The 225648-nt window shown below is 60.5% G+C and carries 213 protein-coding genes, 2 tRNA genes, 5 pseudogenes and 1 riboswitch (1 of these 221 running past the window's edge); of the genes and pseudogenes, 104 read left to right on the top strand and 116 right to left on the bottom strand.

Annotation, left to right across the window (positions count from 1 at the left end):
* The 8 genes from KZH41_RS08070 to rpoS form a co-directional block, all read left to right on the top strand.
* Positions 1-300, top strand: the 3' portion of a protein-coding gene (locus KZH41_RS08070; RefSeq protein WP_012722612.1) for an S-(hydroxymethyl)glutathione dehydrogenase/class III alcohol dehydrogenase. 813 nt of this gene lie to the left of the window's left edge; the window shows 300 of its 1113 coding nt (coding positions 814-1113); its start codon lies off the left edge, out of view; the stop codon is at positions 298-300.
* A gap of 8 nt (positions 301-308) precedes the next feature.
* On the top strand, positions 309-1154 hold the full coding sequence (fghA, locus tag KZH41_RS08075) for an S-formylglutathione hydrolase (RefSeq protein ID WP_078047218.1): 846 nt from the start codon (positions 309-311) through the stop codon (positions 1152-1154).
* 54 nt (positions 1155-1208) lie between these two features.
* A complete protein-coding gene (ispF, locus tag KZH41_RS08080; RefSeq protein ID WP_092487654.1) occupies positions 1209-1682 on the top strand; it encodes a 2-C-methyl-D-erythritol 2,4-cyclodiphosphate synthase in 474 nt (157 codons plus the stop codon).
* Positions 1679-2737, top strand: a complete 1059-nt coding sequence (gene truD / locus KZH41_RS08085) for a tRNA pseudouridine(13) synthase TruD (protein WP_094950036.1) — start codon at positions 1679-1681, stop codon at positions 2735-2737. Before ispF ends, truD begins: the two co-directional genes overlap by 4 nt.
* Positions 2725-3474, top strand: coding sequence for a 5'/3'-nucleotidase SurE (surE, locus tag KZH41_RS08090; protein ID WP_094950035.1), 750 nt, complete (start codon positions 2725-2727; stop codon positions 3472-3474). The genes truD and surE overlap by 13 nt, the downstream gene beginning before the upstream one ends.
* A gap of 41 nt (positions 3475-3515) precedes the next feature.
* Positions 3516-4151 (top strand): protein-L-isoaspartate(D-aspartate) O-methyltransferase, encoded by a 636-nt coding sequence (locus KZH41_RS08095; protein ID WP_169850588.1) that lies wholly within the window; start codon positions 3516-3518, stop codon positions 4149-4151.
* Positions 4152-4360: 209 nt separating this feature from the next.
* Positions 4361-5197, top strand: a complete 837-nt coding sequence (locus KZH41_RS08100; protein WP_263274650.1) for a peptidoglycan DD-metalloendopeptidase family protein — start codon at positions 4361-4363, stop codon at positions 5195-5197.
* A 106-nt stretch (positions 5198-5303) separates the two neighbouring features.
* The gene (gene rpoS / locus KZH41_RS08105) at positions 5304-6311 is read left to right on the top strand and encodes an RNA polymerase sigma factor RpoS (protein ID WP_094950033.1); all 1008 of its coding nucleotides are present in this window, start codon (positions 5304-5306) and stop codon (positions 6309-6311) included.
* Positions 6312-6573: 262 nt separating this feature from the next.
* Here rpoS and KZH41_RS08110 read toward each other — a convergent pair whose 3' ends face one another.
* Positions 6574-6783 carry a cold-shock protein gene (locus KZH41_RS08110; protein WP_002554837.1) on the bottom strand — a complete coding sequence of 70 codons (210 nt, stop codon included), beginning with the start codon at positions 6781-6783 and terminating at the stop codon, positions 6574-6576.
* Positions 6784-7172: 389 nt separating this feature from the next.
* Between KZH41_RS08110 and dcd the strand changes: the two genes are divergently transcribed.
* The gene (gene dcd, locus KZH41_RS08115; RefSeq protein ID WP_003189215.1) at positions 7173-7739 is read left to right on the top strand and encodes a dCTP deaminase; all 567 of its coding nucleotides are present in this window, start codon (positions 7173-7175) and stop codon (positions 7737-7739) included.
* Positions 7740-7846: 107 nt separating this feature from the next.
* A complete protein-coding gene (locus KZH41_RS08120; protein WP_094950032.1) occupies positions 7847-8047 on the top strand; it encodes a hypothetical protein in 201 nt (66 codons plus the stop codon).
* Between the two features lie 30 nt (positions 8048-8077).
* Here KZH41_RS08120 and pdeM read toward each other — a convergent pair whose 3' ends face one another.
* The 14 genes from pdeM to KZH41_RS08190 form a co-directional block, all read right to left on the bottom strand.
* Entirely contained in the window at positions 8078-8728 is a 651-nt protein-coding gene (gene pdeM / locus KZH41_RS08125; protein WP_263274651.1) for a ligase-associated DNA damage response endonuclease PdeM, read from the bottom strand.
* Positions 8728-11208, bottom strand: a complete 2481-nt coding sequence (locus tag KZH41_RS08130; RefSeq protein ID WP_263274652.1) for a ligase-associated DNA damage response DEXH box helicase — start codon at positions 11206-11208, stop codon at positions 8728-8730. The genes pdeM and KZH41_RS08130 overlap by 1 nt, the downstream gene beginning before the upstream one ends.
* Before the next feature lie 57 nt (positions 11209-11265).
* Positions 11266-12030: an ABC transporter ATP-binding protein gene (locus tag KZH41_RS08135; RefSeq protein ID WP_094950030.1), complete on the bottom strand. Its 765-nt coding sequence runs from the start codon at positions 12028-12030 to the stop codon at positions 11266-11268.
* Positions 12031-12043: 13 nt separating this feature from the next.
* On the bottom strand, positions 12044-13162 hold the full coding sequence (locus tag KZH41_RS08140; RefSeq protein WP_263274653.1) for a succinylglutamate desuccinylase/aspartoacylase family protein: 1119 nt from the start codon (positions 13160-13162) through the stop codon (positions 12044-12046).
* A gap of 9 nt (positions 13163-13171) precedes the next feature.
* Positions 13172-13882, bottom strand: a complete 711-nt coding sequence (locus KZH41_RS08145; protein ID WP_263274654.1) for an ABC transporter permease — start codon at positions 13880-13882, stop codon at positions 13172-13174.
* On the bottom strand, positions 13879-14607 hold the full coding sequence (locus KZH41_RS08150; protein ID WP_094950027.1) for an ABC transporter permease: 729 nt from the start codon (positions 14605-14607) through the stop codon (positions 13879-13881). Before KZH41_RS08150 ends, KZH41_RS08145 begins: the two co-directional genes overlap by 4 nt.
* A gap of 59 nt (positions 14608-14666) precedes the next feature.
* The gene (locus KZH41_RS08155) at positions 14667-15446 is read right to left on the bottom strand and encodes a transporter substrate-binding domain-containing protein (RefSeq protein WP_094950026.1); all 780 of its coding nucleotides are present in this window, start codon (positions 15444-15446) and stop codon (positions 14667-14669) included.
* 340 nt (positions 15447-15786) lie between these two features.
* Positions 15787-17421, bottom strand: a complete 1635-nt coding sequence (locus KZH41_RS08160; protein ID WP_263274655.1) for an ATP-dependent DNA ligase — start codon at positions 17419-17421, stop codon at positions 15787-15789.
* Complete coding sequence (locus KZH41_RS08165) at positions 17418-18422, bottom strand: ligase-associated DNA damage response exonuclease (RefSeq protein ID WP_094950024.1); 1005 nt, start codon at positions 18420-18422, stop codon at positions 17418-17420. Before KZH41_RS08165 ends, KZH41_RS08160 begins: the two co-directional genes overlap by 4 nt.
* Positions 18423-18614: 192 nt before the next feature.
* Entirely contained in the window at positions 18615-21056 is a 2442-nt protein-coding gene (locus KZH41_RS08170) for a penicillin acylase family protein (protein ID WP_263274656.1), read from the bottom strand.
* A 156-nt stretch (positions 21057-21212) separates the two neighbouring features.
* Positions 21213-21413: an SEC-C metal-binding domain-containing protein gene (locus tag KZH41_RS08175; RefSeq protein ID WP_003189235.1), complete on the bottom strand. Its 201-nt coding sequence runs from the start codon at positions 21411-21413 to the stop codon at positions 21213-21215.
* A complete protein-coding gene (locus KZH41_RS08180) occupies positions 21410-21892 on the bottom strand; it encodes an LEA type 2 family protein (protein ID WP_094950022.1) in 483 nt (160 codons plus the stop codon). Before KZH41_RS08180 ends, KZH41_RS08175 begins: the two co-directional genes overlap by 4 nt.
* 19 nt (positions 21893-21911) lie before the next feature.
* The gene (locus tag KZH41_RS08185; RefSeq protein ID WP_094950021.1) at positions 21912-22382 is read right to left on the bottom strand and encodes a YchJ family protein; all 471 of its coding nucleotides are present in this window, start codon (positions 22380-22382) and stop codon (positions 21912-21914) included.
* Positions 22383-22384: 2 nt separating this feature from the next.
* Positions 22385-22882 carry a DUF6231 family protein gene (locus KZH41_RS08190; RefSeq protein WP_094950020.1) on the bottom strand — a complete coding sequence of 166 codons (498 nt, stop codon included), beginning with the start codon at positions 22880-22882 and terminating at the stop codon, positions 22385-22387.
* 190 nt (positions 22883-23072) lie between these two features.
* Between KZH41_RS08190 and KZH41_RS08195 the strand changes: the two genes are divergently transcribed.
* From KZH41_RS08195 to KZH41_RS08205, 3 genes are all read left to right on the top strand, one after another.
* A complete protein-coding gene (locus tag KZH41_RS08195) occupies positions 23073-23768 on the top strand; it encodes an OmpA family protein (RefSeq protein WP_094950019.1) in 696 nt (231 codons plus the stop codon).
* Between the two features lie 160 nt (positions 23769-23928).
* Positions 23929-24222 (top strand): DUF1145 domain-containing protein, encoded by a 294-nt coding sequence (locus KZH41_RS08200; RefSeq protein ID WP_094950018.1) that lies wholly within the window; start codon positions 23929-23931, stop codon positions 24220-24222.
* A complete protein-coding gene (locus KZH41_RS08205; protein WP_094950017.1) occupies positions 24215-24973 on the top strand; it encodes a hypothetical protein in 759 nt (252 codons plus the stop codon). Before KZH41_RS08200 ends, KZH41_RS08205 begins: the two co-directional genes overlap by 8 nt.
* A 102-nt stretch (positions 24974-25075) precedes the next feature.
* Here the strand turns inward: KZH41_RS08205 and KZH41_RS08210 are convergent, their stop codons facing one another.
* Entirely contained in the window at positions 25076-25540 is a 465-nt protein-coding gene (locus tag KZH41_RS08210) for a CopD family protein (RefSeq protein ID WP_242154787.1), read from the bottom strand.
* Positions 25541-25639: 99 nt separating this feature from the next.
* On the opposite strand from KZH41_RS08210, the gene dinG reads away from it, so the two are divergent.
* The 6 genes from dinG to KZH41_RS08240 all read left to right on the top strand — a co-directional run bounded on the left by dinG (position 25640) and on the right by KZH41_RS08240 (position 34100).
* Positions 25640-27784 (top strand): ATP-dependent DNA helicase DinG, encoded by a 2145-nt coding sequence (gene dinG / locus KZH41_RS08215; protein WP_094950015.1) that lies wholly within the window; start codon positions 25640-25642, stop codon positions 27782-27784.
* Between the two features lie 98 nt (positions 27785-27882).
* Complete coding sequence (locus tag KZH41_RS08220; RefSeq protein ID WP_263274657.1) at positions 27883-30180, top strand: beta-galactosidase; 2298 nt, start codon at positions 27883-27885, stop codon at positions 30178-30180.
* An 82-nt stretch (positions 30181-30262) separates the two neighbouring features.
* Positions 30263-31408, top strand: a complete 1146-nt coding sequence (locus KZH41_RS08225; protein WP_094950013.1) for a serine hydrolase domain-containing protein — start codon at positions 30263-30265, stop codon at positions 31406-31408.
* A 143-nt stretch (positions 31409-31551) separates the two neighbouring features.
* A complete protein-coding gene (locus tag KZH41_RS08230) occupies positions 31552-32700 on the top strand; it encodes an OmpA family protein (protein ID WP_094950012.1) in 1149 nt (382 codons plus the stop codon).
* A 27-nt stretch (positions 32701-32727) separates the two neighbouring features.
* A complete protein-coding gene (gene pdxH, locus KZH41_RS08235) occupies positions 32728-33375 on the top strand; it encodes a pyridoxamine 5'-phosphate oxidase (protein WP_094950011.1) in 648 nt (215 codons plus the stop codon).
* A 260-nt stretch (positions 33376-33635) separates the two neighbouring features.
* Positions 33636-34100: a glycine zipper 2TM domain-containing protein gene (locus KZH41_RS08240; protein ID WP_003189251.1), complete on the top strand. Its 465-nt coding sequence runs from the start codon at positions 33636-33638 to the stop codon at positions 34098-34100.
* Between the two features lie 94 nt (positions 34101-34194).
* Here KZH41_RS08240 and KZH41_RS08245 read toward each other — a convergent pair whose 3' ends face one another.
* The 4 genes and pseudogenes from KZH41_RS08245 to nhaA all read right to left on the bottom strand — a co-directional run bounded on the left by KZH41_RS08245 (position 34195) and on the right by nhaA (position 37954).
* The gene (locus KZH41_RS08245) at positions 34195-34686 is read right to left on the bottom strand and encodes a DUF6124 family protein (RefSeq protein ID WP_318654897.1); all 492 of its coding nucleotides are present in this window, start codon (positions 34684-34686) and stop codon (positions 34195-34197) included.
* A 272-nt stretch (positions 34687-34958) separates the two neighbouring features.
* Positions 34959-35822 (bottom strand): methyl-accepting chemotaxis protein, encoded by an 864-nt coding sequence (locus tag KZH41_RS30415; RefSeq protein ID WP_371917660.1) that lies wholly within the window; start codon positions 35820-35822, stop codon positions 34959-34961.
* A pseudogene (locus KZH41_RS30420) lies at positions 35817-36581 on the bottom strand (MCP four helix bundle domain-containing protein); the annotation flags it as partial. The pseudogene KZH41_RS30420 and the gene KZH41_RS30415, both read right to left, overlap by 6 nt.
* A gap of 197 nt (positions 36582-36778) precedes the next feature.
* Positions 36779-37954 (bottom strand): Na+/H+ antiporter NhaA, encoded by a 1176-nt coding sequence (nhaA, locus tag KZH41_RS08255; protein ID WP_242154797.1) that lies wholly within the window; start codon positions 37952-37954, stop codon positions 36779-36781.
* A 216-nt stretch (positions 37955-38170) separates the two neighbouring features.
* Between nhaA and KZH41_RS08260 the strand changes: the two genes are divergently transcribed.
* Positions 38171-39265: a PLP-dependent cysteine synthase family protein gene (locus KZH41_RS08260; protein ID WP_094950008.1), complete on the top strand. Its 1095-nt coding sequence runs from the start codon at positions 38171-38173 to the stop codon at positions 39263-39265.
* Positions 39266-39400: 135 nt separating this feature from the next.
* On the opposite strand, the gene KZH41_RS08265 is transcribed toward KZH41_RS08260, so the two are convergent.
* The gene (locus KZH41_RS08265; protein ID WP_094952964.1) at positions 39401-41014 is read right to left on the bottom strand and encodes an NAD(P)/FAD-dependent oxidoreductase; all 1614 of its coding nucleotides are present in this window, start codon (positions 41012-41014) and stop codon (positions 39401-39403) included.
* A gap of 106 nt (positions 41015-41120) precedes the next feature.
* Positions 41121-41792: a COG3650 family protein gene (locus tag KZH41_RS08270; RefSeq protein WP_094952963.1), complete on the bottom strand. Its 672-nt coding sequence runs from the start codon at positions 41790-41792 to the stop codon at positions 41121-41123.
* Positions 41793-41952: 160 nt separating this feature from the next.
* Between KZH41_RS08270 and KZH41_RS08275 the strand changes: the two genes are divergently transcribed.
* A complete protein-coding gene (locus tag KZH41_RS08275) occupies positions 41953-42312 on the top strand; it encodes a hypothetical protein (RefSeq protein WP_141240606.1) in 360 nt (119 codons plus the stop codon).
* 46 nt (positions 42313-42358) lie between these two features.
* Here the strand turns inward: KZH41_RS08275 and KZH41_RS08280 are convergent, their stop codons facing one another.
* On the bottom strand, positions 42359-42958 hold the full coding sequence (locus KZH41_RS08280) for a short chain dehydrogenase (RefSeq protein ID WP_263274658.1): 600 nt from the start codon (positions 42956-42958) through the stop codon (positions 42359-42361).
* Positions 42959-43061: 103 nt separating this feature from the next.
* Here KZH41_RS08280 and KZH41_RS08285 point away from each other — a divergent pair, with 103 nt between their 5' ends.
* The gene (locus KZH41_RS08285) at positions 43062-43976 is read left to right on the top strand and encodes a LysR family transcriptional regulator (protein WP_094952960.1); all 915 of its coding nucleotides are present in this window, start codon (positions 43062-43064) and stop codon (positions 43974-43976) included.
* Here KZH41_RS08285 and KZH41_RS08290 read toward each other — a convergent pair.
* The 4 genes from KZH41_RS08290 to KZH41_RS08305 are packed head-to-tail and all read right to left on the bottom strand — an operon-like array spanning position 43967 to position 46424.
* On the bottom strand, positions 43967-44452 hold the full coding sequence (locus tag KZH41_RS08290) for a DoxX family protein (protein ID WP_094952959.1): 486 nt from the start codon (positions 44450-44452) through the stop codon (positions 43967-43969). The two genes, KZH41_RS08285 and KZH41_RS08290, sit on opposite strands and share 10 nt — an antisense overlap.
* The gene (locus KZH41_RS08295) at positions 44449-45225 is read right to left on the bottom strand and encodes a DNA-binding domain-containing protein (RefSeq protein WP_263274659.1); all 777 of its coding nucleotides are present in this window, start codon (positions 45223-45225) and stop codon (positions 44449-44451) included. The genes KZH41_RS08290 and KZH41_RS08295 overlap by 4 nt, the downstream gene beginning before the upstream one ends.
* Complete coding sequence (locus KZH41_RS08300) at positions 45222-46100, bottom strand: DUF692 domain-containing protein (RefSeq protein ID WP_263274660.1); 879 nt, start codon at positions 46098-46100, stop codon at positions 45222-45224. The genes KZH41_RS08295 and KZH41_RS08300 overlap by 4 nt, the downstream gene beginning before the upstream one ends.
* Positions 46101-46124: 24 nt before the next feature.
* Positions 46125-46424 (bottom strand): DUF2282 domain-containing protein, encoded by a 300-nt coding sequence (locus tag KZH41_RS08305; RefSeq protein WP_083359753.1) that lies wholly within the window; start codon positions 46422-46424, stop codon positions 46125-46127.
* Between the two features lie 223 nt (positions 46425-46647).
* Here KZH41_RS08305 and KZH41_RS08310 point away from each other — a divergent pair, with 223 nt between their 5' ends.
* Positions 46648-47940, top strand: coding sequence for an MFS transporter (locus KZH41_RS08310; RefSeq protein ID WP_242154806.1), 1293 nt, complete (start codon positions 46648-46650; stop codon positions 47938-47940).
* A 51-nt stretch (positions 47941-47991) separates the two neighbouring features.
* On the opposite strand, the gene KZH41_RS08315 is transcribed toward KZH41_RS08310, so the two are convergent.
* The 5 genes from KZH41_RS08315 to KZH41_RS08335 all read right to left on the bottom strand — a co-directional run bounded on the left by KZH41_RS08315 (position 47992) and on the right by KZH41_RS08335 (position 52988).
* Positions 47992-48693 (bottom strand): ABC transporter ATP-binding protein, encoded by a 702-nt coding sequence (locus tag KZH41_RS08315; RefSeq protein ID WP_094952956.1) that lies wholly within the window; start codon positions 48691-48693, stop codon positions 47992-47994.
* A 1-nt stretch (position 48694) separates the two neighbouring features.
* Positions 48695-49462 (bottom strand): high-affinity branched-chain amino acid ABC transporter ATP-binding protein LivG, encoded by a 768-nt coding sequence (gene livG / locus KZH41_RS08320; protein ID WP_010212365.1) that lies wholly within the window; start codon positions 49460-49462, stop codon positions 48695-48697.
* Positions 49459-50712 carry a high-affinity branched-chain amino acid ABC transporter permease LivM gene (locus KZH41_RS08325; protein WP_242154809.1) on the bottom strand — a complete coding sequence of 418 codons (1254 nt, stop codon included), beginning with the start codon at positions 50710-50712 and terminating at the stop codon, positions 49459-49461. The genes livG and KZH41_RS08325 overlap by 4 nt, the downstream gene beginning before the upstream one ends.
* The gene (livH, locus tag KZH41_RS08330; RefSeq protein WP_003231100.1) at positions 50709-51632 is read right to left on the bottom strand and encodes a high-affinity branched-chain amino acid ABC transporter permease LivH; all 924 of its coding nucleotides are present in this window, start codon (positions 51630-51632) and stop codon (positions 50709-50711) included. Before livH ends, KZH41_RS08325 begins: the two co-directional genes overlap by 4 nt.
* Before the next feature lie 228 nt (positions 51633-51860).
* The gene (locus KZH41_RS08335) at positions 51861-52988 is read right to left on the bottom strand and encodes a branched-chain amino acid ABC transporter substrate-binding protein (protein WP_094952955.1); all 1128 of its coding nucleotides are present in this window, start codon (positions 52986-52988) and stop codon (positions 51861-51863) included.
* Positions 52989-53342: 354 nt separating this feature from the next.
* Here KZH41_RS08335 and KZH41_RS08340 point away from each other — a divergent pair, with 354 nt between their 5' ends.
* The gene (locus KZH41_RS08340) at positions 53343-53645 is read left to right on the top strand and encodes a DUF2288 domain-containing protein (protein WP_003211652.1); all 303 of its coding nucleotides are present in this window, start codon (positions 53343-53345) and stop codon (positions 53643-53645) included.
* A gap of 308 nt (positions 53646-53953) precedes the next feature.
* Here the strand turns inward: KZH41_RS08340 and KZH41_RS08345 are convergent, their stop codons facing one another.
* The 3 genes from KZH41_RS08345 to KZH41_RS08355 all read right to left on the bottom strand — a co-directional run bounded on the left by KZH41_RS08345 (position 53954) and on the right by KZH41_RS08355 (position 59104).
* Positions 53954-56131 carry a hypothetical protein gene (locus KZH41_RS08345; protein WP_242154811.1) on the bottom strand — a complete coding sequence of 726 codons (2178 nt, stop codon included), beginning with the start codon at positions 56129-56131 and terminating at the stop codon, positions 53954-53956.
* Positions 56132-56334: 203 nt separating this feature from the next.
* Positions 56335-58599 carry a putative bifunctional diguanylate cyclase/phosphodiesterase gene (locus tag KZH41_RS08350; protein WP_242154812.1) on the bottom strand — a complete coding sequence of 755 codons (2265 nt, stop codon included), beginning with the start codon at positions 58597-58599 and terminating at the stop codon, positions 56335-56337.
* A 139-nt stretch (positions 58600-58738) separates the two neighbouring features.
* On the bottom strand, positions 58739-59104 hold the full coding sequence (locus tag KZH41_RS08355; protein ID WP_094952952.1) for a YkgJ family cysteine cluster protein: 366 nt from the start codon (positions 59102-59104) through the stop codon (positions 58739-58741).
* A 252-nt stretch (positions 59105-59356) separates the two neighbouring features.
* On the opposite strand from KZH41_RS08355, the gene KZH41_RS08360 reads away from it, so the two are divergent.
* Positions 59357-60703, top strand: coding sequence for a spinster family MFS transporter (locus KZH41_RS08360; protein ID WP_094952951.1), 1347 nt, complete (start codon positions 59357-59359; stop codon positions 60701-60703).
* 1129 nt (positions 60704-61832) lie between these two features.
* Here KZH41_RS08360 and rapA read toward each other — a convergent pair.
* Entirely contained in the window at positions 61833-64679 is a 2847-nt protein-coding gene (gene rapA / locus KZH41_RS08365) for an RNA polymerase-associated protein RapA (RefSeq protein ID WP_094951554.1), read from the bottom strand.
* A gap of 217 nt (positions 64680-64896) precedes the next feature.
* On the opposite strand from rapA, the gene KZH41_RS08370 reads away from it, so the two are divergent.
* Positions 64897-65238 (top strand): aspartate-semialdehyde dehydrogenase, encoded by a 342-nt coding sequence (locus KZH41_RS08370; RefSeq protein WP_242154814.1) that lies wholly within the window; start codon positions 64897-64899, stop codon positions 65236-65238.
* Here the strand turns inward: KZH41_RS08370 and KZH41_RS08375 are convergent.
* The 3 genes from KZH41_RS08375 to KZH41_RS08385 form a co-directional block, all read right to left on the bottom strand.
* Complete coding sequence (locus KZH41_RS08375) at positions 65235-66416, bottom strand: aminotransferase class V-fold PLP-dependent enzyme (RefSeq protein ID WP_094951556.1); 1182 nt, start codon at positions 66414-66416, stop codon at positions 65235-65237. The genes KZH41_RS08370 and KZH41_RS08375 overlap by 4 nt on opposite strands.
* Positions 66413-66883: a RidA family protein gene (locus KZH41_RS08380; protein ID WP_094951557.1), complete on the bottom strand. Its 471-nt coding sequence runs from the start codon at positions 66881-66883 to the stop codon at positions 66413-66415. The genes KZH41_RS08375 and KZH41_RS08380 overlap by 4 nt, the downstream gene beginning before the upstream one ends.
* Before the next feature lie 91 nt (positions 66884-66974).
* Positions 66975-67847 carry a LysR substrate-binding domain-containing protein gene (locus KZH41_RS08385; protein ID WP_263274661.1) on the bottom strand — a complete coding sequence of 291 codons (873 nt, stop codon included), beginning with the start codon at positions 67845-67847 and terminating at the stop codon, positions 66975-66977.
* Positions 67848-68005: 158 nt separating this feature from the next.
* Here KZH41_RS08385 and KZH41_RS08390 point away from each other — a divergent pair, with 158 nt between their 5' ends.
* The 3 genes from KZH41_RS08390 to ccoM all read left to right on the top strand — a co-directional run bounded on the left by KZH41_RS08390 (position 68006) and on the right by ccoM (position 69014).
* Positions 68006-68491 (top strand): lipocalin-like domain-containing protein, encoded by a 486-nt coding sequence (locus KZH41_RS08390; RefSeq protein ID WP_094951559.1) that lies wholly within the window; start codon positions 68006-68008, stop codon positions 68489-68491.
* 101 nt (positions 68492-68592) lie between these two features.
* Positions 68593-68754 (top strand): hypothetical protein, encoded by a 162-nt coding sequence (locus tag KZH41_RS08395; protein WP_094951560.1) that lies wholly within the window; start codon positions 68593-68595, stop codon positions 68752-68754.
* A gap of 143 nt (positions 68755-68897) precedes the next feature.
* Positions 68898-69014: a cytochrome c oxidase subunit CcoM gene (gene ccoM / locus KZH41_RS30280; RefSeq protein ID WP_017137226.1), complete on the top strand. Its 117-nt coding sequence runs from the start codon at positions 68898-68900 to the stop codon at positions 69012-69014.
* 305 nt (positions 69015-69319) lie between these two features.
* Here the strand turns inward: ccoM and KZH41_RS08400 are convergent, their stop codons facing one another.
* Both KZH41_RS08400 and KZH41_RS08405 read right to left on the bottom strand, forming a co-directional pair.
* Complete coding sequence (locus KZH41_RS08400) at positions 69320-70795, bottom strand: inorganic phosphate transporter (RefSeq protein ID WP_094951561.1); 1476 nt, start codon at positions 70793-70795, stop codon at positions 69320-69322.
* A gap of 323 nt (positions 70796-71118) precedes the next feature.
* Positions 71119-71319, bottom strand: a complete 201-nt coding sequence (locus tag KZH41_RS08405) for a hypothetical protein (RefSeq protein ID WP_003189295.1) — start codon at positions 71317-71319, stop codon at positions 71119-71121.
* 547 nt (positions 71320-71866) lie between these two features.
* Here KZH41_RS08405 and pcaR point away from each other — a divergent pair.
* From pcaR to pcaC, 11 genes are all read left to right on the top strand, one after another.
* The gene (pcaR, locus tag KZH41_RS08410; RefSeq protein ID WP_025855315.1) at positions 71867-72709 is read left to right on the top strand and encodes a pca regulon transcriptional regulator PcaR; all 843 of its coding nucleotides are present in this window, start codon (positions 71867-71869) and stop codon (positions 72707-72709) included.
* A 148-nt stretch (positions 72710-72857) separates the two neighbouring features.
* Complete coding sequence (locus KZH41_RS08415) at positions 72858-74198, top strand: MFS transporter (protein ID WP_094951562.1); 1341 nt, start codon at positions 72858-72860, stop codon at positions 74196-74198.
* 300 nt (positions 74199-74498) lie between these two features.
* Positions 74499-75356 carry a CoA transferase subunit A gene (locus KZH41_RS08420; RefSeq protein ID WP_094951563.1) on the top strand — a complete coding sequence of 286 codons (858 nt, stop codon included), beginning with the start codon at positions 74499-74501 and terminating at the stop codon, positions 75354-75356.
* Positions 75356-76135: a CoA-transferase subunit beta gene (locus tag KZH41_RS08425; RefSeq protein ID WP_094951564.1), complete on the top strand. Its 780-nt coding sequence runs from the start codon at positions 75356-75358 to the stop codon at positions 76133-76135. The genes KZH41_RS08420 and KZH41_RS08425 overlap by 1 nt, the downstream gene beginning before the upstream one ends.
* The gene (pcaF, locus tag KZH41_RS08430; RefSeq protein ID WP_263275088.1) at positions 76132-77337 is read left to right on the top strand and encodes a 3-oxoadipyl-CoA thiolase; all 1206 of its coding nucleotides are present in this window, start codon (positions 76132-76134) and stop codon (positions 77335-77337) included. The genes KZH41_RS08425 and pcaF overlap by 4 nt, the downstream gene beginning before the upstream one ends.
* A 17-nt stretch (positions 77338-77354) precedes the next feature.
* The gene (gene pcaH / locus KZH41_RS08435; RefSeq protein WP_094951566.1) at positions 77355-78059 is read left to right on the top strand and encodes a protocatechuate 3,4-dioxygenase subunit beta; all 705 of its coding nucleotides are present in this window, start codon (positions 77355-77357) and stop codon (positions 78057-78059) included.
* Between the two features lies 1 nt (position 78060).
* Positions 78061-78627 carry a protocatechuate 3,4-dioxygenase subunit alpha gene (gene pcaG / locus KZH41_RS08440; RefSeq protein ID WP_094951567.1) on the top strand — a complete coding sequence of 189 codons (567 nt, stop codon included), beginning with the start codon at positions 78061-78063 and terminating at the stop codon, positions 78625-78627.
* A gap of 206 nt (positions 78628-78833) precedes the next feature.
* Positions 78834-80129: an MFS family transporter gene (locus KZH41_RS08445; RefSeq protein ID WP_094951568.1), complete on the top strand. Its 1296-nt coding sequence runs from the start codon at positions 78834-78836 to the stop codon at positions 80127-80129.
* Positions 80130-80139: 10 nt separating this feature from the next.
* The gene (locus KZH41_RS08450; RefSeq protein ID WP_263274662.1) at positions 80140-81504 is read left to right on the top strand and encodes a 3-carboxy-cis,cis-muconate cycloisomerase; all 1365 of its coding nucleotides are present in this window, start codon (positions 80140-80142) and stop codon (positions 81502-81504) included.
* 10 nt (positions 81505-81514) lie between these two features.
* Positions 81515-82306, top strand: a complete 792-nt coding sequence (pcaD, locus tag KZH41_RS08455; protein ID WP_094951570.1) for a 3-oxoadipate enol-lactonase — start codon at positions 81515-81517, stop codon at positions 82304-82306.
* A gap of 89 nt (positions 82307-82395) precedes the next feature.
* Positions 82396-82794, top strand: coding sequence for a 4-carboxymuconolactone decarboxylase (pcaC, locus tag KZH41_RS08460; RefSeq protein WP_056857455.1), 399 nt, complete (start codon positions 82396-82398; stop codon positions 82792-82794).
* Between the two features lie 416 nt (positions 82795-83210).
* Here the strand turns inward: pcaC and KZH41_RS08465 are convergent, their stop codons facing one another.
* From KZH41_RS08465 to KZH41_RS08490, 6 genes are all read right to left on the bottom strand, one after another.
* Entirely contained in the window at positions 83211-84095 is an 885-nt protein-coding gene (locus tag KZH41_RS08465; protein WP_263274663.1) for a polysaccharide deacetylase family protein, read from the bottom strand.
* 159 nt (positions 84096-84254) lie between these two features.
* The gene (locus tag KZH41_RS08470) at positions 84255-85640 is read right to left on the bottom strand and encodes a M91 family zinc metallopeptidase (RefSeq protein ID WP_263274664.1); all 1386 of its coding nucleotides are present in this window, start codon (positions 85638-85640) and stop codon (positions 84255-84257) included.
* A 348-nt stretch (positions 85641-85988) separates the two neighbouring features.
* Entirely contained in the window at positions 85989-87107 is a 1119-nt protein-coding gene (locus KZH41_RS08475) for a hypothetical protein (protein ID WP_263274665.1), read from the bottom strand.
* Between the two features lie 297 nt (positions 87108-87404).
* Entirely contained in the window at positions 87405-88655 is a 1251-nt protein-coding gene (locus KZH41_RS08480; protein WP_094951574.1) for an OprD family porin, read from the bottom strand.
* Between the two features lie 152 nt (positions 88656-88807).
* Entirely contained in the window at positions 88808-90496 is a 1689-nt protein-coding gene (locus KZH41_RS08485; protein WP_263274666.1) for a J domain-containing protein, read from the bottom strand.
* Between the two features lie 11 nt (positions 90497-90507).
* A complete protein-coding gene (locus KZH41_RS08490; protein WP_094951576.1) occupies positions 90508-92205 on the bottom strand; it encodes a molecular chaperone HscC in 1698 nt (565 codons plus the stop codon).
* 111 nt (positions 92206-92316) lie between these two features.
* Between KZH41_RS08490 and KZH41_RS08495 the strand changes: the two genes are divergently transcribed.
* Entirely contained in the window at positions 92317-92847 is a 531-nt protein-coding gene (locus KZH41_RS08495) for a hypothetical protein (protein WP_263274667.1), read from the top strand.
* Between the two features lie 82 nt (positions 92848-92929).
* On the opposite strand, the gene adeC is transcribed toward KZH41_RS08495, so the two are convergent.
* From adeC to KZH41_RS08510, 3 genes are read right to left on the bottom strand one after another with little or no spacing between them, the layout of a single operon-like run.
* Positions 92930-94387, bottom strand: a complete 1458-nt coding sequence (gene adeC / locus KZH41_RS08500) for an AdeC/AdeK/OprM family multidrug efflux complex outer membrane factor (protein WP_094951578.1) — start codon at positions 94385-94387, stop codon at positions 92930-92932.
* The gene (locus KZH41_RS08505; protein WP_242154833.1) at positions 94384-97545 is read right to left on the bottom strand and encodes an efflux RND transporter permease subunit; all 3162 of its coding nucleotides are present in this window, start codon (positions 97543-97545) and stop codon (positions 94384-94386) included. Before KZH41_RS08505 ends, adeC begins: the two co-directional genes overlap by 4 nt.
* 3 nt (positions 97546-97548) lie before the next feature.
* A complete protein-coding gene (locus KZH41_RS08510; protein WP_242154835.1) occupies positions 97549-98703 on the bottom strand; it encodes an efflux RND transporter periplasmic adaptor subunit in 1155 nt (384 codons plus the stop codon).
* Positions 98704-98989: 286 nt separating this feature from the next.
* On the opposite strand from KZH41_RS08510, the gene KZH41_RS08515 reads away from it, so the two are divergent.
* Positions 98990-99622, top strand: a complete 633-nt coding sequence (locus tag KZH41_RS08515; RefSeq protein WP_094951581.1) for a TetR family transcriptional regulator — start codon at positions 98990-98992, stop codon at positions 99620-99622.
* Positions 99623-100044: 422 nt separating this feature from the next.
* Here KZH41_RS08515 and KZH41_RS08520 read toward each other — a convergent pair whose 3' ends face one another.
* Genes KZH41_RS08520 through KZH41_RS08530 form a run of 3 tightly spaced genes read right to left on the bottom strand, consistent with a single transcriptional unit; the run spans position 100045 to position 102638 of the window.
* Positions 100045-101100, bottom strand: coding sequence for an alkene reductase (locus tag KZH41_RS08520; protein WP_242154836.1), 1056 nt, complete (start codon positions 101098-101100; stop codon positions 100045-100047).
* A 31-nt stretch (positions 101101-101131) separates the two neighbouring features.
* On the bottom strand, positions 101132-102298 hold the full coding sequence (locus KZH41_RS08525; RefSeq protein WP_263274668.1) for an MFS transporter: 1167 nt from the start codon (positions 102296-102298) through the stop codon (positions 101132-101134).
* A 10-nt stretch (positions 102299-102308) separates the two neighbouring features.
* Positions 102309-102638, bottom strand: coding sequence for an ArsR/SmtB family transcription factor (locus tag KZH41_RS08530; RefSeq protein ID WP_094951584.1), 330 nt, complete (start codon positions 102636-102638; stop codon positions 102309-102311).
* A gap of 155 nt (positions 102639-102793) precedes the next feature.
* Between KZH41_RS08530 and KZH41_RS08535 the strand changes: the two genes are divergently transcribed.
* Positions 102794-103378, top strand: coding sequence for an ACP phosphodiesterase (locus KZH41_RS08535; protein ID WP_094951585.1), 585 nt, complete (start codon positions 102794-102796; stop codon positions 103376-103378).
* A gap of 268 nt (positions 103379-103646) precedes the next feature.
* Here the strand turns inward: KZH41_RS08535 and KZH41_RS08540 are convergent, their stop codons facing one another.
* Both KZH41_RS08540 and olsB read right to left on the bottom strand, forming a co-directional pair.
* Positions 103647-104438, bottom strand: a complete 792-nt coding sequence (locus KZH41_RS08540; RefSeq protein WP_242154840.1) for a lysophospholipid acyltransferase family protein — start codon at positions 104436-104438, stop codon at positions 103647-103649.
* A complete protein-coding gene (gene olsB, locus KZH41_RS08545; protein WP_263274669.1) occupies positions 104438-105193 on the bottom strand; it encodes an L-ornithine N(alpha)-acyltransferase in 756 nt (251 codons plus the stop codon). The genes KZH41_RS08540 and olsB overlap by 1 nt, the downstream gene beginning before the upstream one ends.
* Positions 105194-105378: 185 nt before the next feature.
* Here olsB and KZH41_RS08550 point away from each other — a divergent pair, with 185 nt between their 5' ends.
* The gene (locus KZH41_RS08550; RefSeq protein WP_263274670.1) at positions 105379-106461 is read left to right on the top strand and encodes a serine hydrolase domain-containing protein; all 1083 of its coding nucleotides are present in this window, start codon (positions 105379-105381) and stop codon (positions 106459-106461) included.
* On the top strand, positions 106458-106772 hold the full coding sequence (locus KZH41_RS08555) for an amidase (RefSeq protein WP_263274671.1): 315 nt from the start codon (positions 106458-106460) through the stop codon (positions 106770-106772). The genes KZH41_RS08550 and KZH41_RS08555 overlap by 4 nt, the downstream gene beginning before the upstream one ends.
* A gap of 813 nt (positions 106773-107585) precedes the next feature.
* Here the strand turns inward: KZH41_RS08555 and KZH41_RS08560 are convergent.
* Positions 107586-108614: an IS110 family transposase gene (locus KZH41_RS08560; RefSeq protein WP_242152133.1), complete on the bottom strand. Its 1029-nt coding sequence runs from the start codon at positions 108612-108614 to the stop codon at positions 107586-107588.
* Between the two features lie 818 nt (positions 108615-109432).
* On the opposite strand from KZH41_RS08560, the gene KZH41_RS08565 reads away from it, so the two are divergent.
* From KZH41_RS08565 to KZH41_RS08590, 6 genes are all read left to right on the top strand, one after another.
* Positions 109433-110608: a M20 aminoacylase family protein gene (locus KZH41_RS08565; RefSeq protein ID WP_242154847.1), complete on the top strand. Its 1176-nt coding sequence runs from the start codon at positions 109433-109435 to the stop codon at positions 110606-110608.
* A 59-nt stretch (positions 110609-110667) separates the two neighbouring features.
* Positions 110668-111978: a citrate-proton symporter gene (locus KZH41_RS08570; protein ID WP_263274672.1), complete on the top strand. Its 1311-nt coding sequence runs from the start codon at positions 110668-110670 to the stop codon at positions 111976-111978.
* Positions 111975-113417 (top strand): amidase, encoded by a 1443-nt coding sequence (locus tag KZH41_RS08575; protein ID WP_263274673.1) that lies wholly within the window; start codon positions 111975-111977, stop codon positions 113415-113417. Before KZH41_RS08570 ends, KZH41_RS08575 begins: the two co-directional genes overlap by 4 nt.
* 64 nt (positions 113418-113481) lie before the next feature.
* Positions 113482-114240 (top strand): IclR family transcriptional regulator, encoded by a 759-nt coding sequence (locus KZH41_RS08580; protein WP_263274674.1) that lies wholly within the window; start codon positions 113482-113484, stop codon positions 114238-114240.
* 127 nt (positions 114241-114367) lie between these two features.
* The gene (locus KZH41_RS08585; protein WP_263274675.1) at positions 114368-114949 is read left to right on the top strand and encodes a YceI family protein; all 582 of its coding nucleotides are present in this window, start codon (positions 114368-114370) and stop codon (positions 114947-114949) included.
* A gap of 1 nt (position 114950) precedes the next feature.
* On the top strand, positions 114951-116108 hold the full coding sequence (locus KZH41_RS08590) for a phospholipase D-like domain-containing protein (RefSeq protein ID WP_094953055.1): 1158 nt from the start codon (positions 114951-114953) through the stop codon (positions 116106-116108).
* 29 nt (positions 116109-116137) lie between these two features.
* On the opposite strand, the gene KZH41_RS08595 is transcribed toward KZH41_RS08590, so the two are convergent.
* Positions 116138-119191 (bottom strand): autotransporter serine protease, encoded by a 3054-nt coding sequence (locus tag KZH41_RS08595; RefSeq protein ID WP_263274676.1) that lies wholly within the window; start codon positions 119189-119191, stop codon positions 116138-116140.
* Between the two features lie 164 nt (positions 119192-119355).
* Positions 119356-121647, bottom strand: coding sequence for a beta-glucosidase BglX (bglX, locus tag KZH41_RS08600; protein ID WP_263274677.1), 2292 nt, complete (start codon positions 121645-121647; stop codon positions 119356-119358).
* Between the two features lie 242 nt (positions 121648-121889).
* On the opposite strand from bglX, the gene KZH41_RS08605 reads away from it, so the two are divergent.
* The 4 genes from KZH41_RS08605 to KZH41_RS08620 all read left to right on the top strand — a co-directional run bounded on the left by KZH41_RS08605 (position 121890) and on the right by KZH41_RS08620 (position 125364).
* Positions 121890-122501 (top strand): LemA family protein, encoded by a 612-nt coding sequence (locus KZH41_RS08605; protein ID WP_263274678.1) that lies wholly within the window; start codon positions 121890-121892, stop codon positions 122499-122501.
* Between the two features lie 18 nt (positions 122502-122519).
* Positions 122520-123251, top strand: coding sequence for a TPM domain-containing protein (locus KZH41_RS08610; RefSeq protein WP_242154861.1), 732 nt, complete (start codon positions 122520-122522; stop codon positions 123249-123251).
* A gap of 31 nt (positions 123252-123282) precedes the next feature.
* Positions 123283-123900, top strand: a complete 618-nt coding sequence (locus KZH41_RS08615) for a TPM domain-containing protein (RefSeq protein ID WP_263274679.1) — start codon at positions 123283-123285, stop codon at positions 123898-123900.
* A 246-nt stretch (positions 123901-124146) separates the two neighbouring features.
* Positions 124147-125364, top strand: coding sequence for a class I SAM-dependent methyltransferase (locus tag KZH41_RS08620; RefSeq protein WP_094953061.1), 1218 nt, complete (start codon positions 124147-124149; stop codon positions 125362-125364).
* A 135-nt stretch (positions 125365-125499) separates the two neighbouring features.
* Here KZH41_RS08620 and KZH41_RS08625 read toward each other — a convergent pair whose 3' ends face one another.
* The 4 genes from KZH41_RS08625 to KZH41_RS08640 form a co-directional block, all read right to left on the bottom strand.
* Positions 125500-126399, bottom strand: a complete 900-nt coding sequence (locus KZH41_RS08625) for a DMT family transporter (RefSeq protein WP_263274680.1) — start codon at positions 126397-126399, stop codon at positions 125500-125502.
* 1182 nt (positions 126400-127581) lie between these two features.
* Entirely contained in the window at positions 127582-130140 is a 2559-nt protein-coding gene (locus tag KZH41_RS08630; RefSeq protein ID WP_263274681.1) for a TonB-dependent receptor, read from the bottom strand.
* 128 nt (positions 130141-130268) lie between these two features.
* Positions 130269-131237: a FecR family protein gene (locus KZH41_RS08635; protein WP_094951042.1), complete on the bottom strand. Its 969-nt coding sequence runs from the start codon at positions 131235-131237 to the stop codon at positions 130269-130271.
* Positions 131234-131773 carry an RNA polymerase sigma factor gene (locus tag KZH41_RS08640; protein ID WP_094951041.1) on the bottom strand — a complete coding sequence of 180 codons (540 nt, stop codon included), beginning with the start codon at positions 131771-131773 and terminating at the stop codon, positions 131234-131236. The genes KZH41_RS08635 and KZH41_RS08640 overlap by 4 nt, the downstream gene beginning before the upstream one ends.
* Before the next feature lie 164 nt (positions 131774-131937).
* Between KZH41_RS08640 and KZH41_RS08645 the strand changes: the two genes are divergently transcribed.
* A complete protein-coding gene (locus tag KZH41_RS08645; RefSeq protein WP_094951040.1) occupies positions 131938-132270 on the top strand; it encodes a YegP family protein in 333 nt (110 codons plus the stop codon).
* Between the two features lie 52 nt (positions 132271-132322).
* Here KZH41_RS08645 and KZH41_RS08650 read toward each other — a convergent pair.
* Positions 132323-132504, bottom strand: a pseudogene (locus tag KZH41_RS08650) (dihydrodipicolinate synthase family protein); the annotation flags it as partial.
* A gap of 16 nt (positions 132505-132520) precedes the next feature.
* On the opposite strand from KZH41_RS08650, the pseudogene KZH41_RS08655 reads away from it, so the two are divergent.
* Positions 132521-132661, top strand: a pseudogene (locus KZH41_RS08655) (cupin domain-containing protein); the annotation flags it as partial.
* Between the two features lie 80 nt (positions 132662-132741).
* Here KZH41_RS08655 and KZH41_RS08660 read toward each other — a convergent pair.
* A complete protein-coding gene (locus KZH41_RS08660; RefSeq protein WP_094951039.1) occupies positions 132742-133758 on the bottom strand; it encodes a DUF4917 family protein in 1017 nt (338 codons plus the stop codon).
* A 123-nt stretch (positions 133759-133881) separates the two neighbouring features.
* On the opposite strand from KZH41_RS08660, the gene yiaY reads away from it, so the two are divergent.
* From yiaY to KZH41_RS08690, 6 genes are all read left to right on the top strand, one after another.
* Positions 133882-135030, top strand: coding sequence for an L-threonine dehydrogenase (yiaY, locus tag KZH41_RS08665; RefSeq protein WP_094951038.1), 1149 nt, complete (start codon positions 133882-133884; stop codon positions 135028-135030).
* 91 nt (positions 135031-135121) lie between these two features.
* On the top strand, positions 135122-135796 hold the full coding sequence (locus KZH41_RS08670) for an NAD(P)H-binding protein (RefSeq protein WP_094951037.1): 675 nt from the start codon (positions 135122-135124) through the stop codon (positions 135794-135796).
* Positions 135796-136707, top strand: coding sequence for a LysR family transcriptional regulator (locus tag KZH41_RS08675; RefSeq protein WP_242154867.1), 912 nt, complete (start codon positions 135796-135798; stop codon positions 136705-136707). The genes KZH41_RS08670 and KZH41_RS08675 overlap by 1 nt, the downstream gene beginning before the upstream one ends.
* A 217-nt stretch (positions 136708-136924) precedes the next feature.
* Positions 136925-138118, top strand: a complete 1194-nt coding sequence (locus KZH41_RS08680) for a CaiB/BaiF CoA transferase family protein (RefSeq protein WP_094951035.1) — start codon at positions 136925-136927, stop codon at positions 138116-138118.
* Positions 138115-139056: a hydroxymethylglutaryl-CoA lyase gene (locus KZH41_RS08685; RefSeq protein WP_263274682.1), complete on the top strand. Its 942-nt coding sequence runs from the start codon at positions 138115-138117 to the stop codon at positions 139054-139056. The genes KZH41_RS08680 and KZH41_RS08685 overlap by 4 nt, the downstream gene beginning before the upstream one ends.
* A gap of 59 nt (positions 139057-139115) precedes the next feature.
* Positions 139116-140447 carry an MFS transporter gene (locus tag KZH41_RS08690; protein WP_263274683.1) on the top strand — a complete coding sequence of 444 codons (1332 nt, stop codon included), beginning with the start codon at positions 139116-139118 and terminating at the stop codon, positions 140445-140447.
* Here KZH41_RS08690 and KZH41_RS08695 read toward each other — a convergent pair whose 3' ends face one another.
* The gene (locus KZH41_RS08695) at positions 140448-140936 is read right to left on the bottom strand and encodes a DMT family transporter (RefSeq protein WP_263274684.1); all 489 of its coding nucleotides are present in this window, start codon (positions 140934-140936) and stop codon (positions 140448-140450) included.
* Positions 140937-141013: 77 nt separating this feature from the next.
* Here KZH41_RS08695 and KZH41_RS08700 point away from each other — a divergent pair, with 77 nt between their 5' ends.
* The 4 genes from KZH41_RS08700 to KZH41_RS08715 all read left to right on the top strand — a co-directional run bounded on the left by KZH41_RS08700 (position 141014) and on the right by KZH41_RS08715 (position 143698).
* A complete protein-coding gene (locus tag KZH41_RS08700; RefSeq protein ID WP_242154873.1) occupies positions 141014-141931 on the top strand; it encodes a LysR family transcriptional regulator in 918 nt (305 codons plus the stop codon).
* A 13-nt stretch (positions 141932-141944) separates the two neighbouring features.
* Positions 141945-142355, top strand: coding sequence for a fosfomycin resistance glutathione transferase (gene fos, locus KZH41_RS08705; protein ID WP_242154875.1), 411 nt, complete (start codon positions 141945-141947; stop codon positions 142353-142355).
* A gap of 54 nt (positions 142356-142409) precedes the next feature.
* Positions 142410-143051, top strand: a complete 642-nt coding sequence (locus KZH41_RS08710) for a LysE family translocator (RefSeq protein ID WP_094951029.1) — start codon at positions 142410-142412, stop codon at positions 143049-143051.
* 119 nt (positions 143052-143170) lie between these two features.
* Positions 143171-143698 (top strand): DUF4142 domain-containing protein, encoded by a 528-nt coding sequence (locus KZH41_RS08715; RefSeq protein ID WP_094951028.1) that lies wholly within the window; start codon positions 143171-143173, stop codon positions 143696-143698.
* Between the two features lie 53 nt (positions 143699-143751).
* Here the strand turns inward: KZH41_RS08715 and KZH41_RS08720 are convergent, their stop codons facing one another.
* Positions 143752-144177, bottom strand: a complete 426-nt coding sequence (locus tag KZH41_RS08720) for a low affinity iron permease family protein (protein ID WP_094951027.1) — start codon at positions 144175-144177, stop codon at positions 143752-143754.
* Between the two features lie 177 nt (positions 144178-144354).
* On the opposite strand from KZH41_RS08720, the gene KZH41_RS08725 reads away from it, so the two are divergent.
* Positions 144355-145137, top strand: coding sequence for a GNAT family N-acetyltransferase (locus KZH41_RS08725; RefSeq protein ID WP_263274685.1), 783 nt, complete (start codon positions 144355-144357; stop codon positions 145135-145137).
* Here the strand turns inward: KZH41_RS08725 and KZH41_RS08730 are convergent, their stop codons facing one another.
* From KZH41_RS08730 to KZH41_RS08745, 4 genes are all read right to left on the bottom strand, one after another.
* A complete protein-coding gene (locus KZH41_RS08730; protein WP_263274686.1) occupies positions 145138-145638 on the bottom strand; it encodes a methylated-DNA--[protein]-cysteine S-methyltransferase in 501 nt (166 codons plus the stop codon).
* Positions 145639-145947: 309 nt separating this feature from the next.
* Positions 145948-146358: a type II toxin-antitoxin system HicB family antitoxin gene (locus KZH41_RS08735; RefSeq protein WP_094951024.1), complete on the bottom strand. Its 411-nt coding sequence runs from the start codon at positions 146356-146358 to the stop codon at positions 145948-145950.
* A gap of 22 nt (positions 146359-146380) precedes the next feature.
* On the bottom strand, positions 146381-146563 hold the full coding sequence (locus tag KZH41_RS08740) for a type II toxin-antitoxin system HicA family toxin (RefSeq protein WP_263274687.1): 183 nt from the start codon (positions 146561-146563) through the stop codon (positions 146381-146383).
* Between the two features lie 168 nt (positions 146564-146731).
* Complete coding sequence (locus tag KZH41_RS08745) at positions 146732-147625, bottom strand: LysR family transcriptional regulator (RefSeq protein WP_094951022.1); 894 nt, start codon at positions 147623-147625, stop codon at positions 146732-146734.
* A gap of 95 nt (positions 147626-147720) precedes the next feature.
* On the opposite strand from KZH41_RS08745, the gene KZH41_RS08750 reads away from it, so the two are divergent.
* On the top strand, positions 147721-148884 hold the full coding sequence (locus KZH41_RS08750; RefSeq protein WP_263274688.1) for an MFS transporter: 1164 nt from the start codon (positions 147721-147723) through the stop codon (positions 148882-148884).
* Positions 148881-150080 (top strand): MFS transporter, encoded by a 1200-nt coding sequence (locus tag KZH41_RS08755; RefSeq protein ID WP_263274689.1) that lies wholly within the window; start codon positions 148881-148883, stop codon positions 150078-150080. Before KZH41_RS08750 ends, KZH41_RS08755 begins: the two co-directional genes overlap by 4 nt.
* On the opposite strand, the gene KZH41_RS08760 is transcribed toward KZH41_RS08755, so the two are convergent.
* The 15 genes and pseudogenes from KZH41_RS08760 to KZH41_RS08830 all read right to left on the bottom strand — a co-directional run bounded on the left by KZH41_RS08760 (position 150065) and on the right by KZH41_RS08830 (position 164120).
* Positions 150065-150373: an addiction module antidote protein gene (locus KZH41_RS08760; protein WP_094951019.1), complete on the bottom strand. Its 309-nt coding sequence runs from the start codon at positions 150371-150373 to the stop codon at positions 150065-150067. The genes KZH41_RS08755 and KZH41_RS08760 overlap by 16 nt on opposite strands.
* 2 nt (positions 150374-150375) lie before the next feature.
* A pseudogene (locus KZH41_RS08765) lies at positions 150376-150668 on the bottom strand (type II toxin-antitoxin system RelE/ParE family toxin).
* Positions 150669-150983: 315 nt separating this feature from the next.
* Positions 150984-151289, bottom strand: a complete 306-nt coding sequence (locus KZH41_RS08770; RefSeq protein WP_094951018.1) for a DUF6482 family protein — start codon at positions 151287-151289, stop codon at positions 150984-150986.
* Positions 151290-151312: 23 nt separating this feature from the next.
* Positions 151313-151837 (bottom strand): DUF3833 domain-containing protein, encoded by a 525-nt coding sequence (locus tag KZH41_RS08775; protein ID WP_094951017.1) that lies wholly within the window; start codon positions 151835-151837, stop codon positions 151313-151315.
* A 198-nt stretch (positions 151838-152035) separates the two neighbouring features.
* Positions 152036-152109, bottom strand: a tRNA-Gly gene (locus tag KZH41_RS08780).
* 164 nt (positions 152110-152273) lie between these two features.
* Positions 152274-153158, bottom strand: a complete 885-nt coding sequence (locus tag KZH41_RS08785; RefSeq protein ID WP_263274690.1) for an alpha/beta fold hydrolase — start codon at positions 153156-153158, stop codon at positions 152274-152276.
* 304 nt (positions 153159-153462) lie between these two features.
* Positions 153463-154155: a 16S rRNA pseudouridine(516) synthase gene (locus KZH41_RS08790; protein ID WP_242154886.1), complete on the bottom strand. Its 693-nt coding sequence runs from the start codon at positions 154153-154155 to the stop codon at positions 153463-153465.
* On the bottom strand, positions 154155-154367 hold the full coding sequence (locus tag KZH41_RS08795) for a cysteine-rich CWC family protein (RefSeq protein ID WP_094951014.1): 213 nt from the start codon (positions 154365-154367) through the stop codon (positions 154155-154157). Before KZH41_RS08795 ends, KZH41_RS08790 begins: the two co-directional genes overlap by 1 nt.
* A gap of 51 nt (positions 154368-154418) precedes the next feature.
* A complete protein-coding gene (gene atzF, locus KZH41_RS08800) occupies positions 154419-156191 on the bottom strand; it encodes an allophanate hydrolase (RefSeq protein WP_263274691.1) in 1773 nt (590 codons plus the stop codon).
* A 28-nt stretch (positions 156192-156219) separates the two neighbouring features.
* On the bottom strand, positions 156220-159843 hold the full coding sequence (gene uca / locus KZH41_RS08805; RefSeq protein ID WP_263275089.1) for an urea carboxylase: 3624 nt from the start codon (positions 159841-159843) through the stop codon (positions 156220-156222).
* A 259-nt stretch (positions 159844-160102) separates the two neighbouring features.
* Positions 160103-160732: an urea amidolyase associated protein UAAP2 gene (locus tag KZH41_RS08810; RefSeq protein ID WP_263274692.1), complete on the bottom strand. Its 630-nt coding sequence runs from the start codon at positions 160730-160732 to the stop codon at positions 160103-160105.
* Positions 160733-160741: 9 nt separating this feature from the next.
* Positions 160742-161467: an urea amidolyase associated protein UAAP1 gene (locus KZH41_RS08815; protein ID WP_263274693.1), complete on the bottom strand. Its 726-nt coding sequence runs from the start codon at positions 161465-161467 to the stop codon at positions 160742-160744.
* Positions 161464-162228, bottom strand: coding sequence for an ABC transporter ATP-binding protein (locus KZH41_RS08820; RefSeq protein ID WP_263274694.1), 765 nt, complete (start codon positions 162226-162228; stop codon positions 161464-161466). Before KZH41_RS08820 ends, KZH41_RS08815 begins: the two co-directional genes overlap by 4 nt.
* A complete protein-coding gene (locus KZH41_RS08825) occupies positions 162225-163040 on the bottom strand; it encodes an ABC transporter permease (protein ID WP_263274695.1) in 816 nt (271 codons plus the stop codon). Before KZH41_RS08825 ends, KZH41_RS08820 begins: the two co-directional genes overlap by 4 nt.
* A gap of 12 nt (positions 163041-163052) precedes the next feature.
* Positions 163053-164120, bottom strand: coding sequence for a putative urea ABC transporter substrate-binding protein (locus KZH41_RS08830; RefSeq protein WP_094951008.1), 1068 nt, complete (start codon positions 164118-164120; stop codon positions 163053-163055).
* 61 nt (positions 164121-164181) lie between these two features.
* A riboswitch (guanidine-I (ykkC/yxkD leader) is annotated at positions 164182-164283 on the bottom strand.
* 313 nt (positions 164284-164596) lie between these two features.
* Here KZH41_RS08830 and KZH41_RS08835 point away from each other — a divergent pair.
* Positions 164597-164956 (top strand): hypothetical protein, encoded by a 360-nt coding sequence (locus KZH41_RS08835; RefSeq protein WP_094951007.1) that lies wholly within the window; start codon positions 164597-164599, stop codon positions 164954-164956.
* Here the strand turns inward: KZH41_RS08835 and KZH41_RS08840 are convergent.
* Entirely contained in the window at positions 164953-166065 is a 1113-nt protein-coding gene (locus KZH41_RS08840; protein ID WP_094951006.1) for an enoyl-CoA hydratase/isomerase family protein, read from the bottom strand. The genes KZH41_RS08835 and KZH41_RS08840 overlap by 4 nt on opposite strands.
* A gap of 135 nt (positions 166066-166200) precedes the next feature.
* Between KZH41_RS08840 and ung the strand changes: the two genes are divergently transcribed.
* Positions 166201-166893 (top strand): uracil-DNA glycosylase, encoded by a 693-nt coding sequence (ung, locus tag KZH41_RS08845; RefSeq protein WP_263274696.1) that lies wholly within the window; start codon positions 166201-166203, stop codon positions 166891-166893.
* 123 nt (positions 166894-167016) lie between these two features.
* Here ung and KZH41_RS08850 read toward each other — a convergent pair whose 3' ends face one another.
* The 5 genes from KZH41_RS08850 to KZH41_RS08870 are packed head-to-tail and all read right to left on the bottom strand — an operon-like array spanning position 167017 to position 172402.
* Positions 167017-168054 carry an AbrB family transcriptional regulator gene (locus KZH41_RS08850; protein WP_263274697.1) on the bottom strand — a complete coding sequence of 346 codons (1038 nt, stop codon included), beginning with the start codon at positions 168052-168054 and terminating at the stop codon, positions 167017-167019.
* Positions 168047-169561, bottom strand: coding sequence for a tripartite tricarboxylate transporter permease (locus KZH41_RS08855; protein ID WP_094951002.1), 1515 nt, complete (start codon positions 169559-169561; stop codon positions 168047-168049). Before KZH41_RS08855 ends, KZH41_RS08850 begins: the two co-directional genes overlap by 8 nt.
* A 1-nt stretch (position 169562) precedes the next feature.
* On the bottom strand, positions 169563-170021 hold the full coding sequence (locus KZH41_RS08860) for a tripartite tricarboxylate transporter TctB family protein (RefSeq protein ID WP_094951001.1): 459 nt from the start codon (positions 170019-170021) through the stop codon (positions 169563-169565).
* A 60-nt stretch (positions 170022-170081) separates the two neighbouring features.
* The gene (locus KZH41_RS08865) at positions 170082-171065 is read right to left on the bottom strand and encodes a Bug family tripartite tricarboxylate transporter substrate binding protein (RefSeq protein ID WP_406979675.1); all 984 of its coding nucleotides are present in this window, start codon (positions 171063-171065) and stop codon (positions 170082-170084) included.
* Positions 171066-171112: 47 nt separating this feature from the next.
* Positions 171113-172402 carry an OprD family porin gene (locus KZH41_RS08870; RefSeq protein WP_263274698.1) on the bottom strand — a complete coding sequence of 430 codons (1290 nt, stop codon included), beginning with the start codon at positions 172400-172402 and terminating at the stop codon, positions 171113-171115.
* A 235-nt stretch (positions 172403-172637) separates the two neighbouring features.
* Here KZH41_RS08870 and KZH41_RS08875 point away from each other — a divergent pair, with 235 nt between their 5' ends.
* Both KZH41_RS08875 and KZH41_RS08880 read left to right on the top strand, forming a co-directional pair.
* Complete coding sequence (locus tag KZH41_RS08875; protein ID WP_083359659.1) at positions 172638-173309, top strand: response regulator; 672 nt, start codon at positions 172638-172640, stop codon at positions 173307-173309.
* Positions 173302-174687, top strand: a complete 1386-nt coding sequence (locus KZH41_RS08880; RefSeq protein ID WP_094950999.1) for a sensor histidine kinase — start codon at positions 173302-173304, stop codon at positions 174685-174687. Before KZH41_RS08875 ends, KZH41_RS08880 begins: the two co-directional genes overlap by 8 nt.
* On the opposite strand, the gene KZH41_RS08885 is transcribed toward KZH41_RS08880, so the two are convergent.
* A complete protein-coding gene (locus KZH41_RS08885; protein WP_094950998.1) occupies positions 174688-175509 on the bottom strand; it encodes an HDOD domain-containing protein in 822 nt (273 codons plus the stop codon).
* Positions 175510-175545: 36 nt separating this feature from the next.
* The gene (locus KZH41_RS08890) at positions 175546-176487 is read right to left on the bottom strand and encodes a YgfZ/GcvT domain-containing protein (protein WP_242154899.1); all 942 of its coding nucleotides are present in this window, start codon (positions 176485-176487) and stop codon (positions 175546-175548) included.
* A gap of 140 nt (positions 176488-176627) precedes the next feature.
* On the opposite strand from KZH41_RS08890, the gene KZH41_RS08895 reads away from it, so the two are divergent.
* Positions 176628-176882 (top strand): succinate dehydrogenase assembly factor 2, encoded by a 255-nt coding sequence (locus KZH41_RS08895; RefSeq protein ID WP_263274699.1) that lies wholly within the window; start codon positions 176628-176630, stop codon positions 176880-176882.
* Positions 176866-177312, top strand: a complete 447-nt coding sequence (locus KZH41_RS08900) for a protein YgfX (RefSeq protein ID WP_094950995.1) — start codon at positions 176866-176868, stop codon at positions 177310-177312. The genes KZH41_RS08895 and KZH41_RS08900 overlap by 17 nt, the downstream gene beginning before the upstream one ends.
* On the opposite strand, the gene nadB is transcribed toward KZH41_RS08900, so the two are convergent.
* Positions 177281-178897 carry an L-aspartate oxidase gene (gene nadB / locus KZH41_RS08905; RefSeq protein WP_242154901.1) on the bottom strand — a complete coding sequence of 539 codons (1617 nt, stop codon included), beginning with the start codon at positions 178895-178897 and terminating at the stop codon, positions 177281-177283. The two genes, KZH41_RS08900 and nadB, sit on opposite strands and share 32 nt — an antisense overlap.
* 462 nt (positions 178898-179359) lie before the next feature.
* Between nadB and rpoE the strand changes: the two genes are divergently transcribed.
* From rpoE to KZH41_RS08925, 4 genes are all read left to right on the top strand, one after another.
* Positions 179360-179941 carry an RNA polymerase sigma factor RpoE gene (rpoE, locus tag KZH41_RS08910; RefSeq protein WP_003172477.1) on the top strand — a complete coding sequence of 194 codons (582 nt, stop codon included), beginning with the start codon at positions 179360-179362 and terminating at the stop codon, positions 179939-179941.
* A 32-nt stretch (positions 179942-179973) separates the two neighbouring features.
* The gene (locus tag KZH41_RS08915) at positions 179974-180561 is read left to right on the top strand and encodes a sigma-E factor negative regulatory protein (protein ID WP_034096393.1); all 588 of its coding nucleotides are present in this window, start codon (positions 179974-179976) and stop codon (positions 180559-180561) included.
* A gap of 16 nt (positions 180562-180577) precedes the next feature.
* Positions 180578-181537, top strand: a complete 960-nt coding sequence (locus KZH41_RS08920) for a MucB/RseB C-terminal domain-containing protein (protein ID WP_242156020.1) — start codon at positions 180578-180580, stop codon at positions 181535-181537.
* Positions 181538-181771: 234 nt separating this feature from the next.
* Positions 181772-183208, top strand: coding sequence for a DegQ family serine endoprotease (locus KZH41_RS08925; protein ID WP_094952666.1), 1437 nt, complete (start codon positions 181772-181774; stop codon positions 183206-183208).
* A gap of 56 nt (positions 183209-183264) precedes the next feature.
* Here the strand turns inward: KZH41_RS08925 and KZH41_RS08930 are convergent, their stop codons facing one another.
* Positions 183265-184698 (bottom strand): M48 family metalloprotease, encoded by a 1434-nt coding sequence (locus tag KZH41_RS08930; protein ID WP_242154903.1) that lies wholly within the window; start codon positions 184696-184698, stop codon positions 183265-183267.
* A 95-nt stretch (positions 184699-184793) separates the two neighbouring features.
* On the opposite strand from KZH41_RS08930, the gene KZH41_RS08935 reads away from it, so the two are divergent.
* Both KZH41_RS08935 and KZH41_RS08940 read left to right on the top strand, forming a co-directional pair.
* Complete coding sequence (locus KZH41_RS08935) at positions 184794-185033, top strand: sulfurtransferase TusA family protein (protein WP_010212198.1); 240 nt, start codon at positions 184794-184796, stop codon at positions 185031-185033.
* Between the two features lie 31 nt (positions 185034-185064).
* A complete protein-coding gene (locus tag KZH41_RS08940) occupies positions 185065-186135 on the top strand; it encodes an AI-2E family transporter (RefSeq protein ID WP_094952668.1) in 1071 nt (356 codons plus the stop codon).
* A 36-nt stretch (positions 186136-186171) separates the two neighbouring features.
* Here KZH41_RS08940 and KZH41_RS08945 read toward each other — a convergent pair whose 3' ends face one another.
* Both KZH41_RS08945 and KZH41_RS08950 read right to left on the bottom strand, forming a co-directional pair.
* Positions 186172-186645, bottom strand: coding sequence for a peroxiredoxin (locus KZH41_RS08945; RefSeq protein WP_242154906.1), 474 nt, complete (start codon positions 186643-186645; stop codon positions 186172-186174).
* 10 nt (positions 186646-186655) lie between these two features.
* Positions 186656-187216 carry a glycine cleavage system protein R gene (locus KZH41_RS08950; RefSeq protein ID WP_003172487.1) on the bottom strand — a complete coding sequence of 187 codons (561 nt, stop codon included), beginning with the start codon at positions 187214-187216 and terminating at the stop codon, positions 186656-186658.
* Positions 187217-187489: 273 nt separating this feature from the next.
* On the opposite strand from KZH41_RS08950, the gene dapA reads away from it, so the two are divergent.
* The 5 genes from dapA to KZH41_RS08975 all read left to right on the top strand — a co-directional run bounded on the left by dapA (position 187490) and on the right by KZH41_RS08975 (position 191178).
* Positions 187490-188368: a 4-hydroxy-tetrahydrodipicolinate synthase gene (gene dapA / locus KZH41_RS08955; RefSeq protein WP_094952670.1), complete on the top strand. Its 879-nt coding sequence runs from the start codon at positions 187490-187492 to the stop codon at positions 188366-188368.
* Positions 188369-188385: 17 nt separating this feature from the next.
* Positions 188386-189501, top strand: coding sequence for an outer membrane protein assembly factor BamC (gene bamC, locus KZH41_RS08960; RefSeq protein WP_094952671.1), 1116 nt, complete (start codon positions 188386-188388; stop codon positions 189499-189501).
* Between the two features lie 4 nt (positions 189502-189505).
* Positions 189506-190264 (top strand): MBL fold metallo-hydrolase, encoded by a 759-nt coding sequence (locus tag KZH41_RS08965; RefSeq protein ID WP_094952672.1) that lies wholly within the window; start codon positions 189506-189508, stop codon positions 190262-190264.
* 27 nt (positions 190265-190291) lie between these two features.
* Positions 190292-191005, top strand: a complete 714-nt coding sequence (gene purC, locus KZH41_RS08970) for a phosphoribosylaminoimidazolesuccinocarboxamide synthase (RefSeq protein WP_094952673.1) — start codon at positions 190292-190294, stop codon at positions 191003-191005.
* A gap of 83 nt (positions 191006-191088) precedes the next feature.
* Positions 191089-191178, top strand: a tRNA-Ser gene (locus KZH41_RS08975).
* A gap of 58 nt (positions 191179-191236) precedes the next feature.
* Here the strand turns inward: KZH41_RS08975 and KZH41_RS08980 are convergent.
* Positions 191237-192463: an MFS transporter gene (locus KZH41_RS08980; RefSeq protein ID WP_242154910.1), complete on the bottom strand. Its 1227-nt coding sequence runs from the start codon at positions 192461-192463 to the stop codon at positions 191237-191239.
* A gap of 276 nt (positions 192464-192739) precedes the next feature.
* Here KZH41_RS08980 and KZH41_RS08985 point away from each other — a divergent pair, with 276 nt between their 5' ends.
* Positions 192740-192994: a hypothetical protein gene (locus tag KZH41_RS08985; RefSeq protein WP_242154912.1), complete on the top strand. Its 255-nt coding sequence runs from the start codon at positions 192740-192742 to the stop codon at positions 192992-192994.
* Positions 192995-193160: 166 nt separating this feature from the next.
* Positions 193161-193718, top strand: a complete 558-nt coding sequence (locus KZH41_RS08990; protein ID WP_263274700.1) for a cytochrome b — start codon at positions 193161-193163, stop codon at positions 193716-193718.
* 21 nt (positions 193719-193739) lie between these two features.
* Here KZH41_RS08990 and KZH41_RS08995 read toward each other — a convergent pair whose 3' ends face one another.
* Genes KZH41_RS08995 through KZH41_RS09005 form a run of 3 tightly spaced genes read right to left on the bottom strand, consistent with a single transcriptional unit; the run spans position 193740 to position 195436 of the window.
* Positions 193740-194633: a hypothetical protein gene (locus KZH41_RS08995; protein ID WP_263274701.1), complete on the bottom strand. Its 894-nt coding sequence runs from the start codon at positions 194631-194633 to the stop codon at positions 193740-193742.
* Positions 194634-194684: 51 nt separating this feature from the next.
* Positions 194685-195023 carry a type II toxin-antitoxin system RelE/ParE family toxin gene (locus KZH41_RS09000; RefSeq protein ID WP_263274702.1) on the bottom strand — a complete coding sequence of 113 codons (339 nt, stop codon included), beginning with the start codon at positions 195021-195023 and terminating at the stop codon, positions 194685-194687.
* Positions 195020-195436 carry a type II toxin-antitoxin system ParD family antitoxin gene (locus tag KZH41_RS09005; RefSeq protein WP_263274703.1) on the bottom strand — a complete coding sequence of 139 codons (417 nt, stop codon included), beginning with the start codon at positions 195434-195436 and terminating at the stop codon, positions 195020-195022. The genes KZH41_RS09000 and KZH41_RS09005 overlap by 4 nt, the downstream gene beginning before the upstream one ends.
* Positions 195437-195645: 209 nt before the next feature.
* Between KZH41_RS09005 and KZH41_RS09010 the strand changes: the two genes are divergently transcribed.
* Positions 195646-196548: a LysR family transcriptional regulator gene (locus KZH41_RS09010; RefSeq protein WP_094952685.1), complete on the top strand. Its 903-nt coding sequence runs from the start codon at positions 195646-195648 to the stop codon at positions 196546-196548.
* Here the strand turns inward: KZH41_RS09010 and KZH41_RS09015 are convergent.
* On the bottom strand, positions 196540-197298 hold the full coding sequence (locus KZH41_RS09015; protein ID WP_263274704.1) for a substrate-binding domain-containing protein: 759 nt from the start codon (positions 197296-197298) through the stop codon (positions 196540-196542). The two genes, KZH41_RS09010 and KZH41_RS09015, sit on opposite strands and share 9 nt — an antisense overlap.
* Complete coding sequence (locus KZH41_RS09020; RefSeq protein ID WP_263274705.1) at positions 197298-198602, bottom strand: MFS transporter; 1305 nt, start codon at positions 198600-198602, stop codon at positions 197298-197300. Before KZH41_RS09020 ends, KZH41_RS09015 begins: the two co-directional genes overlap by 1 nt.
* Before the next feature lie 197 nt (positions 198603-198799).
* Here KZH41_RS09020 and KZH41_RS09025 point away from each other — a divergent pair, with 197 nt between their 5' ends.
* Positions 198800-198943, top strand: a complete 144-nt coding sequence (locus KZH41_RS09025) for a hypothetical protein (protein WP_176462985.1) — start codon at positions 198800-198802, stop codon at positions 198941-198943.
* A gap of 144 nt (positions 198944-199087) precedes the next feature.
* On the opposite strand, the gene KZH41_RS09030 is transcribed toward KZH41_RS09025, so the two are convergent.
* Complete coding sequence (locus tag KZH41_RS09030) at positions 199088-199480, bottom strand: VOC family protein (protein ID WP_263274706.1); 393 nt, start codon at positions 199478-199480, stop codon at positions 199088-199090.
* 43 nt (positions 199481-199523) lie between these two features.
* A complete protein-coding gene (locus KZH41_RS09035; RefSeq protein WP_094953239.1) occupies positions 199524-199703 on the bottom strand; it encodes a hypothetical protein in 180 nt (59 codons plus the stop codon).
* A gap of 130 nt (positions 199704-199833) precedes the next feature.
* Here KZH41_RS09035 and KZH41_RS09040 point away from each other — a divergent pair, with 130 nt between their 5' ends.
* The 3 genes from KZH41_RS09040 to KZH41_RS09050 all read left to right on the top strand — a co-directional run bounded on the left by KZH41_RS09040 (position 199834) and on the right by KZH41_RS09050 (position 202416).
* Positions 199834-200769, top strand: a complete 936-nt coding sequence (locus tag KZH41_RS09040; RefSeq protein ID WP_242154923.1) for a LysR substrate-binding domain-containing protein — start codon at positions 199834-199836, stop codon at positions 200767-200769.
* Positions 200770-200795: 26 nt separating this feature from the next.
* Positions 200796-201983, top strand: a complete 1188-nt coding sequence (locus KZH41_RS09045; protein WP_094953237.1) for a low temperature requirement protein A — start codon at positions 200796-200798, stop codon at positions 201981-201983.
* Positions 201984-202053: 70 nt separating this feature from the next.
* Positions 202054-202416 (top strand): 5-carboxymethyl-2-hydroxymuconate Delta-isomerase, encoded by a 363-nt coding sequence (locus tag KZH41_RS09050; RefSeq protein WP_094953235.1) that lies wholly within the window; start codon positions 202054-202056, stop codon positions 202414-202416.
* A 3-nt stretch (positions 202417-202419) separates the two neighbouring features.
* Here the strand turns inward: KZH41_RS09050 and KZH41_RS09055 are convergent, their stop codons facing one another.
* The 4 genes from KZH41_RS09055 to KZH41_RS09070 form a co-directional block, all read right to left on the bottom strand.
* Positions 202420-203355 (bottom strand): LysR family transcriptional regulator, encoded by a 936-nt coding sequence (locus KZH41_RS09055; RefSeq protein ID WP_263274707.1) that lies wholly within the window; start codon positions 203353-203355, stop codon positions 202420-202422.
* Positions 203356-203495: 140 nt separating this feature from the next.
* Positions 203496-204683, bottom strand: coding sequence for a cyanate transporter (locus KZH41_RS09060; protein WP_263274708.1), 1188 nt, complete (start codon positions 204681-204683; stop codon positions 203496-203498).
* A gap of 137 nt (positions 204684-204820) precedes the next feature.
* On the bottom strand, positions 204821-206263 hold the full coding sequence (locus tag KZH41_RS09065) for an aldehyde dehydrogenase family protein (RefSeq protein WP_263274709.1): 1443 nt from the start codon (positions 206261-206263) through the stop codon (positions 204821-204823).
* On the bottom strand, positions 206260-207885 hold the full coding sequence (locus KZH41_RS09070; RefSeq protein ID WP_263274710.1) for a 5-guanidino-2-oxopentanoate decarboxylase: 1626 nt from the start codon (positions 207883-207885) through the stop codon (positions 206260-206262). Before KZH41_RS09070 ends, KZH41_RS09065 begins: the two co-directional genes overlap by 4 nt.
* Positions 207886-207996: 111 nt before the next feature.
* Between KZH41_RS09070 and KZH41_RS09075 the strand changes: the two genes are divergently transcribed.
* Positions 207997-208869: a LysR substrate-binding domain-containing protein gene (locus KZH41_RS09075; protein ID WP_263274711.1), complete on the top strand. Its 873-nt coding sequence runs from the start codon at positions 207997-207999 to the stop codon at positions 208867-208869.
* A 153-nt stretch (positions 208870-209022) separates the two neighbouring features.
* Here the strand turns inward: KZH41_RS09075 and KZH41_RS09080 are convergent, their stop codons facing one another.
* Positions 209023-209637, bottom strand: a complete 615-nt coding sequence (locus tag KZH41_RS09080; RefSeq protein ID WP_242154935.1) for an NAD(P)-dependent oxidoreductase — start codon at positions 209635-209637, stop codon at positions 209023-209025.
* Positions 209638-209671: 34 nt separating this feature from the next.
* Entirely contained in the window at positions 209672-210538 is an 867-nt protein-coding gene (locus KZH41_RS09085) for an MBL fold metallo-hydrolase (RefSeq protein WP_094953225.1), read from the bottom strand.
* Between the two features lie 106 nt (positions 210539-210644).
* Here KZH41_RS09085 and KZH41_RS09090 point away from each other — a divergent pair, with 106 nt between their 5' ends.
* Both KZH41_RS09090 and KZH41_RS09095 read left to right on the top strand, forming a co-directional pair.
* Positions 210645-211550 carry a LysR family transcriptional regulator gene (locus KZH41_RS09090; protein WP_094953223.1) on the top strand — a complete coding sequence of 302 codons (906 nt, stop codon included), beginning with the start codon at positions 210645-210647 and terminating at the stop codon, positions 211548-211550.
* 99 nt (positions 211551-211649) lie between these two features.
* A complete protein-coding gene (locus tag KZH41_RS09095; protein ID WP_242154937.1) occupies positions 211650-211826 on the top strand; it encodes a hypothetical protein in 177 nt (58 codons plus the stop codon).
* A 65-nt stretch (positions 211827-211891) separates the two neighbouring features.
* Here KZH41_RS09095 and KZH41_RS09100 read toward each other — a convergent pair whose 3' ends face one another.
* Complete coding sequence (locus tag KZH41_RS09100; protein WP_094953222.1) at positions 211892-212767, bottom strand: helix-turn-helix domain-containing protein; 876 nt, start codon at positions 212765-212767, stop codon at positions 211892-211894.
* Positions 212768-212957: 190 nt separating this feature from the next.
* Here KZH41_RS09100 and pobA point away from each other — a divergent pair, with 190 nt between their 5' ends.
* Entirely contained in the window at positions 212958-214142 is a 1185-nt protein-coding gene (gene pobA / locus KZH41_RS09105; RefSeq protein WP_176463002.1) for a 4-hydroxybenzoate 3-monooxygenase, read from the top strand.
* A gap of 67 nt (positions 214143-214209) precedes the next feature.
* Positions 214210-215727 (top strand): MDR family MFS transporter, encoded by a 1518-nt coding sequence (locus KZH41_RS09110; RefSeq protein WP_242154939.1) that lies wholly within the window; start codon positions 214210-214212, stop codon positions 215725-215727.
* Between the two features lie 1045 nt (positions 215728-216772).
* Here KZH41_RS09110 and KZH41_RS09115 read toward each other — a convergent pair.
* The 3 genes and pseudogenes from KZH41_RS09115 to KZH41_RS09125 all read right to left on the bottom strand — a co-directional run bounded on the left by KZH41_RS09115 (position 216773) and on the right by KZH41_RS09125 (position 219797).
* Positions 216773-217354, bottom strand: a complete 582-nt coding sequence (locus tag KZH41_RS09115) for a transposase (protein ID WP_263274712.1) — start codon at positions 217352-217354, stop codon at positions 216773-216775.
* 782 nt (positions 217355-218136) lie between these two features.
* Positions 218137-218973, bottom strand: a pseudogene (locus KZH41_RS09120) (cache domain-containing protein).
* Between the two features lie 50 nt (positions 218974-219023).
* Positions 219024-219797, bottom strand: coding sequence for a transporter substrate-binding domain-containing protein (locus tag KZH41_RS09125; RefSeq protein WP_263274713.1), 774 nt, complete (start codon positions 219795-219797; stop codon positions 219024-219026).
* A gap of 414 nt (positions 219798-220211) precedes the next feature.
* On the opposite strand from KZH41_RS09125, the gene KZH41_RS09130 reads away from it, so the two are divergent.
* The 5 genes from KZH41_RS09130 to KZH41_RS09150 all read left to right on the top strand — a co-directional run bounded on the left by KZH41_RS09130 (position 220212) and on the right by KZH41_RS09150 (position 224943).
* A complete protein-coding gene (locus tag KZH41_RS09130) occupies positions 220212-221582 on the top strand; it encodes a glutamine synthetase family protein (protein ID WP_263274714.1) in 1371 nt (456 codons plus the stop codon).
* Between the two features lie 175 nt (positions 221583-221757).
* Positions 221758-222357, top strand: coding sequence for a class I SAM-dependent methyltransferase (locus KZH41_RS09135; protein ID WP_263274715.1), 600 nt, complete (start codon positions 221758-221760; stop codon positions 222355-222357).
* 122 nt (positions 222358-222479) lie between these two features.
* Positions 222480-223613: a ribonuclease D gene (rnd, locus tag KZH41_RS09140; protein ID WP_242154956.1), complete on the top strand. Its 1134-nt coding sequence runs from the start codon at positions 222480-222482 to the stop codon at positions 223611-223613.
* Entirely contained in the window at positions 223610-223903 is a 294-nt protein-coding gene (locus tag KZH41_RS09145; protein WP_083359595.1) for a YcgL domain-containing protein, read from the top strand. Before rnd ends, KZH41_RS09145 begins: the two co-directional genes overlap by 4 nt.
* A gap of 107 nt (positions 223904-224010) precedes the next feature.
* Complete coding sequence (locus KZH41_RS09150; RefSeq protein WP_094949886.1) at positions 224011-224943, top strand: D-2-hydroxyacid dehydrogenase; 933 nt, start codon at positions 224011-224013, stop codon at positions 224941-224943.
* A 105-nt stretch (positions 224944-225048) separates the two neighbouring features.
* On the opposite strand, the gene KZH41_RS09155 is transcribed toward KZH41_RS09150, so the two are convergent.
* Complete coding sequence (locus KZH41_RS09155; RefSeq protein WP_083359593.1) at positions 225049-225633, bottom strand: nitroreductase family protein; 585 nt, start codon at positions 225631-225633, stop codon at positions 225049-225051.
* Positions 225634-225648: the final 15 nt, after the last annotated feature.

The following is a 225648-nucleotide window of genomic DNA, read 5'->3' on the forward strand; positions in this document are numbered from 1 at the left end:
CGTGCCGCCCTTGAGTGCTGCCATAAAGGCTGGGGCGAGTCGGTGATCATCGGCGTGGCCGGTGCCGGCCAGGAAATCGCCACCCGTCCGTTCCAGCTGGTCACCGGTCGCGTCTGGCGCGGTTCGGCGTTCGGCGGCGTGCGTGGTCGTACCGAATTGCCAAGCTACGTGGAAATGGCCCAGACCGGCGAGATCCCGTTAGACACGTTTATCACCCATACCATGGGCCTGGAAGACATCAACAAAGCATTTGACCTGATGCATGAAGGCAAGAGCATTCGTACCGTCATCCACTTCTGAGGTCGGCCATGAGTCTGGAAAACCTGTCCTGCCAGAAGAGCTTCGGCGGCTGGCATAAACGCTACAAGCATCATTCCGATGTGCTCGGTTGCGACATGACCTTTGCCGTGTACCTGCCGCCGCAAGCGGAGCAGGGCGGCAAGTTGCCGGTGTTGTACTGGCTGTCCGGCCTGACCTGCACCGACGAGAACTTCATGCAAAAAGCCGGCGCCCAGCGCATGGCCGCTGAGCTGGGGCTGATCATCGTCGCACCGGACACCAGCCCGCGTGGGCCGGGTGTGCCGGGCGACCCGGACAACGCCTGGGATTTCGGCCTCGGCGCGGGCTTTTATCTGAATGCCACCCAGGAACCTTGGGCCAAGCACTATCGGATGCATGACTACGTGGTGCAGGAATTGCCAGCGTTGGTTGAAGCGCACTTCCCGGCCTCGGATAAACGCGGCATCAGCGGCCATTCCATGGGCGGCCACGGGGCGTTGGTGTGTGCCTTGCGCAACCCGGGGCGTTACCAGTCGGTGTCGGCGTTTTCGCCGATCAACAACCCGATGGATTGCCCGTGGGGCCAGAAAGCCTTCTCCCGTTACTTGGGTGAAGAACGCTCGAAGTGGCGCGAATGGGATGCCTGCGTGCTGATCAGCGAAGCCTCGGAAAAACTGCCATTGCTGGTGGACCAAGGCGACCGCGACGATTTTCTCGCCGTGCAGCTCAAGCCAGAGGCGCTGCAGCAAGCAGCCAAGGCGGCCAACCATCCGCTCGAACTGCGCCTGCAACCTGGCTACGACCACAGCTACTTCTTTATCGCCAGCTTCATCGAAGATCATTTGCGACATCATGGTCGTGCTTTGCTCGGTTAATGTGAGGCAAAAGTAGGTAGAATCACGCCCTGAATTAAATCGGGGCGTTTTTTTATGCGTATTGGCCACGGCTATGATGTGCACCGTTTCGCTGAAGGCGATTTCATCACCTTGGGCGGCGTGCGCATTGCACACCACCATGGGTTGCTGGCTCATTCTGACGGCGACGTTGTGTTGCATGCCTTGAGCGATGCCTTGCTCGGCGCGGCGGCGTTGGGCGATATCGGCAAACACTTTCCGGACACCGACCCAACCTTCAAGGGCGCGGACAGCCGCGCGCTGTTGCGCCACGTGGTCGGCCTGATCCACGCCAAAGGCTGGAAGGTTGGCAACGTCGACAACACCATCGTCGCCCAGGCCCCGAAAATGGCCCCGCATATCGAATCGATGCGCGCATTGATTGCCGCGGACCTGCAAATTGAATTGGATCAAGTCAACGTGAAAGCCACCACCACCGAAAAGCTCGGGTTTACCGGCCGGGAAGAAGGCATCGCGGTGCACTCCGTTGCCTTGTTGCTGCGCGCATGAATGACTTGGAATTGCTGGGCCCGCGTGCCTATGGCGAGGCCTTGGGCAGCGCGGTCCTGAAGGCGACGGCTGAAGATTTTCAGGTCGACGAAGTCCTGGATATCCCGCTGACCGGCGACGGTGAGCACCTGTGGCTGTGGGTCGAAAAGCGTGGTCTGAATACTGAAGAGGCTGCGCGGCGTATCGCCAAGGCTGCCGGCGTGCCGTTGCGCACCGTCAGCTATGCCGGGCTCAAGGACCGCCAGGCGTTGACCCGCCAGTGGTTCAGCGTGCAACTGCCGGGCAAGGCCGACCCGGACATGAGCGGTGCGGAAAACGACACCCTCAAGATCCTTAAAATGACCCGCCACAAGCGCAAGCTGCAGCGCGGTGCACATGCGGCCAACGGTTTTACCTTGCGCCTGACCCAGTTGGCCGGCGATACCGCCGCCATCGATGCGCGTCTGCAACTGATTGCTCAGCACGGCATCCCCAACTACTTCGGCGCCCAACGCTTTGGCCACAACGGCGGCAACGTAGTGGATGCGCGTGAATGGGCGGCGCGCAAGGCTTTGCCGGAGCAGCGCAATGTGCGTTCGCGGCTGTTGTCCACGGCGCGCAGTTTCCTGTTCAACAAAGTCTTGGCGGCACGTGTCGCAGACGGTTCCTGGCAGCGCGCCCAAGTCGGCGACCTGCTGGCCTTTACCGACAGCCGCAGTTTTTTCCCGGCCGGGGAAGCGGAATGCAGCGACCCGCGCCTGGCGATCCTGGACCTGCACCCGACCGGGCCGCAGTGGGGCGAGGGCGATTCGCCGGCCAGCGGCATCACCCATGAGCTTGAGCAAACGATTGCCGCCAGCGAAGCCGACCTGCGCGATTGGCTGGTGAATGCCGGCATGAGCCAGGAACGGCGCATTCTTCGACTGCCCATTGGCGGGTTGACGTGGCATTATCCCGGTCCTGACATTCTGCAATTGGAATTCGTCCTGCCGGCCGGATGCTTCGCCACTGTGTTGGTGCGCGAGCTTGTTGATCTGGTGCCGGTGGGGCAGACGGACAGCCCATGCGTATTCTGATATCAAACGATGACGGTGCCACCGCACCTGGCCTTGCCGCGCTTTATGCTGCGCTGCAAGATTATGCCGAGTGTGTGGTGGTTGCCCCGGACCAGGACAAGAGCGGCGCCAGCAGTTCGCTGACGCTCGACCGTCCGTTGCACCCGCAGGTTCTGGCCAATGGCTTTATCAGCGTAAACGGTACCCCCACCGACTGCGTGCACCTGGCGATCAACAGCTTGTTGGACCATGAGCCGGACCTGGTGGTGTCGGGCATCAACCTCGGCGCCAACCTGGGCGACGACGTGTTGTATTCCGGCACCGTGGCGGCGGCCCTTGAAGGGCGTTTCCTGGGGCGAACTTCGTTCGCTTTTTCGTTTGCCTCGCGGCAACTGGATAACCTGGCGACGGCGGCGTATTTCGCGCGCAAGCTGGTGCAAGCCCACGGCTCCCTGGACTTGCCGCCGCGCACCGTGCTCAACGTCAATATCCCCAACTTGCCCCTCGACCATATTCGCGGCATCCAGCTGACGCGCCTGGGCCATCGCGCCCGCGCGGCGGCGCCATTGAAGGTGGTCGATCCGCGTGGCAAGGAAGGTTATTGGATCGCGGCAGCGGGCGACGCCGAGGACGGTGGCCCGGGCACGGACTTTCATGCGGTGATGCAAGGTTATGTTTCGATTACCCCGTTGCAGCTTGATCGCACCTTCAGTGATGCCTTCAGTAGTCTCGATGGCTGGCTCGAGGGGCTGCGTTGATGGCGCGTGAACAAGACGACCTGTTGCGCCGTGGCATCGGGATGACCTCCCAGCGTACTCGCGAGCGTTTGATCCAACGTCTGTACGAAGAGGGGCTGTCAAACGCTCAGGTGCTGGAAGTGATCCGGCGTACACCACGCCACCTGTTTGTCGATGAAGCGCTGGCGCACCGCGCCTATGAAGACACCGCATTGCCCATCGGCCACAACCAGACCATCTCGCAGCCTTATATGGTTGCGCGCATGAGTGAGCTGTTGCTGGCGGCGGGGCCGTTGGACAAGGTGCTGGAAATCGGCACCGGTTCGGGTTACCAGACCGCCGTGCTGTCACAACTGGTGGAGCGTGTGTTCTCGGTGGAGCGCATCAAGGTCCTGCAGGACCGTGCCAAGGAGCGCCTGGTGGAACTGAACCTGCGCAACGTGGTGTTCCGCTGGGGCGATGGTTGGGAAGGTTGGCCGGCGCTGGCGCCGTATAACGGCATCATTGTCACGGCTGTTGCCACCGATGTGCCGCAGGCGTTGCTCGATCAGTTGGCGCCTGGTGGCCGATTGGTGATCCCCGTGGGCTCCGGCGAAGTGCAACAATTGATGCTCATTATCCGCGAGGACGAAGGCTTTTCCCGGCACGTGCTGGGGGCTGTGCGCTTCGTGCCGTTGCTCAACGGCCCGCTGGCTTGATCATTTATTCGCTAGCAGTGAATTCTGTGAGTGGGGATGTGTCTTACGGCGGGGCTTGTAGAGTCAACATGATTGGAAGCCGGGTTTAAACATGATGAATTTTTCGTTTCAGTCGTGTGCCGGTAAAAATCCAATGCCCAGTTATACTTGCGTCATATTTCAAGCCTGATACAGGCGTTCATGTTCAGCCACCACAAAGGGAGCGGCGGGTGAGTCTCACAGGTCTTGCGCAGCGTATGAGTAAAACAAGCTTTCAGCGACTGGTGCTTGGCCTTGTCTTGAGTTCCTTATTGGCTGCTTGTTCGAGCACGCCTTCCGGGGGCGCGCGGGTAGTTGACCGTAATAATGCAGTGCCGCAAAAACCGACGGTCACCACCGGGCAATATGTAGTGCGAAAGGGGGACGCGATGTTCTCGATCGCCTTCCGTTACGGCTGGGACTACAAGGCACTCGCAGCGCGTAACAACATTCCTGTGCCCTATACGATACATCCGGGGCAGACCATTCGTTTCGATGGGCGCAGCGGTTCGGCGCCTACGGCAGTTGTGACAAAGTCCGGATCTTCGCCCTCGTCTTCGAGCAGAACCACCATCATCACCCGGCCTGCAGGCACCGCCGCGTCTACGGCTGCGAGCAAGCCGGCAGCCGCGCCGTTGCCGCCTGCAGGGCCCGCGCCGACCGGTTGGGGATGGCCTTCCAACGGGGTATTAATTGGAAAATTCTCTTCAAACGGTAGTTTGAATAAAGGCATTGATATCGCCGGGGATTTGGGACAGCCTGTTTTAGCTGCGTCTGATGGGACAGTGGTGTACGCCGGGAGTGGTTTGCGGGGCTACGGCGAACTGGTCATCATCAAACACAGCGATACCTACGTCAGTGCTTACGGCCACAACCGTAGGCTGTTGGTTCGGGAGGGGCAGCAGGTCAAAGTCGGACAGACAATTGCCGAAATGGGATCAACTGGCACAGACCGGGTGAAACTGCACTTTGAGATTCGCCGTCAAGGGAAGCCTGTAGATCCGCTGCAATTCCTACCCCGTCGTTGATAGGTTGCACAGCCTGTTCCCTCACGTAGAAGGAACAGGCTCCAGCGTTGCCAAGGATAAAGGCGTCGCTTGAGCTTGAGGTCGAACTCACCAAAGGACTATAACAATGGCTCTCAGTAAAGAAGCGCCGGAGTTTGACATCGACGATGAGGTTCTCCTTATGGAGACCGGCATCGCTACGGATTCGATGTCAAATGATGAAGGGCCTGCAACGCCTTCAGTTCGCACCAAATCCAAGAACTCCACTGCGTTAAAGCAGCACAAGTACATTGACTACACGCGGGCGCTCGACGCAACGCAGCTGTATCTCAATGAAATCGGCTTTTCCCCTCTGCTCACTCCCGAAGAAGAAGTCCATTTTGCGCGCTTGTCGCAAAAAGGCGATCCGGCTGGGCGCAAGCGCATGATTGAAAGCAACCTGCGGCTGGTGGTGAAAATCGCCCGACGCTACGTCAATCGTGGGCTGTCCCTGTTGGACCTGATCGAGGAAGGTAACCTGGGCTTGATCCGGGCGGTGGAGAAGTTCGACCCTGAGCGGGGCTTCCGCTTTTCAACCTATGCCACCTGGTGGATCCGCCAGACCATCGAACGGGCGATCATGAATCAAACCCGCACGATCCGGTTGCCGATCCACGTGGTCAAGGAGCTTAACGTCTACCTGCGGGCGGCGCGTGAGCTGACACAAAAACTCGATCATGAACCCTCGCCTGAAGAAATCGCCAACCTGTTGGAGAAACCGGTAGGCGAGGTTAAGCGCATGCTCGGCCTGAACGAGCGCGTGTCTTCAGTCGATGTCTCGCTGGGTCCGGATTCGGATAAAACCCTGCTGGACACCCTGACGGATGATCGTCCGACGGATCCTTGCGAGCTGTTGCAGGACGATGATCTTTCCCAAAGCATTGACCAGTGGCTGTCAGAGCTTACGGACAAGCAGCGTGAAGTGGTGATTCGCCGCTTCGGCCTGCGTGGCCATGAGAGCAGCACCTTGGAGGACGTAGGCCTGGAGATCGGCCTGACCCGTGAGCGTGTGCGGCAGATCCAGGTAGAGGGCCTCAAGCGCTTGCGTGAGATCCTCGAGAAGAACGGCTTGTCGAGTGAGTCGTTGTTCCAGTAACGATTAGTAAGGCCGTTACGACATAACGCCCGGTGCATGAGAATGCACCGGGCGTTTTGCTGTGCGCCGTGAGCGTTTCCACGCTCTGCGTGGGAGCGCCTCTGTGACGCTCTGCGTCACGCTTTGGGGCGTAGAGCGTCCTTGGCTGCGTTCCCACGCAGAGCGTAGGAGCGATCGCCTATTCCCTTGGCGTAGCGCTAAATCCCAGGCATAAAAAACCCCGCTTTTAAGGGCGGGGTTTTTTCGACTAAGTCAGTACAAGTTAGATAACTTGAACTTCTTCAGCTTGCATGCCTTTCTGACCGCGGGTAGCGATGAAAGAAACCTGTTGGCCTTCTTTCAGGCTTTTGAAGCCGTCGGATTGGATAGCTTTGAAGTGAACGAACAGGTCGTCACCGGATTGTGGAGTGATGAAGCCGAAGCCTTTTTCATCGTTGAACCACTTAACGGTACCAGTTTGGCGATTAGACATGGTGTATCTCCTTGGACAAAGTTAACTGCGACTCAGGAAAAGCCCTGGCCGAGACTGAGTGCAAAGAGCAGGAAAAATTCTTGGAGATGGTTGGATCGAAATTCAACATATCGTGTAGAGATTCTCAGTGACACAAGCAGCACAGTGGCGCCACCTTAACCCTTTTTCCGGAACGTGCCAATGGTATTTCCCAAGGTTTCTCTAAATTCGTGACTGGCGGTGGTATTTACAGTCCCTGATGGCTGCTATGTGAGCCCCGGCCCCACTGGCTACGGCCTATAGCAGGCAGTGCATTCGTCAAGAAAACCCCGGCGCCCTTTGAACCCCAACGCCGGCCCCGGTAAGATGCCCAACAGAATTTTTCCACCTCGCTATTCAGGACACCCGCCATGAGCATCAAATCGGACAAGTGGATTCGCCGCATGGCGCAAGAGCACGGCATGATCGAACCGTTCGTTGAACGCCAGATTCGTGGCGAAGGCGATGAGCGCGTGATTTCCTACGGCGTTTCCAGCTACGGCTACGACGTGCGTTGCGCCGATGAATTCAAGGTGTTCACCAACATCAATTCGGCGATCGTCGATCCTAAAAACTTTGACGAAAAGAGTTTCGTCGACGTTAAGAGCGACGTGTGCATTATTCCGCCAAACTCCTTCGCCCTGGCGCGCACCGTGGAGTTCTTCCGCATTCCCCGCGATGTGCTGACCATCTGCCTGGGTAAAAGCACCTACGCGCGCTGCGGCATCATCGTCAACGTGACGCCGCTTGAGCCGGAGTGGGAAGGCCACGTGACCCTGGAGTTCTCCAACACCACCACGTTGCCGGCGAAGATCTACGCCAACGAAGGCGTGGCACAGATGCTGTTCCTGCAGTCCGACGAGGCCTGTGAAGTGTCCTATAAAGACCGCGCCGGCAAGTACCAGGGCCAGCGCGGCGTCACACTCCCACGCGCTTGATCGAAAGGTCTTACACGTAAAGGGAATTAGTCTGCGGGAAGTGACTCTATTGGGTGTACTGCCTCGGTGCGTGCAAAACGCACCGAGCCACGCTTGAGGAGTACTTTATGAAGATCGACCCGCGAATCAGCGCCGAACTCGCCCGGCTTGAACCCAACCAGATTGGTGTTCTGGCCTGGTCCCTGATGGCTGATCCGGCCTTTGCAGGTGGCATTCCCGGCCAGCCTGACGAAGATTGGCCCCAACAGCCCACCGAGCCCGGTGAGCCAACCCTTCCGGATGAGCCGCCACCCGCGCCTGTCGCCTGATCAGTCAGGGCAAGAGACATGGCCGGCTTTTCAGCGCACCGGCCATACTTGCTCGTCGCCGATCACAAAGATCCGCCGATCGTCGCTCTGCTCCACTGAATACCCCCCGGTAAACGCGCCAAATGCCGGCAACAGGCTGATCCGCGACCCCAGCTGAAAGCACGGCAGGCGCAAACTCTGGCGGCCCTTGCCGCGCAAGCGAAACACCGGGTGCACATGCCCCGCCAGCACGTGGTGGCTGGCATGGGCATCCGGTTCGTGCTGCAGGGCAAACGGCCCCATCAGCAGCGGCTCGGGGAGCACCTCAATCCTCAAGTCGGCAGGCGGGTCGCCTGCGCGTTTATCGTGATTGCCGCGAATCAACGTCATGGCTACCTTGGGATTGCGCTCACGCCAGCCCCTCAAGGCGCTCAGGGTGCCGCTGGCGTGCGATCCCGGGCCGTGCAGGAAGTCGCCGAGAAAAATCACCTGCGCGCACGGTAAGGCCGATAACAGCCGGTCCAGGCGCAGCAGGTTTTCAGTGGTGGTGCCTTGTGGCACCGGTTGCCCCAGGCTGCGATAGGCAGACGCTTTGCCAAAGTGCGCGTCGGCAATCAGCAGGCACTGGCGAGCGGGCCAGAACATGGCCTTATCCGCCAGCAGCCAAAGCTCTTCTCCCTCAAGCGTCACTGAACAATGCATCAGCGTTTCCCGTTATCCGCGACTTTTTCGAGGTCCTTGACCATCCGCGCAATGCGCTCCGAGAGTTTTTCCGAACTCATGCTCTCGCGCATTCGCTCGACCAGCAGCGGGAAGGCCAGCGGTGTAGGCCGTTCGATCACATGCAGGTCCAATTGCAGCACCACCAGATGGCGCAATGTCTGTTCCAGCCGACGAATGTCCAACTCATCACGCAGGACTTCTTCCCCGGCTTGGGTCAGCAACAGGTTCTGCGGGTCATATTGTTTGAACACTTCGAAGAACAAACCGCTGGAAGCCTGCACCTGCCGCGTGCTTTTCGGCGCGCCGGGGTAGCCGGCGAACACCAACCCGGCGATGCGGGCGATTTCGCGAAAGCGGCGCAGGGCCAGTTCTCCGGCGTTCAGGCTGGCCGCGACGTCGGTCAGCAAATTTTGCGGGCTCAGCAACGCCGCGTTCAGCAACAGTGGCCAATCCACCGGCGTGGCGCTCAACAGTTCCAGCCCGTAATCATTCACGGCAATTGAAAAGGTCACCGGCTGCTGTTGGCTGACCCGCCACGCCAGCAGGCTCGCCAACCCCAGATGCACCTGGCGCCCGGCGAACGGGTAAAGAAACAGGTGCCAGCCCTCCCGCGACTTGAGGGCTTCGGCCAGCAGATGCGCACGCGTCGGCAAGCCGGACCAGCGCAGCTGGGTTTGCAGCAAGGGTTGCACCGCCCGCATCTCCGGGCCATCGAAGTGCCCGTGTGCCGCCGCGTCAAAGCGCTCGACTACGGCCTGGGCCAGCTCGTTGGAAAGCGGCATGCGCCCGCCATTCCAGCGCGGCACAGCGGCTTTCTTCGCAGTGCTGCGGCGCACATAAGCGGTCATGTTTTCCACGCGCACCAGCTCCAGCAAACGCCCGGCAAACAGGAAGCCATCGCCGGGTTTGAGCCGTGCGATAAAGCCTTCCTCGACGCTGCCCAAGTTCTTGCCGCCGCCGCCCTTGCTCCAGAATTTCAGCGCAATACTCGCATCACTGACGATAGTGCCCACGCTCATGCGATGGCGGCGGGCCAACCGCGCATCCGGCACGCGCCAGATGCCCTGCTCATCGGGCTCCACCCGGCGATAATCCGGGTAAGCCGTCAGCGACAGCCCGCCATGGCGCACAAACCCTAGCGCCCAGGCCCAATCCGCCTGTGTGAGGTCGCGATACGCCCAGGCGCCGCGCACTTCCGCCAGCAGTGCATCCGGCGTGAAACCGCCGCCCAGCGCCATGCTCACCAAGTGCTGTACGAGCACATCCAGCGGTTTGTAAGGCGATTCACGGGTTTCGATGCGTCGCTGCGCAATCGCATCCTGGGCGGCGGCGGCCTCCACCAACTCTAGACTGTGGGTGGGCACCAGCGTCACCCGCGACGGCCGCCCCGGCGCATGGCCGGAGCGCCCGGCGCGCTGCATCAGGCGCGCCACACCTTTCGCCGAGCCAATCTGCAAGACGCGCTCCACCGGCAGGAAGTCCACACCCAGATCCAGGCTGGAGGTGCACACCACGGCTTTTAGCTGACCGTCTTTCAGGGCCCGCTCCACCCAGTCGCGCGTCTCCCGCGAGAGTGAGCCATGATGCAAAGCAATCAACCCCGCCCAGTCCGGACGGGCTTCGAGCAACGCCTGATACCAAATCTCCGACTGCGCCCGCGTATTGGTAAACACCAGGCAACTGCTGCTGGCATCCACTTCGGCCACCACCTGCGGCAACATTTTTAAACCGATGTGCCCGGCCCAAGGAAAGCGCTCGGTGGCGGGCGGCAACAACGTATCCACGTGCAACTTTTTGGCTGTTTGCCCCTGCACATTGATCCCGCCGCCTTGTGGGACCAAAACCTCCAAGGCGTGGGATTGATTGCCCAGCGTCGCGGAAATCCCCCACACCATCAGCTCCGGATGCCAACGCCGCAGTCGCGCCAGCGCCAGCTGCAGTTGGACGCCACGTTTATTGCCGATCAGTTCATGCCATTCATCCACGATCACCATGCGCAGGTGCGCCAGGCTCGGCTCGCTGTCGGCCCGCGCCAGCATCAACGTAAGACTTTCCGGCGTGGTGACCAGCGCAGTGGGCTGGCGGCGGGTTTGGCGTGCGCGTTCGCTGCTGCTGGTGTCGCCGGTGCGCAGGCCGACGCTCCAGGGAATCTGCAAGGCCGCCAGCGGCGCTTCAAGGGCGCGTGCGGTGTCGGCGGCCAGCGCACGCATCGGCGTGATCCACAACACCGTCAGCGGCGCAGGCGGCGCTTTACGTTTATCGGTGGTGGGTGGGCGGGTGATGGCGAAGCGATTGAGGGCAGCAAACCACAGTGCATAGGTTTTACCCGCGCCAGTGCTGGCATGCAGCAAGCCTGACTGGCCCTGCTTGACCGCCGCCCACACGTCTTTCTGAAAGGCGAACGGTTTCCAGCCTTTGGCGGCAAACCAGTGTTTGGCGAAGTCGAAGGGTTTTGCCATGCGGAGTCTGACGCTCTGGAGGCTCTCTTCCAGAGACCCTCCAGGCGCCGCAAAGGTTTACTTCAAATTGCCGCTCAAGAACTGCTGCAGGCGCTCGCTCTTTGGATTGCCCAGCACATCGGCAGGCGCACCTTGCTCTTCCACCAGGCCTTTGTGCAGGAACAGCACCTGGCTCGACACCTTGCGCGCAAAGCTCATTTCGTGGGTGACCATGATCATGGTGCGGCCTTCCTCGGCCAGCCCCTGGATCACCTTCAACACCTCACCGACCAGCTCCGGGTCGAGGGCCGAGGTCGGTTCGTCGAACAGCATCACCTCCGGTTCCATGGCCAGGGCGCGGGCGATAGCCACCCGTTGCTGCTGGCCACCGGAGAGGAATGCCGGGTACTGATCGGCCACGCGTGCCGGCAAACCTACCTTGTCCAGGTAGCGACGGGCGCGGTCTTCGGCGTCTTTCTTGCTGCAACCCAGCACTCGGCGCGGGGCCATGGTGATGTTTTCCAGCACGTTCATGTGGCTCCACAGGTTGAAATGCTGGAACACCATCGCCAACCGTGTGCGCAGGCGTTGCAACTCGGCGTCGTCGGCCACGCGCATGCCGTGGCGGTCGCTGACCATGCGGATCTGCTGGCCGTCGAGGGTCATTGCGCCGTCGTTGGGGGTTTCCAGGAAGTTGATGCAGCGCAAAAAGGTGCTTTTGCCCGAGCCGCTGGCGCCGATCAGGCTGATCACGTCGCCGGTCTTGGCCTTGAGCGAGACACCTTTGAGCACTTCATTGTCGCCATAGCTTTTATGCAGGCCTTCAACGGTCAATTTGTACATGGGGCGTGCATCCTCAAGGCGAAAGTAGGTAGCCGCTGCGGTAGGCTTCAGTACCGGCGACATGGCTGATGACCATCCCGGCAGTGGCCATGCGGCGCAGCGAACGGGCGTAAAGTAGGCCGGCGTTTTTACAGTGCACGGGCGTTACGCGGTCGGTAATGGGGTCGATGATTTCGGCGATCAATTGCCCGGCTTCCAGGTATTCCCCCGGCAGGGCGCTGAACACCAGCAAACCGCCGACTGGCGTGGTCACAGGTTCCACGCCTGCCAACGGGGTGGCCGGGTAGGGCAGCTCGGGCTGTGGCGCGACGTCGCCGGCAATCGCGCCGAAGTGGATCAGGTAGTCGATGATCGCCTGGCAGTCGAGGCTGGCGAGGCCGTGATTGACGTCGCCCTGGCCACGCAGTTCGACGGTCACCGAAAAGCTGCCCAGGGGAATCGGGAAGCGCTCGCCGAAGCGTTGTTGCAACTGCCACCACACCAGGGTGAAACACTCATCGAAGGACTGCCCGCCGGAATCGGTGGCGAGCAAGTTGGCTTCCGAGCCGATATAGCGCGCCAGCGGCTCCACCTGTGGCCACGCCTGGGGCGTGGTGTACAGGTGCGCCACGGCTTCGAAGTCGCAATGCAGGTCCAGCACCATGTCGGCGTCGCAGGCCAGGCGTTGCAGTACCAGGCGCTGGGATTGCAACTGGGTGTCGGCGGTTTGCGCGGCCAAGGCCGTGGCCAAGGCGGCGCGAATCAGACGCGCGTTGTGCTGGGGATCATTGCCCAGCAAATATTCGACTTGGTCACCGACTTGCTCACTGAGGTCGACAAACAGGCGATTGAAGTTCTGCCCGCTTTCGAGCTCGTAGCGGCCCAGCGCAATGTCCATCAACACCTGCTCCAGGCCCACCGGGTTGGCAATGGGCACCAACACGATTTCGCTCAGCAGCCTTCCGGCCGCCGCCAACTCAGCCAGGCGCACCTTGAGGTGCCAGGCCACCAGCATGCCCGGCAGTTCGTCGGCATGCAGCGATGACTGGATGTAGATCTTGCCTTCAGCCTGTTCCGGGCCGAAGTGGAAACTGTGAATCTGCCGCGCCGTGCCGGGCACCGGCGCGATCAGCTCATGTACCTGATGACGCATAACGACTCCTTAGTGGCTCGGCCCGAGAAAGGCCAGCCAACGGCGCTCCGCCAGACGAAACAGCCCCACCAGGGCAAAGGTCACAGTCAGGTAGATCAGCGCAGCGATGCCGAATGATTGAAAGGTCATGTAGGTAGCCGAGTTGGCATCCCGCGCTACCTTGAGAATGTCCGGCACCGTCGCGGTAAACGCCACGGTGGTCGAGTGCAGCATCAGGATCACTTCATTGCTGTAGTACGGCAACGAGCGGCGTAGGGCCGACGGCATGATCACATAGGCGTACAGCTTCCAGCCGCTTAAGCCGTAGGCCTTGGCCGCCTCGACTTCACCGTGGGCCATGCTGCGGATCGAGCCGGCGAAAATCTCGGTGGTGTAGGCGCAGGTGTTCAGGGCGAAGGCGAGGATGGTGCAGTTCATCGCATCACGAAAGAACGTATCCAGCACCGGTTGCGCACGCACGGCCGCAATGCTGTAGATCCCGGTGTAGCAGATCAGCAGTTGGATATACAGCGGCGTACCCCGAAACAGGTAGGTGTAAAACTGCACCGGCCAGCGTATGTAGCGCTTGCGCGAAACGCGGGCGATGGACAGCGGGATCGACACCAGAAAACCAATCACCAGCGAGGCGCTGAGCAGCCACAGGGTCATCGCCAGCCCGGTGATGTTTTGGCCGTCGCTATAAAGGAAGGGGCGCCAGTATTGCTGCACAAGTTCGATCATCGCACGGCCTCCCGGGACCCAGCGGAGTAGCGACGTTCAAGCCGACGCAGGACGAAGTTGGAGGCGCTGGTGATCAGCAGGTAGATAAACGCTGCGATGACCAGGAAATAGAACAGTTGATAGGTGCTCTTGCCGGCATCCTGAGCCGCCTTGACCAGGTCCGCGAGACCGATGATCGACACCAGCGCCGTGGCCTTGAGCATCACCATCCAGTTATTGCCGATGCCCGGCAGGGCAAAGCGCATCATCTGCGGGAAGGTCACGTAGCGAAACCGTTGCCCGCGCTTGAGCCCGTAGGCGGTCGCCGCTTCCAACTGGCCACGCGGCACCGCGAGGATCGCGCCGCGAAAGGTCTCGGTGAAGTAGGCACCGTAAATGAAGCCCAGGGTGATGACCCCGGCGCTGAATGGGTCGATCTCGATGTAGTCCCATTCCATAAAGTCGGTAAAACCGGTCAACCAGATTTGCAGGCTGTAGAAAATCAGCAACATCAGCACCAGGTCGGGCACGCCGCGAATCAAGGTGGTGTAGAGCTGGGCGGGGATGCGGATCAGGCTGACGCTGGACAGTTTCGCGCTGGCGCCGATCAGGCCCAGCAGGACGCTGACGGCCAGGGAGGCGACCGACAGTTTCACGGTCATCCACGTACCTTGCAGCAACAGCGGGCCGAACCCCTTCAAACTGAAGGCACTCAGCCCCAGGGTTTGCAAAAGATCTTCAAACATGAATTCAGGACCTATGGCGATAAAAAAGCGCCCACCTGAAACAGGTGGGCGCCAGGGTGTTATTTACCGCTGTACAGGTTCAGATCGCCGAAGTGTTTCTTCTGGATAGTGGCGTAGGTGCCATCATCGTGTAACGCTTTGATACCTTTATCGAGTAAGGCCTTGAGGTCTTTGTTACCTTGTTTGATACCGACCGCCGTTTTGGACGGCAGCAATGGGTCGTCGATGGCCTTGCTGACTTCGTAGTCAGCGCCTGCCGGCGACTTCAAAAAGCCCAGTTCGGCTTGCAGCATGTCCTGCACCGAAGCGTCGAGACGGCCGGACGTCAGATCGGCATACACCTGATCCTGGTTGGCGTAGGCCTTGGTGGTCACACCGGCCTTGTCCAGTACCGCCTTGGCGTAGGCTTCCTGAATAGTGCCTTGCTCGTAGCCTACCGATTTGCCCTTGAGGGACTCAGGCGTGGAGTAGTTCGCGCCTTTTTTGAACACCAGGGAAGTTGGGCCGGAGAACAGCTCGCTGGAGAAGTCGATCGCCTTTTCACGGGCTTCGGTCACTGTCATCGAGGAAATCACGCCGTCGAACTTGTTGGCGTTGAGGCCTGGAATCATGCCGTCGAAGTCACTTTCAACCCACTTGCACTTAACCTTCAGCTCGGCGCAGATCGCATTGCCCAGGTCGATATCGAAGCCCACCAGGCTGCCATCGGCGGCCTTGGATTCGAACGGCGCGTAGGAAGGATCGACACCAAAACGCAATTCCTTGTATTCCTTGGCTGTCGCAACACCAGCAGCCATGCACAGAGCCAGTGCAGAAAGGGTCAGCAATGCTTTTTTCATTATGTAATCCCTGGAAACCAAGATAAGCGCTTGTGGCGCGTTTAGGACTGTTACTGAACGGTGTCAGACGGATCACAAGTAGCAATTTCTGCACCATAGTTCCGAATTTAGTTCCGAATGAGCTTTTTAAAAGGTGGGATGAGGGAGATCTGAGTGTAGGAGATGCCCGAAAATGGGCGTTGATTTTTCAGTGCACCATTTTGGATCTGACGCAGCTCAAAATGTGGGAGCTGGCTTGCCTGCGATGGTGGTGGGTCAGGCCCAATCTATTTACCTGACCCACCGCCATCGCGGGCAAGCCCGGCTCCCACATGGTTTTGCATGGTTTGTAAGTGACCAGTCAGGCCAATAGATCTTGCAAAGTTCCTAGGTTGTCAGCGTCATCCACCGCCTTATCCTGCCTCCACCGCAACATCCTGGGAAACCGCACCGCAATTCCGCTCTTATGCCGCTTGGACAGGGCAATCCCTTCAAACCCCAGTTCAAACACCATGCTCGGCGTCACGCTGCTGACCGGGCCGAATTTCTCTACCGTGGTTTTGCGCACGATAGCGTCAACCTTGCGCATTTCCTCGTCGGTCAGCCCTGAATAGGCCTTGGCGAACGGCACTAACGTGCGCTCCGTGCCTGGCGGGCCGTCCCACACCGCAAAGGTGTAGTCGCTATATAAGCTGGCGCGGCGACCATGGCCGCGCTGGGCGTAGATCAACACCGCATCGACGCTGAACGGCTCGACTTTCCATTTCCACCACACGCCCATGTCCTTGGTGCGGCCCACGCCGTACAGGCCATCCTTGGCCTTGAGCATCATGCCTTCCACGCCGAGGCGGCGAGAGTCTTCACGTTGCTGGGCCAGGTCGGCCCAACTCGTGCCCGTCAGCAACGGTGATGGCAGCAGCACCGGCTGCTTGCACTGAGCAATCACCTGCTCAAGCTGGGCGCGGCGCTCGGCCTGGGTGCGGTTGCGCCAGTCGGCGCCCTGATGTTCCAACAGGTCGTAGGCCAGGACGGCGACGGGCGCGTCCTCGAGGATTTTTTTGCTCAGGGTCTTACGGCCAATCCGCTGCTGTAGCAGGGCGAAGGGTTGCACCGACGCCTTCCACACCACGATTTCGCCGTCGATGACTGTGCCGTCCGGCAAGCCGCTGACCAGGCTGTGCAGTTCCGGGAAACGTTCAGTAACCAGCTCTTCACCCCGGGACCAAACCCACAGCCGGCCCTCACGCTTGACCAGTTGCGCGCGAATGCCATCCCACTTCCATTCCACCTGCCAGTCGGCGGGCGAACCGAGCAGGGCGTCGAATTGCTCCACCGGTTGCGACAGGCCATGGGCGAGAAAAAACGGATAAGGCTGCCCGCCGCGTTGCGCATGCTCGTCGGACGATTCGGCGGCGATCAGCTTGAGGTAGCCCTCTGCCGTAGGACAATTGGACAAGTCGGTGTAGCCCACCAGCCGCTGGGCAACGCGTTTACTGTCCAGGTCAGCCATGGCCGCGAGGGCGCGGGTCACCAGCAGTTTGGACACGCCCACGCGAAAGCTGCCGGTGATCAACTTGATGCACACCATCAGGCTCGGCTGATCCAATTGTGCCCATAACGCGGGTAGGCGCTCGGCCAATTCCAGCGGCGGCAAACCACGCAGGGGCAGGAGTTTTTCTTCCAGCCACACCGCCAGGCCGTCTTGCGAGGTGTAAGTGGATTCCGGCAGCAGCAAGGAAATGGTTTCGGCCAGGTCACCCACCGACTGGTAGCTCTCTTCGAACAACCACGGTTTGATGCCCGATGCTTCGGTGGCCATCTCCCGAAGCAGGCGCGTGGGCACCAGTTGCCGAGGCCGCCCGCCGGACAGAAAGTACACCGCCCATGCGGCATCCTCAGGCGGGGCTTGGCGAAAGTAGGCTTGCAGCGCCGCGAGCTTGGCATTGCTGGACGTGGTGGCGTCGAGGTTGGCATACAACTCGGCGAAGGCTTTCATGCCGTGGCCTCTTCTTCGTCATCGCCGTATTCGGTGCTGAAGCCCTGGGCATCCAGGCCTTTTTCCCGCAGGTGGCGCACCAATACGCCGACAGACCCGTGGGTGACCATCACCCGTTCGGCGCCGGTGTGTTCGATGGCCCACAGTAGCCCCGGCCAGTCGGCGTGGTCCGATAGCACAAAGCCGCGGTCCACACCGCGCCGCCGCCGTGTGCCGCGCAGGCGCATCCAGCCACTGGCGAAGGCGTCGCTGTAGTCGCCGAAGCGCTTGATCCAACTGCTTCCGCCCGCGGACGGCGGGGCGATGATCAGCGCTTGGCGCAGTAACGGGTCGGTCTTTTTGAAGTCGCCGGCGTAGAGAGTTTCGGGGATATACACCCCGGCCTCGCGGTACACACGGTTCAAGGGTTCGACCGCGCCATGGCTGAGGATCGGGCCGATGCTGGCGTCGATACCATGCAGGATGCGCTGGGCTTTGCCGAACGAATAACAGAACAACACGCTGGCCTTGCCGGCGGCACTATTGGCCTGCCACCAGTCATTGATCCCGGCGAAGATCTGCGCTTGGGGCTGCCAGCGGTAGATCGGCAGGCCAAAGGTGGATTCGGTGATAAAGGTGTGGCAACGCACGGGTTCGAACGGCGCGCAGGTGCCGTCGGGTTCGACCTTGTAGTCGCCGGAAGCGACCCAGACTTCGCCCTGATATTCCAGGCGCACCTGGGCTGAGCCCAGTACATGCCCGGCAGGGTGAAAACTCAGGGTCACGCCGTGGTGCACGAGTTTTTCGCCATAGGCCAGGGTTTGCAGGTTGATGTCCTGGCCCAGGCGCGAGCGCAGGATGCCTTCGCCGGGCGCGGCGGCCAGGTAATGCTGGTTGCCGGTGCGGGCGTGGTCGCCGTGGGCGTGGGTAATGACTGAGCGTTCCACCGGGCGCCAGGGGTCGATGTAAAAATCTCCCGCGGGGCAGTAGAGGCCTTCGGGCCGGGCAATGACAAGGTCCATGGGCGTGCCGGGGCAATGGGCTTATCAAATAGGAGGAGAGGCGCAGCGCAGAAGTTCTATCGGAATGCATGCAGTGGGATCGTTCCCACGCAGAGCGTGGGAATGCAGCCCTGGACGCTCTGCGTCCGCTTTTTTATGGCGTGACGCGGAGCGTCACAGGAGGCATTGCCACGCAGAGCGTGGGAACGATCATTACTTGCCGGGAGTGAGGGTCAACCGAGTCTTCCCATACACCTTCTCAAAGTTCTGCGGCTGCATCGGGAAGCTCAGGTATTGCGCCTTGAGCGACGCATCGATGCCGTTCGCATAGTTCGGGCTGGCCGGGTTGCCGGATTGGCCGATGCCGCCCTGGCCTATCATCGGTTCCACCTGGCCGAAGTCGACAATCATGCGCAGCGCCGGCACCTGGGTGGTGTTGAAGTCCTGGCCCCAACTGTACGGCGCCGGGTTCAAGGTGTTGTGGTCGCCGCCACTGGCCAGCGGGCCGCGAATCACCTGGCCGTTGGTGTTTTTCCAGGTGGTGCTGTGCAGTTTGCCCCACTGCCAGGCCTTGTGGTCGCCACCTAACTGACTGCCGCCAGCTGTGATTGCGGCAGCCAGGCTGCGGGCCAGGATCGCCGGTTTGTCTTCTTTCTGCGCGGTGCGCGCGTCGTCCCAGAACGGGCTGTCTTCGCGGCCCAGCAGGTGGTCGGCGTTGGCGGAGTAGGACAGGTTGGCGTTGCTGATAAAGGCTTTCCAGCTGGCGCTGTTTTCCGGGCCGAGTTCGTCGAGGAAGATCTGCTTCGTGCTTTCCTGTAGGAACACCTCGTAGATCGCCGCGTCGGCGGAAGTCGGCGCCAGGCGCCCATCAAACGCCATCAGGCGGTTCAGCGCCTCGCGGGCCTTGGTCGCGTCGGCCGCCGGCAGTGCATCAATCGCCTGTTTCAACGGCTGAGCCATACCCGGCGCCTGGAACATAGTCTTGAGCTTGGCGGCGAACGTGGTGGTCTGGTCGTATTGCATGGCGATCATGCTGCGGCTGTCATGCTTGCCGGCATTGGCCAGTTGCGCCAGGCGCTCGCTGCGCTCCGGCGCATCCCAGGAGTTGGACAACTGCATGCCATAGCCGCGCGGCGCGGTGCGCTGGTTGGCGGTGCCGATCCAGCCTTGGGCCGGGTCCTGATCATACGGGTGCAGCATCGCGTCGGCGTAACCGTCCCAGTCAAAGCGTGTGTCCCAGCCCGGCGAGGGCAGCAGGCCTTCGCCTTCGCGGCGGTTGGGGAAGCGGCCGGTGACTTGCCAGCCGATGTTGCTGGCGTCGGCGAAGATCATGTTCAGGGCAATCGCGCGGATTTCCCGGGTTGCGTCCGAGGCCTTGCCGGCGTTTTGCGCACGGGACAGGTCGAAGAACGCATCCAGGCTCTTGTCGTCTTTGAAATCGGCGGTTTGCAGGGCCAGGCCGAAACCGGTGTTCAGGGCCTGGCTGCTGTTGAGCAGGGCGCCGTGGCGGGTTTCGTATACCACTTCGCGCAGTGGCCGCTGGCCCTTGGCGAAGAAGGTTTCGTTACGCACGGTGGCCGGTAGCCATTTGCCGTTGTTCTCGTAGTACAACGCGCTGCCTTGGCGTTTGACCTTTTCCAGGAACAGGTCCTGGGTGTCGCCTTTGACCGCACTCATGCTCCACGCCACTTTGCCGTTGAAGCCGGACAACAGGGTCGGCAGGCCGGCAATCGAGGCGCCGACCGCTTGGTATTTCGGTGCGCGAATCTGCACGTAGCTCCACGGCGACGGCGCTTGCGGCTGGGCGGCAAGGTCGCTGGCCAGCAGGCTTTTGCCGCTGCGGCTGCGTTGTGGGCCGATCGCCCAGTTACTCGAGGTCGTCACCGCCAGTGCATTGAGGCTGTTGAGTTGCTGGCCGACGGCGTCCAACCCGGCGAGGCCGGTGATCTGCCCCAGGTTCACGCCCTTGAGCTTGTCGGTTTCGGCCAGTGGGATCGGCTCATCCGGCGCGCTAGGGGTGAGCCAGGCGAGCTTGTCGACTCCGACTTTCTGCGCCAGCACCAGCGACGAGAGTTCTTCCTGCAGGTTGCTCGACTCGCTGAAATTCAGCAGGCAGAACAACAGCGCCGAATCTTCCGGCTTCCAGTACTCAGGCTTGTAGCCGGTCTGGGCCAGGTCCGGCGGCAGCTTGTCGCGGTAGCGGAACAGGTAGGCGTTGACGCCACGGGCATACACTTCAAAGAAGCGCTTGAGGCGCGGCGACGAGGCGTTATACAGCTCGCCGGCGCTTTTTTTCAGGTTGACCGCGCGCATGAAGCGGTCGACGTCCAGCACTTGCGGCCCGGACATTTCCGCCAGACGGCCCTGGGCCAAGAGGCGCAAGGTGACCATCTGCGTGATGCGGTCGCTGGCGTGTACATAACCGAGGCTGAACAGCGCGTCATGGAAGGTGTTGCTTTCGATCAGCGGCATGCCCTGGGCATTGCGGCGTACCGATACATTCTGGGCCAGGCCTTTGATCGGCTGCACGCCGGCAACGGGCGGCAGGGTGTCCTGGGTGCTCTGGAGCTGGCAACCGGCCAGGCTTAATGCACTGGCCACTGCCGCGGCAACGCCGAACCGGGGAAGAAAATGTGAGAGGGCTGGCGAGGCCATGGCAAAGCTCCTGCGGGGGGTAGCGTCATTAAAGGCGCTACGTTAGTGAGCGCGGCGAAACGACGCAAGCAGGAGTTTTGGGTTAAGCGTGAGAACTTAAGTCTTGCGCAAATCAATGTGGGAGCGGCGCTCCCACATTTGGATCTTCAGCGCGGCTTATGCCCCGTGGCACTTCTTGAATTTCTTTTCACTGCCGCACGGGCAAGGATCGTTGCGGCCAACGTCCTTCAACGCATTGCGCACCGGCTCTTGGTGAGCGTGGCCGCAGTTCGGGCCGTGGACATGGCCGTGGTCGTGATCATGATGATCGTGATCGTGGTTGCAGTCAGGACCATGGACATGGGGTTGCTGAGTCATCGATGTCGCTCCGGAATAAAATCGCCGGGGATTATCTCGCCATTGTGGGCCACCTGCACGTCATTACCGATGAATAATCCGGTTTTCAGCTCGCCCTCCAGGCGATAGGGCACGGGCTTGCTCGGATTCTTCAGCATCTGCACTACATCGCGTATCTGCGGCCAAAGGTTGGTGCGCACCGTCACCCTGAAAAAAGCGTGGCCGCGCGGTGGCACGGTCAGCCATTCGTTGGACTCGCCTTCGGTCAGCACAAAATCGTCCAGGCTGACCTTGTAGATCAGGCCGCGCACTGTGAGGTCGGCGTCGTCGCGGTTGTCGACGCGAAAGTACAGCTTGAATTTCTGCTCCAGTAACTTGGCCCGCACCACTTCGACTTTCACCAGCGATACATGGGGCGCGGGCGCATCGTCTGCGAACCACGAGGCGCAACCGCTCAGGCCCAGGGTTAACGCCAGCATCAAGCTGTAAATCCGAAGCATGGCGTGAGTCCTGTGGTGGTTAGAGGTAGCTGGAGCAGCACTTCTTGAATTTCTGCCCACTGCCACACAAACATACATCATTGCGCCCGGCCTTCACCTCCACCGTCGGGTCGATGAAGTACCAGCGCCCCTCATTCTGTACGAAAGACGACTGCTCACGGTGGCTGTGTTCGCCGGTGCTGTCGTGCCAGCGCGCGGTAAAGGTCACAAAGGCATGCTCCGGCTGGCCGCCAAACACCTCGGAGCTTTCCACTTCAAGGCCGAGCCAGGTGCTCTGGGCACTCCAGGTGCCGATGGCGACGCGGTCCAGGCCGGCTTGTTGCGCGGGCAACGTGGTGGCGACCAGATAGTCCACCAGCCCCAGCACATAGGCACTGTAGCGCGAGCGCATCAGCGCGGTGGCGCAGGGCGCCGGGTGGCCGGCGTGATAATGGCCGCAGCAGGCCTCCAGCAGATTGCCGCTGCCACAGGGGCAAATGGATGTACTCATGGTTACCACCAATACTTTCCGAAGTTTTCCGGGTTGGCCCAAAAGCGGGCGTTGAGCCAGTCCGGCACCTGTTTATAGTCAAGCAGATCATAGGTAAACAGCGTCAGAACCTGATCATCGCGCTGGAACCGTTCGCCGGCCTGCAGGGCCAGGGAGAAGAAGTCGGTGTCCTTCCAGCCGCAGGCGCCCAGATCGGCCAGCACCGCAATGCGGCTGGCATTGAGGTTGCGAATGCCGCCGAGCAAGGTCAGGCCTTGCGGTTTTGACAGGTGCTCCAGGCAATCGACCACCAGCGCCAAGTCAAAACGCTGCGCCGCCAGCTCTGCCGGCAATGGCCCGGGCGCAGCGATGGCGACAACGGTGCCCGGGTGCTCGGCTTGAAACGCCTCCAGCGCCGGAAACTGGCTGGCGCCCAACAGCAAAAGGCGTTTGGGCTGGTGCAGATCCAGCAAAGCGGCCAGCGCTTGCTGTGGCGTACGGGAAGAAATACCAGCGATCATCAGAGATCCTCACATCAGGACCCTAGAGACTAGCGCGGCTGAGCCTGCGGGCCTAGAGCGGGCGGCAGCGAAAAGTCCTGCGTGAACGGCCAACCTCAATAAATACGGGGGTGCGGCGCAGTGGCGCAGATGAAAAGAGCCGTCTTTACTCCACCTGTCGGCCCTCGCCGACCCCCTCAGGAGAAATCAAATGAGCATCATGCGGACAGCTCTACCCTTGGTTCTGCTAACCGGAGTATTGACAGGTTGCGCAGGTTTGCAAAAAACCGATTGGCCCACCTGTGCCGCAGTCGGTGGTGTGACGGGCGCTGCGATTGGCGCCACTGAAAGTTCGGCGTACGCCGGCGCTGGCGCGCTGCTGATCGGCGGCATGGCTGGCGCCTATTGCTGGGTGCACGGCGATGGCGACGAAGATGGCGATGGCGTACCGGACAGCCGTGACAAGTGCCCGGGCACACCGAAAGGCATGCAGGTGGATGTGAACGGTTGCCCTCCGGTGCCGGTGGCGGCCGTGGTTGAGGAGGTGGTGGTAGTCAAGGAAGAAACCATCGTGATCCGCGATGTGCACTTCCAGTTCGACTCGGCCAAGCTCACGGCGGCGGACAAAACCAAGCTCGACACCATCGCCACGCGCCTGAAACAGGAAGCTCCGAGTGCGCAGCTGCGGGTCAGTGGGCACACCGACAGCGTCGGCAAAGACGCCTATAACCAGAAACTCTCGGAAAAACGCGCGCACTCGGTGACGGATTACCTGGTTAGCGCGGGCGTGCCGCGCAGCAACTTTGTATCGGTGGTCGGTGCGGGCGAAAGCCAGCCGGTGGCCGATAACAACGCCGCTGACGGGCGCGCGTTGAACCGCCGTGTGGAAATCAAAATCAGCCGCTGACGGCCTTTGCCCCTGGGGGAGCCGCAGGGGCATTGCTGGCGATCCTCGTCGAAACCGCAGGCAAACCAGCCCTTTATCAAGTTTTTTCAACCTTCACTGGCAAATCGCCTGCAGAAGTCGGTACTGTGCGCCCAAAGAATAATAGGCAGGGGCATGCGGGATGAAGGTGTTTTGGGGGTTGGGAAAGTTTCTGACGTTGCTGTTCTGGGTCGTGGTAGTGGTCAATCTGTTCCGGCCGCTCGCCAATCCGTTCCACCTGTTGGTCAGCCTGGCCGGCAGTCTGTTGTTCCTGACCCATCTGTTGGAACTGCTGTTGTTCAACAGCAGCTTGAAACACCGTGCCCACCCTTGGCGTGACCGCTTGCAGATTCTGCTGGTGGGGATGTTCCATGTGCGGGGCCTGTCGGCGCCTGCCGCAATTGATGAAACGAACAAGGAGGCCAATCATGCGTAAGGTTTTTCTGTTGGCCCTGTTGGTCAGCCCCATTGCCCTGGCCCAGAGCGTCAGTGTCGAAACCAACTCGCTGATGCGCCTGCCCAGCAGTACCAGCGTGTTGCAGCTCGAACGCCTGGATGTGGCGGACTACGGCACGTTGCTGGTGCCGGCCACCATCAGCCAAGTCACGGTGGATGAGCTGCATTTGGGGCGTGAGGCGCGTATCGCCATCGCCCCCGGCAATACCGCGCTGCAATTGCAGGTGCGCAATGCGCAGCTGGAACATGGCAGCCAGATCACCTCGCGCGGCGCTCCCGGGACCCACGAACGGCCGGCCAAGGCCGGGCGTGATTTGGTCTTGCGCATCAATGCCCTTAGCGCCGAAGAGCTGTCGGTGGATGCCCGTGGCGGCGCCGGTGCCCAAGGTTATGCGGGCCTGGATGGCGCCAACGGCGTGGACCCGGGTTGCACCTGGGGTTCGGCCGGGCGCGGCGCCAATGGCGATAACGGTGGCGATGGCCTGCCAGGCGCGGCGGGCGCGACCGTGCGTGTCGAGCTGCCGCAGAGCTTCCCGGCGGAGCAGATCAAAGTCTGGGTGGATGGCGGGGCCGGCGGTTTGGCCGGCACGGCGGGTAAGCCGGGTAAAGGTGGGCAATCCAAAGGCTGCGTGGTGTATCGCGCCGATGGTGGCGACAAGGGCCGACCTGGCTTGGAAGGGCAACCGGGGCCGGCAGGGCCTGCGGGGGCTGTGACTATTCAGCGGCTCTGAGTCGCCTGGTCTGACACCATCGCGGGCAAGCCCGACTCCCACATTGAAATGCGATTACCTGTGGGAGCCGGGCTTGCCCGCAATGGCGGAATAAAGATCGCCTCAGAACATCGGCCGAGCCGAAGCAATCGCCACCACCACCAACCCAACAATCAGATTAATCCCCACCAACTTGCGAATCTGCCCCAGCGCAGCCGCACCTGTCGGCCAATCCTCAGCCGCCACCGCCTTGCGCAGTTCCGGGAACTTCAACGCCTGGATACGGATAAACAGCGCCGTCATCACCAGATACAAGCCCATCATCACTTGCACATAGCGCGGCGCGGTCTCAAACCCGCTGAAGCGCAGTTGCAGCAGGCCGATGCCGCTGATCGGCAAAACCGCCACCGCGACCCAGACCCACACGAAAAAACGTTGAAACACATTCGCCCACAGCTTGAGCCGGGCAGGGCCCTCAAGTGCCGCCATGGCGGCGGGGCGCAGGATCATCCAGGCGAAAAACATACCGCCGACCCAAACCAGGGCGGCCAATACATGCAGGGTGTAAGCGAGGCTAAACGCGGTCATTGTGGTACTCCGTTCTGCGCGGGATTAATTAGCGGGGTATGATAGCGGCCGATCCGAACCACTGAAAATTTATCCAGCGTTTTTTGCGCCCGACTATCCATGATCAGCACTGAACTTAAAACCACGATCCAGGGCGCCTATTCGCGTTTTCTCGAAGCCAAGAGCTTGAAACCGCGCTACGGCCAACGCCTGATGATCGCCGAAGTCGCCAAAGTCCTCGGGGATATCGACACCGACGACGAAGGTCGGCGCAGTGGCGACCCCGCGATCGTGGCCGTCGAGGCCGGCACCGGCACCGGCAAGACCGTGGCCTACAGCTTGGCCGCGATCCCGACTGCCAAGGCCGCCGGCAAGCGCCTGGTGATCGCCACCGCCACCGTCGCCCTGCAAGAGCAGATTGTCTACAAAGACCTGCCTGACCTGATGCGCAACAGCGGCTTGAATTTCACCTTCGCCCTGGCCAAGGGGCGTGGCCGCTACATGTGCCTGTCCAAGCTCGATGTATTGCTGCAGGAAGGTCACGCGCAAACCGCCACGGCGTCGCTGTTCGAAGAAGAAGGCTTCAAGATCGAGGTTGATGAAGTCAGCCAGAAGCTGTTTACCAGCATGATCGAAAAGCTGGCCGGCAATAAATGGGACGGCGACCGCGACAGTTGGCCCACCGCCCTGGAAGATGCCGACTGGGCACGCCTGACCACCGACCACAGCCAGTGCACCAACCGCCATTGCCCCAACTTCGGCCAGTGCGCCTTCTACAAGGCCCGCGAAGGCATGGGCAAGGTCGACGTGATCGTCACCAACCACGACATGGTCCTGGCTGACCTGGCCCTGGGCGGCGGCGCCGTGCTGCCGGACCCGCGCGACACCCTTTACGTATTCGACGAAGGCCATCACCTGCCCGACAAGGCTATCGGCCACTTCGCCCACTACACGCGCTTGCGCTCCACTGCCGACTGGCTGGAAACCACCGCCAAGAACCTCACCAAGTTGCTGGCCCAGCACCCGCTGCCCGGCGACCTGGGCAAGCTGATCGAGCAGGTGCCGGAGCTGGCGCGCGAGATCAAGACCCAGCAGCAGTTCATGTTCAGCGCCTGCGAACAGGTCGCCGACTTCAAGCCCGGCGAAGACGTGGAGGGCCGCGAGCGGCCGCGTCACCGCTTTGTCGGCGGGTTGATCCCCGAGCACATGCGTGAAATGGGCATCGAGCTCAAGAAGGGCTTTTCGCGCCTGACCGACCTGTTCACCCGCCTGACCGACTTGCTCAAGGAAGGCATGGACGGCGAGGTCAACATCGGCATCGCCAGCAACCAGGCTGAAGAATGGTATCCGCTGTTCGGTAGCCTGTTGTCGCGTTCCCAGGGCAACTGGGAGTTGTGGACCGCCTTCACCGTCGAGGACCCGGAAGACAACCCGCCAATGGCGCGTTGGCTGACCTTGTCAGAAAGCGGCGCGCTGTTTGATATCGAGGTTAACGCCAGCCCGATCCTTGCCGCCGAAATGTTGCGCCGCAACTTGTGGAACGTGGCCTACGGTTGCCTGGTGACCTCGGCCACGCTGACGGCCCTGGGCACCTTCGACCGCTTCCGCATGCGTGCCGGCCTGCCGAAAAAAGCCGTCACCGCCGTGGTGCCGAGCCCGTTCCACCACGCCGATGCGGGTGTGCTGCGGGTGCCGGACCTCAAGGCCGACCCACGGGACGCGCCGGCGCACACGGCGGCGATCATCCGCGACCTGCCGGCGTTGGTTGAAGGCTCGCGGGGCACCCTGGTGCTGTTCTCCTCGCGCAAACAGATGCAGGACGTGTTCGACGGCCTCGACCGCGACTGGCGCAAGCAAGTGTTTATCCAGGGCAACCTGTCCAAGCAGGAAACCCTGAACAAGCACAAGGCGCGCGTCGATGGTGGCGATTCCAGCGTGCTGTTCGGCCTGGCCAGTTTCGCCGAAGGCGTGGACTTGCCCGGTGCCTACTGTGAGCACGTGGTGATCGCCAAGATCCCGTTCTCGGTGCCGGATGATCCGGTCGAGGCGGCTTTGGCCGAATGGATCGAAGCCCGTGGCGGTAACCCGTTCATGGAGATCTCGGTGCCGGATGCTTCCTTGAAGCTGGTTCAGGCCTGCGGGCGCTTGCTGCGTACCGAGGAAGACCGGGGCACCATCACCCTGCTCGACCGCCGTTTGGTCACGCAGCGCTATGGCAAAGCCATCCTCAATGCTTTGCCGCCGTTCAGGCGCGAAATTTCTTAAGCCGCCGTGGGCGAATTCGCCCACTTCGTGGTCTATCTCACTGCTATCGATGTATGTCATCAGGCCAGTCACCGGCCGTTTGGGAGAACCTTGTTCGTATGATTCGCACGCTGCCCGCTCTTTTTGCCTTGTTGTTCGCTGCGCCCCTGATGGCCGCGCCTGCCGGGCAACAAACGCTGTTCAATTTCGTCCGGCCTGCCGATGTGGTCAAGGTGGCGACCCTGGACGCCAGCCTGCCGCAATACAACGCCGAACAAACTGCTGAAGGTGAAGTGCTGCGCCGCATCACCTTCAACCCGGCGGCTGAGCCGAGCCTGGTGCTCAGCCCGCAGACCGGCGTGTGGGACTGGTCGCAGTCCGGCGCCATGAGCCTGCGTATCCAGAGCGCGATGGACTGGGCGCTGACCCTCTACGTCAAAGTGCAAAGCACCGACGGTAAAACCTTGGTCAGCCGCATCGACCTGCCAGCCGGGCCAGCGCAGACCCTGCTGATACCGCTGCAAGCCAACACCCCGCTGAGCCAAGGCATGAAAGCCGGCCCGCCGATGCCGATCACCGTGGACGGCCAGCGTGTATTGCTGGCGGGCAGCGCCGGGGAAATCGACCGCAGCCAGGTGGCGTCGGTCACCCTGTCGATGGTCAAGCCCAACGCCGCGCAAAGCATCCTGTTGGAACGCTTCGGGGTTCAGGACAGCGAGCCGGTGCTGAAGGTGGCCTACAGCGAACTGGTGGATGCGTATGGCCAGTCCACCCGCGCGCGCTGGCCCGAAAAGGTCAGCAACGATGAACAACTCAAGGCCGCAGCAGCCAAAGAGCAGCTACAACTCAAGGGCTGGCTGGCTGAGCGCGACAAGTCTTCCCTGGACCAATACGGCGGCTGGAACAAAGGCCCGGCGTTTGAAGCCAGCGGTTTTTTCCGCACCGAGAAACGCGACGGTCGCTGGTTCTTGGTGACGCCGGAAGGCCATCCGTTCTACTCCTTGGGCGTCAACACCGTGGCGCCGGACAACAACCAGACCTATGTGGCTGGTCGCGAGTGGATGTTTGCCGCGCTGCCCAAGGCCGGCGAGCCGTTCGACACGTACTACGGCAGTGGTGATAACCGCGGCGGCAACGGCGCCGACCAAGGCCGGGGCTTCAATGTGGGGCGTTGGTACGATTTCTACGGCGCCAACCTGCAGCGTGCTTACGGCACCGACGGTTTTGATCAGAAGCGCTGGGTCACGCACACCCTAGACCGCCTGCAAGCCTGGGGTTTCAATACTGTGGGCAACTGGAGCGACGAGGATTTGGCCCGCGCCGACCGCGTGCCGTACACCTTGCCGCTGTCGATTGTCGGTGACTACGCCAGCATCAGCACCGGCACCGACTGGTGGGGCGGCATGCCCGACCCGTTCGACCCGCGTTTTGCCATGGCCACTGAACGTGCGGTGGCCATTGCTGCTCGCGATCACCGCGACGACCCGTGGCTGATCGGCTTCTTTGCCGACAACGAGCTGGCCTGGGCCGGTCCCGGCGACGATGCAAAATCCCGTTACGCCTTGGCCTACGGCACGCTGCGCATGACCACCGACGTACCGGCCAAGCGCGCATTCCTCAAGCAACTGCGCGACAAGTACCGCAATGAAGACGGCCTGTCGAAGGCTTGGGGCATTCACCTGGCGGGCTGGGAGCTGATGGAAGACCCAGGCTTCGAGCCGCCGATGCCAAACCCTGAGCATCCGGAGATCGAAGCTGACTTTAAATACTTCCAGAAGACCTTCGCCGATGCGTATTTCAAGACCATCTCCGATTCGCTGAAATGGCACGCGCCCAACCAGTTGCTGCTGGGCGGCCGTTATGCCGTGAGCACCCCGGAGGCCGTGGCGTCCTGCGCGCAGTATTGCGATGTGCTGAGCTTCAACATGTACACCCTCAAGCCGCAGGATGGTTATGACTTTGTCGCTCTGCGAGCCTTGGATAAGCCGGTGCTGATCACCGAGTTCAACTTCGGCTCGGCGGACCGTGGCCCGTTCTGGGGCGGCGTGACGCAGTTGGCCAAGGAAGAAGACCGTGGCGTGGCCTACAACAACTTCCTCAAGCAGGCCATGGCTGAGCCGTCGATTGTCGGTGTGCACTGGTTCCAGTACCTGGACCAACCGGTGACCGGGCGTCTGCTGGACGGTGAAAACGGCCACTTCGGTCTTGTCGGCATCACCGATGTGCCGTTCCAGGGCTTTGTCGACAGCGTGCGTAAAAGCAACCTGGCGGCGGTCGACCAGTTGGGTAAAGAGGCGCAAAAGGCCAAGGCCGCCAGCGCGGTTCGTGAGAGCGAAGGCGGCAGGTCGGGGAGTGCAGGCAAAGGCGCGGGGCAGGGCGCCGGGCACGCCGGCGGTCACTCTGGAAACGGCCATTGATTCATCGATGACGGGTTCACAAAACCCCTAATGACTGGAACAATGACGGCCACTTCTTACAGGGTTTTCCGAGGCGGGTCAGGTGCAGATTCAGGGTCATTACGAACTTCAGTTCGAAGCGGTACGTGAAGCGTTCGCCGCGTTGTTCGATGACCCGCAGGAGCGTGGTGCTGGGCTGTGTATCCAGATCGGCGGCGAAACCGTCGTCGACCTGTGGGCCGGCACCGCCGACAAAGACGGTGCTGAAGCCTGGCACAGCGACACCCTGGTCAACCTGTTCTCCTGCACCAAGACCTTCACCGCCGTCACCGCCCTGCAATTGGTGGCCGAGGGCAAGTTGAAACTCGATGCGCCCGTGGCTGACTATTGGCCCGAGTTTGCGGCGGCCGGTAAAGAAACCATCACGCTGCGCCAGCTGCTCTGCCATCAGGCCGGGCTGCCGGCGATCCGCGAGATGCTGCCGGCCCAAGCCTTGTACGACTGGCAGCTGATGGTCGACACCCTGGCGGCCGAAGCTCCGTGGTGGACGCCGGGCGAAGGGCATGGCTATGAGGCCATCACTTACGGCTGGCTGGTCGGTGAATTGCTGCGCCGTGCCGACGGGCGTGGGCCGGGTGAGTCGATCGTCGCGCGGGTTGCGCGGCCATTGGGCCTGGACTTCCACGTGGGTTTGGCGGATGAAGAGTTTTATCGTGTTGCCCATATAGCGCGCAGCAAAGGCAATATGGGCGATGAGGCCGCGCAACGATTACTGCAAGTAATGATGCGCGAACCTGCGGCCATGACTACGCGTGCATTTGCCAACCCACCGTCTATTCTGACCAGCACTAATAAGCCCGAATGGCGGCGCATGCAGCAGCCAGCGGCAAATGGTCACGGTAATGCGCGCAGCCTGGCGGGTTTTTATAGCGGATTGTTGGACGGTAGTTTGCTGGAAAGCGACATGCTCGAACAATTGACCCGCGAACACAGTGTCGGGCCGGATAAAACCTTATTGACCCAAACCCGTTTCGGTTTGGGTTGCATGTTGGATCAACCGCACTTGCCCAATGCCACGTTCGGCCTTGGCCCACGTGCGTTTGGCCATCCTGGGGCTGGGGGTTCGGTGGGGTTTGCCGACCCAGAACATGATGTAGCGTTCGGTTTCGTGACTAATACACTGGGGCCTTACGTACTTATGGACCCGCGTGCACAGAAGTTGGTCGGAATATTGGCCGGTTGTCTGTAAAGAGCTTGCTGTTTCACGTTTTTTTGTTACAAAGGCAACTATAAGAAGGCGCTGAACGAAATTTTGTAACTTTAATGTTCTGTAAGCGTCTGTTTAACGGGTCAACCAGACCCCCCGGTTTTTTCTCATTTTGTGGATATCTCATGTTATCGAACAAGTCCTTGGCACTGGCGCTGTGCCTCACTATTACTGGCTGCGCACAAACTCCACAAAATGATGCCGAAGGCGGGCATTGGTGGTCATTTGGATCTGACAAGGCTGCTACCAAGGACGCAGTAACCCAGACCGACGCCAAGCCGGATGCAAAACCAGCCGCTGGCGCCAAGCCTGCCGCGCCGGTGGCTGCTGCTGCTCCTGCGCCCGCTGCTGCCCCGGTAGCCAAGGCTGATGCCGACGGCTCTAGCTGGTGGCCGTTCTCTTCCAAAAGCGCCGACGAAAAGGCCGCCGATGCCAAGGCTGACCTGAAAGCCGACCTCAAGGCCGCCGACCCGGCGACGCCTGCAGTCGCCAAGACCGACAGCGAGCCACGCTGGTGGTGGCCGTTCGAGAGCAAGCCAAAGCCACTGGCCAAGGTCGACGTGACCAACGTGCCGATGCCCGACCCGAAAATCACCCAAGCCTGGCTGGATGACTATGAGCCGCGCTTGCGCGCTGCTATCAAGGACAGCAACCTGCAACTGGAACGTCGCGACAACGTACTGGTGGTGATTGCCCCGGTAGACGGTTCCTACAACCCGAAACGCCCGGCGATGCTGCTGCCGGTTACCCTGGGCCCGTTCACCCGTGTTGCCAAGGCTGTTGAAGCTGACCCAAAGACCGCCGTACTGGTCCTGGGCCACGTTGATGCCACCGGCGCCGCCCCGGCGAGCCAGGCCTTGACCAAAGAGCGCGCGCAATCGATCGCCTCGATTTTCAGCCTCAGCGGCCTCAAGCAAGACCGCCTGATGCTGCGCGGCATGGGTGACCTTATGCCGCGTGCTGCCAACGACAGCAATCAGGGGCGTGCGCTGAACCGTCGCATGGAAATCATGTTCACTCAGCGTACAACTATGTTGGCCCTGCTGAGCAAGTACAACTCGGGCAAGACACCGCCTGTAGCCGAAATGGTGGCTGTGCAGAATGTGCCTGCCCCGGCGCCTGCTGCAAAAGCTCCGGCGAAAAAGGCTCCAGCGAAGAAAGCCGCTGCCAAGCCCGCCGCTAAAAAAGCCCCGGCTAAGCCAGCTGCCAAGAAGCCAGCCCCAGCCAAAGCCAAGGCCGCGACACCGGCTGCCAACGACCAGGCGAAAAACTGATCTGCTGAACCATAAGGATAAAGCCGCATGACCCAGGCACTGGCCGATATGCGCCGTGACTACACACGCGATGGTTTGAGCGAGGCCCAGGCCCCGGGCGAGCCGTTTGCGTTGTTCCACCAGTGGTTTGGCGACGCGGTGAAAACCGAGCAGCCACCGGTGGAGGCCAATGCCATGACCCTGGCCACGGTCGACCAGGACGGTCGCCCGCACTGTCGCATCCTGTTGCTCAAGGGGTTGGATGCACAGGGCTTTACCTTCTTCACCAATTATCAGAGCGCCAAGGGCGAACAGCTTGCGGCGCGGCCTTTTGCGGCCATGACGTTCTTCTGGCCCACCTTGGAGCGCCAGGTGCGTATCGAAGGGCGGGTGGTCAAGGTCACGCCTGAAGAGTCGGATGCTTATTATCAGGTCCGCCCGTTGGGCAGCCGACTTGGTGCTTGGGCCTCGCCGCAGAGCCAAGTCATTCGTGACCGTGAAGAGCTGCAGGATTTGCTCAAGGCTACCGAGCAGCGTTTCAGCGACACCCAACCCGACTGTCCTGAGCATTGGGGTGGCTATCGCCTGCTGCCCGAGCGCATCGAGTTCTGGCAGGGCCGCGCCAGCCGCCTGCATGACCGCCTGAACTATCGCCTGCAAGCCGGCGAGTGGACGCGCGAGCGCCTGGCGCCCTGAGCTGCACCTCTCGTCACATCCCCCGAATGTTGCCTACCACACGAAGTCTCTCTCCTAGAGGCTTCGCGTGTGCTGCTGCACGACTACAATGAACGGGCCCATGGCCGTCTTTGGAACAAGGGTGAGAGCTACCGTTCGTCTATTTTTCTGGTACTGGCAGTCTGTACTGAGGCTGAATGAAAGCAATTTTCTGACGTGCTTGCCGTGACAGGCGCCAAGCTGCGGCGTCTAATGAATACCTGTCCTTTGGAGTTGAAGCTATGCGTAAGTCCGTTTTACTAGTTGCCTGCTTTACCACCCTGTCGTTGTTGTTGGGTGGCTGCGCCTCGAGTCTGACCGGCGACTCGTACTCCCGTGACGAGGCGCGCCGTGTACAAACCGTTCGCATGGGCACCATTGAATCCCTGCGTCCGGTGAAAATCGAAGGCACCAAGACCCCAATCGGCGGCGCTGCTGGCGCAGTCATCGGCGGCGTTGGCGGCAGCGCCATTGGCGGTGGCCGTGGCAGTATCGTCACCGCGGTGATCGGCGCCGTAGCCGGTGGCCTGCTGGGCTCGGCCACCGAAGAAGGCCTGACCCGTACCCAGGGCGTGGAAATCACCGTTCGCGAAGACGACGGCAGCATGCGCGCCTACGTACAAGCCGTGCAGGAAAATGAAATCTTCCGCATCGGCGATCGCGTACGCATCATGACCGTTGACGGTACCAGCCGCGTTACGCGTTAAGCGTCGGCCGTAGCAACACAAAACCCCAACCGGGTAACCGGTTGGGGTTTTTTGGTTTTGTGGGCTGGGATTGCCGATAACATTTCTAGCTCTGTTATGTCGGGCACCGCTGCTCCATTGCACGATCTACTAACAGTCCCGCCAGTCCGAGTAGCTGCCCAATTGCTAACAATTGGCTGCGTAGTTTTCCGTCCGTTGTTTCTGCTAAATCAGAGGTCAGCCCGCCTGCGCCTATCAGGGTTTCGTATGCATTTACCAATAAGGCCTCTGTGTCGGCGGCTGAGTTAATCGAAAACAGTGGTTCGTAACCATTGGGTGGCGCAGTGCCTGGCTCAGAATGATTGGCGGCGCGGCTTGCTTGTGCCAATAGCTGTGCAGTGTCTAACGGAGGTGGATTCGGTGTGACCTTGTACATGGGTGGAGCCGCCCCTGATCGCCGCGACGCGATGGAAGGTGGCAGCTGTACGGAGGTTCGCGGACCGAGAACTTGGAACTCGGCATACCCGAAGGTATCCCGCGCACAGCTGCCATAACACGAAGCGTCAGCCATAGGAGTGGCTGACGAAAAGCGATGGCAATTATGCATCAAGTTAACAGGCCGCGACGCCTGATCGCTGAGTGTCAGCGAATGGGGGAGACTAGTGCGTCACTTGCTGCAAGGCAATCCCGGCGACTCGTGGGAAATGTCTGATGGGTTTCTCCGGTAGCGCAAGAAACGCAGGCAATAAAACAGCCTTAGTGGGGCGGTTTTTTTTGCTGGATTTAAGGCCCAACTCATGGAAGGCCGAGTATGTCGAAGTTTGCCTGTGGCGAGGGGGTAGCATTCGGTCAGGCATTGTGAAGTTTTAAAGCCTCACTTCAAACCTGAAAGTGCTTCACCATCGTGTTCAATTCATGCGCCAGGCTGGCGAGGGATTGCGAGGCGGCCGTCGTTTGGGTCGAGCCTTGCGCCGACTGAATCGACAGCTGTTGAATATTCAGCAAGTTGCGATCAACCGCCCGTGCAACGTCGGCCTGCTCTGCCGCCGCCGTGGTAATCACCAGGTTACGGTCGTTGATCTCATCGTTAGCCGCCAGGATATCTGCCAGCGCTTGCTGAGCCAGCTCGGCCAACGCCAGGGTCTGCTGGGTCATGGTGCTGCTGTCGAGCATGGTGTGGACGGTGCTGGCGGTATTGGTCTGAATACTGCCGATCATTTGTTCGATTTCCTGGGTCGATTGGGCCGTTCGGTGGGCTAGGGCGCGCACTTCATCGGCGACCACCGCAAAACCACGCCCGGCCTCACCGGCACGCGCCGCTTCGATGGCCGCGTTCAGGGCCAACAGGTTGGTTTGCTCGGCAATGGTGCGGATCACATCAAGTACTTTGCCGATACCTTTGGCTTGCTCAGCCAGGCCACCGACTTGCCCGGAGCTGACCTCAACACCACGGGTCAGCGCCTGGATGGCATTCAACGCCTCGACCATGCGCTGCTGGCCTTTCAAGGCGATGCTTCGCGACTCTTGGGAAAGGTCGGAGGTCGAGGCGGCATTGCGCGCCACCTCTTCAATCGCGGTGGTCATCTCGGTGACGGCCGTGGCCGCTTGCTCGATCTCCCCATGTTGCTGCTGCAGGTCGCGGCTGCCCTCGGCGGTCACGGCGTTAAGCTCCTCGGCCGCAGCGGCCAGTTGGCTGGATGAGCCGGTGATTTGCCGCAGGGTCTGCACCAGGTTGTTACGCATGGTCTCTTGAGCCCTGAGCAGGCGAGTGGCCTCATCGTTGCCTGTCGGGTTGATGGGCTGGGTGAGATCGCCCTTGGCGATGGTTTCGGCCACCTGCACGGCTTCAATGATCGGCCCGGTTATGCTTCGGGTCAGCAGCCAGGCGACCAGCACTGTGCCGCCACTCACCAGCAGAATGACGATCGTGATGCCGCTCACCGCATGCTGGTAGGCGCCTACAGAGGTCTGCCCGGCTTGTTCGGCGCCTTTGTTGGCGAGGTCTATCAGTTGATCGAAGTTCTTGGTCATCTGCTCATAGCTTTCTCGAATGCTGTTGAGAAAGTCGCGGGCGCCGGCCTTATCGCCTGAGCGTGAGCGTTTGAGCATTTCAGTGTGGTTTTTCGCGTAGGCATCCAGGCTTTGGTTGAACACCTCCAGCCGTGATTGTTCCTCAGGCGTGCGCAGCAGCGCTGCATATTGCGCGAGCTGTTCCTTGACGCTTTTCAGGCGGCCGGCGGATTTGTCTTCATAGGTCTGCATGTCCGCATCGCCAGACGACAGGATGTGCGCCATTTCTCCCAGGCGAAAACGGTCGAGCGAGGCATTGGCCAGGGCCAGGAGCCTGACGCGCTGCATCCAATTGTTCTGAATGTCGGCAGCCTGTGACTGGACTTCGCCTATCTGCTTGAGGGCGAACAGACCGAGAAACACACTCAGCGACGCAATAGCCGCGAAGCCGATAAAGGCTCTGGCGGCGATTCTCATATTTCTCAGGAACATGGGGTTTTCGCTCGGGCTGGAAACGCGTTGGGGAGCATTCTCGGGCGTGCGTCCCGGGCGGGGACAGTTGGAGCGCCTCAATCACTAGTCGGCGGCGAGCGCGAAGTCTTTAGGCGTTTGAGAAAAGTGTCATCTGCGGAAAAGAAAAACCCCAACCGGGTGACCGGTTGGGGTTTTTGGTAGTGCTTTCAGAACGCTCAGGCTTTCTTGCGACTCGCCATCGCCGTCACCGCATAACCTATACACGCTGCCAGGATCGACCCGGTCAGAATCCCCATTCGATCCTCCCCGGCGAATTCACTGGCGCCCGGCACAAACGCCAGGGAGCCGACAAACAGGCTCATGGTAAAGCCGATACCGCACAGGATCGCCACCCCAAACACCTGGCCCCAGTTCGCGCCGCTGGGCAGGGCCGCAAGGCCGGTCTTGATGGCGAGCCAGGTGAGGCCGAACACGCCGACGGTCTTACCGATCAGCAGGCCGGCCGCGATGCCCAGAGGCACGTGATGGGTGAAGCTCTCCACGCTGACCCCGGTGAGGGACACGCCAGCATTGGCAAACGCGAACAGCGGCAGGATGGCGTAAGCCACCCACGGGTGCAGGGCGTGTTCCAGGGTCAGCAATGGCGACGTTTCGGCGTTCTTGGTGCGCAGCGGAATACAGAACGCCAAGGTCACACCGGCCAAGGTGGCGTGTACACCACTTTTGAGCACACACACCCACAGGATCAGACCGATGATCAAGTACGGCCCAAGTTTGATCACGCCCAGGCGGTTCATCGCAATCAAGGCAATCAAACAGGCGCCTGCACCCGCCAAGGCCGCACCCGACAGGTCGGCGGAATAGAACACGGCGATGACGATGATCGCACCGAGGTCATCAATGATGGCCAGGGTCATCAGGAACAGTTTCAGCGACACCGGCACACGCTTGCCCAGCAGGGCCAGCACGCCGAGTGCGAAGGCAATATCGGTGGCCATCGGGATCGCCCAGCCGGAAAGCGCGGCAGGGTAGTCCTTGTTGATTGCCCAGTAGATCAGTGCCGGCACCACCATGCCGCCAATGGCCGCAGCGCCGGGCAAGACCACTTGCGATGGCTTTGACAGGTGGCCGTCGAGCAACTCGCGCTTCACCTCCAGGCCGATCAGCAGGAAGAACAGAGCCATCAGGCCGTCGTTAATCCACAGCAGAGCGGGCTTGGCGATTTTCAGCGCGCCAATTTGTGCCACCACCGGTACGTCAAGGAAGGCGCTGTACAGGTGCGACAACGGTGAGTTGTTGATGATCAGCGCCAAGGCGGCAGCGGCGATCAACAACAGACCGCTGGCGGCTTCCAGCTGGAAGAAACGGGTGAAAGTGCTACGCAGAGGCAAGGGATGCTCTCCAATCAAGGTTCAATAGGTGGGTACCCTAACCCGTACGGTTAGTTGTTAAAACAAAAGTTATATTCTTATTTGTTATAAGGGGCGGGCAGAGTTGATGTTGCGTCAAAGCCTAGCAATTGTGTGACTAATTGAGACGTCACTGTATCTGTGTGCAGTGTAGGAAACCCCCTAAAATCAGGGCCGAAATCTTTAGAGACGCACCCTATGAGTGACCACCGTACCTGGGCCCGCGAAGCCATCCGTATTATTGAAGCGGACTTTCAACGCAGCGCCGACACGCACCTGATCCCTCTGCCATTGCCGGGGTTGCCGGGTATCGAGTTGTATTTCAAGGATGAGTCCAGCCACCCCACCGGCAGCCTCAAGCATCGCCTGGCCCGTTCGCTGTTCCTTTATGCGCTGTGTAATGGCTGGCTCAAGCCCGGCGCGCCGGTGATCGAGGCGTCCAGCGGTTCCACGGCGATTTCGGAAGCGTACTTTGCGCGTTTGCTCGGCCTGCCGTTTATTGCGGTGATGCCGGCGACCACATCCCAGGAGAAGATCGCCCAGATCGCCTTCTACGGTGGCAAGAGCCATCTGGTGAAGGATCCGACGCAGATCTACGCCGAGTCCGAACGCTTGGCGAAGGAAAGTGGCGGCCACTTCATGGACCAATTCACCTATGCCGAGCGCGCCACGGACTGGCGGGCGAACAACAACATCGCCGAGTCGATCTTCCAGCAGATGCGTTTTGAGCATTACCCCGAGCCGAGCTGGTTGATTTCCAGCCCCGGCACCGGCGGTACCACCGCGACCCTGGGGCGCTACGTGCGCTATCGCCAGCATTGCACCCGCGTGCTGTGTGCCGATGCCGAGCGCTCGGTGTTCTTTGACTATTACCAGAGCGGCGACGCCAGTCTGCGCCTGGATTGCGGCTCGCGAATCGAAGGGATCGGTCGGCCACGGGTCGAGGCGTCGTTTTTGCCCAAGGTCATTGATGCGATGGTCAAGGTGCCGGATGCGCTGTCATTGGCGGCCATGCATTACCTGGCCGAGCGGTTGGGGCGCAAGGTTGGGGGTTCCAGCGGGACTAACCTGATTGGCGCCCTGGTGGCGGCGCAGCAGATGAAAGCGGCGGGGGAGACGGGTTCGATCGTGGCGATCTTGTGTGACGGCGGTGAGCGGTATGCCACCACTTACTACGATCAGGCGTGGCTCACAGGGCAAGGGTATGAGCTGGGTGGTTTGATTGCGGCCGTAGCGGCCAGTGTTGAACGGGGTGAGCCGTTGCCGGATACCATCCTGCGCGCCAATATCTGACCCAACACAAAAACAAATGTGGGAGCGGGCTTGCTCGCGAATGCGATCCATCAGTCACTGATGTATTGACTGACACTGCGCTTTGGCGAGCAAGCCCACTCCCACACTGGAGCTGCGGCATTTTCAGCTTTTGCGTCAGGCTTCGATGCCGAGCATATCCCGCGCCAACGCCTCGGCAATCCGAATCCCGTCAACGCCCGCCGACAGAATCCCACCGGCGTAACCGGCGCCTTCACCGGCTGGGAACAGGCCTTTCACGTTCAAGCTTTGCATCGATTCGTCACGGGTAATCCGCAGCGGCGACGAAGTGCGCGTTTCGATACCGGTCAGCACCGCGTCATGCAGCGAGTAGCCCTTGATCTGCTTCTCGAACGCCGGTAACGCTTCACGAATCGCTTCGATGGCAAAATCCGGCAGAGCCAAGGCCAAGTCACCCATGGACACGCCAGGTTTGTAGGACGGTTCCACACTGCCGATAGCCGTGGACGGCTTGCCAGCAATGAAGTCACCTACCAGTTGCGCCGGTGCCTCGTAGTTGCTGCCACCGAGGATGTAGGCGTGGGACTCCAGGCGCTCCTGCAACTCGATACCCGCCAGCGGGCCACCTGGGTAATCCACTTCAGGCGTGATGCCGACCACGATGCCGGAGTTGGCATTGCGCTCATTACGCGAGTACTGGCTCATGCCGTTGGTCACCACGCGGTTCGGCTCGGACGTGGCCGCCACCACCGTGCCGCCCGGGCACATGCAGAAGCTGTAGACCGAGCGGCCATTCTTGGCGTGGTGCACCAGTTTGTAGTCGGCCGCGCCGAGTTTCGGGTGCCCGGCGTATTTGCCCAGTCGCGCGGCGTCGATCAGCGACTGCGGGTGTTCGATACGGAAACCCACCGAGAACGGCTTGGCCTCCATGTACACGCCACGCCCGTGCAGCATGCGGAACGTGTCGCGGGCACTGTGGCCCAGGGCCAGGATCACGTGCTTGGAGAGGATCTGCTCGCCGCCGTCGATCACTACGCCATTCAACTGGCCGTCTTCGATCAGCACATCGGTGACGCGCTGTTCGAAACGCACTTCACCGCCCAGGGCGATGATTTGCTGGCGCATGTTTTCCACCACGCCGGTCAAGCGGAAGGTACCGATGTGCGGCTTGCTAACGTAGAGAATTTCTTCCGGCGCACCGGCTTTGACGAACTCGTGCAGCACTTTGCGACCGTGGAATTTCGGGTCCTTGATCTGGCTGTAGAGCTTGCCGTCGGAGAAGGTCCCGGCGCCGCCTTCGCCGAACTGCACGTTGGACTCGGGGTTGAGTACGTTTTTGCGCCACAGGCCCCATGTGTCTTTGGTGCGTTGGCGCACTTCCTTGCCGCGTTCGAGGATGATCGGCTTGAAGCCCATCTGCGCCAGGAGCAGCCCGGCGAAGATCCCGCACGGACCAAAACCCACCACGATAGGGCGTTCGACCAGGCCCAGCGGTGCCTGGCCTACTACTTTGTAGCTGACATCCGGCGCCGGGTTGATGTTGCGATCATCGGCGAACTTGAGCAGCAGGGCGGCTTCGCCCTTCACGTTCAGGTCGACGGTGTAGATGAAGCACAGCTCCGACGACTTCTTGCGGGCGTCGTAGCTGCGCTTGAATAGGGTGAAATCGAGCAGGTCATCACTGGCGACGCCCAGGCGCTGCACGATGGCTGGCCGCAGGTCTTCTTCGGGATGGTCGATGGGCAGCTTGAGTTCGGTGATTCGTAACATGACGGGATCCGGTAGGCGGCGGACAAAAAGGCCGGCTGTTTTGCAAACCGGCGATTATAAGCCCCAATGGCGGTTTTTCGTCATGTTAAAACAGCGCAGGGTTGAATCAGTCGTCGCGCGAACCGCCAAACGCTGCGCAACCACGCTGTACCTGGCCGTTGACACGCAACTCGGCGGTCATGTGTTGCAAGCTGCCGCTCACTGGGTCGATGCAGCGTTGCGGGGCCACCCACAGTTCGATGTGCTGGTTATTGGCTTCGGTCATCAGGTTGAAACGGCCGTCACCCAGTTGTTCTTCCACAAAAGGCACCGCCAATGGCGGCTGGCCTTCGCGCTGCAGCACCATGCCCTTGGCCGTGACGTTCATCGCCCAGGCCGGTTTATGGCCGTTGGCCCGTAGAATCATGCGCTTGAAGTCCGGGTCGTTGCAGGCCGAGGTCGAACGTTCCATGCGATAGAGCTGTTGCAGTTCCACCGAGCCCTGGGTGCCGGTGGCGACCCCGGAGAACTTGCCGCGCAAGTCGGCAAACAGCGCGCCTTGCTGACCGGCCAGTGAGGCGGCTTCCTGCAGGATGCTGGTGCCACCGGTGTCGTTGACCACGTAGTTGCGCTTGTCGCCGCAAGGCTGGAACAACAGTTTGTCGCCGACTGCCGTCAGCTCACCCTGCATACGGGTCATGCCAACGGTCGACGGCTTGGCCGGCTCGCTTTCGAACATCTGGCAAGCGGTGAACAGGGGCAGCAGGGCGAACAGAACAAGGGTACGGGCGGCGCGCATTTATTGGGTCTCCAAACAAGTGCCGCCACGTTACGCAGGCTGGCGTAGCATCACAAGTCAGTTATATGAACGGATGACGTAGGATAAAGCCAGGAGAGCGTTTTCCTCATGCGCCGCGCGGGGTTGTGTGAAACGCTCGGGGTTTGTATCGGGAGCATAAATGATGAAGATGCCGGCTGCGCTATGCGGCTTGTTGTTACTCACCTCCAGCGCATGGGCTGAACAGCCTGCCAAGTTGTTTTACAACTCGCAGACTGACTTTGTCGAAATGAGCCTGGCACTGAAAGCGCCCGGGGAGCCAAACCCGGGCTATATCGGCTTAAGTGTGGTCCTGAGCCCTGAAGCCAGCGCCCGCACTGCGGCGTTGAGTGCGCAGGCAATGAACCAGCCACTGACGATTTACCTCAATGGCCGGCCACTGAGTACGGCCACCGTCAGAGGCGTAATTGACACTGGGCAATTACGATTGCAGATACCGAAGGAAAGCCTCGTGGAGATGATGCCGTCGCTGATGCGATAGAGGTTTCCAGCGCTGCCTGGCCTATTGGCAGCGCTTCGTAAAAACCTTAACCGACGATAAAGGTCTGGCCAGTCTGCAAGCCCTCGACGCTTTTCGCGTAGGCCAATGCCACATCGGCGCCCGGAGCGGGTTTGTAGCCACGGAAGTACGGCGCGTAGCTGCCCATGGCTTCCAGCAGGACTGTCGGGCTCACGGAGTTCACGCGCAGTCCGCGTGGCAACTCGATTGCCGCCGCTTTGACGAAGGCGTCAAGTGCGCCATTCACCAGTGCCGCGCAGGCGCCAGTACGGATCGGGTCACGGTTGAGAATGCCGCTGGTGAAGGTGAACGAGGCGCCATCTTTGGCATATTCACGGCCGATCAACAGCAGGTTGACCTGGCCCATTAGCTTGTCGCGCAGGCCCAGTTCAAAATCGCTTTCGCTCATTTCACCCAACGCCACGAACTTCACGCTGCCCGCCGCGCAGATCAAGGCATCGAACTTGCCTGTCTGTTCGAACAGCTTGCGGATCGAAGTACTGTCACTGATATCCACCTGGAAGTCGCCGCTGGTGCGACCGATGCTGATCACTTCGTGACGCTGAGCCAGTTCTGCCTTGACTGCCGAGCCGACCGTGCCGCTGGCACCAATCAATAGGATTTTCATCGTGCTGTTCCTCCAGGGGTAAGTGAAGTTTCAGTCTAGTGTGGCTTTTCCCGTGGATAAACGTGCTAATAGGCAACCTTTGGTTTTCAAATGGAAACAATCCATGAGCGAGATGGATGACCTGGCGGCCTTTGCCGTTCTGATCGAAGCCGGCAGTTTCACCGTGGCAGCCGAGCAACTGGGGTGCAGCAAGGGGCAGTTGTCCAAGCGCATCAGCCAGTTGGAGGCGCAGTTTTGCGTGGTGCTGCTGCACCGCACCACCCGTAAGCTCAGCCTGACCGCAGCCGGTGCGGCACTGTTGCCCCAGGCTCAGGCGCTGGTGGTACAGGTGGAACGCGCACGTCAGGCATTGGCGCGGCTCAAGGACGATTTGGCTGGGCCGGTACGTATGACGGTTCCGGTCTCGTTGGGGGAAACCTTCTTCGATGGCTTGCTGCTGGAGTTTTCCAAGCAGTACCCCCAGGTGCAGATCGAGCTGGAATTGAACAACAACTACCGAGACTTGGCGCGCGATGGGTTTGATTTAGGCGTGCGCTCGGGGGCTATCGAAAATGAGCGCTTGGTGGCCAAGCCGCTGCTGGCCTGGCACGAAATGACCTGCGCCAGCCCGGCCTACCTGGAGCAACACGGCGAACCGCTGACCCCGGCGGACCTGGCCGCCCATACCTGCTTGCTCAACAGCCACTACAGCGGGCGTGAAGAGTGGCTGTACCACCAGCAACATGAACTGCTGCGGGTGCGGGTCAGCGGCACGTTTGCCTCCAACCACTACAACCTGTTGAAAAAAGCCGCGCTGGTGGGGGCCGGTATCGCCCGCCTGCCGTCCTACGTTTTACCCGCGGAACTGGCTGACGGCCGATTGCGCTGGCTCCTGCGTGATTATCAGACGCGGCGCATGCCGATGTACTTGGTTCACCCTTACCAAGGCGGCTTGCCGCGCCGCACCCAAGTGCTTGCAGACTACTTGGTGGATTGGTTCAAGCGCAGCGGCGAAGCGCTGGATCGTCTTCAGCGATAGCGGCGTGCAATCAGGTGATCGATGGACAAGCAGCCTGGGCCCTTGGCGACCAATAGCAACAGCAAGGCGATCCAGGTGCCGTGGGTTGGGTAGGCGTCCGGGTAAACGAAGAGTTGAATGGTCAGGGTCATGCCGATCAGGGCCAGGGCCGAGAACCGTGTGGCAAAGCCTACCAGGATCAGCACCGGGAAAAAGTGCTCGGCAAACGCGGCCATGTGCGCGGCCACTTCCGGTGACAACAAGGGCACGTGATATTCACTGCGAAACAGCGGCAAGGTTGATGCGGCCAGTCGCGGCTCGCCGAACTGGAAGGTGCCGCTGATCAGGTCGATGGCAAAGCCTTCAACCTTGGTTTGCCCGGACTTCCAGAACACCGCCGCAATAGAAAAGCGTGCGACAAAGGCGATCAGGCTGTAGGGGATTTTCTCGAGCAGTGCGATGGCCCGTTTAACCAGGCAGGAAGGGGTGGCGTTCATGGCGATACCTTTTGTTCTGTGTGCAATTGAGTGATGGTGTCGTGGCTGATCAGCAGGGTCAGGCATTGGTTAAGGTCGAATTCGGCTGAGGCTTGGAGGGCATGTTCCACTGCCTCTTCAAGCGGCGTGCCGTGGTTCAGGCTGTTGATGAACGCGACCGAACCGCTGTCGATGGCGAAGACCTTGACGGCCAGGCCTTGGCGCAACACCAGCGCGCTTTGGGCGTGCCAGGGGTCCAAGGTGGCCAGGCCGCCCTCGGTCTGGTGCGCAGCCCACACTGCCACCACTGCATAAGCGCAATTCAGCGTGGCCAGGGATGGATGCAGTTGCAGGCGCAGTTGTCCCAGGTCTGTCTGGCCTTGCAGTGCTTGAACAATGGCTTGCTGTTCCAGCGGCTGGGTATCCACCGCGTGATAGGCGCGCACCCGCAGGCGCTCAAGCCTTGCGACATCGGCCAGGTAGGGCACGCTGGCGGCCGGTTCAAAGTCCTGGATGAACGCGCCAAATTCGTTGCCGTACTCGCTGATCAGCGGACTGGTGGGCGGGCACGCCTGTACAAACAGCCCAGCCATGGCGCGAAAAAACTCATCGCCGACTAACTGCAAGGTCACCGGGTAAGCCGTCGCCAGGGCGTTGATCAACGCGCTGTGGACATTGTTGCGATACACCGCAAAACGGCTGGCCGGGTCGGCGCCGTTGCTGCTGAACAAACCGTCGGGGCAGGCCTGGCTGGGATCAATCAAGGCATTGGCAAACGCAGCGTGAAGGCTCATACGCTCACCTGCGCCAGATGCCAGTCGGCGTGCTGGGCTTCGGCGTGCAGCACACTGAACGCTGGCACTTGGTTATCTCGCTCGATCAACGTGGCCATCGGGCCGGTGCGCGTGAGGACCTGTTCGTACAGTTGCCACACGGCGTTATCGATGGGCGCGCCATGGTCATCGATCAGCAGGCGGTCACCCAGGCTGTCAGTGTCTTCGGCGAAGCCGGCCAGATGAATTTCACCGACGGCGTGCAGGGGCAGCGCGTCAATGTAGGACAGTGGATCGCGCTGGTGATTGATGCACGACACGTAGACGTTGTTGACGTCTAACAGCAGGCCGCAACCGGTGCGGCGGATGATCTCGCTGATGAAGTCCGTCTCGTCCAGCGTGGAGCGCTGGAATTGCAAGTAGGTCGACGGATTCTCCAGCAGCATCGGCCGCTTGAGCGTGCTTTGCACCTGGTCGATGTGTTCGCACACCCGGTTCAAGGTGGCGACGTCGTAGGCCAGGGGCAGCAAGTCATTGAGAAACACCGGGCCGTGGCTGGACCAGGCCAGGTGTTCGGAAAAAGACTGGGGTTGATAGCGTTCGATCAGCATGGCCAACCGTGCCAAGTGCTCACGATTTAACGGCCCTTCGCCGCCGATGGACAGGCCTACGCCGTGCAGCGACAGCGGGTACTGTTCGCGGATCAAACCCAGGTAGTGATGGAACGGGCCGCCGGCCACCATGTAGTTTTCGGCGTGTACTTCAAAAAAACCGATGTCGGGCGAGGTCTCGAGCACTTCAATGAAGTGCTCGTTCTTCAGCCCAAGCCCGGCCCTGTGAGGGAGGCCGGGCACCTGAGCCGGTGAGACCGTGTGCTGGGGAAAAAGCGTCATCATCAGTACTCAGGCTGCGGGCTGTTTTCAGGATTTGGCGGTGAAGGCCGCTTCCTGGCCGAAACCGGTTGGCGAGGTGGAGCTTGGGGTTTTAGCGCAGGTGCCGGCTGGGACCAGTTTCCAGGCGTTGGCCTGGTCTTTGACTTTGGAGGTGCCGGCGCAGGAAGTGCCGGCGCCTGCGGCGCAATCGTTCTTGCCGGCTTCAGCGATGCCGAAGCATTTGTCCATTTTGGCGTCGTCGGCGTGGGCCATGTTCGACATTGCGGACAGGCTCAGGGCCGAACCGAGGGCCAGGATCAGGGTAGCGGCGGACAGTTTCGTGGTCATGGTGTATCTCCAGCATTGAGGGTGGGTAAGGAAGCGTTTTTGCTTGCTTACCCCTCTAGAGTCAAGGCTTCAGGTTGCGTTACAGCAGGTAGCAAATAAATCTTCGATGGGCAGCAAAATAGTGCAGCGAGCCTCAGTCTTCAGGTATCGGCGGTCCTGCTGGCGCTTGCTGTACGATCGAGCAACGGGCGAAAGTGCTTGCGACCAATAAGGAGCTTTGGCGTTGAACAAGCGGTTTACAGATTTTTTCATCAGCCGGAATTTTTCATTCCTATGGCTGGGGCAAGCGCTTGCATCGTTTGGCGAGTTTGTTTTTGAAAGCACGGTCATCGTCTGGCTGGTGACGGACTTGTTTCACAACAGTGCCTTTTTACCGACGGCGGTGGGCCTGGCAGTGGCGGCCTCGGCCATCCCGCGTGTGTTGGTGGCGCCACTGGCCGGAGCCTGGGTTGATCGAATGGCCCCGCTGTACGTGATGATCACCGCGGATGCTATCCGGGTGCTCAACTTCCTGATCTTTTTTGTGATCTATTCGCTGGCAGGGCTTGATCAGATGCAAGTGCTTGCCGGGGTTCTGCTGCTGTTGTTGGTTAACAGCACCGCTGCGCAATTTTTCAACCCGTCGCGTCAGGCGATCATGCAGGTGGTCATCCCGTCTGCGCGACGCGTTGAAGCCTCAGCCAAGGCGATGTTTTCTTTGACGGGTATTTCAGTGTTGTCGGCGTCTCTTGGGCCGGCGTTATTTGTGTGGGTAGGGCCTGCTGTGGCACTGCTGATCAATGTGCTGGCCTTTACGTGTTCGGCACTCTGTATCGCCTCCACTCAAGGCCTGCGCAGGACGTTGCTGGCCGAGCAGCAACGGTTGCCGTTCTGGCACGGGCTGCTCGCGGGGCTGCGGTTTTCGTGGCGGCACGCTTCCATTCGCACGCTGCTGGTCGGTGTTGCGTTGTATGGGTTTTCGCTCGGGGTGAACAACGTTGCATTGTCCTTGTATGCATTCAAAACCCTGGGCCTGAGCCCTTATGAATACGGGCTGATACTGGCGGCGTTCCCCGTGGGGGGGGTGATTGCCGCCGTGCTGGTGCGGCCGTTGCTGAAGTCATTGAGTACACGTCAGGCATTTACTATTTCGTTGCTGTGCATGGGTTTCAGCTACCTGGCGTACTCGCTGCATCCGCCGTTTTACCTGGCTTGGGCGCTGATGTTCTGCTGCGGGCTGTTCTTTTCGGTGTTTGCGATTGTTCAAGGGCCGATGCTTCAAGAAGCTGTGCCTGAGGGTTATATGGGGCGTGTATCGGCAACGGTCACGCCCGTGCTGGCCATCGCATCGCTCACCGGTACGCTGGTGTGTTCCCAGACGTTGAACCTGGCGCAGAGCGTTATCGGGTATTTCGATATGCCGCTGGACGTGTATGGCCTGTCTATCTTTCTCGCTGCGGGCTTGCTGCTCACGGGGGGTGGGTTGATGCTGGCCGGCCAACGGGCCAGCAAAGGTCAACTTGCCGCGACGCTCTAAACCGCAATAAAAAAAACGGCCCGAAGGCCGTTTTTGGTTGACGCCAATGGCTCAGCCACCGAGATAAGCTTCACGCACTTTCGGGTCCGTCAGCAATTGCTCACCCGTGCCCTGCATCACCACCCGGCCGTTTTCCAGCACGTAGGCGCGGTCGGCGATTTTCAGCGCCTGGTTGGCGTTCTGCTCCACCAGGAACACCGTTACACCGTCCTTGCGCAGTTGTTCGATGATGTCGAAGATCTGCTGGATGATGATCGGCGCCAGGCCCAGGGACGGTTCGTCCAACAGCAATAGCTTGGGCTTGCTCATCAGCGCCCGGCCGATGGCGAGCATTTGCTGCTCGCCGCCGGACATGGTGCCGCCGCGCTGGCTGAAGCGCTCCTTGAGCCTTGGGAACAGGTGCAACACCTTGTCCATCTGCTCTTGGTAATCGCCCTTGTCGGTGAAGAACCCGCCCATGGACAGGTTCTCCTCCACGGTCAGGCGCGAGAACACGCGACGGCCTTCGGGCACCACCGCAATGCTCTTGCGCATGATCTGCGAGGACTGCTGGCCCACCAGCTCTTCACCCATGTAGCGGATGCTGCCGCTGTGGGCCTGCGGTGAACCGCACAGGGTCATCAGCAAGGTCGATTTGCCAGCGCCGTTGGCGCCGATCAGCGTGACGATTTCACCTTGGCGCACTTCCACGTTGATGCCGTGCAGGGCCTGGATCTTGCCGTAGAAAGTGGAAACGTTTTCGAATTGCAGCATTTTACGCTTCCCCCAGATAGGCTTTGATCACTTCAGGATTGTCGCGGATCTGCTCCGGCGTGCCGTTGGCCAGCGGCGTGCCCTGGTTGATCACGACGATGTGGTCGGAGATGCTCATGACCAGTTTCATGTCGTGTTCGATCAACAGCACCGTGGCGTTGTTTTCCTCACGCAACACGCTGATCAGCGCCTTGAGGTCTTCGGTTTCCTTGGGGTTCAAGCCGGCGGCCGGTTCGTCGAGCATGAGGATCCGCGGGCGGGTCATCATGCAGCGGGCGATTTCCAGGCGACGTTGCTGACCATAGGCCAGGGTACCGGCAGGGCGGTTGGCAAACTCGGTGAGGTTGACCTTGTCCAGCCAGTACTCGGCGTATTCCATGGCCTCGCGCTCGCTCTTGCGGAACGCCGGGGTCTTGAACAGGCCAGCAAAGAAGTTGGTGTTCAAGTGACGGTGCTGGGCAATCAGCAAGTTCTCGACCGCCGTCATGTCCTTGAACAACCTTACGTTCTGGAAGGTGCGCACCACGCCCTTGCGAGCGATTTCGTGGCCGGCCAGGCCCTGGATCGGCTGGCCGTCCAGCAGGATGCTGCCGCCGCTCGGCTTGTAGAAGCCGGTGAGGCAGTTGAACACCGTGGTCTTGCCGGCGCCGTTGGGGCCGATCAGCGCCACTACCTGTTTCTCTTTCACGGTCAGGGCCACGCCGTTGACCGCCAGCAAGCCGCCGAAGCGCATGCTCAAGTTTTCGACTTTCAGGATCTCGCGGCTCATTTGCGCAGCTCCATGTGTGGACGTTGCATGGGCAGCAGGCCTTGAGGACGCCAGATCATCATCAGCACCATCATGGCGCCGAACATCAACATGCGGTATTCGCTGAACTCACGCATCATTTCCGGCAGCAGGATCATCACGATCGCCGCCAGAATCACGCCCAACTGCGAGCCCATGCCACCCAGTACGACGATGGCGAGGATGATCGCCGACTCGATAAAGGTGAACGACTCCGGGGTCACCAAGCCTTGGCGCGCGGCGAAGAAGCTGCCGGCGAAACCGGCGAATGTTGCCCCGAGGGTGAATGCCGAAAGTTTGATAACTGTCGGGTTCATGCCTAACGCACGGCAGGCGATTTCATCTTCGCGCAACGCTTCCCACGCACGGCCGATCGGCATGCGCAGCAAACGGTTGATCACGAACAAGGCCGCCAGCGCCAGCAACAAGGCCACCAGGTACAGGAACACCACTTTGCTCACCGGGTTGTAGTCGATCCCGAAGTACTCGTGGAAGGTCTGCATGCCTTCGGCTGCGGTGCGGTCGAACGACAGCCCGAAGAACGTCGGCTTGGGGATGCTGCTGATGCCGTTGGGGCCACCGGTGATATCGGTGAGGTTACGCAGGAACAGCCGGATGATTTCACCGAAGCCCAGGGTCACGATCGCCAAATAGTCACCGCGCAGGCGCAGCACCGGGAAGCCCAGCAGGAAGCCGAACGTGGCCGCCGCCATACCCGCCAGCGGCAGGCAGATCCAGAAGCCCCAGCCCAGGTAATGCGAGAGCAGCGCGTAGGTGTAGGCACCCACGGCATAGAAGCCCACATAACCCAGGTCGAGCAGCCCGGCCAGGCCCACCACGATGTTCAGGCCCAGGCCCAGCAACACGTAGATCAGGATCAGCGTGGCGATGTCGACGGCGCCGCGCGAGCCGAAGAACGGCCAGATCAACGCCGTCACGATCAGGCCGATGATGATGTAGCGCTGGGTGCGCGGCAGGGTCAGGAATTGGCTGACCTTGGGCGACACCAACGGCCCACGGTTGCCCTTGAACAAGGCACCGACCTGCTGGGTGAACAGCACGCGCAGGAACATCAGCACCGAGCACAGGGCGATGATGGTCAGGGTCACAGGACCGGTGCCATGCACTTCCAGGTTGATGCCGACAATGCTCAGCTTGAGGCCGAGTACCGGAAAGGCCACGGCCCATACCAGCAAGGCGCTGAAAAACGCCGATTTAAGATATCTGCTCATACTTTCTCAACCTCCGGACGGCCCAGAATGCCGGTCGGACGGAACAACAGCACCAGAACCAACAGGCCAAACGCCACGACGTCCTTGTATTGGTCGCCGAAGATATCGGCACCAAAGGCTTCAGCCACGCCCAGCACCAGCCCGCCGAGCATGGCGCCCGGAATACTGCCGATGCCGCCCAAGACCGCCGCGGTAAAGGCCTTGAGGCCTACCAGGAAACCGGCGTTGGGGTTGATCACGCCGTACTGCATGCTCAGCAGCACAGCCGCGACGGCCGCCAGCGCAGCACCGATGACGAAGGTCAGGGCGATGATGTTGTTGGTGTTGATGCCCAGCAGGTTGGCCATCTTGATGTCTTCGGCGCAGGCCCGGCAGGCGCGCCCCAGACGGGAGCGGGAGATGAACAGGGTCAGGCCCAGCATCGCCACCAGGGTGACGACGAATACGAGGATCTGCATGTACGAAATCAGCACTTCTTGTGCGCCGCCTGGGCCGAAGGAGAAGCTCCCCGGGATCAGGTTGGGAATGGACTTATCCTTGGAGTCCTGGGACAGCAATACAGTGTTCTGCAGGAAAATCGACATGCCGATAGCGGAAATCAGCGGGATCAAACGGTTGCTGCCACGCAAGGGACGGTAGGCAACCCGCTCGATACTGTAGCCATAGGCACTGGTCACGACGATCGACGCAAGGAACGCGGCGGTCATCAACAGCGGCAGGGAGTGGATCCCCATCATGGCCAGCCCGGCAAGGGCGATGAAGGCCACGTAGGAACCAATCATGTACACCTCGCCATGGGCGAAGTTGATCATTCCAATGATGCCGTAAACCATTGTGTAGCCAATGGCTATCAAGGCATAGGTGCTGCCAATGGTCAGGCCATTAACCAGCTGTTGGAAAAAATGATAGATCTCAGGCATTACAGCGCTCCTAAAAACCCGATACGCATTTCACTGGTGGAGTCATGTTCCGGCCCTGCGCTGTGTTCTATGAGCACATTTGCACAAAGCGTTTGCCAGCGAACCGCTGGTGACGGTTTTAAGATTTTCAGGTGAGCCAGCGCCCGGATCGCGGGTGTCAGGCCCATAAACCTCGTAAAACAAAACCCACTGCTTTCACAGTGGGCTTGTTGACCAGTAAGGCCTGGCTTACTGAGGGGAAACTTCGGTTTTTGGTTTGCCGAAGTGCCATTGGTAGACCACGAACTTGAAGTCCTTCAGGTCGCCCTTGGCATCAAAGCTCAGTTCGCCGGTAGGGGTCTTGAAGGTGCCGGCGTGGATGGCGGCTGCCACCTTGGCGGTGTCTTCGCTCTTCGCGGCAGCGATACCGCCTGCGATGACTTCAACGGCCGAGTAGGCCGGGAACACGAATGGACCGGTTGGGTCCTGCTTGTTCTTGGCGAACGCTTCAACGATGGCTTTGTTGGCAGGGTCGGTGTCGAAGGATTTCGGCAGGGTTACCAGCAGGCCTTCGGAAGCGTCTTGGGCGATTTGCGAGATGGAGTCGTTGCCGACACCTTCTGGGCCCATGAACTTGGCGTTCAGGCCTTTTTCTTTGGACTGACGCAGGATCAGGCCCAGCTCTGGGTGGTAGCCGCCGTAGTAGACGAAGTCGACGTTGGCTTGCTTGAGCTTCTGGATGATCGAGGAGAAGTCTTTGTCACCGGCGTTCAGGCCTTCGAAGACAGCGACTTTCACGCCTTTCTTCTCAAGGGTCTGTTTAACGGCGGTGGCGATGCCTTCACCGTATTGTTGTTTGTCGTGCAGAACGGCAACAACCTTAGGCTTCACGAAATCGGCGATGTAGTTGCCGGCCGCCGGGCCCTGGGCGCTGTCCAGACCGATGGTACGGAAGATCAGCTTGTAGCCACGGGCGGTGATTTCCGGGCTGGTAGCCGCCGGAGTGATCATGATCACGCCTTCGTCTTCGTAGATATCGGTTGCAGGCTGAGTGGAGCTGGAGCAGAGGTGACCGACCACGAACTTGACGCCGTCGTTGACCACTTTGTTGGCGACGGCCACGGCTTGTTTAGGGTCGCAAGCGTCGTCGTATTCTTTGGCTTCAAGCATCTTGCCATCGACGCCGCCCTTGGCGTTGATGTCGGCGATTGCCTGCTTGGCACCCATGAATTGCATGTCGCCGTATTGCGTCACAGGACCTGTTTTAGGCCCGGCGATACCGATCTTGATGGTGTCGGCTGCGAACGAATGGCCAGCAACCCCAGCCAGGACCATAGCGGCAAACAGTTTGGAAATCTGCTTAGTAGCCTTATTCATAGTGCTCCACTCTTACTGTTGTATTTTTTATAGTTCTAGCGGCCTTGTGAGCTGCAGAACCGGATCAGATATCTCGGATATCCCCCCGGCATGCCCTGGCAACTGTACCGGTACAGTGTAGAGCGCCGGTTGATCGCTTGAAAAGCTGGCTGCTGGGGGCAAAACCCGGGCGTGTCGCTTAAATGAAAGAAAAAGACAGAATTGCGGCGGGGTGATGCCAGAATCTCGGGCAATCCTTGGCTTTTCTGACACGTTCTCTCGGTGCCTCATTTGCAACAGGGTTTTTCTACCTGGCTTTTGCTACGAAAGGCACGACGTTATGATTGCGCCGATTTTTTATTCAGGTGAATTCCCATGACGCAAGAACCTAGCACCCTCTATGCCAAGCTGCTCGGAGAAACCGCCGAAATTTCCTGGAAGGAGCTTGAGCCGTTCTTTGCCAAGGGTGCCCTATTGTGGGTCGACGCTGGCCTGGATTTGATCGAAGCCGCCGAGGGAATGGCTGAGGACAACCGCGAGAAAGTCGCTGCGTGGCTGGCTGCGGGGAGCCTTGGCGAAGTGTCTGCGACGCGGGCGTTGGACCTGGTTGAGCGTGATCCGAGCTTGTGGGCGGTGGTGGTTTCGCCGTGGATTCTGATCCAGGAAAGGGCGGTGTAAGAAACGAGCGCCCTAAAAAGGTGCGTGATTTTCGCCGGTGTAAGTGTGTAGCTGAGTAACCGCTGACGCGGTGATGGCATCTTGCCGTAGAGAAAGGTCACAGGTGAGGGTGACGTGCACGTCACGGGAACAGTTTTGCGCGGGGCCGAAGGCTCGGGGAATTGTTTCTGGGTGTGGCGGGGATCTGGATTTTCCTTGCCTGACAGACCGCTATCGCAGGCAAGCCAGCTCCCACATTTGATCGGGTTCCACCGTTGGAATGCGGTCAAATGTGGGAGCTGGCTTGCCTGCGATGGCCGCGCCGCGGTCTACGCAGTCTTGCCGGTATGGTTATTCAACGAAATAACCTTGGTTTTCCCAATCCGATGACGATAGATCTCGCGCAAATACTTGATCGCCTTCTTCACACAGTCCCGTGACAAGCGAATATCGTTGATCGACACGAACTTCTCCTTGTCGTTGATCAACTCCCGATACTTCTTCTCGTACATCGGTTTGATCGCATACCAGTTGGTATCCAGAATCTTCGCCGGGTTCTCAAACTCATTGAGCAGTTCATCGATACGGCCTTCATCGAAGTCTTCATGGATGATGAAATCCAGGATCGAGTTGTCCAGCGTGTCATCAAACCGATACGGATTACGCGCAAAGCAGCGCTTGATAAACGCCACAATCAGCGTGAGGAAGTCGTCCGACAGGCACGGGCTCTTGGCGATCAACGTGGTCAGCGACAAGTTGGCCGAGGCGCCGATCACCAGCGCGTAACGCTTGAGCGTGGTGTTGGGGAACAGGCTGTTGAGGTGAGTCTTGAGCCGGTTCAAGTCCATGTAGGACAGCTTGTAGTCCTTGGGCAACGACACAATCGACACCACCGACGAGCAGTTCTTGAAGAAGTGCAGGTCATGCAGCGCCGCCGCGTCGTACCCGGAGTTCTTGTACTGCTCCAACGACGCCTTGTAACGCTTGGATTCAATCGGCAACAGGCTGATGCCCTCGATCGCCTGGGTGACTTTGTTGAAGTGCGGCAGGTCAATCGAGCGGAAAAACAGGTCATCAATGTTCAGCCGCTGCGGCTCTTTATCGAACACCTTGAACTTGTCGTTCGACGGCGCCGGGGTTTCCGGCACCACCGATTCGGCGTAGGCAATCGCCACCGGCCCCGCCAGGCTCATGAACAGGTCGTTGGCATCCAGGCGGATGGTTTCGCCGATGTCGATGCCGGCGCGACGGAAGTAGTTCTGGTCGTAGTCGGTGGTTACCGCCTGGGCCGTGAGGATGTTGAAAATCTGCTGGGAGATGTATTGGTTGGCGTGTTTTTCCATCGCATTAACGTCAATGTTCTGGATATTGCCGTCATCGCTCTCTTCGGCGTAACGCATGATGTCGTTGGAGATCAGCATCATCGCGTTCCACGGGCGGATGCGGCCTTTCACGCTGGCCTCGCTGCTGTCTTCATTGTCGAAGTTGTACGAAAAGTCCCATTCTTCCGACAGGTATTTGCACAGCAGTCGCCCGGCGTTGATGTGCAGCGCCTCGGACATTTCGCTGCGGTGGTCGGAGATATTCGGCAGCACACAGATGCCGCTGGTGAAGATCGGCTCGAAGACAAACGCGTGGCCGCTCTTGCTGTCGTGCTCGTCGGCGGGCTTGGTGTCGAACGTCTTGTTCATGTACGAGTGCTGCTGGGCCAGCCCGAATTCGGAGGCCATGCCCGAACCCGTGCCGCCGCCGGCGCTGAAGATCGAGAAGTACAGGCGCGACTGGTTGGCCTTGATGCCGCAGGAGTCGATCAGGTACGAGTGGATCATCTTCCAGTCGGGGCTGGAAAAACGTTGGGTGTCTTTGTTGAGGATGATCTTGGCCAGGTACTGGCCGAGGATCGGCGCGTTACCGGCGCCGCCGGCATGCACTTCCGACAGGTCCATGATCTTCATTTTGCTGTAGTCGCGCAGGAAGCCGCTTTTTTCGCCCTTGCGCGAGAAGCGGATGCGCCCGGCGATGTCCTTGTCCAGGTCGCCCAGCATCACCAGCGGCTCGACCAGAAACACCGGCTTGGTGGCCTTGCCGCCGCCCAGGCGCAGGTTGTTACGAAGCCACTGGGCCGGGCTGTAGCCTTTATCGGCTGACTTGTCTTCGGTACTGAATTCGTTCAGGTAGAACTTGCGCGCGTTGTACACCAACTCCGCCACGTCCAAGGCAATGTTGGAGCCGCAGCGGCCCAGGCCGATCAGGCACACCGAGGGGAATTCCTGCTCACTGCGCGCATCGGCGTCGCCTTCCTGCTGGGGCAGGCGCGGGAACACCATGTCGCGCAGGCCGTCGAGGTTGTCGAGGATGCGGTCGGTATTGGTTTCGGTGAAGTACAGGTACTGCTGGGTAGCCAGCGTGCGGGGGCTGCTCAATGACTTTGAACCTGAGGGTTTTTCCGCAGGAGCTGTGGGCAACACGTCGGATACCACGGTGGCAGAGTTATTTTTGGAGGTCATTGGGCGCCATGTGCCTGGACGGATGGCCGGAAAAATCAGGCAGCCATCACTGAATGAGAGTTCGCGACTTTACAGTGCGTCTGAGTCCGGGATGGTCGGGTTTAACCCTTATTTCTCAAGGGGAATCCGGGCCGGACTCTGATGAATCGGCCGTTCGTCGGCGTTCTTTAGCCAAGTGATGGCGAAATGCCAAAGATTCGGCGTCAGCGAATTGGCCTGACGGTAGACGTAGGCCCGATACGGCCTGGGGTGGGGTCTTTCGGCGCAGGGGACTCTCGGTTGCCCTCCACGCTGAACGGGTAGAGCGGGTTGCGCATCTGCATGCCCTGGATCACGCCGACGATGTCACTGAAAGGCACCGCCGGGCTTAGCAGGTAGCCCTGAACAAAATCACAGCCATGTTTGAGCAGCAGTTCGAATTGCGCCTGGGTTTCCACGCCTTCGGTGACGACCTGCAGGTGCAGGGTGTGGGCCATGCCGATGATCGCCTGGACGATCTCGATATCGGCGGTGGACTTGGGGATGTCCTGGATAAATGAACGGTCGATCTTCAAGGTATTGAGCGGCAGGCGCTTGAGGTACGCCAGCGATGAGTAGCCGGTGCCGAAATCATCAATGGCCAGCGACACACCCAAGGCGCGGATTTGCCGCAACAGCGCCAGGGTGCTGCTGATATTGCCCATCAGCGCGTTTTCGGTGACTTCCAGTTCCAGGCGGTTGGCGCCAATCCCGGCGAAGCGCAAGGCGGCTTCGATTTCATCCGCCAACTCATCACGAACCAGGTTCAGGGCTGAGCAGTTCACGGCCATGGTCAGCTCGGTGTAGCCACGGTCGGACAGCAGGCTCAAATCGTGACAGGCCTGGCGCAACACCCAGTGGTCCAGATCGGCAATCAAGCCGTTGCTTTCGGCGATGCTGATAAACCGCTCGGGGGCCAGCAGGCCGTGTTGCGGATGCTGCCAGCGCACCAGGGCTTCCAGGCGCGTGACCTTGCCTAGCTTCATGTCAAAAATTGGCTGATAGAACAGCACCAATTCGTTACGCCCGCGCAGGGCCGCGCGCAATTCCTCTTCTAATTGCAGTTCCATGAAGGCGCGGGTTTTAAGGTTGGAACTGAAGAAGTTCAGGCTGTTGCGCCCGGCGTCCTTGGACTGGTAAAGCGCCAGGTCGGCGGTCTTCAGCAGCTCTTCGCAGGTCAGGCCATCGTCGGGGAACAGGCTGATACCAATGCTGGTGGTCATCACCATGCGCCGGCCCGCCAATTCAACCGGTTCCTTCATTTTCTGCATGATGCGCTGCGCCATGTGCCGCGCTTCGTTGCGATGGTGAATGTTGATCAAGATGCAGAATTCATCACCGCCAAACCGTGCGACCACGTCGTCATGGCTGCGCACCGAGCTTTTGATATGCCCGGCCAGCACGGTGAGTAACAGGTCACCGGCGTCATGTCCGAGGCTGTCATTAATGCGCTTGAAGTGGTCGATGTCGAGGAAGATGACCGCCAACATGCCGTTGTAAGTGGTTTTTTCTGCGACCTTCTCTGCAAAGATCTGGTTAAAACCCCGGCGGTTAAGCAGGCTGGTCAGCGCATCGTAATGGGCCACCTGTTGCAGTGATGCGCGGGCCTGGTCAAGTTCGCTGAGCAGAGCGTTGACCCGGCGCAGGTCACGCTCCTTGTGCTGCAGTTTTTTGTCCGCCAAGGCGGCGCTGACGCTGCTGCCGATCACCAGCAGGGTGATCACCGCCACGGACAGGCCGAGCTGAATAGGGTTGTTGTCCAGCGGCAATGCGAGGTCAGCCCCGCTGGGCACCAGCATCTGCATGGCGGCCATGCCGGTGAAGTGCATGCTCAGGATACCGGCGCCCAGCACCAGGCTGGCGCCGTATTTGAGCAGTTGATAGAACACGCCGGCGCCGTTACGCAGGTAGCACGACAGCAATAACGCCGCCAGGCTGGCGCCAATCGCAATGCCGACCGAGGCCATGAACAGCCCCGAATCGAAGTACACCTGGGCCTGGGAGCGCATCGCCGACATGCCGACGTAGTGCATCAAGGCGATGCCGAGCCCCATCCACACCGATGCCAACAGGTACTGATGGAACCGTAACTGCGCATGACTGAGGGTTTGCATGGCAAACAGCGAGGCAATCAGGGCGATCACCAGCGAGGCAAACGTCATGAGTAATTCGTAATGAATGGCGATAGGCGCCTGGAAGGCCAGCATGCTGATGAAGTGAGTCGACCAGATGCCGCCTGCCAGGCAACCGGCGCCTACCCAGCGCCAGTGGCGCCGGGCGGTAGGGTCTTCGACATGGCTGACGCGTTCGGCCATGTCCAACGTACCGAACCCTGCCGCACACGCGACCAGGTAGGCCAGCAACACCAGAAAAGGGTTATGACTGCAATTGAGTAATAAATGCCCGTGATCTGGAAGCTCGGTAAAAAAATGCATACCTAGCCATTCCATAGCATGTCCCGTCAAAGTCAGTACGTCATTGCCTGCAACAATGGCCTATGACATCGAGTATAGAAGCCTCGCGGGATTTGCCAGGAATAATGGCACTTTGCTCTCAATGATTTTGGCATGCCTGCCATAGCGTTTGATGCTAAGCGCTGATCGGCAGGTCCAACTCGAACGGTGCCGGCAGCGGCGGCAAGCCAAAGGCGGCGCGTGCCTTATCGCAATCGACGTTCTGTTCACCCTGGCTCCACGACGCATCGAACTCGCGACACGGGCTTGAGCGCTGCTCATAGATCGTGCAACGGGTGCCCTTACCGACTTCACCTTCAAGGCTGCAGCAACGCGCGGGTTTCTGGTCGGTACCGATCATCGCCACCCGCGTGGGATTGATCTGCACCACCAAATCATCGGGCACCGTGCCCCCCGATGAGGCGCACTCACCCCAGAAGAAAGACACACGAAAGTGTGAACAGCAGGCACCGCAACTCAGACACGGACTGGCTTCGGACATGGGCGTCATCGATAAGAAAAGTAGGATTGGGGGTGTTACGGAAGGCTCGCCATTCTATCCGTGCCATGGCGGTTGGGAAGGGGGGCGCGAACTTATATTTTTGTAGGCAAAGTCCCGTGATACCGGGTGAAATCATGCCCTATCAGCTTTACGAATCATTACAGACAACCGCCCCCTGCCTGACTATGTTGCACAGACCGGGCAGGATGCATCGGGCATCGCAGCTCTCATAACAATAAAAGAGACGGACCCATGCAGAACTCGACCCAAGCGGCGAATGCCTGGCGCATTCTGTTCCTGCTGTTCCTCGCCAACTTGTTCAACTTCTTCGACCGCACCATTCCCGCGATCATCATCGAACCCATCCGCATGGAGTGGCACCTGAGCGACTTCCAGCTCGGCATCATCGGCACCGCCTTCACCATCGTTTACGCCATCGCCGGCCTGCCGCTGGGGCGCATGGCCGACACCGGCTCGCGCAGCAAACTGATGGGCTGGGGCCTGTTTGCCTGGAGCGGGCTGACAGCGATCAACGGCATGGTCGGCAGTTTCTGGACTTTCCTGCTGGTGCGCATGGGCATCGGCATCGGCGAGGCCAGCTATGCGCCGGCCGCTAATTCGCTGATTGGCGACCTGTTTCCCGCCCACCGCCGCGCCCGCGCCATGGGCATTTTCATGCTAGGGCTGCCGTTGGGGCTGTTGCTGGCGTTCTTTACTATCGGTTGGATGGTCAAGGCGTTCGACAGCTGGCGTGCGCCGTTCTTCATCGCCGCCGTGCCGGGGATGATCCTGGCGGTATTCATGTTCTATATCAAAGAACCCAAGCGCGGCGCGGCGGAAACCGTGCAAGTCTCCCAGGAGCGCGTCGACCGCCCGATCCGCCGCGTGCTGGCGGTGCCGACCTTCCTGTGGCTGGTGCTGGCCGGACTGTGCTTCAACTTCGCCACCTATGCGTGTAACTCGTTCCTGGTGCCGATGTTGCAGCGTTACTTCCTGATGCCGTTGCAGGATGCGGCCGTCGCCACTGGCGTCATTGTGGGTATCACCGGTCTTGTAGGCCTGACCTTGGGCGGCTGGATTGCCGACAAGATCCATCAGCGCGTCGCCAATGGCCGGCTGTTGTTCGCGGCGTGCAGCCTGATCATCTCCACCGTCACCACCGCTTGGGCATTGCATGCCGGGCGAGTCGAGATTGGCGTGTTTGTGGCGCTGTTCAGTGTCGGCTGGCTGTTTGCCTATAACTTCTACACCTGCGTGTATACGGCGATCCAAGACGTGGTTGAACCGCGCCTGCGCGCCACGGCGATGGCGCTGTTCTTTGCCGGGCTGTACTTGCTCGGCGGTGGCATGGGGCCGATTGTGGTGGGCGGGCTGTCTGATCACTTTGCCCATTCGGCCATGTATGCCGATGGCGCGGCGCAGATGACTGAGGCGTATAAAGCGGTGGGGTTGCATGACGCCATGTACCTGATCCCGGTGGCGCTGTTCCTGACCATGTTGTTTCTGTTTCAGGCGTCGCGCAGTTTTGTGCGTGATGCCAAGCGGATGAAGGATGGGTTGGGGGCGGTGGAGGTGCCAGCGGCTGCGGCTACCGCTTGAGACCGAGGTGACTCCATCGCAGCATAGGTATCTACGCAACTCGGGGTTAGGTAGATATGGGTACATATCCGTTGCTGCGATAACGGCTTCGTAGGGTTCCGCTCTTACAGCGGGTCACTTTTGGAAAAGAGCCCCAAAAGTAACCAAAGGGCTCTTGCCCCACCACTCGGCACCTCGCTTAGGCTCGGTGTGCCCTCACCCGGCTTGAATCCGTGGGCCGCCGCCATGGGCCATCCTGGCCCATCGCGGCTAACCCGGCGTCCTGCCGGGTTACCCACGGATTCAAACCTGCGTTCGGCCAGCGTGGTTTAACGGGGCGCCTCAGATCAAGATCAAAAGCAAGAGCACGGCGGCCTAGTAGCCGACCTGAGTGGTAGAAAGCAAAAGCAGGGCAAAAGCACAGCAGAAGCAGATCTGCTTTTCTGTGGGAGCTGGCTTGTCGGATCGCCGCACCGCTGCGATGCAGACACCTGGTTCCATCAGGTACACCGAGTTGATGCCATCGCAGGCAAGCCAGCTCCCACATTAGATTGAGTTCAGCTTCCAAGATTAGGTCGGCTTTCAGGCCGCCTCGGCTTTGCTTTTGATTTGCTTCAACCACTCAGGTCGGCTACTAGGCCGCCGTGCTCTTTGCTTTTTGATCTTGATCTTGATCTTAGGCGCCCCGTTAAACCACGCTGGCCGAACGCAGGCTTTGGCGGGGGTAAACCGGCAGGACGCCGGGTTAGCCGCGATGGGCCAAGGATGGCCCATGGCGGCGGCCCCCGCCCAAAGCCGGAGTGAGGGCACACCGAGCCGGAGGCGAGGTGCCGAGTGGTGGGGCAAGAGCGTTTTGGTTACTTTTGCGCTCTTTCAAAAGTGACCCGCTGTAAGAGCGGAACCCATAGCAGCCGTTACCCAAATAACGGATATGTACCCAGCGCCCCGCGACAACCAAAGAATTCAACCCATAAAAAGATGTGTAGATACCTATGCCCATCGCAGGCAAGCCAGCTCCCACAGGTGACTGAGTTGCAGCTTGGAAATGCATTCCCCTGTGGGAGCGGGCTTGCCCGCGATGAGGCCCGCAAGCCAAACAAAAAAAGGCCCGCATTGTGCGGGCCTTTTTATTAGCAGGGCAGGGCAGTGATTAGCCCGCCACCAACACCCGAATCGCTTCCAGTCGCAGCGCCGCCTTGTCGAGCATGGCCAACCCTTGCTCGCGCTGTTGGCGCAGGGCAACCAGCTCGCTGTCGCGCACGGTCGGGTTGACCGCTTGCAACGCGGTCAGGCGTGCCAGCTCTTCGTCGGTGTCCGCCGCCAGACGGCGCTTGGCTTCGGCCACACGCTCGGCATGGCGCGGGGTGATCTTCTCTTCGCCGGCATTGATGCGCGGCGTGAGTTGGTCGCGCTGGGCCTGGACGAACTTGTTGGCGCTGGCGCGTGGCACGCTTTCCAGTTGGTCGTTCAGGGTTTCAAACGACACACGCCCGGACAGGTCATTGCCATTGGCATCCAACAGGCAGCGCAACGCGGCCGGTGGCAGGTAGCGGCCCAGTTGCAACGAGCGCGGTGCAACCACTTCACTGACGTAAAGCAGTTCGAGCAACACGGTGCCTGGCTTGAGCGCCTTGTTCTTGATCAGCGCCACGGCGGTGTTGCCCATCGAGCCGGACAGCACCAGGTCCATGCCGCCCTGCACCATCGGGTGTTCCCAGGTGATGAACTGCATGTCTTCGCGCGACAGCGCCTGGTTGCGGTCGTAGGTGATGGTCACACCTTCGTCGTCGCCCAGCGGGAAGCTGGCGTCGAGCATTTTTTCGCTGGGCTTGAGGATCAGCGCGTTTTCCGAATGGTCTTCGCTGTCGATGCCAAAGGCGTCGAACAGGGTCTCCATGTAGATCGGCAGGGCGAACTGGTCGTCTTGCTCCAGGATGTCTTCCACCAGCGCATCGCCTTCACCGGCGCCGCCGGAATTGAGCTCCAGCAAGCGGTCGCGGCCGGTGTGCAGCTCCTGCTCCAGACGCTCGCGCTCGGCACGGGCTTCGTCGATCAGGGCCTGCCACTCGCTGTCGTCAGCGTTTTCCAACAGCGGCAGCAGGCGTGGGCCGAACTGATGCTGCAAGGCGTTGCCGGTCGGGCAGGTGTTGAGGAACGCGTTCAGCGCTTCGTGGTACCACTGGAACAGGCGCTCTTGCGGGCTGGTTTGCAGGTACGGCACGTGCAGTTCGATCACATGTTTCTGGCCGATCCGGTCCAGACGCCCGATCCGCTGTTCCAGCAGGTCAGGGTGGGACGGCAGGTCGAACAGCACCAAATGGTGGGAGAACTGGAAGTTGCGGCCTTCACTGCCGATTTCCGAGCAGATCAGCACCTGGGCGCCAAACTCTTCATCGGCGAAGTAAGCGGCGGCGCGGTCACGCTCGAGGATGTTCATGCCCTCGTGGAACACCGTGGCCGGGATGCCGGAACGCACGCGCAGGGCGTCTTCCAGGTCCATCGCAGTTTCGGCATGGGCGCAGATCACCAGCACTTTGGTGCGCTTGAGCATTTTCAGCTGGTCGATCAGCCATTCGACGCGTGGGTCGAAGCGCCACCAGCGGTTTTCTTCCTCAACGTCCGGCTGCGACTGGAAGCTGACTTCCGGGTACAGCTCGGCGTGTTCGCCCAGCGGCAACTCGAGGTATTCGTCCGGGTTCGGCAGCGGGTAAGCGTGCAGCTTACGCTCCGGGAAACCTTGCACGGCGGCGCGGGTGTTACGGAACAGCACGCGGCCGGTGCCGTGGCGGTCGAGCAGTTCACGCACCAGGCGCGCGCTGGCTTCGGTGTCGCCATCGTTGACGGCGGTGAGCAGCGCTTCACCTTCATCACCGAGGAAACCCTGGATGGTCTTGTGTGCGGTCGGCGACAGGCGGCCTTTATCCAACAGCTCCTGCACGGCTTCGGCTACAGGGCGATAGTTCTCGCTCTCGGCGCGGAAGGCGTGCAGGTCGTGGAAGCGGTTCGGGTCCAGCAGGCGCAGACGTGCGAAGTGGCTGTCCTGGCCCAGTTGTTCCGGGGTGGCGGTGAGCAACAGCACGCCGGGAATCACCTCGGCCAACTGCTCGACCAGCGAATACTCAGGGCTGGCTTTCTCTTCATGCCAGACCAAGTGGTGCGCTTCGTCGACCACCAACAGGTCCCAGCCGGCGGCGAACAGCGCGTCCTGGGCTTTCTCGTCGTCGACCAGCCACTCCAGGGCCACCAGCGCGAGCTGGGTGTCTTCGAACGGGTTGGTGGCATCGCTTTCGATGAAGCGTTCTTCGTCGAACAGCGCAACTTGCAGGTTGAAGCGGCGGCGCATTTCCACCAGCCACTGGTGCTGCAGGTTTTCCGGGACCAGGATCAGCACGCGGCTGGCGCGGCCCGACAGCAGCTGGCGATGGATCACCAAGCCGGCTTCGATGGTCTTGCCCAGGCCCACTTCGTCCGCCAGCAATACCCGTGGCGCGATACGGTCAGCGACTTCACGGGCGATGTGCAGTTGGTGAGCAATCGGTTGCGCACGTACGCCACCCAAGCCCCACAGCGAGGACTGCAACTGACGGCTGGTGTGTTCCAACGTGTGGTAGCGCAGCGAGAACCAGGCCAGTGGGTCGATCTGCCCGGCGAACAGACGGTCGCTGGCCAGACGGAACTGGATGAAGTTGGACAGTTGGGTTTCCGGCAGGGTGACCTGCTCGTTCTGCCCATTGAGGCCGTGGTAGACCAGCAGGCCATCGACGTCGTCGACTTCCTGTACGGTCATTTTCCAGCCTTCGAAATGGGTGATGCTGTCACCCGGCGAAAACCTCACGCGAGTGAGGGGCGCATTCCGTAGCGCATACTGACGAGTGTCGCCAGTGGCCGGATAGAGCACGGTCAACAAGCGCCCGTCCTGTGCCAGAACGGTGCCTAACCCCAGCTCTGCTTCGCTGTCACTAATCCAGCGTTGCCCCGGTTGATACTGCTGCGCCATGCTGCCTGACTCCCGCCGTGAAAAAGCCGACTATTCTAACGGAACACGGCTTCCAGACCAAAAGGATTAGGTGCAGCTTCGAGCTTTAAGCTACAAGCGGCAAGAAAAAGGGTGTTAGGTTGGCCCTATAGATGACGATTGGTTCACAAGTTGGCGGCTTGGTGCTCAAGTCGCCACCCTCGCAGCCGACAGTCTGCTGAACAGGAGACTAAACCCCATGCTGCCACCCATGCTGCCCTTGAGTGTTGTGCCGGTCACATCGCAACTTGATCCGGTGCGCCAGAAGCCGGATATCCCGCCCGTGGTGCCAGTACAGCCAGGCTCGAATGAAAGCACGATCGACCTTAAGAAGGGCGACGCCGAGCAGTCGACGTTCTTGTTGCGCGAAGAACAACGCCGCCAGCAGGAACAGCAGAAACGCCGGCGTGAAGCCGACGAAGACCCTGAGGAACACTTGGCGATCCCCGGCGATGTGCTCAACGCCGACAACACCGTGCCGGTGGTGCCATTGATCGAAGATGCGCCGCGCCAGGGTTTGTGGGTGGACGTCGAGGTTTAATCGCGCAATTCGCGCAGCGCCGCGATCAGCACTTCAATGTCGCGCTCGGTGTTGAGCGGGCTCACCGAAATCCGTGCAATGCTGCTCAGGCCACGCGCCTGCATGTCCAACGGCGTATACGCCACGCCATTCGCGCCGATATTGATGCGCTGCAATCCCAGGCGCCGCTTGAGTTCAAAGGCGTCCCAACCCTCAAGGTTGAAGGCGATCAGCCCTGAGTGACTCGCGCCTAAATCATGCAGGGAAATTCCCGGAATCTGACGCAACGCTTCACGGATTCCCTCGCTGAGCTGCAAGACCCTTTCCCACGTCCGCGCCACGCCCAGTCGATTAACCTCCTGCAACGCATTGCCCAAGCCTGCCAACAAGGCAAACGACACTTCGCTGGTTTCAAAGCGCCGTGCGTCGTCGCGCAGGTTGTAGCCTTCGGCGCTCCATGGCGCCGAAAATACGTCGCGCTGGGCGGGATTCAGCCGCTGGAGAAACTCCGGCCGCACATACAACAACGCGGTGCCGCGTGGCCCGCGCAGGTGTTTGCGCCCGGCCGACTTGAGCACATCACAGTGCAGCGCTTGCACATCCACCGGCAATTGGCCGACGGCTTGGCCGGCGTCGATGAAATAGGGGATGGCGTGACGCCGGGCCACTTCGCCGATCGCCTGGGCGGGGTTGATCAGCCCACCGTTGGCCGGCAGCCAAGTCAGGTCGATCAGCTTGACGTTGGCATCGATCATCGACGCCAACGCCACCGGGCAGGCTGCGCCGGTTGCATCGCAGGGAATGACTTCTATCCGCGCCCCCGCTTGCACCGCCAGTTGCATGCTCGCTAGGTTGCCGCCCCATTCATGACGACCAACCAGAATGCGCTCGCCCGGTTGCCATGGGCCCAGTGCCTGAAATGCCATGCTCCAGGCGGTTGAGCCGCTGCTGGCAAAGGCTATCGACGCGGTTGGCGCATTGAGCAATTGCGCGGCTGCGCGCCGGGCTTTTTCGACGAGGATGGCGCCATGCTCGCTGGCTTCCATCGGGCCGTCGCGGGCTTCGCGTTGCAGCTGGTCGATGATCGCATTGAGCGTTGCCTGGCTGGGCAGCGAGGCGCCGGCGTGGTTGAAATGCACGATGCCCGACTGGCAGCCGGGCGTGTCGTCACGTAGGTGCTGGACGTCGAGCGGGCTCACGGCTGCAACTCGAAAATCGCATCAACCTCCACGGCCACACCGGCCGGCAGGCTGGAAACACCCACGGCGGTGCGCACATGCCGGCCTTTGTCGCCGAGGGCGTTGACCACCAGGTTTGATGCGCCATTGGCGACCACGCTCTGGTGCTGGAAGTCGCCGCTGCTGGCAATGAACACACCCAGGCGCAGAATGCGCACCACACGCGACAGGTCATCACCCACTGCATCGCTTAACTGCCCGAGCAGGCCCAGCGCCGCGAGTTCCGCCGCCTGGACGCCTTCTTCATCGCTGAGGGTGTCGCCTAACCGCCCGACGTAGGCGGGTTTGCCTTCGACCATGGGAATTTGCCCGGAGATGAACAGTTGGTTCTGGCTGATCACATGATTGATGTAATTGGCCGCCGGCTGGCTGGGCGTAGGCAGCGTCAGGCCAAGGGCTTGCAGGCGTTGGCGGATGGAGTCGCTCATGTTGAATCCTCGAGGGTTGAGAGGTTTTCAGCATGTTGGTTGCGACGATGGGCGACAAACGGATAGATCTCATCTGACGTATCTAAAAAACTTATGCGTCGCTGCAGGCTTCCTTCAACCACTGGCTGAAGCATTCGGCCGCATCGCTGGCGGGGCCTTGGGGGGCGATCAGCCAGTAGGCGATTTCGCTGTGATAGGGCGGCCAGTCGAAGGCTTCCACCAGGCTGCCGTCCTGCAGCTTGCGTTCGATCAAACAGTGGCGGCCCATGGCGATGCCCTGGCCGGCCACGGCGGCTTCGACCACGATGTTGTAGTCGTGCAGCATCACGCGGGGGTGGCGCTCGAGGTCGACTTGATAATGCGCGGACCAATCGGTCCACTCGAACGGGCGGTGCGAGGTGGCCATCAATAATGCGCCGTTGTGCACTTGGCTGGCCTTGAACGCCGGGCTGCACACCGGCGAGATCACCTCAGGCATCAGCCGCGTGGCCTGTACATCGGGCCAATCACCCTTGCCGTAACGGATGGCCAGGTCGACCTCGGCGGCGGCCACGTTGGCAAACTGAATCGCCGGCAGCAACTCCACCTGGATGTGCGGGTAACGGTTGAGAAACCCGGCCAGGCGCGGCGCCAGCCACAGGGTAGCAAAGGATGCCAGCAGGCCGACGCGAAGCACGGTGGTACTGGGTGCTACTTTCTTGGCGCGTGTGGCGGCGGCGATGGCGTCGAGGGCGGGGCGGATTTCGGCGTAGTAACGTTGGCCATCGGCGGTCAGATCAATCGCTCGGGTGCGTCGGATAAACAGCGGTTTGCCCAGATGCTGTTCGAGCTTTTGCACCTGGTGGCAGAGGGCGCTCTGGGTGACCGACAACTCGTTCGCCGCCTTGATAAAACTCAAGTGCCGCGCCACGGCTTCGAAAGCGCGCAGAGCCAGCAGCGGCGGAAGGTCATTGTGCAGTGCCAACTGAATGCGCCTACAGAAAAGGGGGGAAGTTTCGATTTTGGGCGATGTCCTACCTTTTGTCGCCCTCTGATTCTGCTGTCGAAGCTAGTCGATATTTCTTACATCCCCTCGGGCATTAGTGCGCAAAGCTTTGTGTCTTTTTTTGACACGGTAGAGCGATGAAAAACCCTATGAAGGCAAATGTGATCGGGTTGGCCATGGCTGTCGGCCTTTGCGGGGCCGCAGCAGCGAGTGAATCACCGCTGGTCGGCGCCTGGAAGCTGATCGGTTATCAGGTCGAATCCCAGGAGACCCGTAAGAAAATCCCCGCGATGGGCAGCAGTCCTGCCGGCCGGGTTATTTTTACGGCGGATCATCGGGTGGCGTTCGTGTTGACCGGCGAGGGAAGGCAGGCGGGCTCTACGGACGCGGAAAAATCAGCGCTGTTGAGTACCCTGGTTGCCTACACCGGTATTGAGCGGGTTGAGGGGAACCAATGGTGCACGCAAGTCGATGCTGCCTGGAACCCGGAGTGGGTCGGCACGGTGCAGTGTCGCGACTTTCACATCGAGGGCGACACGCTTGAAGTGCTGACGCCTTGGCGGCAAATGCCGAACTGGCCGGGGATCACGCGTTCCATCATCACGTTTGAGCGCGATAAGTAAGCCAATGGGTGGGGCGCGTTGGGGATTTTTATCCCGGTATTTGCCGTCGGGCGGGGGAGGCCGCATTATTGAGGTATTCCCGCCACTACGTAAGCCAAGCCATGAGTGATGACGACAAGCTGGTCGACCTGAATGCCGAACGTGCCAAACGTGTGCATGACCTGAATGACAAACGCCTGAATGAAGTTCGCCAGGCGTTTGAGCAGGCGATGCCACTGGGCAAGGTTAAGAAAAAGTCGAAAAACAAGCCGAAAAAGCGATGAACTGACCTGAATCTGTTGATGCAGGTCAGTTATTGCCCTTCTTTACGCCCCGTTGCGGGCGACATTGATCCCCGTCAATTTTCCAATCGGCCTTCTCTATTAACTTAGCCCTATCGCAACAGGGCACGAGCAGGAGGCCGGTCATGTTTTTCGATAATGTGGTGTTTGCCGGAGTGTTGACTGTCAGCCTCATGGTGCTGTTTTTTGTAGGATTTGGGATTTTTATCTGGAAGGACGCTAATAAGCGTAAAGAACCGTAAGTTCTTCTGGGTTACATGAGCACGCAAGGCATTTTGGGCGACTTCGGTCGCCCTTTTTTTTGGGCTGCGTTTTTTGTTGTAGCGAGTACATACCCGTTGCTGCGGTAACGGCGGCTTAGGGTTCCGCTCTTACAGCGGCTCATTTTTGGAAAGGCCGGAATGCCGGCCCAGCCAAAAGTAAGCCGCTGTAAGAGCGGAGGCCCTATCAGCCATCACCCAAATAACGGATATGTACTCAATCAACCGCCCATAAAAAAAGGCGCAACCCCCAAAGAGATCGCGCCTTCTTTCTCAGCCGCAGCCTATCAGCTACCCAACGCCTTGGAAGCCAGCCAGAACAACCCGGCCGACAGGCCTACAGTCGCCGGCAAGGTCAATACCCAAGCCATCAGAATGGTCTTCACCGTGCCACCTTGCAGGCCGCTTTTGTTCGCAACCATGGTCCCGGCAACACCCGAAGACAACACGTGAGTCGTGGAAACCGGCAGGCTGAAGATGTTGGCCAGGCCGATCATGCACGCCGTGGTGATCTGCGCCGACATGCCCTGGGCATACGTCATCCCTTGCTTGCCGATCTTCTCACCGATGGTCAACACCACGCGCTTCCAACCCACCATGGTGCCCAGGCCCAAGGCCAGTGCGACCGCGAGGATCACCCAGAACGGCGCGTACTCGGTAGTGGCGGTCAGGTCTTTGCGCAGCTTGTCCAGGTCGGACTTCTCACGCGCATCCAGGCCCGGCAGCTTGCCGACTTTCTTCGCAGTGTCGTCAAGGCACAGCAGGTAGCGGCGCACTTCAATACGGTGATCAGAGGTCAACGAGTGGTAGTCGGAAACCCCTTTCAACGTGTCCATCAGCGCGCTGATGGTTGGCTCCGTCTGCTGCGGGTTGCACCGGAACTTGCCCGGCAGGTCATCCTTAACACTTTTACCCAGTGCCAGGAACTCGCCAAGCGTGGCGTTGTTGCGCTGGTAGAACTGGCTCAAGTGCACGGTGGCGTCACGGGTGCGCTCGATCTGGTAGGTGGTGCTGCCCAGGTCGAGTACGAACTGCGCCGGCACGATACCGATCAACACCAGCATGATCAGGCCGATACCTTTCTGGCCATCGTTGGAGCCGTGCACGAAGCTCACGGCCATCGCCGAAATCACCAGGACCAGGCGGTTCCAGAAGGGCGGGTGCTTCTTGTCGTCGACCTTGCGGCGCTGGTCCGGGGTCTTGTGCATCTTCGACAGCGGGCGCCACCATTTCAGGCCGAGCAGCACCAGGGCTGCGACCAGGAAACCGGCCATCGGCGAGAACACCAGTGACGCGCCGATATCGATCGCTTTCTGCCAGTTCACACCGTCAGCCAGGGGAATATCGTTGATCAGGGCGTTGGCCAGGCCCACGCCGAGGATCGAGCCGATCAGGGTGTGCGAGCTGGAGGCGGGGATACCGAAGTACCAGGTACCCAGGTTCCAGGTGATCGCCGCGGCCAGTAAAGAGAAGACCATTGCCAAGCCATGGCCGGTGTTCACATTGATCAGCAACTCCACCGGCAGCAAATGCACGATGGCGTAGGCGACACCCACACCACCGAGCAACACGCCGAGGAAGTTGAACACCCCGGAGAAGAACACGGCCAGATGCGGCGGCATGGCTTTGGTATAGATGACTGTGGCCACCGCGTTAGCGGTGTCATGAAAGCCATTGATGAACTCGAAGGCGAGGACAAAGGCGAGGGCGAGCAACAGGCTCACTAGAACCCAAGCATCCAGTCCGCTGAATAAATCGATCATGAAGGTTTTCTGACCCGTTCGTAAGGGGGCGCGATTATGCCAGAAAACCTCAGTAATCGATGCATTAGCTGCTCATCGGTAACAATCTTCACTGAAAAATCATGACGCACAGGCACGCATCCCAGGGTTTTCGGGGCTTTGGCAAGTCTTTGATTTATAAAGCGAGGTCTCGTAAAGACGGTTTTTTCTGACCGAAATGTGACGTTTGAAACATTTGTACGAAATTTCGCTAGGGGTGGTAGGAGCCTGGCGAAAATCAGGCTGCCCACCACTGGCAATGCGCCAGCAGTGGTGGCAAAACCTTGAAGCCCAAATCGAAGCGCTTATGGCTCTTCTGTTTTGAGTTCCTGTTCAATCTTTTGGATTTCCTGGGCAAATGCCTGATCCAGCAAGCTGGCTCGCTTGCGCCATGGCTTGCGCTCAGGCTCAGGCTGGGCGGCGTAGGTGGTGACTTCCCCGCCGTAAACGTCCTTGTAACGTTGCTCCTGGCGCTCAAGTTCCGCGCGCAGTTCGTCTTTCGTCACAGTGTTACCTAATTGAGTTGAGTTTATAGATTGTGCAGCGTCATGCCTGAAAGCCGTCCTCGGGTTATTTCACATTGAACAGTGCAGCCGTCCAAGTTTGAAAGAGGGGCCGGAGGGCAAAACTTTTAGCGACTACTTGTGACCGACGCTGTATACAGCCCGCAACGTCTGGCGAGCTCTAATCCCGATTGTGGTACCGGGCTGACCTCTGCACACGCTGCATTATAGCGGCGCATTTGAATAACACTATCACCGTGAAGTTAAAAAGCGTCAACGCCGAGTGAGGCTTTTGTTACATGCAGGCGTCAGTCTTTGGAAACGTCAGCGTTTTAAAATCTGTACTCTTCTAAATGTCAGCATGATTACTCCAACTTGATAAATCCTACGGCGCGGGTGAAAACGTGACGTGTCGCGCAAATTGCGATAATCGAATGATCGTCCGATAATCGCCCAATGTTGCCGGCCCCGCCTTGTACATCAATGTCTGCGCGGCTTGTAATAGCGGCCAACCCTCCCAGCGGTTGAAAATAAGAGAAAGGACCCTGAAATGAACGATCAATTGCGCAACTCCTTCGCGTCAGTGGCGCCGCCGATCGTGGCTTCCCCGGCCAAGCGCATCCAGGCGTTTACCGGTGATCCGGACTTCATGACCTCCCTGGCCCGTGGCCTGGCCGTGGTGCAGGCCTTTCAGGAGCGCAAGCGCCACCTGACCATCGCCCAAATCAGCCACCGCACCGAAATCCCCCGCGCCGCCGTGCGCCGTTGCCTGCACACCTTGATCAAGCTCGGTTACGCCACCACCGATGGGCGTACGTACTCGCTGTTGCCCAAAGTCCTGACCTTGGGCCATGCCTACCTATCCTCCACGCCCTTGGCGGTCTCAGCCCAGCCGTACCTGGACCGCATGAGCGAACAACTGCACGAAGCCTGCAACATGGCGACCCTGGAAGGCGACGACATTCTCTATATCGCCCGTTCCGCCACCACCCAGCGCCTGATTTCCGTGGACCTGTCGGTGGGCGGGCGCTTGCCGGCGTATTGCACGTCGATGGGCCGTATCCTGCTCGCGGCGTTGGACGATGCCTCGCTGCAGGACTACCTCGATCACGCTGACCTGCAAACCAAGACCAGCCGCACCCTGACCACCCCCGAAGCCTTGTTCGAATGCCTGCAACAAGTGCGTCAGCAAGGTTGGTGCATCGTCGACCAGGAACTGGAGCAGGGCCTGCGCTCCATCGCCGTGCCGGTGTACGACGCGTCCGGCCAGGTGTTGGCCGCGCTGAATGTCAGTACCCACGCGGGAAGGGTCAGTCGCAGTGAGCTTGAGCAACGTTTCCTGCCGAGCATGCTCAGCGCCAGCCGCGAGTTGAGTGCGCAGCTGTTTGCCTAAGTGTTCGGTGACCGCACAGATCCCGGCTTGATCAATTGACGGTGATTCCCCTGGCTTATTAATGTGCGGCAGCGCTGTTAGCGCCGCCCAATAATAAGTAATGACGACCTCAGGTCGTCAGCCCGCCATCGGTGTGGAAATAAAAATAATGAATCAACCCTCTGTCGGTACCAACCTGGACGTGCAGTCCTTTATCAATGCCCAGCCACTGTCGCGTTATCAGTGGCGCGTGGTGATCCTGTGTTTCCTCATCGTCTTCCTCGACGGCCTCGACACCGCGGCCATGGGCTTTATCGCCCCCGCGCTGTCCCAGGATTGGGGCATTGACCGCGCCAGTCTCGGCCCGGTGATGAGTGCCGCGTTGATCGGCATGGTGTTCGGCGCGCTGGGTTCCGGACCGCTGGCTGACCGCTTCGGGCGCAAAGTGGTGTTGGTGAGTGCGGTGTTGGTGTTTGGCGCGTTCAGCCTGGCCTCGGCCTACAGCACTAACGTCGACCAGTTGCTGGTATTGCGCTTTCTCACGGGGCTGGGCCTGGGCGCGGGCATGCCGAATGCCACCACGCTGCTGTCCGAATACACCCCTGAGCGCCACAAATCGTTGCTGGTGACCAGCATGTTCTGCGGTTTCAACCTGGGCATGGCCGGTGGCGGGTTTATTTCCGCCAAGCTGATCCCGGCGTTCGGCTGGCACAGCCTGCTGCTGATCGGTGGCATCCTGCCGTTGATCCTGACGGTGGTGCTGTTGGTGTGGCTGCCGGAGTCGGCGCGTTACCTGGTGGTGCGCAACCGCGGCACCGACAAAGTGCGCAAGACCTTGTCACCCATCGAGCCCAACCTCGTCGCCCAAGCCACCAGCTTCAGCGTGCCCGAGCAAAAAACCGTCAAGGCGCGCAACGTGTTTGCGGTGATCTTCTCCGGTACCTACAGCGCCGGCACCTTATTGCTGTGGCTCACCTACTTCATGGGCCTGGTGATTGTGTACCTGCTGACCAGTTGGCTGCCGACCCTGATGCGCGACAGCGGCGCCAGCATGGAACAGGCCGCTTTTATCGGTGCGTTGTTCCAGTTCGGCGGTGTGCTGAGTGCAGTCGGCGTGGGCTGGGCGATGGACCGCTTCAATCCGCACAAAGTCATCGGCACGTTTTACCTGCTGGCCGGGGTGTTTGCCTACGCCGTAGGGCAGAGCCTGGGCAATATCACGGTACTGGCGACCTTGGTGTTGGTGGCCGGCATGTGCGTCAACGGCGCGCAATCGGCGATGCCGTCCCTGGCCGCGCGCTTCTACCCGACCCAGGGCCGCGCTACCGGTGTGTCGTGGATGCTCGGCATCGGCCGCTTCGGCGCGATCCTGGGTGCGTGGATGGGCGCGACGTTGCTGGGCCTGGGCTGGAACTTCGAGCAAGTGCTGACTGCACTGGTGATTCCAGCCGCATTGGCCACGGCAGCCGTGTTGATCAAAGGCATGGTCAGCCATGCGGATGCGACCTGAGGCCTGACCCCATTTTGTGGCAGCCAGGAGGCTATGTGGGGGCTGGCTTGCCTGCGATGCAGACGACTCGGCCCAACAGGTAAATCGAGTTGATGCAATCGCAGGCAAGCCAGCTCCCACATTGTCCGTGCCCAGTTGAGTTGACGGTTTTGCACAAAAGATTAGCTAGACAACAATCTGTTCGATAATCGAACACTGAGTCGATTATCGGATTGTTCGACCCATTGCCCCGGCTTAATCTTCAAGCACTTCGGCGCCACCTCAGCGCCTTTTTCGATCAACACCGGGAGCCCAACCCCCATGGCTGAAATTCTTGCGCTGCGTGACGCGGTGAAGCAATTCGTGAATGACGGCGACACCGTCGCACTGGAAGGCTTCACCCATTTGATCCCTACGGCAGCGGGTCATGAAATCATTCGTCAGGGCAAGAAAGACCTGACGCTGGTGCGTATGACGCCCGACCTGGTCTACGACCAGTTGATCGGTGCCGGTTGCGCGCGCAAGTTGATTTTCTCCTGGGGCGGCAACCCCGGCGTGGGCTCTTTGCATCGCCTGCGTGATGCGGTGGAAAAACACTGGCCGCAACCGTTGGAGATCGAAGAGCACAGCCACGCCGACCTGGCGAATGCCTACGTTGCCGGTGCATCGGGCCTGCCGTTCGCCGTGCTGCGCGCCTACGCCGGTTCCGACCTGCCCAAGGTCAACCCGCTGATCAAGACCGTGACCTGCCCATTCACCGGCGAAGTGCTGGCGGCAGTGCCGTCGGTGCGCCCGGACGTCACCGTGATCCACGCACAGAAGGCCGACCGCAAGGGCAACGTGTTGCTCTGGGGCATTCTCGGTGTGCAGAAGGAAGCGGCGTTGGCGGCCAAGCGCTGCATCGTCACCGTCGAAGAAATCGTCGACGACCTGAATGCACCGATGAACAGCTGCGTGCTGCCGACCTGGGCGCTGACGGCGGTGTGCCATGTACCCGGTGGCGCACACCCGTCCTACGCCCACGGCTACAACGAGCGTGATAACCGCTTCTACCAGGCGTGGGACCCGATCGCCCGCGACCGTGGGACTTTTACCGCCTGGATCGACGAATACATCCACGGCACCGCCGACTTCAGTGAATTCCAGGCCAAGCTGGCCGCCGCGCAGGAGGCCAAGTAATGGCTTACTCGACCAATGAAATGATGACCGTCGCCGCCGCGCGCCGCCTCAAGAACGGCTCGGTGTGCTTCGTCGGCATCGGCTTGCCCTCCAAGGCCGCCAACTTGGCGCGCCTGACCTCATCGCCCGATGTGGTGCTGATCTACGAGTCCGGTCCGATTGGTGCCAAGCCCAGCGTACTGCCATTGTCCATCGGCGACGGTGAGCTGGCGGAAACCGCTGACACCGTGGTGCCGACCGGTGAGATTTTTCGCTACTGGCTGCAGGGCGGGCGCATCGACGTGGGCTTTCTCGGCGCGGCCCAGGTCGACCGGTTCGGCAATATCAACACCACCGTGGTTGGCGATTACCATCAGCCCAAAGTGCGCTTGCCGGGTGCCGGCGGCGCGCCGGAGATTGCCGGCTCGGCCAAGAGCGTGCTGATCATCCTTAAGCAGTCGGCGCGTTCGTTTGTCGACAAACTGGACTTCATCACCTCGGTCGGCCATGGCGAAGGCGGCGATTCACGTAAACGCTTGGGCCTGCCGGGCGCAGGTCCCGTAGGGATTATTACCGACCTGTGCATCATGGAGCCGGAAGAGGGCAGCCATGAATTCGTGGTCACTGCGCTGCACCCTGGCGTGACGCGCGAGCAAGTGGTCGCGGCGACCGGTTGGGCAATTCGGTTTGCAGACCACGTAAGCACCACCGACGAACCGACGGACGTCGAACTGACGGCCCTGCGTGATCTCGAAGCCCGCACCGCCGCCGCCCATGGCCAAGCGCCAGGAGACGCCTGATGCGTGACGTATTTATCTGTGATGCCATCCGCACGCCCATCGGCCGGTTTGGCGGTGGTTTGTCCACGGTGCGCGCCGATGACTTGGCGGCACTGCCGATCAAGGCGCTGATCGAACGTAACCCGTCGGTGGACTGGAGCGCCGTCGACGAAGTGTTCCTCGGTTGTGCCAACCAGGCCGGTGAAGACAACCGCAACGTCGCGCGGATGGCGCTGTTGCTGGCGGGCCTGCCGCAAAGCATTCCCGGGGTGACCCTCAACCGTCTGTGCGCCTCGGGCATGGACGCCATCGGCACCGCCTTTCGCGCCATTGCCAGCGGCGAAATGGAGCTGGCGATTGCCGGTGGCGTCGAGTCGATGTCCCGTGCGCCGTTTGTGATGGGCAAGGCCGACGCAGCGTTTTCACGCAACATGAAGCTGGAAGACACCACCATCGGCTGGCGTTTTATCAACCCGTTGATGAAGGCCCAATACGGTGTGGATGCCATGCCGCAGACCGCCGATAACGTCGCCGACGACTACAACGTGTCCCGCGCTGACCAAGACGCCTTCGCGCTGCGCAGCCAGCAACGGACTGCCGCCGCGCAAGCCGCCGGGTTCTTTGCCGAAGAAATTGTGCCGGTGCGCGTCGCGCATAAAAAAGGCGAGACCGTGGTCGAGCAGGATGAGCATCCGCGCGCCGACACCACTCTGGAGGCTCTGGCTAAACTCAAGCCAGTGAATGGCCCGGACAAGACTGTCACTGCTGGTAATGCTTCCGGCGTGAACGATGGTGCGGCGGCACTGATACTGGCCAGCGCCGACGCGGTAAAGAAACATGGCCTGACCGCCCGCGCCCGTGTGCTGGGTATGGCCAGTGCCGGTGTCGCGCCGCGAGTGATGGGCATCGGCCCGGTGCCGGCGGTGCGCAAACTGGTGGAACGCCTCGGCCTGGCGGTCACCGACTTTGATGTCATCGAACTCAATGAAGCCTTCGCCAGCCAAGGCCTGGCGGTGCTGCGTGAGCTGGGCATCGCCGACGACGCCCCGCAGGTGAACCCGAACGGCGGCGCCATTGCCCTCGGCCATCCGCTGGGCATGAGCGGCGCACGGCTGGTATTGACGGCACTGCACCAACTGGAAAAAACCGGCGGCCGCAAAGGCCTGGCGACTATGTGTGTGGGCGTCGGCCAAGGCTTGGCCCTGGCGATTGAACGCATCTAATAACAGAGGATTGCTCCATGAGTGACAAGCCCGGATATCGGCGCCCGCAAGCGGGCACTCAACCTGATTACCTGCACCCGGCCTACCAGTCGACGAACCTGCGTTCGCCGTCCCAGCCGTTGGTGTTCCTGCCGCATTCCTTGTCGGAAATCACCGGCCCGAGCATCGGCGCCGAGCGCGTCAATGAGCAGGACAATGACCTGACCGCCCAGCATGAAGGCGAGCCTGTGGGCGAACGCATCATCATTCACGGCCGCGTGCTGGATGAAAACGGCCTGCCGGTGCCGGGCATTCTGGTGGAGATCTGGCAGGCCAACGCCGCCGGCCGCTACAACCACAAGCGCGACCTGCATGACGCGCCGCTGGACCCAAACTTCACCGGCACCGGCCGCACCGTGACCGACGCCGATGGCGGGTATCAGTTCCAGACCATCAAGCCCGGCGCCTACCCGTGGGGCAACCACCACAATGCGTGGCGCCCGGCGCATATCCATTTTTCGCTGTTCGGCCCAAGCGTGCTGACCCGCCTGGTCACGCAGATGTACTTCCCCGGCGACCCGCTGTTGGAATACGACCCGATCTACAACTGTGTGCCGGACACCTCGGCCAAGCAGCGCCTGATCGCCAGCTTCGACCTGGAAAAAACCATTCCTTCCTATGCCCTCGGCTACCGCTGGGACATCGTCCTGCGCGGCCGCGACGCCACGCCGATGGAGAAATGAGATGACACTCTATGCGACCACGTCCCACACCGTCGGGCCGTATTACCACATCGGCCTGACCTGGCTGAACCGCGAAGACCTGACCGTGCCTGCGACCTTGGGCGAGCGCGTGGCGATCAGCGGGCAAGTGGTGGATGGCAACGGTGATGTCGTCAACGACGCCATGCTCGAAGTCTGGCAGGCCAACGCCGCCGGCAAATACGACCACCCGGAAGATGAACAGGACAAAGCCGTCGACCCCAACTTCGAAGGCTTTGGCCGCGTGCCGGTGGATGCCGAAGGGCGTTTTCGCTTTACCACCATCAAGCCGGGCAGCGTGCCAGGGCTGGCGGGGACGACCCAGGCGCCGCATCTGGTGGTGTTGGTGTTTGCGCGTGGGTTGGTGAAGCACTTGCTGACGCGGATTTATTTTGACGGTGAGGCGTTGAACGCGGATGACCCGTTGTTGGCGTGTGTGCCTGCTGAGCGGCGCAGCACGTTGATTGCCAAGACGGATGCAGGCGGTGTGTATCAGTGGAATGTGGTTTTGCAGGGCACAGATAAGGAAACGGTGTTCTTCGACTATTGAGTTGGCTTGAGATCTGATCGTTCCCATGCTCTGTGTGGGAATGCAGCCGAGGACGCTCCGCGTCCCAAAGCGTGACGCAGAGCGTCACAAGAGGCATTCCCACGCAGAGCGTGGGAACGATCATCAAATATCGAAAAGTCTGCTTGCGGAACATGGTTGTTGCAAAGTATGTCTAGGCTATAACCGTTTCCACTGAGTGAAAAAACATGACAACAAAAACGATTCACTACACCGGAGAAGAACGCAGCAAACGGATTTTCGCCATTGTCGGCGCATCCTCCGGCAACCTCGTCGAGTGGTTCGACTTCTATGTCTATGCCTTCTGCGCGATCTATTTTGCCCCGGCATTTTTTCCGTCGGAGAGCCCCACCGTACAACTGCTCAGCACCGCCGGGGTGTTCGCTGCCGGTTTCCTGATGCGACCTATTGGCAGCTGGGTGTTCGGCAGTTTGGCCGACAAGCACGGCCGAAAAAATTCGATGATGATCTCGGTGCTGATGATGTGCGCCGGCTCGCTGGTTATTGCGTTTTTGCCGACCTACAAAGACATCGGGATCTGGGCACCTGCGCTGCTGTTGGTGGCGCGCCTGTTTCAGGGTTTGTCGGTGGGCGGCGAGTACGGCACCACCGCCACCTATATGAGTGAGGTGGCCCTCAAGGGCCAGCGCGGGTTCTTTGCCTCGTTCCAGTACGTGACCTTGATCGGCGGGCAATTGCTCGCGGTGCTGGTGGTGGTGATCCTGCAGCAATTCCTCAGCGAAGATGAACTGCGCGCCTGGGGCTGGCGGATTCCGTTTGTGGTCGGTGCCGTCGCAGCGCTCATCTCTCTACTGCTGCGCCGCACCTTGAAAGAGACCACCACCAAGGAAATGCGTGAGCACAAAGACGCCGGTAGCATTCGCGCATTGCTGCGCAACCACACGGCAGCCTTTATCACGGTGCTGGGTTACACCGCGGGTGGCTCGCTGATTTTCTACACATTCACCACTTACATGCAGAAGTACCTGGTGAACACGGCCGGGATGCATGCCAAGACGGCCAGCTACATCATGACCGGCGCGCTGTTCCTGTACATGTGCATGCAGCCTTTGTTCGGCATGTTGGCGGACAAGATCGGCCGGCGTAATTCCATGTTGTGGTTCGGCGCGCTCGGCACCCTGTGCACCGTGCCGATCCTGCTGACCTTGAAAACCGTCAGCAGCCCGTTCCTGGCCTTTGTGCTGATCACCCTGGCCTTGGCGATTGTCAGCTTCTACACCTCCATCAGCGGCCTGGTCAAAGCGGAAATGTTCCCGCCGCAGGTGCGTGCGTTGGGCGTGGGCCTGGCCTATGCGGTGGCGAATGCGGTGTTTGGCGGTTCGGCAGAAGTCGTCGCGCTGAGCCTCAAATCCATCGGCCTGGAAAACGCCTTCTATTGGTATGTCACCGTGATGATGGCGGTGGCCTTCCTGTTTAGCTTGCGCCTGCCGAAAGAGGCGGCGTACTTGCACCACGATTTGTAAGGGATGAGTTATGACACTGCGCACGAGCAACCAATTGTTCGACGCTTACTTCACCGCTGACAGCATGGCTGAGGTGTTCTGCGACCAGGGACGCCTGCAGGGCATGCTGGATTTCGAAGCGGGGCTGGCCCGGGCCGAGGCCCAGGTCGGGTTGATTCCGCAGGCCGCCGTCGCTCCGATTGCTCAGGCGTGCCTGGCGTCTTTGTACGACGTGGATGCCCTCGGCGTGGCGATTGCCACGGCAGGCAACTCGGCGATTCCGCTGGTGAAGGCGCTGGGCAAGTTGATCGCCAGTGAAGATGCCGGCGCCGAACGTTACGTGCACTTGGGGGCGACCAGCCAGGACGTGATGGACACCGGCCTGGTGCTGCAATTACGGCGTGCTTTGGAATTGATCGAAGCGGACTTGGCGCAGTTGGGCGAGATTCTCGCTGCGCAGGCCCAACGTTATGCCGGCGTGCCGTTGGCCGGGCGCACGTGGTTGCAGCACGCGACGCCGGTCACCCTGGGAATGAAAATCGCCGGTTGGCTGGGGGCGGTGACGCGCAGTCGCCAGCGCCTTGCCGAGTTGAAACCGCGCTTGCTGGTGCTGCAATTCGGCGGCGCATCCGGCACCTTGGCGGCGCTGGGCGAACACGCTATGCCGGTGGCCGAAGCTTTGGCGGCTGAGTTGCAACTGAGCTTGCCCGAGCAACCCTGGCACACCCAACGGGATCGATTGGTGGAATTTGCCAGCGTGCTCGGCCTGATCGCCGGCAGCCTCGGCAAGGTGGGCCGCGATATCAGCCTGCTGATGCAGACCGAAGCGGCGGAAGTGTTCGAGCCTTCGGCGCCAGGCAAGGGCGGTTCGTCGACTATGCCGCACAAGCGCAACCCGGTGGGCGCCGCGGTGCTGATTAGCGCCGCCACCCGTGTGCCAGGGTTGGTGGCGACGATGTTCAGCGCCATGCCTCAGGAGCACGAGCGTAGCCTGGGCCTGTGGCACGCGGAATGGGAAACCTTGCCGCAGATTTGCCGGTTGGTGTCCGGCGCCTTGAAGCACGCGCTGGTGGTGAGCGAAGGGCTGGAAGTCGACGCTGAGCGCATGGCGCACAATCTCGATCTGACCCAAGGCCTGGTGCTGGCCGAAGCCGTCAGTATCGTGCTGGCCCAGCGCCTGGGCCGCGACACCGCGCACCATCTGTTGGAGCAATGTTGCAAGCGCGCCGTCGCAGAGAGCCGCCATTTGCGCGCGGTACTCGCGGACGAACCGCACGTGACCGCCGAGCTATCAGCGGCTGAATTGGATCGCCTGCTTGACCCGGCGCACTACCTGGGCCAGGCACACACTTGGGTCACTCGCGCGGTGACCGACCATTTTGCATTGATCGCGTAAGGAGAACGCTGTGGCTTTTGTACAACTCGCCGAGGGCGAACTGCATTACCAACTGGATGGGCCTGTGGAAGCGCCGGTACTGGTGCTCTCCAACTCCCTGGGCACCGATCTGCATATGTGGGACATCCAGATCCCGGCGTTCACCGAGCATTTTCGCGTGTTGCGTTTCGACACCCGTGGCCATGGTAAATCCCTGGTGACCGAGGGGCCGTACAGCATCGAGCAACTGGGCCACGACGTGATTGCGCTGCTGGATGCGCTGGATATTCAACGCGCGCATTTCTGCGGGCTGTCCATGGGCGGCTTGATCGGCCAATGGTTGGGCATCAATGCCGGTGAGCGTTTGCAGCGGCTGGTGGTGTGCAACACCGCGGCCAAGATTGGCACACTGGATGTGTGGAACCCGCGTATCGAGACGGTCCTGCGCGATGGCGCGGCGGCCATGGTGGCGCTGCGTGACGCGTCTATAGCACGTTGGTTCACCGCGGATTTCGCTGCTGCCAACCCGCACCAGGCCAAGCAGATTACCGACATGCTTGCGGCCACATCGCCCCAGGGGTATGCCGCCAACTGCGCAGCGGTGCGTGATGCCGATTTTCGTGAGCAACTGGCCTCGATCAAAGTGCCGACACTGGTGATTGCCGGCACTGAAGATGCCGTCACGCCGCCGGCCGGTGGTCACTTTATCCAGAACAACGTGAAGGGTGCCGAATACGCTGAGTTTTACGCGGCGCACCTGTCCAACGTCCAGGCCGGGGCTGAGTTCAGCGAGCGTGTATTGGAATTCTTGCTGGCTGATTGACCCTTGTGGCAAACCCACTCGCCACAACAAGCCCGCTTGCCACAACTACAGATGAGCGGGCTGATATCTAATTGAACCAGGAGCTTTTTGTGGACGAGAAACAACGTTACGCCGACGGCCTGCAAGTGCGCCGTGAAGTGCTGGGTGATGCCCATGTCGACCGCAGCCTCAATGCCTTGACCGAGTTCAACAGCGAGTTCCAGGAAATGATCACCCGCCACGCCTGGGGTGATATCTGGACCCGCCCCGGCCTGCCTCGTCACACCCGCAGCCTGATCACCATCGCCATGCTGATCGGCATGAACCGCAGTGAAGAACTCAAGCTGCACCTGCGTGCCGCCGCGAGCAATGGCGTGACCCGCGCCGAGATCAAGGAAGTGCTGATGCAGAGCGCGATCTACTGCGGGATTCCGGCGGCGAACGCGACGTTTCACCTGGCGGAGTCGGTGTGGGATGAGTTGGGCGTGGAGTCGCGTCAGCAAGATTGAACCTGAAATGCGCTCAACTGTAGGCGCTGGCTTGCCTACGATAGCCAAAGGTATCTACGCAACTCTTTGGTGTTGCACGAGTAGACCTGTGGCTAGGGAGCTTGCTCCCGTGACGGGCTCTGGGCTGGCCATTTTCTTCAGGTTGACCGACCTGAGTGGTTGAAGCAAAAGCAGGGCAACAGCACAGCAGCACACTGTCTGTTTGATGTACCGAGATCTAAATGTGGGAGCTAGTCGAATCGTCGCACCGCCGCTCCCTCAATTTGACCGAGTTCGGCTGCCAGCACCGCATTGCTTTGCTTTTCTGTGGGAGCTGGCTTGCCTGCGATGCGGGCACCTCGGTGTATCAGGCATAACCAGTTGAGGCCATCACCGACAAGCCAGCTCCCACATTAGATCTACATGGGCCTGCTGGATCAGCGAGAATCCGCATCCCATATCCAGTTCCACACACCCGGCAAGTGCACCTCTTCGCTCACATCCTTCACCGTACGCGCCATTGCTGCGCGTTCCAGTGTGGCGTGGTCGGTGTAGAACGGCTCGGCGGCGGTTTTCATGCCGTTGATGCGGGCGCTGTCCATCAGGATCTGCAAGTACTCCTGCAAGTGCCGCGCGGTGTAGCGGTTGATATCGTGGAAGGTCACCACCACCGGTATCACGCCATCCACCGTAGGCAGTTCACCCAAGGCTATGCGTTCGCGCACCACCGACAGTTGCCGATACAAATTCGCCCGTCGACGCGGGCTGCCGTTGAAACCCCAGATTTTGCCGTCATTGGCACTCAAATCTGTCAGCAATACGTGCATCCCGTGGCGCTGGTAGGCGGCGAAGGTGCGTCTGTCGTAGTTCCAAAAGGGCGGGCGCACCAGCGTGGGCGGCGCGCCAGTGATCGAGGTGATATCCGCCGCGCCCAGGCTGAGGGCGCGTTCAAGTTCGGCATCACTGAGCCAGCGGTGATTGGTATGAAACCCTGTGGCCGTGTGGAAGGCCAGGACGTGCCCGGCCGCGTACTCGCGTTCCATGGTCTTGCGCCCGCGCGCGCTGCCGCCGGAACGGGACGCTGCGGTCTGCAGGAAAAACACCGCCTTGATGCTCGGCAATACCGGGTTTTTCGCCAGGTCGGCTATCACCGAGCGGCTCGGGTTGTTGTAGCCCGAGGCGCTGGGGCCGTCATCAAACGTCAGCAGGAAACGGATCGGCGCTTGGGTTTGCAGGCGTTGTGCGGTCTGCGGGGTCAGGGCAATGGGCGCGCTGATGCAGCCGGTGAGCAGAATCGACAGAATGACAATCAGGTATTTCATGGCAGCCTGGGTTCAGAGAGAGTCATCCGTTTCGTTGAGGTCCGTGTGCCGGGTGAAGGGCGCGTGCACGATACAGCATGATTGCGCCGGCTATAACGGGTAAATGCTGCCGCTTGTCTTAAGGGTAGCGGGCCGTTGTCTCAGCCCGCTTTTCAGGTGTCATGCATAGCGTGTTCGAAGTGGATTGCCCATTTCTGCGTGCAGACTATTTTCAGTAAAGGGGGCGGGGTTGGTAGCAATGGGTGGGGTAGCAGGGTCGTTATCGAAATCGAATCCCAGCGCGTCAGTGGGCAGGCCGACAGCCTGCAATTCGAAATTGGGTGGGCCGGGATGCTCAGGTTCATCGGGCGTCGGTGCACTCAGACCTGGGAGCAACGTTCCGTTGGAGGCGTTCCAGCCATGTACCATTTCATGGAAGAGCTGGACAATCGGAGACACCGTTACTTCGTTGTCGATTTTATTAATTAGGCTTGGGTTGTAGAGAATTTTAATTTGATCCATGTGGGCGCCCGCCACCCCATCCTTTATAAAGCCCTGTTTCGGATCAAAGTCTTCGAGGGCATTGCTCTCCTCTTCGCTCATTGCTTGCAGTTGAGTACTAATGAACAGGATAAAATTGGTGGGCAGGGGCATATTTTCGAGGGTGATGGGTGCGCCATTTCTCTCTGCTGCTTTATCCAGCGCCTCCAGCAGTTTCTGCCCTGCGGGCGATGCGCGAAGTAGTTCCAGGTCATCTTCGACCCGCTGGATGAAATCGGGTGGCCCTATGATTTTGAAGGCTTGTCGGCCCGCTTCGGTCGGCGTTACGTGGGTAATCGTTGAGCCTTGAGTACCGATCAGGCGATCCGTCTTTTGTGCATAGATACGCGCCTTGAGTGCGTTGGCTCGCACAGTGTCGCGGCCCGGCCCGGTGTAAAAAGTGGTCTGGTCGTACCCCACCATCAGGTCTTTATCCCGGCCACCATTAAGCACCGTATGCCCATTGCCCGCGTACAGCTGGTCGTCGTCGGCGCCGCCATCCAGGTGGCTGCGTTTACTCGCCGGCCCGCTGCCTGCGTACAGGCGATCTTTGCCAGCATTGCCGTACATGACCGCGTGGCCGGTGCCACCCATTATCGTGTCGTCGCCCTCATTGCCTTCTGCATAGCCTATGCCGCTGCCAAGACGAATATGGTCATTGCCGCGCCCGCCATAGATGCTGGTGGGGCCGCCGCCTGCCTGGACGAAGTCGTCGCCATCTTCGGCCTCGATCTCCACTCGCACGGTGACATTGGGGTCAAGGGTAATTCGATCGTCACCCGCTCCGGTTTTGATGTGGAGAAAGGTCGGAACGTTAGAGCGGCCGTCGAAGGTATTGAAGGCATAGTCGCGCCCGTTTATCCGCGCGTACAGCTGGCCGTCAGGGCGCTGGCTGATATGGATATGGTCAGCTTTGTCACCTGTTTCGATGATCAAAATATTCGCTAGGGTCTCAGGATGCTCAGGTTTTTTGAGACCCTCGATCAGCTTCTGGCTGACACGCAGGTAGCCGTCATCCACCAACATCTGTGTGTTGGTACGAATGGGGGGAGGGCCGGGGCGCGAGCTAGGTTGACTGTCGGTTGGGGGCAGCGGGGGCGCCATGGAGTGGCTGTGATGTGAAGTGGCTGTGGTCATAGGCGGTTAACCTCTTGTCGGATGGTGTGATTTTCTGAGTCGGCATTTGCCGCACAGGTGCACATCCTTCAGTCGAGCTATGGGCAGGAAACGTTCCTGCTCTAAGGGCGGCTATTTGCTACAAAAACAGCCGCGAACAATTAACGTGCGCGGCTGTAGCGCGGGCTGATCGGACAACTGACGATCACTCGGTTCGTCTGCTCCCCCAGGTGCGGTCCCTGAACAGCCGAGTAGTATTTACGACACAGGGTTGTAGTTCTGGAACGTGTACCGTTGAGCCTGGCGATCCTCCTCGGCCCGGGAAGTGAAACCACCGCCCCTGTACAGCGAACCACTTTTGTCTTCGCCCGGGAGGATGTACGAATAGTTTTTGACGTTGGAATCGATGATGATTTTATCCTCACCGTCCTGCGTTGAGATGAATAGCCTTGAGTGACCGGTTGCATCGTTTTTAATCGGCAGCAAGAATTTCTCGCCATTGATGTCTGCAACCATGGAGCCGTCTTCAGCCGCCATAATTCGGACGTTGTCTGCTTCTTTGCCGGTCTGGATGTAAACAACGCCGTCACCGAACTGGAGGGCGTCTGTATTCGGGGTGAAATTGATGATTACATCACCGTGTTTAAATACGTAGTCATCACCTTTTGGTCGCATCTGCGAGAGTACCGGGATGACACCCGGCTCCAGGAAGGTTTTCTTGTTGGCAGATTCCGGCGCGGAAATGTAGCCATTGACCCCGGCGACCCGATGGTTGTTATTGAGGCTGACGGTGGTTTCGAACCATATATTGTCAGCGACGTTAACCTCATCGTTACCACCGTTGGTTTTTATTTCGAGATGTTGGCTCATGGCGCCTATGTTTGTAATGGGCAATTCATAAGCTTTCCCATTAATTTCGGCAACTACGCCGCCCGTGGTAAGTGTCTTGATTTCAACAAGGTCATCTTTATTACCCGTTTCAATGGTGACTTTGTTTCGCTGAATTTCAATACCATTGAAACTCCCTTGGTGCAAGGGAGAGGACGTTATCTTGACGTTGCCATTGTCAAACTCATGCGTAACCGGTGCACCCGTCAGCGACTTTGGTATTTTTACAAGGGTTGTAAAAATAGCTGCAGGTTCCTTGACGGGCTCGGCCGCGCCGGCTTGGGGCTGATTAAGTTTTTGCTGAGTAAGGCTGTTGGCGGGCTGCTGCTGTGGACGGAGGCGGCCAGTATTTTTGCTGCTCTCCATTTGAGTGTGTGGTTGAGTGTCCTGAATGGCAGCGGCGGGGTTAGTTGTTGAAGGTTTTTGAATTGATTCTTGCCAGGCAAGCCAGATTGGATTAACTGGATTGCTAGAAGCATTGATGGTCATGAATTCGTTCCCTGTTTAATCGTTGAGTGATGTCGCTGGCTCGACAGTAAGGCTCCGTCTTGCTCCCTGTAATTGGTCCGACAGAAGATTCGGTTCCTGCGTGGCTTATTTCATATTCTTACAGGGAGCGGTGCGATGAACGATTAAGGTTGGGGGTTTTTACTTCAATGATTCATAGCAATGGCTGAAGGTTTATATTCTCAAGCAGTGTAGGCAGTGTGCCGTTAGAAAACCGGTCGCCATATATTGAGGCTGTATGAATATAGCCCTGTTATGGCGACTGATGTTTTAGTGGTGTTAAAGCAGCGAAATAGGATAGCTGACGATCAAGCGGTTTTCGTCGAACTCGTTGTTACTGTAGTCGCGGCGCATGCTGGAATTACGCCAGCGCACGTTCAAGTCCCTGAGCGCGCCGCTCTGCACCGTGTAGCCCAATTCGCTCTCGCGGCCCCACTCCTTGCCGTCGGTGACGGTGCCTGTGTGCACGTTGCTGCCGCTGATATAGCGGTTCATCAAGGTCAGGCCGGGTATGCCGAGGGCGGCGAAATTGTAGTCGTGGCGCACCTGCCAGGATTTTTCCTGGGCGTTGTCGTAGCTGGAGTTGTAACTGTCGTTGGCCAGGGTGCCGCCGCTGGTGCCGTTGACGCGCATCCAGGCGTTGTTGCCGGTGAGTTTTTGCAGGCCGACGTAGAAGGTGTTGCCACCATAGCGGGCGGAGAACAAGCCGGACAAAGTCTTGTTATCCAAGTCACCCGCGCGAGCGCTGCCGTCGTCTTTGCCGTAGAAGAACCCAAGGTTGGCGCCCAGGGTCCAGTCGCCCACAGGCTGGCTGTGGGTCAGGTTGACGAATTGCTGGCGGTAGATGTCCTTGAGTTGGGCATTCCACAGGCCGATCTGGGTGCGTTTGTCGTTGAACGCGTACTCGCCGCCCTGGAAGTTGAAGCGGTCGGAGGTGAAGGCGGTTTTACCGACCATCGACATGTCCGTCATGCTGCTGTCGTCGCGCGGGCTGTTGGCGCGGAACTGGCCGCCGTAAAGGGTCAGGCCGGCGATTTCCTTGGAGGTGATCTGCCCGCCGCGCAAGGTTTGCGGCAGGGAGCGGCCATCGTCGGAACGCAGGATCGGCAGCACCGGCATCCACTCGCCGACCTTGACTTCGGTCTTGGAGATCCGCGCTTTGAACGCCACACCGAGGCGTCCGAACTCATCCGCCGGGCGGCCATCGTGGTCCAGCGGCAACAGCTGGGTGCCGCCGGTGCCACGCCCGCCATCCAGTTTCAGCGAGTACAACCCCAGCACATCCACACCGAAACCCACGGTGCCCTGGGTAAAGCCGGATTTGGCGTCGAAGATGAAACTTTGCGTCCACTCCTGTGCGCCGCCCTGGGCTTTGGTCGGGTTGGTGTAATTGCGGTTGAAGAAGAAGTTGCGCAGGTTGAGGTTGGCGCTGGCGTCTTCGAGAAAGCCGTGTTCTTCGGCGACGACGGGCATGGCAAGACTGGCGACAGCAGTCGCCAGCAGCAGCCGGCGCGGGTTGAAAGTGCTCATGGTGTAGGACCTGTTGTTATTGGGGTTATGCAGGTGCCGGCCATGTTGCTTGGCAGTGTGGGTGCGATGAAAGTGGGGAGAGGCGGGTTGTGGGCGATGATCGAACGCAAGTTGGCGGGCCTGTGCATTGCGCTCAGGCCCGGTGCGCAGGGTCAGCGTTTGGACCAATCGAAGTGGGTCCAGGGCACGGCGGGCAAGTAGTGCTGGGCGGCAATAATCACCGCCACCATGACCACCAGGAACACGGCTTGCAGCGGGCTCCAGAACGCCCAGTGCAAACCGTTCAGCCACGGGTAGTTGTGGCTGAAGGTATGGCTCATGTGGCCGATGCGTTTTTTGTGTAGCAGGTTGATCAGCAACATCCCGGCATAGGTCACCATGCCCAATATTCCCAGCATCAGCGCGCAGGCCAGAAGCATGGCCAACTGCGGCACGCCATGGCGTAACACCAGCCAGTATTGGTTGGGGTTGAGCCGCTTGGGGATCAAGTACTGGCTCAGCCATAGGTCCTGAACGATAAAGGACGAACTCATCCCGGCCCACATCTGCGTGATGCGAAAGCCAATAAACGCCGGCGCGATCGCCAGCACCAGGAAGATGAACATGACACCAACGTCCAGTTTTTCGGGCTTGTCACGGACGAGGTTCAGGCCGACGGCCAAGACGAAGATAGCCCAAAGCCGGATCAACACCTGGGTGTAGATCGGCCTTGCAACAAATTTTCGCCAGAAAAAAACGTCGCTCTGGGGCAGGCGCTCGGTCAGTTGCGGGTAGCGCCACGTGAGGGTGTCCCCCAATTGCTGGCAGGCGTTCCACTCGTTTTCGCCAAACCGTTCGATGATGCGCATCTGTTGGGTCGCGGTCATGGGCGTGAGCAGCAAGCGCGCAGCCAGTGCATCAGCGCTGGTGCGGCGGGTGTCCTGGGCCTTGTCTTGCAGGTTGGTGTAAAAACTTTCCTGCTCGCAGCGCGACACCAGGCCACGCCACATCCAGGCCGGTTCCGGGTACACACCTTTCTGGTCGTCCCAGCCAAACGCCTGGCACACGCGTTCGAACAGCGGCACGCTCCATTGGGTTTCGTGCAGCAGTTGCAAGACGATGCGCTGCCACTGTTGCTGCTGGTCGAACACCCGCAGCCAGGGCTGGCTGTTGTACTGCGTCAGTTGGTTGACGAACTCGCGCTCGGCTTTTTGCTCCAGCAGCTCCTGCAAGGTGCTGCGATAGTCCTGGAGCAGCTCGCTGGTGAGGGCTTCGTGCTGCCAGGGCGTCATGGTCACCCGTTGCCAGGGCGTCAGCCATTCCAGGTGTTGCATCGCCCAACCGACGATTGCACTGCGCTCGCCGGGGGCTTCGAAGCAATGGCGCAGCAGGCCGGCCTGGAACGTCTCTTCACAGCCCTGCTGTTGGGCCTGGGCCCAGCGTTCATCGAGGTTGTGCACGTTCAGGCCGGTGAGCAGCGCGAGGGCCGGGTCTGGCTTTGGCGCTTCAAACGCGGCGGGGCTGAGCGGGCTGATGTTCATCAGCTCGGCGAGGTCATACGGGTTTTTCACCACCGGCGGTTCGAACGGCGCAGGGCCCAAGGGGCGAACGTCCATCAGCTCAGCCAGGTCGCTGAGGTTGCCGTGAGCCTGTTCGGCCACCGGCGCTTCGACGGTTTCCAGCTCCTCGTTGTCGGCCCGCCAGCGCGCTTCGCTCAGCGCTTGTTCATAGGCCTCGCGCAGGCGCTGGAAACCCTCGGCGTCATCGTCCGGGCGGCAGCTTTTCAGCAGCCGCGCGTAGGTGCGCTTGATGGTGCGCTCGTCGGCATCGTCTGCCAGTTGCAACACTGTCCAACAGTCCATGTCGTTATCTCTCAGCGCCAGAACCCGTTGTCGAGTTGCTCAAGTTGACGGGTCAGCTCGCTGCGGGCCTCACGGATCCGGCGTTCGTCCTGGGTGTCGAGCACTTGCTGAAACTGTGCGGCCCAGTGCCCGAGCTGCTCACGCAATTCGCCGAGGTTTTCCTGGTAGAGCCGTTCGAGGCGGGCGGTCAGCACCGTGTTGACCTGCTGGTCGCGTGGGTGAATCTTCAACAGCGCCAAGGCTTGCAGGCGTTGCTGGATCTCCTGCGGGCTGAGCACGCCGGGGTTGTTCTCGATCACCAGCGAATGCTGCTCGCCGGTCAGCGGGATGTTCACCTGGGCTTCGAGCAAGCCGTTGTTGTCGTAGGTGAAGCGCACGTCCAGTGTGACTTCGCCGGCCTTGCGCTTGGGCACGGTGATTTCCAGCTGGCCCAGTTCGATGTTGTCTTTCACCAGGCGGCTTTCGCCCTGGTAGATTTTCAGCAACACGCGGGTCTGGTCGTCGTAGAGGGTGACCACGCTTTTGACCCGGCTCACCGGCACGCTGCTGTTGCGTTCGATCAGCGGCAGGTAATGCCCGCTTTCGATATGGCCGCCGTACTGGTTCGAGGTTTCGATGCCCAGGGTGTAGGGGCAGACGTCGGTCAGCACGATCTCTTCCAGTGCCGCCGAACGAGCTTTGAGCGCCGCCTGAATCGCCGCGCCGTGGGCAACCACCTGGTCCGGGTCGAGGCTGATGGACGGGAAACGCCCGAACAAACCAGCGGCCAGTTTGCGCACCAGCGGCATGCGCGTGGTGCCGCCGACCAGCAGGATTTCATCCAGGTCGCCCACCCGAATTCGTGCATCACGCAGGGCGCGTTCGATGGGGGCGCGCAGGCGTTCCAGTAGCGGCGTGTAGAGCTTGGCGAGTTCGGCCTGGGTGATGGTTTTGGCCCACTGCTGGCCGTCGACGCGCAGGGCGAACTCGGCGCTGTCGTCCTGGCCCAAGGCTTTGCGCACGCGCTCGGCTTCGCGGCGCAGGGCCTGCAACACACTGCTGGTGGGCGGGAAACCCTGGGCGTTGCGCTGGCTGTCGACGAAGTGTTCCAGCAACAGGGTGTCGAAGTCTTCGCCGCCCAGGAAGTTGTCGCCGGCGCTGGCGCGTACTTCCATCACACCGTCGAACAGCTCGATGATCGACACGTCAAAGGTGCCGCCGCCGAGGTCGAACACCAGGAACGAGGTTTCCTTGTCACGCTGGTGCAGGCCATACGCCAAGGCGGCGGCGGTGGGTTCGTTGATCAGCTTTTCCACGTTGAGCCCCGCCAGTTCACCGGCGATGCGCGTGGCTTTGCGCTGGCCGTCGCTGAAGTAGGCGGGCACGCTGATCACCGCTTCAGTGACGGTGTGGCCGTAGGTGCGCTCGATGTCTTCTTTGAGGCTTTTGAGGACCAGCGCCGACAGCTCTTCGGGGCGGAACGAGCGGTCGCCGAGGCGCACTTCGGTGGCACTGCCCATGTAGCGCTTGAACAGCGACGTGGTCAGGTGCGGGTGGGTGTGCAGGCGTTCCTTGGCGGCTTGGCCGACCAGGATACGGCCTTGATCATCCAGGCCGACCACGCTTGGGGTCAGCAACTGGCCAAGGGCATTGGGCACCATTTCGGCGGCATCGCCGCGCCATACGGCGGCCAGGCTATTGGTCGTTCCCAGGTCGATTCCTACGATCATTACGACAAGCTCCCTCTGTGGTCTGTAAGAATCTGTTACCAATTTTACCCTGAAAGGTTGAAGGGAGCGCAAGGTGCACTCAACTCGTCAGGTTCAGGTGTTCAGGGGCAGGTGTCTACTGTCAGGGTTGACAGTAGACACCCGCTTTCAAAGGCCTATTTTGGGGAGGGTGGCAGTTACTATCAGGTCTTGAAGAGAGAATGGATCATGAGCTTTGGATCAGGTATAGGGAGTTTTTTAACCACTGTGAATAAGTTCAGTGGGGAATTGATCAACGCAGATGGCGAGAAGATCGCGCTTGATTTCGATAGCGTCAAGTTGAGCTACATTGAGGATTATCAATTTTTCTTTAGCTTAGGCCTTGAGGACAATCCTGGTTCGAAAAATGAACTGACCCTTGAAGCGGGCAAGCTCCAGCTTGAACCGAGGCAGACATACCCCATCGGTCCAAAACTGCCCATAAAGGCCAGCTTTGGGTGGGAGGGCTATATCGAGTACCTCCCGCCGGACTACTCGGGGAGTTTGAGTATCGAAGACATCTCTGAGGACGAGAATGGCAAGATTGGTTTGACTGTGAGTTTCTCTCTCTATTATGGAGAGGAAATGGAGGTCAAGTTCTCGACGCTTAAGTTGAGTACATGAACCCATTTTGAGGGTGAACAAAAAGCCGAGACATAAAAAAACCGCTTCCTGTGAGGGAAGCGGTTTTTTTACGACAGCACGATCAGAACAACTTCAGTGCCGGTGCTTCTTCTTTCAACGGCTCGTTCTTCGCGGTCTGCTCATTCCAGCCACCGCCGAGGGCCTTGTACAGGTTGACCTCGCTGTTGAGCTGCGCCAGGCGGTCGGTGATCAGCGATTGCTGGGCACTGAACAGCTGGCGTTGGGCGTCGAGGAACGTCAGGTTGCTGTCGACACCAATGCGGTAGCGACGCTCAGCCAGGCGGTAGTAATCCTGGTTGGCCGCGACGAAGCCACGTTGGGCATCCAACTGCTGCTTGTAGGTCTCACGCGCGGCGAGGCCGTCGGAAACTTCCTGGAAGCCGGTCTGGATCGCCTTCTCGTAGGTCGCCACGTTGATCTCTTTCTGAATCTTCGAGTAGTCCAGGCTTGCGCGCAGGCTACCGGCGTTGAAGATCGGGATGTTGATCTGCGGGGCAAACGACCAGGTGCCCGAGCCGCCTTTGAACAGGCCGCCCAGGGTCGGGCTAGCGGTGCCGGCACTGGCGGTCAGGCTGATGCTTGGGAAGAACGCTGCACGTGCCGCGCCGATATTGGCGTTGGCGGCTTTGAGGTTGTACTCGGCCTGCACAATGTCGGGACGACGTTGCAGCAGGTCCGATGGCAACCCGGCTGGCACTTCGCTGAGCAGGTTATCCGACAGCGGCTTGCTGGCGATATTCGCCGGCAGGCCGGTGCCCAGCAGCAGGGTCAGGTTGTTTTCGTCCTGGGCCACCTGGCGGGTGTAGCGCGCCAGTGCAACCCGGGCGTTTTCCACTGAGGTACGCGCCTGGCTGAGGTCGAGGGCCGAGGCCACGCCGACTTCGTTGCTGCGCGAGGTCAGTTTGTAGCTTTGTTCGAACGCGCCGAGAGTGTCCTGGGTCAGCTTGAGCAGCTCCTTGTCGGCCTGCCAGGTCAGGTAGGCGTTGGCCACACTGGCCACCAAACTGATCTGGGTGCTGCGTCGCGCTTCTTCAGTGGCGAAGTACTTTTGCAGTGCTTCTTCACTCAGGCTGCGCACGCGGCCGAACAGGTCCAGCTCATACGAGCTGATTCCCAGGCCAGCCGAGTACTGGCTGGCGATGGTCGCCTCGCCAGACTGCGACAGTTTGGCCGGGGTGCGCGAACGGCTGCCGCTGCCCGTGGCCGAGATGGCCGGGAACAGGTCGGCACGCTGGATCTGGTACTGCGCCGCGTAGGCGTCGATGTTCAGGGCCGCGACACGCAGGTCACGGTTGTTCACCAACGCGGTCTGGATCAGCTGTTGCAGGGCAGGGTCATGGAAAAACTGCTTCCAGCCCTGCTCGGCAGCGGCCTGGCCCGGCGCCTGGGCCGACGAATACGCCGGCCCTTGCGGGAACTGGGCAGCCACCGGTGCTTCAGGGCGCTGATAGTCAGGTATCAGCGAGCAGCCACTGAGCACGAATGCCGTGACGGCTAGGGAAAGTAGCGACTTGCTCATTGGCCAGCCTCTTTAGGAGTTTCAGGAGTAACTTTCTTTTTACGCTCGCCAGCAGCCGATACGGTTGCGAAGAACAGTGGCACCCAGAAGATCGCCAGGACGGTGGCGGTGATCATACCGCCAATTACGCCGGTACCGATCGCGTGCTGGCTGCCTGAACCTGCACCGGTGGAGATCGCCAGTGGCAATACGCCGAGGACGAACGCCATGGAGGTCATGATGATCGGTCGCAGACGCATGCGGGACGCTTCAATGGCTGCCTCGACGATGCCCTTGCCTTGTTCGTGCAGCTCTTTGGCAAACTCCACGATCAGGATGGCGTTCTTCGCGGCCAGGCCCACCGTTACCAACAGGCCCACTTGGAAGAACACGTCGTTGGACAACCCGCGCATGCTGGTTGCAATCAACGCACCCACAACCCCTAGCGGCACTACCAGGATGACGGCGATCGGGATCGACCAGCTTTCGTACAGTGCTGCGAGGCAAAGGAACACCACCAGCAGCGACAAGGCGTACAGCGCAGGTGCCTGGGAGCCGGACAGACGTTCTTCATACGACAAACCCGTCCATGCATAGCCAACACCCGCCGGCAATTGCTTGGCAATACGCTCGACTTCGGCCATGGCGTCACCGGTACTGTAGCCCGGAGCCGGCGTACCAAGGACTTCCATCGCCGCTACACCGTTGTAGCGCGAGAGTTTCGGCGAACCGAAGATCCACTTGCCCGAAGCGATGGAGGACAACGGCACCATCTTCCCGGAGTCGCTGCGCACGTACCATTTTTCCAAGTCTTCAGGGGACATGCGGCTGGCGGCGTCACCTTGCACGTACACCTTCTTCACACGACCGCGGTCGATGAAGTCGTTGACGTAGCTGCCACCCAAGGCAATCGCCAGGGTCTGGTTGATATTCGACAGGGTGATGCCTTGGGCGCTGGCCTTCTCGTCGTCGACGGTAAGCTCGTACTGCGGCTCATCGTTCACGCCGTTGGGGCGCACACCTGCCAGAATCTTGCTTTGTGCTGCCATACCGAGGAACTGGTTACGCGCCGCCATCAATTTGTCATGGCCAACACCGCCCTGGTCTTGCAGGAACACGTCGAAGCCGGTGGCGTTACCCAGTTCCAGTACAGACGGCGGAACGATGGCAAATACCATGGCGTCCTTGAAGGTCTGCATGAAGTAGCCCTGGGCGCGCTTGGCGATCTCGAACACCGAGTTGGAGGCGTCACGCTCGCCCCACGGCTTGAGCATCACAAATGCCAGGCCGGAGCTTTGGCCACGACCGGCGAAGTTGAAGCCGTTTACGGTAAACACCGATTTCACGCCTTTGCCTTCGCCTGGCTCGCCTTCTTTGTCGTTGAGCAGGTACGCACGCATATCGTCGATGACTTTCTGCGTACGTTCAGCCGTAGAACCGACCGGCGTCTGCACCTGGGCAAAGATTACGCCCTGGTCTTCATCGGGCAGGAACGCAGCAGGGATGCGCATGAACAGCCAGATCATGCCGACGATGATCAGCGCGTACACCAGGAACGCCGGGATCTTATGCTTGATCATGTTACCCACGCCGCGCTCGTAGCTCAGTACGCCACGGTCGAAGGTGCGGTTGAACCAGCCAAAGAAACCACGCTTGGGTTGGCCGTGTTTTTCCGGGTCGATCGGCTTGAGCATGGTGGCGCACAAGGCCGGGGTGAAGATCAGGGCAACCAGTACCGACAACGCCATGGCCGAAACGATGGTGATGGAGAACTGTTTGTAGATCACACCGGTAGAGCCGCCAAAGAACGCCATCGGCAACAGTACCGCCGACAGAACCAGGGCAATACCCACCAGGGCGCCTTGGATCTGGCCCATGGATTTGACCGTCGCCTCCTTGGGCGACAAGTGTTCCTCGGCCATCACCCGCTCGACGTTTTCCACCACGACGATGGCGTCATCCACCAGCAAGCCGATGGCCAGGATCATGCCGAACATGGTCAGGGTGTTGATGGTGAAACCGAACGCGGCCAGGATCCCGAAGGTGCCCAACAGCACCACCGGTACGGTCATGGTCGTGATGATGGTGGCGCGGAAGTTCTGCAGGAACAGGAACATCACCAGGAACACCAGCACGATCGCTTCGACCAGGGTGTCGACTACACCAGAGATCGACTCGGTCACAACCGGGGTGGTGTCATACGGCACCACCGCCTTCATGCCTGGCGGGAAGAACGGTTCAAGCGACGCTACGGTGGCGCGGATGGCCTTGCCGGTGTCCAAGGCGTTGGCGCCCGAGGCCAGCTTGATCGCCATACCGGAAGCCGGCTTGCCGTTGAACTGCGCAGCGATGCTGTAGTTCTGACCACCGAGTTCAATACGCGCGACATCCTTCAGGCGTACCTGTGAGCCGTCGGTATTGACTTTCATCAGGATATTGCCGAACTGCTCCGCAGTCTGCAGGCGGGTCTTGCCAATGATGGTCGCGTTCAACTGAGTGCCGGGCAGGGCTGGCAGGCCGCCCAGTTGGCCGGTAGCCACCTGCACGTTCTGCGCCGAGATCGCCGTGCTGACATCCACCGGCGTGAGCTGGTAGTTGTTCAGCTTGGCCGGGTCCAGCCAGATACGCATGGCGTACTGCGAACCGAACACCTGGAAGTCACCCACACCCGCGGTCCGCGAAATCGGATCCTGGATGTTCGACACGATGTAGTTGGACAAGTCGTCCTTGGTCATGCTGCCGTCTTCCGACACCAGACCGATCACCATCAGGAAGTTCTTCACCGACTTGGTCACGCGGATACCCTGCTGCTGCACTTCTTGCGGCAGCAGTGGGGTCGCCAGGTTCAGCTTGTTCTGCACCTGAACCTGGGCGATATCCGGGTTGGTACCCTGGTTGAACGTCACGGTGATGGTCATGCTGCCGTCGGAGTTACTGTCCGAGGAAACATAACGCAGGTTGTCGATACCATTGAGCTGTTGCTCGATCACCTGCACCACGGTGTCCTGCACGGTTTGTGCAGACGCGCCTGGGTAGGTCACCTGGATGTCGATGGCGGTCGGCGCGATGGCCGGGTATTGGTTGATGGGCAACTTCATGATCGAAAGTGCCCCGACCAGCATGATCACCAGGGCAATTACCCAGGCGAAAATGGGACGGTCGATAAAAAATTTCGACATGGGTTACTCCCCTTTGCCGGCAGCGGCAGCAGGAGCAGCAGCACTGCCAGCATCGGCAGGCTTGGCGTTGTCGGCCGGCTTGACCTTGACCTCGACGCCCGGCTTGACGTACTGCAAGCCTTCTGTGATCACACGGTCACCGGCGTTCAGGCCTTTTTCCACCAGCCAGTAGGCGCCGTAAGTGCGGTTGGCCACCAGTTCACGCTGCTCGACCTTGTTGTCGGCGTTGACGATCAGCGCCGTTGGAATGCCTCTCAGGTCACGGGTCACGCCTTGCTGCGGAGCCAGGATGGCCTTGCTGTTCACACCGGCTTGCAGTTGGGCGTGTACGAACATGCCTGGCAACAGTGTGTGCTCAGGGTTAGGGAACACGGCGCGCAGCGTCACGGAACCGGTGGTCTGGTCGACCGACACTTCCGAGAACTCCAGCTTGCCATCCAGACCGTAAGCGGTGCCGTCTTCCAGGGTCAGCTTGACCTTGGCAGCGTTGTCGCCGGCTTTTTCCAGCTGACCGCTTGCCAGGTCGCGGCGCAGTTTCAGCATTTCAGCCGAAGACTGCGTGACGTCGACGTAGATCGGGTCCAGTTGCTGGATCACGGCCATGGCATCGGTCTGACCATTGCTGACCAGCGCGCCTTCGGTGACCGAAGAACGGCCAATCCGCCCGGAGATCGGCGCGAATACTTTGGTGTAACGCACGTTGATCTGGGCGGTTTGAACGTTGGCTTCGGCGGTCATGCGATTGGCGACGGCGGTGTCGTATTCCTGACGGCTGACGGCTTGCTCATCGACCAACTGCTTGTAGCGGTCGCTGATGGATTTGGTCTGGGTCAGGCTCGCTTGTGCGCTTTTCAGGGTGGCGTCATACACCGACGGGTCGATCTGGTAGAGCTGTTGCCCTTCCTTCACGTCGCCGCCTTCCTTGAACAGGCGCTTGAGAATGATGCCGTTGACCTGCGGCCGAACTTCCGCAATGCGATAGGCCGTGGTACGGCCCGGCAGTTCGGAGGTCAGGGTAAAGGCTTGCGGTTGAATAGTGACCACGCCGACCTGAGGGGTTTGAGCGGGCGGAGCCGCTTCTTCCTTTTTACATCCGCTGAGCAGCGATGCCAGGGCGACGGCAGTGACCAGAGCGGTAACAGCTGGCTTAAGTTGCATGAAGATCCTCGGGTCAGGCGCGCAGAATGCGCACAAGAAGGGTGGAAGGGTAAAAATCAAGGTGTGAGTGGATAAGTAGCTTGCTACGCAATATACTTACGTTCATGGTTGTTTGTAAACTCTTGACAGGCTTCGCAGATTGTTGACAAAGCAGCTGCCAAAGCCTCGATTTTAGTACGTTCGGTGCCCATGACGGTGTCGTCCCACAATTATTCAGATGATCGTTACCGCCTATTAAAGCAGCGTTACCGAGCGTCCCAAGTATTCTGATTGAGGTTTTACTGCCATGGTTCGTCGCACCAAAGAGGAAGCTCAGGAAACGCGCAGCCAAATTCTTGCCGCCGCCGAACAGGCGTTTTATGAGCGCGGCGTCGCGCGGACCACGTTGGCGGACATTGCGGCGCTGGCGGGTGTGACGCGCGGTGCTATCTATTGGCATTTCAGCAATAAGTCCGATTTGCTGCAGGCACTGCTCGACACGCTGCACGAACCCCTGGATGAATTGGCCCGGGCCAGTGAAAGTGAGGAAGAAGCCGACCCGCTGGGCTGTATGCGCAAGCTGTTGATTCATCTTTATCATCAAGTGGCCCTGGACCCGAAAACCCGGCGCATCAACGAAATCCTGTTTCATAAGTGCGAGTTCACGGATGAAATGTGTGACATGCGGCGCCAACGTCAAACCCACAGCTTGGAATGCAACCTGCGTATCGGCCTGACCTTGCGCAACGCGGTCCATCGCGGGCAACTTCCGGAAAATCTGGACACTACGCGTGGCGCGGTGTGCATCCATGCCTTCATCCACGGCTTGATTGGCCAGTGGCTACTGGTACCCGACAGCTTCCAACTGCATCAGGATGCCGAACGCTGGGTTGATGCGGGGCTGGACATGCTGCGCTTGAGCCCCAGCCTACGCAATTAAGACAAAATGCGTAATTACATCCAAGTGTGTCAATAGTAAAGACCAGAGACAGTCAATCGTCCCTTCGCAGGATTTGTGGGGTGACTTTATATACGTGCACGCGGGCGGTTGATAGGTAGCCGACTAAGTATTTTGTAGCGATATTGTTGCAATGCTGTGAAGGAATGTTTCCCGACCTTTGTACGATCGTTCCCATGCTCCGCGTGGGAATGCATCCTGTGACGCTCCGCGTCACGCTTTAGCAGCAGACGCAGAGCGCCCAGGACAGCGTCAAAATGTGGGAGCGGGCTTGCTCGCGAAAGTAGTGGATCAGTCAGCACATATTTAGCTGACAGACCGCATTCGATCTCTGGTGTATTCCAAAGCGCAGTAAAAAGCCCCGGTTCCTGCGAGCCGGGGCTTTTTCGTTTCAGCTTGTTGCTTTAGATCGCCAGCGTCGGGTAGTCGATGTAACCGACCGGACCCTTGGCGTAGAAGGTTTCCGGATGCGCTTCGTTCAGCGGCGCATCGGCTTTCAGACGCGCCGGCAGGTCCGGGTTGGCAATGAACGGTACGCCGAAGGCCACCGCATCGGCTTTGCCCGAGGCCAGCCAGGCGTTGGCGCTGTCCTTGGTGAAGCGTTCGTTGGCGATGTACGCGCCGCCGAAGGCTTTTTTCAGTTGTGGGCCAAGGCTGTCGCCGGCTTCTTTTTCACGCGAGCAGATGAACGCGATGCCACGTTTGCCCAATTCGCGGGCAACGTAGGTGAAGGTCTCGGCCAAGTTATCGTCGCCCATGTCATGGGAGTCGGCGCGTGGTGCCAGGTGCACCCCCACACGGCCGGCGCCCCAGACTTCGATGGCCGCGTCGGTCACTTCCAGCAGCAGGCGGGCACGGTTTTCCAGGGAGCCGCCGTAGTTGTCGGTGCGCTGGTTGGTGCTGCTTTGAAGGAACTGATCGAGCAGGTAGCCGTTGGCACCGTGGAGTTCCACGCCGTCAAAACCGGCGGCCTTGGCGTTTTCGGCGCCGACGCGGTAAGCGTCAACGATGTCGGCGATTTCAGCGGTTTCCAAGGCGCGTGGGGTCGGGTAGTCCGCCAATGGACGCACCAGGCTCACGTGGCCTTTGGGCTGGATGGCGCTCGGTGCCACTGGGGTTTCGCCGTTCAGGTAGGACGCGTGGGAGATCCGGCCGACGTGCCACAGTTGCAGAACGATCTTGCCACCCGCGCCGTGCACGGCCTTGGTCACATTGGCCCAGCCGCGTACCTGGTCGTTGGACCAGATGCCCGGAGTGTCCGGGTAGCCCACGCCCAGCGGCGTCACGGAGGTGGCTTCGCTGAGGATCAGCCCGGCTGAGGCGCGCTGCACGTAGTACTCAGCCATCATCGCGTTGGGTACGCGACCTTCATCAGCGCGGCAGCGGGTCAGCGGCGCCATGATGATGCGGTTCGACAGTTCCAGGTCGCCCAGTTTGATTGGATCGAAAATAGTCGTCATGGGATAACACCCTTCTCTTTAAGTGAATTGCTCAGTGGGTCGCAGGGGCCAGGCCGGCATCGCCGCTCTGACGGAAAGTAATCAGGGTGACCAGCAGGGCCAGAATCGCCAGGGCCGCAGCCGCCAAAGGCACGCTGGTCAGGCCAAAGCCGTGGGCAATTACGCTGCCGCCGACCCAGGCGCCGAGGGCGTTGCCGATGTTGAAGGCGCCGATGTTCAGGGTCGACACCAGGTTCGGTGCGGCCTTGCCGAAGGTCACCACGTTGATTTGCAGCGCCGGTACGGCGGCGAACGACGCAGTGGCCCACAGGAACAGGGTGATTTCAGTTGGGATTACCGCGACGCTGGTCCAGGTCAGCACGGTGGAGACCACCGCCATGCTGATGAACACGCCTATCAAGGTGGCCGCCAGGCGTTTGTCCGCCAGCTTGCCGCCGATGATGTTGCCCACGGTCAGGCCCAGGCCGATCAGCAGCAGCGTCCAGGTCACGCCTTTGGGCGACACGCCGGTGACATCGCCGAGCAGTGGGGCGACATAGGTGAAGAGGGTAAACATGGAAGCGGCGAACAGTGCGGTCATGGTCAGCGACAGCCAGATGCCGGGGCCTTTGAGGGCGGCGAGTTCGGCGCGCATGTCGAGTTTTTCTTCGTCACGCTTGGCCGGCAGGAAGCGGATCAGGCCGATCAAGGCGATCACGCCAATCACGGTCACCGCCCAGAAGGTCGAGCGCCAGCCGGCCTCCTGGCCCAGCGCGGTACCCAGTGGCACGCCGAGCACGTTGGCCAGGGTCAAGCCGGTGAACATCAAGGCCACAGCCGAAGCACGCTTGTTGGCCGGTACCAGGTTGGCCGCAACCACCGAACCAATCCCAAAGAACGCGCCGTGACACAGCGCAGTGACTACACGGGCAACCATCAGCACGTTGTAGTCGCTGGCCAGTGCGCAGAGCAGGTTGCCGACAATAAAGATGCCCATCAACGCTACCAGGGCGGCCTTGCGTGGCAGCTTGGCGGTGGCCAGTGCCATGAAGGGCGCGCCGATGGCCACGCCCAAGGCATAGCCGGTGACCAGCCAGCCAGCGCCGGGAATCGACACGCCCAAGTCCGCCGCCACATCGGGCAGCAAGCCCATGATGACGAACTCGGTGGTGCCGATGGCGAAGGCGCTCAGGGCCAGTATGAGTAGCGAGAGGGGCATTATCTTTCCTTTATAACAACGTTGCGCTGATATCAGCGCTGAGTTCGGTGGTGAGCGCCGCGAGGAAGGCTTGGATCACTTCGTCATTGCGTTTGAAAAAGTGCCATTGCCCGGCCTTTTGGCTGCTGATCAACCCGGCCCGTTGCAAGGTCGCCAGGTGGGCCGACACGGTCGACTGGGACAAGCCGCAGCGCTGGTCGATCTGCCCGGCGCAGATGCCGTATTCATGGTTGTGCACTTGCTCGGGGAACTGCACTTTCGGGTCTTTCAGCCAGGTGAGGATGTCTCGTCGTACTGGGTGCGCCAGGGCTTTTATTATTTCGTCGAGGTCGATGGGCATGGCAGGGTGCTCGGTTGCGTAAAACGTTATATCGCGATGAGGCGAACTTTAAATCGTTACATTCCGATACACCAATATGCTTTTGATCTTAGGACCGGCTATTTCGGTATATCGGGTTATAACGATACGTTGGTGGCAGTGCTAGACTGCTCGGCATGAATTATCTCGCACATCTGCACCTGGGCGGCCAACTTCCTGCACAACTGCTGGGCAGCCTCTATGGTGACTTCGTCAAAGGCCGCCTGCAGGGCCAGTTCAGCCCGCAAATCGAGTCGGCTATCCAACTGCATCGCTCCATCGACCGCTTCACCGACAGCCACCCGCTGGTTTGCGAGGCGTTGTCACGCTTCAGCCTGACCCGCAAGCGCTATGCCGGTATTGTCCTCGATGTGTTTTTCGACCACTGCCTGGCGCGGGATTGGGCGCTGTATGCCAACCAGCCCCTGGAACACTTCACTGCACAGGTGTACCGCGTGCTGGCGGCCGAACCGCAGCTGCCTGGGCGGCTGGCGCAGATTGCACCGTATATGGCGGAGGATGACTGGCTGGGTTCGTACCGTGAGTTCGCGGTGATGGAGCAGGTGTTGCGCGGGATTTCGCGGCGCCTGACCCAGCCCGAGGAATTGAGGCATGCCATGCACGAGTTGCGGATTCTGTATGAGCCGCTGAGTGAAGACTTTCGGCTGTTCTATCCTGAGTTGCAGAAATTTGCACAATCCCACCTGACGGTTGAGATTTAAACCTGTGGGAGCTGGCTTGCCTGCGATAGCGGTCTGTCAGTCGATATTGGTGTTGCTGACTCACCGCCATCGCAGCATAGGTATCTACACATCTTTTTATGGGTTGGATTCTTTGGTTGTCGTGGGGGCGCTGGGTGCATATCCGTTACCGCAGCAACGGATATGTACTCAATCTACCTAAACCATCACAGGCTAAAAGCAACACAAAAAGTTGCGTAGATACCCATGGCCATAGCAGGCAAGCCACCTCCCATATTTTAAAGTGTGTTCATGCTGCAAATGCAGGCCGAGCCGCCACTTGCTCCGTCTCCGGCAACGGCCCAAACAACGCCTTCTGCACCGCCTGCTGCGCCTGGAACGCCAGCGCCGCGCGTTCCTGCCCGGCACAGGCAATTGGCGTGAGCACATGGATTTCCACATCGCCCTGGTCATTGGCAAACAGACGCATCAGGTGCGAGAGCAAATCATCGTCGCCAATAAACGGCGCCAGCGGGTCCACTTGCCCATCGCGCAGATAACGAATCGCCACCGGTTGCAGCGACACATCGGCATCAATCGCACTGGCCAGTAAACGCCCGTGAAAGGTGCGCAGACTGCGCCCGTCGGTGGTGGTGCCTTCGGGGAACATCAGCAGCGGGTGCTGGTGTTCCAGGTGGCGAGTCATCTGCTTGCGGATGAGCTGGCTGTCGCCCGAACCCCGGCGGATAAACAGGCTACCAGCCTTCGCTGCCAACCAACCCGCCACCGGCCAGGTGCGCACTTCGGCCTTGGACAGAAATGACAGCGGCGTGACCATGCCCAGCAACGGGATGTCGGTCCAGGACACGTGATTGCTCACCCACAGCATCGGCGTTTGCGGCAACTCACCGTGCACCGTCACGCGAAAGGGCAGGGCGTGGGTCAGCCGCGCCATGAAAAACCGCGACCAACGCTGGCGCCGTACCATCGAGTTGGCCACGCCCAAACGCTCGAACACACCAAACACACTGGCCATGCTCAAGCCCAGCGCCACCACCAGCAGCACGCGGGCAATGCGCCCGTACACGCGCAGGCGGCCCATCACATGGCCGCCTTGAAGTGGCGGGCGTAACGCGGGCACAGCTCGTCGCGCTTGAGCAGGATAAATACGTCGGCTACTTGGAAGTCTTCATCCCAGCACGGCTCGCCGCAGATCTTCGCGCCCAGGCGCATATACGCCTTGAGCAGCGGCGGCATTTCCGCGATCACGTTGGATGGCAGATCCAACGCCGGCAGCTGCTTTTTCGGCTCGGCGCGCAGGTGTTCGTTGCACAGGTAGCGTTCGCGCAGGCGCTGCATGATCGCGTGGGCTTGGATGCCGCCGTCGTGCATCGGGATGCTCGCGCAGCCCATCAAGTAGCTGTAGCCGCCTTGATTCAACACTTCGGCCAACTCGCCCCACAACACGGCGATGGTGCCGCCGTTGCGGTAGGCCGGGTCGACGCACGTGCGGCCGATCTCCAGGATCGGGCCTTGCAGATGCAGCAGGCCGTGCAGGCTGAATTCTTCTTCGCTGTAGAACCGGCCCAAGGTGCTGGCCGCCTGGTGGTCGAGCAAACGGGTGGTGGCGACCAGTCGACCGCTGTTCAAATCCCGCACGCCAATGTGGCTGCAGTGAACATCATAGTCATCCATGTCCAGACCCAGTTCCGCGCCTTTCAGCTTGGCGTTGAACTCGCCGCTGAACACGTTGAACCGCAGGGCCTGAGCTTCCTGCAGCGCCTGTGCGCCAACCAGGCGTTCGGCTTGCAGACGGCGTTCATTGCCGGTGTCGCTGATGCGGGCGATCTGAGTCATGGCGAATCTCCGAGTGCCGGCCACGTTTCGGCCGGTCGACTTGTTTGTCCAAACTCAGGCTATGTAGGCTCGGTGTCAGCGCCATGAAGTTACGGTGACGCTTAGATGACAGCCCCCGATGTAGCAAATCTGTCATGCGCCTCGACTAGGCTCGCGGGCTTGAATGCCCCCTTGAGTTTGCGTCCATGGTCCGAGGCTTGTTGTGCGTTGCCCTGCTGTTCGTCACCGTTGCCGCCCACGCTGAAACCTGGCCTGACAAGGACTGGGCCAAGGGCACAGCACTCTCAGGACCCGCTGTCGATGCTCTGAATGCCTATGCGTTCCCAACCCGTGACGACGCCACCCGCCAAGGCATTCGCACTGACGCGCTGCTGGTGATCCGCGACGGCGAAGTCATCTACGAACGCTACGCCGCGCCCACCACCGCCAGCACGCCGCACCTGACTTGGTCGGTGAGCAAAAGCCTGATGGCCACGGTGCTCGGCGTGGCCTATGGCGAAAGCCGCTTCAAACTCACCGACCCCGCCGCACGCTTCTACCCGCCGATGAAACAACACCCCAAAGTCACCCTGGCCGACTTGCTGCACTGGGCCTCGGGCCTCGACTGGCAAGAAGACTACGAATACGGCCCGCTGAAATCCTCCGTCGTGGCGATGCTCTACACCCGTGGGCGCGCCGACATGGCCGAGTTCGCCGCCGACACCGAGGCTGTCGCCGCACCGGGCCAGGCCTTCCGCTACTCCAGCGGCGACAGCAACATCCTGTCCGCCGCCCTCAAAGGTATGCTCGGCCACAAGGCTTATATGAATTACCCGTGGGATGCGCTGTTCAAGCCGCTGGGCATCCACAACGCCATCTGGGAAACCGATGCCGACGAAACCTTCGTCGCTTCCTCTTACGCCTACCTCACCGCCCGCGACCTGGCGCGCGTCGGCCTGCTGATGGCGCGTGACGGCCGTTGGGGCGAGCAGCAATTGCTGCCCAAAGAGTGGGTCGCCTTCAACCGCAAGCCCTTCGACAACTACAAACCCGGCCAGGACGAAGCCGTGCCCGGCGGCCAATGGTGGCTAAACCTCGAAGTGCAAGGCGCACCCCGCCCGTGGCCCGCCGCCCCCGCTGACACCTTCGCCGCCCTCGGCCACTGGGGCCAGGCGCTGTTTGTGATGCCCGACAAACACCTGGTGATCGTGCGCTACGGCGATGACCGCGACGGCAGCTACCGCCATAACGAACTGCTCAAACGCGTGCTTGCGGCGGTGCAACCATGATTCGTCGTCACCCGTTTATCAGCGTTTTTCTGCTGCTGTTACTCGCCGTGTTCGGCTGGGTGTGGCATGAGCGCGTCAACCTGCAAGCCTTCCCCGACATCATCGCGGCGTATACGGCCAAGGAGTACTGCTCGTGCCGGTATGTGGAGAACAATCCGGCGGAGTATTGCCTGGGGTATGTGAAGCAGTACGTGCCGACCAGTGCGTTTACCGATAAGCCGCAGCGCAGTGAAGTGACGGCGAGTGGGTTGGGGCGCACGCATACGGCGCGCTGGCTAGGTGATCGCCAAGGCTGCCGCCTGAATCCCTGACACACCCCAAATCCCCTGTGGGAGCTGGCTTGCCTGCGATGGGCATAGGTATCTACGCAACGCTTTGTGTGGTGCTGAGCTTGTGATGGGTTTAGGTAGATTGAGTACATATCCGTTGCTGCGGTAACGGCTTCGTATGGTTCCGCTCTTACAGCGGGTCACTTTTGGCAAACGCCCCAAAAGTAACCAAAAGGTCTTTGCCCCACCACTCGGTGCCTCGCTAAGGCTCGGCATGCCCGCACTCCGGCCCGGTTCCGCGGGTCGCCGCGATGGGCCATCCCTGGCCCAGCGCGGCTAAACCGGCATCCCTGCCGGTTTACCCGCTCCACCGTGCCTGCGTTCGGCCATCGTGGTTAACGGGGCCTGTCAGATCAAGATCAAAATCTACAGCACGGCGGCCTAGTAGCCGACCTGAGTGGTTGAAGCAAAAGCAGGGCAAAAACAGGGCAAAAACAGATCAGAAGCAGAGCTGCTTTTCTGTGGGAGCTGGCTTGCCTGCGATGCAGACACCTCGGTACATCAGTAAGACACAGCTGATGCCTTCGCAGGCAAGCCAGCTCCCACATCTATGGTTACCCCCTTTTCTGCAATACTGTCTTTGATGGCGTGTATGGCTTGCTTTCATCTATTCGGCGTCTGAGTGGGGTATTGGCCCCGCGCCTCGATGAGAATTGATGCCCAACGACCCTAATTATTTGGACGGCCTTTCAGCCGTGTGGGAGCTCAGGGTTGTCGTCAGGCCGGTTGGCCGTTCACGTCATCTGTTATCCAGCATCGCAAAACCAGGTGGGTGGTGCTTGGGTGACAGCAGGGTCAAGCGTTCATCGCGCTTGGCCCTGCATCAAATTCAGTGTGGTTTGCCGCGATCGACCAAGCGATTCTTGCCAGCTTGTTGGCTAGCGCGCAGACCACTAAATTGGAGTGCCGATGGCCTGCCAGCAGCTTGCGAACCCAATCGGCCAAACTCCCTTTTTGCTTATCCAAGTGCATCAAGTAGATACGGGCACATTGAACAAACAAGCGTCGCTGGTTTCGATCTCCGCGCTTGCTGATGCCCAAAAGTACGGTTTTACCGCCAGTAGAATGCTGCTTTGGCACAAGTCCTATCGAGGCTGAATAGCCTCGACCACATTTGAACTGCTTGCCATCGCCCAACTCCGCAGCCAAGACGCTGGAGGTGATCGGGCCAACGCAGGGAATTGTCATCAAACGAGAAGCCAGATCATCTTCAGCGACTTGGCTCTCAACTTCTTTGTCGAGAACCTTAACCTGACGATCCAGGTAGACGTAGTGGTCATACAGCCCTTGCAGCAGCTTTTTGATCAGCCCATGAAATGAGGCTGTTTCGAGTAACGCGGGCACCTCTTTGACTGATTTAAAGCCCGGTGCCAAGCTGACACCCACCTCCAAAAGCCCTGCATGAATTCGATTAACGGCGGCTGTGCGTTCCTTGATAAGCGAGTCGCGGACCGAGTTGAGCATGGCCAACGCTTGCTGAGCTTGGGTTTTTACTGGTACGAAACGCATCGTTGGGCGACTAGCTGCCTCACAAATCGCTTCGGCATCAGCGAAGTCGTTTTTATTGCTTTTTACGTAAGGGCGCACGAGATGAGGAGCAATAAGTTTGGGGGTGTGTCCCAGCATGGCGACTTGTTGCGCCATGAAGTGGGCGCCGCCGCAGGCTTCCATCACAACAGTACAAGGCTCGATGGAAGCTAAATGCTGGAGCAATCCTGCTCGATTAAACTTTTTGCGCAGCAGTACATGGCCACGCTCATCTTGTTCGTGAGCGTGATAGCTGTGCTTACCAAGGTCAACGGCGGTGATGTCTACTTTGCTCATGGCTGCGGTCTCCGATAGATCCCCCTGTGAAAGCTTAGTGGGCGTTCACAGGGGGCGGCGGGGGTAGCCATCTCATTATTTGTCCGAGTACACACATCTACCTGATGTACTGAGCTCAAAATGTGGGAGCGGGCTTGCTCGCGAATGCGGTGGGCCATTCACCAGATACATCAACTGACACACCGCCATCGGGAGCAAGTCGAACCGTCGCACCGCCCCTCCCACAATTCAACCCAGTCCAGTTTCCAGGATCAGGTCGGCTGTCAGGCCGCCGTGCTGTAGATCTTGATCTTGATTTTGATCTTAGGCGCCCCGTTAAACCACGCTGGCCGAACGCAGGTATTACGGAGCGGGTAAACCGGCAGGACGCCGGTTTAGCCGCGACGGGGCAGGGACGGCCCGTCGCGGCGGCCCGCGGAGTAATGCCGGAGAGAGGGCACACCGAGCCGGAGGCGAGGTGCCGAGTGGTGGGGCAAGAGCCCTTTTGGTTACTTTTGGGGCTCTTTTCCAAAAGTGACCCGCCGTAAGGGCGGAACCCATTTCAGCCGTTACCCAAACAACGGATATGTACCCAGCGCCCCCCACGACAACCGCAGATGTGTAGATACCTATGCTGCGATGACAGCGGCACAAACAACAGTGATGTTGACTGACCTCCCGCTGTCGCAGGCAAGCCAGCTCCCACATTAGATGTGCGCTAACTGCCCTCAGGTTCCACCCAGTGGAACCACCTTTGATTGTCCTCCCGCCCACATCGCGGTTAGCTGGCGATGTGTCGCAAACAAGAACGGGAACACCCGCCTGTGAGGAGAATCACCATGCGCCCACACCAGCACATTCTGGATTGGCTCAGCGACGTCGCCAGCGACTTGCACGCCGTGCGTCAGGACATCCACGCCCACCCCGAACTCGGCTTTGAAGAGAACCGTACCTCGGCGCTCGTCGCGCAAGCCTTGAAAGGCTGGGGTTATGAAGTACACACCGGCATCGGCAAAACCGGTGTAGTCGGCGTGCTGCGCAATGGCAGCAGCCCGCGCACCCTCGGCATTCGTGCCGATATGGACGCCTTGCCCATCATCGAAAATACCGGCGCGGCCTACACCAGCCAGCACGCCGGCTGCATGCACGCCTGCGGCCACGACGGCCACACCACCATGCTGCTCGGTGCCGCGCGTTACTTGGCGGCGACGCGGCAATTCGACGGCACCGTGAACCTGATTTTCCAACCCGCTGAAGAAGGCCAGGGCGGCGCCGAGGCTATGTTGGCGGACGGTTTGCTGGAGCGTTTCCCGTGCGATGGCCTGTTCGGCATGCACAATATGCCGGGCTTGCCGGCCGGGCATCTAGGCTTGCGAGTCGGGCCGATGATGGCCTCCCAGGACTTGCTCACCGTGACGCTGGAAGGCGTCGGTGGCCACGGCTCCATGCCGCATTTGAGCGTGGACCCGTTGGTCGCGGCCGCGAGTATGGTCATGGCGTTGCAGACGGTGGTGGCGCGCAATATCGACACCCAGGAAGCCGCCGTGGTCACGGTCGGCGCGCTGCAAGCGGGCCAGGCGGCCAACGTGATTCCTCAGCAAGCCCTGTTGCGCTTGAGCCTGCGCGCGCTCAACCCCAAGGTGCGCGAACAGATGCTGGAACGGGTCAACGCGATTATCCAGACCCAGGCCGCGAGCTTCGGCTGCACGGTGCAGATCGAACACCGCCCGGCCTACCCGGTGCTGGTCAACCACGCCGAAGAAACCGAATTCGCCCGGCAAGTCGGCGTCGCCTTGCTCGGCGCCGATGCGGTGGACGGCAACACCCGCACGCTGATGGGCAGCGAAGACTTCGCCTGGATGCTGCAACGCTGCCCCGGCAGCTACCTGTTTATCGGCAACGGCGTGTCGCGGCCGATGGTGCATAACCCCGCCTATGACTTTAACGACGACATCCTGCTGACCGGCGCCGCCTATTGGGGCGCGCTGGCCGAGAGCTGGCTCAAGCCTGCCTGACGACCTCACCTTTTCTGCCGCTGGCCCCTTTCCCTTATTGGTTGAATGGAGTGTTCCTCATGCAGATTTCAAAACCCGGTGTTTCCCGCACCCAACAGGTGGTGGCGGCCGTGATCGGCAATGCGCTGGAATGGTATGACTTCATCGTTTACGGCTTTCTGGCCAGCATCATCGCTCGGCAGTTTTTCCCGTCGCAGGATGAGTACGCTTCGCTGTTGATGGCCTTGGCCACTTTTGGCGTGGGCTTTTTCATGCGTCCGGTGGGCGGCGTACTTTTGGGGATTTACGCCGACCGCAAAGGCCGCAAGGCAGCGATGCAACTGATTATCCGGCTGATGACCGTGTCCATCGCGCTGATCGCCTTCGCGCCTAATTACGCCGCTATCGGCATGGGCGCGCCGCTGCTGATCGTGGTGGCGCGCATGCTTCAGGGCTTTGCCACCGGCGGTGAATACGCGAGTGCCACGGCGTTTTTGGTGGAAAGTGCTCCGGCCCATCGCAAGGGCTTGTATGGCTCGTGGCAGTTGGTGGGGCAGTGCCTGGCGGTGTTTGGCGGCGCGGCGATGGTGGCGTTGGTCACGCATTTCTTTTCCCCCGAAACCCTCGACCTGTGGGGCTGGCGCGTGCCGTTCGTGTTGGGCCTGTTGATCGGCCCGGTGGGGTTGTGGATTCGCCGGCACATGGAGGACCCCGAGGAATTCATCGAAGCGCGCAAGCAGGCGACCGGCCCGGCGCCGAGCTTGATGGACGTGATTCGCGCGCATCGGCGCAGCATCCTCGTCTCCATGGGTTTGGCCTGCGGGGCGACGGTGTCGTTTTACGTGGTGCTGGTGAACATGCCGACCTTCGCCCACAAGAGCCTCGGCTTGCCGCTGGACCAAGTGTTGATGGTGCAGATGTTTGCGGTGGCGTTGATGACCGTGGTGATTCCGCTGTCCGGCCTGCTTTCGGATCGCCTGGGTCGGCGGCCGGTATTGATGGCCTTCACCCTGGCGTTCTTCGTGATGGTCTACCCGTTGTATGCGTGGGTGGCCGCGGCGCCGTCCATCGAACGCTTGCTGGTGATGCAAGTGATGCTGTGCACGGCCATTGGCGGCTTCTTCGGCCCGGCGCCGACGGCATTGGCCGAGCAGTTTCCCATCGAGGTACGCTCGACCGGCGTCTCGGTCGCCTATAACGTGGCCGTCATGGTGTTTGGCGGCTTTGCGCCGTTGATCGTGACCTGGCTGACCAAAGTGCTCGGTACGCCGGTTGCGCCAGCGTTTTACGTGTTGTTCGCTTGCGTGCTGACGCTGCTGGGCACTTACTGCATGCATGAGGCCCCGCGGGCGAAAAAACCGCTGCCGTTTTCAAGTGAGGTGAAGCCTTGAGCATTGTTGATTGGGATGCCACGCAGCTGTCGCGAGCGGTCCATGCGCGGCAGGTGTCGTGTGAAGAGGTGATGCAGGCGTACCTGGCGCAGGTCCAGCGTTTCAACCCAAGCGTCAATGCGCTGGTGTCGTTGCGCGATGCCGATGACGTGCTGGCTGAGGCCCGCGCCCGTGATCGCGAGCTGGACCAGGGCCAGTCGCGCGGCTGGATGCACGGCATGCCCCAGGCGATCAAGGACCTGGCGGCCACCCAGGGCTTGCGCACCACCTTGGGCTCGCCGTTGTTTGCCGAGCATGTGCCCACCGAAGACGCCATCAGCGTGGCACGCGTGCGGGCCAGTGGCGCGATCATCATCGGCAAGACTAACGTGCCGGAGTTTGGCCTCGGCTCGCACACCTACAACACCTTGTTCGGCACCACCGGCAATGCGTATGACCCACGCCTGGCCGCCGGCGGCAGCAGTGGTGGGGCGGCAGTGGCGCTGGCGCTGCGTATGCTGCCGGTGGCTGATGGCAGCGACATGATGGGCTCGCTGCGCAACCCGGCGGCCTTCAACAACGTGTTTGGCCTGCGCCCATCACAAGGGCGCGTGCCCCATGGGCCGATGCCGGAACTGTTTGTACAGCAACTCGGCACCGAAGGCCCAATGGGCCGTAGCGTGACGGATGTGGCGCGGTTGCTGAGCATCCAGGCCGGTTATGACCCTCGGGTGCCGTTGTCCTCCAAGGACGACCCAAAGGTACTGGGCCAACCCTTGCAGCGCGACTTCAAGGGCGCGCGCCTCGGCTGGCTGGGGGATTACAACGGCTACCTGGCGATGGACGACGGCGTGCTGAGCCTGTGTGAATCTGCCCTCGCTGATTTCGCCACACTGGGCTGCGAAGTGGAAAGCTGCCAGCCGGACTTTTCCATGGCGCGCCTATGGCGCAGTTGGTTGGTGCATCGCCATTGGCTGGTGCACGGCAACCTCGGCGCGGCCTACGCCAACCCGCAAAAGCGCGCATTGCTCAAACCTGAGGCGCAATGGGAAGTGGAGGGCGGCCTGGGCTTGAGCGCCCAGCAGGTGTATCAGGCGTCGGTGGACCGCAGCGAGTGGTACCGCGCCTTGGCCAAGCTGTTCCAGCGTTACGATTTCCTGTTGCTGCCCACCGCCCAAGTGTTCCCTTTCGATGCACAACAACCCTGGCCGCGCCTCGTGGGCGGGCGTGAAATGGACACCTATCACCGTTGGATGGAAGTGGTGATCGGCCCCACGCTCGCCGGTCTGCCGAGCATGAGCATCCCCGTGGGCTTCAACCCGCAGGGTCTGCCCATGGGCTTGCAAATCATCGGCCCGGCCCAGGCCGACCGGGCGGTGCTGCAATTGGCTTACGCCCATGAACAGCTGGCGCAGTGGGTGCAGCGCCAGCCGCCGGCGTGTCTTGAATCGACGCGTTGAGCGGCAATCGGGCCTGTATTTTGCTGCGAACAATGATCATCCACCGGCAACAGGGAGATCGAACATGGAGACAGGCACCGTCAGGTCGGTTGAGCGCGCACTCGCCATCGTCGAGCTGCTCGGCGAACACCAGGCCTTGGGGCTGGAGGAGTTGCATTACCTGACGCGCCTGCCCAAGGCCACGGTGTCGCGCATGTTGTTGACCTTGCAGGACCAAGGCTGGGTCTATCGCGGCCTCAGCGATCGCCGTTACCGACTGCGCGCCCAACGCTTGTTCGGTGACACCCAGCAACGCTTCAAGCGCCAGGTGGTGGAACGCGCCGCGCCCTGGCTGCTGGAGCTCAGCGAGCGCACCGGGTTGGTGGTGGATTTATCCTGCTTCGATGGCGAGCGCCTGGAAGTCATGGAGAGCGCGATTCCCAGCGTGTTGCGCAAGCTGTACCCGAACAATTGCCAGATCGTCGGCCAGCACGCCAGCCTGTTTCACTCGGCAATGGGCAAGGCGTGCCTGACGCAATTGCCCCCGGAGGAGGTGCAACGCCTCGCAGGCCGTGATCATGTAGCGGCCGATGAGCAGGTGCATACCTGCGAGCAAACCCAGCATCAAGGGTTCGGTCAGCGCACCGAAGGCTATTGGGAATACACGGTGCGCCTGCCGTTCCTGATTCGCGCGGTGGCCTTGCCGGTGCAGGCCAATGGGCGGATGGTGGGCAGCATGGCGTTGCACTGGCCGATGCATCAGGCGCCGGTGGAGCGCGTATTGAACCTGCACATGGCCAGTCTGGAAGCGACAGTGCGCGATGTGCAGCGGGCGTTGATCTGATAATCGCCGCCGAACCAATGTGGGCGCAGGCAAGCCAGCGCCCACCCTGATCGGCTTTGTCAGTTGCATTGCGCCCGGCACCCGGCACAGTTAAGGTTCATCCAGGTTTTTTGCCCCATGAGTTTCTATGTTCAACGTCAAACCCCTGGCCTTCACACTGCTGACTTGTGCCGCACTGCCCGCCCACGCCAACTGGTACCTGGATAACGAATCCTCACGCCTGTCGTTCGTCACCATCAAAAACACCGAGATCGCCGAAGTGCATCGTTTCCTGGTGTTGCACGGCAAGGTCGACAGTCAGGGCGCGGCGCAACTGCAAGTGGAGCTGGAGTCGATCAACAGCGGCATCCCGCTGCGCGATGAGCGCATGCGCAATGATCTGTTTCAGATCAAGACTTTCCCCGAAGCGCTGATCAGCGCGCAGATCAATCTGCAGCCCATCAACGACCTGGCCCCCGGCGCGCAGTTGGAGTTGCGCCTGCCATTGAGCGTCACCCTGCACGGCAAGACCCAAACCTACAGCGCCGAGCTGTTGGCCACGCGCCTGGATGACCGGCGCTTTCAGGTGGTGACCCTGGAGCCGGTGGTGTTGCATGCCGAGGATTTCGAGCTGGCGCCGGGCGTGGCGATGCTGCGCAAGGCCGCGGGGCTCAAGTCGATCAGTTTGTCGGTGCCGGTGGGTGCGGTACTGATCTTTACGGCGCGCTGACGTGGGCGGCGCAGTGTTCCCGTGGCGCAGCGCCAACCGTTTCGAGTTGTTGATCGACGGGCCGAGCTTTTTCCCGCAGATGCTGGTGGGCATTGCCCGCGCTGAGCAGCAAGTCGACTTGGAGTTGTACCTGGTGGAAGCCGGAGCCTGTGCCGATGCCATGGTTCAGGCGTTGGTGCTGGCGGCCGAGCGCGGTGTGCGGGTGAGCTGTTTGTTTGATGATTACGGCAGCCTGGCCTTTACCTTGGGCTTGCGTAAGCGCCTGACCGACGCGGGCGTGCAGCTGCGTTTCTACAATCGCCTGAGCTGGCGGCGTTGGATGCGCAATCTGTACCGCGACCACCGCAAGCTGTTGCTGATTGACCAGAGCATCGCCGTGGTGGGCGGAACCGGCGTGACCGATGAATTCTGGACACCGGGGCAAGACACCGCCGAGTGGCATGAAGTGATGGTGCAAATCAGCGGGCCGCTGGTGCTCGACTGGCAGGCGCTGTTCGACCGCCAATGGCACGCCAATGCGGCGCGGCGGGAGTGGAAGCCCGCCACCCACTTCGGTTTGTCGCGCTTGCCTAAGGTGCCGGCGACCGGGCCGGGCCTGGGGCGCGTCGCGTATGCCGATGCCCGTCAGCACCGCGATATTTTGCAGTCGCTGATCCGCGCGTTGAACAGCAGCCAGCAGCGTATCTGGCTGGCCACGCCGTATTTTCTGCCGACCTGGAGCGTACGGCGTGCCTTGCGCCGCGCGGCTGGGCGTGGGGTCGATGTGCGTTTGCTGCTCACCGGCCCGCGCACCGATCACCCCTCCGTGCGTTACGCCGGGCACCGTTACTACCCGCGTTTGCTGCGGGCGGGCGTGCAGATTTTTGAGTACCAGCCGTGTTTCCTGCACCTGAAAATGGTGTTGGTGGATGACTGGGTGAGCATCGGCTCGTGCAATTTCGACCACTGGAATTTGCGCTTCAACCTGGAAGCCAACCTGGAAGCGTTGGACCCAGCGTTAACGCTGGCCGTGGCCGGTAGTTTCGAGCGCGATTTTACCCAGAGCCAGGCGGTGAGCCTGCAGGCGTGGAAGTCGCGGCCGTTGTGGCGGCGGGTGAAGCAGCGGGTGTGGGGATGGATTGATCGGTTGGTGGTAAATCTGTTGGATCGGCGGGGGTAGGGCACCCCCGCCTTTGCTCACAACAGTGCTTAAAACTGCAGAGAATACTGCGCCGTGATGCTTTGGTCCCGCGTGCGTTCACCGCGTTGTTGGCTGAAACCGAAGTCCAACGTGCTGTCGCGTGTCAGGCGTGCGGTGGCGCCCAGTTCCAGGCGGGTGCTGAGGCGATCCAACGATGCGCCGCTGACACTCATCACCCGCCCGCCGTCCCAAGCTGCCTGAGTGGTGGGTTGCAGGTCGCCGCTGGCATGGGTGTAGGCCAGGCCGCCGCGCAGGCTCAGCCATGACGGGCCGATCTGCGCCTTGCCCAGGTCTATGTTGACGCGCACACCACCGGTGGTCAGGTTGACGTTTTCTTTCGAGCGTTTGCCCTTCAGTGCGGCCATGCCACCGCGTTCTTTGAAGCCTTCGCTGCGCTGTTGCACATTGGCCAGTTGCAGGTACGGCTGCCAGTCCCAGAAGTCATGGCTGAACGTGTAGTTGGCCTCGGCAAATGTCTGCACGGTGCGGCTGGCGTACTTGGCGCTCAGGCGGTTCTCTACGCCAGGGAAGCTGACGCGGCGTTTTGTCTCGATTTCATGTTGTGCATACGCGATGCCGCCATACAGGCCAAAAGCGTCCCAGTTGTGGCCCGCGTGCAGGCCCAGTTGATAGGTGTCGACACTCGCCTTGCCACGCGCTCCGGTCTTCACCTCGGTTTGACTGCTGCCAGCCACTACACCCAGGCGTGTGCCTTGTTCCAGTGTGTGATCGAACCCAAGCAGCAGGCCCGTGCTGTTGTGGGAAGTGCGTGCGGTGTTGCTGTCGCCTGCGAGCTGGCCGGACTGGCGCGGCAGTTGCACCCAGACACCTTGGTTCAGCGTCTTGGGCTGATTGCCGCGATTGCCTTGCGCGCTAAGTTGGCGGTCGAATGCCGCCTGACGCAACACGCGGCTGTTCTCGATCAGCACCGCCTGGGTGCTGGCATGCAATTCGCCGCTCAGTTGGTCGAGTGCCGAAGGTGCCTGCTCGGGAAACAGCGCGGTCAGGCGTTGCAGCAGCGGCGAAGGCTGAGCCTCAGTATCCGCAGCATTGGCGACGGCGCGCTGGTTGGCGGTTTCCGCCGCCGATGCCAGTGACCGACCACGCCCGAACTCCACCAGCAAGGCGTTGCCTTGTTTGACCTGGGAAACGCTGAGGAAGGGCGAGAACTCGCGGCGGTCAATCGAAGTGAATTCGCCAGTCAACGCACCTTGGGCCTGGAGGATGCTGTAACGCTGGCCCAGGTAATAGTTGTTGGGTTGCGCGCTCAGGTACAGCGAGCCGCCATTGATGGACGCCTGGTTTTGCACCTGCAATTTGGCCGGCGCTGCCGGGCTGGCCAGCCCGGTCATTAGGGTTGATCCGGCGGCTTGTGTGTAGTCGCCCGCGACGGCCAGCGCACCGTTCAGGCGCAGAACGCCGCCGTCGATGTTGACGTCGCCCTTGAGCTGGTTGGTGCCGTCCAGCTCCAGAATACCTTCCTTGAGCGTGGCGCCGGCGAAGCTGTTATTGCCGCTGAGGCGCAGCCAGCCGATGCCGGTTTTTTCCAGGCGGCCGGGGCCGCTGATGTCATTGCGCCAATCGTCCCAGGCACCGCCTTGCCAGACGATGGCGCCGCCGGCAGGGCGGTCCATGTTGACGCTGGTATCGACCCGTAACTGGCCGGGGCCGTCGATGGCTTTTTTCAGGTTCATCAGGCCCCAGCCGTAGACGTCGTCCACGCCCGGTTCGCCGAGGTCGGTGGCGGTGGTCAGCAACACGTCGCGGATTTGCGGGTTGTCGAGGTAGGGGAAGCGTTGCATCAGCAGGGCCAACCCGCCGGTGACGTGGGGAGCGGCCATGGAACTGCCGGAACTTAGCATATAGCCTAACTCGGGTTTATCACCGGTCACTGCGAAACCATTGACACCATCGTCCTGGTCAAGGTGGTTTTCGGTTTGTATGGAACCTGCAACCCAGGATGAGTTGATATCCGTTCCGGGCGCGGCCAGGCACCAGTCTTTGCTGAAGCCGCAGCGCTTGGAATAGTCGCCCAAGGTCAGCTCTTTACTTAAGTTGACGACGGTCAACCAATAGGGCTCCAGCTCTGCAATGGCACGTGGCAGGCTGGGATGAAGCCCGGCGTTTAGCGCTGTTTGAGGGGATTCGTTGGCTGTGGTTACGTTGCCCGCTGACCATACTTGCAGCATCCCATACTTGATAGCGTTGTCTGCTATGGCCTTGAGTTCTGAATAAACGGAGGTTTCGGTTTCGCTTAATGCCAGGTCAAGCTCTGTTTCATTCGCAGGAGAAAATGCGCTCCCCCAACTGTTATTGACGACACGCACATTCTGACTGTGCAATTGGGCATAGGCGGTGTTTACCGCTGCATCTGTCGGAAGGGGCGCGCGCGAAATTGCTGTTATGGCAAGGGGGCCTCCCAGGTAGGTATTACCGTACTTGCGCACTGCACTCAAGTTAGCCGCGTAAGCCACACCCTGGACTCCGTAGCCATCACGATTGGCCAGTGCTGTGCCGGCAACGTGCGTGCCATGCGCGTCGTATGCAGTACCTACCACTCTGAGATATTCATCAAGTTGCTCACGGGTAAGGATGCCATCGGTAATAGCTTCTTCAAGGGCGGCCAATGCTTCAGGTGGCAATGAGTCGATAACGGTTACCGCCGCGCGATCACCTTCGGTGTAGAAGCAGCCGTTCTCCAGCACGGTCCCACTCATGCAGCCGGTATCAGCCATAAGCACGCCGATGGCTGGCTTTCCGGCGAACTCACTATGGCGCAGGTCTGTTCCAGAATCGTAAACCCCTAATCGTATCCCGGCGCCACTCAACCCCCGTGCATACGCGTAATCAGCACCGACTACGCCAAGGCCCCAGTTACTCTTGAACTCGTCACTGCGCCAACTGGCCGCATCGTGCAATCGGCCTTGTTCAACATAGCTTGCGGCTTCAACAGGCATGCCCGACAGGCAGCCGAGCACAAAAAGGGCGATAGCATTTCGTTTGAACGATGATTGAGCGGGTGCCTTCTTGGCTGCCGCTTGGGCGTTTTTCGTGGGCGACATAGTCCACACACACCTGCAAAAAAATTGGGCTGATAGGGTGTGCGAGTGAGCAGGGGGAGTGATGTAGGATTAGGCTTGTATCGAGGAGTGAAAGTTAACTTTTACTGGCTACGGTGGGCCAGCGCGCAAGCCCCCTCTTCAAAAAAAGAGGGGGGCTGCAGGTGTTACAGCAACTCGAACGTCTGCTGCTGCACATCCTGGGAGTCGAGCCCGATCTGTACATTGAACTCGCCGGGTTCTGCGGCGAACTTGAGTTGGGTGTTGTAGAACTTTAAGTCTTCCTCGGTGATGGTGAAGTGCAGCGTGCGCTCCTCACCGGCCTTGAGCATGACCTTCTGGAAGTTCTTCAGCTCCTTGATCGGGCGGATCATCGAGCCGGCCACGTCCTGGATATACAACTGCACCACGGTTTCGCCCTCGACCTTGCCGGTGTTTTTCAGCGTGACGCTGGCGTCGAGCTTGCCGGTCTTGTTCAGGGTGGTGGACGACAGCGCCATGTCCGACAGGCTGAACGTGGTGTAGCTCAGGCCATAGCCGAACGGGAACAGCGGCCCGGTGGTGTCATCGAAGTACTGCGAGGTGTAGTTGCCCGGCTTGCCTGGGGTAAACGGCCGGCCGATGGTCAGGTGGTTATAGTAGGTCGGAATCTGCCCTACCGAACGTGGGAAGGTGATCGGCAGCTTGCCCGACGGGTTGTAGTCACCAAACAGCACGTCGGCGATGGCGTTGCCACCTTCGGTGCCGGCGAACCAGGTTTCCAGGATCGCGTCGGCCTGTTGGTTCTCTTCAAGAATCGACAGCGGGCGGCCGTTCATCAGTACCAGCACCAGCGGTTTGCCGGTGGCTTTCAAGGCTTTGATCAGGTCGCGCTGGCTCTGCGGGATGTTCAGGTCGGTGCGGCTGGAGGATTCGTGGGACATGCCACGGGACTCGCCCACAGCCGCCACCACCACGTCGGCATCCTTGGCGGCCTTCACCGCTTCGTCGATCAGCACCTGCGGGGAGCGGGTGTCATCCACCACTTCCGGGGCATCGAAGTTGAGGAAGTTGAGGTAGTCGACCACGGCCTTGTCGTTGGTGATGTTGGCGCCACGCGCGTAGATCACTTTGCCTTTTTCGCTGATCACCGCGTTGAGACCATCGAGCAGGGTCACCGATTGTGCCGGTTTGCCGGCGGCGGCCCAGCTGCCCATCATGTCGATCGGCGCCTTGGCCAGCGGGCCGACCAGTGCGATGGTCGCGGATTTTTTCAGCGGCAGGGTGTTGTTCTGGTTTTTCAGCAGGACCAGGCTGCGGCGCGCGACATCCCGTGCGTCGGCACGGTGCAGGCGGCTCTCGGCATAGGTGTCGGCCGGGTCATCCTCGGCCTTGCCGATACGCAGGTACGGGTCTTTGAACAGGCCCATGTCGTACTTGGCGCCGAGCACTTCGCGTACGGCGTTGTCGATGTCGCTTTGCTCGATCTCGCCGGACTTGAGCAGCCCGGGCAATTCCTTGCCGTACAGCGAGTCGTTCATGCTCATGTCGATGCCGGCCTTGATTGCAAGCTTAGCGGCTTCACGCCCGTCCTTGGCCACGCCGTGCTTGATCAGCTCGAATATCGCGCCGTGGTCACTCACGGCCAAGCCTTTAAAGCCCCAGTCTTTGCGCAACAGGTCGTTCATCAGCCAAGTGTTGGCGGTGGCGGGCACGCCGTTGATCGAGTTCAACGCCACCATCACGCCGCCGGCACCGGCCTTGATCGCCGCGTGGTAGGGCGGCAGGTAGTCCTGGTACATCTTGACCGGGCTCATGTCGACCACGTTGTAGTCGCGACCGCCTTCCACCGCGCCGTACAGGGCAAAGTGCTTGACGCTGGCCATGATGCTGTCGGCATTGGCCGCGCTTGTGCCCTGGAAGGCCTTGACCATCACTTCGGCAATGCGCGACGTCAGGTAGGTGTCTTCGCCGAAACCTTCGGAAGTACGCCCCCAGCGCGGGTCGCGGGAGATGTCGACCATCGGCGCAAAGGTGATGTCGAGGCTGTCGGCGGCGGCTTCTTGGGCGGCGATGCGCCCGGAGCGGCCGATGGCGTCCATGTCCCAGCTGGAGGCCAGGGCCAGGCTGATCGGGAAGATCGTACGGTGGCCGTGGATCACGTCGTAGGCGAAAAACATCGGGATCTTCAACCGGCTGCGCATGGCCGCGTCCTGCATCGGACGGTTTTCCGGGCGAGTGATCGAGTTGAAGGTGCCGCCGATACGGCCGGCGGCGATTTCCTTGCGGATCAGCTCGCGGGGCATTTCGGGGCCGATGCTGATCAGGCGCAATTGGCCGATCTTTTCATCCAGGGTCATCTGCTTGAGCAGGTCGCTGACGAAGGCGTCCTTGTCTTTAAGCGCAGCAGGCTTTGTTTCTGCCCAGACGGGGTGGGTGGCCAGAGTGGCAACAAGGCCGAGCAAACACAGCTTTTTCATGAATATCCTTTTTCGGCTCACTGCACAGCATCAAGAGAATGCCATCGGCCAAAATGTGGGGAGCGTCTATTGTTGTTCGGGTGTTGTTCAGATAAATGCAGCACACTCTGAACTCTTTTTCGCGCTGGGCATCTTTGTAGCTGATTGGCTCGACGCAATCCAGTGGTGGCGGATTATGCCCCAAGTGCGCGGTTTATAGGGTTAGTCGTCACATTCCATCTAGTTTGGGCAGGAGAAACACCATGCAAGCAGCACAAGGTTACCGCTGGGGCTTGAAAGTCGCGGCTTTGCTACTGATCAGCAGCGTGCTGAGCGGTTGCGGCATCAACACCATTCCCACCCTGGATGAACAGGCCAAGGCGGCCTGGGGCCAGGTGCAGAACCAGTACCAACGGCGTGCCGACCTGATCCCCAACCTGGTGGAAGTGGTCAAGGGCTACGCGGCCCATGAGCAAGACACCCTCACCGCCGTGATTGAGGCGCGGGCCAAGGCCACCTCGATCCAAGTAGATGCCAGCACCCTCGACAACCCCGAGAAACTCAAGCAGTTCCAGCAAGCCCAGGACGGTTTGAGCGGCGCCCTCAGCCGCTTGATGGTGGTGTCTGAGCGTTATCCGGACCTGAAAGCCAACCAGAACTTCCTGGCCCTGCAATCGCAACTTGAAGGCACGGAAAACCGTATTGCCGTGGCCCGTCGCGATTTCATCCAGGCCGTGCAGGCGTACAACACTGAAATCCGCACCTTCCCTGGCCGCCTGTGGCACAGCGTGATGTACAGCGACTTGCCGATCCGCGCCACGTTTGAAGCCACCAGCGCTGATGCCGATAAAGCGCCGCAAGTGAAGTTCAAATAACGCTGCGTTGAGGTGTCGATGCGTTTATTACGGATAGGCCTGGCGCTGTGCTTGCTGGCGTGCGTCGGTGCGGCCCAGGCGGCGCTGACGTTCCCGGCCCTGACCGGGCGGGTGGTGGACAGCGCCCAGATGCTCGACCCGGCAACCCGGGCGCAAATAACCCAGCAGTTGCAGGCGTTGGAGCAAACGTCCGGCGACCAGCTCGTGGTGGTCACCGTGCCCGACCTGCAAGGCGTGCCGATTGAGGACTACGGTTACCAATTGGGCCGCCAGTGGGGCATCGGCCAGAAGGGCAAGGACAACGGCGCGCTGTTGATCGTCGCCCGTGATGAGCGAAAATTGCGCATCGAAGTCGGCTATGGCCTGGAAGGCGTGCTGACCGATGCGCAGTCCTGGGTGATCATCAATCAGGTGATCGCGCCTAAGTTCAAGGCTGGCAATTACAGCCAGGGCATCAGCGACGGCGTCACGGCGATGGTGCAGGTGGTGGGCGGCGAGCCGCTGGCGGTGCCAGCGCATGTGGCGGATGCGAATTTCGCCAAGGACAACCCAGGGTTGTCCATCGGCTTGTTCATCCTGCTGATCGGCGTGTTGTGGCTGTGCAATCGCCTGGGCCTGCCGGTTGGCGCTATCCTCTTGGCAATCCTCAGCAGCAGTGGGCGCGGCGGCGGTGGCGGGGGAGGCGGCGGTGGTGGCTTCAGAGGCGGCGGCGGTGGTTTTGGCGGTGGCGGGGCCTCAGGTGGCTGGTAATGACAATAACTAGAACAGAGCATCGACAACCATGGCATTACTGAGTGAACACGAGCAGCGCCAAGTCGCCGAAGCGATTGCCCGGGTCGAGAAAACCACCGACGCCGAACTGGTCACGGTGCTGGCGGCCCGCGCTGACGATTACGCTTACATCCCGCTGCTGTGGGCCAGCCTGATCGCCTTGGTGGTGCCCGGCGTGGCGCATTACTTGTCGGGCTACTTGACCATGTACACCTTGCTGCTGGCGCAGTGGGCGACGTTTATCGTGTTGTGCCTGGTGTTTCGTTTGCCCAAGGTCACCACCCGCTTGATCCCGCGTTCGGTGCGTCATTGGCGGGCGTCCAACCTGGCGCGCCGGCAGTTCCTGGAGCAGAACCTGCACCACACGGTCGGCGGGACGGGTGTGCTGATTTTTGTCAGCGAGGCGGAACGGTATGTGGAGATCCTGGTGGACGAGGGTATTTCCAAACGGCTGGATGACGAGAGCTGGGATGGCATCGTCAAGGCGTTTACCCAGCAGGTGAAACAGGGGCAGACGTTGGCGGGGTTTATTGCGTGTATCGAGGCCTGCGGCGAGTTGCTCAAGGTGCATGTGCCGGTGACGCAGGCGCGTAATGAGTTGCCCAACCGCCTGATCGTGCTGGAATAGCCCACACCCCTCAGAACCCATGCGGGAACTGCTTTTCTGTGGGAGTCGGGCTTGCCTGCAATGGCATCAACTCGGTTGGCCTGATGGACCGAGGTGCCAGCATCACAGGCAAGCCACCTCCCACAGAAAAGCAGCTCCCGCATTTGATTTGCGGCGGCTGAGCGACCGTTGATCAAATAACCCCGTGCCCTGAAGCACTATCCCCCCTAAAATGCCCGGCATTCCCAGCCCGAGGCGTTTTTGTTCATGTCCGTCACCGCTCAACCTGCCCGCCCTGCGCCGGATCATCACGCCCAGTTCATCGAACTGCTGAGCGCAAGCCTGGCGCAGCATGCGTTTATCAAGCTGGTGCTGGCCAAGTACGTCGGCGAGGAAGCCGAGCTGCAACGGCTGATCATCAAGCCGGTAACGGTCAAGGAGCAGGCGTGCCTGTCGTTCGTCTACCGCTACAAGACCCGCGACATCACCAAGAACTTGCCCCTGGCCGACGGCGTTGCGGCGATTGCCGAGCTGCTGCCCGCGTCGTTCAAGAACGCGCACTTGCTGTCGCTGACCGACGAAGCCCAGCTGGAATACAGCAAGAAGAACAAAAGCTCGTTGTTCAAAAGCAAGCCGCAGCAACTGCGTGAGGCGCCGTCCGCCGAGCACAACCGTGAGAAAAATCGCTTCCTCGACCTGAGCCGGCCGTTCCTCGCCGACCTGGGCGTGACCGACGCCAAGCAGGCGCTGATCCCGTCGATGTCGCGCAAGTGGAAGCAGATCAACAAGTTCATCGAAGTGTTCAGCCATGCGCTGACCTCGTCACCCTTGAAACTGGACCAACCCGTGCGGGTCGCCGATTTCGGTTCGGGCAAGGGCTACCTGACCTTCGCCATTCACGATTACCTGCGCAACACCCTCAAGGCTGAGGGCGAAGTGACCGGCGTGGAGCTGCGCGAAGACATGGTGACCCTGTGCAACACCGCTGCCGCGCGCCTGGAACACCCGGGGCTGGTGTTCAAGTGCGGTGATGTGCGCAGCGTGGCGCCGAGCGAGTTGGACGTGATGATCGCGCTGCATGCCTGCGACATCGCTACCGACTACGCGATCCACACCGGCATCCGTTCCGGCGCGTCGATCATCATGTGCTCGCCGTGCTGCCACAAACAGATTCGCCTGCAGATCCAGAGCCCGGTGCTGCTCAAGCCGATGCTGCAATACGGCCTGCACCTGGGCCAACAGGCGGAAATGGTCACCGACAGCCTGCGCGCGTTGTTCCTTGAGGCCTGCGGTTATGAGACCAAGGTGTTCGAGTTCATCTCGTTGGAACATACCAACAAGAACAAGATGATCCTCGCGGTCAAACGCAACGAGCCGGTGGACAACGCGCAGTTGCTGGAGAAAATCCAAGCGCTGAAGGCGTTCTACCACATCACCGAGCACTGCCTGGAAACCTTGCTGCGCGCGGATGGTTATTTGAGCTGAGCACAGCACCAAAAATGTGGGAGCTGGCTTGGGTGGGAGCTGGCTTGCCTGCGATGCAGGCAACTCGGTCTTTCAGGTAAACCGAGGTGATGCGATCGCGGGCAAGCCCAGCTCCCACACACGCCAGCTTTCACATTAGATAGTGCTTGGCTTGGGAGCCGGCGCAGGCTGCACCGCCGTCTTGCGCCCCAGCATCACCGTCACGATCACCCCACAGGCAAACACCCACGTAATCGGCTCGATATGTTCACCAAAGAACAACGCCGAAAACGCGATGGTGAAGAAAATCTGCAGCAGTTGAATCTGGCTGACCCGCGCAATTCCGCCCATGGCCAACCCGGCGTACCAGGCGAAGAACCCCAGGAACTGCGAGAACAGCGACACATACCCAAACGCCCACCAGGTGCGCATCGAAATCTCGCCTTGGTGCTGCGCCGCCAGGTACCACACCGGGCCGATCAGCACCGGTGTCGACAGCACCAGCGCCCAGCAGATCACTTGCCAGCCACCCATCTCCTTCGCCAACCGGCCACCTTCGGCATAGCCCAGGCCGCCCACGGCAATTGCGCCGAGCATCAGCAAATCACCCGCCTGAATACTGCCCGCGCCGGTGATCAAGGCATAGCTCAACACCAACGCACTGCCCAGCGCCGCGCAGGCCCAGAAGGCTTTTGACGGCCGCTCGTGGGACAGCCACGCCGCATACAGCGCCACGCACAGCGGTTGCAAGCCGTTGACCAGCGCGCCATGGGAGGCCGGCAAGGTCTGCATGGCCCAGGCCGACAGCACCGGGAAACCGAGGATTACACCGGCGATGACCAGGCACAAACCGCGCACCTGGTGCCAGGTCGGCCAGCGCTCACGGCGCCACAGCAACAGCGCCGCCGCCGGAGTCGCCGCGAACAAGGCGCGACCCAGGCCGTTGAGCAATGGGTGGATTTCCTGCACCACGATGCGGGTGAAGGGCAGGGTCAGGCTGAAGATGATGACACCTAGCAGGCCGAGGGCCATGCCGGTGTTTTCGCGCGAGCTCATGATGGGGACCGAAACGAGAGGGTTTCAAGGGAAGCCCATCTAGCCACAACCCCCGCCGATTGCGGGCCTACAGCTGGGTACGGATTTATCCGTACAGTTGAGGTCGTGTGGGAGCTGGCTTGCCTGCGATAGCCATGGGTATCTACGCAACTTTTTGTGTTGCGCTAAGTTTTTGACCGGGTTTTTAGGTAGATATGAGTACATATCCGTTGCTGCGGTAACGGCTGCTTATGGTTCCGCTCTTACAGCGGGTCACTTTTGGAAAAGAGCCCGGAATGCCGGCCCAGCCAAAAGTAACCAAAGGGCTCTTGCCCCACCACTCGGTGCCTCGCCTGGGGCTCGGCATGCCCTCACTCCGGCTTGAATCCGTGGGCCGCCGCCATGGGCCATCCTTGGCCCATCGCGGCTAACCCGGCGTCCTGCCGGGTTACCCACGGATTCAAGCCTGCGTTCGGCCATCGTGGTTAACGGGGCGCCTCAGATCAAGATCAAGATCAAAAGCAAGAGCACGGCGGCCTGGTAGCCGACCTGAGTGGTAGAAGCAAAAGCACAGCAGAAGCAGATCTGCTTTTCTGTGGGAGCTGGCTTGTCGGATCGCCGCACCGCTGCGATGCAGACACCTGGGTCCATCAGGTACACCGAGTTGATGCCATCGCAGGCAAGCCAGCTCCCACATTAGATTGAGTTCAGTTTCAGAGATCAGGTCGGCTGTCAGGCCGCCTTGGCTTCGCTTTTGATCTAACCACTCAGGTCGGCTACTAGGCCGCCGTGCTCTTGCTTTTGATCTTGATCTTAGGCGCCCCGTTAAACCACGCTGGCCGAACGCAGGCTTTGGGCGTGGGTAAACCGGCAGGACGCCGGGTTAGCCGCGATGGGCCAAGGATGGCCCATGGCGGCGGCCCACGGTCCAAAGCCTGCGTGAGGGCACACCGAGCCTAGGCGAGGTGCCGAGTGGTGGGGCAAGAGCGTTTTGGTTACTTTGCGCTCTTTCAAAAGTGACCCGCTGTAAGAGCGGAACCCATAGCAGCCGTTACCCAAATAACGGATATGTACCCAGCGCCCCGCGACAATCAAAGAATTCAACCCATAAAAAGATGTGTAGATACCTATGCTGCGATAGCATCACCTCGAGATGCCTGATACACCGAGTCGCCTGTATCGCAGGCAAGCCAGCTCCCACAATCAGAAGAACCGCGTAACGCTGATCTTCGCATCACGGCCTTTGGTATAGGCGCGATCGCCGCTCAAGGCTGGGCGGAAGTTATTGTTGAACAGGTTGTCCACGGTGAAGTTCACTTCGGTGCCTTTCAGGTAGGCCTGTTGCGGCTTCCATTTGGCGAACAGGCCTTGGGTGTTGTAGGCCTTGTTGCCGTACTGGTCATAGAACAGATCGCCTAAGCTGCTGCCCGGGCCGCCGGAATATTTGTCGCTGGGCAAGCGGTCGGTGGCGCCGATGAACTGGCCCGTCCAGCCCACTTGGGCATCCCAGGCGGGAATGTTGGTGCCCAGTACCAGCACCCATTTGGTCGGTGGAATGTCGCGTGCTGCCACGTTCGGGCCCCAGGGGTTGGTGTAGGCGCCTTCGTGGTCACCTTTGGCGTAGGCGAACGACACCGAGCCAAACAGGTAGGTGGAGTTGTAGAACGATTCCAGCTCAACGCCCTTGATGGTCAGGCCGCCGATGTTGCGGTAGTTGGGCATCGCACCCGGTGGGCACGCATTGGCAACCGTACCGCCGTTGATGGCCTGGTTCTGGCAGCCGACGCCGGTGGCCTTGAAGATTTCGTCTTCGACTTTGTTATGGAACAACGTGGTGCGTATTTGCAGGTTGTCGTCCTCGGCGATCAGGTTGTCGAAGCTGGTCACGCTGCCGACGCTGATCGAGGTGATGCGCTCGGGGTCGAGGTCGACGCTGGTGGCGGTACGGCTGCCCAGGCCTTGCACTTCATATTGTTCATCAATGACCGGCGCGCGCCAGGTCTTGCTCCAGTTGGCGAACAGCCCCAGGTGCGGGGTGACGTTCCAGAACAGCGCCAGGCGCGGTGACCAACCGGTGTAGGTGCGGTCGCTGTAATCGTGGCCGACGGCCGGGTTCGGGTTGCTGTAGTAAGGCGCATCGTTGGCTTCGCCGCGGTTGCGCACATGGTCGTAGCGCAGGGACGGGCTGATGGTTACATCGCCCACGGTGACCGCATCCTGGACAAAGAAGCTATTGGTGTCGACTTTGCCGTGGGGCATGAATCCCGGCTGGAAATGCCCGTAGTTGTAGCGCGCGGTGTCGTAGGTTTTACCGGGTATCCACATCTCGGTTTCTCGCGCGTGTTTGCGGATCTGCCCGCCGACGGTGACTGCATGCTGCAAGGGGCCGGTGCCAAACAGGCTGACGTTGCGGATGTCGAGGTTCTTGTCGGTATAGGACGTGTCCATCTTGCGCCCGCCGGTGGCCAGCTGGAAAAACGCGCTGGCGTTGCGCTCGTCGGTCTGGTCGGTGTTGGACTGCGAATACTTGACGGTCAGGTCTACCAGCGGGTTGTCCAGCGGCTGGTATTCATACTTGCCCGACCAGGTGGTGTCGACGGTGTCGCGGTGGGCTAAAAAACGCGTCAACGCGCCTTCGTAGCCGTAGCGGTCGATCTGGGCCTGGGTCGGCGGCGCCGGGTAGCTGGCGGCGGAAAACGGTGTCCAGCGGTTGCTGTGGGAGCGCGAGTAGGACAGCCCGACACTGTGCTCATCGGTCAGGTGCGCGTTGACCTTGAACAATTTGCCGTCCACATCCTGGGCGCTGTTGGGCAGGCGCTGGGGGTTGATCGGGAACAGGTTGTCCTCGTTGGGCAGCTTAGCGGCCACCTTCATGTCGCCGCCGTCGCGTTGGGTCAGGTAGGCCAGCGCGTCAAAACGGCCGTCGTCGGTGCGGCCATACACGGCGCCGCTGTAGACCTGTTCGTGGTCGTTGCTGGAGTAACCGTACTTGAGCATCGCGCCGCTGTTGCGGCCGTCTTTGAGCAGATCCGGGGCGTCCTTGGTGGTCATGTTCACCGTGCCGCCGAAGCCGCCGTTGCCGGTGAACGGGGAGGTCGGGCCTTTTTCGACTTCGATGCTTTTGATCAGCTCGGGCTCGATAAACACGGTGCCTTGCTGGTAGCGCTCAAAGCCGCTTTTGGTGGCGCCGTCGACGGTCAGCGGCACGTCTTCGGCATCGCCGAAACCCCGGATGTTAATGGTCTGGCCGCCAGGTTTCAGCGAACCGCCCTGGCTCACGCCGGGCAAGGTCTGTAGCAAACTGGGGATGTTATTGGACTGGTACCGATCGATGTCGGCCTGGCTCAGGGTGGAGCGGTTGACGGTGGCGGAGTCGACCTCGTTACCGGTGCCGATCACGCTGAGGGCGTCCAATTGGATGGCGCCGCTGTGGGTGGTCTTGCCCTCGTCGGGGCGCACCACGTAGGTGGTGCCGACCTTGATCAGGGTGAACGCGCCGTTTTTCAGCAGGCTGCGAATCGCCACTTCCGGGGTGAACTCACCGTTGAGCGCCGGCGCCTGTACGTTCTTGAGCAGTGTTTCATCGAACAGCAGCTGGATTTTCGCCTGCTGCGCCACCTGGCTCAGGGACGTGGCCAGTGACTGGGCAGGCAGTTGCAGCTTGAGTGATTCAGCCTGGGCACTGAGGCTGAACGCCAGGCAGGTGGCAATCAGCGTCGGTCGAAGAAACAGGTGCGAAGCGTGGCAAGGCGCGCGAAACATGGAATCCCCCGGGGTGGCTAAATAGCCAAAAAGGTGTGCAGATCAAACACAGTCCGGAGGAAGACGGGGCAGGTTGAAAAAACCACACATGCGAATGCAAAATATTCTCAAATGAGGGTTCGCGGGCCTTACTTGCTCGGTTCGATTCTCATCACACCATCGGCCGAGGCCACGGTTTTCACCGGCAGCAGGGCCGGCAGGGCGTTGAGCAGCGCGTCCGGGTCATTTACATCCAGGTTGCCCGAGACCTTCAGTTGCGCCACTGATTTGCTGACGTGCAAGGGGGCCTGGGGCCGGTAGAGGCTCAGCTCGTCGATCAGGCTGGCCAGGTCGCGGTTGCGAAACGACAGGTGCCCGCTGCGCCAATCCGCCACTTCTCCAGCGCTAAGGGTTTGTTGCTGCACAGTGCCCTTGGCGTAGTTATAGGCGGCGCGCTGTTGGGCGCCGAGCAAGGTCACCGGGCTTTTGGCGTCCGGCGCGAAGGCCACCTGGCCATGGGCGACGCTGACCACCAGTTGCTGCTGGCTGCGCCGCACGTCGAAACCGGTGCCGACCACCCGCACATTCGCCTCGCCAGCTTGCACGTACAGCGGCCGTTCCTTGTCGGCGGCGACTTCGATGTACAGCTGGCCCTTGTCCAAATGAAGGATGCGCTGGTGGGCGCTGAAATCCACGCGCAGGCGCGTGTTGGCATTCACAAACAGGGTGCTGCCGTCGGGCAGGTTCAAGGTGCGCATGCCTTTGGCGTGCGCGGCAATTTGGCTGTGATACAGCTCGCGCGGTGCGCCGATGTGCGTGGCCAGCACGGCACAGACCACTGCGGCAGCCACGGCCAGGGCCGGGCGCCAGAGAGAGGGTTTGCGTTTGGGCAGCGGCACGGGTTTGCTCAGTTGCTGCAACTGGGCGAGGTCGGCCCACAGTTGCTCGAATTCGGCATAGGCGCGGGCATGGGCGGGCACGGCCAGCCAGGCGGCAAAGGCCTTGCGCTCGGTTCGCCCCGCATCGTTGCGGTTGCGGGCAAACCAACTGGCGGCTTGGGCATCGATGGAGTCGCTCGCTTCGATATCCAGGGCGTCGATGTCGCTCAGGCGGTTCATTCTGGCTGCTCCGTGCCGGGTTCTTGTTGAAGGCGTCGCTTGCAATGCAGCAGGGCAAAAGCGATGTGCTTTTCCACCATGCTGGTCGAAATGCCCATGCGCTCGGCGATCTGCGCCTGGTTCAGGCCTTCGAAGCGATGCAGCATAAGGGCTTCTCGCCTGCGGGGCGAGAGTTCGGCGAGGACTTCTTTCAACTGTTCCAGGCGCTGCAAACGCTGCGCGGCGGCCATGGGGTCGTTTTGCTCATCGGTGACCGGCTCGGCGTCCCTTTCGGTCGGGTCAGAGTGGACGGTCTGCCGTACCTTCTGCTTACGCCAGTGATCGCGCAGCAGGTTGCGCGCCATCTGGAACAGAAACGCCCGTGGCTGCTCGACCTTGGCCCGGTCGCGGTAGCCCAGCCATTGGGTGAAGACATCCTGGGTCATGTCTGCCGCGTCGCTGGCGTTGTCCGTGCGTTTGCGCAGGAAATACAGAATGTCTGCATAAAACCCGCGAAAGGTATCGGCCGACAACGGGTCGGGCTTGGGACGAGGCATGGATATCCTTCTTGACGAAGCACGACGTAGAGAAGTCGCGAATGATATCGAGAATTATTGTCATTTGTCTTGTGGTAAATGCTGATGCCTGGCTGGCAATACGCTGGGCATAGCCTTTAATCCTACGGGCTAGTGAATAAAGTCCTACTCAAAAGGAGAGCGGCATGGCTGGATGGTATGAGTTGAGTAACAGCAACAACGGGCAGTTTCGTTTTGTGCTGAAGGCGGCGAACGCTGAGACTATTTTGACCAGCGAGCTTTACACCACCCGCAGCGCAGCTGAAAGCGGCATTGTTTCCGTGCAGACCAACAGCCCGCATGACGAGCGCTATGAGAAAAAGGTGGCCAGCAATGGCCAGTCGTACTTCAACCTCAAGGCTGCCAATCATCAAGTGATCGGCACCAGCGAGCAGTATTCTTCGACAGCGGCGCGAGACAATGGCATTGCCAGTGTCAAGACCAATGGCCCGAGCACCACCATCAAAGACAAGACATGACAGTGGTGTAAAAACCAATGCCCCGGCGCGCAAGTGCCGGGGCATTTTTTATTCAGACGGCTGCCAACAGCGTCTTCAGCGGATCGCGTGCGCTGTCGCCTAACGGGAATACCGGAAGACGGGGTCGCCGGCTTCCAACCCGTTCATGCGCAACCCGGCCTTGATCGTCGCCGGCAAACCACCCTTGAGGATGAATTCCATCAGCGGCAACTGGCGATAGAACAGTTCCCGCGCCAGTCAGCCTGGTGCGCAAGTGGATTTCATGAACGAGCGGGTGATCCTGGAGCGGGGCGATGCGCTGCACTTCAATGCGCAGAAGCCCCACCGGATTCGTTCGGTCGGGGAAGTACAGGTGCAGTTGTTGGTGGTGGTGCACAGTTTGGAAGAATGACGGTGACCGTTATTTGAAATGCAATCAATGTGGGAGCTGGCAAGCCTGCTCCCACATGTTGATCTGCTTTGTTCGGGGGCTCAGCGTTCGACCGGCACTGACAACGCCGAATGACCCAACGGGTGCGTACGCGCCGCAAAAAACTTCAACGCCACACCGCTGCCCTCAAACAACGCCGAGTACCGACGCTTCTGCTGGCGAATAAACCCGTCGCTGCGGCCCGATACCGAAATCGCCAGTGTGGTCAGTTTGGCCTGGCGAAGCGCATCCACCAGGTGTCTATCCTGCGGGCCCAGGTCGTGGCCGAAGAGGCACAGCGCACCCTCATGGGTCAGCAGTTGCTCATAACAGAACGACAAATAGTCCGAACTGCGGATGGTCTTGAGCTTCTCTTCCACCTTGCCTTCGCTGACAAACAGCGGCACGTCGTCCAACGTCTTGATCGTGTTGTTGATCGCAAAACTGCTGAGCAGAGTGCTGTCGGTGGACGGCAATTTACGCGCCGTACCGTCGAGGTTGCGCACCAGGTGCAGGCCGCCGTGCAGGTAGAGGATGCGCGTGGCCTCGGTGCGGGTGTTGCGCAGGTCAAAGCTGGCATCGGCGCTGCGGAACAAGTCGTCGATGCCTGGCGTGTGCAGGATCGCCCAGTAGTTGAGCAGGTCGTAATTGCTGGTGAATACCGTGGGGTAGCGAGCCAGTTCCGCGTTGATCGTCGCCAGCGTCGACGGCTGCACCAGACGCCACGGAATGTGCACGGCGTGGATGGTATTGATCAGCGCTTCCTTGATCGCGTAGTAGCGATTGCGCGGCGCCGCCGAGCTGACCGCCAGGGCCTTGTTGACCCGGCTGGTGGTCTTCAACGCGCCCAGCGCCTGTTCGAAACTGCGGGTTTGCAGGGCGTCGAACACACTCAGCTCGGATTGGCTGAGGGGTTTTTCTTCGACGGTACGGGCGTTTTCGAACAGCGAATCGTAGGCAAAGTCTTCCCAAATCACACGGCTCGCGCCGTTGCCGATCAGAATCCCACTGAAATCGACGGCGCTGCGCAGCGCGCTCCAGTCTTCAAGGTGGGCGTCAATATCCTGGAAATCCTTCATTGCGGCGGGTCTACTCAAAATCGGCTGGGTGATGACTTTATCACGAGCGGGCGTTGATCCTGATCAAGATGGCGCAGGCAAGTCAGGTTGATCCTGTAGGCATAACGCCTCTGAGGATTGACCATGAGCAGCACCTTCTTTATTCCCGCCGTCAACATCATGGGCACCGACTGCCTCGACGAAGCCATGACGGCCATCCGCAATTACGGCTTTCGCAGGGCGCTGATCGTCACTGACGTGGGCCTGGCCAAAGCGGGCGTGGCCAGCATGATCGCCGAGAAGCTGGCGATGCAGGACATCGACTCGGTGATCTACGACGGCGCTAAGCCCAACCCCAATGTGGAAAACGTCGAGAAAGGCCTGGTGATGTTGGAGGCTAATGCTTGCGATTTTGTGGTGTCGCTGGGCGGCGGCTCGCCCCATGACTGCGCCAAGGGCATCGCGCTGTGCGCCACCAATGGTGGGCATATCGGCGACTACGAAGGCGTCGATCAGTCCAGCAAGCCGCAACTGCCACTGGTGGCCATCAACACCACCGCCGGCACCGCCAGCGAGATGACCCGTTTCTGCATCATCACCGACGAAACCCGTCACGTGAAAATGGCCATCGTCGACCGCAACGTCACGCCGCTGCTGTCGGTCAACGACCCGACGCTGATGGTCGGCATGCCCAAGGGCCTGACCGCCGCGACCGGCATGGACGCGCTGACGCACGCCATCGAAGCCTATGTGTCCACCGCCGCCACGCCGATCACCGACGCCTGCGCGATCAAGGCCATCGAACTGATCAGCGCCAACCTGCGCCTGGCCGTGCGCGACGGTACCGACAAGGCCGCGCGGGAAAACATGGCGTATGCGCAGTTTCTCGCCGGGATGGCCTTTAACAATGCGTCCCTGGGCTTTGTACATGCGATGGCCCACCAACTCGGCGGCCTGTACGACTTGCCCCACGGCGTGTGCAACGCGGTGTTACTGCCGCATGTGCAAAGCTTCAACGCGAGTGTCTGCGCCAAGCGCTTGAGCGACGTGGCGCGCGCGTTGGGCGCTGATATCAAGGGCATCACCCCGGAAGAGGGCGCCCAGGCTGCCATCACCGCCATTCGCACGTTGGCCCTCGACGTTGAGATTCCCGCCGGCTTGCGTGAACTGGGCGCCAAGTTGCAGGACATTCCGCTGCTGGCCACTAATGCGTTGAAGGATGCCTGTGGCCTGACCAACCCGCGGCGGGCCGATCAGCGTCAGATTGAGGAGATCTTTCGCAGCGCTTTCTAAAGGGGCAGCCGCACGCTGCAAGCGGTAAGCTACAAGCCGAACTGCATTTAACTTGAGCATGAAGCTTGCGGCTTGCCGCTGAGGTCCACCCATGAGAGTTCTGTTATTCGGCGCCACCGGCATGGTCGGTCAAGGCGTGCTGCGCGAGTGCCTGTTGGCCGCTGACGTGCAGGAAGTTGTCGCGGTCGGCCGCACGCCCTTGACCCAGGAGCACGGCAAGCTGCATCAGGTGCTGCACAGCGACATGCTGGATTTCCATCCCCTGGAAAACCTGCTGCAAGGTTTTGATGCCTGTTTCTTCTGCCTCGGCGTTTCGTCGGCGGGCATGAATGAAACCCAGTACACCCACCTCACCTATGACCTGACGCTGGTTGCGGCCAGCACCTTGGCGCGACTTAATCCGCAGATGACCTTTATCTACGTGTCCGGCGCCGGCACCGACAGCTCCGAGGCGGGCAAGTCGATGTGGGCGCGGATCAAGGGCAAGACTGAAAACGCGTTGCTGCGCCTACCGTTCAAGGCGGTGTACCTGTTTCGGCCTGGGGTGATTCAGCCGCTGCATGGCGTGCGTTCGAAAACGCCGCTGTACCAATCTTTCTATTCCGTACTCGGGCCGGCGCTCTCTTTCGTACGTCGGGTCAAGCCGGGCTGGGTCGTGAGCACCGAGACCGTCGGCCAGGCAATGTTGGCGGCGGTACGCCATGGCGCGCCGAACGCGGTGGTGGAGCAGGCCGAGATCAATCGCCTGGCCTCTGAGCGTCGCTGATGCTGCACAAGAGCCTGGTGCGTCGCCTGGACCTGATCACTTTGCAACTGTTCGTTGCGGTGTTTGAGGAAGGCACGCTGACCCGCGCTGCGGCCCGTGAAGCCATTGCGGTGTCGGCGGCGAGCAAGCGTCTGATGGAACTGGAACAGGTGCTGGGCGTCAGCCTGTTCGTGCGCCGGGCCAAGGGCATGGACCTGACGGCGGCGGGCGAAACCCTGTTGCACCATGCGCGGCAGATGCTGTTCAACGTCGAAAAAATGGGCCTGGAATTGGGCGAACACAGCCATGGCGTGCGCGGTTATGTGCGCATGCTGGCCAATCTGTCGGCGATCATTCAGTTCTTACCGGAAGACCTGCGGGATTTTTCCGCGCTGCATCCTGAGGTGAAAACTGATCTGGAGGAACGCCCCAGCAATGGCGTGGTGCAGGGTGTGCTGGATGGCGTGGCCGATTTGGGCATTTGCTCCAGCGACACGGACACTAAAGGCCTGCCGAGCGTGACCTATCGGCACGACAAACTGGTGGTGCTGATGCCGGCAGATCATCCGTTGGCTACCCGCCAGTCCTTGGCCTTTGCCGAAACGTTAGGCAGTGATTACGTGGGTTTACATGCCGCCAGCTCGATCAATATGCGCACCCATGCGGCTGCGCGCGAGGCGGGCAAGATGCTGCGCCTGCGCATCCATGTGCCGGGGTTTGATGCGATGTGCCGGATGGTTCAGGCGAACATGGGCATTGGCATCCTGCCGCAAAAAGCCTATGAACTGTTTGGCCGCGCGTTGGGGTTGCACGCGGTGCCGCTGACGGATGCTTGGTCGGATCGCAGCTTGATCGTAGTGGTGCGCGATGAGGCGCAGTTGTCGCCGGTCAGTCGATTGTTGTTTGACTATCTGCGCAGGACGCTAGAGTAATTCAAACACGGACGGCCTCATCGCGGGCAAGCCCGGTTCCCACCCATGAATGCGATCACTGGTGGGAGCGGGCTTGCCCGCGATGGCGATGGAGTCAACGCCGTGATTGTATTGTTGTTCGTGTTTCGCGAACGCTCCTTGCCAACTGACGGTTGGATTTCTCCTACGCCTATCCTCTAGCCTTGCCCTCACATTCCAAGAATAAGAGGCTCACCCCATGACGGCTCCATTGACCGGTATCAAGGTGATTGAGATCGGCACCCTGATTGCCGCGCCGTTCGCCGCCCGGCTGATGGCCGAGTTCGGCGCCGAGGTGATCAAGATCGAAGCCATGGGCCAGGGCGACCCGCTTCGTAAATGGCGAAAACTGCACGAAGGCACCTCATTGTGGTGGTACCTGCAATCGCGCAACAAAAAGTCGCTGGCGTTAGACCTCAAGTCCCCGGAAGGCCTGGGCGTGATCAAGCAACTGCTCGGCGACGCCGACGTGCTGATCGAAAACCTGCGCCCCGGCGGCCTGGAAAAACTCGGCCTGGGCTGGGATGTGTTGCACGCCCTCAACCCCAAGCTGACCCTGGTACGCATCTCCGGCTACGGCCAGACCGGCCCTTACCGTGACCGCCCAGGCTTCGGTGCCATCGGCGAGGCCATGGGCGGCATCCGCTACACCACCGGCAACCCGGACTCGCCACCGGCGCGAGTGGGTGTGAGCCTGGGCGACTCCCTCGCTTCCCTGCATGGCGTTATCGGCGCGCTGATGTCGCTGCTGCGGGTCAAGACCGGGCAGGGCGACGGGCAGGTTGTCGATGTGTCCCTGGCCGAAAGCGTGTTCAACCTGATGGAAAGCCTGGTGCCCGAATACGACATGCTCGGCCATGTGCGCGAACGCAGCGGCGGCGCCTTGCCCGGCATCGCGCCCTCCAACACCTACCTGACCGCCGATGGCGCTTACGTGGTGATTGCTGGTAACAGCGACCCGATCTATAAGCGTCTGATGACCACCATCGGCCGCGCCGACTTGGCCGAAGCGCCGGAGTTTGCCCATAACGATGGCCGTGCGGCGAAAAGCGGTTTGCTCGACGCCGCGATCACCCACTGGACCAGTAGCCTGCCCATCGACCAAGTGCTCAGCGCTCTGGAAGCGGCAGAAGTGCCAGCCGGGCGCATCTACTCGGTGGCCGATATCGTCAGCGACCCGCACTACCAGGCGCGTGACATGCTGCTCAATGCCGAACTGCCCGGCGGCGTGTCGGTAAAAATGCCCGGCATTGTGCCCAAACTTTCCGAAACCCCAGGCGCGGTGAACTGGCAAGGCCCGACACTGGGCCAGCACACCGACGACATCCTCGCCGGCCTGGGCCTGACCGGGGCCGATATCCAACGCTTGAGAACCTTGGGAGTGGTGCAATGATCACCGATTATTCCGACCCGCTGATCGTGCAGGAAGTGTCCCCGCGCGATGGTCTGCAAATTGAACCCACCTGGGTCGAAACCGCCGACAAGATCACGCTGATTAATGAGCTGGCCTTGGCCGGGTTTTCGCGGGTCGAAGCCGGCTCGTTCGTCTCCCCCAAGGCCATCCCCGCGTTGCGCGATGGCGAGCAGGTGTTCCAGGGCATCCAGCGTAAACCCGGTGTGATCTATGTGGCGCTGATCCCCAACCTCAAAGGCGCCCAGCGCGCCATCGAGTCCCGCGCCGATGAGCTGAACCTGGTGATGTCCGCCAGCCAGACCCACAACCTGGCCAACATGCGCATGCGTTGCGAAGCGTCATTGGCCGCGTTTGGCGCTATCGTTAGCTTCGCCGCCGACTACTCGGTGCGCCTCAACGGCAGCATCGCCACCACCTTCGGTTGCCCGTTCGAAGGCAAGATTGCTGAAGACCGTGTGCTGCAAATCGTCGATGCCTACCGCGAGTTGGGCATCCAGGGCATCACCCTGGCCGACACCACCGGCATGGCCAACCCGCGCCAGGTGCAGCGTCTGGTCACACGCGTGTTGGAGCGCGTTCCGGCCAGCGACCTGACCCTGCATTTTCACAACACGCGCGGCCTGGGGTTGTGCAATGTGCTGGCGGCTTATGAAGCTGGCGCACGGCGTTTTGATGCGGCGTTAGGTGGCCTGGGTGGCTGCCCATTCGCGCCGGGGGCGTCGGGCAATATCTGCACCGAAGATTTGGTCAACCTGTGTGACGAAGTCGGTATTCACACCGGCATCGACCTGCCGCACCTGCTGCACATGTCCCGCCGCCTGCCGGCTCTGCTCGGCCATGCGCTGCCCGGCCAAGTGGCCAAGGCCGGGCGCAATGGCGACCTGCACCCGCCACCGGCTTATATCGCCACGCTGTAACGCCGCACCAGACAACAAAAACAATCGGGCGCCTTTGAGCAGCCCGCTGGAGAAAATGCATGAGCACTAATACGTTAGAGGCAGGCCTGCGCCCGGCTGCTGAGATCGATGCCGAAAAAGCCCTGGTCAGCAAGGTCGCCTGGCGCCTGATGCCGCTGATCATGGTGTGCTACCTGTTCGCGTTTTTCGACCGCATCAACATCAGCTTTGCCAAGTTCCAACTGCAAACCGACCTGAGCCTGAGCGACACCGCTTACGGCTTGGGCGCCGGGCTTTTCGTGGTCGGCTATGTGATCTTCGAAGTGCCCAGCAACATGATGCTGTACAAGGTCGGCGCGCGGCGCTGGATCGCGCGGATCATGATGTCGTGGGGCCTGGCCACGGCGGCCATGGTGTTTGTCACCGCCGAGTGGCAGTTCTACGGCCTGCGTTTCATCATCGGTGCGATGGAGGCAGGGTTTGCGCCGGGCGTGTTGTATTACCTGACCTTGTGGTTCCCGCAGCACTTTCGTGGGCGCATCACCTCGCTGCTGTTTCTGGCTTCGGCCTTCGCAGGCTTGGTCGGCGCGCCGTTCTCGGGGCTGGTGTTGGAGCATCTCGACGGCGTGCTGCAGATGCGCGGCTGGCACTGGCTATTCCTGCTCGGCGGCTTGCCCTGCATCGGCCTGGGCTTTCTGGTGCTGACGTTGCTCAAGGACCGCATTGAAGACGCGCAGTGGCTCACGCCGGCGGAGAAGACCTTGCTGTCGAGCCGCATCGCCAAGCACGAGCCTAACCAGCACGGTGGCTCGCTGCTGTCGGCGATCCGCATTCCAGGTTTCCTGATGCTCGGGTTTATCTACTTCCTGATCCAGGTCGCGTCCTACGGCCTCAACTTCTGGGCGCCCCAATTGATCCGCAGCGCCGGCACCCAGAGCCCGGTGATGATCGGCCTGCTCACTGCGATTCCGTATGTGTGCGGTGCGATCAGCATGCTGGTGATCGGGCGGTTGTCGGACGCCACCGGCGAGCGGCGCAAGTTTGTCTGCGGCCTGGTGGTGTTAGGTGCGGTGGGTTTCTTCAGTGCCGGGATCTTTGCCGACCACACCACCTTCCTGATCATCGCCTTGGGCCTGCTGGGCGCTGGCATCATCGCCGCAATCCCGACCTTCTGGACCTTGCCGCCCAAACTGCTGGCCGGCGCCGGTGCCGGTGCCGCCGGTGGCATTGCGGTGATCAATACCCTTGGCCAGTTCGGCGGCATTGTGAGCCCGGTGATGGTGGGGCGGATCAAGGACCTTTCCGGCAGCACCACCCCGGCGCTGTACGTGATCGGTGTGTGCGCGCTGTTGGCGGCGGCGCTATTGCTGTGGGGCTTGCCGCAAAAACTGCGCACGCTGGACAAGGCCTGATCAGCCCGCCGTTGCCAACGCACGGGCGGGCGTGCTGCTGAACTGAATCAACGCCACCCCACCGATCAACAGCAACGCCCCCAGCACCCGGGGCGTTGTCAGTTGGCGTTCCACCAGGCCGAACAGGCCAAAGTGATCAAGCAGCAGCGAAGCGAGAATCTGCCCGGCCATGGCCAAGGCGATAAACCCCGACGCACCGAGCTTGGGCAGCAGCACCAACGCCAGGGAAATAAAGCACACGCCAAATGCACCGCCGGCCCACATCCACAGCGGCGCTTTAGTGATAAACGCCAGGCTCGGCAGTGGTAAACGCAATGCCAGAATCACCGGCAATAGCACAATAATGCTCACCAACAGTGACGCCAGCGTGGCCCACAACGGGTGGTCGAGCCCGCGCCCGAGGTTGGCATTGATCGCGCTTTGAAACGGTACTACTGCGCCGGCGATCACCGCCAGCGCCAACAAACCCAACCAATGCAACGTCGTCATTGCGAATCTCCCAGAGGTTTTGCTGGACTCTAGGCTATTCGTCGCGCAAATTTAAATTCCAATTTCTTATGCCGAGCATGCAGCTGATGAATGATCTGCGCCGCATCGACCTCAACCTGCTGGTGGTCCTGGATGCCTTGCTCAGCGAGCAACATGTCACCCGTGCCGCTGAGCGTCTGCACCTTAGCCAGCCAGCGGTCAGCCATGCGTTGGCGCGCCTGCGGGATGTGTTGAATGACCCGTTGCTGGTGCGCCAGGGCGGCACGTTGGTGCCGACGGCGCGCGCGCTGGAGTTGGCGACGCCGCTGGCTGAAGCCTTGGCTCAGGTGCAGGCGCTGCTGGCGCCGAACCGATTTGACCCGGCGTCGGCCAAGCGTAGGTTTCGCGTGGCAATGTCGGACTACAGTGCGGCGATTTTGCTACCCGGTTTGGTTCGCGTTCTGCGTCATGAGGCGCCCGGTATCGACCTGCAAATCATCCAGGCCAGCCGCGAAGGCATGGTGGACGGCGTGCTCAATGGCGACATTGACTTGGCCGCTGGGGTATTCCCCGACATGCCCGCTGAACTGCGCACCACGCCGTTGTTCGAGGAGCATTACACCTGCCTGGTGGACCGCGACAGCCTGCCGGCAAACGGCACGCTCGACCTGCCCACCTACCTGTCGCGCCCCCATGTGCTGCTGGAAATGCGCGGCAGCGGCACGCCGGAAATCGAGCGGGCGTTGACGGCGATTCGTGAGCGGCGGCATGTGGCGATCAGCCTGCCGCATTGGGGCGTGGCGCCGCAGTTGATCCAGGGCACCGACCTGATTTTGACGGTGTCATCCAGAGGCGTACCCAACATTGATCAGCAGCATTTGCTGGCCGTACCGCCGCCGTTTCATATTCCCTCGTTTGCCTTTGAGCTGGCGTGGCATGCACGGCGGGGTGGGGATTCGGGATTGCAGTGGTTGATTGGGCAGGTGCAGGGTGTATTGTCCGAAAGCCACCGATAACAGGAAGCCCACCATGCTCTCAGGCCTCAACCACCTGACCCTTGCCGTCGCCGATTTGAACCGCAGCGTCAACTTCTACCATCAGCTGCTGCACCTTCAGCTCGATGCGACCTGGGACAACGGCGCCTACCTCTCATTGCCCGGTTTGTGGCTGTGTTTGTCGCTCGACCCGTCGCGCCCGTCAGAACCCGCAGCGGAGTACACCCACTACGCGTTCACCGCCGCTGCCAGTGATTTCCCCGCGCTGGTGTCGCGCCTGCGCGCGGCAAAGGTCCAGGAGTGGCGCGACAACCGCAGCGAAGGCGCTTCGTTCTACTTTCTCGACCCCGATGGCCACAAACTCGAACTGCATGTGGGCGATTTAGCCTCGCGTCTGCACGCCTGTCGCGCCAAGCCTTATGCAGGAATGAAGTTTTACCCATAGCCCCAGAACGTGCAGAATCCTTGCACCTCTCAACCGTCTGTCAGAGTCGCGCCCATGACCCCATCCTTGCTGCTCGCCGTCCTCGCTTCGGGTTTTATCTACGGGATTACCCCAGGCCCGGGCGTCCTGGCCGTGTTCGGCATTGGCGCTGCGCGTGGCCGCCGCGCCGGTGCGGGTTTTCTGTGCGGGCATTTGCTGGGGGACGTGGTGTGGTGCAGTACTGCGCTGATCGCCATTGTTGGTGCGCGGGAAGTCGGCAGCAGTGCCTTTGATGTACTCGGTGTGCTCAGCGGCTTGTATTTGTTCTGGCTCGGCTGGCGCGCCATTCGCACCCAGCGTCGCAGCAGCGATGCACCTCAGGGCGCGGCGCGGCATCCGTTCTGGCACGGCATTCTGTTCGGCCTGACCAACCCCAAGGCCTACCCGGTGGCGGTGGCGACATTTACCGCGCTGCTGTCCAGCCGTGCCGAGTTGCTGACCTGGGCGATGCTGCCGTCGTTGATCTTCCTGAGCTTCATCGGTGGCCTGCTGGCCTACGCGATTCTGATCGGCGTGGTGGGCGCCCAGCGCGTGCGCACGGTGTATCAGCGCCATGAAATCCTGATCACTAAACTGTGCGGTGTGATGTTCATCGGCTTCGCCATCAATGCGCTGGCGCACGCATTGCCAGGACTGTTCGGCAGCAAACCGGCCTGATGTGACGGCGACCGTTCGTCGCACTGGGAAGTTTTTTCTAAACCTTTGCCGCCCTGAAAATTCGAATTCAGGGCGGGGTGTATTTCCCCGCACCTATTTTTGCCCTGGAGGAACCCATCATGAGCCGCATGGCTATCCGGTTACGCACCGCCAGTTTCGCGATGCTGCTGGGCCTCGGCGCCAGCAATGCTTTCGCCCAGTCGCCTGCTGAATTCATCGAGCAGGCTTCGGCCAAAGGTATGGCCGATATCGAAACCAGTCGCATGGCCCACGCCAAAACTTCGTCCCAGGAAATCAAGGACTACACCATCGAGGTGATCAACGAGCGCACCCTCGCCAATCAGCATCTGGCGGCGATCGCCAAGAAGCTCGACTTGCCGGTGGCCCCGCGCGAGAAGATCGTCGACAAAGCCGAAACCTTGATGCCCGAACTCAAGGATGGCGACTCCTTTGACGCCGCTTACACCGCGCAGCAGGTCAAGGAAAACGAAGACGCCATCGCCTTGTTCAAGAAAGAAGGCGCGGCCTCGGATGTGCCCGAGATAAAAGCGCTGGTGGACGAGACGCTGCCTAAGCTGCAAGAGCGTTTGCAAAAAGCCCGTGCCCTGGCGTCGACCTACGGTAAAGGTCATCAAGGCGACGGTTGAATCCGTCACATGAAATGAAAAACGGCGGTTGGATGATTTCCAATCGCCGTTTTTTATGCCTGGTTCAGGTCGGTTTTACTCGGCAGCGCATCGTCCACCACTTCACCGCAATTGCTGTTGAGGCTGACGCTGCCGGTGTCGCCGATGCTGCGATATTGCCCGCGCAGGTGCTCCAACTCTTTGCGGTCTAGCCCATCCAGGCTCAACACAGCGTTCTGCGCATCCTTGGACACGCGCAGCAGCTCATCAATCTTGATATGCAGGATGTCATTGTCGCGGTTTTGCGTGTTTTGGATCAGGAACACCATCAGGAAGGTAATGATGGTGGTCGAGGTGTTGATGATCAGCTGCCAGGTGTCGTTGTAGTGAAAGTACGGCCCGCTCAGGCTCCACAGAAAAATCAACGCGACGGCCGCATAAAACGTCCGGGCACTGCCTGCCCAGCGCGACAGAGATTGGGAGACTGCGGAGAATTTCATGACCGTTTTCCTAATAGGTGGGTGATGAAAATACTGACCGCAGCTACACGGTGAAATTTCTTTTTACAATTGGGATAATTGAACAAAGTTGTGCTTTTTCTTCCCGGATTTTAGGAATGGGCCTACGGCGCCTTTTAGCCGCGGGCGCAAGACTGCGTTTTTATCCGGATAATCCCCATGCATGCTAACGCCGGCTGCGACTTGGTCGCGCTCTGCCATCAGACCGAAGAGCATTTTTTCGCCGCAATCTGCCAAGCGCATCGCCGATACGGCGCCTGTCTCAACGCCTATTTCACCGACGAACATTTCGACCCGTTTAACCTGTTGTTTATCCGAGTCGGCAGCACTTCGTCGGATGAGCTACCGACTGCGTTGCTGGACCTGATCCGGCGTACTGTGCAGGAAATACGCATCGTAATTCACGAGGAAAAGGTCAAGGGGTTAAGCGCGGTGCTCACGGCGCTCGGCTTTCAGCCTGCCGAAAAGAGCACCGCGATGGCCTTCGAACTGTCAAACCTCGCTCCTTGGGTAAACGATAGCGATGTGCAGATCAATCTGACTCGCACCATGAACGATTGGACTGAATCCTTTGCCAGTGCGTTCTTGAAACCGGCCGAGATTGTTGCGGGTTATCAGGCCCGGCACCAGCGTGCTCTTGAAGCGGGTCAAGGGCTTTACCACTTCACCTTGGCCGACGAGGGGCAGGTGAGGTGCTCGCTGACGCTGTCTCTATGCGATGGCGAGGCCAGGCTAAACGATGTCGGCACGCTCATGGGCTTTCGTGGCAGAGGTTATGCCACTCGATTGATCCATGCCGCCTTGCTTTTCGCGTCGAGTCTGGGGGCCAAACGATGCTTTCTTGAGGCGTCGGTGGAGGGCTTCTCGGTGTATCAAAAATTGGGTTTCGAGTGTTTGTTCGACTACCAGTCCTTTACCCGTGGACTGCTTGCAGTCGCGTAATCACAAGGCAAGTTTCACTTGACCGCGATCCTCGAGCGCCAACAGATACTGCTTGGCCTCAAGCCCTCCGGCAAACCCGGTCAACCCGCCTGAAGCGCCGATGACGCGGTGGCAAGGCGCAATGATCGAGATCGGGTTGCGCCCGTTGGCAGCGCCCACCGCACGCACCGCTTTGGGGTTGCCGATCTGCTGGGCGATCTGGCTGTAGCTGCGGGTTTCGCCAAAGGGGATGGTTAACAGCGCCTGCCAGACTTGTTTCTGAAACGCTGTACCGGTGAAATCCAGTGCCAGTTCGAACTGGTTGCGGGTGCCGGCGAAATACTCTCGCAACTGGCGCTCGGCTTCCAACAGCACCGGGCTGTCGTTGGCCTCCTGCAACTCACCCAAACGCACGCGGTTGGCGCGTTCTTTTTCCCACAGGATGGCGTTGAGTTTGCCTTCGCGCGCGACCAGAGTGAGCTGACCAACGGGGGAAGGCATGAGCTTGTATTCGTAGGACATGAGCTGATTCCTCGAAAGGCATTTATAGGCACAGGGCTACTGTAGTTTTACCCGTCGGACTGGAAACTACGTTTCTTGCGATCAAATTCTCCCGGAGCTTAGAGGTTCCAGTAAACCCAATCGGCGTAGTGCGGGTACCCGTAGGGCCTGGAGGCTCTATGAAGCCCCATGAGTGGTGAAATTTCACCAATGGCCACCCACAAAATCACATCGGGCAGCGTGACGACTAAAGCGAAGCACTGAGTGCTGACGAACGGGCCTGATTACGCTGCTCGTTCGTCGCCACCGTCAGACGATGCTGAATGGCAACTATCCCTCTTTTTGCAGCACCTTCAGCGCTGCCGACGCCAGAAAACCCGAGCGGCTTTTTTCTTCGGGGTGATGCAGCACGTATTCATCGATACGGTTCAACAGATAGCCGGGCAGGGTGATGTTGAGTTTCTGCGCCTTGCCCAGGTACTTGGTGACATCAATGTCCACCACGGCCCAAGTGCAGCCGGCGTACTGTGGGTTGGCCGCATGCACGGTAACTTTTTGCGCGCGGGGAATCGGCGCGCCATCTTCCGCAAGGATCTCGAAGTGCCCTTCGATCGCCTCACGGGCCATGGCCATGGCGTCGTCCAAATCATCGCCGGCAGAGTAGCAGCCAGGAATATCCGGGACTTCCACGCCCCAGGCATGGTTCTCGTCACCGGTTGAAATTGCGATGGGGTAAAGCATGTCTATTGCCCTCCGGGGACGGTCAACTGAGCAGAGCCTGTTTCAAAATGCGCTTGGCGGTTTTGTCCAACAGGTCCTTCTTGGGATGAGGAATCGTCACTAACCCCGGTTTTGTCGGGTGTTTGAAGTGGTGATGACTGCCCCGTGTGCGCATCAGGTACCGGCCGTGCGCAACAATGTGACCTATCAAATATCGGCTATCCACATCACCTTCTTGTGGTGTGTTTTGGTGGTGACTATAACCACTTAAAATGAATTATCAACACTCTACCTACCGACGGTCGATGACCGGCGTTTCAGTAAGCGTTGAATGAAGTGTATGACCGCGCAGGAATGGCGCCGGAGAGAGGTATTGCGGGGTTTTTCGAAGGCGTTACCGAGTGTGTAAAACCTCTGCCAGCACACTGAGAAATGCCTCAGCCAATCTATTTTTTCTTATCGCCGGGGTCAGCGCCAGCAACTGCGCGCACGCATCCGCCTCCACCAACGGGCGATACGTCACGCCTTTGTTCATCAAACTTTGCGTGCATTCGGGTACCAGCGCCACGCCTTGCCCGGCGGCTACCAGCGCAATGATCGAAGTGATCTGCCGCCCGGTCGGCCCGGCGCGCAAGGGCTGGCCGTGGTGGCGGTAAAGTTGCTCGATGGACTGGTTCAACCCCGACCCGTAATCCGCCGGGAACAGTATCAACGGAAAAGCACCGAGCTGCGCCACGCTGACGGCAGCCTGCCTGGCCAACGGGCTGTCACTGGACACCGCTGCCACCAACCGCTCTTCGCCCAGCGACAGCGCGTGGACTTCCCCTGTTTGCGGCAACAGGCGGCTCAGCCCGATATCCAGCCGCCCATCCGCCACTTGCGCGCCCAAGCTGCCGGAGGCGCACTCCACCAAGGTCAACTGCACATCGGGAAAGCGCTGGGCGAAGGCCTGGATCGCCTGGCTGAACAGGTCCGACAGCGCGATTGAACTCACATACCCGAGTGCCAATTGGCCTGCGGTGCCCGCTGCCAATTTGCTGGCGATGACCTGCGCCAACTCAACCTGCTCCAACACGCCACGCGCGTAAGGCAAGAACGAACGGCCTTGAGCGGTGAGGGACACCGTGCGGCTGGTGCGATCAAACAGCTTGAACCCCAACTCCGCTTCCAGCGCCGAGATCTGCCGCGTCAGTGGCGGCTGGGCCAGGTGCAGGCGAAGTGCTGCGCGGCCGAAGTGCAATTCTTCGGCGACCGTCAGAAAGTAACGCAGCTTGCGTAGGTCGAGCATCCTGATCCTTGGGTATTGATCGGTTCAAAATCGGTATTGGTTTAAGACCCGTCGGCCATTCTATAAAGACCTCACAAAATAAAACGAGAGGTTTCATGAAGCCGCGCCTGCATTGTGCCCGCCTTGCCCTGTTCCTGTGTGGCTGCGCGGCGTTTCTTAATCTCTATGCGACCCAGAGCATTCTCGCGACCTTCGCCGCGCAGTTTCATATCAGCGCCAAGGACGCGGGCTGGAGTATCACGGTCACCACTTTGTCTGTGGCGATTACTGCGCCCTTTGTCAGCCGGCTGACCGGCCGCTTCCCACAGCGCACGGTGATCGCCGTGGCCGCGCTGCTGTTGGCGGTGCCCGCGCTGATGACCGCCTATGCCGGCAGTTTTGGCGAAGTGTTGGTGTGGCGGTTTGTGCAAGGCATGTTGATACCTGTGGTGTTTGCCACCAGCGTCGCCTACATCGGCGACCGTTGGAGTGGCGGGACGGTGACTGAAGTCACCAGCCTGTATGTGGCGGGCACCGTGTTGGGCGGGTTCGCCGGGCGCTTCGTCACCGGAGTGATGACGCAATACGTCGGCTGGCGGGAAGCCTTCGAGTTGCTGGCGGTATTGAGCCTGATGGTCGGTGGGTTTATCCAGTTTCTGTTGCCTGCCAACCGGCCTCGAACCGAGCGGCTTAAAGCCGCTTCCTCTGGTGTTTTGCGTAAACCCTTGTTGGCTGCTTACGCCGTAGGTTTTTGCGTGCTGTTCTGCCAAATCGCGGCATTTACTTACGCGGGTTTGTACCTTGGCCTGCCGCCGTTCAACCTGGGGCCAGCGGCCTTGGGGACGCTTTACATGGTGTTTCTGCTGGCCTTGATCGTGATTCCCATCGCCGGGCGCCTCAGCAAAGCCAGGCCTCACGCCGAGCTGCTGGCGGTCGCCGCCGCGCTTGGCGTCAGCGGTTCGGCGCTGACCCTGGCGCCGTCGTTGTGGTGCATTGTGGTGGGCCTGGCGCTGAGTTCCACCGGCGTCTTTCTCGCCCAGGCCGCCGCCAATGCCTTCATCAGCGCCACAGCCGGTAACCACAAGTCGGGCGCCGTGGGGGTTTACCTGACCTGTTATTACCTGGGCGGCAGTTGCGGTGCCATCGTTCCTGCGTTGATCTGGGAACGTTGGGGCTGGGCCGGCTGCGTGGCGCTGATTATCGGCTTTCAATTGCTGACCCTGCTGATCGCCCTGACCGGTTGGAAGCCGCTTAAACCTGAGCTGATCCAGGCACCATGAACGACTCCGTCGCCGTGGCCGCCCGCGAAACATCCACTCGCCGCCGTTCGCTGATTGCCGGTTGCAGCGCCCATGCCGTACACGATGGGCTCACCGACGTTATCTATGTGCTGCTGCCAATCTGGCAAGCGCAGTTCGCCTTGTCCTACGCCCAGATCGGCCTGTTGCGTGGCGCCTACTCCGGGATGATGGCGGTGTTCCAACTCATGGCCAGCCGCGCCGCCACACGCTGGGGCCGCGTGCCGCTGCTGGTGGGTGGCACCGCGCTTGCGGGTCTGGCTTACTTATTGGTGGGACAAGCCACCGGGCTGTGCCTGTTGCTGCTGGCGTTGCTATTGGGTGGGCTGGGAGCGAGCACCCAGCACCCGCTGGCGTCCTCGATGATCACCGACGCTTATGAGGCCGGTGGTGGCGTTAAGCAGGCGCTGTCCCAGTACAACTTTTCCGGCGACATCGGCAAAACCCTGATTCCTGGGTTGGTTGGCCTGCTACTGACCGTCATCAGCTGGCGCGTCAGTGCGACACTCCTTGGGTTGCTCGGTCTGGCAGCAGCAGGGCTGCTGTGGTGGTGGGTGCCTGCTCCCGTTTCCGAATCCGCCGCTGCAAAAAAAGCCAAGCCGCTCAGTGGGACGGGCTCCGTCACAGGTCTGCGTGCATTGATTCTCACCGGCACCCTTGATAGCGCCGTGCGCATGGGGTTTCTCACGTTCCTGCCATTCCTGTTGCAGGCCAAAGGTGCTGGCACAGCGGGCATCGGCCTGGCCCTGACTATGCTGTTCATCGGCGGTGCATTCGGCAAATTGCTCTGCGGCTACCTGGGTGCCTGCGTCGGCATGATGAAAACCGTCTGGCTGACGGAAACCAGCACAGCGCTGCTGATCGTCGCAGCCGTGTACCTGCCGCTGAGTGGCTTGATGGTAATTTTGCCGGTGTTGGGCCTGGCGTTGAACGGCACGTCTTCGGTGCTCTACGGCGCAGTGCCGGACCTGGCGGGGGCCGGCAAACGCGAGCAGGCGTTTGCAGTGTTTTACACCGGCACGATTGGCGGCGGAGCGCTGGCGCCGGTGGTATTTGGCGCAGTGGGCGATGCGTTGGGTGTGCCGGTGGCGGTGGTGGTGCTGGCGGGGATGTTGTTGGTGACGTTGCCGTTGGCGTGGGTGGTGCAGCGCGGTCGCACGCCTCAAATAGTCGAGTGATTGCTGGAGTGTCCAGACCGGGCCAGTAGATCAATACCAAGTGAGTGAAGCACCTTAAGGACTGTTTCAAAACGAGGTTTAGCGCCAGGGGCAAATGCTTTGTACAGACTCTCGCGACCCACGCCTGCATCGGTAGCAATCTTCGTCATTCCACGGGCTTTGGCCACGTAGCCTATTGCACGGAGGAACTCTTCGTTGTCGCCGTCAGCCAGAACCTGAGAAAGGTATTCGCTAATGGCCTCATCACTGTCGAGCAGCTCGGCCATATCAAATGTCGTCAGTGTTTGAGCCATGATCAAACCTCCTTTGCTAATTTTTTTGCTCGCTGGATATCGGTATCTTGTGAAGACTTGTCGCCACCTGCCAGCAATATGATGATTTCTCTGCCTCGCAGGGTGAATAAACGCGATAACCCACACCAACGTCTATCCGCATCTCTGAAATGCCGCCGCCCAGCGTCTTGAAATCAACCAGATTTCCCATACTGGCTCTCTCGATGCGTCGCGCAATTGCGATTTTTGCTCGCAGGTCGCGCATTGCGGAGCGCCAGGTAGTGAAGGTTTGGGTTTGCTGGATCAAATAGCTCACGGAGCCCCACAGGTTTTGACTGTATCCAATTGGATACTTCTTGGCAATAAGAATGTTTTTGTCGAAGCCGGGGGAGAGTGATGCGAGGGCGTGCTGGTTTCAAACCTTCTTCAAGGTTTTCCTATTGCCAAAATTTGCAGTCTGAAGGCGAACGCTAGAACGGCTATGAATTTTGCGGCATTGCCTACACAACGATCAGAATCGTCTGAGTTAGGTGTCTCGGTCGACGTCTTTAAGGTTTGTCTGCCGCTGCCTATCAGCGGTCGAGGCCTGTAGCTCGATCTGGGGCCGGGGAGTCAAAAACCGCAAAGCGCCTTAAAGAGACGAAGCCAACGTAAACGGAATACGCAACGCGCCGATTGCCCCTTCCCGTACACCGCACATTTCATCGTGCACGCAGTGTTGCACCAGCACACAGGGAAACGGCGGAACGCGTTGCAACAGGTCGCGCAAATGCGTGGTGGAGCCGATGCGCATCGGCTTGGCGTCCTCGCCCAAAAGCGTCATCTGGACATGATCCAACCTGACGCGCGCGATGTAGAAACCACCCTCCAGCGACAGCAGTTCCAACTCACGAACTTCTCCTTTTTGCGCCAATTCGGTCAGCATTTGCAGATTCATGATTCGCCCTCACTTCGGGTCGCTCACTGGCGACGAAAGAACAACGTGACCTGGCCCCATTCGACGCCGAACTTGGTCATGCTGGAACGGTTGATCAAGGTGTCTTCGTCCATCAAGTACATCCAGTCATCAAAGCTCACTTCGTAGATTGAGCCATCCACCGGCAGGTTGAGTCGGTAACGCCAACGCAGTGCGTTGCCCGCCACTTCGCCAATCGCCTCGCCGACCACATCACCTGCCCGACCGCGCCAGCGCCCCGGGCCATCCGGTGTCAGCGTCCACACCCGCTGTTGGCGCGTGCCATCGCTGTACAGGAAACGCTCGTCGAGAATCAAGGCGTTGCCCTCGCGCCGGCTGGCGATATTGACCTCAAAGCGCTTGGCCACTTCGCCCGAGCGCTTCTGGAAAATCCCCCAGGCCTTGACGGGCTTGCTGAAGAAACGCTCCAGGTCCAACTGCGGTTGCTGGTCTGCGTAGTGGGCCACTTCGACGTTGCCGCAACTGCTTAAACTCAGCGCCAACAACAATGAAACCAGTAGACGTGTCATTGCCCGGCTCCGTGATCATGCGCGGCGAAGCGCCAACGCTTAGCACTGATACTTGTACAGAAATATTGATTTGTACAGGTTTGTGCGAAAAAAATAACTGAGACCTCAAATCACGCCCATAAAAAAACCGGCCACTGAGGACCGGTTTCTTTATGCATCTCCCGTCAGAACCCTCCTGACGCAAGCGCAAAATCTGAGTGGAGCGGGTAGAGGGAATCGAACCCTCGTCGGAAGCTTGGGAAGCTACTGTTCTACCATTAAACTATACCCGCTCAGAGCGGCTGACTTTGTACCAGATGTTCGCCGGGATTTGAAGTTTTTCTTCGAAAAATGTGTGAGTTGCGTTCATCAAGCGGGTGTGGGAGCTGGCTCGTCGGATCGCCGCACCACGGCGCCTGCATCGCGGGCAAGCCCGGCTCCCACATCAGCGGTTAGTTCAAATCGCAAAGGCATGCTGCGTCTGGCCCTGGTGATTGCGCAACCATCTGACCTGCCGCTCGGGTTTCAAAAAGCCGACCACCGCGTCCCGGCTGTCCCGGCACGCCGCCTTGTGCTCCATATCCAGAAAGTGCCCGGTGGCCTGGATGGTGCTGAAGCTGCTCTTGGCCACATGCTGGCCAAACAGCTTGGCATCTTCGGCGCTGGTGTATTCGTCCCATTCGCCATTTAAAAACAGCACCGGAATGTCGATTTGCCGGGCTGCTTTGAGGTAGCACAGCCGGTCGCTGTTGAGTACGTGGCTGATATGAAAGTGCATCTGCCCGTATTCGTGCTCGGCCAGGTTGCTGACGTGTTTGTAGTTGAAACGTTTGAACAGCGACGGCAGGTGTTTGCCGATGGTGCTGTTGACCAAGTGGCCGACGCGGTCGCGGTCGAGGTTGCCGAGGTAGTCGACGCCGCGTTCAAGGTAGTCGCGCATCGGTGCGTTGACCACCGGAGAGAACGAGCTGATCACTGCCTTTTCCACGCGGCGCGGGCGCTCTGCGAGGGCTACCAGAGTGGCAGCGCCGCCCCAGGAGAACGACAGCACGTGTTCGGCGGCGAAGCGGTCGATGAGTTCCAGCAGAATCTGGCCTTCGACTTCCTTCGTCAGCATCTGCTCGTGGCGGTTATGGATTTTGGAGCGGCCAGCGTAGGGCTGGTCGTACAAAACCACATTGAATTGCGGGTACAGGCTTTTCACGGTTTGGGCGAAAGAGGCCGTGGTGGCCATGGAGCCGTTGACCAGGATGATGGTCTTTGCCGCAGCATCCGCGCGATAGAACTCCGTGTAAACCCGATACTGACCCTGTATATCCAACACAGCGATTTCTGGCCTCATGTCGTAAGACTCCTGGCAAGCGGGTAGGGCGCGCAGATCAGTCTGCACACGCTTTATGACAGGTAGGCATACGCCTGGAAGATGAGCGCCCATGTCGGCCCGATGACGGCTGGCCGACGGCTGTTGTTAGGGCGGGCTGTTTGCCGCAAAGGCCCGTAGATCAAGCGCGGGCGGGGCAAGGTGTTTCTTGGAGGTTATAGGCGACTCGCCAGTCATATTTTGGCTGGCGTCTTGATTCAAGCAGCACAGACGCCAGGTCGCAAGGCGCCGAACTGGTTTTTTGCCATCACCGGCCGAACGGTCATCAGACCCTTCGGATTTCGTTGTCAGTCAGTGCCCGATATTCGCCCGGCGCAAGCGCATCATCCAGCACCAACGGCCCCATTCGCTCACGGTGCAGGCCGATCACCTTGTTATTAAAGTGCCCGAACATGCGCTTCACCTGGTGATAGCGGCCTTCGATGATGCTCAGCCGCGCGGTCCTTGGGCCCAGTAGCTCAAGTTCGGCGGGTTGGGTGGTGAGGTCTTCAAACGCAAAATACAGGCCCGCAGCAAACGTCACCGCGTATTCAGGGGTGATGTCTTGTTCGGTTTGCACGAGGTAAACCTTGGGCAGTTTGGTCTGCGGTTGGGTCAAGCGGCGCGACCACTGGCCGTCGTTGGTGATCAGCATCAGCCCGGTGGTATTGAAATCCAGACGACCGGCGATGTGCAGTTCGTCCTTGTCCGGCACATCCAGTAAGTCGAGGACCGTGGGGTGTTGCGGGTCGCACGTGGCGCTTACACAGCCTTGGGGTTTGTGCAGCATGAAATAGCGCGCTGGTTTGCCGACTTGCAGCACTTCATCGTCAACACACACGCAACTGAACTCACGCACTTCGTGGTGTGGATCGCTGACCGCCACGCCATCGACCGTCACCCGTCGCTCAACCAGCAGTAAGCGCACTTGCTGGCGATTGAAACGCGGCAGGTTGCTGAGGAAACGATCAACGCGCATTACTTAGGCGCAACGCCACGCAATTGCGCATCCACCTGGGCACACCGTGGGCATAGGCAGGCGGTGTTGCGCAGTTCATCCGGCAGCGCTTGGAGCACCGCTGGGTCGATGGTGACGCTGTAGCACCAGCAGGCTTGGTCGGCGGTGCGCGGGTCGGCCAGGGTGCAGTCGTTGCGAGCACCGCAGGCGGGGCAGAGGGTTGGTGTGGTCATGTCGGTTCGGGCTGTATCGCGCAGTTTCCAGCACGATACAGCGCCGCCCCGCTATTGCAAGCTGTGCAGGTAGCCGCGCCAGCCGCCGAAGTGGCTGATGTCCACCGCGCCCGCCAGGCCGTAGGGTTCGCAGATGAAGCCGGTTTCCCAGCGCCCGTCCGCCAGTTGCACCTTGCCAAGGCCCAGTGGCGCGGGGATACCGGTGAGGAATGAGCCGAGTTCGCGGCTCGGCACTTCCCACACCTCAACCTCGACGGCCACGCCGCCTTCGCTCACCCGCAGCATGCCGGGGCGATAAGGCGGCCCGCCGGCCAGGGCGAACAGTTGATAGTCCGCCGAGCTGTGGGTGCGCTCCAACAAGCGTGCACCACGGCGCACTAATTGGCCGTTCAGCGCCAGCCCTTGCAGGTGTGCGCCACACACCACCAGCCGCGTCATGTCATGGCTGGCGTTGCCTGTTGGCGCGCCGAGCGATGCATCCTGCTGGCGCTGCAGCGCATCGGCCACGCCCAGCAGGTATTGATCGGTAAATGCGCGACCAAACAGCGTCACGCCCCAAGGCAACCCGTTGTGCATAAAGCCGCTGGGCACGGCGACGGCCGCGTAATCCAGCAGGTTCATGAAGTTGGTGTAATAGCCCAGTTCGGCGTTGCGCAACACCGGTTCGGCACGCAGTTCTTCCAAGGTGACTGGGCGGGCGATGGTAGGCGTCAGCACGCAATCGAGCCCTTCCAATAACACATCACATTGGGCTTTCAAGGCTTGCAGACGGTACTGCGCACGGAAGGTGTCGACACCCGTCACCGCCGGCGCCTTGGCCAACACGGCACGGATCACTGGCAGCACCGCTTCGGGCTCACGCTCCATCAGTTCACCGGCCACGCTGTAGCGCTCGGCCACCCACGGCCCTTCATAGAGCAGGCGCGCGGCTTCGAGGAAGGGTGACAGGTCGAGCGTGACCGGTTCGCCGCCGAGGGCAATCACGCGGGCGATGGCCTGCTGGAACAGGGGTGGGCCTTGCTCGTAGCCGAAGAATTCCAGGTCCTGAGTGCGCGGCACACCAAAACGAAACGGCCTCGGTGCACCGAACGCGCAGGCGTCATTCCACGCCGGGTTCTGGCGGCTGTAGGCGTCCAGCGGGTCGAGCTTGGCGGTCAGCGCCAGCAACTGGCTGGCCTCGCGCGCGGTGCGGGTAAAGGTGGTGACGCAATCCAGCGTACGGCACGCCGGCACCACGCCCGCCGTGGAGATCAGGCCTTTGCTCGCCTTGAGCCCCACCAGGTTATTCAACGCCGCCGGCACCCGGCCGGAACCGGCGGTGTCGGTGCCCAGGGCAAAACTCGCCACACCCAGGGCGACGGCCAACGACGACCCCGCACTGGAACCGCCCGCTGGATATTCCGGCAATACACTGTTGGGGCAGGCGCCATACGGCGAGCGGCTACCATTGAGCCCGGTGGCGAACTGATCCAGGTTGGTCTTGCCCAGCGGCACCGCGCCCAGGGCGATCAGTTGCTCGACAATCGTCGCACTGCGCGTCGGTACATAAGCAAACGCCGGGCAGGCCGCCGTGGTCGGAATGCCTACCAGGTCGATGTTGTCCTTGATCGCAAACGGCACGCCGAACAACGGCAATTCGGACGGCTCGCGAGCGTCCAGTGCCGCCAGGTACGGCTCCAGTTCCGCCACGCTGAGCAGATGAATAAACAGGTGATAGTCAGGGTTCAGTTGCGCGGCTTTTTCGCGCAACTGCAAGAGTAATTCGCGCGGCGTGGTATCGCCGCTGAGGTAGGCATTGCGCAGGTTGTCCAGTTGCAGATTCATGGCTTGTCCGCCTGTTGAAAAAGAAAAGTCAGTCACGTTCCAGCACCACCACCCGTTGCCCGGCGCCAATGCCGCTGCCGGGTTGCACCGGGATCTCGCGCACGGTGCCGGCGAAGGGCGCCACCACCGGGATTTCCATCTTCATGGACTCAAGAATCACCAGCACCTCGCCGGCTGAGACCCGATTCCCGGTAGCCACCTGAACCTGCCAGAGGTTGCCGGCGATAGGGCTGTCGACGCTGACCTCGTTGGCCAGCAGCGGGGTGTCTTCACCGATGGGCGCAGCCAGCTCTTCACTGTCGTAATGCGCCTGGCCGCTGGCGATCCAACGCTCGCGCTCGGCATTAAAAGCCTGCTGCTGATGCTCGCGAAAGGCGCCGATGCTCGACGCTTCCCGCGCCAGAAAAGCCTGGTAATCCGCGAGGTTCAACTGGCTGTGCTCGATGCTCAGCGCAAAGCGCCCCAGCGGGAAATCGCGGCGGATCTGCACCAGCTCATCAGCACTCACCGGGTAGAAACGGATCTGGTCAAAGAAGCGCAACAACCATGGCTTGCCGTCGAACGCCGCGACTTCCCGGTAGCGGTTCCACATCTGCAGCGTGCGCCCCACAAACTGATAACCGCCCGGGCCTTCCATGCCATAGACGCATAGGTAAGCACCGCCGATGCCCACCGAGTTTTCGGCGGTCCAGGTGCGGGCCGGGTTGTATTTCGTGGTCACCAGGCGATGACGCGGGTCCAGTGGCGTGGCGACCGGCGCGCCGAGGTACACGTCGCCCAGGCCCATCACCAAGTAGCTGGCGTCGAATACGGTGTGGCGCACTTCGTCGAGGTTCGCCAGGTCGTTGATACGGCGGATGAACTCCAGGTTGCTCGGGCACCACGGCGCGTCTTTGCGCACGGTGGTCATGTATTTTTCGATGGCCAGTTGGCAGGCCGGGTCGTCCCACGACAACGGCAAATGCACGATGCGCGACGGCACTTGCAGGTTTTGCGTGGCGCACACGGCGGCCCATTCGGTGGTGATCAGCGGCAGCAGCTCGGCCAGCGGCAGTTGTTCGGGCTGGTAGTGGATTTGCAGGGAGCGAATGCCCGGGGTCAGGTCGATCACGCCGTGCAGGGCGCGGGTTTGCAGGGCCTGCATCAGTGCGTGTGCGCGAAAGCGCAGCACCAGGTCGAGTTCGGCGGCGCCGATTTCCAGCAGCAGGTGGGTGTCACCGGCGAGGCGAGCGACGAGGCGGGTGTTGTCGTGGCCGGTGTCCAACACCACTGGCGACTCGATCAAATGTGGGCGCGGGCTTGCTCGCGAATGCATCACCTCGGTTTGACTGACAGACCGAGCCGTCTGCATCGCGGGCAAGCCCGGCGCCCACACTTGATCCCAGTTCAGGGCGAGATCGCGGGCGGTTTTGAGGTCGACCGGTTCGAAGCGAATTTTGTCACCCGCCTTGAGTTGCCCCAGCTGCCACAGGTCCGCCTCAATCACCGTCACCGGGCACACAAACCCACCCAGGCTCGGCCCATCCGGCCCGAGGATCACCGGCATATCCCCAGTAAAATCCACCGCCCCAATCGCATAAGGATTGTCATGAATGTTCGACGGATGCAGCCCGGCTTCGCCGCCGTCCGTGCGCGCCCATTCAGGCTTTGGCCCGATCAGCCGCACGCCGGTACGGCTGGAGTTGAAATGCACTTCCCACTCGGTGGCGAAGAAGGTGTCGATGTACTCAGGCAGGAAATATTCCGGCGCACCGTGCGGGCCATAAATGACCCGCAGTGTGCGCACCTCAGCCAATGGTTCAGCCATCAACTGCTGCCCGGCGTTGACGTCTGCCAATGGCAACACGTGCAACACATCACCGGCCCGCAAAGCACGCCCGCCATGCCCGCCAAACTGACCGAGCGTGAAGGTGCTTTTGCTGCCCAGATAGTCGGGCACTTGCAGCCCGCCGCGCAGGCACAGATAGCTGCGTGCACCGGCGCCTGCGAGGGTGCCAAGGCTCAACATCGACCCGGCCTCGATCAACAGCGCGGTATTCATCGGCGCTGTCTGGTCATTCAACAGCAGCGGGATTTCTGCACCGGTGACGGCGATGACCGCCGCGCAATTGAAGCGTAGCAGTGGCCCACTCATGGTGATTTCCAAGGCTGCTGCGCCGTCGTTGTTGCCCAGCAAACGATTCCCCAAGCGCAGCGCGCGACTGTCCATCGGCCCTGACGGCGGCACGCCCACGGCCCAGTAGCCGAGGCGGCCAGGATAATCCTGCACACTGGTTTGCGTGCCGGCGCTGAGCACTTCAACGGTGTCGGCGGTGTAGACCAGATCTTCCAGGCAGCGCGTCCATGGGCGGCCGCTGGCGAAGGGCGCGGCGAGTAGGATCTGGCGCAGGTAATCGCGGTTGGTTTCCACGCCATAGAGCTGGCTGTCGCTCAACGCCTGATGCAGGTCCATACGTGCCTGTTCGCGGCTCGGCGCCCAACTGATGAGCTTGGCGATCATCGGGTCGAAGTACGCTGGGATCTCGCAGCCAGCTTCCACCCAAGTGTCGATCCGTAGGCCTGCGGCGACCGGGAAGTCCACGCGAGTCAACAGCCCCGGGCTCGGCTGGAAGTCCTTGCCTGGGTCTTCCGCATACAGCCGTGCCTGAATCGCATGGCCATGGGGGTTCAAAGCCAATGTATGCAAAGGCGGCATTTCACCGGCTGCCAGCAGCACCATCCAGCGCACCAAGTCCACGCCCCAGACTTGCTCGGTCACGCCGTGTTCCACTTGCAACCGGGTGTTCACTTCGAGGAAGTAAAAGCGGCCATCGGCGCTATCAAAGATAAATTCCACGGTGCCGGCGCTGCGGTAATTTACGGCCTTGGCCAGGGTAATGGCGGCCGCGCACAAGGCCTCGGCCATGCCGTCGGGCAGGTTCGGCGCCGGGGTTTCTTCGAGGACTTTCTGGTTGCGCCGCTGCACGGAACAGTCGCGCACGCCGAGGGCGATCACTTCACCTGCGCCGTCGCCGAACACCTGCACTTCCAGGTGGCGGGCGTGCTGGATGTACTTCTCGATGAAGACACCGGCGTCGCTGAAATTGTTCTGCCCCAGGCGTTTGACCGCCTCGAACGAGTCGCCCAACTCGGCCGCGCTGCGGCACACGCGCATGCCGATGCCGCCACCGCCGGCGGTGCTTTTGAGCATTATCGGGTAGCCCACCATATCGGCCGCCAACAACGCAGCGTCGAGGCTGTCGAGCAGTTCGGTGCCTTCCAGCAAGGGGATCTGATGTTGCTTGGCCAGAGTGCGCGCGGTGTGCTTAAGGCCGAATACGCGCAACTGTTCAGGCGTCGGCCCAACGAAGGCAATACCGGCGCTTTCGCAGGCTTGCGCGAAGGCGGCGTTTTCCGAAAGGAAGCCGTAGCCGGGGTGGATGGCCTTGGCGCCACAGGCCTTGGCGGTGGCGAGGATTTTTTCCACCGCCAGATAGGTGCCGGCCGCCGCGCCTTCACCGAGGCTGTAGGCCTCGTCGGCTTGCTGGATATGCAGGCTGGCTGCGTCAGCTTCGGCGTACACGGCGACGCCTTTGACCTGCAGCTCGCGCAAGGTGCGCAGGATGCGACAGGCGATGGCGCCACGGTTGGCGATCAACAGTTTTTCGAACATGGCAAAACCCTGCGGGCCGTCCCGCATGTGGGGGTACGCGCCAGGGTCGTCCATGGCGCAAATCTTTGGCGTTGATGGTGATCAACTGTGGGAGCCGGGCTTGCCCGCGATGGCGGTGGGTCTGTCACCTTATTTATTGGCTGATTAACCGCCATCGCAGGCAAGCCAGCGCCCACAGGGAACCCTCATTGTTTTTGCATGCACTGCCCCGCTCGGGCCTGGCACAGGGCGAACAACCATTTACGCAACCGCTTCATTTTCAGTTCCATACCAGTAACTCCGCAGGGGTCGGGTTGTAGGCGTTGCAGGGGTTGTTCAATTGCGGGCAGTTGGAAATCAGCACGATCACGTCCATCTCCGCGCGTAAATCGACGTACTTGCCGGGCGCGGAAATACCGTCTTCAAAGGTGAGCCCACCGTCGGCTGTGACCGGCACATTCATGAAGAAATTGATGTTCGGCCCGATGTCGCTTTTACCCAGGCGGCCATCGTGGGCACAGGCGCGCAGGTAGTTGTCTCGGCAGCTGTGCATGTAGCGTTTTTCCAGGGCGTAGCGCACGGTGTTGCTCTCTTGCGCGCAGGCGCCGCCGAGGGTGTCGTGGCGCCCGCAGGTGTCTTCGACGAGGGTCAGCATCGGCTGGCCGAGGTTGGAATACAGCACGCTGCCGGTGCTCAGGTACACGTTGTTTTGCCGACGCAGGGTGCGTTGCACGTCGTAGCGTTCCTTGGGGTTTTTGAGGTTGTAGAACAGCGTGTCGACGGCCTGGTTGCCCTCAAGGTCAAGGATGCGCAGGGTCTGGCCGGCCTTGACCTCCATCAGCCACGGCTCGCCGGCGGGAATGGTTGCGCGGTACACCGCCGCATCGGGTTGTTTCAGTGCGATAGACATGGCAGCTCCTCAAGCGAACAGGCGGTCAGTGTTGATAAAGCCGCGCGTGTTTTCCGGGCGCGACGTGCGGCAGTGTTCGGCCACGCTGGGGGCCGCGTTCATCCAGCTCAGTTTCAGCGGTTGCGGTGCGTAATCGGGGTTGGGGTCCATCGGGTGTTGCAGGGCGGTGAGCACCACCAGCGTGTCCATCGGTGCGTAGAGCTCGATGTAGTCGCCGGCCTTGGAATTGCCCGGCACAAAGTGCAAACCGCCGTCGCCGTCCACGCTGACGTGGCTGAACAGGTTGAGGGTCATCAACAGGTCGCAAAGCCCCAGGCCCCACTTGCCCAATTCCACCAGCAGGTTGTCGGTGCCGTTGCGGTAGAAGCCGTTGCGCAGTTCCTGATAGCGGCCCTTGCCATATTTTTCGGCCACCTCGGCGGCGCATAACACCCCGCCAATGCTGTCACTCCAGCCGCAGGTGTCGGCGGTGATGGCGGCCAGCACGCGGCCCATGTCCGAGTACAGGCAGTGGCCGCGGGTGAGCTTGGCGGTGTGTTGGCATTTGAGGCTGTCGGGCAGGTTCAGGCGTTCGGTTTTTTCATTGGCGTTGAGCAGCGTCAGGCTGACGTTGGCGCCGCCACGAATGTCGGTGAGGCGCAGCAGTTGGCCGCGCTTGAGCACGAAGGAACGGTGGCCGCCGCCGGGTAGCATTTCTTCGGCGAACGGCGCAAACAGTTGAGTGGAATCGGTCATTGGGCTGTGGCTCCAAGTTCGGCGGCGAGCGCTTTGCGGCGCGCGCTGTTCAAAGGGATGTCGTAGGTAATGCGGGCGCCATAGGCACCGGGGGCGTGGGGGTCGACGCGGACCTTGTCGAACACCAGCAAGCGCGTGCCGAGGCTGAAGCCTTCGCTCAGGTCGTGGGTGACCATGAACACCGTCAGCCGGGTTTCGCGCCACAGCGCCAGCAACAGCTGGTGCATGTCCTTGCGAATGCCCGGGTCGAGGGCGCCGAAGGGTTCGTCCAGCAGCAGCACGCGGGGCTTCATGATCAGGGCTTGGGCGATGGCCAGGCGTTGCTGCATGCCGCCGGAGAGCTGCGCCGGGTACTTGTCCAAGGCGTGGCCGAGGCCGACTTTTTGCAGCAGTGCGGCCGCCTGTTCCCTGGCGTGTCTTTTGGCTTTGCCGAACAGCCGGCCCAGCAGCGGTGAATGAGGCAGTTCAAGGCCTAGGGCGACGTTGTCCAGTACCGTCAGATGCGGGAACACCGAGTAGCGTTGGAACACCACGCCACGGCTGGCATCCGGCTCGGCGGCGAGGGCTTGGCCGTCCAGCAGGATCTGGCCTTTGCTCGCAGTTTCCTGGCCCAACAGCAGGCGCAGAAAGGTGGACTTTCCGCACCCAGAGGTGCCGACCAGCGTGCAAAACTCACCCTCCTCGACGTGCAGGTTGAGGCCCTCCAGCACCACTTGGTCGCCGTAGCGCTGCCACACATTGTTGACGCTGATAAAACTCATGCCCGCGCTCCTTCGTACCAGGGGAACGCACGGCGGGTGAGGGTTTTCAGGCCCCAGTCCATCAGCCAGGCGAGCAGGGTGATCCACACCACGTAAGGCAAGATCACGTCCATCGCCAGGTAGCGGCGTACCAGGAAAATCCGGTAGCCCAGGCCGTCGGTGGAGGCGATGGCTTCGGCGGCGATCAGGAATAACCACGCCGAGCCGAGCATCAGCCGCAGCGAAATCAGCAGGCGCGGCAGCAGTTGCGGCAACACCACGCGCAGCATCAGGGTCCAGGTGGAGGCGCCGAGGGTTTGCGCTTTTACCAGCAGCTCGATGGGGATTTCCCGTGCGCGCTGCTCAAGGTCGCGCGCCAGGGCTGGGGTGATGCCGATGACGATCAGCATCACTTTGGACAATTCCCCCAGCCCGAACACGATGAACAGAATCGGCAGGATCGCCAGCGGCGGCACCATCGACAGCACCGTGAGCAACGGCGACAACGGCGCGCCAAACAGCGGCAGCGTACCGGCGGCAATCCCCAGGCACAGGCCGGCGAGGGCGCTTATCCCTAAGCCGATGGCGAGGCGGCGCAGGCTCGACGCGCTGTCTTGCCACAGCACGTACTCACCGGTACGCGTGTCGGCGCTGAACGCCAGGCGTTTTACCGCGTCGCCCATTTGCACGGCGCTGGGCAGCAGCCTGTCGTTGGGGTTGTCTGCCAGGCGCTCGGCCGAGCCCACGAAGTAGGCGAACAGCAGCAGGGCGAACGGCAGGATCACCAACAGTAGGCGACTGGAGCGTTCCGGGTGACGGTTGATCAGGCGCATGGCCGGGTCCTCTTACAGCGTGCCGTCGGCGGCCATCTGCACATAGCGGGGGTCGAAATGCAGCTTGAGGTTGGCGGTGTCGCCGCTGGTCACGCCATTGGCGAAGCTCATGCCCACGGCGCTGGTGTCCTTGGCGCCCTCACCGAGCAAGCCGTGCTGGAAGGAGAATTCGGCAACTTTGCGCATGGTGGCGGGCAACTGCGCACTGGTGGCGAAGGCGAGGGCTTCCTTGGGCGTGGCGAACAGCTTGGTGGTGTCCAGTTGCGCCTGGAAACCCTTGAGGTCGGTGCCCGACGCTTTGGCCATATGCTCCAAGGCTTCGGTGCTGGCGGCGTTTTTGGCGTTCATCAGCGCGACCACTTCAAACCAGGCACCGGTGAGCGCTTTGCCCAGGGCGGGGTTGTCTTTGAGGGTTTGGGTGTTGACCACCATCATGTCCATGATTTCGCCGGGCACTTTGCTGGAGTCGAAGACTTGCGTGACACCGGGCTTGGCCTTGATCTCGCAGAGCATCGGGTTCCAAGTCGTGACGGCTTGCACTTGATTGGTGTTGAAGGCAGCGGCGATGTCGGCGTCGGAGGTGTTGACCACTTTCAGGTCTTTTTCGGTGAGGTCAGCCGATTCCAGTGCCCGCGCCAGCAGGTAGTGGGACACCGAGAGTTCCACCAGGTTGACGTTCATGCCCTTGAGGTCGGCCACGGTCTTGCCGGTGCCTTTGATCACCACGCCATCGTTGCCGTTGGAGAAGTCGCTGACCACCAGCGCGGTGCTGTCCACGCCACCGGCGGCGGGGATGGTCAGGGCGTCCATGTTGGTCATGGTGCAGCCATCGAACTGGCCGGCGGTGTACTGGTTGATGGATTCGACATAGTCATTGAGCTGAACCATGTCGATCTTGATGCCGTACTTCTTGGCCCACTTGTCGAGGATGCCCTGGCTGCCGGCGTACTCCCACGGCATCCAGCCCGCGTAAATGGTCCAGCACACACTGAAGTGGTCTTTGCTGGCGGCTTGGGTCTGGAAGCTCAACACTGCGGCGAAAGCGGCGGCGAGCAGGGCGGGTAAACGGGGTGTTGGCATGGGGGTTCTCCAGTTGATCATGGGCGGGCAGGGAGCAACGCGGCACCGTGAACGGTGGCTTGTCTCCCGGGCTTTTATCCCGCCGTGTAACCTCAACTGGAGGTCGCCAACTCTCGGACCAGCCACTCGCGTCAAGCGAGCCGGAACCCTAGTCAGCCATTGCAAATTGTGGTGCCGCGAACCTGTGATGAAGCCTGCACGGGTTAGCCAAAGCGAGAGTCGTGCCAAGTAGGCCGCGAGCCTTTAGACCGAAGGTTTGCGCGAGGAGGGTGAGGGGCAGGGGGCTTGGGCTGCGTTGTGCTGGTGCGCTGGCGCACTGCAATGAAGCGCTCGCTTCGTCTGAAACAGATGTTTCAACCTGTGTCCGAAACGCACCAGATTCGGTTTTTGATGTCAGATATTTCGTCATTCAATGAAAGACGAATGCCGCCCTCCAGCGTCGCTGAAGGTGCTCTCAAGCGGTCCAGGAGGCCGCCATGTATCGACGACTGCTTCTTAGCGCTTTATTCGGCCTGACCCTGTCTGCGTGTGTGCCCTATTACGATGGCGGGGGTACTTACTATCGCTCTGAGGTCTACACCACTCCGGCCCCGGCCTATTACTACGGCGGCGGCCCCAGTTACCTCTATGGGCGTGGCTACTACGCGCCGCCACCGCGTTACTACCCGGCGCCGCGTTATTACCGGCCAGCGCCGGGCTATTACCCAAGGTCTAATTACCGGCCGTACCCGAACCAAGGCTGGGGCGGCAACCGTTGGGGCAATGGCGGTGGGCATAACCAAGGCGGCAACCGTGGCGGCGGGCATGGTGGCGGCCACGGTGGTGGTCACCGTTAGACGTCGGACAAGTCCGCCAGTGGGTGCCGACCTTCCCAGGCCTTGTGGAAATGCGCTTGCACCACGGCCTCGGGAATGGTGTTGATATCCGGCCAGTGCCAATGGGGCGTCTGGTCCTTGTCAATCAACCGCGCGCGCACTCCTTCGGCGAACTCCGGGTGACGGCAGCAGTTCAGGCTCAGGGTGTATTCCATCTGGAACACTTGGGCCAGGGACAGGTGCCGGGCGCGTTGAATCTGCTCCCAGACCAGATGCGCCGTCAGCGGGCAGCCTTCGCTGAGGGTCTTGCCGGCGCGGCTGAACAGCGGGTCTGCGTGGTCGCGCAATGGGCTCAGCGCGCGCCAGGCACAGCGCACATCACCGACGTCCAACCATTCGTCGATCTGTGCACGGCGGGGCAGCCATTGCGCCTCGGGTTGCTGGCTGACCGCTTCCTGGGCCAGTGCCTTGAGCAGGCTGTTGAGTTGCATCGCGGTTTGTTCCTGCCAATTCAGTTGCAGCAGACCTTCGATTAATTCTTCTTGCTGGTCATCGCGCAGGAAACGGTCGGCCAGGCCCAGGTCCAGGGCGTCGCGACCATTGATGTGCGCGCCGGTGAGGCCAAGGAACACGCCGAGCTTGCCGGGCAGGCGCGACAGGAACCAACTGGCGCCCACATCCGGGTACAGGCCGATGCTGATCTCGGGCATCGCCAGACGGCTGCTCGGTGTCACGATGCGCACCGCCGCGCTTTGCAGCAGGCCCATACCGCCGCCCAACACGTAGCCGTGGCCCCAGCAGATCAGCGGCTTGGGGTAGGTGTGCAGGCGATAGTCGAGGCGGTATTCCGCCGCGAAAAACTCTGCGGCCAGGGTTGGCACAGCGCCGGGCTGTTCACGGCAGGCCTGGGCCAGGCTGCGCACTTCGCCGCCGGCGCAAAAGGCTTTGGGGCCATTGCCGCGTAGCAGCACACAGGCGATGTTCGGGTCTTGGGCCCAGGCATCCAGGCGATCGCCCAGGGCCAGGATCATCGGCAAGGAGAGCGCGTTGAGAGACTTTTCAGCGTCCAGGCTGGCGATGCCGATGCGGGCACCGTCGCTGCCGGTCAGCTCTTCGAAGTGCAGGTTCATCGTGACCTCAATCGAGAAAGTGAACGATCAGTATGATCGTTTCAACAGAAAGTGCCGGTTGTGTGTCAGATCAATTGACAAGCGGGGTCGGCTTTCCTAGGGTTCGCCCATTCTTTTTTACACGACGAACACACCATGACCGAAGGCGACCGTATCAAACTCGAACCCAGCTGGAAACACGCTCTGCAGGATGAGTTCGAACAGCCCTACATGGCTCAACTGCGCGAGTTCCTGCGCCAGGAACACGCCGCCGGCAAAGAAATTTACCCACCGGGCCCGCTGATTTTCAATGCACTCAACTCAACGCCGCTGGACAAGGTCAAGGTGGTGATCCTCGGCCAGGACCCGTACCACGGCCCAGGCCAGGCCCACGGCTTGTGCTTCTCGGTGCAACCGGGCGTGCCGACGCCGCCCTCCTTGGTAAATATCTACAAAGAGCTCAAGCGCGACCTGAACATCGACATCCCCAACCACGGTTGCCTGCAAAGCTGGGCCGACCAGGGCGTGCTGATGCTCAACACCACCATGACCGTGGAACGCGCGAATGCCAACGCCCATGCGGGCAAGGGCTGGCAGTTCTTTACCGACCGGATTATCGAAGTGGTCAGCGCGCATCAACCGCACCTGGTCTTCCTGTTGTGGGGCGCCCATGCGCAAAGCAAGCAAAAACTGGTGGATGCGACCAAGCACCTGGTGCTGACGTCGGTGCATCCGTCGCCGCTGTCGGCGTATCGCGGGTTTTTGGGCTGCGGGCATTTCAGCCGCACCAACAAGTTTCTTGAGCAGAATGGCGAGGCGCCGATTGAGTGGCGGTTGCCGCCACTCTAAAGCTCAACACAGTCCAATGTGGGAGCTGGCTTGCCTGCGATAGGATCACCTCGGTCTGGCTGAAACACCGAGGTGCCTGGATCGCAGGCAAGCCAGCTCCCACATTGGAATTTGGTGGAGGGTTTAGACGTTGTCTGGCTGGCGGTTCCAATGCCTGAACAACGGCTCTGCCAGAAACAGTACAAATAACAAGCGCATCACCTGCATCGCCGTCACCAACGGCACCGACAGTTGCAAGGTCTCGGCGGTGAGGCTCATTTCGGCAATGCCGCCGGGCATCATGCCCAAGGTCAGTGAGCGCAAGTCCAGCTGCGTCATGGCGCTCAAGCCCACCGCCGCTAACGTCGCCAGCGCCATGGTCAACGCCGTACCGATCAGCGTACGCGCCATAAACGACGGGGCCCGGCGAAAGAACTGACGGTTGAAGTGGCAGCCCAAGCCGCTGCCGATCAGCCATTGGCCGATCTGGCTGCCGCCATCGGGCAGGCCGATATGCAAGTCCCACACTACACTGGCGGTGGCGCTGACCAACAGCGGCCCGAACAGCCACGGGTTCGGTTGGCGCAAACGCTGCCATCCCCAGGCCACCAGCGCGCCAAGTGGAAATAACACCGCCAGCCAGGCCCAGCTCACCGGCGCGGGATGAAACTGCGGCGCGCCGCCTTCGAGCAAATACTTGAAGATCGCCGGCACACACAGCACCACCACCAGCACGCGCAAACTCTGCCCCGCCGCAACACGGCTGAGCACCGCGCCATTACGCGCGCCGAGGTTGACCATCTCACCGGAACCGCCCGGCATGCTCGAGAAAAACGCGGTGGCGCGGTCTTCGCCACTGCGGCGCATCAACCACACACCGACAATGCTCGACAGGCTGGTGATCAGCGCACCGAAGAAGATCAGGCCGAAGTGGCTCATCACCTGCTCGATCACCATCGGCGTAAAGTGCAGCCCGATGCCGACGCCCACTACCCATTGGCCGCATTTGCGTCCGCCGGGAATCTCGGCCAATTGCCATGGCGTCAGGCAGCGCACCAGGATGATCGCCAGCAACGAGCCGACCATATACGGCAAAGGCCAGCCGACGAGGCTGGCCAGGTAACCGCCGGCCAGGCCGACCAGCGGTGTTGCCCACCATTGTTTAAAGGTGACCTCAGACATCGGCCACGGCGCGACGCTGCAGGGCACGTTTGCGGTAGATGCGCAGCAGCGGCACAAGCAACATGATTGCGGTCAGTACCCACACACCAAAGGTGATTGGGCTGGACCACAGGATTTCCAGCGCGCCGTTGGAAATCGACAGCGCGCGGCGCAGGTTCTGCTCCATCAGGCCGCCGAGGATAAAGCCCAGCAGCACCGGCGACAGCGGGAAGTCCAGCTTGCGCAGGATGTAACCGAAGATGCCGATACCAATCATCAGGAACAGGTCGAAGGTGGTGGCGTGAACCGCGTACACCCCAATCGCGGTGATGATGGCGATTACCGGCACCAGCGCCCAGTTTGGCACGGCAAGGATGCGCGTGAAGATGCGGATCATCGGGATGTTGAGGATCACCAGCATGATGTTGGCGATAAACAACGAAGCGATCAGGCCCCAGACGATGTCCGGCTGTTGTTGGAACAGCAGTGGGCCGGGGGTAATGTTGTACAGCGACAGCGCGCCGATCATCACCGCGGTAGTGCCTGAGCCGGGTACGCCGAGGGTCAGCATGGGGACGAGGGCGCCGCAGGCGGCAGCACCGATGGCGGTTTCCGGCGCGGCCAGGCCACGTTTGTCACCTTCGCCGAAGGTGCCGCTGGCACCGGCGATACGTTTCTCGGTCATGTAGGCCACGGCGCTGGCCAGGGTGGCGCCGGCGCCCGGTAGCACACCCATGATGAAGCCCAGGACGCCGCAGCGAATATTGACTACGAATACCGACGCTGCTTCCTTGAAGTTGAACATCATGCGCCCGCTGGCCTTGACGGCTTCCTGGCCATGGTGGGTTTTTTCCAGCAGCAACAGGATCTCGCTGATGGAAAACAGGCCCAGGACCAGCACCACAAATTGGATGCCGTCGGTCAGGTGGATATTGTCACCGGTAAAGCGGTACACACCGCTGTTGGCGTCGATACCCACCGCCGACAGGAAAAGGCCGATCAAGGCGGCGACAAAGGTTTTCAGCGGTTTCTCACCGGCCATACCGCCCAGGCAGACAATCGCGAACACCATCAATACGAAATATTCCGCAGGCCCAAAGGCAATCGCCCATTTAGCCAGCAGGGGAGCAAACATCACCATGCCGCAAGTGGCGATGAGTGCACCGATGAACGAACTCCATGCTGACAACGACAGTGCCACGCCCGCCAGGCCTTTACGCGCCATCGGGTAGCCGTCGAGGGTGGTCATTACTGTCGAGGCTTCGCCCGGGATGTTCAGCAGAATCGAACTGATACGGCCGCCGTATTCACAGCCCAGGTACACGGCCGCCAACAATATCAGGGCTGACTCAGGCGGCAGCCCAAGCGCGAAGGCGATGGGGATCAACAGCGCGACGCCATTGATCGGCCCCAGGCCCGGTAACAGGCCGACCACGGTACCGATCAGGGTGCCGCACAATGCGGTCACCAGGTTGTAGGGGGTCAGCGCAACGCCGAAACCCTGGCCCAAATAGCCAAGCGTATCCATATCAGTTCTCCAGAACGTCGAGCAGGCCGAGGGGCAGAGGTACGTCCATGGCTTTATCAAACAGCAGATAAAGACCGACGCTCATCAACGTGATAATCACCACGCTGGGCAACCAGCGACCGCCATATAGCCGAGCCATTGGTATACCGATCAGCATGCTGCTGAGAATGAAACCCAGCGGCTCGAAGGTGCCGGCAAATATCAGTAGCAGTGCCACGCATAGGCCGATTTTGATCAGGGTCGCTCGGTCCAGCGGTGGTTCGTCGTCCTTGTATTGGGTGGGCTGAGGGCGAAACAACATATAGATCAGTGCCAGGCTCATCAGGCCGAGCATCAACAGCGGGTAGGCACGGGGTCCGACCGGCTCGTAGGAAAATGCCGCCTGATACGGCCAGGCCATCAAGGCCAGGCCGGCGCAGGCAAGCAGCAGCGTGGCTGCAAAAATGCGTTGTAAGAGCATGGGAAACTCCTGGGCCACACCCCTGATGCACAGAGGCGTGGCCGCGCGAACAAGGGGCGATTACTGGATCAGGCCGAATTCTTTGGCCAGCACTTTGTAGTCAACCACCTGTTTCTTCACGTAGGTGTCCAGCGCAGGTCCGGTCATGGCGAACGGGAACAGCTCGCGCTGGTTGCGCAGCTTGGCGAAGTCTTCGGAAGCCAGCAGCTTGTCAAAGGCGGCTTTCCACCAGGCGTAGTCTTCATCGCTGACTTTTGGCCCGAGGTAGAAGCCTCGTACCACTGGCCAGACGATGTTGTAGCCTTGCTCCTTCGCCGTCGGAATATCCTTCATTTCCGGCTCGTCCAGGCGCTCCTCGGAGAACACCGCGAGTAAGCGCATGTCGCCGCTCTGGATATGGGGCATGGAGTCGGAGATGTCGGTACTGCCCACTTGGATATGGTTGCCCATCAATGCGGTGACAATTTCACCACCGCCTTCCAGTGCCACATAGCGCAGGTCGCGCGGATTGATCCCGGCAGCCTTGGCGACTAGAGCGGTTTGCATCCAGTCCTGGCTGCCCACAGTGCCGCCGGAGCCGATGACCACTTTGCTCGGATCTTTCTTCAGCGCCTGTACTAGGTCGTCGAGGTTTTTGTAAGGCGAATCGCTTTTTACGGCGATGGCACCGTAGCTGGTGCCCACGGCTGCCAACCAACGCACGGCACTTTCATCGAAGCGCCCGAACTTGCCTTGGGCCAGGTTCAACAGCGAACCACTGGACCACGCCACCAAGGTGCCGGCGTCTGCCGGGCGCTGCGCCACCACTGCGTTATACGCCACCGCACCCACGCCGCCCGGCATGTAGGTCACGCGCATCGGTTTGCTCAGCAACTTTTCGTTGACCAGCGCGCTTTGCGCCAGTTTGCAGGTCAGGTCAAAACCACCGCCGGGCGAGGCCGGGGCGATGCATTCCGGGCGCTTGGGTTCGTCGGCGGCCATCAGTTGGCCAGCGAACAGCATGCAGCCGGCGGCGAGGGCCAATTTACGCAGTGAATAGGTCATTTTTATCTCCGTCTTTGTTGTTATTAGGTGTGACTGCCCGGCACTTATTACCAGAGCGCGAGGCTGTAACTGACCAGCACACGCACTTCATCCGCGTCACGTGCCGAATAGTTGGAGCGGTACGTGGCATTGCGCAGGCGCAGGGCTACGTCTTTGAACGTGCCACTTTGCACGACATAGCGGATCTCGCTGTTGCGTTCCCACTCCTTGCCGGTCTCGCCGTTCCTGAGCTTGATGTTGTCACCCGACAGGTAACGGCTCATAAAACTCAGGCCGGGAATCCCCAGTTTGGCGAAGTCGTAGTCGTAGCGTGCCTGCCAGGAGCGTTCTTCGGCGCCGGCGAAGTCGTTGATCTGTACGAAGTTGACCAGGTACGGGTCAGCGCCATCCACATAGGGAAAGGCGCTGTCGCCGGACATGTGCTGGTAGCCGGCGCTGAGCTTATGGCCATTGAGGGCATAGCTGAACAGGCCGTTGAGGGATTTGTTGTCGATAGGGCCGCCGTGGGCTGCACCGGTGTCATCACTGATGGCCAGGCGCAGGTCGGCGCCGAAGGTGCCGGGGCCCATTGGGCGCGAGGCCACCAGGCCCAGGAAGTGCTGGCGGTAGACATCGTCGAGCTGGGCGAAGTGGTAGCTGCCGGTGATCTTGTCGGCGAACTTGTAGTCCACGCCACCGAAGTTGAAGTGCTTGCCGGTAGCGCCGCTGACGAAACGGCTGTTCTTGTTGTTGAGGGCGATGTCTTCGTAGTCGGTAGAGTCGCGGTCCTTGGCTTTATCCAGGCGGCCACCGGTGAACACGAGGTTCTTGAATTCTTTGGACGTCAGCAGCCCGCCGTTGAAGGTTTGCGGCAGGATGCGGCCGTCGTTGGGCTTGAGGATCGGCAATTCGGGGATCAGCGCACCGATCTTCAGCTCGGTGGCGGAGATTTTCACTTTGCCGGTCAGGCCGAGTTTGGAGTATTCATCCACGGCCCGACCGTTGTCGGTGGGCAACAGGCCGCTGCCGGTGCGGTCGGGGCTGGAGTCGAGCTTGACCCCGAGCATGCCCAATGCATCCACGCCAAAGCCGACGGTGCCGTCGGTGTAGCCCGATTGCAGGTTGAGCATAAAGCCCTGGGCCCATTCGTCGCGCTTGGACTGCTGCGCGCTGGTGCCGTCGCGAAAGTCGCGGTTGAAGTACATGTTGCGGGTTTCCAGGGTCGCGCTACTGTCTTCGAAGAAGGCAGCCTGGCTCAGCGGCGAAAAGCCGGCAAGGGCAGTGGCACTGGCAAGGGCGGTCTGGGTAAGGCGAGAAAAACGAACAGGCGGGCAAGCCTGGGGCTGTGTCGACAGCATCGTTGTGTACTCCGTTATTGTTCTTATTTTGGCGAAAACGCGTCTAGGCGTTTTTCTGGCGCTACGGATCAGGTAGCTCGGCGGGAATTACCCACCGTATCTGGATGCTAAAGGGCGAACCTTTCACTAACCTTTCAGTTGCATTTCAGTGTTTTCGGGCTTCACAGGGCAGGTGGCGCCTGTAAACTGCCCGCCAAAGCGTGGCGTCGACCATGCCCGAATGAGGTGAAAATCCATGCGTGTTCTCCTGGTTGAAGACCATTTGCAACTCGCCGAAAGTGTCGCCCAGGCGCTCAAGAGCACGGGTTTGACCGTCGACGTGCTGCACGATGGGGTGGCCGCGGACCTGGCCTTGAACAGTGAGGAATACGCGGTGGTCATCCTCGATGTGGGGCTGCCGCGCATGGACGGTTTCGAGGTATTGGCGCGCCTGCGGGCGCGTGGGAAAAATCTGCCTGTGTTAATGCTGACGGCGCGCAGTGATGTGAAGGACCGCGTGCATGGCCTGAACCTGGGCGCCGATGACTACCTGGCCAAGCCGTTTGAACTGACCGAGTTGGAGGCGCGGGTCAAGGCGCTGTTGCGCCGCAGTGTATTGGGTGGCGAGCGCCAGCAGGCGTGCGGCGTGCTGGTGTATGACTTGGATACCCGGCGTTTCACGGTGGGCGGCGAACTGTTGACCTTGACCTCCCGCGAGCAAGCGGTGCTTGAAGCGCTGATTGCCCGTCCAGGCCGCGTGATGAGCAAGGAGCAATTGGCCTCCCAGGTATTTGGCCTGGATGAAGAGGCCAGCCCCGACGCCATCGAAATCTATGTGCACCGTTTACGCAAGAAACTCGACGGCCAGCCCATCGCTATCGTGACCTTCCGCGGCCTCGGCTACCTGCTGGAAGCCCGCGATGCATAAGCCCAGCAGCTTGCGCTGGCGCCTGCTGTGGAACCTGGCACTGTTGCTGGTGGTGTTGATGCTTGCCAGCGGCATGAGTGCTTACTGGAATGGTCGCGAAGCCGCCGACACTGCCTATGACCGCACCTTACTGGCCTCGGCGCGCACTATCGCTGCCGGGTTGACCCAAGTGGATGGCACCCTGAGTGCGAATGTGCCGTATGTGGCGCTGGACACTTTTGCCTACGACAGCGCAGGCCGTATCTATTATCAGGTCAACGATATTGATCAGAAGCTGATCTCCGGCTACGAAAACCTACCCGGTCCGCCTCCCGGCACGCCGCGTACTGACGATTACCCCGCGTTGGCGCGGTTTTATAACGCCACGTTTCAAGGCCAGCCTGTCCGTGTGGTCAGCCTGCTCAAGGCTGTCTCCGAACCGAACATGAATGGCATGGCAGAGATTCGCGTCGCGGAAACCGATGAAGCGCGCGAGAGCATGGCCCGCAGCCTGATGGCCGACACCTTGCTGCGCCTTGGGATGTTGGCGGTCGGCGCGTTGATGCTGGTGTGGTTTGCCGTGAGCGCGGCGTTGCGCCCGCTCGAGCGCCTGCGCACGGCGGTGGAAGAGCGCCAGCCCGACGACTTGCGGCCGTTGCCGCTGGTGGAAGTGCAGGATGAGTTCGGCCCGCTGGTGCGCTCCCTCAATCACTTCACCGAGCGCCTGCGCGGCCAGTTCGAACGTCAGGCGCAGTTTATCGCCGACGCCGCCCACGAACTGCGCACCCCGCTGGCCGCGCTCAAGGCTCGCCTGGAGCTGGGCCTGCGCAGCGACGCCCCGCAGACGTGGCGCAGCACCCTGGAAACCGCCGCCCAAGGCACCGACCGCCTGACCCACCTGGCCAACCAGTTACTGTCGTTGGCGCGCATTGAAAACGGCGCACGGGCGATTGCCGAAGGCGGTGCGCAATTGCTCGACCTCAGCCAGTTGGCGCGCGAGTTGGGCATGGCCATGGCGCCGCTGGCCCACGCTCGCGGTGTCGCCCTGGCGTTGGAGGCAGACGAGCCGGTGTGGCTGCGCGGCGAGCCAACTTTATTGAATGAGTTGTTGAGTAACCTGGTCGATAACGCGCTGGCCCACACGCCACCGGGTGGCAATGTGATCCTGCGGGTTACGGCGCCCGCGATCCTGGAAGTGGAAGATGATGGCCCGGGCATCCCGCTGGATGAGCGGGACCGGGTATTTGAGCGTTTCTATCGCCGCAGCCAGCAGGGCATGGGCTCGGGGTTGGGGTTGGCGATTGTCGGTGAGATCTGCCGCGCGCACTTGGCGCAGATCAGTCTGCATGATGGTGAGTCGGCGGGGCTGAAGGTGCGCGTGAGTTTTATCGCGGGTTGATCAGTAGAACATCGAGCGCGCTTCATCCAACTCGGCGCGCAGGGCATCGCTGTAAGGGTCGATACGCAGTTTCTTGATTGCCGGCAGGTCTGAAACCGCCACGTTCGCCAGCGGATGATCGGTGTCTCGGTGGCAGTACAGCACGGCAACTTGCACTAGGTCGATGTAGTCCAGGCTCGCGGAGTCCCGCTCCAGGTCCAGGTATTGCCCCGGCAGCTTCGCCAGCATCTCCGGGAAATCCCAGCCACCCAGCAGCTTGTCGCCCAGCAATGGATGAATGCTCTCGATCACATGGTTGAGGCTGACCGGGTCGGAGAGCAGTTCGTAATGGTCTTCGGCATAAGTGAGGATCGGTAGCACGCCTATCTGATGCACCAACCCGCCGAGGGCCGCTTGGTCCGGCTTGAGATGGCTGTGGCTGCGGCACAAGGCATAACTCACGCCCGCCACTTCCAGGCTGCGGCGCCACACTTCGCGCATTTTCAGTTCGACGACTTCGGAGCGCGCGTGGAAGATTTGTTCCATCACCAGGCCGATGGCCAAGTTACTACTGTAATTGGTGCCCAGCCGGGTGATGGCGGTGTGCAGGTCGGTGACTTCCTGGGTCGCGCGCAGCAGCGGGCTGTTGACCACTTTGATCAGGCGCGCCGACAGGGCGGTATCGCGACTGATCACTTTACTCAGGTGGCCGATGCTGATCTCCGGGTCTTCGGCGGCCTGACGTATCTTCAGGGCCACTTCCGGTAATGTCGGCAGAACCAGGTCATCGTTGTCGATGGCCGTCACTAAAGCCTGTTGGACTTTTTCCGCCAGCTTGTTCATTCATGCTCTCTAGGGTGTTGCAAAAAGGTATGGCGATTAACGCTGGATCTCTTGATCGCGATCCAGTTGGTAAGGCAGATCGAGCAGTTGCAAGCCGGGGCCTTCCAGGGTGCCTAAGTGCACATCGCCACTGTCAGCAGCTTCGGCTTGCAACACGGCCAGAAGTTCAACGGATTGGTCAGCTTTTGCTGCTATCACCACTTCACCGATGGCGCTGTTGTGGCTGGGCGCGAACAGCGGGGTGCCTGGCTCGGGCAATTCCGCGCCGTCGAGGCGCAGGCGATACAGGCGACGCTTGAGCTTGCCCAGGTACTGCATGCGCGCGACGATTTCCTGGCCGGTGTAGCAGCCTTTCTTGAAGCTGACGCCGCCGACGGCCTGCAGGTTGAGCATCTGTGGGATGAACAGTTCGCGGGTCTGGGGCATGACCTGGCCGATGCCGGCGCGGATCTGGCCGAGCAGCCAGTCATTCAAGTCAGCTTGTTGCAGCTGTGCAGCCAATTGGTTGCGCAATGCTTCGGCTTGTTCGGCGGGCACCCAGAGTTCGGCACGCCCGGGGGAGACGCGGAGGGCGATCAACGCTTCGGTGCGCGCTACGCTGTCGGTCTCGGCAGGCAGTTCAAGTCCGAGGGCGGCCAGGGTTTGATCTGCATTCGCCAGGCCGAAACGCGCCCAGGCGGTGCTTTCGTCGGTGAGTTTAGACTTGGAGAACACCGCGTATTTTTTCAGGTCAGCCAGTTGCGGCTCGAGCAGTTCGGTGGCCATGGCCAGGAGCACGCCATCACCTTGCAGCAGGATGCGAAAACTCGACTGCATGCGCCCTTTTTGCGTGCAGCGCGCGCCGAGGCTGGCCTGGGTGTCACTCAGGTAATTGAGGTTGCAGGTCAGTTGCCCCTGCAGGAACTTGGCAGCGTCGGCGCCGCGGACGGCGAGAACGCCTTCGTGGGACAGGGGGCAGAAAAAAGCAGAGTCGGCCATGGGTCATCGCAGGTCAAAAAGTCATGGGTGCATCATAGAGGGGCGCCCGGCAAATGGATAGTTTCCGTAGGGGGCGACCAACGCCGACTGGTCCGCTGCCGTCGGGGCTGTATACTTGCGCACTATTTGAGGAGCGCTCCATGGTCGAAGAAGTAGAAATCAATCGCCTCTACTGGCACAGCCGTCGTGGCATGCTCGAGTTGGATGTGTTGTTGGTGCCTTTCACCCGAGAGGTGTACAAGTCGCTCAATGAGGTGGATCGCAAACTCTACGAGCGGCTGCTGACTTGCGAAGACCAGGACATGTTCGGCTGGTTCATGGAACGTGCCGAATCTGAGGATCCGGAGCTGCAGCGCATGGTTCGCAAGATTCTGGACCGTGTCCAGCCTAAGTAATCGCTTCGAATGCCGCTGGCAGGCCTCTCGGCTGCTGCTGGCGGCGTATCTGCTTGCCCAGCTGTTCGCACTGGGTGCCTTGCTCGTTATCGCGTTGCCTTTTGCAAGCCTTGGCCTGCTGTTGTGCCTGGCTCATGCCGCCTGGGTGTTACCTCGGCATATTCTGTTGACCCACCGTTCGTCGATTCGCGGCCTGCGCCGCGACGAAGACGGCTGGCAGTTATTCAGCAATGAGCGCGGTTGGCACAGTGTGCAGCTGCGTCCAGACAGCCTGGCATTACCGTTGATCGTGGTCCTGCGCTACCGGGTGCCGGGCGCGTGGTGGGTGCGTTCGATTTGCGTGCCGAGGGATTCGCAGGCTGGCGATGTGCATCGGCGCCTGCGGGTGCGTTTGAAGTTCAGCCGCCGTAGGTGGTTGGCACCAGGATAGTGTCGCGGGCCTCGGGCAGCATCTGCGGGTAGTCGAGGGTGTAATGCAGGCCTCGACTTTCTTTGCGCTCCATGGCTGAGCGAATCATCAGTTCCGCCACTTGGGCCAAATTGCGCAATTCGATCAAGTCGCGGCTGACTTTGTAGTTGCTGTAGAACTCGTCGATCTCGTCCAGCAGCAACCGCACGCGGTGTTGAGCGCGTTGCAGGCGCTTGTTGGTGCGCACAATTCCCACGTAGTCCCACATGAAGCGGCGCAGCTCGTCCCAGTTGTGGGCGATGATCACGTCTTCGTCCGAATCGGTAACTTGGCTGGCGTCCCAGCGGGGCAGGGCGGCGGGTACCGGGATGCGTGGCAGTTGCTCGAGGATGTCGGCGGCGGCTGAACGGGCGTAGACGAAGCACTCGAGCAGCGAGTTGCTGGCCATGCGGTTAGCGCCGTGCAGGCCGGTGAAGCTGGTTTCGCCGATCGCGTACAGGCCGGGCACGTCGGTGCGGCCGTGTTGGTCGACCATCACGCCACCGCAGGTGTAGTGCGCGGCCGGCACCACCGGGATCGGGCCTTTGGTGATGTCGATGTTGAACGCCAGGCAGCGCTCGTAGACGGTGGGGAAGTGGGTCTTGATGAAGGCTTCGGGTTTGTGGCTGATGTCCAAGTAGACGCAATCAATGCCCAGGCGCTTCATTTCGTGGTCGATGGCGCGGGCGACGATATCCCGTGGCGCCAGTTCGGCGCGTGGGTCGAAGCGTTGCATGAAGCGCTCGCCATTCGGCAGTTTCAGGTGTGCGCCTTCACCACGCAGGGCTTCGGTGATCAAGAAACTCTTGGCCTGCGGGTGATACAGGCAGGTGGGGTGGAACTGGTTGAATTCCAGGTTGGCCACCCGGCAGCCCGAACGCCAGGCCATCGCGATGCCATCACCACAGGCACCGTCGGGGTTGCTGGTGTAGAGGTAGACCTTGGCTGCGCCGCCCGAAGCGAGAATGGTGAAGCGCGCGCCGTAGGTGTCGACTTCGCCGCTGGCGCGGTTGAGCACGTAGGCGCCGAGGCAGCGTTCGCCGTCCAGGCCCAGGCGTTTTTCGGTGATCAGGTCGACGGCTACCCGTTGTTCGAGCAACTCGATGTTGGGGCGTTGGCGGGCCTGGTCGAGCAGAGTCTTGAAGATCGCGGCGCCGGTGGCGTCGGCGGCGTGGATGATGCGGCGATGGCTGTGGCCGCCTTCACGGGTCAGGTGGAATTCGAATCCACCGTCGTCACTGCCCGCGTGTTCGTCGCGGGTGAACGGCACACCTTGGTCGATCAGCCATTGGATGGCTTCGCGGCTATGCTCAACGGTGAAGCGCACGGCGTCTTCATTGCACAGGCCGCCGCCGGCGTTGAGGGTGTCTTCGACGTGGGATTGCACCGTGTCGGTGTCATCGAGTACCGCTGCGACGCCGCCTTGTGCCCAGAATGTCGAGCCGTTGGCGAGGTCACCTTTGCTCAGCACTGCAATGCGCAGGTGGTTGGGGAGAGTCAGTGCGAGGCTCAAGCCGGCCGCGCCACTACCGATCACCAGGACATCGTGTTGAAACTGTTGGCTCATTTGAAGGATTCCGCAAAAAGCGATCCAAAGGGGTGGCGCAAACAGGACGCCTGGATCGGCGAATCAAAGGGTCACACGGGCCACTAGTATATAGAGGGGGGGAGCGGCACAATAGCCGGGCATTCGTGGCAATGTGAGATTACGGCGCACGGCGAGGTAAAATCGTCGGGTTATTGAAGCGGGAACTTTTTGCATAAGCCCCGACTCAATAGCAGGTTGCCCGAAAGCTGGGAAAACGTTGAGTTTATTGGCCCGTCGGGAGCATTGGACGCGTCAGAAAACCGGCGACAAGATTATTCGCGCAGCCGGCGTTGCCCGTGCTGCGTTTTTCGTGTGTGCCAAATCAGTGCGCGCCGGAAACTTGCTTTGAGGGGGAGAACTTTTGCGAAAAGTCCGAGTCTATGTTTGCAAGCCTGATCGTTTAGTTATGCAAGCCTCCTTCAAGTACAACGAGGAGTGTTCATGCTAACCCAGGAAGAGGATCAGCAGCTGGTCGAGCGCGTTCAACGCGGCGACAAGCGAGCATTTGATCTGCTAGTGCTGAAATACCAGCACAAAATTCTCGGGTTGATCGTGCGGTTTGTGCACGACACCCATGAAGCGCAGGACGTTGCACAGGAAGCCTTTATCAAGGCGTACCGTGCACTTGGTAACTTTCGCGGTGATAGTGCGTTTTACACGTGGCTATATCGCATCGCCATCAACACGGCGAAGAACTATCTGGTGTCTCGCGGCCGCCGCCCACCGGATAGCGATGTAAGTTCAGAAGATGCAGAATTTTATGATGGTGATCACGGCCTCAAAGATCTCGAGTCGCCGGAGCGTGCTTTGCTGCGCGACGAGATCGAAGGCACCGTTCATCGCACAATTCAGCAACTTCCAGAAGATTTACGTACGGCGTTAACTTTACGTGAATTCGATGGTCTGAGTTACGAAGACATTGCGAGCGTCATGCAGTGTCCGGTGGGGACTGTAAGGTCACGGATTTTCCGGGCCCGGGAAGCCATCGATAAAGCCTTGCAACCGTTGTTGCAGGAAAACTAAAGACAGCGGCGACAGCCAAGAGAGGAACCGCCATGAGTCGTGATGCCCTGCAGGAATCGCTGTCCGCAGTGATGGATAACGAAGCGGATGAACTGGAACTTCGTCGAGTGCTTAACGCATTTGATGATGCCGAAACCCGTGATACCTGGTCTCGTTACCAAGTCGCTCGGGCGGTGATGCACAAGGATCTTTTAATCCCTCGTCTGGATATTGCTGCGGCCGTTTCTGCTGCGCTGGCTGATGAAGCCGTTCCGGCAAAAGCTGCTCGTGGTCCATGGCGTAGCCTGGGTCGTCTGGCAGTCGCTGCTTCGGTAACCGTTGCTGTGCTGGCCGGTGTTCGCCTGTACAACCAGGACGAAATCGCGGGTGCCGAGCTGGCCCAACAGACTCAGCAACCGGTCATGGCCGGTCCGCAAGTTAAAGGTCCAGCCGTACTGGCCGGCTACAAGGAAAGCTCCGATGCCACCGGCCCTATGGCTAACGGTGTACTTCAAGGGCAATCCGGCTGGCAGGATCAGCGTCTTCCAGGTTACCTGCGCCAACACGCACAGGAATCGGCCTTGAAAGGGACTGAAAGCGCTCTGCCATACGCTCGTGCAGCAAGTCTGGAAAACCGCTAAACCGCTAAGGGGCTCTATGCGCGCCATACCGCTCCTTACGCTTTTGCTCAGTGGCTGGTTTGCACTCCCCGCCCATGCCGATGAAGCCCAAGACTGGCTTACTCGACTTGGGCGTGCAGAGCAGCAGCAAAGCTTTCAAGGTACGTTTGTCTACGAACGTAATGGCAGTTTTTCTACCCATGACATCTGGCATCGTGTCCAGGATGGTCAGGTCCGAGAGCGGCTTTTGCAGCTCGATGGGTCGGCCCAGGAAGTCGTGCGCGTAGATGGCCGCACGCAATGTGTCAGTGGCACGTTGATCGCAGGCCTTGGTAATTCCCCTGATGCGCCGTCGCGCGCACTTGACCCGCAAAAACTCACTCAATTCTATGAACTGGCCGTCATTGGCAAATCGCGCGTGGCCGGTCGTAATGCGGTGATTGTGGCGATCACGCCGCGTGACCAGTACAGGTATGGCTTTGAGTTGCACCTGGATCGTGAAACCGCGCTGCCGCTCAAATCCTTGTTGCTCAATGATCAGGGCCAGCTGTTGGAGCGTTTCCAGTTCACGCGACTGAACACTTCGCCGTCCCCCTCCGATCGTGACTTGCAGCCCACTAGCGAGTGCGCGCCTTTAGCCACCTCCAAGAACAAAGCGCCTGAAGTGCCCGCCACCCATGCGTGGCACCTGGATTGGTTGCCTCCTGGCTTCCAGCTCACCAGCAGCATTGCGCGTAGAGATACGCAGACCCAATCTACCGTCGACAGCCTGATGTATGACGACGGGCTTGCACGTTTTTCTGTGTTTCTCGAGTCAACCGACGGCGCGAGCGTAAGTGAAACGCGCACCCAGCTAGGCCCAACCGTTGCTGTATCCCGTCGCCTGAACACAGTCGATGGCGAAGTAGTGGTGACGGTCGTCGGCGAAATCCCCATCGGCACCGCCGAGCGCATTGCGCTGTCGGTACGTGGCGAAAAGACAGCCACCAAGCCGTGAATTGTTAATCCTATGTTCATCCTGGTCTTTCAATCTGCGCCTAAGCTTGGTTGGGTGCTGAGAGTATGAAATCTCTGGATCAGTATTTTCACTTGCAAAAAATCCCCATATTTTTTATAGGTCAGGGCCTGCCGGCCCTGGCCTTGTTTTGTTCGCGGAACAAAGATGTCGGTCGCAGTTTTCGGCGTTTCTTGAACCCTGTCGCTCAACCCTGCTCGTCGTAACGGGAGCTGTATGTCGATACCACGTTTGAAGTCTTACCTATCCATAGTCGCCACGGTGCTGGTGCTGGGTCAGGCCCTGCCCGCGCAAGCGGCCGAGCTGCCTGACTTCACCCAACTGGTGGAGCAGGCCTCGCCTGCCGTGGTGAACATCAGTACCACGCAAAAACTGCCGGATCGCAAGGTCTCGAACCAGCAGATGCCGGACCTTGAGGGCTTGCCGCCCATGCTGCGCGAGTTCTTCGAGCGCGGCATGCCGCAACCGCGCTCCCCTCGGGGCGGTGGAGGTCAGCGTGAAGCGCAGTCCTTGGGCTCGGGCTTCATCATTTCTCCGGACGGCTACATCCTGACTAACAACCACGTGATTGCCGACGCTGACGAGATCCTCGTTCGTCTGGCTGATCGCAGTGAGCTTAAAGCCAAGCTGGTTGGCACCGATCCGCGTTCCGACGTGGCCTTGTTGAAAATCGAAGGCAAAGATCTACCGGTGCTGAAACTGGGTAAATCCCAGGACCTGAAAGCCGGGCAATGGGTAGTGGCGATCGGTTCACCGTTCGGCTTCGACCATACCGTCACCCAGGGCATTGTCAGCGCCATCGGCCGTAGCCTGCCAAATGAAAACTACGTGCCGTTCATCCAGACTGACGTGCCGATCAACCCGGGTAACTCCGGTGGTCCGCTGTTCAACCTGGCGGGCGAAGTGGTCGGGATCAACTCGCAGATCTATACCCGTTCCGGTGGCTTCATGGGCGTGTCCTTCGCCATCCCGATCGACGTGGCCATGGATGTTTCCAACCAGCTCAAAAGCGGTGGCAAAGTCAGCCGTGGCTGGTTGGGCGTAGTGATCCAGGAAGTGAACAAAGATCTGGCTGAGTCCTTCGGTCTTGATAAGCCGGCCGGTGCCCTTGTCGCGCAGATCCAGGGTGACGGCCCGGCTGCCAAAGGTGGCCTGCAAGTAGGCGACGTGATCCTGAGCATGAATGGCCAGCCGATCATCATGTCGGCTGACCTGCCGCATTTGGTAGGTGCACTCAAGGCCGGTAGCAAAGCCAAGCTGGAAGTGATTCGTGAAGGCAAGCGCCAGACCGTTGAGCTGACCGTAGGCGCAATTCCGGAAGAGGGCGCCACCCTGGATGCCCTGGGCAACACCAAGCCGGGCGCCGAGCGCAGCAGCAATCGCCTGGGCATCGCCGTAGCCGAGCTGACGGATGAGCAAAAGAAAGCCTTTGACCTTAAAAGTGGCGTAGTGATCAAGGAAGTGCAGGACGGCCCTGCCTCCTTGATTGGCCTGCAGCCAGGTGATGTCATCACCCACCTGAACAATCAGGCCATCGACACCACCAAGCAGTTCACCGACATCGCCAAGGCGCTGCCGAAGAACCGTTCGGTATCGATGCGCGTGTTGCGTCAAGGGCGTGCAAGCTTCATCACCTTCAAGCTGGCCGAGTAATCCGCTAGAACAATAAAAAGCCCCGCGAAAGCGGGGCTTTTTTGTGGGCGGCGGGTTTAGCTCATCATCCCTTTTACCAAGCGTTCCTGTTCGATCAGCTCACGCTGGCGTGCGTCGATACGCGAGGACAGCGGGAAGTTGTTGCCGGCGCGGCGCTTGGCGAAGTCCAGTTGCTGAATGGCCTGCTGGAAGTCGCCTACCAATGCAAAGTACTCGGCGCGGGCTTGATGCAAGCCGATGATGTTGCCGGACAGTCCGCGTGTCTCGGCGACCTGGTACCAGACGTCCGGATCATCAGGACGGGACTTGAGCAACGCATCCAAGGCCTTCTCCGCATCGGTGGTACGGTTCTGCTTGAGCAGCAAGTCCACGCGTACCTGATTCAGCGGATAGTTGCCGGGGTATTGGGTCAGCATCCGGTCAGTGCGTTGCTGCGCATCTGGCAAGCGGTTGTTGGTGATGTCCAGCTCGATCTGCGCCAGGTTGTAAATGATGTCGTTGGGTGCCTTGGCCAGCAGCGGCGCCAGGGTTTCCCGTGCTTCCTTGAGCTGGGTGCCCTTGATCTGGGCGATGGCCAGGCCGTAGCGCGCCACATCGTTTTTCGGGTTCTCATCCAGTTGTGCCTGGAAGCGCTTGGCAGCCAGGCCCGGCGTATCTTCGTATTGCAACTGTACCCGCGCGCGAATCAGTTGATAACGCAGGCTGTCTTCCTTGCCGCCGGTTTTGGCTTGCTCGGCGCGGTTACGGGTGTCGGCGATCCGTGATTCGGTGACTGGGTGAGTCAGCAGGAATTCCGGCGGTTTGGCGTCAAAACGGTATTGGCGCATCAGCCGCTCGAACATGGTCGGCATGGAGCGGGGGTCGTAACCGGCTTTTTCCAGATTGAGGATGCCGATACGGTCAGCCTCCTGTTCGTTCTGGCGCGAGAACCGGCGTTGCTCCTGAATGGCCGCTGCTTGGCTGCCGGCAATCGCGGCAATACCGGCATCACCTGCACCCGCTGCCGCAGCGATAATGCCGCCGAGCAAAGCGGCCATCATCGGGATCTGCATGCGTGACTGCGCTTCCACACCGCGGGCAAAGTGGCGCTGGGACAAGTGAGCCAATTCGTGGGCGAGTACCGAGGCATATTCGCCTTCGGTCTGGGCATTGAGGAACAGGCCGCCGTTGACCCCGACAATCCCGCCAGGGGCGGCAAAGGCGTTGAGTTGCGGGCTGTTGATCAGGATGAACTCCAGGCGCCGGTCATTGACCTGGCTGGTCTCCACCAGCTTGTAAACGCTGGTTTCGACGTAATCCTTGAGCTGCGGGTCATTGAGTTGCGAGACCTGGCCGCGCAGATAGGCCAGCCATGCGCGGCCCAACTGATATTCCTGTTGTGGCGAGACAATGGCAGAACTGGCGTCGCCAAGTGACGGCAGGTCGTCCGCGAAGCCTGGAGAGGCCAGCAGGCAAGCCAGCGTCAGCAGGGTGGGGCGCAAAAAAGTCATGCACAGAGCCTTTCGACAAAGAGGTTACTGTAGCCGGACACTGAGCTTCGGACCAGATATTCTAAGCACCCTAAACGCTTGCCCGGAGTAAAACCATGACCGACGCTGTAGCCTTTGATGCCGAACTCGATGCCAGCGGCCTCAATTGCCCGTTGCCGTTGCTCAAGGCCAAGCTGGAACTCAATCGATTGGCCAGCGGTGCAGTACTCAAGGTGATCGCCACGGACGCAGGCTCCCAGCGTGATTTCCGTACGTTTGCCAAGTTGGCCGGCCACACCTTGTTGCACGAAGAAGACGCCGCCGGCGTGTACCGCTATTGGTTGCGCAAGGCCTGAACCGTTTGCCCCCATCACCCGAGGTTGATTGATGTTCAAAGTGTTACGAGACTGGATTCAGCGCTACTTCTCCGATGAAGAGGCCGTGGTGCTGGCGGTCCTGCTGTTCCTGGCCTTTACCGCCGTGCTCACCTTAGGTGGCATGTTGGCACCGGTGCTGGCAGGGATGGTGTTGGCGTACCTGATGCAAGGCCTAGTCACCACCCTGGAGCGTTTGCGCTTGCCGGGCGGGGTGGCGGTGGGGCTGGTGTTTGCCTTGTTCATGGGGCTGTTGGTGGTGTTCATCGTGGTGCTGCTGCCGTTACTGTGGCATCAGTTGATCACCCTGTTCAACGAGCTGCCGGGCATGCTCGCCAAGTGGCAATCGCTGTTGCTGCTGTTGCCGGAACGCTACCCGCACTTGGTGTCGGATGAGCAGGTGCTGCAGGCCATCGAAGTGGCGCGCGGCGAGATCGGAAAATTCGGGCAATGGGCGCTGACCTTTTCCCTCTCCAGCTTGCCGCTGCTGGTCAACATCATGATCTACCTGGTGCTGGTGCCGATCCTGGTGTTCTTCTTCCTCAAGGACCGCGCAATGATTGGTCGCTGGGTCAGCGGGTATCTACCGCGTGAGCGCGCGTTGATCACTCGCGTGGCTGAGGAAATGAACCGGCAGATCGCTAATTACATCCGCGGCAAGGTCATCGAGATTGTTATCTGCGGGGGCGTTACCTACATCGCGTTTGTGGCGCTGGGGCTGAACTACGCGGCACTGCTGGCGTTGCTGGTGGGGGTGTCGGTGGTGGTGCCGTATGTCGGCGCGGTGGTGGTGACGGTGCCGGTGATGCTGATCGCATTGTTTCAATGGGGCTGGAGTGACCAGTTCATCTACCTGATGGCGGTGTACGGCATTATCCAGACCCTGGACGGTAACGTGCTGGTGCCGCTGCTGTTCTCGGAGGCCGTCAACCTGCACCCGGTAGCGATCATCTGTGCAGTGTTGTTGTTTGGTGGGTTGTGGGGGTTTTGGGGCGTGTTCTTTGCGATCCCGTTGGCGACGTTGTTCAAGGCCGTACTGGATGCATGGCCGCGGCAAGAACCGGTGGTTGCGCCTTTGTTGTAACGATTGGGGCGAACACCCAGTGTTCGCCCCAAAGATTCAAGCCTTGTTCAACGCCTGCGCCGCCGCCAAAACGGCATCCACATGCCCTGGTACTTTCACGCCGCGCCATTCCTGACGCAGCACGCCATCCTTGTCGATCAGGAAGGTGCTGCGATCCACGCCCAGGTATTCCTTGCCGTACAGCTTCTTCAACTTGATCACATCAAACAGCTGGCAAACTGCTTCGTCCTTGTCGCTGATCAGCTCGAAGGGGAATTCCTGCTTGCCCTTGAAGTTTTCGTGGGACTTCACGCTGTCGCGCGACACGCCAAACACCTCGGTGTTGGCGGCCTTGAAATCAGCATATTGGTCGCGAAAACCCTGGCCTTCGGTCGTGCAGCCCGGGGTGCTGTCCTTAGGGTAGAAGTAGATCACCACTTGCTTGCCCTTGAGGGCGGCGAGGCTGAACGTCTGGCCGCTGGTGGCCTGAGCTTCGAAGTCGGCCACGGGTTTGTCGATGGCTACCGGCATGAGTACTTCCTTACATTGGGTTCTGTGGGCGCCATGGCTCGATCAACGCGTCGAGGTTCAGGGCATCGGCGAAATCCAGGAATTGGTCACGCAGCCAGCTGATCTGCACGCCGGCCGGCAAGGTCACGGTGAACGTGGCGTTGAGCATGGTGCCGCCGGTTTGTGGCGCTTGATAGGTGTCGCAGGTCAGGTTTTCCAGCTCGACGTTGTGGTCGATAAAGAACTGGCACAGCTCGTTGACGATGTCCGAGCGGTAGGCCGAGCTGACATACGCCACATAAGGCAGGGCCTGTGGACGGTTCTCGAGTGCGGCACTGCGGACCACATTGACGGTGAAATCGTGCTTCTTGGCCAGGCCCGGCAGGCCGGTCTCCAGGCGCGCCAGGGCGTCCCAGGTACCGGAAATCTGCAGCACCAGCGCACTGCATTCGCCATGGCGTGTGAGGCGGGAGGTTACGACGGCGCAGCGGTTTTCATGGCTGGCGCGGCACAGGACGTTAGTCAGCTCCATGGGGTTGGCGCCAAGGGCACTGATAACAAGGAATTGTTCGCGAACTGTGGGGGTGGACATGCAGCCTTCCTAAAACGATGAGCGGTCGATACGGTGAGGGCTGTATCGATCAAAGGATGAAGGGTAGCGAAAACCGTCGCCAAGGGATAGGAGGTGGCGTTTTCATTGCGTGATCAGTCTGATTTCAGCGTGCTTCAAGCCATGCTTTGGCTCAATGATGGCATTGCCCGTCGTTTAGTTGCCCCAGAACGCATCCTCAGGCGGTACTTCGCTTGTACAAGCATCTTGGCGCCAGTACCATTACGGCTCTCTTTTTCCGGCAGGAGCGGTTGCATGATTGCGGGCAGTATGGTGGCACTGGTCACACCCATGGATGCACAAGGTCATCTCGACTGGGATAGCCTGGGCAAACTGGTGGACTTCCACCTGCAAGAGGGCACCAACGCCATTGTGGCGGTCGGCACCACGGGTGAATCGGCCACACTGGATGTGGAAGAACACATCCAGGTGATCGAATTCGTGGTCAAGCGCGTCGCGGGCCGTATCGCCGTGATCGCCGGTACGGGCGCCAACTCGACGCGTGAAGCGATCGAGCTGACCAAAAACGCCAAGAAGGCCGGCGCCGATGCCTGCCTGCTGGTGACCCCGTACTACAACAAGCCGACCCAGGAAGGCCTGTACCAGCACTTTCGCACCATTGCCGAAGCCGTTGATATCCCGCAGATCCTCTACAACGTTCCCGGCCGCACTGCCTGCGACATGAAGGCTGAGACCGTGATTCGCCTGTCCACGGTGCCGAACATCATCGGTATCAAGGAAGCCACCGGCGACCTGCAACGCGCCAAGGACATCCTGGCCGGCGTGAGCAGCGACTTCCTGCTGTATTCCGGTGACGACGCCACGGCTGTCGAGCTGATCCTGCTGGGTGGCAAAGGCAACATCTCGGTGACCGCCAACGTTGCACCGCGCGCCATGAGCGAACTGTGCGCCGCCGCTATCGCCGGTGACGCCGTGACCGCCCGCGCGATCCACGAGAAGCTGATGCCGCTCAACAAGACACTGTTTATTGAATCCAACCCTATTCCCGTGAAATGGGCACTGTTTGAGATGGGCTTGATGCCGGACGGTATCCGTCTGCCGCTCACCCGGCTCAGCGAAGCCTGTCACGAACCGCTGCGACAGGCCCTGCGCCAGTCCGGCGTCCTGGTTTAATTGAGGAAGCACTACGCATGAAGCGATTGGCCGGACTTTCCGCACTTGCCTTGATTATCTCCAGCACCAGTGGCTGCGGTTGGATTTGGGGCCCGGAAGGCTACTTCCGTGACCGCGGCAGCGATTACCTGGAAGCACAAGCAACCAAACCGATGCAGCTGCCGCCGGACGTCAATGTCGCCAAGCGCCTTGACCCGTTGCTGCCTATTCCGCGTAACGTGGCCGACGACACCACTAAAGGTGAGTACGTGGTGCCACGTCCACAGCCGATCTCGGCCGTGGCGGACGCCAGCGACTACAGCCTGCAAAAGAGCGGCGACAACCGCTGGATCATCGCTCAACGTCCACCCGCCGAAGTCTGGCCTGTGGCAGTGCAGTTCTTCCAGGACAACGGTTTCCGCCTGGACCAGCAACGCCCGCAGACCGGTGAGTTCACCACTGCCTGGCAGCGCAGCAGCGAACTGTCCGCCAACATGGCCCAGCGCCTGCAGGCCAGTGGCGTAGCGGCTGACAGCGAAGCCCGTGTGCGTGTGCGCATCGAGCCTGGCGTGCAGCGCAATACCAGTGAAGTCTACGTGGTCAGCGCCGAGCGTCCTGCCGGCAGCACCGCCAACGTCGACTTCACTCCGCGTTCGGTCAACATGGGCGTTGATGCCGCGCTGGTCGACGAGATGCTGGCCAGCATGAGCCGTATCTCCGAGAAGGGCGGTTCGGTTTCCCTGCTCGCCGCACGTGATTACGACACGCCTAACCGCGTCAGCCTCACCGAAGACGGCAGCGGCAACGTGGTGCTGAACCTGGGTGAAGACCTCGACCGTGCCTGGGCCAGTGTTGGTCGCGCGTTGGAGCAGGGCCCTTGGCGCGTTGAAGACATCAACCGCAGCCTGGGCCTTTACTACATCAACGTGGCTGAAAAGGCCGAGAAGAAAGACGACGAGCCAGGTTTCTTCGGCAAACTGTTCGGCAGCAAGCCGACCAAGGAAGAGATCGAAACCCGTGCCGAGCGTTACCAAGTTCGTTTGAGCAAGGTTGGCGAAAGCGTACAAGTCACCGTCGAGAAAAACATCAACACCGTTGCGCCAGCAGAAACGGCGCGCAAAGTGTTGGGCGTGATTCAGGACAACTTGGGCTGATCCGATGCGTTTTGCCGTTCTCGGCAGCGGTAGCCAAGGGAACGGCACGCTGGTCGCCCACGACGACACGTACGTGCTGGTGGATTGTGGTTTCTCGTTAAAAGAAACCGAGCGGCGCCTGCTGCGCCTGGGGGTTCACCCCACGCAGCTGAGCGCGATTTTAGTGACCCACGAACATGCCGACCACGTGCATGGCGTGGGTTTGCTGTCTCGGCGCTACAATCTTCCGGTGTACCTGAGTCGTGGCACTCTGCGCGGGATGCGCAAACCCATAGAACCCGCAGGTTTCCTGGCCGGTGGCGAGCAGCTGCAGATTGGTGCGTTGAGCATCGATGTGATTGCCGTAGCGCACGACGCCCAGGAGCCGACGCAGTACGTATTCAGTGACGGTGAGCGGCGTTTCGGCGTGCTCACCGACCTGGGTTCCTACTGCTCCAAGGTGCTGGACGGTTACCGCAACCTCGATGCATTGATGATCGAGTCCAACCACTGCCGAGATCTGCTGGCTCGTGGTCATTACCCGTACTTTCTCAAGCAACGGGTGGGCGGCGAGCTGGGACATTTGAACAACCACCAGGCGGCGTACCTGGTGTATGAGTTGGGCTGGCAAGACCTGCAACACTTGGTCCTGGCCCACTTGAGCAGCAAGAACAACCTGCCGACGCTTGCCCGGCAATGTTTTGTCGACACCCTCGGGTGCGACCCGGACTGGCTGCAACTGGCCGATCAAGATTCAGGGCTCGACTGGCGACACATCGCCTAGCCCACCTCACTCAAAGCGGAGCCCATCATGGAAAAACGTGAAGAACTCTACCGCGGCAAAGCCAAGTCGGTGTACAAGACCGACGACGCCAACCGCCTGATCCTGCTGTTTCGCAACGACACCTCGGCGTTCGACGGCAAGCGCATCGAACAACTTGATCGCAAAGGCATGGTGAACAACAAGTTCAACGCCTTCATCATGCAGAAACTCGAAGCGGCCGGCATCCCGACCCAATTCGACAAACTGCTGGGCGACAACGAGTGCCTGGTGAAGAAGCTGGACATGATCCCGGTCGAATGCGTCGTGCGTAACTACGCCGCCGGCAGCCTGGTCAAGCGCTTGGGCGTGGAAGAAGGCCTCAAGCTCAACCCCTACACCTTCGAACTGTTCCTGAAGGACGACGCCAAGGGCGACCCGTTCATCAACGAATCCCACGTCGTGGCGTTCGGCTGGGGCACCACTGAGCAACTGGCGCGCATGAAGGAGTTGTCCCTTAAGGTCAACGACGTGCTGACCAAGCTGTTCGACGACGCCGGCCTGCTGCTGGTCGACTTCAAACTGGAATTTGGCGTATTCCACGACGGCTCCATCGTCCTGGGCGACGAATTCAGCCCGGACGGCTGCCGCCTGTGGGACAAAGACACCAAGAAGAAGATGGACAAAGACCGCTTCCGCCAGGGCCTCGGTGACGTCATCGAAGCCTACGAAGAAGTCGCCAATCGTCTCGGCGTACCGCTTTAATCGACGCAAGCATCTGATAGCACGGAAAAAAATCGCTTTTGGGGTTTGCTTCCGCGAAACACACTGTTATGATGCGCGCCGTTGGAGAGATGCCAGAGTGGCCGAATGGGACGGATTCGAAATCCGTTGTACCTTCACCGGTACCTAGGGTTCGAATCCCTATCTCTCCGCCATTACATAGAAAAAGCCCCGTAGCTGAATAAGCTACGGGGCTTTTTTGCTTTGGTCTGCTTAGCCAGGCTGCGCCACCAAGCTATTACTCACATTCCTTCCCAACACCAGCACCGTCATAAACCCACATCCCACCAATGCCGTCGCCAAACTCAACAATACCGTGCTACCCATCTGATCGACAATCTGCCCGCCAAAGAACGAGCCCAACGCAATAATCACCTGGAACAACGCGACAAACAGCGGCATGCCACGTTCGACATCCTTGGGCGCTACCACAAACATCCAGATACTCGCGCAGGCCGGGAAGGCGCCGAAGGCGAAGCCCCAGAGGCCGATCAGCATTGCGGCGCCGGTCATGCCGGTGGCGAAGTAGGGGAACAGGGCGGTGCTGGTGCCGATCATCAGCGCGACCAGTAGCAAGGTGTAACGTACGCTGCGGTTGGCGGCGAAACCGGCAAAAATGTTACCCGCTACGCCTGCCACGCCGAAGAGCAGCAGCAGCGAGCCAATGGTGGGGCCGTCGAAGCCGGAGCTGTTTTTGAAGAAAGGCGCGACGTAGGTGTACGCGGCAAAGTGCGCCAGGCCGATCAGCAATACCGCGATCAAGCCGACCCGGGCGCTTGGGTTGATAAATAAAGCCGGCAAGTCACTGATGTGAATGGCCTTTTCCGGTTTGAGTCGCGGCAGCAGGAAGACCTGCGCCAGCAACACTGGCACGCCCACCAGCGCGGTGACGAGGAAGGTCATGCGCCAGCCCATCAGGCCGCTGAGCCAGGTGCCCACGGGCACGCCGAGGACGGTGGCCAGGGTCACGCCCATCATGATGATCGACGTGGCCTTCGCTACGCCCACGCCCTTGGGCGCCAGGCGGCCGCTGAGGGCGATGGCGGTCGCCCAGAAGCCGCCGATGCTGATGCCCAGCAATACGCGGCCGAACAGCAGCAGGCTGAAGTCGCTGGCGTAGGCCACCACCGAGTTGGCGATGATCATGGTCAGCGTCAGGCCGATCAGCAGGTAGCGACGGTCCATGGCGCCAATGCTGACAGACAGCAACGGGGCGGCGAGGGCGGCCATGATGCCGGGCACGGTCACCATCAGGCCGGCGTGGCCGGCGCTGATACCGAGGTCGCTGGCGACATCGTTGAGTACGCCCACCGGCAGAAACTCACTGGTGACCAAGGCGAAGGCGCCCACGGCGACCGAGAGAATCGCCAGCCACTGCTGTTTGACGCTCTGTTGATTATGTTCGGGAGGGCCGCTAGGGACCGTGCTGGCGCTTGGCATGATGTTGGGTTCCAGAGGTTACGGTCGCCTGAAGCCAGGCGAGGGAAAGGGAAATTGGAGGCGATTATAAGAACCTGTTCTGGTAATGACACAGGCGACCGTTTCGATAATAACCATCAGTGCAATCGATTCGACGCCCTACATGACGGTTGCGTCTTTCGTACATATTTCCCCTACGTTGCTTACAGCTAGTGCGTTGCGCGTTTTTCGCTAACTCACTATCTTGGTTTCAGCGATTTCCAAGTAGGAAATCCCACACTGCAAAGGACATGCATCATGAGTAAAAACACCAAACAAACCTCCAGCACGATGGCGACGTTGGCAGCCGAAACCCTTAATAATCCAAATGCCTCTGCCATTGCCAAAAGCCTTGCCGCTTCAGCATTGGCGCAGAGCAGCACTGATAAGCAGACCAGTGCAGAGATGGAGGAGAAAGCGGGGAAGGCGCTTCAAAGCGATAAGTACAGCCAGGAAACGAAATCCCTTGCGGCTTCGGTCCTCTCCCAAGCCAATAAAGAGCGGGGAAACTGAGTTACAGCCCCGCCCGTAAATAGAAACGCCCGTAGCAAAACACGCTCCGGGTTTTTTCGTTTCTGGGTGTTCGATTTGCCAAGGCCGGCCTGAATAAATTATTCGCACCTCACCGAGTAACTTTCCCTGCTGCGGTGTTCACCCCACAGACCATTAGGGAACGGCCATGAACACCTCCTCCGACCGCTACGACCGCCTGACCCGCACGTTCCACTGGCTCACCGCCGCCGTGGTGGTCTTCCTGTTTGCCAGTGCCCATATCTGGGAAAACCTGGAGAAGGGCACCCCGCTGCGCAAGGGCCTGCAAGCGGTGCATACCTCGCTCGGCATTGCGATGGCACTGTTGATCGTCCTACGGATGGTATGGCGTGTGTTCGGCGGCAATCGCCCAAAGACCGACAGTCACCCGACGCTTAACCTGCTGGCAGAAATAGCGCCTGGTTGCCTGTACCTGTTGCTGCTGGCGCAGATTGTTTTGGGCTTCCTGTTACGCTGGGCTCAAGGTGAACCCTTCCACTTTTTCGGACTGTTTCCTGTACCCGCGCCCTTTGTGATTGATCACGCGTGGCGGGGCACCCTGGGTGGTCTGCATAACAATGTGGCCTGGGCGATCATCCTGCTGGCGGTCTTGATGGTAACCCCGATGTTCGCGGCGGCATGCCCGAAGGGCACGCATCCGGTTGGGGGCACTGGGTCCCATCACAAAGGCGGAACCTGCCAATAGTCGGTCTTTTGCGGGGCTGCGTCAGTGCTTCACGTCGTCGCTGGCAACTGCCAGCGACTTGCCCACCAGTTTAAGGACTCGGTCACGGCCGCCTTCTGCCAGTAAATAAGTACCGTCTCCTGTTCGCACAATCGACTGCGGCGCCTTCAAGAACGACAAGATCGTCTGTTGCCGCCCCTGTTTATCAATCAGCAGCAACCGTGCCCGATGCGTCGAGTCTTCATTGACCCACAAACCGCGTTCATCACACATCAAGAACGTCGGTTTGTTCAAGCCCGCCAGCACCACCGGATCGCTGCCGTCATCGGTCAGCTCACGCACCACGCCTTTTTTCTTTTCGGTGTAGAGCATTCGGCCATCGGTACAACGGGTGATGGACTCGCCTTCGTTCAGTTGATCGCGCAGCACGGTCAGCGACTGGTCGCTCCAGCGATAGCGCAATAGCCGCCCGTTGTCCTTGCGGTCTTCGATGGCGTAGAGGTCGTCGCCTTCGACCCACAGGCCTTGCACGTTTTCGCCGCGAAACAGTTCAGTGACCACACCATCCTTGAGAAAGCTCACCGGCGCATCGCCGGTTTCCTGGCTGAACACCCAGCCGCCGTGGGTCGCAAGCATGCCATCAGGTTTGGACAGGTTGCCCACCACGACTTCGCGTTGCCCATCCGGATAAATTCGCACGATGCTGCCTTTTGCATCGTTGAGTTCCTGGCTGATCATCAGCGAACCGTCGGGTAAAGGCATCAGCGAGGCGGCTTTCGGTACATCGCTGTAAACGGTGTGAACGCTCCAGCCGTTTGCCGCGCTGACGGGGTAAAAGCTTTGCCAGGCGAAGAAGCCGAGGGTCGCGATACCCATCAACCCGAACAGATACAACCCGAACCGCAACGCTCGCTGCAGAGAGCCAGCGCCATTCATTATTGTCTTCTTGGTCATTGATCACTCTGTCGGCCAGTGTTGGCGATGTGTTCAACCGTCTCCCGGCGGGATGGGCTGTCCGTCATTCTGTAAAAGTGCTGCGTAGTTTCGCTCACCGTAATACAGCCCCAAAATCGACACCGTTTTAGTATCGGCGGCCACCATAAACGCGATCGTGGTGGTATGCCGATATTGAGTGATGCGCAACGTGGGTAGCAGGTCGTCACGGCGGATGCCGCGCAGTGGGAACACGCAAAGGCTTTCGCAGTAACTGATGATGTTGTCGATAAAGCGTGCCGCTACACGTGGGGATCCGGTATCGCTGATGCAGTGTTCAAGGGCGTCCAATTGCGCCAATGCTTCGGGCGAAAAGGCAACCGAATGACTCACGGTTTCTCAGTACCTTTTCGTTGGTGTTTGGCCGCCATGTGCTCGCGAACCTGCCCGGCGGACAGTGCTCGGCCAGGGTCAGCCTGGAGGGCGGCGGCCGCCGGAATAACCTCGTCGCGCAGCCAGTGGTCCATCGCACGATCACGCGCCAGCAGGGCACGCAGGCCGTCACGGAGGACTTTACTTTCACTGGCGTATTCACCAGAGGCGACTTTGGCTTTGACCGGAGCGGCCATCTCGATGGGCAAGGTAATGCTCATTTGCTGGGTTGAGCGCATGCCGAAGTCCGCCGATGAAGAGTAGGATTCAATCCTGCTTGACCATTGGCGCGTTGCAAGAAGCAACTGATCAATGCCGAGCGCCGGGGCCTCGTCATCCGCCCAAAAAGGCTGTGGGTTCTGGCAGGATTCCATGAGTATTTCTCGCTCCAATTGAGTAGGTCAGGCCGCAAGTATTGACGCTTTTTAGCGGCTGTGTGGCTCAACTACATAAATAACTCACTGATATGTATGACTTCATATTTGTAGCAGGGTTATTAGCGTCGCACCGACGCAGGCACGCATGGCGCCTCATCACCGCCCATACGATAATGCCCGCCAAATCGACCACACTGGCCCATTCCGTGATCATCAACTTCGACCTCAACGACCTCCAAGCCTTCCGCGCCGTGGTAGACAAGGGCAGTTTTCGCGGCGCCGCCGAGGCCATCCGTATCTCGCAGCCGGCGCTGAGCCGGCGTATCGAAAAGCTCGAGTCCGCACTCGACGTAAAGCTGTTCGAACGCACCACGCGGCGCGTCAGCCTGACCATGGTCGGGCGAGCGTTCCTGCCGCAGGTCGAGCGCATACTCGACGACCTCGACATCGCCTTGATGGGCATCAGTAACGTCGCGTCCACGCGCATGGGCAACGTCACCATCGCCTGCGTGCCCTCCACTGCTTACTACTTCATGCCCCACGTGATCTCCGAGTTCCACAAGCTGTACCCGAAGATTCGCCTGCGGGTGCTGGACGCCAGCGCGGGTGAGGTGTGCAACGCGGTGGAAAGTGGCGAGGCGGATTTCGGCGTGAGTTTCAGCGGCAGCCTGGCAGATGAGGTGGAGTTCGAGCTGCTGTTGCAGGAGCGCTATGTGCTGGCCTGTCGTCGTGATCATCCGTTGGCTGCGCGTGACAGCGTGAGCTGGGCCGAGGCCTATGAACACGACTACATCACCGTGGACAAAACCTCGGGCAACCGCTTTCTGCTGGACCAGGCCTTGCGTGGCGTACGGGTGAAAAAGCCCAGTATCTGCGAGACCCACCATGTGACCACGATGATCGGGCTGGTGGAGGCTGGGCTGGGTGTGGCGATGGTGCCGTCGATTGCGATGCCGGCGGGCGCGCACCCGATTCTGGTGAGTGTGCCGCTGGTAGAACCGCAGGTGATGCGCAATGTGGGCTTGATCAAGCGCCGCGGGCGGACATTGCCGCCGGCGGCGCTGGAGTTGGAGCGGTTGGTACGGGAAATGCCGTTTCGGTCAGCGTGACACCGAGTCCAAACCGGTGGATTGCACCACCGGTTGCGCCTCGGGCGAAGCCAAGTATTGCAGCAATGCCTTGGCTTGGTCCGGGTGTTCGGCGTTAACCGGAATGCCCGCCGCAAAGCGCGTCACCGATTGCACGTCTTCCGGGATCTTGCCGACGTAAGTCACACCGGGCACCGGCAACAATTCCGCCACCTGTTGCAAGCCCACCTCGTAATCCCCCTTGGCAACCTGTTCGGCCACCGGGATGCGTTCGATCATCGTGCCCTTGGCCGGCATGCCGAGCTTCTTGAACAGCTCCTTCTGGACATACACGCCGCTGGCGCTGTCCGAATACGCCACGGACTTGGCCTGGGTCAACACCGCCTTCAACTCGGCATCGGTGCCGATCGAAGGTTTAGCGGCGCCTTGCTTGACCACCAGGCCGATGCGCGAATCCGCCAGTTCCACGCGGGACGCTGGGTCGACCTTGCCCTGTTTGATCAAGTCGTCCAGGGCGTAGCCAACCATGATCACCACGTCGGCGTGTTCGCCACGGGCCAGGCGGTTGGGAATCGCTTCCGGCGCCTTGCCCATCGACGGGCCGAGGATGGTGTCTAGGGTGTCGCCGCTGTGCTGGGCGTATTGCGGGCCCAGCAGTTTATAGGCGGCAGTGAAGCCACCCGAGGTCATCACCTTGAGCTCTTCGGCCTGAGCCGTCAGCGCCAGGGCGCCGAGGGCCAGCGCCGTCAGGGTTTTGAACAATACCTTCATTACGCAGCCCCCTGCATCACCTGCCCACGGGTATTGGCGCGGCGATACAACGCGAGGGTCGAGCACAGCGCACACAGCGCGGCAAACATCATCCAGTAGGCCGGCGAAGCCTTGTCTTCGGTGATGTGAATGAACCAGGTGGAGATCGCCGGGGTAAACCCGCCGAAGATCGCCGTCGCCAGGCTATAGGCCAGAGAGAAACCGGCCACGCGCACCTCCACCGGCATGATCTCGGTCAGCGCCGGGATCATCGCGCCGTTGTACATGCCGTACAGGAACGAGAACCACAACAGGGTTTCGAGCATATGGCTGAAGCTCGGCGCATTCACCACGAACGACAGCGCCGGGTAGGCGGTGATCACGGTCAGGGCGGTCATTGCCACCAGCACCGGCTTGCGGCCAAAACGGTCGCTGACGGTGCCGCCAATCGGCAGCCAGACAAAGTTCGACACGGCCACCAGCAACGTCACCAGCAGGGCGTCGGAGGTGCTCAGTTGCAATACGGTCTTGCCGAAAGTCGGCGCGTACACAGTGATCAGGTAGAACGCGGTGGTGGTCATGGCCACCATCAACATGCCGCCGATCACCATGGTCCAGTTCTTCACCAGGGTCGCCAGCACTTCGCGCATGGTCGGGCGATGCTTGCGGTTGGCGAACTCTTCGGTTTCCTGCAGGTTACGCCGCAGCACAAAGATGAACGGGATGATCACGCAACCGATGGCAAACGGAATACGCCAGCCCCAATCGGCAACCACGGCCGGTTCCATCCACACGTTCAGGCCGTAGCCCAAGGCGGCGGCAACCACGATGGAGATCTGTTGGCTGCCCGACTGCCAGCTGGTGTAGAAGCCTTTGCGGCCTGGAGTGGCCATTTCGGACAGGTAAACCGACACACCGCCCAATTCCGCACCGGCAGAAAAGCCTTGCAGTAAGCGGCCCAGCAGCACCAGCAGCGGCGCCCACAGGCCAATGGTTTGATAACCCGGCACCAGCACAATCAGCAGCGTGCCGCTGGCCATGATCGACAGGGTCACGATCAACCCTTTGCGGCGACCCACGTCATCGATATAGGCACCCAAAATGATCGCGCCCAGTGGTCGCATCAGGAAGCCTGCGCCAAACACGGCGAAGGTCATCATTAATGACGCAAACTCATTAGCGGCGGGGAAGAACGCAGCGGCGATGTAGGTGGCGTAGAAACCGAACAGAAAGAAGTCGAACTGTTCGAGGAAGTTGCCCGAGGTAACGCGGAACACCGCACCAATTTTCGAGCGGGCAGAGTCGGGCCGGGAAGGGCTAGTCATGGTTTTGTGTCTCCAGCGTTCTTTTTGAAGTGCTTGTTTCGCTTAAGACCGCGGATAGTGGCTGACACATTTAGAAATGATAAGTGAGTAATTTGGATGTATTGATGCGCTCAGGCTATCAATCGCCCACTCCGTCAAAAATGCCGAGGCTGTTCTATGCTGAGGGTGTGACCAATTCTTACGGATGGGAGGTGGCAATGGCTAACGAACACAAGCGCCAAGATGAGCGGGAGCGCGAGCAACCCCGGCAGCGTGAAGAGGAAAAACCGCAGACCTGGAAGCATCCCGACGACGGCACGGAGCTTTCCGAGCGCGACCAGGAGCGTCCGCTCAAGCCCTGACAATCAAGTGGAACACGGTCTAATTGTGGGAGCGGGCTTGCTCGCGAAAACGGTGTGTCAGTAACAGATATTCCCTCTGATACGCCGCTTTCGCGAGCAAGCCCGCTCCCACACAAACCCGCACATCCCACATTGAATCTATGTTCAGCCCACGATCGGCGTACACAACTCCACCAGCGTGCCATCCGGGCAGCGCACATAAGACACCACTTGTCCCCAAGGCTTGGTGCTCGGTGCCGCCAGCTCTTTCGCGCCCAGTACAAGCGCCTTGGCGTGGGCGACGAACACATCCTCAGTGACGAACCCCACCTCCATACCCAGTGGTTGCCTGGATGCGTGCGCTTCTACGTGGCCACCGTCGAAATTCATCTCGCCCAGTTCATGCGCAGCAAATGAAAGGGTGGTGTCGCCGGTTTCCAGCTCACCATAAGTGCCCGATTCATGCAGGAAACGGCGATTGAAACCGAAGGCCTTTTCGAAGAATGCCAGTGAGGCAGCTACGTCCGGCACATAGATGATGGTGTAGGCGAATTTCATGATTAAGCGGTCCTTGCTGAAAAAGTAAGCGGATTAAAACGGGTTATGAAAGCAGCACTGAAATAGGAAAGCCCCACGCCAAAACCAGATAGGCCACTGCCGCCGCCAGGCACAAGCCGATAAATACCCGCATCAGAGTCCTGACAGTGGGGTTGGCGATGAACTGGATAACCCAGAGACAGACCCCTGCCACCACGATGGCCAAGGCGAGAATGACCAGCACGATAGTGTTCCTGTAGCCCAGCAAAACTGATTTATAGTCTCAAAGGCCCGCGTTGAACAGTGTGCACATAGACGCAGGGCCCCGGGTGTTTCTACACTGCCACTTGTTTAGGGCAGTGGGGCGAGCGCCGATGAATCGCAATGAATTACGCAAGGCCGATATCAACCTCATGGTCGTTTTTGAGACGTTGATGCTCGAACGCAATGTGACCCGGGTGGCGGAGAAGCTGTTTCTCGGCCAGCCGACCATCAGTTCGGCGCTCAATCGCCTGCGCACGCTGTTCAATGACCCGCTGTTCATTCGCGTCGGCCATCGTATGGAGCCGACGGCGCGGGCCGAGGAGATCATCAAGCACCTGTCGCCCGCCCTTGACTCATTGTCGTCGGCCCTGAGCCTGACCCACGATTTCGACCCGTCCATCAGCACCATGACCTTTCGCATCGGTTTGTCCGATGACGTCGAGTTTGGCCTGCTGCCGCCCTTGCTGCGCGCGTTGCGCCAGGAAGCGCCGCTGGTGGTGTTCGTGGTGCAGCATGTGGACTACTGGCGCATCCCCGACCTGCTGGCGTCCGGCGATATCACCGTCGGCATCACCCAGACCCGCGGCCTGCCCGCGAATGCCAAACGTAAACTGTTACGGCATATCCGCCCCTGCCTGTTGCGCGCCGACGCCTCGGACAAACCGCTGACCCTCGACGAATATTGCGCACGGCCCCATGTGCTGGTGTCCCACACCGCCAACGTGTCCGGGTTTGCCGATGAATGGCTGGCCGAGATCGGCCGCAAGCGCCATGTGGTGCTGTCGGTGCCGCAATACAGCGCGCTGCCGGCCTTGCTTGCCGGCACCGACATGATCGCCAGCCTGCCGGACTACACGGCCCAGGCCATGGCCGCCGGCGGGAACCTGTTCTGCGAGCCGTTTCCGTTCGAAACCCCAACCCTGGACCTGTCCATGGTCTGGCTCAGCCATGTCGATACCGACCCGGCGGAACGCTGGATGCGCTCGCGGCTGGAGGCATTCATGAGCGAGCGCGACAGGCTGCCGGTGCTGGCGCCAAAATCTTGAGATAAACCCTTCAGGGAGAACCACCGATGAGCCCATCGCGTTCCTTGCTGCGTGGTCGCGGCAGTCATGACAGTGGCAAGGTTGGCATGGTCGAGCTGTTTTTCGACCTGGTGTTCGTGTTTGCCGTGACCCAATTGTCCCATTCGCTACTGGCCCATCTGACCCTCGGCGGCGCGGTGCAGGTGGCGCTGATGATGGTTGCGGTGTGGTGGGTGTGGATCTTCACCTCATGGATCACCAACTGGCTCGACCCGGAAAAAATCCCGATCCGCATCGGTCTGTTCGGCTTGATGGTGGCCGGCCTGCTGCTGTCCTCGTCGATCCCCAAGGCCTTTACCGACCGAGGCGTGCTGTTTGCCGGCGCCTACGTGTTCATGCAAGTAGGACGCACGCTGTTTGCGTTGTGGGCAGTGCGCGGTGAGTCGCTGAACATGACCCGCAATTTCCAGCGGATCCTGGCGTGGATGGTCTTTTCCGGCGTGTTCTGGATCACCGGCAGCCTGCTCGACGGTGAGCAGCGCCTGGCGTTCTGGGCGCTGGCACTGTTGATCGAGCTGATTTCCCCGTCGGTGTATTTCTGGGTGCCGGGCCTGGGGCGTTCGACGCTGACGGACTGGAACGTGGAAGGCAACCACATGGCCGAACGCTGCGGCCTGTTTGTGATCATCGCCCTCGGCGAATCATTGCTGGTGACCGGCGCCACCTTCGCCGAATTGCCCTGGAGCCTGGAAGGCCTGGGCGCATTCCTGGTGGCGGTGGTGGGCAGCATCGCCTTGTGGTGGATCTATTTCGACAGTGGCGCCGAGCGCGCCCACCACCGGATTGCCAGTTCCGCCGACCCGGGCCGCCAGGCGCGGATTGCCTACACCTACCTGCACGTGTTGATCGTCGCCGGGATCATTGTCAGCGCGGTGGCCGACGAACTGGTGCTGGTGCACCCGGGGCATGCCAGCCAGGCCGGTGTGGTGGCGATCATCGCTGGGCCGTGGTTGTTTCTGTTGGGCAGTGCATTGTTCAAGTGGGTGATGAGTGATCGGCCATTGCCACCGTTCTCGCACCTGGGCGGGCTGCTGATGTTGCTGGTGCTGTTGCCGCTGGGGTTGCAGCAACTGTTTTCGGCGTTGCTGCTGGGTGCGCTGACCACGGCAGTGTTGGTGATCGTGGCGTTCTGGGAAAACCGTGCGCTGCGCAGCCTGACCGAAGTTTCACAGTGAAAGCGCTCTGATTCAGTTCAACTGCATGCTATACGTGTGACTCTTTTCCTAGAACTATTCGGAGCTTTTCATGCCGCACCTGCACCTGGAATACACCGCCAATCTCACCGGCCTGGCCGTCGAGAAAACCCTCTTGCGGCTCAACAATGTGCTGATGGCGTCCGGGCAGTTCGGTTCCGAGTTTGATATCAAAAGCCGCGCCGTGAAGGTCGAGACCTTCCAGGTCGGCACCTCCCTCAGCCCGCGCGGCTTTATTGCGGTGAAGCTGTCGCTGCTCAGCGGGCGTTCACCACAGGTCAAGACGCAGCTGTCGGAAAGCCTGTTGGCGGCATTGCAGGACCAGTGCGAGTGGCCGGCGGATATACAGGTTCAACTCAGCGTGCTGCTGGTGGACATGGATCGCGATTCCTACAGCAAGGTCGCCATCGGCTGAGGGTTACAACAACCCTTGCTCCGCACACACCTTCACCACCTGCTCACGAAACCAGATATTGGCGCTGTCCTGGCCACTGGTTTCGTTCCACTGCATGTCCAGGGTAAACCCCGGTAAACCGTTGGGCGCCTCGCAATGGCCGAACACCGTGGCCGGCGCCAGCAGCTTTTGCACGCGGCGGGGCAGGGTGACAACAAAGTCGGTGCCGGTGATCATCTTCAAGGCCGCGCTGTAACTGTTCGCGCGGGCGATCACTTGGCGCTTGCGGGCCTGGCGCGCCAGCCAGCCGTCGATCATGTTGGTGTCGGATGTCCACGGCGTGGGGAACACGTGGCGGCGCTCGACAAACGATTGCAGGCTGAACGCCGGTTCGCGCGGGGCCGAGCGTTTATCGAACACGCAGACCAAATCATCTTCCAGCAGCATCTGGGTCTTGAAGTCTTTATGGGCGCGGTGAAAGTGCGGGCCGAAGCAAATCACTAGGTCGAGGCGGCCTTCGCGCAGGTCGTCGGCGGGGATGTCGGTTTCCAGCTTCTGCACATTGACGATCACCGGCAGGTCGGCGCGGTCGAAGTGCTTCAACAGGCGCGGCAGGATCAACTGTTCGAAGTATTCCGGGGCGCACACATTGAAGGTCACGGCCGTCGAAGTGGGGTCAAAGGCTTGGCCACCGGCGTGGCACAGGTTGATGCTTTCGAGGATCTTCTGCACATGCCCGTACATGGTGGTGGCCTTGTACGTTGGCCGCATGCCCGCCCGCGTATTGATAAACAACTCATCCTCGAAACTGGTGCGCAGTTTCTTCAAGCTGTAGCTCACGGTGGACTGGCTGACGAACAGCGTTTCAGACACCTCGGTAACGCTGCTCTGGTCGTAGACGGCGATAAACACCATCAAGTCCTGCATATCGAGCTTTCTGAGCAAATTACTGTTTAGCATCCGTTCCGTCCGATAAGCCTTGGCACTGAGGCAGCGCCGCACGACAAGGGCAAAAGCTTAACGGAACGGTCGTGCCAATAGAAAGCGCCATAGGGCGTTTCTATGTTTGGTGTGGGACAAAAAATGTTGGCAACACGACGTCAGCGGATATGTCGTGCGTAATGCTTAGGATTGAACTGCGTGACGATCAGCAACATAACCACCACCACCGCCGTCAGCGACCACCAGGCCCATTCGAAGCTGCCCAATTGGTCGCGGATCATCCCGGCAATCAATGGCGACAGCCCGGCAATCAGGTAGCCGACGCCCTGCACAAACGCGGTCAGGCCACCGGCGCGGCGCGGGTTGTCCAGGTGGTCGAGGGACAGGATCAGGCTCATCGGAAATAGGCCGCCGATGCCCAGGCCCAACAGGCAAGGCCACAACAGGCTCAAGTGTTGGGGCATAAGAATGAGGCCGCAGAAACCCAGGATGATCAGCACCAGCAGCCCCGCGACGACCCCGCGTTTATCTTTTCGGCGGTTGGCGATGGCCGGGGTGATCAGGCCGGACACCACTTCCATGGCGGTCAAGAACCCCAACAACAACCCTGCGTTCTGTTCGCTTAAGCCTTGCTCCACGTAATACGGCGCCAGCCACGCCAGCACACAGGTGTAGGACGCGGTGCCGAGGCCGAAAAAGATCGCCAGCAACCACGCGCGACGGTTACCAAAAAATGATTCCTGCGCGCCGGAACCGGCTTGTGGCAGCGGCGGCATCGCCGCGCGCTGGGCGTACCAGAACACCAGCGCCAATAACGCCAGCGCCGCCCATATCGCCAGGCCGATGCGCCAGCTGCCGGTCTGCACCTGCACAAATGGCGCGAACGACGCCGCGAGTGCCGCGCCACCCATGATCGCGGTGACATACAGGCCCATGAACAGCGACACGTTATCGCCAAAGCGTGTCTTGATCAGCGCTGGCATCAGCGCCTGGATCATGGCGATGCCGACGCCGGCAGCAATGGCACTGACGATCAACTCCAGCGCCGAATCCAGAAACAGCCGCGACAGTGTGGCCAGGCCAATCACCAGCAACGACAGCACAATGCTGCGGTGCTCACCAAAGCGTTTGCCCAGGCCCATGCCAAAAAACATCGCCAGCCCCATCGCCATGACCGGCAGCATGGTCAGCAAGGCGGCGCCGCTGAAGCTCAGCGGTACCTCGCCGCGAATCGAAGACAATAGCGGGCCAATGGCAGCCATCGACGGGCGTAGGTTAAGGGCGACCAGTACAACGCTGATCATCAGCCAGATGGCGGTGGTGGGTTTTGCGTGAACGTTTTCCATGGGCGAGCCTTGAATAGACAGGGGCGAATCAGGCCACGCATGGGAGAGAGGGGCAAATGAGAAAGTCGCAGGCGCTATCTAAAAATTGCAGCTGACTGACACACCGCCGATCAAAAAGTGTGGGAGCTGGCTTGTCGTTAGTTAGACCGGATCACATGCTTGATCTCCTGAAACGCCGCCAACCCCCACGGCCCCAATTCGCGGCCGATGCTGCTCTGCTTGTAGCCGCCCCACGCCGTTTGCGGGAAGATCACCTGCGGTGCGTTGATCCACACCAGCCCGGCCTGCAAGGCATTGGCCACGCGCTCGGCGGTTTCGGTAGTGGCGCTCACCACACTGGCCACCAAGCCGAAATCGCTGTCGTTGGCCAAGGCAATCGCCTCGTCCTCAGTGGCAAAACGTCGTACACACAGCACCGGGCCGAAAATTTCTTCGTTCCACAACGCACTGCCCAGCGGCACATCGGCAAACACCGTCGGGCGAATGAAATAGCCTTTCGCCAAGCCCTCCGGCCGATCACCGCCACACACCAACCGCGCGCCCTGCGCGATGCCGCGCTGAATATGCCCGAGCACCCGCTGGTACTGCGCACGGTTGGTCAGCGCGCCCATTTCCACGTCCTCGGCAAACGGGTCTGCCACACGAATCCCTTCAGCCCGTGCCTGCAAACGTCGCAGGAATTCATCCGCCAAGCTGTCAGCCACCAGCACACGGCTGGTAGCCGAACACATCTGCCCAGCGTTGAAAAAACCACCGCCACAGGCCAGTTCCACTGCCAGGTCGAGGTCGGCATCCGCCAGTACCAGCAGCGAGGATTTACCGCCCAATTCAAGGCTCACACCCTTGATGGTTTCCGCCGCGCGCTGCATCACGTGCACGCCGACGGCGTTACTGCCGGTGAAGGAAATCTTCGCCACGCGGCGGTCCGCTGCCAGCGGTGCGCCAACTGCCAAGCCGGTGCCGCAGACCATGTTGAACACCCCGGCCGGCAAACCCGCCGCAGCAATAATCCGCGCCAGTTGCAGCTCCGCCAGCGGCGTGACTTCCGACGGTTTGAGCACCACACAGCAGCCGGCCGCCAGGGCTGGGGCGAGTTTCCAGGCGGTGGTCACCATTGGGAAATTCCACGGCACAATCAGCCCGACCACGCCGCACGGTTCACGGCGCAGGCGCGCGCTGAAATCGTCGGTGGGCAGCGCCACCGCGCAGTCTTGCCCGGCGTCCATGTTTTCGCAGATACCCGCGTAGTAGTCGAAAGTGGCGATCACGTCGTCCACATCGATACCGGCTTCAAACAGCGGCTTGCCGTTGTTGCTCGACTGCAATTGCATCAGCTGTTCGCGCTGCTCGCTTACGCCCAGAGCGATCTTGCGCAGCAGCGCGCCGCGCTCACGGCCGGTGCTTTTCGACCAGCCGATGAAGGCCGCACTGGCCACATCCACGGCTTGGGCCACGGCGCTGGCATCACCCACGCTGACGTGGGCCAAGGTGGTTTCAGTCGCCGGGTTTATCACCTCAAGCACGTCATGGCCCGCACGCCATTCACCGCCGATAAACACACCGTTCACGACTGCGCTCATACCGCCACCTCCAGCATCCAACGGCCTTGGTCGATTTCAATCAGCGTCGGCCCCTGGCGATCAGCGGCGGCGCGTAATGCCGTGCGCAGGTGCGCGATGCCCTGGATGCTTTCGGCCGTGCAGCCCAAGGCTTGGGCCACGCCGATAAAGTCCGGGGTGTAGATGTCCACGCCAACCGGTTCGATGGCGCGGTTGAACATGTATTTCTTGATCTCTTCGTAGCCCTGGTTATTCCACAGCAGCACGATGACCGGCACGCGCGCTTCCACCGCGCTGGCCAGTTCCGGCAAGGTGAATTGCAGGCCGCCATCGCCGATCAGGCACACCACCGGTTGCCCGTCGCCGCGTCCCAGCCAGGCGCCGATGGCGGCGGGCAGGGCGTAACCCAGGGTGCCGTAGCCGGTGGATGAGTTGAACCAACGGCGCGGGTGGTTGAGGTTCAGGGTCAGGTTGCCGCTGTACACCGGCTGGGTGGAATCGCCCACCAGCACGGCGCCGGGCAGTTCCTCCAGGACGGTGTGGAGGAACAGGGTTTGCGCGCAGGTGGCGGCGTCCCAGGTCGGCGTCAGTTCGGCCCACAAGCGGGCGACGCGTTGAGCGCCCCAGTTTGGATCGCGCGCGGGCAAGGCCTGGGTGTTCAGCTCGGCCAGCAGGGCTTCGGCGGCCATGTGCGCATCGGCCACCAATGCGACTTTCGGCGGGTAGTTGCGCACGGTTTGGTCGGGGTCGATGTCGATGCGTAGCAGAGCACCGGGTATCTTGAAACCGCCGGCGAAGGTCACGTCGTAGTCGGTTTCCGCCAATTCGGTGCCGATGGCCAGCACCACATCGGCCTCAGCGACCAGCGCGCGGGTGGCGACCAGGGTCTGGGTCGAACCGATCAGCAGCGGGTGCGCCGAGGGCAGCGTGCCCTTTGCGTTGATGGTCAGGGCCACCGGTGCGCCGAGGGTTTCGGCCAGGCGGGTCAGTTCCTGGGCGGCATCGATGGCGCCGCCTCCGGCCAGAATCAGCGGGCGTGTTGCCGCTGCGAGCAATTGGCTCATCTGCTTCACCGCCGACGGCGCGGCACCGGCTCGCGCCACGCTGACCGGCTCGCTGCCGAGCAGTGCGTCGGCATTTTCCACCAGCACATCCAGCGGAATTTCGATGTGCACCGGGCGCGGTCGCCCGGCCTGGAACAGCGCAAAGGCGCGCGCCAACACGCCAGGCAACTCTGCCGCCGACATCAAGGTATGCGAGAACGCCGCCACGCCTGCGATCATCGCGCCCTGGTTCGGCAGCTCATGCAACTTGCCGCGACCGCCGCCCAGTTGGCTGCGCGATTGCACGCTGGAAATCACCAGCATTGGGATCGAGTCGGCATAGGCCTGGCCCATGGCGGTGGTGATGTTGGTCATGCCCGGGCCGGTGATGATGAAACACACCCCAGGCTTACCGCTGGTGCGCGCATACCCGTCGGCCATGAAGCCGGCGCCCTGTTCGTGGCGCGGGGTGACGTGACGGATGCTCGAGCGCGCCAGGCTGCGGTACAACTCCACGGTGTGCACGCCGGGGATGCCGAACACCTGGTCCACGCCGTAGCTTTCCAGGAGGTTGACCAATACTTCGCCGCAGGTCGCCATACATGTCGCTCTTGTTATGGATTCGAGGCGCTATTGGAGCGGCTGGCCGGTAGCGGCAACAATCGATAAAAAGTCATACTAGCCATGTCCTCACGTCATGGCTCAGCCCCTATGAAACGCCTGCCACCGCTGCCCGCGCTGCACACCTTCTGGGTCACGGCCCAGTGCTGCAACTTCACCCGCGCCGCCGAGCAACTGCACATCACCCAAGGTGCGGTGAGCCGACAGATCGCCGGGCTGGAGAGCCATTTGGGCTACGCCTTGTTCCAGCGCCAGGCGCGCGGTTTGGCTCTGACCGAAGAAGGCCGTGAGTGGTCGCTGCGCGCGCAGCAAGTGTTTGGCCTGATCGGTGACGCGGTGGAGCAGATCGGCAGCCGCCGCGCCACCTTGCAACTCAAGGCTTCTACCTGCGTGATGCGCTGGTTGCTGCCGCGCCTGATGCAGTGGCAAAAGGAACGGCCTGATGTGCCGGTGGAACTGACCACCACCGTGGCCTACACCGTGGACTTTCGCCGCGAGCAGTTTGATGCAGCGGTGATCTATGCACCCATCGCCGAGCAATCGGCCCAGGCCCGGCATTTGTTTGATGAACAACTCACGCCCGTCTGCGCGCCGGGTTTACTCGGCGGCTTGCACACACCGGCTGATCTGCAACAACAGGTGCTGCTGCACCCCGCGCGGGATGAGCGCGATTGGGCGTTGTGGCTCAAAGCGGCGAATACGCGGTTGAGCAACCTGGCCCAGGGGCACCATTTCGAGACGTTGGATCTGGCCATGACGGTGGCGTCCCAAGGTTCCGGGGTGGCGATTGGCGACAGTGCGTTGATAGGCGAGGATGTGAAAGCGGGGCGGTTGGCGACGCCGTTTGAATTAAGGGTGCCGACGGGGATGGGGTATTACTTGGTGTATCCGCCTGGGGCGGAGCCTTCGGTTGGGCTTGAAGCACTGATGGATTGGCTAGTGAGCCAAGCCCAACAGTCGTAATACCGAAGATTCAAATGTGGGCGCCGGACTTGTGTGGGAGCCGGGCTTGCCCGCGATGCAGGCACCTCGGTGTGTCAGTCACACCGCGGTGAAGCTATCGCAGGCAAGCCAGCTCCACACAAGCCAGCTGCCACAGTTTTGACCGTGTAAGGCTTAGTAACCCACGGTGAAACGCTGACGCGAGTGCTTCGGCGTTTCCACTTCGTCGATCAGTGCGATGGCAAAGTCAGCAAAACTGATCCAACTACGGCCTTCGGCACTCACCAGCAACTCATCCTGGCCCACACGGAATTGGCCGGTGCGCTCGGTCTCAACGAACTCCGCCGACGGCGACAGGAAAGTCCAATCCAGCTCTTTTTCCTGGCGCAGCGTGTCCAGGAACGCAGCACCGGCACTGGCTTCGGCCTTGTACTCCGCCGGGAACCCCGGGCTGTCGATCACGCGGCTGCCATCGGGCAGCAACAACGAACCTGCACCGCCCACCACCAGCAGGCGTTTCACCGAGGCTTTCTTCACCGGGCCGATCACGGCACTGGCCGGCAGCGTGGCGAAATGCGCCGCACTGATCACCACATCGTTGCCGCTGACGGCCTGTTGCAACGCTTCGGCATCCAGCGCATCGACTTGCTTGACGGTAACGCCTGGGCGCGCCGCCAGCGTGTCGGTATTACGTGCGATGGCCGTGACGGTATGCCCACGACGCAGCGCTTCTTCCAGCAGTTGGCTACCGGCACGACCGGTGGCACCAATAATTGCAATCTTGCTCATAACGCTCTCCAGTCAGTCAGGGTTAAAAAACCATTCACCACTTCATTTCGCCCTTGGCGACTTTGGCGCTCAGGTCCAGCGAGCTTTCGTCGGCGAGGTTGGGGTAGCGTTTTTTCATCGCTGCAATCAGGGCGGCGGAGTCCTTGGCTTTGGCGGTTTCGACGTCGAACGCCTTGATGTAGTCAGCGGTAAAGGCCACGGACTTCAGTGACGGGCTGCCCAGGAAATGGCCTGGAATCACGGTAGTCGGTTTCAGCTGTTGGATACGTTGCAGTGTTGCCAGCCAATCCTTGTGGGACTGTGCGCTTTGGGTGTCGGCCATCCACACGTGGATGTTTTCGGCGACTACCACACCGCCGACCACGGCCTTGATCGAGGGGATCCACACAAAGCTGCGATCCGGCTGCGGGCCGTCCAGGCCGATGATTTCCAGTGGTTGACCTTCGAGGGTCAGGCTGTGGCCTTCAAGCACGTGCGGCACGATGGTTTTTGCCGGTTTGTCGGCGCCCATTTTCGGGCCCCAGAATTCCAGCTTGCCGGCGACGGTGGCCTTGATATGGTCGACCACCGGTTGCGGTGCCAGCACCTTGGCGTCGGGGAACGCGGCGGTCAGGGTGTCGAGGCCGAAGTAGTAGTCCGGGTCGCCATGGCTGATGTAGATGGTGGTCAGGTGCTTGCCGCTGGCGCGAATTTTTTGCACCAACTGCTCGGCCTGGCCTTTGCCGAATTGTGCGTCGACCAGGATCGCGTCTTTTTCGCCGCTCACCAGTACCGAGCTGACCGGGAAGATCGCAGCTTCACCAGGGTTGTACACGTCGAGTTTCAGCGCTGCCGCCGAAGCTTGGGCGGCGAAGGCCAGGGCGGCGGTCGCGAGGGTCAGGCGTTTGAGGGTGGATAGCATCGGGGCAGCTCCAGTGATCGTTAAAGGATGCACAGAGCTTAGTTGCACTAAACGCCACAAAAAATGCGATGCTGAAACATAGTTTGTTTCTAAAAGCGTGCAAATCATGGATCGTCTTCAAGCAATGCGGGTGTTTGTCACGGTAGTCGACCTGGGGAGCCAGTCAGCCGCCGCTGATCAGTTGGACCTGTCGCGGCCAGTGGTTTCACGTTATCTGGCCGAGCTTGAGGATTGGGTGGGCGCTCGCCTGATGCACCGCACGACGCGCAAGCTCAGCCTTACCGCGGCGGGTGGCGAAATGCTGCCCCGTTGTCGGCAAATGCTCGAATTGTGCAACGACATGCAGTCGGCCGTCAGTGAGCCGGACGAATCGCCGCGTGGCCAACTGCGGCTAAGTGTCAGCAGCTCGTTCGGCCAGGCGCAGTTGGCGGATGCCGTGGTCGAGTTCGTCAAACGCTACCCGTTGGTCAGTATCGACATGCAGATGCTCGACCGTACGGTGAACCTGGTGGATGAGCGTATCGACCTGGCCATCCGCACCAGTTTTGAGCTGGACCCCAATCTGATCGCTCGCAAGTTGACGCTCTGCCGCTCGGTGATTTGCGCCTCACCGGCCTACTTGCGGGAGCATCCGCACCCGCAGCACGTGCACGACCTGGCGGAGCACAACTGCCTGACGCACTCCTACTTCGGCAAAAGTCTGTGGCACTTCACCGAAAATGCAGAGCCGGTGTCGGTGGCGGTGCAGGGCAATATCAGCGCTAACGAGGCGACCACCCTGTTACGGGTGACGCTGGCGGGCGCTGGGGTGGCGCGGCTCCCCAGCTATCAGGCGGGTGACTACATCCGCAGCGGCGAATTGATCCGTTTGCTGCCCGAGGCCGAGCCGCAACAGATGAATGTTTACGCGGTGTTTGCCTCGCGCAAACACATGCCGTCGGCGCTGCGCAGCCTGCTGGATTTCCTGGTGCAGCGGTTCCCGGAGGAGCCGGTTTGGGATATCGGCCTCTGAACCCGACATAAAGATGTTGAATGGCGCCCCATAATGGCAACTTGCCCTGAGTGACCTATGCTTTAAACAGCACCGAGTCGTTTCATTCAGAGGTGTGCCATGACTCTAAAAATCAGAAAGTACCTAATGATCTTCATCCTGTGCGCTGTGGCGACAGCGCTGTACGGCACGGCCGCCTACCGGGTTGAACAGACCCGCATGCAGCCGACCTTTGCGATTAGCTGCCATCAGGACCTGTGTGTTCCGCGTACCGGCAGTTTCAGCGCGCTCAGGTAGGCTGCTCAGCCTGATCGGTCCCACGCGCAGCAAAGGAATGCAGCAACGCACGCTCCGCGTTCGAATCAATCGGCTTTCAATTGCTCGCGAAACGCCTTGGGCGAAAACCCGACCCGTCGGCGAAACAGCCGAGAGAAGTTGGTGGGGTCGGAAAACCCCAACACCTCCGACATCTCATTGATGGTCATGCTGGTGTAGGTCAGCAGGCGCTTGGCCTCCAGCAACTGGCGGTCATGCATGATCTGCAGCGCAGGCTGCCCGCCCAATTCCCGACATGTGCCGTTCAGGTGTGAGACCGAGATGCCCAGTTTGTGGGCCAGGTCTTCAATTTTCGGGTGTTCGCGGTAATGCTGTTCAACCAGTTGGGTAAAACGCCGGAAATACTCGCGCCCACGTGGTGCTCGCGGGTGGCGGCGCTGGATGGCCTGGCGGCTGATCCATACCAGCAACACGCTGACCAAGGCGTGCATCATCATGTCACGCGCCGGTTGCTCATCGGCGTATTCGTCCTGCAGGCGGGCAAACAGGCTGTTGAGGTAGTCGCTGTCCTTGCCTGCCGCGTAACTGCCCAGGGTCTGCAAACCGTCCACCGTCGCGCCCAGTTGCGTCTGCATATAGCTGACCAGCGGCGCCGACAGCGTCACGACGTAACCTTCGACATCCTCGGCAAACCGAAACCCATGCACACACAAAGGCGGCAGCACCTGCAAGGTCGCTTCGCTGAGCGTAGTGCGCAGGCCTTCGATCTCCAATTGCGCCTGGCCTTTGTGCACGTACAACAACTGGCAGAGGTCCGCGTGCCGGTGGGGCTGGATTTCCCACTGGTACTCCCGGCTGCGCCGGGAAATGGTTTCACAGTGCAACAAATCAGGGGTCGGCCATTGCTGGCTTTCCCCGTAAAGCTTGAAGACCGGAATCGCGGTACTGGCAGTTTTGGTCATGGTTTCAATCCGATACTCAGGATAGTGGTGCGGTAATCGCCCCGATTGGCAAAAAGCGCAGGCTTTGTCTCAGTTTTCACCTTCTTATGGCGGCCACTCAAGTGAAAAATGATCAGCAACATGATGAATGACAACTCTTTCACCTGATCCGTTCGGGTGAAGCTTACGGGTTATAAAAATAATGAAAACGCTGAAAACCCAAGTCGCCATTATTGGCGCCGGTCCCTCAGGATTGCTGCTTGGCCAACTGCTGCACAATGCGGGTATCCAGACCCTGATTCTAGAGCGTCAGAGCGCCGATTACGTGCAAGGCCGCATCCGTGCCGGGGTGCTGGAACAAGGCATGGTCGACCTGCTGCGCGAGGCCGGCGTCAGCCGGCGTATGGATGCCGAAGGCCTGGTGCATGACGGTTTTGAGCTGGCGCTCAATGGCCAGCTCAGCCACATCGACCTCAAGGGTTTGACCGGCGGCCAGTCGGTGATGATCTACGGCCAGACCGAAGTCACCCGCGACTTGATGCAAGCGCGTGCAGCCGCCGGCGCCGTCACCCTGTACGAAGCATCCAACGTGCAGCCCCATGCCCTCAAAAGTGATCGACCCTGGCTGACCTTCGAACATCAGGGTGAGGCCTTTCGCCTGGAGTGCGACTACATCGCCGGTTGCGATGGTTTCCACGGCGTTGCGCGTCAGGCGATTCCGGCTGAGTCGCTGCAAGTGTTCGAGCGCGTCTACCCCTTCGGCTGGCTGGGCATTCTTGCCGACACGCCGCCGGTGCACGCGGAGCTGGTCTACGCCAAGCACCCACGCGGCTTTGCCCTGTGCAGCATGCGTTCGCCGACCCGTAGCCGTTATTACCTGCAAGTGCCGGCTGAAGAGCCGCTGGATGAATGGTCGGATGAACGGTTTTGGGATGAGCTGAAAACTCGCCTGCCGAGCCAACTGGCCGAACAACTGGTCACCGGGCCTTCCATCGAGAAAAGCATCGCGCCGCTGCGCAGCTTTGTGGTGGAGCCGATGCAATACGGGCGCCTGTTCCTGCTTGGGGATGCCGCGCATATCGTGCCGCCCACCGGCGCCAAGGGCTTGAACCTGGCCGCCAGCGATGTGAGCACGCTGTTTCGCATCCTGCTCAAGGTGTATCGCGAGGGGCGCGTGGACTTGTTGGAAAAGTACTCGGCAATCTGCCTGCGTCGGGTGTGGAAGGCCGAGCGGTTCTCCTGGTGGATGACCTCGATGCTGCACCAGTTTCCCGAGGCGGACGGCTTCAGCCAGCGCATTGCCGACAGCGAGCTGGCATATTTCATCCACTCGCAGGCGGGTCGCAAAACCATTGCAGAAAATTACGTCGGGCTTCCTTACGAAGCTATCGAGTAGCCTGCTATCGTATCGAGCATTCCCGCAGGCCCTTCCTTTCCTGCGGGCCTTGCTCGAAGGTTCTGCCGTGACCCGCCTCAATCAGCCCACCCAACCCGTCCCCGCCGTGCGCAGTGTGCTGGCCGCCTTGATGATGGCGATCTTCCTTGGCGCCCTGGACCAGACCATTGTCGCCGTGTCCATGCCGGCCATCTCCGCGCAGTTCCACGACGTCAACCTGCTGGCCTGGGTGATCTCTGGCTACATGGTGGCGATGACGGTGGCGGTGCCGATCTACGGCAAGCTCGGCGACCTGTATGGGCGCCGCCCGATGATGCTGATCGGCATGGGCGTGTTCACCCTGGCCTCGCTGTTTTGCGCCATGGCCCAAAGCATGGAGCAACTGGTGCTGGCGCGGATTCTCCAGGGCATCGGTGCCGGTGGGATGATCTCGGTAAGCCAGGCGATCATCGGCGACATCATTCCACCGCGTGAACGCGGGCGGTATCAGGGCTACTTCAGCAGCATGTACGCGGTGGCCAGCGTGGCCGGGCCGGTGCTCGGCGGTTACATGACCGAGTACCTGTCCTGGCGCTGGGTGTTTTTGATCAACCTGCCGCTGGGCGCCGGCGCCTGGTACGTGGCCCATCGCACGCTGGTGGGGCTGCCGGTGCCGCAGCGCAAGCCGATCATCGATTATCTCGGCACCGTGCTGATGATCGTCGGCCTGACCGCCTTGTTGCTGGGCATTACTGAAATCGGCCAGGGCCATCATTGGCGTGACCCGCAAGTGTTGGGGCTGCTGGTCTGTGCGCTGGTGGCGCTCACGGTGTTTGTCTGGCATGAACGCCGTGCGCGCGAACCCTTGCTGCCGATGCACCTGTTCGCCAACCGCAGCGCGGTGCTGTGCTGGTGCACGATTTTCTTCACCAGCTTCCAGGCGATCTCCCTGACCGTACTGATGCCGCTGCGGTATCAGACGGTGACAGGCTCAGGCGCCGACAGTGCCGCGCTGCACTTGCTGCCGCTGGCGATGGGCTTGCCGATGGGCGCCTATTTTGCCGGGCGCATGACCTCGGTGACCGGGCGTTATAAGCCGATGATCTTGACGGGCGCGTTGTTGAGCCCGTTTGCGATTCTGGGCATGGCCTACAGTGCGCCGCAGGCGGTGTGGCTGACGGCGGTGTTCATGTTGTTGTGCGGGATTGCGGCGGGGATGCAGTTTCCTACGTCCCTGGTGGGGACGCAGAATTCGGTCGAGCAGCGGGATATCGGCGTTGCGACCAGCACCACCAACCTGTTTCGCTCGTTAGGCGGGGCGGTGGGCGTGGCGTGCATGTCGGCCTTGTTGCTGGCGTTGTTGCAGGATTCCAGCTTTGCGCACTTGGCCAGCGGTGCGCTGGTGGCCGAAGGCAGTTCCGGGAATGTCTTGCTGGACGGCTTGAACGCCGCGCCAGGGCCTGCGCAGGATGCATTGCGCGGGGAGTTGGCGGTGACGTTTCGGCATTTGTTGATGGTGAGTGCGGCGGTGTCGTTGCTGGGGTTGGCGGCGGCGCTTGCGATGCCTAACCGCGTGCTGCGCGGGCGTGAAGACAACGCTAAGTAATTGACACAATGATGAGCGAACTGTGGGAGCTGGCTTGCCTGCGATGGGTATAGGTATCTACGCAACTTTTTGTGTTGCTTTTAGCCTGCGATGGTTTAGTTAGATTGAGTACATATCCGTTGCTGCGGTAACGGCTTCGTAGGGTTCCGCTCTTACAGCGGCTCACTTTTGAAAGACCCAAAAGTAAGCAAAAGGTCTTTGCCCCACCACTCGGTGCCTCGCCTGGCTCGGCATGCCCTCACTCCGGCTTGAATCCGTGGGCCGCCGCCATGGGCCATCCTTGGCCCATCGCGGCTAACCCGGCGTCCTGCCGGGTTACCCACGGATTCAAGCCTGCGTTCGGCCATCGTGGTTAACGGGGCGCCTCAGATCAAGATCAAGATCAAGATCAAGATCAAGATCAAAAGCAAGAGCAAAGAGCAAGAGCAAGAGCAAGAGCAAGAGCAAGAGCAAGAGCACGGCGGCCTAGTAGCCGACCTGAGTGGTTGAAACAAAAGCAAGGCAGAAGCAGAGCACCACCCTATCTAGCTGATGTAATGAGATCCCAATGTGGGAGCGGGCTTGCTCGCGAATGCGGTGGGTCAGTTACACATGAGCTGACTGACCCACCGCATTCGCGAGCAAGCCCGCTCCCACAATTTTGACCGAGTTTAGCTGCCAGCACCGCAGTGCTCTGCTTTTCTGTGGGAGCTGGCTTGCCTGGGATGGCATCAACTCGGTGTACTTGATAGACCGAGGTGTCTGCATCGCAGGCAAGCCAGCTCCCACATTTGATTGAGTTTCAGCTTCCACTATCAGGTCGGCTGCCAGGCCGCCTCGGTTTTGCTTTTGATCTAACCACTCAGGTCGGCTACTAGGCCGCCGTGCTCTTTGCTTTTGATCTTGATCTGCTTTTGATCTTAGGCGCCCCGTTAAACCACGCTGGCCGAACGCAGGCTTTGAGCGTGGGTAAACCGGCAGGACGCCGGTTTAGCCGCGATGGGCCAAGGATGGCCCATGGCGGCGGCCCACGGTCCAAAGCCGGAGTGAGCAACCGTGTCGAAATTCAAGCCATTTCAGCGAAATGCTTTTGATCGCGCACCATCGCATTCAAGATCGTCAGCAGCTTTCTCATGCATGCAACCAGCGCTACTTTCTTCGTCTTTCCTGCAGCAAGCAGATGGTTGTAGAACCTCTCGATCACCGGGTTATGGCTCTTCGAGGACAAGACGGCCATGTAAAAGCACACTTCGAACCTCAGCTCGACCACCCCATATCCGTCTACGCCCTTTGTAGAGGCCGCTATCGCAGTTAAAGGCGCCACACCAACCAAGGCAGCCACTTGTTTGCGATTAACCTTGCCCAGCTCCGGAACCATCGCCAGCAGCGAAAGTGCGAGCACGTTGCCAACACCAGCGACCTCGCGTAGCAAATCATAATTGGCCTTCCAGACCGGGGAAGCCTTGATGGCTTCGTGCAAGTCATCGTCTGTGCTTTTAAGCCGCTTTTGAAGCCAGGTGATATGTGCCTTGATGTCTCTTCGAAGTGCCTTGAATACCGCCTGCTTCAGCCGAGACTCCTCCGCCACGATCATGTCGATGAGTTGGCGGCGTCGAGTGAGTAGATCTGCCAGCTCACGAGTGTTCATCTGGCATCTCTCGAATCTCGGGTTTGACCGCCTGGGCAAACTCCGCAATCACCTGGGCATCCAGAGCATCGGTTTTAGCCAACCGACCGGTAGCTTTGGCGAAATCACGCACCTGGCGGGGTTGACGACAACGACTGGCAGTCCCGCAGCGCAAAGCTCCGCAGCCGCAAGCCGCTCATACCCCCAGTTGCTTCCAACACCACCAAAACCGGCTCCTGAGCCTTGAGATGTTTAGCTAAACGCTGGATACCTTCTTGAGTATTGAAAAACTGTTCGACTTGGCCAGTGGTGCTGACAAATGAGTCGAGCTTGTTTTGGAAACATCAATTCCGACAAACGCAGAGTCATGGTCCATGGTGTTTTCCTCACGTCCAACCTTGCAGAATCGGGCTTCGCGCCCTGGCAACCGTTCGGACTAGTTTAGGAAGGAATCTGCTTCGACCCACGCTCACTCACGATCTCGAAATCCGAGGGCATAACGGTCTGAAGCAGATGAAAATCATCTTACAAGGGCACACCGAAGCGTGAGCGAGGTGCCGAGTGGTGGGGCAAGAGCCCTTTTGGTTACTTTTGGGGCTCTTTTCCAAAAGTGACCCGCTGTAAGAGCGGAACCAATAGCAGCCGTTACCGCAGCAACGGATATGTACCCAGCGCCCCCGCGACCACAAAAGAATTCAACCCATAAAAAGATGCGTAGATACCTGTGCTGCGATAGCGGTGAAACTGATACACCGCTATCGCAGGCAAGCCAGTTCCCACAGTGGATTGCATTTCAATTCTGCTCAGGGGCTGTAGTACCCGACCGCCACCATAAAATGCCCGGCCTTGCGCAAGTACGCGTGCTTGTTCTCAACCTTACCTGTCACCGGGTTTTTCCAGCGGTACTTGTACTCACCCTGATCCTGCTCGGCCATTATCTTGAGGATCGGCTCGCCCACCGGCTTGCCATCCGGGTCCTTGATCTTGGCGAAGTCGGTGTTAACCAGGCGCAGGTTGGTGCCATACGCCACATAGCGCCCGGTATTCAGGTCCACCACAAACACATACAAATCATCTTGCAGAAACCCGCCCTGCAACGCGTTGATCGCCTTGAGCGTGCCGGCTTCATCCTTCATCAGCGCGTTCACCGCCTTGTTGCGCAGCCCACGCGCCTGTTCCGGTGTGGCTCGAGGCAGGTAATAACCGACTGCCAAAATCCGTTCGCTCACGCGCTGATAAAACACATGCTTGTGCTCAACCTTGCCGTCATTCCAGTTCTGCCAGCGGTAGTCGGCCTGCTGGATGCCCTGGCCCTCGGGTACGGCCAGCGCTTGCTTGAACGAGGCTTGCAAGTCCGGCCCGAGCTGCTCGGATACGTCGCGGCCGATCAGCGCGGAGGAGGGCCCGCCGCTGGCAAGCAGCACGCCCTAGGTATCAACCACAAACACATAGCGGTCGTGGTCGATGAAGTCACCTTGGCGACTGAAGGCGGCGAACGCTTTGTCGCCGTTGCTCTGGTAATAGGCCAAAGCCTTTTCCAGTAGGGCCTTGGCAGCCTGTGCGTCCTTATCCTGAGTGGCCGCGTGCACCTGACTGAAACACAACAGCAGCAGCCAGGTGAGTCGGAGCAGTCCTTTCATTACCCATCCCTCAATATTGTAGGTTTGGCAACAGCGTAGACGGTTCTGGCTCAGGGCGCCGCGAGCCACTGATTGACGATGCCGCTGTACACGCCGGTGGCGACGCTCAAGTGCAACCACTGGTCGACGTAGCTTTTCCACGCCACATCATCGCGGGGCAGCAGAAAGGCTTTTTCGCTGTACTGCATCTGCTGTTCAGGGTTGACGGCACACAGCCCAGGCTTAAGCTTTTGCTGGAAGCGCGCTTCGCTGGCGTCGGTGATCATCACGTCGGCTTTGCCCGCCAACAATTCGTCGAAAATCGTCACGTTGTCGTGCAGGCGAATCTGCGCCTGGCCCAGATGAGCGCGGGCAAAGACTTCGTTGGTGCCGCCCGCCGGTTCGATCACCCGCACCTGCGGCTGGTTGATCTGCTCGACGGTCTGGTAGCGCTGTACATCAGCGCAGCGCACCAGCGGAATCTTGCCATCCACGCCCAGGGCCTGGCTGAAGAAGGCTTTTTTCTGGCGTTCCAGCGACACCGAAATACCGCCCACGGCGATGTCGCAGCGTTGGGCCAGGAAGTCCGGCATCAGGGTTTTCCAGGTGGTCGGCACCCAGGTGATTTTCGCATTCAAGCTTTTGGCCAGTGACTCAGCCATGGCAATGTCGATGCCTTCATAACGGCCATCGGCGCGCAGTGACGTGTAGGGCTTGTAGTCGCCGGTGGTGCAGACGGTGAGCGTGCCGCGCTGCAGCACTTCATCCAGGCGCGATGGCGCGGTGTCGGCCAGGGCGGTGGTTGCGATACTCGCCAGTACACACAGGGCTAGGGGCGCTTTCATGTGGTCGAGTCCTTAGGGCATGATCGGGGGCGGTCATTATTTCCAGCAGCGCGCTCAGGTAGCAAGGGTCGCGCAATGTTTAGCCAGTTTGCAACCAAACTCCATCAACCCTGAATTTAACCACCTATCCAGGCGTGTGAGGCTGCCGGGCATCTACCTCATTGTGAATCCTGCATGGACGGTTCCCCCGACACTCACCCCGCGACGCTGCCTGGCGCATTAGTGCCGAGCTGTCCGACGGTTGTCGAGGCACTCCCCTCCGAGCTGGCCTTCTGGGCCTTGTTCCACTGCCGACACGCGCGCCCACCCGATACTGCTCTCCTACGTTGATCTGCCCCATGGATGACGCGCACCTGTGCGCATCTGCCCGGCGGTGCCTGTGCGCCCGCCTGCCGCAAACGTATGAGAATTCCAATGAGTGTTTTTGCCAGCCTGCACGAAGCCCAATCTTTCCTTGAGCAGAACCCGGACGTTGAGATGTTCGAGCTGTTTATCCTCGACAACAACGGCGTGCCACGCGGCAAGTTGCTGCACCGCGATGAGTTGTTGGCGGTGTACGAAAGTGGCCGGCCGTTACCCAGCACCATCCTTGGCCTGACGATTAACGGCGATGACGTGGAAAACTCCGGGCTGGTGTGGGACGTCGGCGATATCGACTGCCGCGCCTACCCGATCAGCGGCAGTTTGCAGCGCATGCCGTGGCGCCTGATCCCGACGGCGGCGGTGCAAGTCAGCATGCACCCCACCGAAGGCCTGCCCGCCACCGTGGCCGACCCCAGGCATTTGCTCGCCAAGGTGATCGACGGCTTAAAGGCCGACGGTTATTACCCGGTGATGGCGGCAGAGCTGGAGTTTTACCTGCTCGACCAGAAGCCCGACAGCAACGGCCGACCGCAACCGGCACGGGATGTGGACGGTAATCGCCCGCGCTCGACCCAGGTGTATGGCCTGCGCGAACTGGAGCAGATCGAGCCGTTCCTTGCCGACCTTTATAGCGCCTGCAAACTGCAAGGCATCCCGGCGCGCACGGCGATTTCCGAATACGCGCCGGGCCAGGTTGAAATCACCCTGGAACATCGCTTTGATGCGCTGCAAGCCATGGACGAAGCGGTGCGCTATAAACGGCTGGTCAAGGGCGTGGCGCATAAACACGGGATGACTGCGTGTTTCATGGCCAAGCCCTTTGATGACTTGGCGGGCACGGGCATGCACATGCACGTGAGCCTGGCGGACGTCCACGGCAATAACCTGTTCGCCAGCGAGTCTGCCGATGGCACGCCGCTATTGCGTCAGGCGGTGGGCGGTATGCTCAGCACGTTGCTCGATTCGTTGCTGATGTTCTGTCCTAACGCCAATTCCTACCGTCGCTTTCAGGCCAACAGCTATGCGCCGCTGGCCGCCACTTGGGGGGTGGATAACCGCACGGTCAGCTTGCGCGTGCCCGGCGGGCCGGCCAATTCCCGGCACATTGAGCACCGTATCTGTGGTGCCGACGCTAACCCTTACCTGGCGGCCGCTGCGATTCTGGCTGGCATCCACCGGGGTATCCGCGAACAGCGTGACCCTGGTGCTCCGGTGGAGGGCAACGGGTATGCCCAGGCCAAGGAATTGCTGCCGACTGACTGGCTCACCACTTTGCGTACTCTGGAAGGTTCGAGCTGGGCGCGGGATGCGTTTGGCGGTGAGTTTCTCGGGGTGTACCTGGCGGTGAAACGCGCTGAATATCGCCAGTTTATGGGGGAGGTGGGGGAGCAGGATTGGCGGTGGTATTTGCATCAGGCGTGAGTCTGTGTGGGGGCGCTGGGGGCTTATCCGTTGCTGCAGCAACGGATAGGTACTCAGCGCACCGCCAAACGCGTGCAATCTCAAGTCATTCACGGCTTCGACCTTTTTTTCACGTTGCAGTCGTTAAGCTGCGAATCAAGGTCGTTCACTACCGTTCCACACACATGAGCCCGTGATGTCGTCACCTACTCCATCCTCTATCGAGACTGAATTCGCCGAGCGCTGTGACCGTGAGCATGCCAGGGTCTGCGGCGACACACGCCCGCCAGCGCTGCTCAAGCGCCTAGCGGCCTGGCGCGATGATCGGTTGGTGCGCCAGGCATTGAAGGTGGCCGGCGAGCCGGGGCTGATCCTCGACCTGGCCTGTGGCTCTGGCCGGTTCTGGCCGGTGTTGGCCGAACACATCAACCGGGTGATCCTGGCCTCGGACAACTCCCAGGCCATGCTCGACCACGCGTACACCCACCATCCGGCGTCATTGCTCAAGCGCGTCAAAACATTCCAGGGCTCGGCGTTTTCCATCGGCCTGTCGGCGAATGCGGTTGACTGCATTTTCTGCCTGGAATTGTTTCGCCATGTACCCAACAGTGACGGGCGTTTGGCGCTGCTGCGCGAGTTCCACCGGGTCAGCCGCGACACGGTGATCGTTTCCGTGAATGCGCATACGCCTGTCGAGGGCGAGTTCCGCCAAGCGGGTTTCAACATACTCAACCATCAGGAATTCCTGCCGGGCTCCAAGCTGTGGCGGGTCTACGTCCTGCGTAAGAGAGGCTAACTCCTGCCTGTCCGACTATTCTTCATCTCTTGTCGGAGTTTTCATGATGGTGTGTGCACTGCGGATGCTCGCAAGGGGCTTTCGCGATATATACTGCGCGCCATTCTTCAAGGGAGAGCCGTGTGGCCATCGATATTCACTGGATCTGCGACAACGATAGCCTCGGCCAGCATTGCGCCGAATGGCAGCAGTTGCCATTCGTCGCCCTCGACACCGAATTCATGCGGGTCGACACCTTTTACCCCATTGCCGGGCTGATCCAGATCGGTGATGGCGTGCGCGCTTACCTGATCGATCCCCTGACCATCGACAACTGGCAGCCCTTGGCCGCCTTGCTGGAAAACCCAGCGGTGATCAAGGTGGTGCACGCTTGCAGCGAAGACCTGGAAGTGTTGCTGCGCCTGACCGGCAGCCTGCCGGTGCCGTTGTTCGACACTCAATTGGCGGCGGCTTACTTGAACCTCGGTTTCTCCATGGGCTACTCGCGCCTGGTGCAAGCCGTGCTGGATATCGAGTTGCCCAAGGGTGAGACCCGCTCGGACTGGCTGCAGCGGCCATTGTCCGAGACCCAAGTGAGCTACGCCGCCGAAGACGCGGTGCACTTGGCCGAGGTCTACATCCGCCTGCGCCCGAAGCTGTCAGACGACAAATACGCTTGGGTGCTGGAAGACGGCGCCGAACTGGTGGCCAACCTGCGCCGCGAGGTGGACCCGTACGAGGTGTACCGCGACGCCAAGTTGGCGTGGAAACTGTCCCGCGCCCAGCTCGCCGTGCTGCGTGAGCTGTGCGCCTGGCGCGAGCAGCAAGCCCGCGCCCGTGACCTGCCGCGCAACCGTATCATTCGTGAACACTCGTTGTGGCCCCTGGCCAAATCCCAGCCGGATAACCTCGCCGCGCTGGGCAAAATCGAAGACATGCACCCGCGCACCGTGCGTCAGGATGGCCAGTTTCTGCTGGACCTGATCAAACGTGCCGGCAGCGTGTCCATGGACCAATGGCCACCCGCCGTGGCTGAACCGCTGCCGGTGGACGCCGCCACGCTGATCAAGCAACTGCGTACCTTGGGCCAGGCCGAAGCCGAACGCCTGGACATGGCGCCGGAGCTGATGCTGCGCAAGAAAACCCTCGAAGCCCTGGTTAAAAGCGGCTACCCCGATGGGCCTTATAAATTGCCAGACTCGCTGCGTGGCTGGCGCCGCGAGTTGATGGGCCAAGCGCTGCTCGACAGCCTGGCCACTGCCGGAGAACAGCCTTGAAACGTATTTGCTCCATCTACCGCAGCTTGAAAAAAGACGGGATGTACCTCTACGTGCTGAAAAGCGATGCGCTGGAGCGTGTGCCGGAACCGTTGATGGAAGCCTTCGGCAAGGCCCATCTCGCGTTCGAGATGATCCTGACGCCAGAGCGCAAGCTGTCCCGTGAGGACATCACCGTGGTCCTGGAAAACCTCGACAAGCAGGGCTACCACCTGCAAATGCCACCGGCCGAGGACGAGTACATCGAGCACTTGCCCGAAGAGCTGTTGCGCCGCAACGACCCGATGTGATCGGACAGTGCCCTGCCCAGGGCACATTCTTCAATGCAAACGTATAAGTGGGTGGTGGCCGTAAGGATGCGGGCGGCCGTCTGCAGTGTTTTTGAAAGGTTTGAACCATGCGTGTTCTGATTGCTGAACAGGATTACCCGCTCTACGCTCAATTGCTCAGTGAAGCGGCACCGGACGTCGAGGTGCTGACCAGCGGCGATTCAGCCGAATTGTCGCGCCTGGCCGCCGATTGCCCGGTATGGCTGGGCCAGCCGGATCTGCTCGCCACCTTGTTGCGCCAGGGGCACCAGCCTCAGTGGCTGCAATCGACCTGGGCCGGTGTCACGCCGCTGCTCGCCGATGGCTTGCCCCGCGACTATCGCCTGACCCGCGCAGTCGGCATTTTTGGCCAGGTCATGGCTGAATTCGTCCTCACCTACATGCTCGGCCACGAGCGCGAAGTGCTCGCGCGCCTGGTCAGCCAGGTCGAGCGCAAATGGGACAACCGCATGGGCCAGAGCCTGGCGGGGCGCAAGGCGCTGATCGTCGGCACCGGCGATATCGGCCAAAGCGTTGCCGACTTTCTGCTGCCGTTTGGCGTCAAGCTTTACGGCATCGCCAGCTCCGCGCGTGAGCAGGCGCCGTTTATCGAAGTGGCCGGGCTGGATCAGCTGGGCCGCCTGGTAGGCGAGGTGGATTATGTGATCAACCTGCTGCCGAACACGGCCAACACCCATGACCTGTACGACGCGGCGCTGTTCAAGCAATTCAAGTCGACCGGGTTGTTTATCAACGTTGGGCGTGGCGTGGCCGTGGTCGATGCGGATCTGGTCGAGGCGTTGAAAGAAGGGCATTTGGCTGGCGCTGTAATCGATGTGTGCCGCCAGGAACCCCTGCCGCAACGTCATCCGTTCTGGACCGCCTGGGGTCTGTTGTTGACCGGGCACAGTTCCGCGCCGACCTCGCCGAGCATGATGGTGGAGTTGTTTGTGCAGAACCTGCGGGCTTATCAGGCCAAGGAAGCATTGCGCGGCGAAGTGGATTTCGAGCGCGGTTATTAATGTGGGGGCGGGCTTGCCCGCGATGACGGTGTACCAGCCTGCCATGCAGTGACTGGCCCACTGCTATCGCAGGCAAGCCCGCTCCCACAGGGATTTCAGTAAGGCTTACAGGCTGAAGTCACCTTCCGACACCAGCTCGCTCAGCGGCTTGCGCGGGCTTGGCGCTTCACGCCCTTGCAGGTACTCCGGCAAGCTCGACTTGTCCCCCAGCTTGCCCACAGCCACCGCCGCGTGCAGTGCATAACCGGCTGGAATCTTCAGCTCTTTGCGGGTCAGTTCCTGATCGAAACCGGCCATGCCGTGAGTATGCCAGCCGCTGAGGCTGGCTTGCAGCGCCAGGTGGCCCCAGGCCGAACCGGTGTCGAAGGTGTGCCACAGCGCCGGGGTTTCTTCGGTGGCGCCGGGGGCGGTGAAGTCGGTTTTCGAGGCGATGATCACCAGGGCCGAGGCGTGTTGCGCCCAGCCGCGGTTGAATTCATTGAGCAAACCCAGGAAACGCTCCCAGTCCGGCGTGTCACGGCGCGCGTAGAGAAAACGCCATGGCTGCGAGTTGTAAGCCGACGGCGCCCAGCGCGCGGCTTCGAAAAAGCTCAGCAGGGTGTCCTGCGGGATGCTCTCGCCGGTAAAGGCGCGGGGCGACCAGCGTTCGGTGAACTGGGTGTGGATCGGGTAATCGGCAACGCGTGTCATGGGCTGTTCCTGATC

Source organism: Pseudomonas sp. YeP6b (assembly GCF_025642995.1).
Classification (GTDB): Bacteria; Pseudomonadota; Gammaproteobacteria; order Pseudomonadales; family Pseudomonadaceae; genus Aquipseudomonas.

What these genes read in the sequence shown, in the direction of transcription:
- fghA (WP_078047218.1), top strand. Translation starts at nt 309, where the DNA reads ATGAGTCTGGAAAACCTGTCCTGCCAGAAGAGCTTCGGCGGCTGGCAT.
- ispF (WP_092487654.1), top strand. Translation starts at nt 1,209, where the DNA reads ATGCGTATTGGCCACGGCTATGATGTGCACCGTTTCGCTGAAGGCGAT.
- truD (WP_094950036.1), top strand. Translation starts at nt 1,679, where the DNA reads ATGAATGACTTGGAATTGCTGGGCCCGCGTGCCTATGGCGAGGCCTTG.
- surE (WP_094950035.1), top strand. Translation starts at nt 2,725, where the DNA reads ATGCGTATTCTGATATCAAACGATGACGGTGCCACCGCACCTGGCCTT.
- KZH41_RS08095 (WP_169850588.1), top strand. Translation starts at nt 3,516, where the DNA reads ATGACCTCCCAGCGTACTCGCGAGCGTTTGATCCAACGTCTGTACGAA.
- rpoS (WP_094950033.1), top strand. Translation starts at nt 5,304, where the DNA reads ATGGCTCTCAGTAAAGAAGCGCCGGAGTTTGACATCGACGATGAGGTT.
- KZH41_RS08110 (WP_002554837.1), bottom strand. Translation starts at nt 6,783, where the DNA reads ATGTCTAATCGCCAAACTGGTACCGTTAAGTGGTTCAACGATGAAAAA.
- dcd (WP_003189215.1), top strand. Translation starts at nt 7,173, where the DNA reads ATGAGCATCAAATCGGACAAGTGGATTCGCCGCATGGCGCAAGAGCAC.
- KZH41_RS08120 (WP_094950032.1), top strand. Translation starts at nt 7,847, where the DNA reads ATGAAGATCGACCCGCGAATCAGCGCCGAACTCGCCCGGCTTGAACCC.
- pdeM (WP_263274651.1), bottom strand. Translation starts at nt 8,728, where the DNA reads ATGCATTGTTCAGTGACGCTTGAGGGAGAAGAGCTTTGGCTGCTGGCG.
- KZH41_RS08130 (WP_263274652.1), bottom strand. Translation starts at nt 11,208, where the DNA reads ATGGCAAAACCCTTCGACTTCGCCAAACACTGGTTTGCCGCCAAAGGC.
- KZH41_RS08135 (WP_094950030.1), bottom strand. Translation starts at nt 12,030, where the DNA reads ATGTACAAATTGACCGTTGAAGGCCTGCATAAAAGCTATGGCGACAAT.
- KZH41_RS08140 (WP_263274653.1), bottom strand. Translation starts at nt 13,162, where the DNA reads ATGCGTCATCAGGTACATGAGCTGATCGCGCCGGTGCCCGGCACGGCG.
- KZH41_RS08145 (WP_263274654.1), bottom strand. Translation starts at nt 13,882, where the DNA reads ATGATCGAACTTGTGCAGCAATACTGGCGCCCCTTCCTTTATAGCGAC.
- KZH41_RS08150 (WP_094950027.1), bottom strand. Translation starts at nt 14,607, where the DNA reads ATGTTTGAAGATCTTTTGCAAACCCTGGGGCTGAGTGCCTTCAGTTTG.
- KZH41_RS08155 (WP_094950026.1), bottom strand. Translation starts at nt 15,446, where the DNA reads ATGAAAAAAGCATTGCTGACCCTTTCTGCACTGGCTCTGTGCATGGCT.
- KZH41_RS08160 (WP_263274655.1), bottom strand. Translation starts at nt 17,421, where the DNA reads ATGAAAGCCTTCGCCGAGTTGTATGCCAACCTCGACGCCACCACGTCC.
- KZH41_RS08165 (WP_094950024.1), bottom strand. Translation starts at nt 18,422, where the DNA reads ATGGACCTTGTCATTGCCCGGCCCGAAGGCCTCTACTGCCCCGCGGGA.
- KZH41_RS08170 (WP_263274656.1), bottom strand. Translation starts at nt 21,056, where the DNA reads ATGGCCTCGCCAGCCCTCTCACATTTTCTTCCCCGGTTCGGCGTTGCC.
- KZH41_RS08175 (WP_003189235.1), bottom strand. Translation starts at nt 21,413, where the DNA reads ATGACTCAGCAACCCCATGTCCATGGTCCTGACTGCAACCACGATCAC.
- KZH41_RS08180 (WP_094950022.1), bottom strand. Translation starts at nt 21,892, where the DNA reads ATGCTTCGGATTTACAGCTTGATGCTGGCGTTAACCCTGGGCCTGAGC.
- KZH41_RS08185 (WP_094950021.1), bottom strand. Translation starts at nt 22,382, where the DNA reads ATGAGTACATCCATTTGCCCCTGTGGCAGCGGCAATCTGCTGGAGGCC.
- KZH41_RS08190 (WP_094950020.1), bottom strand. Translation starts at nt 22,882, where the DNA reads ATGATCGCTGGTATTTCTTCCCGTACGCCACAGCAAGCGCTGGCCGCT.
- KZH41_RS08195 (WP_094950019.1), top strand. Translation starts at nt 23,073, where the DNA reads ATGAGCATCATGCGGACAGCTCTACCCTTGGTTCTGCTAACCGGAGTA.
- KZH41_RS08200 (WP_094950018.1), top strand. Translation starts at nt 23,929, where the DNA reads ATGAAGGTGTTTTGGGGGTTGGGAAAGTTTCTGACGTTGCTGTTCTGG.
- KZH41_RS08205 (WP_094950017.1), top strand. Translation starts at nt 24,215, where the DNA reads ATGCGTAAGGTTTTTCTGTTGGCCCTGTTGGTCAGCCCCATTGCCCTG.
- KZH41_RS08210 (WP_242154787.1), bottom strand. Translation starts at nt 25,540, where the DNA reads ATGACCGCGTTTAGCCTCGCTTACACCCTGCATGTATTGGCCGCCCTG.
- dinG (WP_094950015.1), top strand. Translation starts at nt 25,640, where the DNA reads ATGATCAGCACTGAACTTAAAACCACGATCCAGGGCGCCTATTCGCGT.
- KZH41_RS08220 (WP_263274657.1), top strand. Translation starts at nt 27,883, where the DNA reads ATGATTCGCACGCTGCCCGCTCTTTTTGCCTTGTTGTTCGCTGCGCCC.
- KZH41_RS08230 (WP_094950012.1), top strand. Translation starts at nt 31,552, where the DNA reads ATGTTATCGAACAAGTCCTTGGCACTGGCGCTGTGCCTCACTATTACT.
- pdxH (WP_094950011.1), top strand. Translation starts at nt 32,728, where the DNA reads ATGACCCAGGCACTGGCCGATATGCGCCGTGACTACACACGCGATGGT.
- KZH41_RS08240 (WP_003189251.1), top strand. Translation starts at nt 33,636, where the DNA reads ATGCGTAAGTCCGTTTTACTAGTTGCCTGCTTTACCACCCTGTCGTTG.
- KZH41_RS08245 (WP_318654897.1), bottom strand. Translation starts at nt 34,686, where the DNA reads ATGCATAATTGCCATCGCTTTTCGTCAGCCACTCCTATGGCTGACGCT.
- KZH41_RS30415 (WP_371917660.1), bottom strand. Translation starts at nt 35,822, where the DNA reads ATGCGTAACAACCTGGTGCAGACCCTGCGGCAAATCACCGGCTCATCC.
- KZH41_RS08260 (WP_094950008.1), top strand. Translation starts at nt 38,171, where the DNA reads ATGAGTGACCACCGTACCTGGGCCCGCGAAGCCATCCGTATTATTGAA.
- KZH41_RS08265 (WP_094952964.1), bottom strand. Translation starts at nt 41,014, where the DNA reads ATGTTACGAATCACCGAACTCAAGCTGCCCATCGACCATCCCGAAGAA.
- KZH41_RS08270 (WP_094952963.1), bottom strand. Translation starts at nt 41,792, where the DNA reads ATGCGCGCCGCCCGTACCCTTGTTCTGTTCGCCCTGCTGCCCCTGTTC.
- KZH41_RS08275 (WP_141240606.1), top strand. Translation starts at nt 41,953, where the DNA reads ATGATGAAGATGCCGGCTGCGCTATGCGGCTTGTTGTTACTCACCTCC.
- KZH41_RS08280 (WP_263274658.1), bottom strand. Translation starts at nt 42,958, where the DNA reads ATGAAAATCCTATTGATTGGTGCCAGCGGCACGGTCGGCTCGGCAGTC.
- KZH41_RS08285 (WP_094952960.1), top strand. Translation starts at nt 43,062, where the DNA reads ATGAGCGAGATGGATGACCTGGCGGCCTTTGCCGTTCTGATCGAAGCC.
- KZH41_RS08290 (WP_094952959.1), bottom strand. Translation starts at nt 44,452, where the DNA reads ATGAACGCCACCCCTTCCTGCCTGGTTAAACGGGCCATCGCACTGCTC.
- KZH41_RS08295 (WP_263274659.1), bottom strand. Translation starts at nt 45,225, where the DNA reads ATGAGCCTTCACGCTGCGTTTGCCAATGCCTTGATTGATCCCAGCCAG.
- KZH41_RS08300 (WP_263274660.1), bottom strand. Translation starts at nt 46,100, where the DNA reads ATGATGACGCTTTTTCCCCAGCACACGGTCTCACCGGCTCAGGTGCCC.
- KZH41_RS08305 (WP_083359753.1), bottom strand. Translation starts at nt 46,424, where the DNA reads ATGACCACGAAACTGTCCGCCGCTACCCTGATCCTGGCCCTCGGTTCG.
- KZH41_RS08315 (WP_094952956.1), bottom strand. Translation starts at nt 48,693, where the DNA reads ATGCTGCAATTCGAAAACGTTTCCACTTTCTACGGCAAGATCCAGGCC.
- livG (WP_010212365.1), bottom strand. Translation starts at nt 49,462, where the DNA reads ATGAGCCGCGAGATCCTGAAAGTCGAAAACTTGAGCATGCGCTTCGGC.
- KZH41_RS08325 (WP_242154809.1), bottom strand. Translation starts at nt 50,712, where the DNA reads ATGAGCAGATATCTTAAATCGGCGTTTTTCAGCGCCTTGCTGGTATGG.
- livH (WP_003231100.1), bottom strand. Translation starts at nt 51,632, where the DNA reads ATGCCTGAGATCTATCATTTTTTCCAACAGCTGGTTAATGGCCTGACC.
- KZH41_RS08335 (WP_094952955.1), bottom strand. Translation starts at nt 52,988, where the DNA reads ATGAATAAGGCTACTAAGCAGATTTCCAAACTGTTTGCCGCTATGGTC.
- KZH41_RS08340 (WP_003211652.1), top strand. Translation starts at nt 53,343, where the DNA reads ATGACGCAAGAACCTAGCACCCTCTATGCCAAGCTGCTCGGAGAAACC.
- KZH41_RS08345 (WP_242154811.1), bottom strand. Translation starts at nt 56,131, where the DNA reads ATGACCTCCAAAAATAACTCTGCCACCGTGGTATCCGACGTGTTGCCC.
- KZH41_RS08350 (WP_242154812.1), bottom strand. Translation starts at nt 58,599, where the DNA reads ATGGAATGGCTAGGTATGCATTTTTTTACCGAGCTTCCAGATCACGGG.
- KZH41_RS08355 (WP_094952952.1), bottom strand. Translation starts at nt 59,104, where the DNA reads ATGTCCGAAGCCAGTCCGTGTCTGAGTTGCGGTGCCTGCTGTTCACAC.
- KZH41_RS08360 (WP_094952951.1), top strand. Translation starts at nt 59,357, where the DNA reads ATGCAGAACTCGACCCAAGCGGCGAATGCCTGGCGCATTCTGTTCCTG.
- rapA (WP_094951554.1), bottom strand. Translation starts at nt 64,679, where the DNA reads ATGGCGCAGCAGTATCAACCGGGGCAACGCTGGATTAGTGACAGCGAA.
- KZH41_RS08370 (WP_242154814.1), top strand. Translation starts at nt 64,897, where the DNA reads ATGCTGCCACCCATGCTGCCCTTGAGTGTTGTGCCGGTCACATCGCAA.
- KZH41_RS08380 (WP_094951557.1), bottom strand. Translation starts at nt 66,883, where the DNA reads ATGAGCGACTCCATCCGCCAACGCCTGCAAGCCCTTGGCCTGACGCTG.
- KZH41_RS08390 (WP_094951559.1), top strand. Translation starts at nt 68,006, where the DNA reads ATGAAAAACCCTATGAAGGCAAATGTGATCGGGTTGGCCATGGCTGTC.
- KZH41_RS08395 (WP_094951560.1), top strand. Translation starts at nt 68,593, where the DNA reads ATGAGTGATGACGACAAGCTGGTCGACCTGAATGCCGAACGTGCCAAA.
- ccoM (WP_017137226.1), top strand. Translation starts at nt 68,898, where the DNA reads ATGTTTTTCGATAATGTGGTGTTTGCCGGAGTGTTGACTGTCAGCCTC.
- KZH41_RS08400 (WP_094951561.1), bottom strand. Translation starts at nt 70,795, where the DNA reads ATGATCGATTTATTCAGCGGACTGGATGCTTGGGTTCTAGTGAGCCTG.
- pcaR (WP_025855315.1), top strand. Translation starts at nt 71,867, where the DNA reads ATGAACGATCAATTGCGCAACTCCTTCGCGTCAGTGGCGCCGCCGATC.
- KZH41_RS08415 (WP_094951562.1), top strand. Translation starts at nt 72,858, where the DNA reads ATGAATCAACCCTCTGTCGGTACCAACCTGGACGTGCAGTCCTTTATC.
- KZH41_RS08420 (WP_094951563.1), top strand. Translation starts at nt 74,499, where the DNA reads ATGGCTGAAATTCTTGCGCTGCGTGACGCGGTGAAGCAATTCGTGAAT.
- KZH41_RS08425 (WP_094951564.1), top strand. Translation starts at nt 75,356, where the DNA reads ATGGCTTACTCGACCAATGAAATGATGACCGTCGCCGCCGCGCGCCGC.
- pcaH (WP_094951566.1), top strand. Translation starts at nt 77,355, where the DNA reads ATGAGTGACAAGCCCGGATATCGGCGCCCGCAAGCGGGCACTCAACCT.
- pcaG (WP_094951567.1), top strand. Translation starts at nt 78,061, where the DNA reads ATGACACTCTATGCGACCACGTCCCACACCGTCGGGCCGTATTACCAC.
- KZH41_RS08445 (WP_094951568.1), top strand. Translation starts at nt 78,834, where the DNA reads ATGACAACAAAAACGATTCACTACACCGGAGAAGAACGCAGCAAACGG.
- KZH41_RS08450 (WP_263274662.1), top strand. Translation starts at nt 80,140, where the DNA reads ATGACACTGCGCACGAGCAACCAATTGTTCGACGCTTACTTCACCGCT.
- KZH41_RS08465 (WP_263274663.1), bottom strand. Translation starts at nt 84,095, where the DNA reads ATGAAATACCTGATTGTCATTCTGTCGATTCTGCTCACCGGCTGCATC.
- KZH41_RS08470 (WP_263274664.1), bottom strand. Translation starts at nt 85,640, where the DNA reads ATGTTGGTGGATGACGGCTACCTGCGTGTCAGCCAGAAGCTGATCGAG.
- KZH41_RS08475 (WP_263274665.1), bottom strand. Translation starts at nt 87,107, where the DNA reads ATGACCATCAATGCTTCTAGCAATCCAGTTAATCCAATCTGGCTTGCC.
- KZH41_RS08480 (WP_094951574.1), bottom strand. Translation starts at nt 88,655, where the DNA reads ATGAGCACTTTCAACCCGCGCCGGCTGCTGCTGGCGACTGCTGTCGCC.
- KZH41_RS08485 (WP_263274666.1), bottom strand. Translation starts at nt 90,496, where the DNA reads ATGGACTGTTGGACAGTGTTGCAACTGGCAGACGATGCCGACGAGCGC.
- KZH41_RS08490 (WP_094951576.1), bottom strand. Translation starts at nt 92,205, where the DNA reads ATGATCGTAGGAATCGACCTGGGAACGACCAATAGCCTGGCCGCCGTA.
- adeC (WP_094951578.1), bottom strand. Translation starts at nt 94,387, where the DNA reads ATGAGCAAGTCGCTACTTTCCCTAGCCGTCACGGCATTCGTGCTCAGT.
- KZH41_RS08505 (WP_242154833.1), bottom strand. Translation starts at nt 97,545, where the DNA reads ATGTCGAAATTTTTTATCGACCGTCCCATTTTCGCCTGGGTAATTGCC.
- KZH41_RS08510 (WP_242154835.1), bottom strand. Translation starts at nt 98,703, where the DNA reads ATGCAACTTAAGCCAGCTGTTACCGCTCTGGTCACTGCCGTCGCCCTG.
- KZH41_RS08515 (WP_094951581.1), top strand. Translation starts at nt 98,990, where the DNA reads ATGGTTCGTCGCACCAAAGAGGAAGCTCAGGAAACGCGCAGCCAAATT.
- KZH41_RS08520 (WP_242154836.1), bottom strand. Translation starts at nt 101,100, where the DNA reads ATGACGACTATTTTCGATCCAATCAAACTGGGCGACCTGGAACTGTCG.
- KZH41_RS08525 (WP_263274668.1), bottom strand. Translation starts at nt 102,298, where the DNA reads ATGCCCCTCTCGCTACTCATACTGGCCCTGAGCGCCTTCGCCATCGGC.
- KZH41_RS08530 (WP_094951584.1), bottom strand. Translation starts at nt 102,638, where the DNA reads ATGCCCATCGACCTCGACGAAATAATAAAAGCCCTGGCGCACCCAGTA.
- KZH41_RS08535 (WP_094951585.1), top strand. Translation starts at nt 102,794, where the DNA reads ATGAATTATCTCGCACATCTGCACCTGGGCGGCCAACTTCCTGCACAA.
- KZH41_RS08540 (WP_242154840.1), bottom strand. Translation starts at nt 104,438, where the DNA reads ATGGGCCGCCTGCGCGTGTACGGGCGCATTGCCCGCGTGCTGCTGGTG.
- olsB (WP_263274669.1), bottom strand. Translation starts at nt 105,193, where the DNA reads ATGACTCAGATCGCCCGCATCAGCGACACCGGCAATGAACGCCGTCTG.
- KZH41_RS08550 (WP_263274670.1), top strand. Translation starts at nt 105,379, where the DNA reads ATGGTCCGAGGCTTGTTGTGCGTTGCCCTGCTGTTCGTCACCGTTGCC.
- KZH41_RS08555 (WP_263274671.1), top strand. Translation starts at nt 106,458, where the DNA reads ATGATTCGTCGTCACCCGTTTATCAGCGTTTTTCTGCTGCTGTTACTC.
- KZH41_RS08560 (WP_242152133.1), bottom strand. Translation starts at nt 108,614, where the DNA reads ATGAGCAAAGTAGACATCACCGCCGTTGACCTTGGTAAGCACAGCTAT.
- KZH41_RS08565 (WP_242154847.1), top strand. Translation starts at nt 109,433, where the DNA reads ATGCGCCCACACCAGCACATTCTGGATTGGCTCAGCGACGTCGCCAGC.
- KZH41_RS08570 (WP_263274672.1), top strand. Translation starts at nt 110,668, where the DNA reads ATGCAGATTTCAAAACCCGGTGTTTCCCGCACCCAACAGGTGGTGGCG.
- KZH41_RS08580 (WP_263274674.1), top strand. Translation starts at nt 113,482, where the DNA reads ATGGAGACAGGCACCGTCAGGTCGGTTGAGCGCGCACTCGCCATCGTC.
- KZH41_RS08585 (WP_263274675.1), top strand. Translation starts at nt 114,368, where the DNA reads ATGTTCAACGTCAAACCCCTGGCCTTCACACTGCTGACTTGTGCCGCA.
- KZH41_RS08595 (WP_263274676.1), bottom strand. Translation starts at nt 119,191, where the DNA reads ATGTCGCCCACGAAAAACGCCCAAGCGGCAGCCAAGAAGGCACCCGCT.
- bglX (WP_263274677.1), bottom strand. Translation starts at nt 121,647, where the DNA reads ATGAAAAAGCTGTGTTTGCTCGGCCTTGTTGCCACTCTGGCCACCCAC.
- KZH41_RS08605 (WP_263274678.1), top strand. Translation starts at nt 121,890, where the DNA reads ATGCAAGCAGCACAAGGTTACCGCTGGGGCTTGAAAGTCGCGGCTTTG.
- KZH41_RS08610 (WP_242154861.1), top strand. Translation starts at nt 122,520, where the DNA reads ATGCGTTTATTACGGATAGGCCTGGCGCTGTGCTTGCTGGCGTGCGTC.
- KZH41_RS08615 (WP_263274679.1), top strand. Translation starts at nt 123,283, where the DNA reads ATGGCATTACTGAGTGAACACGAGCAGCGCCAAGTCGCCGAAGCGATT.
- KZH41_RS08620 (WP_094953061.1), top strand. Translation starts at nt 124,147, where the DNA reads ATGTCCGTCACCGCTCAACCTGCCCGCCCTGCGCCGGATCATCACGCC.
- KZH41_RS08625 (WP_263274680.1), bottom strand. Translation starts at nt 126,399, where the DNA reads ATGAGCTCGCGCGAAAACACCGGCATGGCCCTCGGCCTGCTAGGTGTC.
- KZH41_RS08630 (WP_263274681.1), bottom strand. Translation starts at nt 130,140, where the DNA reads ATGTTTCGCGCGCCTTGCCACGCTTCGCACCTGTTTCTTCGACCGACG.
- KZH41_RS08635 (WP_094951042.1), bottom strand. Translation starts at nt 131,237, where the DNA reads ATGAACCGCCTGAGCGACATCGACGCCCTGGATATCGAAGCGAGCGAC.
- KZH41_RS08640 (WP_094951041.1), bottom strand. Translation starts at nt 131,773, where the DNA reads ATGCCTCGTCCCAAGCCCGACCCGTTGTCGGCCGATACCTTTCGCGGG.
- KZH41_RS08645 (WP_094951040.1), top strand. Translation starts at nt 131,938, where the DNA reads ATGGCTGGATGGTATGAGTTGAGTAACAGCAACAACGGGCAGTTTCGT.
- KZH41_RS08660 (WP_094951039.1), bottom strand. Translation starts at nt 133,758, where the DNA reads ATGAAGGATTTCCAGGATATTGACGCCCACCTTGAAGACTGGAGCGCG.
- yiaY (WP_094951038.1), top strand. Translation starts at nt 133,882, where the DNA reads ATGAGCAGCACCTTCTTTATTCCCGCCGTCAACATCATGGGCACCGAC.
- KZH41_RS08670 (WP_094951037.1), top strand. Translation starts at nt 135,122, where the DNA reads ATGAGAGTTCTGTTATTCGGCGCCACCGGCATGGTCGGTCAAGGCGTG.
- KZH41_RS08675 (WP_242154867.1), top strand. Translation starts at nt 135,796, where the DNA reads ATGCTGCACAAGAGCCTGGTGCGTCGCCTGGACCTGATCACTTTGCAA.
- KZH41_RS08680 (WP_094951035.1), top strand. Translation starts at nt 136,925, where the DNA reads ATGACGGCTCCATTGACCGGTATCAAGGTGATTGAGATCGGCACCCTG.
- KZH41_RS08685 (WP_263274682.1), top strand. Translation starts at nt 138,115, where the DNA reads ATGATCACCGATTATTCCGACCCGCTGATCGTGCAGGAAGTGTCCCCG.
- KZH41_RS08690 (WP_263274683.1), top strand. Translation starts at nt 139,116, where the DNA reads ATGAGCACTAATACGTTAGAGGCAGGCCTGCGCCCGGCTGCTGAGATC.
- KZH41_RS08695 (WP_263274684.1), bottom strand. Translation starts at nt 140,936, where the DNA reads ATGACGACGTTGCATTGGTTGGGTTTGTTGGCGCTGGCGGTGATCGCC.
- KZH41_RS08700 (WP_242154873.1), top strand. Translation starts at nt 141,014, where the DNA reads ATGCAGCTGATGAATGATCTGCGCCGCATCGACCTCAACCTGCTGGTG.
- fos (WP_242154875.1), top strand. Translation starts at nt 141,945, where the DNA reads ATGCTCTCAGGCCTCAACCACCTGACCCTTGCCGTCGCCGATTTGAAC.
- KZH41_RS08710 (WP_094951029.1), top strand. Translation starts at nt 142,410, where the DNA reads ATGACCCCATCCTTGCTGCTCGCCGTCCTCGCTTCGGGTTTTATCTAC.
- KZH41_RS08715 (WP_094951028.1), top strand. Translation starts at nt 143,171, where the DNA reads ATGAGCCGCATGGCTATCCGGTTACGCACCGCCAGTTTCGCGATGCTG.
- KZH41_RS08720 (WP_094951027.1), bottom strand. Translation starts at nt 144,177, where the DNA reads ATGAAATTCTCCGCAGTCTCCCAATCTCTGTCGCGCTGGGCAGGCAGT.
- KZH41_RS08725 (WP_263274685.1), top strand. Translation starts at nt 144,355, where the DNA reads ATGCATGCTAACGCCGGCTGCGACTTGGTCGCGCTCTGCCATCAGACC.
- KZH41_RS08730 (WP_263274686.1), bottom strand. Translation starts at nt 145,638, where the DNA reads ATGTCCTACGAATACAAGCTCATGCCTTCCCCCGTTGGTCAGCTCACT.
- KZH41_RS08735 (WP_094951024.1), bottom strand. Translation starts at nt 146,358, where the DNA reads ATGCTTTACCCCATCGCAATTTCAACCGGTGACGAGAACCATGCCTGG.
- KZH41_RS08745 (WP_094951022.1), bottom strand. Translation starts at nt 147,625, where the DNA reads ATGCTCGACCTACGCAAGCTGCGTTACTTTCTGACGGTCGCCGAAGAA.
- KZH41_RS08750 (WP_263274688.1), top strand. Translation starts at nt 147,721, where the DNA reads ATGAAGCCGCGCCTGCATTGTGCCCGCCTTGCCCTGTTCCTGTGTGGC.
- KZH41_RS08755 (WP_263274689.1), top strand. Translation starts at nt 148,881, where the DNA reads ATGAACGACTCCGTCGCCGTGGCCGCCCGCGAAACATCCACTCGCCGC.
- KZH41_RS08760 (WP_094951019.1), bottom strand. Translation starts at nt 150,373, where the DNA reads ATGGCTCAAACACTGACGACATTTGATATGGCCGAGCTGCTCGACAGT.
- KZH41_RS08770 (WP_094951018.1), bottom strand. Translation starts at nt 151,289, where the DNA reads ATGAATCTGCAAATGCTGACCGAATTGGCGCAAAAAGGAGAAGTTCGT.
- KZH41_RS08775 (WP_094951017.1), bottom strand. Translation starts at nt 151,837, where the DNA reads ATGACACGTCTACTGGTTTCATTGTTGTTGGCGCTGAGTTTAAGCAGT.
- KZH41_RS08785 (WP_263274690.1), bottom strand. Translation starts at nt 153,158, where the DNA reads ATGAGGCCAGAAATCGCTGTGTTGGATATACAGGGTCAGTATCGGGTT.
- KZH41_RS08790 (WP_242154886.1), bottom strand. Translation starts at nt 154,155, where the DNA reads ATGCGCGTTGATCGTTTCCTCAGCAACCTGCCGCGTTTCAATCGCCAG.
- KZH41_RS08795 (WP_094951014.1), bottom strand. Translation starts at nt 154,367, where the DNA reads ATGACCACACCAACCCTCTGCCCCGCCTGCGGTGCTCGCAACGACTGC.
- atzF (WP_263274691.1), bottom strand. Translation starts at nt 156,191, where the DNA reads ATGAATCTGCAACTGGACAACCTGCGCAATGCCTACCTCAGCGGCGAT.
- uca (WP_263275089.1), bottom strand. Translation starts at nt 159,843, where the DNA reads ATGTTCGAAAAACTGTTGATCGCCAACCGTGGCGCCATCGCCTGTCGC.
- KZH41_RS08810 (WP_263274692.1), bottom strand. Translation starts at nt 160,732, where the DNA reads ATGTCTATCGCACTGAAACAACCCGATGCGGCGGTGTACCGCGCAACC.
- KZH41_RS08815 (WP_263274693.1), bottom strand. Translation starts at nt 161,467, where the DNA reads ATGACCGATTCCACTCAACTGTTTGCGCCGTTCGCCGAAGAAATGCTA.
- KZH41_RS08820 (WP_263274694.1), bottom strand. Translation starts at nt 162,228, where the DNA reads ATGAGTTTTATCAGCGTCAACAATGTGTGGCAGCGCTACGGCGACCAA.
- KZH41_RS08825 (WP_263274695.1), bottom strand. Translation starts at nt 163,040, where the DNA reads ATGCGCCTGATCAACCGTCACCCGGAACGCTCCAGTCGCCTACTGTTG.
- KZH41_RS08830 (WP_094951008.1), bottom strand. Translation starts at nt 164,120, where the DNA reads ATGCCAACACCCCGTTTACCCGCCCTGCTCGCCGCCGCTTTCGCCGCA.
- KZH41_RS08835 (WP_094951007.1), top strand. Translation starts at nt 164,597, where the DNA reads ATGTATCGACGACTGCTTCTTAGCGCTTTATTCGGCCTGACCCTGTCT.
- KZH41_RS08840 (WP_094951006.1), bottom strand. Translation starts at nt 166,065, where the DNA reads ATGAACCTGCACTTCGAAGAGCTGACCGGCAGCGACGGTGCCCGCATC.
- ung (WP_263274696.1), top strand. Translation starts at nt 166,201, where the DNA reads ATGACCGAAGGCGACCGTATCAAACTCGAACCCAGCTGGAAACACGCT.
- KZH41_RS08850 (WP_263274697.1), bottom strand. Translation starts at nt 168,054, where the DNA reads ATGTCTGAGGTCACCTTTAAACAATGGTGGGCAACACCGCTGGTCGGC.
- KZH41_RS08855 (WP_094951002.1), bottom strand. Translation starts at nt 169,561, where the DNA reads ATGGATACGCTTGGCTATTTGGGCCAGGGTTTCGGCGTTGCGCTGACC.
- KZH41_RS08860 (WP_094951001.1), bottom strand. Translation starts at nt 170,021, where the DNA reads ATGCTCTTACAACGCATTTTTGCAGCCACGCTGCTGCTTGCCTGCGCC.
- KZH41_RS08865 (WP_406979675.1), bottom strand. Translation starts at nt 171,065, where the DNA reads ATGACCTATTCACTGCGTAAATTGGCCCTCGCCGCCGGCTGCATGCTG.
- KZH41_RS08870 (WP_263274698.1), bottom strand. Translation starts at nt 172,402, where the DNA reads ATGCTGTCGACACAGCCCCAGGCTTGCCCGCCTGTTCGTTTTTCTCGC.
- KZH41_RS08875 (WP_083359659.1), top strand. Translation starts at nt 172,638, where the DNA reads ATGCGTGTTCTCCTGGTTGAAGACCATTTGCAACTCGCCGAAAGTGTC.
- KZH41_RS08880 (WP_094950999.1), top strand. Translation starts at nt 173,302, where the DNA reads ATGCATAAGCCCAGCAGCTTGCGCTGGCGCCTGCTGTGGAACCTGGCA.
- KZH41_RS08885 (WP_094950998.1), bottom strand. Translation starts at nt 175,509, where the DNA reads ATGAACAAGCTGGCGGAAAAAGTCCAACAGGCTTTAGTGACGGCCATC.
- KZH41_RS08890 (WP_242154899.1), bottom strand. Translation starts at nt 176,487, where the DNA reads ATGGCCGACTCTGCTTTTTTCTGCCCCCTGTCCCACGAAGGCGTTCTC.
- KZH41_RS08895 (WP_263274699.1), top strand. Translation starts at nt 176,628, where the DNA reads ATGGTCGAAGAAGTAGAAATCAATCGCCTCTACTGGCACAGCCGTCGT.
- nadB (WP_242154901.1), bottom strand. Translation starts at nt 178,897, where the DNA reads ATGAGCCAACAGTTTCAACACGATGTCCTGGTGATCGGTAGTGGCGCG.
- rpoE (WP_003172477.1), top strand. Translation starts at nt 179,360, where the DNA reads ATGCTAACCCAGGAAGAGGATCAGCAGCTGGTCGAGCGCGTTCAACGC.
- KZH41_RS08915 (WP_034096393.1), top strand. Translation starts at nt 179,974, where the DNA reads ATGAGTCGTGATGCCCTGCAGGAATCGCTGTCCGCAGTGATGGATAAC.
- KZH41_RS08920 (WP_242156020.1), top strand. Translation starts at nt 180,578, where the DNA reads ATGCGCGCCATACCGCTCCTTACGCTTTTGCTCAGTGGCTGGTTTGCA.
- KZH41_RS08925 (WP_094952666.1), top strand. Translation starts at nt 181,772, where the DNA reads ATGTCGATACCACGTTTGAAGTCTTACCTATCCATAGTCGCCACGGTG.
- KZH41_RS08930 (WP_242154903.1), bottom strand. Translation starts at nt 184,698, where the DNA reads ATGACTTTTTTGCGCCCCACCCTGCTGACGCTGGCTTGCCTGCTGGCC.
- KZH41_RS08935 (WP_010212198.1), top strand. Translation starts at nt 184,794, where the DNA reads ATGACCGACGCTGTAGCCTTTGATGCCGAACTCGATGCCAGCGGCCTC.
- KZH41_RS08940 (WP_094952668.1), top strand. Translation starts at nt 185,065, where the DNA reads ATGTTCAAAGTGTTACGAGACTGGATTCAGCGCTACTTCTCCGATGAA.
- KZH41_RS08945 (WP_242154906.1), bottom strand. Translation starts at nt 186,645, where the DNA reads ATGCCGGTAGCCATCGACAAACCCGTGGCCGACTTCGAAGCTCAGGCC.
- KZH41_RS08950 (WP_003172487.1), bottom strand. Translation starts at nt 187,216, where the DNA reads ATGTCCACCCCCACAGTTCGCGAACAATTCCTTGTTATCAGTGCCCTT.
- dapA (WP_094952670.1), top strand. Translation starts at nt 187,490, where the DNA reads ATGATTGCGGGCAGTATGGTGGCACTGGTCACACCCATGGATGCACAA.
- bamC (WP_094952671.1), top strand. Translation starts at nt 188,386, where the DNA reads ATGAAGCGATTGGCCGGACTTTCCGCACTTGCCTTGATTATCTCCAGC.
- KZH41_RS08965 (WP_094952672.1), top strand. Translation starts at nt 189,506, where the DNA reads ATGCGTTTTGCCGTTCTCGGCAGCGGTAGCCAAGGGAACGGCACGCTG.
- purC (WP_094952673.1), top strand. Translation starts at nt 190,292, where the DNA reads ATGGAAAAACGTGAAGAACTCTACCGCGGCAAAGCCAAGTCGGTGTAC.
- KZH41_RS08980 (WP_242154910.1), bottom strand. Translation starts at nt 192,463, where the DNA reads ATGCCAAGCGCCAGCACGGTCCCTAGCGGCCCTCCCGAACATAATCAA.
- KZH41_RS08985 (WP_242154912.1), top strand. Translation starts at nt 192,740, where the DNA reads ATGAGTAAAAACACCAAACAAACCTCCAGCACGATGGCGACGTTGGCA.
- KZH41_RS08990 (WP_263274700.1), top strand. Translation starts at nt 193,161, where the DNA reads ATGAACACCTCCTCCGACCGCTACGACCGCCTGACCCGCACGTTCCAC.
- KZH41_RS08995 (WP_263274701.1), bottom strand. Translation starts at nt 194,633, where the DNA reads ATGAATGGCGCTGGCTCTCTGCAGCGAGCGTTGCGGTTCGGGTTGTAT.
- KZH41_RS09005 (WP_263274703.1), bottom strand. Translation starts at nt 195,436, where the DNA reads ATGGAATCCTGCCAGAACCCACAGCCTTTTTGGGCGGATGACGAGGCC.
- KZH41_RS09015 (WP_263274704.1), bottom strand. Translation starts at nt 197,298, where the DNA reads ATGAAGGTATTGTTCAAAACCCTGACGGCGCTGGCCCTCGGCGCCCTG.
- KZH41_RS09020 (WP_263274705.1), bottom strand. Translation starts at nt 198,602, where the DNA reads ATGACTAGCCCTTCCCGGCCCGACTCTGCCCGCTCGAAAATTGGTGCG.
- KZH41_RS09025 (WP_176462985.1), top strand. Translation starts at nt 198,800, where the DNA reads ATGGCTAACGAACACAAGCGCCAAGATGAGCGGGAGCGCGAGCAACCC.
- KZH41_RS09030 (WP_263274706.1), bottom strand. Translation starts at nt 199,480, where the DNA reads ATGAAATTCGCCTACACCATCATCTATGTGCCGGACGTAGCTGCCTCA.
- KZH41_RS09040 (WP_242154923.1), top strand. Translation starts at nt 199,834, where the DNA reads ATGAATCGCAATGAATTACGCAAGGCCGATATCAACCTCATGGTCGTT.
- KZH41_RS09045 (WP_094953237.1), top strand. Translation starts at nt 200,796, where the DNA reads ATGAGCCCATCGCGTTCCTTGCTGCGTGGTCGCGGCAGTCATGACAGT.
- KZH41_RS09050 (WP_094953235.1), top strand. Translation starts at nt 202,054, where the DNA reads ATGCCGCACCTGCACCTGGAATACACCGCCAATCTCACCGGCCTGGCC.
- KZH41_RS09055 (WP_263274707.1), bottom strand. Translation starts at nt 203,355, where the DNA reads ATGCTAAACAGTAATTTGCTCAGAAAGCTCGATATGCAGGACTTGATG.
- KZH41_RS09060 (WP_263274708.1), bottom strand. Translation starts at nt 204,683, where the DNA reads ATGGAAAACGTTCACGCAAAACCCACCACCGCCATCTGGCTGATGATC.
- KZH41_RS09065 (WP_263274709.1), bottom strand. Translation starts at nt 206,263, where the DNA reads ATGAGCGCAGTCGTGAACGGTGTGTTTATCGGCGGTGAATGGCGTGCG.
- KZH41_RS09070 (WP_263274710.1), bottom strand. Translation starts at nt 207,885, where the DNA reads ATGGCGACCTGCGGCGAAGTATTGGTCAACCTCCTGGAAAGCTACGGC.
- KZH41_RS09075 (WP_263274711.1), top strand. Translation starts at nt 207,997, where the DNA reads ATGAAACGCCTGCCACCGCTGCCCGCGCTGCACACCTTCTGGGTCACG.
- KZH41_RS09080 (WP_242154935.1), bottom strand. Translation starts at nt 209,637, where the DNA reads ATGAGCAAGATTGCAATTATTGGTGCCACCGGTCGTGCCGGTAGCCAA.
- KZH41_RS09085 (WP_094953225.1), bottom strand. Translation starts at nt 210,538, where the DNA reads ATGCTATCCACCCTCAAACGCCTGACCCTCGCGACCGCCGCCCTGGCC.
- KZH41_RS09090 (WP_094953223.1), top strand. Translation starts at nt 210,645, where the DNA reads ATGGATCGTCTTCAAGCAATGCGGGTGTTTGTCACGGTAGTCGACCTG.
- KZH41_RS09095 (WP_242154937.1), top strand. Translation starts at nt 211,650, where the DNA reads ATGACTCTAAAAATCAGAAAGTACCTAATGATCTTCATCCTGTGCGCT.
- KZH41_RS09100 (WP_094953222.1), bottom strand. Translation starts at nt 212,767, where the DNA reads ATGACCAAAACTGCCAGTACCGCGATTCCGGTCTTCAAGCTTTACGGG.
- KZH41_RS09115 (WP_263274712.1), bottom strand. Translation starts at nt 217,354, where the DNA reads ATGAACACTCGTGAGCTGGCAGATCTACTCACTCGACGCCGCCAACTC.
- KZH41_RS09125 (WP_263274713.1), bottom strand. Translation starts at nt 219,797, where the DNA reads ATGAAAGCGCCCCTAGCCCTGTGTGTACTGGCGAGTATCGCAACCACC.
- KZH41_RS09130 (WP_263274714.1), top strand. Translation starts at nt 220,212, where the DNA reads ATGAGTGTTTTTGCCAGCCTGCACGAAGCCCAATCTTTCCTTGAGCAG.
- KZH41_RS09135 (WP_263274715.1), top strand. Translation starts at nt 221,758, where the DNA reads ATGTCGTCACCTACTCCATCCTCTATCGAGACTGAATTCGCCGAGCGC.
- KZH41_RS09150 (WP_094949886.1), top strand. Translation starts at nt 224,011, where the DNA reads ATGCGTGTTCTGATTGCTGAACAGGATTACCCGCTCTACGCTCAATTG.
- KZH41_RS09155 (WP_083359593.1), bottom strand. Translation starts at nt 225,633, where the DNA reads ATGACACGCGTTGCCGATTACCCGATCCACACCCAGTTCACCGAACGC.